General features: G+C 54.8%; 254 protein-coding genes and 6 tRNA genes (2 of these 260 running past the window's edge). 140 read left to right on the forward strand and 120 right to left on the reverse strand.

Annotated features, from left to right (window positions below; genetic code table 11):
* On the reverse strand, positions 1-920 hold the 5' portion of the coding sequence (locus ACYOR7_RS00700; RefSeq protein WP_479912838.1) for a translation initiation factor IF-2 subunit gamma. It extends 343 nt beyond the left edge of the window; 920 of the gene's 1263 nt are visible here — the first part of the coding sequence; its start codon is at positions 918-920; its stop codon lies off the left edge, out of view.
* A 53-nt stretch (positions 921-973) separates the two neighbouring features.
* Entirely contained in the window at positions 974-1390 is a 417-nt protein-coding gene (locus tag ACYOR7_RS00705; protein WP_479912839.1) for a S6e family ribosomal protein, read from the reverse strand.
* Between the two features lie 338 nt (positions 1391-1728).
* Here ACYOR7_RS00705 and ACYOR7_RS00710 point away from each other — a divergent pair, with 338 nt between their 5' ends.
* The 3 genes from ACYOR7_RS00710 to ACYOR7_RS00720 all read left to right on the forward strand — a co-directional run bounded on the left by ACYOR7_RS00710 (position 1729) and on the right by ACYOR7_RS00720 (position 3419).
* Positions 1729-2490 carry a winged helix-turn-helix transcriptional regulator gene (locus ACYOR7_RS00710; RefSeq protein ID WP_479912840.1) on the forward strand — a complete coding sequence of 254 codons (762 nt, stop codon included), beginning with the start codon at positions 1729-1731 and terminating at the stop codon, positions 2488-2490.
* A gap of 215 nt (positions 2491-2705) precedes the next feature.
* The gene (locus tag ACYOR7_RS00715) at positions 2706-3149 is read left to right on the forward strand and encodes a hypothetical protein (RefSeq protein ID WP_479912841.1); all 444 of its coding nucleotides are present in this window, start codon (positions 2706-2708) and stop codon (positions 3147-3149) included.
* Positions 3150-3284: 135 nt separating this feature from the next.
* Complete coding sequence (locus tag ACYOR7_RS00720) at positions 3285-3419, forward strand: hypothetical protein (RefSeq protein ID WP_479912842.1); 135 nt, start codon at positions 3285-3287, stop codon at positions 3417-3419.
* Here ACYOR7_RS00720 and ACYOR7_RS00725 read toward each other — a convergent pair whose 3' ends face one another.
* Positions 3420-3602 (reverse strand): zinc-domain-containing protein, encoded by a 183-nt coding sequence (locus ACYOR7_RS00725; protein WP_479912843.1) that lies wholly within the window; start codon positions 3600-3602, stop codon positions 3420-3422.
* Positions 3603-3675: 73 nt separating this feature from the next.
* Between ACYOR7_RS00725 and ACYOR7_RS00730 the strand changes: the two genes are divergently transcribed.
* Positions 3676-4176 carry a dual specificity protein phosphatase 23 gene (locus ACYOR7_RS00730; protein WP_479912844.1) on the forward strand — a complete coding sequence of 167 codons (501 nt, stop codon included), beginning with the start codon at positions 3676-3678 and terminating at the stop codon, positions 4174-4176.
* Between the two features lie 2 nt (positions 4177-4178).
* On the opposite strand, the gene ACYOR7_RS00735 is transcribed toward ACYOR7_RS00730, so the two are convergent.
* The 5 genes from ACYOR7_RS00735 to ACYOR7_RS00755 form a co-directional block, all read right to left on the reverse strand.
* Positions 4179-4325: a hypothetical protein gene (locus ACYOR7_RS00735; protein WP_479912845.1), complete on the reverse strand. Its 147-nt coding sequence runs from the start codon at positions 4323-4325 to the stop codon at positions 4179-4181.
* A 405-nt stretch (positions 4326-4730) separates the two neighbouring features.
* The gene (locus tag ACYOR7_RS00740) at positions 4731-5066 is read right to left on the reverse strand and encodes a hypothetical protein (RefSeq protein ID WP_479912846.1); all 336 of its coding nucleotides are present in this window, start codon (positions 5064-5066) and stop codon (positions 4731-4733) included.
* 181 nt (positions 5067-5247) lie between these two features.
* Positions 5248-8478, reverse strand: a complete 3231-nt coding sequence (gene ileS, locus ACYOR7_RS00745) for an isoleucine--tRNA ligase (RefSeq protein WP_479912847.1) — start codon at positions 8476-8478, stop codon at positions 5248-5250.
* Between the two features lie 43 nt (positions 8479-8521).
* Entirely contained in the window at positions 8522-9040 is a 519-nt protein-coding gene (locus tag ACYOR7_RS00750) for a DUF192 domain-containing protein (protein WP_479912848.1), read from the reverse strand.
* A 35-nt stretch (positions 9041-9075) separates the two neighbouring features.
* Positions 9076-10272, reverse strand: coding sequence for a TrmB family transcriptional regulator (locus ACYOR7_RS00755; protein ID WP_479912849.1), 1197 nt, complete (start codon positions 10270-10272; stop codon positions 9076-9078).
* A gap of 167 nt (positions 10273-10439) precedes the next feature.
* Between ACYOR7_RS00755 and ACYOR7_RS00760 the strand changes: the two genes are divergently transcribed.
* The 4 genes from ACYOR7_RS00760 (at position 10440) to ACYOR7_RS00775 (ending at position 16172) form a co-directional block, all read left to right on the forward strand.
* Positions 10440-11075 carry a Snf7 family protein gene (locus ACYOR7_RS00760; RefSeq protein WP_479912850.1) on the forward strand — a complete coding sequence of 212 codons (636 nt, stop codon included), beginning with the start codon at positions 10440-10442 and terminating at the stop codon, positions 11073-11075.
* Positions 11076-11190: 115 nt separating this feature from the next.
* The gene (locus ACYOR7_RS00765; RefSeq protein ID WP_294807679.1) at positions 11191-11790 is read left to right on the forward strand and encodes a hypothetical protein; all 600 of its coding nucleotides are present in this window, start codon (positions 11191-11193) and stop codon (positions 11788-11790) included.
* A 95-nt stretch (positions 11791-11885) separates the two neighbouring features.
* Positions 11886-13115 carry an AAA family ATPase gene (locus ACYOR7_RS00770; protein WP_366137909.1) on the forward strand — a complete coding sequence of 410 codons (1230 nt, stop codon included), beginning with the start codon at positions 11886-11888 and terminating at the stop codon, positions 13113-13115.
* A gap of 285 nt (positions 13116-13400) precedes the next feature.
* Positions 13401-16172 carry a chitobiase/beta-hexosaminidase C-terminal domain-containing protein gene (locus ACYOR7_RS00775; protein ID WP_479912851.1) on the forward strand — a complete coding sequence of 924 codons (2772 nt, stop codon included), beginning with the start codon at positions 13401-13403 and terminating at the stop codon, positions 16170-16172.
* A 126-nt stretch (positions 16173-16298) separates the two neighbouring features.
* On the opposite strand, the gene ppa is transcribed toward ACYOR7_RS00775, so the two are convergent.
* From ppa to ACYOR7_RS00790, 3 genes are all read right to left on the reverse strand, one after another.
* Positions 16299-16838, reverse strand: a complete 540-nt coding sequence (ppa, locus tag ACYOR7_RS00780; protein WP_294807687.1) for an inorganic diphosphatase — start codon at positions 16836-16838, stop codon at positions 16299-16301.
* A 233-nt stretch (positions 16839-17071) separates the two neighbouring features.
* Positions 17072-17470: a DUF1801 domain-containing protein gene (locus ACYOR7_RS00785; protein ID WP_294807969.1), complete on the reverse strand. Its 399-nt coding sequence runs from the start codon at positions 17468-17470 to the stop codon at positions 17072-17074.
* 215 nt (positions 17471-17685) lie between these two features.
* Entirely contained in the window at positions 17686-18573 is an 888-nt protein-coding gene (locus ACYOR7_RS00790) for a GNAT family N-acetyltransferase (protein ID WP_294807972.1), read from the reverse strand.
* Between the two features lie 128 nt (positions 18574-18701).
* Here ACYOR7_RS00790 and ACYOR7_RS00795 point away from each other — a divergent pair, with 128 nt between their 5' ends.
* Together ACYOR7_RS00795 and ACYOR7_RS00800 are read left to right on the forward strand one after the other, a co-directional pair.
* Complete coding sequence (locus ACYOR7_RS00795) at positions 18702-19415, forward strand: phosphoglycolate phosphatase (protein WP_294807974.1); 714 nt, start codon at positions 18702-18704, stop codon at positions 19413-19415.
* Positions 19412-21340, forward strand: a complete 1929-nt coding sequence (locus tag ACYOR7_RS00800) for an arginine--tRNA ligase (protein ID WP_479912852.1) — start codon at positions 19412-19414, stop codon at positions 21338-21340. Before ACYOR7_RS00795 ends, ACYOR7_RS00800 begins: the two co-directional genes overlap by 4 nt.
* On the opposite strand, the gene ACYOR7_RS00805 is transcribed toward ACYOR7_RS00800, so the two are convergent.
* Positions 21327-21557 carry a hypothetical protein gene (locus tag ACYOR7_RS00805; RefSeq protein ID WP_479912853.1) on the reverse strand — a complete coding sequence of 77 codons (231 nt, stop codon included), beginning with the start codon at positions 21555-21557 and terminating at the stop codon, positions 21327-21329. The two genes, ACYOR7_RS00800 and ACYOR7_RS00805, sit on opposite strands and share 14 nt — an antisense overlap.
* Positions 21558-21679: 122 nt before the next feature.
* Here ACYOR7_RS00805 and ACYOR7_RS00810 point away from each other — a divergent pair, with 122 nt between their 5' ends.
* Entirely contained in the window at positions 21680-22897 is a 1218-nt protein-coding gene (locus tag ACYOR7_RS00810) for a hypothetical protein (RefSeq protein WP_479912854.1), read from the forward strand.
* A 31-nt stretch (positions 22898-22928) separates the two neighbouring features.
* The gene (locus tag ACYOR7_RS00815) at positions 22929-23750 is read left to right on the forward strand and encodes a tRNA (adenine-N1)-methyltransferase (protein ID WP_294805490.1); all 822 of its coding nucleotides are present in this window, start codon (positions 22929-22931) and stop codon (positions 23748-23750) included.
* Between the two features lie 5 nt (positions 23751-23755).
* Here ACYOR7_RS00815 and ACYOR7_RS00820 read toward each other — a convergent pair whose 3' ends face one another.
* Positions 23756-24208 (reverse strand): hypothetical protein, encoded by a 453-nt coding sequence (locus ACYOR7_RS00820; protein WP_294805492.1) that lies wholly within the window; start codon positions 24206-24208, stop codon positions 23756-23758.
* 288 nt (positions 24209-24496) lie between these two features.
* Between ACYOR7_RS00820 and ACYOR7_RS00825 the strand changes: the two genes are divergently transcribed.
* Positions 24497-24928, forward strand: coding sequence for a hypothetical protein (locus ACYOR7_RS00825; RefSeq protein WP_294805494.1), 432 nt, complete (start codon positions 24497-24499; stop codon positions 24926-24928).
* A gap of 83 nt (positions 24929-25011) precedes the next feature.
* Positions 25012-25111 (forward strand) — tRNA-Arg (locus ACYOR7_RS00830).
* An 83-nt stretch (positions 25112-25194) separates the two neighbouring features.
* Here ACYOR7_RS00830 and ACYOR7_RS00835 read toward each other — a convergent pair.
* From ACYOR7_RS00835 to ACYOR7_RS00845, 3 genes are all read right to left on the reverse strand, one after another.
* The gene (locus ACYOR7_RS00835) at positions 25195-25767 is read right to left on the reverse strand and encodes an NUDIX hydrolase (protein ID WP_479912855.1); all 573 of its coding nucleotides are present in this window, start codon (positions 25765-25767) and stop codon (positions 25195-25197) included.
* Between the two features lie 51 nt (positions 25768-25818).
* Entirely contained in the window at positions 25819-26178 is a 360-nt protein-coding gene (locus tag ACYOR7_RS00840) for a hypothetical protein (RefSeq protein WP_294805497.1), read from the reverse strand.
* A gap of 122 nt (positions 26179-26300) precedes the next feature.
* On the reverse strand, positions 26301-26543 hold the full coding sequence (locus ACYOR7_RS00845) for a hypothetical protein (RefSeq protein ID WP_479912856.1): 243 nt from the start codon (positions 26541-26543) through the stop codon (positions 26301-26303).
* Between the two features lie 125 nt (positions 26544-26668).
* On the opposite strand from ACYOR7_RS00845, the gene ACYOR7_RS00850 reads away from it, so the two are divergent.
* Positions 26669-27133: a universal stress protein gene (locus ACYOR7_RS00850; RefSeq protein WP_294805501.1), complete on the forward strand. Its 465-nt coding sequence runs from the start codon at positions 26669-26671 to the stop codon at positions 27131-27133.
* A 12-nt stretch (positions 27134-27145) separates the two neighbouring features.
* On the opposite strand, the gene ACYOR7_RS00855 is transcribed toward ACYOR7_RS00850, so the two are convergent.
* Complete coding sequence (locus tag ACYOR7_RS00855; RefSeq protein WP_294805503.1) at positions 27146-27310, reverse strand: hypothetical protein; 165 nt, start codon at positions 27308-27310, stop codon at positions 27146-27148.
* A gap of 53 nt (positions 27311-27363) precedes the next feature.
* Positions 27364-27549, reverse strand: coding sequence for a hypothetical protein (locus ACYOR7_RS00860; protein WP_294805505.1), 186 nt, complete (start codon positions 27547-27549; stop codon positions 27364-27366).
* 140 nt (positions 27550-27689) lie between these two features.
* Between ACYOR7_RS00860 and ACYOR7_RS00865 the strand changes: the two genes are divergently transcribed.
* From ACYOR7_RS00865 to ACYOR7_RS00875, 3 genes are all read left to right on the forward strand, one after another.
* On the forward strand, positions 27690-28022 hold the full coding sequence (locus ACYOR7_RS00865; RefSeq protein ID WP_294805506.1) for a hypothetical protein: 333 nt from the start codon (positions 27690-27692) through the stop codon (positions 28020-28022).
* 137 nt (positions 28023-28159) lie between these two features.
* On the forward strand, positions 28160-28612 hold the full coding sequence (locus ACYOR7_RS00870; RefSeq protein WP_294805508.1) for a hypothetical protein: 453 nt from the start codon (positions 28160-28162) through the stop codon (positions 28610-28612).
* A 78-nt stretch (positions 28613-28690) separates the two neighbouring features.
* On the forward strand, positions 28691-29455 hold the full coding sequence (locus tag ACYOR7_RS00875) for a hypothetical protein (RefSeq protein WP_294805510.1): 765 nt from the start codon (positions 28691-28693) through the stop codon (positions 29453-29455).
* Between the two features lie 446 nt (positions 29456-29901).
* Here ACYOR7_RS00875 and ACYOR7_RS00880 read toward each other — a convergent pair whose 3' ends face one another.
* The 3 genes from ACYOR7_RS00880 to ACYOR7_RS00890 all read right to left on the reverse strand — a co-directional run bounded on the left by ACYOR7_RS00880 (position 29902) and on the right by ACYOR7_RS00890 (position 33850).
* The gene (locus ACYOR7_RS00880; RefSeq protein ID WP_294805511.1) at positions 29902-30678 is read right to left on the reverse strand and encodes an ABC transporter ATP-binding protein; all 777 of its coding nucleotides are present in this window, start codon (positions 30676-30678) and stop codon (positions 29902-29904) included.
* A 24-nt stretch (positions 30679-30702) separates the two neighbouring features.
* A complete protein-coding gene (locus ACYOR7_RS00885; RefSeq protein WP_294805513.1) occupies positions 30703-31266 on the reverse strand; it encodes a hypothetical protein in 564 nt (187 codons plus the stop codon).
* A 70-nt stretch (positions 31267-31336) separates the two neighbouring features.
* Positions 31337-33850, reverse strand: coding sequence for a methionine synthase (locus ACYOR7_RS00890; protein ID WP_294805515.1), 2514 nt, complete (start codon positions 33848-33850; stop codon positions 31337-31339).
* Between the two features lie 98 nt (positions 33851-33948).
* Here ACYOR7_RS00890 and ACYOR7_RS00895 point away from each other — a divergent pair, with 98 nt between their 5' ends.
* A complete protein-coding gene (locus ACYOR7_RS00895) occupies positions 33949-34077 on the forward strand; it encodes a hypothetical protein (RefSeq protein ID WP_294805517.1) in 129 nt (42 codons plus the stop codon).
* Here ACYOR7_RS00895 and ACYOR7_RS00900 read toward each other — a convergent pair.
* Entirely contained in the window at positions 34074-35387 is a 1314-nt protein-coding gene (locus tag ACYOR7_RS00900) for a 4a-hydroxytetrahydrobiopterin dehydratase (protein WP_479912857.1), read from the reverse strand. The genes ACYOR7_RS00895 and ACYOR7_RS00900 overlap by 4 nt on opposite strands.
* Positions 35388-35502: 115 nt before the next feature.
* Between ACYOR7_RS00900 and ACYOR7_RS00905 the strand changes: the two genes are divergently transcribed.
* The 3 genes from ACYOR7_RS00905 to ACYOR7_RS00915 all read left to right on the forward strand — a co-directional run bounded on the left by ACYOR7_RS00905 (position 35503) and on the right by ACYOR7_RS00915 (position 36719).
* The gene (locus ACYOR7_RS00905; RefSeq protein ID WP_294805521.1) at positions 35503-35676 is read left to right on the forward strand and encodes a hypothetical protein; all 174 of its coding nucleotides are present in this window, start codon (positions 35503-35505) and stop codon (positions 35674-35676) included.
* Between the two features lie 23 nt (positions 35677-35699).
* Positions 35700-35924, forward strand: a complete 225-nt coding sequence (locus tag ACYOR7_RS00910; RefSeq protein WP_294805522.1) for a hypothetical protein — start codon at positions 35700-35702, stop codon at positions 35922-35924.
* 255 nt (positions 35925-36179) lie between these two features.
* A complete protein-coding gene (locus ACYOR7_RS00915) occupies positions 36180-36719 on the forward strand; it encodes a hypothetical protein (RefSeq protein ID WP_294805524.1) in 540 nt (179 codons plus the stop codon).
* Positions 36720-36773: 54 nt separating this feature from the next.
* Here ACYOR7_RS00915 and ACYOR7_RS00920 read toward each other — a convergent pair whose 3' ends face one another.
* A complete protein-coding gene (locus ACYOR7_RS00920) occupies positions 36774-37724 on the reverse strand; it encodes a homocysteine S-methyltransferase family protein (RefSeq protein WP_479912858.1) in 951 nt (316 codons plus the stop codon).
* Positions 37725-37843: 119 nt separating this feature from the next.
* On the opposite strand from ACYOR7_RS00920, the gene ACYOR7_RS00925 reads away from it, so the two are divergent.
* Positions 37844-38353, forward strand: coding sequence for a hypothetical protein (locus tag ACYOR7_RS00925; protein WP_294805526.1), 510 nt, complete (start codon positions 37844-37846; stop codon positions 38351-38353).
* 17 nt (positions 38354-38370) lie between these two features.
* On the opposite strand, the gene ACYOR7_RS00930 is transcribed toward ACYOR7_RS00925, so the two are convergent.
* The 6 genes from ACYOR7_RS00930 to ACYOR7_RS00955 all read right to left on the reverse strand — a co-directional run bounded on the left by ACYOR7_RS00930 (position 38371) and on the right by ACYOR7_RS00955 (position 42871).
* Entirely contained in the window at positions 38371-38925 is a 555-nt protein-coding gene (locus ACYOR7_RS00930; RefSeq protein ID WP_294805527.1) for a hypothetical protein, read from the reverse strand.
* A 54-nt stretch (positions 38926-38979) separates the two neighbouring features.
* Entirely contained in the window at positions 38980-40278 is a 1299-nt protein-coding gene (gene asnS, locus ACYOR7_RS00935) for an asparagine--tRNA ligase (RefSeq protein ID WP_479914437.1), read from the reverse strand.
* 45 nt (positions 40279-40323) lie between these two features.
* The gene (locus tag ACYOR7_RS00940; RefSeq protein WP_294805529.1) at positions 40324-40920 is read right to left on the reverse strand and encodes a TetR/AcrR family transcriptional regulator; all 597 of its coding nucleotides are present in this window, start codon (positions 40918-40920) and stop codon (positions 40324-40326) included.
* A gap of 147 nt (positions 40921-41067) precedes the next feature.
* Entirely contained in the window at positions 41068-41511 is a 444-nt protein-coding gene (locus tag ACYOR7_RS00945) for an MgtC/SapB family protein (RefSeq protein ID WP_479912859.1), read from the reverse strand.
* Between the two features lie 125 nt (positions 41512-41636).
* Positions 41637-41942: a hypothetical protein gene (locus tag ACYOR7_RS00950; protein WP_479912860.1), complete on the reverse strand. Its 306-nt coding sequence runs from the start codon at positions 41940-41942 to the stop codon at positions 41637-41639.
* 68 nt (positions 41943-42010) lie between these two features.
* Positions 42011-42871: a hypothetical protein gene (locus tag ACYOR7_RS00955; protein WP_479912861.1), complete on the reverse strand. Its 861-nt coding sequence runs from the start codon at positions 42869-42871 to the stop codon at positions 42011-42013.
* Positions 42872-42974: 103 nt separating this feature from the next.
* Between ACYOR7_RS00955 and ACYOR7_RS00960 the strand changes: the two genes are divergently transcribed.
* Together ACYOR7_RS00960 and ACYOR7_RS00965 are read left to right on the forward strand one after the other, a co-directional pair.
* Positions 42975-43556 (forward strand): NUDIX hydrolase, encoded by a 582-nt coding sequence (locus tag ACYOR7_RS00960; RefSeq protein WP_294805533.1) that lies wholly within the window; start codon positions 42975-42977, stop codon positions 43554-43556.
* A 6-nt stretch (positions 43557-43562) separates the two neighbouring features.
* On the forward strand, positions 43563-44609 hold the full coding sequence (locus ACYOR7_RS00965) for an alcohol dehydrogenase catalytic domain-containing protein (RefSeq protein WP_294805534.1): 1047 nt from the start codon (positions 43563-43565) through the stop codon (positions 44607-44609).
* Here the strand turns inward: ACYOR7_RS00965 and ACYOR7_RS00970 are convergent.
* Positions 44606-45895 carry an ArsB/NhaD family transporter gene (locus tag ACYOR7_RS00970; RefSeq protein ID WP_294805535.1) on the reverse strand — a complete coding sequence of 430 codons (1290 nt, stop codon included), beginning with the start codon at positions 45893-45895 and terminating at the stop codon, positions 44606-44608. The two genes, ACYOR7_RS00965 and ACYOR7_RS00970, sit on opposite strands and share 4 nt — an antisense overlap.
* Before the next feature lie 92 nt (positions 45896-45987).
* Between ACYOR7_RS00970 and ACYOR7_RS00975 the strand changes: the two genes are divergently transcribed.
* Positions 45988-46245, forward strand: coding sequence for a hypothetical protein (locus tag ACYOR7_RS00975; protein WP_479912862.1), 258 nt, complete (start codon positions 45988-45990; stop codon positions 46243-46245).
* A gap of 18 nt (positions 46246-46263) precedes the next feature.
* On the opposite strand, the gene ACYOR7_RS00980 is transcribed toward ACYOR7_RS00975, so the two are convergent.
* Genes ACYOR7_RS00980 through ACYOR7_RS00990 form a run of 3 tightly spaced genes read right to left on the reverse strand, consistent with a single transcriptional unit; the run spans position 46264 to position 47091 of the window.
* Positions 46264-46500: a hypothetical protein gene (locus tag ACYOR7_RS00980; protein ID WP_479912863.1), complete on the reverse strand. Its 237-nt coding sequence runs from the start codon at positions 46498-46500 to the stop codon at positions 46264-46266.
* A gap of 49 nt (positions 46501-46549) precedes the next feature.
* Positions 46550-46768, reverse strand: a complete 219-nt coding sequence (locus ACYOR7_RS00985) for a hypothetical protein (RefSeq protein ID WP_479912864.1) — start codon at positions 46766-46768, stop codon at positions 46550-46552.
* Between the two features lie 44 nt (positions 46769-46812).
* Positions 46813-47091 carry a hypothetical protein gene (locus ACYOR7_RS00990; RefSeq protein ID WP_294805539.1) on the reverse strand — a complete coding sequence of 93 codons (279 nt, stop codon included), beginning with the start codon at positions 47089-47091 and terminating at the stop codon, positions 46813-46815.
* A gap of 89 nt (positions 47092-47180) precedes the next feature.
* Here ACYOR7_RS00990 and ACYOR7_RS00995 point away from each other — a divergent pair, with 89 nt between their 5' ends.
* The 6 genes from ACYOR7_RS00995 (at position 47181) to ACYOR7_RS01020 (ending at position 50818) form a co-directional block, all read left to right on the forward strand.
* Entirely contained in the window at positions 47181-48278 is a 1098-nt protein-coding gene (locus ACYOR7_RS00995; protein ID WP_479912865.1) for a hypothetical protein, read from the forward strand.
* A gap of 73 nt (positions 48279-48351) precedes the next feature.
* The gene (locus ACYOR7_RS01000) at positions 48352-48582 is read left to right on the forward strand and encodes a hypothetical protein (protein WP_294808387.1); all 231 of its coding nucleotides are present in this window, start codon (positions 48352-48354) and stop codon (positions 48580-48582) included.
* Between the two features lie 356 nt (positions 48583-48938).
* Entirely contained in the window at positions 48939-49181 is a 243-nt protein-coding gene (locus ACYOR7_RS01005; RefSeq protein ID WP_294808390.1) for a hypothetical protein, read from the forward strand.
* 231 nt (positions 49182-49412) lie between these two features.
* Positions 49413-49670 carry a hypothetical protein gene (locus ACYOR7_RS01010; protein WP_294808392.1) on the forward strand — a complete coding sequence of 86 codons (258 nt, stop codon included), beginning with the start codon at positions 49413-49415 and terminating at the stop codon, positions 49668-49670.
* Positions 49671-49768: 98 nt separating this feature from the next.
* Positions 49769-50386, forward strand: coding sequence for a MarC family protein (locus ACYOR7_RS01015; RefSeq protein WP_294808395.1), 618 nt, complete (start codon positions 49769-49771; stop codon positions 50384-50386).
* Between the two features lie 270 nt (positions 50387-50656).
* Entirely contained in the window at positions 50657-50818 is a 162-nt protein-coding gene (locus tag ACYOR7_RS01020) for a hypothetical protein (RefSeq protein ID WP_294808397.1), read from the forward strand.
* 71 nt (positions 50819-50889) lie between these two features.
* Here the strand turns inward: ACYOR7_RS01020 and ACYOR7_RS01025 are convergent, their stop codons facing one another.
* Complete coding sequence (locus tag ACYOR7_RS01025; protein WP_294808399.1) at positions 50890-51222, reverse strand: hypothetical protein; 333 nt, start codon at positions 51220-51222, stop codon at positions 50890-50892.
* A 181-nt stretch (positions 51223-51403) separates the two neighbouring features.
* On the opposite strand from ACYOR7_RS01025, the gene ACYOR7_RS01030 reads away from it, so the two are divergent.
* Complete coding sequence (locus ACYOR7_RS01030) at positions 51404-51556, forward strand: hypothetical protein (RefSeq protein WP_294808401.1); 153 nt, start codon at positions 51404-51406, stop codon at positions 51554-51556.
* Between the two features lie 14 nt (positions 51557-51570).
* Here the strand turns inward: ACYOR7_RS01030 and ACYOR7_RS01035 are convergent, their stop codons facing one another.
* Complete coding sequence (locus tag ACYOR7_RS01035) at positions 51571-52026, reverse strand: hypothetical protein (RefSeq protein ID WP_479912866.1); 456 nt, start codon at positions 52024-52026, stop codon at positions 51571-51573.
* A gap of 189 nt (positions 52027-52215) precedes the next feature.
* Positions 52216-52770 (reverse strand): hypothetical protein, encoded by a 555-nt coding sequence (locus ACYOR7_RS01040; RefSeq protein ID WP_479912867.1) that lies wholly within the window; start codon positions 52768-52770, stop codon positions 52216-52218.
* A gap of 736 nt (positions 52771-53506) precedes the next feature.
* Between ACYOR7_RS01040 and ACYOR7_RS01045 the strand changes: the two genes are divergently transcribed.
* Complete coding sequence (locus ACYOR7_RS01045) at positions 53507-53980, forward strand: hypothetical protein (protein WP_479912868.1); 474 nt, start codon at positions 53507-53509, stop codon at positions 53978-53980.
* A gap of 390 nt (positions 53981-54370) precedes the next feature.
* Here ACYOR7_RS01045 and ACYOR7_RS01050 read toward each other — a convergent pair.
* Positions 54371-54444 (reverse strand) — tRNA-Thr (locus ACYOR7_RS01050).
* Between the two features lie 106 nt (positions 54445-54550).
* On the opposite strand from ACYOR7_RS01050, the gene ACYOR7_RS01055 reads away from it, so the two are divergent.
* Genes ACYOR7_RS01055 through ACYOR7_RS01065 form a run of 3 tightly spaced genes read left to right on the forward strand, consistent with a single transcriptional unit; the run spans position 54551 to position 56962 of the window.
* Positions 54551-55843, forward strand: coding sequence for a phosphohexomutase domain-containing protein (locus tag ACYOR7_RS01055; RefSeq protein WP_479912869.1), 1293 nt, complete (start codon positions 54551-54553; stop codon positions 55841-55843).
* A complete protein-coding gene (thiL, locus tag ACYOR7_RS01060) occupies positions 55827-56780 on the forward strand; it encodes a thiamine-phosphate kinase (RefSeq protein WP_479912870.1) in 954 nt (317 codons plus the stop codon). The genes ACYOR7_RS01055 and thiL overlap by 17 nt, the downstream gene beginning before the upstream one ends.
* Before the next feature lie 35 nt (positions 56781-56815).
* Positions 56816-56962 carry a hypothetical protein gene (locus ACYOR7_RS01065; protein WP_479912871.1) on the forward strand — a complete coding sequence of 49 codons (147 nt, stop codon included), beginning with the start codon at positions 56816-56818 and terminating at the stop codon, positions 56960-56962.
* On the opposite strand, the gene ACYOR7_RS01070 is transcribed toward ACYOR7_RS01065, so the two are convergent.
* Positions 56955-57467, reverse strand: a complete 513-nt coding sequence (locus ACYOR7_RS01070; protein WP_479912872.1) for a hypothetical protein — start codon at positions 57465-57467, stop codon at positions 56955-56957. The two genes, ACYOR7_RS01065 and ACYOR7_RS01070, sit on opposite strands and share 8 nt — an antisense overlap.
* On the reverse strand, positions 57436-58434 hold the full coding sequence (locus ACYOR7_RS01075; RefSeq protein ID WP_479912873.1) for a hypothetical protein: 999 nt from the start codon (positions 58432-58434) through the stop codon (positions 57436-57438). The genes ACYOR7_RS01070 and ACYOR7_RS01075 overlap by 32 nt, the downstream gene beginning before the upstream one ends.
* A gap of 399 nt (positions 58435-58833) precedes the next feature.
* Here ACYOR7_RS01075 and ACYOR7_RS01080 point away from each other — a divergent pair, with 399 nt between their 5' ends.
* Complete coding sequence (locus ACYOR7_RS01080) at positions 58834-59346, forward strand: response regulator (RefSeq protein ID WP_479912874.1); 513 nt, start codon at positions 58834-58836, stop codon at positions 59344-59346.
* Here ACYOR7_RS01080 and ACYOR7_RS01085 read toward each other — a convergent pair.
* On the reverse strand, positions 59343-60437 hold the full coding sequence (locus ACYOR7_RS01085) for a PAS domain-containing sensor histidine kinase (RefSeq protein ID WP_479912875.1): 1095 nt from the start codon (positions 60435-60437) through the stop codon (positions 59343-59345). The genes ACYOR7_RS01080 and ACYOR7_RS01085 overlap by 4 nt on opposite strands.
* A 252-nt stretch (positions 60438-60689) precedes the next feature.
* On the opposite strand from ACYOR7_RS01085, the gene ACYOR7_RS01090 reads away from it, so the two are divergent.
* The 4 genes from ACYOR7_RS01090 (at position 60690) to ACYOR7_RS01105 (ending at position 63058) form a co-directional block, all read left to right on the forward strand.
* On the forward strand, positions 60690-61001 hold the full coding sequence (locus ACYOR7_RS01090; protein WP_479912876.1) for a hypothetical protein: 312 nt from the start codon (positions 60690-60692) through the stop codon (positions 60999-61001).
* Complete coding sequence (locus tag ACYOR7_RS01095) at positions 61002-61826, forward strand: hypothetical protein (protein ID WP_479912877.1); 825 nt, start codon at positions 61002-61004, stop codon at positions 61824-61826.
* A gap of 71 nt (positions 61827-61897) precedes the next feature.
* On the forward strand, positions 61898-62599 hold the full coding sequence (locus tag ACYOR7_RS01100; protein WP_479912878.1) for a class I SAM-dependent methyltransferase: 702 nt from the start codon (positions 61898-61900) through the stop codon (positions 62597-62599).
* 51 nt (positions 62600-62650) lie between these two features.
* Entirely contained in the window at positions 62651-63058 is a 408-nt protein-coding gene (locus ACYOR7_RS01105; protein WP_075054699.1) for a 30S ribosomal protein S11, read from the forward strand.
* Here the strand turns inward: ACYOR7_RS01105 and ACYOR7_RS01110 are convergent.
* Genes ACYOR7_RS01110 through ACYOR7_RS01125 form a run of 4 tightly spaced genes read right to left on the reverse strand, consistent with a single transcriptional unit; the run spans position 63055 to position 65616 of the window.
* A complete protein-coding gene (locus ACYOR7_RS01110) occupies positions 63055-63408 on the reverse strand; it encodes a hypothetical protein (protein ID WP_479912879.1) in 354 nt (117 codons plus the stop codon). The two genes, ACYOR7_RS01105 and ACYOR7_RS01110, sit on opposite strands and share 4 nt — an antisense overlap.
* Entirely contained in the window at positions 63398-63814 is a 417-nt protein-coding gene (locus tag ACYOR7_RS01115; protein WP_294804984.1) for a DNA-binding protein, read from the reverse strand. Before ACYOR7_RS01115 ends, ACYOR7_RS01110 begins: the two co-directional genes overlap by 11 nt.
* Positions 63811-65283, reverse strand: a complete 1473-nt coding sequence (locus tag ACYOR7_RS01120; RefSeq protein ID WP_479912880.1) for an RtcB family protein — start codon at positions 65281-65283, stop codon at positions 63811-63813. Before ACYOR7_RS01120 ends, ACYOR7_RS01115 begins: the two co-directional genes overlap by 4 nt.
* Before the next feature lie 39 nt (positions 65284-65322).
* On the reverse strand, positions 65323-65616 hold the full coding sequence (locus ACYOR7_RS01125; RefSeq protein WP_294804988.1) for a hypothetical protein: 294 nt from the start codon (positions 65614-65616) through the stop codon (positions 65323-65325).
* A gap of 97 nt (positions 65617-65713) precedes the next feature.
* Here ACYOR7_RS01125 and purB point away from each other — a divergent pair, with 97 nt between their 5' ends.
* The gene (gene purB, locus ACYOR7_RS01130; protein ID WP_479912881.1) at positions 65714-67069 is read left to right on the forward strand and encodes an adenylosuccinate lyase; all 1356 of its coding nucleotides are present in this window, start codon (positions 65714-65716) and stop codon (positions 67067-67069) included.
* A 2-nt stretch (positions 67070-67071) separates the two neighbouring features.
* On the opposite strand, the gene ACYOR7_RS01135 is transcribed toward purB, so the two are convergent.
* Positions 67072-67145: transfer RNA gene (locus tag ACYOR7_RS01135), tRNA-Phe, on the reverse strand.
* Between the two features lie 356 nt (positions 67146-67501).
* Between ACYOR7_RS01135 and ACYOR7_RS01140 the strand changes: the two genes are divergently transcribed.
* Complete coding sequence (locus ACYOR7_RS01140; protein ID WP_479912882.1) at positions 67502-68101, forward strand: hypothetical protein; 600 nt, start codon at positions 67502-67504, stop codon at positions 68099-68101.
* A 205-nt stretch (positions 68102-68306) separates the two neighbouring features.
* Here ACYOR7_RS01140 and ACYOR7_RS01145 read toward each other — a convergent pair.
* From ACYOR7_RS01145 to ACYOR7_RS01165, 5 genes are all read right to left on the reverse strand, one after another.
* Positions 68307-68381, reverse strand: a tRNA-Met gene (locus ACYOR7_RS01145).
* 56 nt (positions 68382-68437) lie between these two features.
* Complete coding sequence (locus tag ACYOR7_RS01150; RefSeq protein WP_294804994.1) at positions 68438-69061, reverse strand: CBS domain-containing protein; 624 nt, start codon at positions 69059-69061, stop codon at positions 68438-68440.
* 77 nt (positions 69062-69138) lie between these two features.
* A complete protein-coding gene (locus ACYOR7_RS01155; RefSeq protein ID WP_479912883.1) occupies positions 69139-70629 on the reverse strand; it encodes a helix-turn-helix transcriptional regulator in 1491 nt (496 codons plus the stop codon).
* Between the two features lie 123 nt (positions 70630-70752).
* The gene (locus ACYOR7_RS01160; protein ID WP_479912884.1) at positions 70753-72441 is read right to left on the reverse strand and encodes a DNA topoisomerase I; all 1689 of its coding nucleotides are present in this window, start codon (positions 72439-72441) and stop codon (positions 70753-70755) included.
* Positions 72442-72485: 44 nt separating this feature from the next.
* Positions 72486-75050 (reverse strand): DEAD/DEAH box helicase, encoded by a 2565-nt coding sequence (locus ACYOR7_RS01165; RefSeq protein WP_479912885.1) that lies wholly within the window; start codon positions 75048-75050, stop codon positions 72486-72488.
* Positions 75051-75125: 75 nt separating this feature from the next.
* Between ACYOR7_RS01165 and ACYOR7_RS01170 the strand changes: the two genes are divergently transcribed.
* Entirely contained in the window at positions 75126-75824 is a 699-nt protein-coding gene (locus ACYOR7_RS01170; protein WP_479912886.1) for a class I SAM-dependent methyltransferase, read from the forward strand.
* On the forward strand, positions 75821-76966 hold the full coding sequence (locus ACYOR7_RS01175; protein WP_479912887.1) for an MFS transporter: 1146 nt from the start codon (positions 75821-75823) through the stop codon (positions 76964-76966). The genes ACYOR7_RS01170 and ACYOR7_RS01175 overlap by 4 nt, the downstream gene beginning before the upstream one ends.
* Here ACYOR7_RS01175 and purN read toward each other — a convergent pair.
* Together purN and ACYOR7_RS01185 are read right to left on the reverse strand one after the other, a co-directional pair.
* A complete protein-coding gene (gene purN / locus ACYOR7_RS01180) occupies positions 76961-77581 on the reverse strand; it encodes a phosphoribosylglycinamide formyltransferase (protein WP_479912888.1) in 621 nt (206 codons plus the stop codon). The two genes, ACYOR7_RS01175 and purN, sit on opposite strands and share 6 nt — an antisense overlap.
* 78 nt (positions 77582-77659) lie before the next feature.
* Positions 77660-78631: an Lrp/AsnC family transcriptional regulator gene (locus ACYOR7_RS01185; RefSeq protein WP_294805007.1), complete on the reverse strand. Its 972-nt coding sequence runs from the start codon at positions 78629-78631 to the stop codon at positions 77660-77662.
* 112 nt (positions 78632-78743) lie between these two features.
* On the opposite strand from ACYOR7_RS01185, the gene ACYOR7_RS01190 reads away from it, so the two are divergent.
* Together ACYOR7_RS01190 and ACYOR7_RS01195 are read left to right on the forward strand one after the other, a co-directional pair.
* Complete coding sequence (locus tag ACYOR7_RS01190) at positions 78744-79346, forward strand: carboxymuconolactone decarboxylase family protein (protein ID WP_479912889.1); 603 nt, start codon at positions 78744-78746, stop codon at positions 79344-79346.
* Between the two features lie 167 nt (positions 79347-79513).
* Positions 79514-80557: an exonuclease gene (locus ACYOR7_RS01195; protein WP_479912890.1), complete on the forward strand. Its 1044-nt coding sequence runs from the start codon at positions 79514-79516 to the stop codon at positions 80555-80557.
* On the opposite strand, the gene ACYOR7_RS01200 is transcribed toward ACYOR7_RS01195, so the two are convergent.
* A complete protein-coding gene (locus ACYOR7_RS01200) occupies positions 80558-81640 on the reverse strand; it encodes an LLM class flavin-dependent oxidoreductase (RefSeq protein ID WP_294805013.1) in 1083 nt (360 codons plus the stop codon).
* A 250-nt stretch (positions 81641-81890) separates the two neighbouring features.
* On the opposite strand from ACYOR7_RS01200, the gene ACYOR7_RS01205 reads away from it, so the two are divergent.
* Positions 81891-82115 carry a hypothetical protein gene (locus ACYOR7_RS01205; protein WP_294805014.1) on the forward strand — a complete coding sequence of 75 codons (225 nt, stop codon included), beginning with the start codon at positions 81891-81893 and terminating at the stop codon, positions 82113-82115.
* Here the strand turns inward: ACYOR7_RS01205 and ACYOR7_RS01210 are convergent, their stop codons facing one another.
* Entirely contained in the window at positions 82116-83300 is a 1185-nt protein-coding gene (locus ACYOR7_RS01210; protein WP_479912891.1) for a citrate/2-methylcitrate synthase, read from the reverse strand.
* A 136-nt stretch (positions 83301-83436) separates the two neighbouring features.
* On the opposite strand from ACYOR7_RS01210, the gene ACYOR7_RS01215 reads away from it, so the two are divergent.
* On the forward strand, positions 83437-84639 hold the full coding sequence (locus ACYOR7_RS01215; RefSeq protein ID WP_479912892.1) for a DUF7475 family protein: 1203 nt from the start codon (positions 83437-83439) through the stop codon (positions 84637-84639).
* Between the two features lie 14 nt (positions 84640-84653).
* On the opposite strand, the gene ACYOR7_RS01220 is transcribed toward ACYOR7_RS01215, so the two are convergent.
* From ACYOR7_RS01220 to ACYOR7_RS01240, 5 genes are all read right to left on the reverse strand, one after another.
* Complete coding sequence (locus ACYOR7_RS01220; protein ID WP_294805020.1) at positions 84654-84908, reverse strand: hypothetical protein; 255 nt, start codon at positions 84906-84908, stop codon at positions 84654-84656.
* A 54-nt stretch (positions 84909-84962) separates the two neighbouring features.
* Positions 84963-86675, reverse strand: coding sequence for an urease subunit alpha (gene ureC / locus ACYOR7_RS01225; RefSeq protein WP_479912893.1), 1713 nt, complete (start codon positions 86673-86675; stop codon positions 84963-84965).
* Positions 86672-87034: an urease subunit beta gene (locus tag ACYOR7_RS01230; protein WP_294805024.1), complete on the reverse strand. Its 363-nt coding sequence runs from the start codon at positions 87032-87034 to the stop codon at positions 86672-86674. Before ACYOR7_RS01230 ends, ureC begins: the two co-directional genes overlap by 4 nt.
* Positions 87035-87041: 7 nt before the next feature.
* On the reverse strand, positions 87042-87344 hold the full coding sequence (locus ACYOR7_RS01235) for an urease subunit gamma (protein ID WP_294805026.1): 303 nt from the start codon (positions 87342-87344) through the stop codon (positions 87042-87044).
* Positions 87345-87540: 196 nt separating this feature from the next.
* Positions 87541-89874 (reverse strand): sodium:solute symporter family transporter, encoded by a 2334-nt coding sequence (locus tag ACYOR7_RS01240; RefSeq protein ID WP_479912894.1) that lies wholly within the window; start codon positions 89872-89874, stop codon positions 87541-87543.
* 152 nt (positions 89875-90026) lie between these two features.
* On the opposite strand from ACYOR7_RS01240, the gene ACYOR7_RS01245 reads away from it, so the two are divergent.
* From ACYOR7_RS01245 to ACYOR7_RS01260, 4 genes are all read left to right on the forward strand, one after another.
* Positions 90027-90566 (forward strand): Lrp/AsnC family transcriptional regulator, encoded by a 540-nt coding sequence (locus tag ACYOR7_RS01245; protein ID WP_479912895.1) that lies wholly within the window; start codon positions 90027-90029, stop codon positions 90564-90566.
* Between the two features lie 238 nt (positions 90567-90804).
* The gene (gene thsA / locus ACYOR7_RS01250) at positions 90805-92493 is read left to right on the forward strand and encodes a thermosome subunit alpha (protein ID WP_479912896.1); all 1689 of its coding nucleotides are present in this window, start codon (positions 90805-90807) and stop codon (positions 92491-92493) included.
* 132 nt (positions 92494-92625) lie between these two features.
* Positions 92626-93078, forward strand: a complete 453-nt coding sequence (nikR, locus tag ACYOR7_RS01255; protein ID WP_294808323.1) for a nickel-responsive transcriptional regulator NikR — start codon at positions 92626-92628, stop codon at positions 93076-93078.
* A 154-nt stretch (positions 93079-93232) separates the two neighbouring features.
* Positions 93233-94072: a HoxN/HupN/NixA family nickel/cobalt transporter gene (locus ACYOR7_RS01260; protein WP_479912897.1), complete on the forward strand. Its 840-nt coding sequence runs from the start codon at positions 93233-93235 to the stop codon at positions 94070-94072.
* 30 nt (positions 94073-94102) lie between these two features.
* Here the strand turns inward: ACYOR7_RS01260 and ACYOR7_RS01265 are convergent, their stop codons facing one another.
* The 3 genes from ACYOR7_RS01265 to ACYOR7_RS01275 all read right to left on the reverse strand — a co-directional run bounded on the left by ACYOR7_RS01265 (position 94103) and on the right by ACYOR7_RS01275 (position 96504).
* Complete coding sequence (locus tag ACYOR7_RS01265; protein ID WP_479912898.1) at positions 94103-94495, reverse strand: urease subunit gamma; 393 nt, start codon at positions 94493-94495, stop codon at positions 94103-94105.
* Complete coding sequence (locus tag ACYOR7_RS01270) at positions 94492-95643, reverse strand: agmatinase family protein (RefSeq protein WP_294808332.1); 1152 nt, start codon at positions 95641-95643, stop codon at positions 94492-94494. Before ACYOR7_RS01270 ends, ACYOR7_RS01265 begins: the two co-directional genes overlap by 4 nt.
* Positions 95644-95754: 111 nt before the next feature.
* Positions 95755-96504, reverse strand: coding sequence for a ParB/RepB/Spo0J family partition protein (locus tag ACYOR7_RS01275; RefSeq protein WP_479912899.1), 750 nt, complete (start codon positions 96502-96504; stop codon positions 95755-95757).
* Between the two features lie 176 nt (positions 96505-96680).
* On the opposite strand from ACYOR7_RS01275, the gene ACYOR7_RS01280 reads away from it, so the two are divergent.
* From ACYOR7_RS01280 to ACYOR7_RS01345, 14 genes are all read left to right on the forward strand, one after another.
* The gene (locus tag ACYOR7_RS01280; protein ID WP_479912900.1) at positions 96681-96953 is read left to right on the forward strand and encodes a hypothetical protein; all 273 of its coding nucleotides are present in this window, start codon (positions 96681-96683) and stop codon (positions 96951-96953) included.
* Between the two features lie 79 nt (positions 96954-97032).
* Positions 97033-98559, forward strand: a complete 1527-nt coding sequence (locus tag ACYOR7_RS01285) for a high affinity choline transporter 1 (protein WP_479912901.1) — start codon at positions 97033-97035, stop codon at positions 98557-98559.
* Between the two features lie 67 nt (positions 98560-98626).
* Positions 98627-99148, forward strand: coding sequence for a hypothetical protein (locus ACYOR7_RS01290; protein ID WP_479912902.1), 522 nt, complete (start codon positions 98627-98629; stop codon positions 99146-99148).
* Positions 99149-99345: 197 nt separating this feature from the next.
* Entirely contained in the window at positions 99346-99516 is a 171-nt protein-coding gene (locus ACYOR7_RS01295) for a hypothetical protein (RefSeq protein ID WP_479912903.1), read from the forward strand.
* A gap of 4 nt (positions 99517-99520) precedes the next feature.
* Complete coding sequence (locus ACYOR7_RS01300; protein ID WP_479912904.1) at positions 99521-100084, forward strand: hypothetical protein; 564 nt, start codon at positions 99521-99523, stop codon at positions 100082-100084.
* 75 nt (positions 100085-100159) lie between these two features.
* Complete coding sequence (locus ACYOR7_RS01305) at positions 100160-100636, forward strand: universal stress protein (protein WP_479912905.1); 477 nt, start codon at positions 100160-100162, stop codon at positions 100634-100636.
* Between the two features lie 55 nt (positions 100637-100691).
* On the forward strand, positions 100692-101744 hold the full coding sequence (gene purM, locus ACYOR7_RS01310; RefSeq protein WP_479912906.1) for a phosphoribosylformylglycinamidine cyclo-ligase: 1053 nt from the start codon (positions 100692-100694) through the stop codon (positions 101742-101744).
* Between the two features lie 54 nt (positions 101745-101798).
* Positions 101799-103388 carry an elongator complex protein 3 gene (locus ACYOR7_RS01315; RefSeq protein WP_479912907.1) on the forward strand — a complete coding sequence of 530 codons (1590 nt, stop codon included), beginning with the start codon at positions 101799-101801 and terminating at the stop codon, positions 103386-103388.
* Between the two features lie 2 nt (positions 103389-103390).
* Positions 103391-105031, forward strand: coding sequence for a lysine--tRNA ligase (gene lysS, locus ACYOR7_RS01320; RefSeq protein ID WP_479912908.1), 1641 nt, complete (start codon positions 103391-103393; stop codon positions 105029-105031).
* Positions 105032-105075: 44 nt separating this feature from the next.
* The gene (locus ACYOR7_RS01325) at positions 105076-105492 is read left to right on the forward strand and encodes a hypothetical protein (RefSeq protein ID WP_479912909.1); all 417 of its coding nucleotides are present in this window, start codon (positions 105076-105078) and stop codon (positions 105490-105492) included.
* Positions 105493-105533: 41 nt separating this feature from the next.
* Complete coding sequence (locus ACYOR7_RS01330; protein ID WP_479912910.1) at positions 105534-106190, forward strand: HAD family hydrolase; 657 nt, start codon at positions 105534-105536, stop codon at positions 106188-106190.
* Entirely contained in the window at positions 106187-107143 is a 957-nt protein-coding gene (locus ACYOR7_RS01335) for a DHH family phosphoesterase (protein WP_479912911.1), read from the forward strand. The genes ACYOR7_RS01330 and ACYOR7_RS01335 overlap by 4 nt, the downstream gene beginning before the upstream one ends.
* A gap of 66 nt (positions 107144-107209) precedes the next feature.
* Complete coding sequence (locus ACYOR7_RS01340; RefSeq protein ID WP_479912912.1) at positions 107210-107980, forward strand: SDR family NAD(P)-dependent oxidoreductase; 771 nt, start codon at positions 107210-107212, stop codon at positions 107978-107980.
* A 178-nt stretch (positions 107981-108158) separates the two neighbouring features.
* The gene (locus ACYOR7_RS01345; protein ID WP_479912913.1) at positions 108159-108503 is read left to right on the forward strand and encodes a P-II family nitrogen regulator; all 345 of its coding nucleotides are present in this window, start codon (positions 108159-108161) and stop codon (positions 108501-108503) included.
* Between the two features lie 417 nt (positions 108504-108920).
* Here ACYOR7_RS01345 and ACYOR7_RS01350 read toward each other — a convergent pair whose 3' ends face one another.
* On the reverse strand, positions 108921-109568 hold the full coding sequence (locus ACYOR7_RS01350; protein WP_479912914.1) for a hypothetical protein: 648 nt from the start codon (positions 109566-109568) through the stop codon (positions 108921-108923).
* A gap of 466 nt (positions 109569-110034) precedes the next feature.
* Here ACYOR7_RS01350 and ACYOR7_RS01355 point away from each other — a divergent pair, with 466 nt between their 5' ends.
* Positions 110035-110178 carry a hypothetical protein gene (locus ACYOR7_RS01355; protein WP_479912915.1) on the forward strand — a complete coding sequence of 48 codons (144 nt, stop codon included), beginning with the start codon at positions 110035-110037 and terminating at the stop codon, positions 110176-110178.
* Positions 110179-110190: 12 nt separating this feature from the next.
* Here the strand turns inward: ACYOR7_RS01355 and ACYOR7_RS01360 are convergent, their stop codons facing one another.
* Complete coding sequence (locus ACYOR7_RS01360; protein WP_479912916.1) at positions 110191-110535, reverse strand: P-II family nitrogen regulator; 345 nt, start codon at positions 110533-110535, stop codon at positions 110191-110193.
* 153 nt (positions 110536-110688) lie between these two features.
* Between ACYOR7_RS01360 and ACYOR7_RS01365 the strand changes: the two genes are divergently transcribed.
* Positions 110689-111117 carry a hypothetical protein gene (locus ACYOR7_RS01365; RefSeq protein ID WP_479912917.1) on the forward strand — a complete coding sequence of 143 codons (429 nt, stop codon included), beginning with the start codon at positions 110689-110691 and terminating at the stop codon, positions 111115-111117.
* Entirely contained in the window at positions 111118-111345 is a 228-nt protein-coding gene (locus ACYOR7_RS01370) for a C2H2-type zinc finger protein (protein ID WP_479912918.1), read from the forward strand.
* Here the strand turns inward: ACYOR7_RS01370 and ACYOR7_RS01375 are convergent.
* Both ACYOR7_RS01375 and ppdK read right to left on the reverse strand, forming a co-directional pair.
* Positions 111342-111509, reverse strand: a complete 168-nt coding sequence (locus tag ACYOR7_RS01375) for a TFIIB-type zinc ribbon-containing protein (protein ID WP_479912919.1) — start codon at positions 111507-111509, stop codon at positions 111342-111344. The genes ACYOR7_RS01370 and ACYOR7_RS01375 overlap by 4 nt on opposite strands.
* 37 nt (positions 111510-111546) lie before the next feature.
* Positions 111547-114231, reverse strand: a complete 2685-nt coding sequence (gene ppdK, locus ACYOR7_RS01380) for a pyruvate, phosphate dikinase (RefSeq protein WP_479912920.1) — start codon at positions 114229-114231, stop codon at positions 111547-111549.
* 99 nt (positions 114232-114330) lie between these two features.
* On the opposite strand from ppdK, the gene ACYOR7_RS01385 reads away from it, so the two are divergent.
* A complete protein-coding gene (locus ACYOR7_RS01385; RefSeq protein WP_479912921.1) occupies positions 114331-114963 on the forward strand; it encodes a trimeric intracellular cation channel family protein in 633 nt (210 codons plus the stop codon).
* 2 nt (positions 114964-114965) lie between these two features.
* On the opposite strand, the gene ACYOR7_RS01390 is transcribed toward ACYOR7_RS01385, so the two are convergent.
* The 3 genes from ACYOR7_RS01390 to fbp form a co-directional block, all read right to left on the reverse strand.
* Positions 114966-116021, reverse strand: coding sequence for a class I SAM-dependent methyltransferase (locus tag ACYOR7_RS01390; protein WP_479912922.1), 1056 nt, complete (start codon positions 116019-116021; stop codon positions 114966-114968).
* 77 nt (positions 116022-116098) lie between these two features.
* Complete coding sequence (gene tpiA / locus ACYOR7_RS01395) at positions 116099-116776, reverse strand: triose-phosphate isomerase (RefSeq protein ID WP_479912923.1); 678 nt, start codon at positions 116774-116776, stop codon at positions 116099-116101.
* Positions 116773-117900 (reverse strand): fructose-1,6-bisphosphate aldolase/phosphatase, encoded by a 1128-nt coding sequence (gene fbp, locus ACYOR7_RS01400; RefSeq protein WP_479912924.1) that lies wholly within the window; start codon positions 117898-117900, stop codon positions 116773-116775. Before fbp ends, tpiA begins: the two co-directional genes overlap by 4 nt.
* A 190-nt stretch (positions 117901-118090) precedes the next feature.
* Here fbp and tuf point away from each other — a divergent pair, with 190 nt between their 5' ends.
* On the forward strand, positions 118091-119404 hold the full coding sequence (gene tuf / locus ACYOR7_RS01405; protein ID WP_479912925.1) for a translation elongation factor EF-1 subunit alpha: 1314 nt from the start codon (positions 118091-118093) through the stop codon (positions 119402-119404).
* Positions 119405-119417: 13 nt separating this feature from the next.
* Positions 119418-119729 carry a 30S ribosomal protein S10 gene (gene rpsJ / locus ACYOR7_RS01410; protein ID WP_294806766.1) on the forward strand — a complete coding sequence of 104 codons (312 nt, stop codon included), beginning with the start codon at positions 119418-119420 and terminating at the stop codon, positions 119727-119729.
* 17 nt (positions 119730-119746) lie between these two features.
* Here rpsJ and ACYOR7_RS01415 read toward each other — a convergent pair whose 3' ends face one another.
* On the reverse strand, positions 119747-120667 hold the full coding sequence (locus ACYOR7_RS01415) for a cobalamin-binding protein (protein ID WP_479912926.1): 921 nt from the start codon (positions 120665-120667) through the stop codon (positions 119747-119749).
* A 102-nt stretch (positions 120668-120769) separates the two neighbouring features.
* Here ACYOR7_RS01415 and ACYOR7_RS01420 point away from each other — a divergent pair, with 102 nt between their 5' ends.
* From ACYOR7_RS01420 to ACYOR7_RS01430, 3 genes are all read left to right on the forward strand, one after another.
* Positions 120770-121624, forward strand: a complete 855-nt coding sequence (locus tag ACYOR7_RS01420; protein ID WP_294806760.1) for a cupredoxin domain-containing protein — start codon at positions 120770-120772, stop codon at positions 121622-121624.
* A gap of 90 nt (positions 121625-121714) precedes the next feature.
* The gene (locus ACYOR7_RS01425; protein WP_479912927.1) at positions 121715-122215 is read left to right on the forward strand and encodes a hypothetical protein; all 501 of its coding nucleotides are present in this window, start codon (positions 121715-121717) and stop codon (positions 122213-122215) included.
* Between the two features lie 32 nt (positions 122216-122247).
* Complete coding sequence (locus ACYOR7_RS01430) at positions 122248-122781, forward strand: hypothetical protein (RefSeq protein ID WP_294806754.1); 534 nt, start codon at positions 122248-122250, stop codon at positions 122779-122781.
* Positions 122782-122793: 12 nt separating this feature from the next.
* Here ACYOR7_RS01430 and ACYOR7_RS01435 read toward each other — a convergent pair whose 3' ends face one another.
* The gene (locus ACYOR7_RS01435; protein ID WP_294806751.1) at positions 122794-123486 is read right to left on the reverse strand and encodes a hypothetical protein; all 693 of its coding nucleotides are present in this window, start codon (positions 123484-123486) and stop codon (positions 122794-122796) included.
* A gap of 100 nt (positions 123487-123586) precedes the next feature.
* Here ACYOR7_RS01435 and ACYOR7_RS01440 point away from each other — a divergent pair, with 100 nt between their 5' ends.
* The 9 genes from ACYOR7_RS01440 to ACYOR7_RS01480 all read left to right on the forward strand — a co-directional run bounded on the left by ACYOR7_RS01440 (position 123587) and on the right by ACYOR7_RS01480 (position 134543).
* The gene (locus ACYOR7_RS01440) at positions 123587-126514 is read left to right on the forward strand and encodes a copper resistance CopC/CopD family protein (RefSeq protein WP_479912928.1); all 2928 of its coding nucleotides are present in this window, start codon (positions 123587-123589) and stop codon (positions 126512-126514) included.
* A gap of 82 nt (positions 126515-126596) precedes the next feature.
* Positions 126597-127370 (forward strand): hypothetical protein, encoded by a 774-nt coding sequence (locus ACYOR7_RS01445; RefSeq protein ID WP_479912929.1) that lies wholly within the window; start codon positions 126597-126599, stop codon positions 127368-127370.
* Between the two features lie 78 nt (positions 127371-127448).
* Positions 127449-129299: a CopD family protein gene (locus ACYOR7_RS01450; RefSeq protein ID WP_479912930.1), complete on the forward strand. Its 1851-nt coding sequence runs from the start codon at positions 127449-127451 to the stop codon at positions 129297-129299.
* Positions 129300-129355: 56 nt separating this feature from the next.
* Positions 129356-129760 (forward strand): hypothetical protein, encoded by a 405-nt coding sequence (locus tag ACYOR7_RS01455; protein ID WP_479912931.1) that lies wholly within the window; start codon positions 129356-129358, stop codon positions 129758-129760.
* A gap of 2 nt (positions 129761-129762) precedes the next feature.
* Positions 129763-130287, forward strand: coding sequence for a winged helix-turn-helix transcriptional regulator (locus ACYOR7_RS01460; protein ID WP_294806737.1), 525 nt, complete (start codon positions 129763-129765; stop codon positions 130285-130287).
* A gap of 8 nt (positions 130288-130295) precedes the next feature.
* On the forward strand, positions 130296-130829 hold the full coding sequence (locus ACYOR7_RS01465; protein ID WP_479912932.1) for a hypothetical protein: 534 nt from the start codon (positions 130296-130298) through the stop codon (positions 130827-130829).
* A gap of 164 nt (positions 130830-130993) precedes the next feature.
* Positions 130994-131563, forward strand: coding sequence for a hypothetical protein (locus tag ACYOR7_RS01470; RefSeq protein ID WP_479912933.1), 570 nt, complete (start codon positions 130994-130996; stop codon positions 131561-131563).
* 56 nt (positions 131564-131619) lie between these two features.
* A complete protein-coding gene (locus ACYOR7_RS01475; RefSeq protein WP_479912934.1) occupies positions 131620-132558 on the forward strand; it encodes a hypothetical protein in 939 nt (312 codons plus the stop codon).
* 86 nt (positions 132559-132644) lie between these two features.
* Complete coding sequence (locus ACYOR7_RS01480) at positions 132645-134543, forward strand: CFI-box-CTERM domain-containing protein (RefSeq protein ID WP_479912935.1); 1899 nt, start codon at positions 132645-132647, stop codon at positions 134541-134543.
* On the opposite strand, the gene ACYOR7_RS01485 is transcribed toward ACYOR7_RS01480, so the two are convergent.
* The 3 genes from ACYOR7_RS01485 to ACYOR7_RS01495 all read right to left on the reverse strand — a co-directional run bounded on the left by ACYOR7_RS01485 (position 134536) and on the right by ACYOR7_RS01495 (position 136909).
* Positions 134536-135591: a formate--phosphoribosylaminoimidazolecarboxamide ligase gene (locus ACYOR7_RS01485; protein WP_294807768.1), complete on the reverse strand. Its 1056-nt coding sequence runs from the start codon at positions 135589-135591 to the stop codon at positions 134536-134538. The genes ACYOR7_RS01480 and ACYOR7_RS01485 overlap by 8 nt on opposite strands.
* Positions 135592-135657: 66 nt before the next feature.
* Positions 135658-136068: a hypothetical protein gene (locus tag ACYOR7_RS01490; RefSeq protein ID WP_294807765.1), complete on the reverse strand. Its 411-nt coding sequence runs from the start codon at positions 136066-136068 to the stop codon at positions 135658-135660.
* On the reverse strand, positions 136058-136909 hold the full coding sequence (locus tag ACYOR7_RS01495; RefSeq protein ID WP_294807763.1) for a carboxypeptidase-like regulatory domain-containing protein: 852 nt from the start codon (positions 136907-136909) through the stop codon (positions 136058-136060). Before ACYOR7_RS01495 ends, ACYOR7_RS01490 begins: the two co-directional genes overlap by 11 nt.
* A 131-nt stretch (positions 136910-137040) precedes the next feature.
* Here ACYOR7_RS01495 and ACYOR7_RS01500 point away from each other — a divergent pair, with 131 nt between their 5' ends.
* Both ACYOR7_RS01500 and ACYOR7_RS01505 read left to right on the forward strand, forming a co-directional pair.
* Positions 137041-137844 carry a helix-turn-helix transcriptional regulator gene (locus ACYOR7_RS01500; protein ID WP_479912936.1) on the forward strand — a complete coding sequence of 268 codons (804 nt, stop codon included), beginning with the start codon at positions 137041-137043 and terminating at the stop codon, positions 137842-137844.
* 39 nt (positions 137845-137883) lie between these two features.
* Positions 137884-138816, forward strand: a complete 933-nt coding sequence (locus ACYOR7_RS01505) for a hypothetical protein (protein WP_479912937.1) — start codon at positions 137884-137886, stop codon at positions 138814-138816.
* Here the strand turns inward: ACYOR7_RS01505 and ACYOR7_RS01510 are convergent.
* Positions 138809-139720 (reverse strand): hypothetical protein, encoded by a 912-nt coding sequence (locus tag ACYOR7_RS01510; protein WP_479912938.1) that lies wholly within the window; start codon positions 139718-139720, stop codon positions 138809-138811. The two genes, ACYOR7_RS01505 and ACYOR7_RS01510, sit on opposite strands and share 8 nt — an antisense overlap.
* A gap of 291 nt (positions 139721-140011) precedes the next feature.
* Between ACYOR7_RS01510 and aspS the strand changes: the two genes are divergently transcribed.
* From aspS to gatB, 4 genes are read left to right on the forward strand one after another with little or no spacing between them, the layout of a single operon-like run.
* Entirely contained in the window at positions 140012-141346 is a 1335-nt protein-coding gene (gene aspS, locus ACYOR7_RS01515) for an aspartate--tRNA(Asn) ligase (protein WP_294808495.1), read from the forward strand.
* Between the two features lie 4 nt (positions 141347-141350).
* Positions 141351-141623 carry an Asp-tRNA(Asn)/Glu-tRNA(Gln) amidotransferase subunit GatC gene (gene gatC / locus ACYOR7_RS01520; RefSeq protein WP_294808498.1) on the forward strand — a complete coding sequence of 91 codons (273 nt, stop codon included), beginning with the start codon at positions 141351-141353 and terminating at the stop codon, positions 141621-141623.
* 1 nt (position 141624) lies between these two features.
* Complete coding sequence (gene gatA / locus ACYOR7_RS01525; protein WP_479912939.1) at positions 141625-143061, forward strand: Asp-tRNA(Asn)/Glu-tRNA(Gln) amidotransferase subunit GatA; 1437 nt, start codon at positions 141625-141627, stop codon at positions 143059-143061.
* A 2-nt stretch (positions 143062-143063) separates the two neighbouring features.
* Positions 143064-144500, forward strand: a complete 1437-nt coding sequence (gene gatB / locus ACYOR7_RS01530; RefSeq protein WP_479912940.1) for an Asp-tRNA(Asn)/Glu-tRNA(Gln) amidotransferase subunit GatB — start codon at positions 143064-143066, stop codon at positions 144498-144500.
* An 11-nt stretch (positions 144501-144511) separates the two neighbouring features.
* On the opposite strand, the gene ACYOR7_RS01535 is transcribed toward gatB, so the two are convergent.
* The 16 genes from ACYOR7_RS01535 to ACYOR7_RS01610 form a co-directional block, all read right to left on the reverse strand.
* Positions 144512-144643, reverse strand: coding sequence for a hypothetical protein (locus ACYOR7_RS01535; protein ID WP_479912941.1), 132 nt, complete (start codon positions 144641-144643; stop codon positions 144512-144514).
* 123 nt (positions 144644-144766) lie between these two features.
* On the reverse strand, positions 144767-145168 hold the full coding sequence (locus ACYOR7_RS01540) for a PadR family transcriptional regulator (protein ID WP_479912942.1): 402 nt from the start codon (positions 145166-145168) through the stop codon (positions 144767-144769).
* A gap of 138 nt (positions 145169-145306) precedes the next feature.
* The gene (locus tag ACYOR7_RS01545; protein ID WP_479912943.1) at positions 145307-145444 is read right to left on the reverse strand and encodes a YHS domain-containing protein; all 138 of its coding nucleotides are present in this window, start codon (positions 145442-145444) and stop codon (positions 145307-145309) included.
* 51 nt (positions 145445-145495) lie between these two features.
* Positions 145496-145618 carry a hypothetical protein gene (locus tag ACYOR7_RS01550; RefSeq protein WP_479912944.1) on the reverse strand — a complete coding sequence of 41 codons (123 nt, stop codon included), beginning with the start codon at positions 145616-145618 and terminating at the stop codon, positions 145496-145498.
* Between the two features lie 2 nt (positions 145619-145620).
* Positions 145621-145908: a DUF7508 domain-containing protein gene (locus tag ACYOR7_RS01555; RefSeq protein ID WP_479912945.1), complete on the reverse strand. Its 288-nt coding sequence runs from the start codon at positions 145906-145908 to the stop codon at positions 145621-145623.
* The gene (gene msrB / locus ACYOR7_RS01560; RefSeq protein ID WP_479912946.1) at positions 145905-146327 is read right to left on the reverse strand and encodes a peptide-methionine (R)-S-oxide reductase MsrB; all 423 of its coding nucleotides are present in this window, start codon (positions 146325-146327) and stop codon (positions 145905-145907) included. Before msrB ends, ACYOR7_RS01555 begins: the two co-directional genes overlap by 4 nt.
* 38 nt (positions 146328-146365) lie before the next feature.
* The gene (locus ACYOR7_RS01565; RefSeq protein ID WP_479912947.1) at positions 146366-147331 is read right to left on the reverse strand and encodes an SPFH domain-containing protein; all 966 of its coding nucleotides are present in this window, start codon (positions 147329-147331) and stop codon (positions 146366-146368) included.
* A gap of 62 nt (positions 147332-147393) precedes the next feature.
* Positions 147394-148638, reverse strand: coding sequence for an ornithine cyclodeaminase, nickel-pincer nucleotide-dependent (locus tag ACYOR7_RS01570; protein WP_294806079.1), 1245 nt, complete (start codon positions 148636-148638; stop codon positions 147394-147396).
* 35 nt (positions 148639-148673) lie between these two features.
* On the reverse strand, positions 148674-148997 hold the full coding sequence (locus ACYOR7_RS01575; RefSeq protein WP_294806077.1) for a hypothetical protein: 324 nt from the start codon (positions 148995-148997) through the stop codon (positions 148674-148676).
* Positions 148997-149560 (reverse strand): HD domain-containing protein, encoded by a 564-nt coding sequence (locus tag ACYOR7_RS01580; RefSeq protein ID WP_479912948.1) that lies wholly within the window; start codon positions 149558-149560, stop codon positions 148997-148999. Before ACYOR7_RS01580 ends, ACYOR7_RS01575 begins: the two co-directional genes overlap by 1 nt.
* A complete protein-coding gene (locus ACYOR7_RS01585; RefSeq protein ID WP_294806074.1) occupies positions 149554-149676 on the reverse strand; it encodes a C2H2-type zinc finger protein in 123 nt (40 codons plus the stop codon). The genes ACYOR7_RS01580 and ACYOR7_RS01585 overlap by 7 nt, the downstream gene beginning before the upstream one ends.
* 4 nt (positions 149677-149680) lie before the next feature.
* On the reverse strand, positions 149681-149857 hold the full coding sequence (locus ACYOR7_RS01590) for a hypothetical protein (RefSeq protein WP_479912949.1): 177 nt from the start codon (positions 149855-149857) through the stop codon (positions 149681-149683).
* A 31-nt stretch (positions 149858-149888) separates the two neighbouring features.
* Positions 149889-150458: a cob(I)yrinic acid a,c-diamide adenosyltransferase gene (locus ACYOR7_RS01595; protein ID WP_479912950.1), complete on the reverse strand. Its 570-nt coding sequence runs from the start codon at positions 150456-150458 to the stop codon at positions 149889-149891.
* A 28-nt stretch (positions 150459-150486) separates the two neighbouring features.
* A complete protein-coding gene (locus tag ACYOR7_RS01600) occupies positions 150487-151155 on the reverse strand; it encodes a TfuA-like protein (RefSeq protein ID WP_479912951.1) in 669 nt (222 codons plus the stop codon).
* On the reverse strand, positions 151140-152471 hold the full coding sequence (locus ACYOR7_RS01605) for a YcaO-like family protein (RefSeq protein ID WP_479912952.1): 1332 nt from the start codon (positions 152469-152471) through the stop codon (positions 151140-151142). Before ACYOR7_RS01605 ends, ACYOR7_RS01600 begins: the two co-directional genes overlap by 16 nt.
* Before the next feature lie 58 nt (positions 152472-152529).
* Positions 152530-153129 carry a hypothetical protein gene (locus ACYOR7_RS01610; protein ID WP_294806065.1) on the reverse strand — a complete coding sequence of 200 codons (600 nt, stop codon included), beginning with the start codon at positions 153127-153129 and terminating at the stop codon, positions 152530-152532.
* An 84-nt stretch (positions 153130-153213) separates the two neighbouring features.
* On the opposite strand from ACYOR7_RS01610, the gene ACYOR7_RS01615 reads away from it, so the two are divergent.
* The 11 genes from ACYOR7_RS01615 (at position 153214) to ACYOR7_RS01665 (ending at position 161578) form a co-directional block, all read left to right on the forward strand.
* On the forward strand, positions 153214-154128 hold the full coding sequence (locus tag ACYOR7_RS01615; RefSeq protein WP_294806064.1) for a malate dehydrogenase: 915 nt from the start codon (positions 153214-153216) through the stop codon (positions 154126-154128).
* A 53-nt stretch (positions 154129-154181) separates the two neighbouring features.
* Positions 154182-154964 (forward strand): nickel pincer cofactor biosynthesis protein LarB, encoded by a 783-nt coding sequence (gene larB, locus ACYOR7_RS01620; protein WP_479912953.1) that lies wholly within the window; start codon positions 154182-154184, stop codon positions 154962-154964.
* A 60-nt stretch (positions 154965-155024) separates the two neighbouring features.
* Entirely contained in the window at positions 155025-155741 is a 717-nt protein-coding gene (locus tag ACYOR7_RS01625; RefSeq protein ID WP_294806061.1) for a 50S ribosomal protein L18, read from the forward strand.
* Between the two features lie 2 nt (positions 155742-155743).
* Positions 155744-156355, forward strand: coding sequence for a 30S ribosomal protein S5 (locus ACYOR7_RS01630; protein WP_479914438.1), 612 nt, complete (start codon positions 155744-155746; stop codon positions 156353-156355).
* Between the two features lie 6 nt (positions 156356-156361).
* Positions 156362-156820 carry a 50S ribosomal protein L30 gene (locus ACYOR7_RS01635; RefSeq protein WP_294806058.1) on the forward strand — a complete coding sequence of 153 codons (459 nt, stop codon included), beginning with the start codon at positions 156362-156364 and terminating at the stop codon, positions 156818-156820.
* A 65-nt stretch (positions 156821-156885) separates the two neighbouring features.
* On the forward strand, positions 156886-157326 hold the full coding sequence (locus tag ACYOR7_RS01640) for an uL15 family ribosomal protein (protein WP_294806056.1): 441 nt from the start codon (positions 156886-156888) through the stop codon (positions 157324-157326).
* Positions 157304-158746 carry a preprotein translocase subunit SecY gene (gene secY / locus ACYOR7_RS01645; RefSeq protein WP_294806054.1) on the forward strand — a complete coding sequence of 481 codons (1443 nt, stop codon included), beginning with the start codon at positions 157304-157306 and terminating at the stop codon, positions 158744-158746. Before ACYOR7_RS01640 ends, secY begins: the two co-directional genes overlap by 23 nt.
* The gene (locus ACYOR7_RS01650; protein WP_479912954.1) at positions 158733-159329 is read left to right on the forward strand and encodes an adenylate kinase; all 597 of its coding nucleotides are present in this window, start codon (positions 158733-158735) and stop codon (positions 159327-159329) included. The genes secY and ACYOR7_RS01650 overlap by 14 nt, the downstream gene beginning before the upstream one ends.
* Complete coding sequence (locus ACYOR7_RS01655; RefSeq protein ID WP_294806052.1) at positions 159326-159919, forward strand: EMC3/TMCO1 family protein; 594 nt, start codon at positions 159326-159328, stop codon at positions 159917-159919. Before ACYOR7_RS01650 ends, ACYOR7_RS01655 begins: the two co-directional genes overlap by 4 nt.
* Before the next feature lie 4 nt (positions 159920-159923).
* Positions 159924-160520, forward strand: a complete 597-nt coding sequence (locus ACYOR7_RS01660; protein ID WP_294806050.1) for a cytidylate kinase-like family protein — start codon at positions 159924-159926, stop codon at positions 160518-160520.
* 2 nt (positions 160521-160522) lie between these two features.
* Complete coding sequence (locus ACYOR7_RS01665) at positions 160523-161578, forward strand: RNA-guided pseudouridylation complex pseudouridine synthase subunit Cbf5 (RefSeq protein WP_294806049.1); 1056 nt, start codon at positions 160523-160525, stop codon at positions 161576-161578.
* Here ACYOR7_RS01665 and ACYOR7_RS01670 read toward each other — a convergent pair.
* A complete protein-coding gene (locus tag ACYOR7_RS01670) occupies positions 161575-161733 on the reverse strand; it encodes a hypothetical protein (protein WP_479912955.1) in 159 nt (52 codons plus the stop codon). The two genes, ACYOR7_RS01665 and ACYOR7_RS01670, sit on opposite strands and share 4 nt — an antisense overlap.
* Before the next feature lie 93 nt (positions 161734-161826).
* Between ACYOR7_RS01670 and ACYOR7_RS01675 the strand changes: the two genes are divergently transcribed.
* Positions 161827-161935: transfer RNA gene (locus tag ACYOR7_RS01675), tRNA-Ser, on the forward strand.
* Here the strand turns inward: ACYOR7_RS01675 and ACYOR7_RS01680 are convergent.
* The 4 genes from ACYOR7_RS01680 to ACYOR7_RS01695 are packed head-to-tail and all read right to left on the reverse strand — an operon-like array spanning position 161917 to position 163637.
* A complete protein-coding gene (locus ACYOR7_RS01680; RefSeq protein WP_479912956.1) occupies positions 161917-162618 on the reverse strand; it encodes a CbtA family protein in 702 nt (233 codons plus the stop codon). The two genes, ACYOR7_RS01675 and ACYOR7_RS01680, sit on opposite strands and share 19 nt — an antisense overlap.
* Positions 162619-162620: 2 nt before the next feature.
* Positions 162621-162872, reverse strand: coding sequence for a hypothetical protein (locus ACYOR7_RS01685; protein WP_294806045.1), 252 nt, complete (start codon positions 162870-162872; stop codon positions 162621-162623).
* The gene (locus ACYOR7_RS01690; protein WP_294806043.1) at positions 162872-163228 is read right to left on the reverse strand and encodes a DUF6659 family protein; all 357 of its coding nucleotides are present in this window, start codon (positions 163226-163228) and stop codon (positions 162872-162874) included. The genes ACYOR7_RS01685 and ACYOR7_RS01690 overlap by 1 nt, the downstream gene beginning before the upstream one ends.
* Before the next feature lie 58 nt (positions 163229-163286).
* A complete protein-coding gene (locus ACYOR7_RS01695; protein ID WP_479912957.1) occupies positions 163287-163637 on the reverse strand; it encodes a hypothetical protein in 351 nt (116 codons plus the stop codon).
* An 83-nt stretch (positions 163638-163720) separates the two neighbouring features.
* On the opposite strand from ACYOR7_RS01695, the gene ACYOR7_RS01700 reads away from it, so the two are divergent.
* From ACYOR7_RS01700 to ACYOR7_RS01725, 6 genes are all read left to right on the forward strand, one after another.
* Positions 163721-163849: a hypothetical protein gene (locus ACYOR7_RS01700; protein ID WP_479912958.1), complete on the forward strand. Its 129-nt coding sequence runs from the start codon at positions 163721-163723 to the stop codon at positions 163847-163849.
* 49 nt (positions 163850-163898) lie between these two features.
* Positions 163899-165131 (forward strand): nickel pincer cofactor biosynthesis protein LarC, encoded by a 1233-nt coding sequence (gene larC / locus ACYOR7_RS01705; RefSeq protein ID WP_479912959.1) that lies wholly within the window; start codon positions 163899-163901, stop codon positions 165129-165131.
* Positions 165128-165925 (forward strand): ATP-dependent sacrificial sulfur transferase LarE, encoded by a 798-nt coding sequence (larE, locus tag ACYOR7_RS01710; RefSeq protein WP_294808004.1) that lies wholly within the window; start codon positions 165128-165130, stop codon positions 165923-165925. The genes larC and larE overlap by 4 nt, the downstream gene beginning before the upstream one ends.
* 2 nt (positions 165926-165927) lie before the next feature.
* On the forward strand, positions 165928-167103 hold the full coding sequence (locus ACYOR7_RS01715) for a cysteine desulfurase family protein (RefSeq protein WP_479912960.1): 1176 nt from the start codon (positions 165928-165930) through the stop codon (positions 167101-167103).
* Positions 167104-167149: 46 nt separating this feature from the next.
* Positions 167150-167641: a redoxin domain-containing protein gene (locus ACYOR7_RS01720; RefSeq protein ID WP_294808009.1), complete on the forward strand. Its 492-nt coding sequence runs from the start codon at positions 167150-167152 to the stop codon at positions 167639-167641.
* A gap of 64 nt (positions 167642-167705) precedes the next feature.
* Entirely contained in the window at positions 167706-168449 is a 744-nt protein-coding gene (locus tag ACYOR7_RS01725) for a CFI-box-CTERM domain-containing protein (protein ID WP_479912961.1), read from the forward strand.
* Between the two features lie 18 nt (positions 168450-168467).
* Here the strand turns inward: ACYOR7_RS01725 and ACYOR7_RS01730 are convergent, their stop codons facing one another.
* Genes ACYOR7_RS01730 through ACYOR7_RS01740 form a run of 3 tightly spaced genes read right to left on the reverse strand, consistent with a single transcriptional unit; the run spans position 168468 to position 172051 of the window.
* A complete protein-coding gene (locus ACYOR7_RS01730; RefSeq protein WP_294808015.1) occupies positions 168468-169007 on the reverse strand; it encodes an acyl-CoA carboxylase biotin carboxyl carrier protein subunit in 540 nt (179 codons plus the stop codon).
* On the reverse strand, positions 168980-170491 hold the full coding sequence (locus ACYOR7_RS01735; protein ID WP_479912962.1) for an acetyl-CoA carboxylase biotin carboxylase subunit: 1512 nt from the start codon (positions 170489-170491) through the stop codon (positions 168980-168982). Before ACYOR7_RS01735 ends, ACYOR7_RS01730 begins: the two co-directional genes overlap by 28 nt.
* 18 nt (positions 170492-170509) lie before the next feature.
* Positions 170510-172051, reverse strand: coding sequence for an acyl-CoA carboxylase subunit beta (locus tag ACYOR7_RS01740; protein WP_294806383.1), 1542 nt, complete (start codon positions 172049-172051; stop codon positions 170510-170512).
* 234 nt (positions 172052-172285) lie between these two features.
* Here ACYOR7_RS01740 and ACYOR7_RS01745 point away from each other — a divergent pair, with 234 nt between their 5' ends.
* Positions 172286-173338 carry a zinc-binding dehydrogenase gene (locus ACYOR7_RS01745; protein ID WP_479912963.1) on the forward strand — a complete coding sequence of 351 codons (1053 nt, stop codon included), beginning with the start codon at positions 172286-172288 and terminating at the stop codon, positions 173336-173338.
* 211 nt (positions 173339-173549) lie between these two features.
* Entirely contained in the window at positions 173550-173858 is a 309-nt protein-coding gene (locus ACYOR7_RS01750; protein ID WP_479912964.1) for a hypothetical protein, read from the forward strand.
* Positions 173859-173906: 48 nt separating this feature from the next.
* Here the strand turns inward: ACYOR7_RS01750 and ACYOR7_RS01755 are convergent, their stop codons facing one another.
* The 8 genes from ACYOR7_RS01755 to ACYOR7_RS01790 are packed head-to-tail and all read right to left on the reverse strand — an operon-like array spanning position 173907 to position 179512.
* Complete coding sequence (locus ACYOR7_RS01755; RefSeq protein ID WP_294806391.1) at positions 173907-174119, reverse strand: hypothetical protein; 213 nt, start codon at positions 174117-174119, stop codon at positions 173907-173909.
* 25 nt (positions 174120-174144) lie between these two features.
* Positions 174145-174507 carry a hypothetical protein gene (locus tag ACYOR7_RS01760; protein ID WP_294806393.1) on the reverse strand — a complete coding sequence of 121 codons (363 nt, stop codon included), beginning with the start codon at positions 174505-174507 and terminating at the stop codon, positions 174145-174147.
* On the reverse strand, positions 174504-175787 hold the full coding sequence (locus tag ACYOR7_RS01765; RefSeq protein ID WP_479912965.1) for an AAA family ATPase: 1284 nt from the start codon (positions 175785-175787) through the stop codon (positions 174504-174506). The genes ACYOR7_RS01760 and ACYOR7_RS01765 overlap by 4 nt, the downstream gene beginning before the upstream one ends.
* Before the next feature lie 7 nt (positions 175788-175794).
* Positions 175795-176922 (reverse strand): hypothetical protein, encoded by a 1128-nt coding sequence (locus tag ACYOR7_RS01770; RefSeq protein WP_479912966.1) that lies wholly within the window; start codon positions 176920-176922, stop codon positions 175795-175797.
* A gap of 44 nt (positions 176923-176966) precedes the next feature.
* A complete protein-coding gene (gene folE / locus ACYOR7_RS01775) occupies positions 176967-177515 on the reverse strand; it encodes a GTP cyclohydrolase I (protein WP_479914439.1) in 549 nt (182 codons plus the stop codon).
* A gap of 27 nt (positions 177516-177542) precedes the next feature.
* Positions 177543-178259: a 7-carboxy-7-deazaguanine synthase QueE gene (locus ACYOR7_RS01780; RefSeq protein WP_479912967.1), complete on the reverse strand. Its 717-nt coding sequence runs from the start codon at positions 178257-178259 to the stop codon at positions 177543-177545.
* A gap of 34 nt (positions 178260-178293) precedes the next feature.
* Complete coding sequence (locus ACYOR7_RS01785) at positions 178294-178995, reverse strand: 7-cyano-7-deazaguanine synthase (RefSeq protein WP_479912968.1); 702 nt, start codon at positions 178993-178995, stop codon at positions 178294-178296.
* A 28-nt stretch (positions 178996-179023) separates the two neighbouring features.
* Complete coding sequence (locus tag ACYOR7_RS01790; RefSeq protein ID WP_479912969.1) at positions 179024-179512, reverse strand: cupin domain-containing protein; 489 nt, start codon at positions 179510-179512, stop codon at positions 179024-179026.
* Between the two features lie 68 nt (positions 179513-179580).
* On the opposite strand from ACYOR7_RS01790, the gene ACYOR7_RS01795 reads away from it, so the two are divergent.
* A complete protein-coding gene (locus tag ACYOR7_RS01795; RefSeq protein ID WP_479914440.1) occupies positions 179581-180783 on the forward strand; it encodes a redox-regulated ATPase YchF in 1203 nt (400 codons plus the stop codon).
* Between the two features lie 11 nt (positions 180784-180794).
* Complete coding sequence (kae1, locus tag ACYOR7_RS01800; RefSeq protein ID WP_366137736.1) at positions 180795-181793, forward strand: KEOPS complex N(6)-L-threonylcarbamoyladenine synthase Kae1; 999 nt, start codon at positions 180795-180797, stop codon at positions 181791-181793.
* Here the strand turns inward: kae1 and ACYOR7_RS01805 are convergent.
* On the reverse strand, positions 181790-182104 hold the full coding sequence (locus ACYOR7_RS01805; protein ID WP_294806417.1) for a hypothetical protein: 315 nt from the start codon (positions 182102-182104) through the stop codon (positions 181790-181792). The two genes, kae1 and ACYOR7_RS01805, sit on opposite strands and share 4 nt — an antisense overlap.
* A gap of 33 nt (positions 182105-182137) precedes the next feature.
* Here ACYOR7_RS01805 and ACYOR7_RS01810 point away from each other — a divergent pair, with 33 nt between their 5' ends.
* Positions 182138-182749 (forward strand): KEOPS complex kinase/ATPase Bud32, encoded by a 612-nt coding sequence (locus tag ACYOR7_RS01810; RefSeq protein ID WP_479912970.1) that lies wholly within the window; start codon positions 182138-182140, stop codon positions 182747-182749.
* Between the two features lie 36 nt (positions 182750-182785).
* Complete coding sequence (locus ACYOR7_RS01815; protein WP_479912971.1) at positions 182786-183331, forward strand: XTP/dITP diphosphatase; 546 nt, start codon at positions 182786-182788, stop codon at positions 183329-183331.
* Here ACYOR7_RS01815 and twy1 read toward each other — a convergent pair.
* The gene (gene twy1 / locus ACYOR7_RS01820; protein ID WP_479912972.1) at positions 183315-184349 is read right to left on the reverse strand and encodes a 4-demethylwyosine synthase TYW1; all 1035 of its coding nucleotides are present in this window, start codon (positions 184347-184349) and stop codon (positions 183315-183317) included. The genes ACYOR7_RS01815 and twy1 overlap by 17 nt on opposite strands.
* A gap of 55 nt (positions 184350-184404) precedes the next feature.
* Here twy1 and ACYOR7_RS01825 point away from each other — a divergent pair, with 55 nt between their 5' ends.
* A complete protein-coding gene (locus tag ACYOR7_RS01825; RefSeq protein WP_479912973.1) occupies positions 184405-185229 on the forward strand; it encodes a hypothetical protein in 825 nt (274 codons plus the stop codon).
* Between the two features lie 46 nt (positions 185230-185275).
* Positions 185276-185378: transfer RNA gene (locus ACYOR7_RS01830), tRNA-His, on the forward strand.
* 94 nt (positions 185379-185472) lie between these two features.
* Here ACYOR7_RS01830 and ACYOR7_RS01835 read toward each other — a convergent pair.
* Positions 185473-186309 carry a PEFG-CTERM sorting domain-containing protein gene (locus ACYOR7_RS01835; RefSeq protein WP_294804037.1) on the reverse strand — a complete coding sequence of 279 codons (837 nt, stop codon included), beginning with the start codon at positions 186307-186309 and terminating at the stop codon, positions 185473-185475.
* Between the two features lie 240 nt (positions 186310-186549).
* On the opposite strand from ACYOR7_RS01835, the gene ACYOR7_RS01840 reads away from it, so the two are divergent.
* From ACYOR7_RS01840 to ACYOR7_RS01880, 9 genes are all read left to right on the forward strand, one after another.
* Complete coding sequence (locus ACYOR7_RS01840) at positions 186550-186798, forward strand: DNA-directed RNA polymerase subunit H (RefSeq protein WP_294804034.1); 249 nt, start codon at positions 186550-186552, stop codon at positions 186796-186798.
* A 9-nt stretch (positions 186799-186807) separates the two neighbouring features.
* A complete protein-coding gene (locus tag ACYOR7_RS01845) occupies positions 186808-190161 on the forward strand; it encodes a DNA-directed RNA polymerase subunit B (RefSeq protein WP_294804031.1) in 3354 nt (1117 codons plus the stop codon).
* 18 nt (positions 190162-190179) lie between these two features.
* Complete coding sequence (locus ACYOR7_RS01850; protein WP_366137261.1) at positions 190180-193989, forward strand: DNA-directed RNA polymerase subunit A'; 3810 nt, start codon at positions 190180-190182, stop codon at positions 193987-193989.
* The gene (locus tag ACYOR7_RS01855) at positions 193986-194291 is read left to right on the forward strand and encodes a ribosomal L7Ae/L30e/S12e/Gadd45 family protein (RefSeq protein ID WP_294804028.1); all 306 of its coding nucleotides are present in this window, start codon (positions 193986-193988) and stop codon (positions 194289-194291) included. Before ACYOR7_RS01850 ends, ACYOR7_RS01855 begins: the two co-directional genes overlap by 4 nt.
* Before the next feature lie 136 nt (positions 194292-194427).
* Entirely contained in the window at positions 194428-194907 is a 480-nt protein-coding gene (locus ACYOR7_RS01860; protein WP_294804025.1) for a NusA-like transcription termination signal-binding factor, read from the forward strand.
* The gene (locus ACYOR7_RS01865) at positions 194900-195337 is read left to right on the forward strand and encodes a 30S ribosomal protein S12 (protein WP_148701301.1); all 438 of its coding nucleotides are present in this window, start codon (positions 194900-194902) and stop codon (positions 195335-195337) included. The genes ACYOR7_RS01860 and ACYOR7_RS01865 overlap by 8 nt, the downstream gene beginning before the upstream one ends.
* Positions 195334-195939 (forward strand): 30S ribosomal protein S7, encoded by a 606-nt coding sequence (locus ACYOR7_RS01870; protein ID WP_294804018.1) that lies wholly within the window; start codon positions 195334-195336, stop codon positions 195937-195939. Before ACYOR7_RS01865 ends, ACYOR7_RS01870 begins: the two co-directional genes overlap by 4 nt.
* A gap of 129 nt (positions 195940-196068) precedes the next feature.
* Complete coding sequence (locus ACYOR7_RS01875) at positions 196069-198408, forward strand: FTR1 family iron permease (protein ID WP_479912974.1); 2340 nt, start codon at positions 196069-196071, stop codon at positions 198406-198408.
* Between the two features lie 98 nt (positions 198409-198506).
* Positions 198507-200132 (forward strand): phospholipase D-like domain-containing protein, encoded by a 1626-nt coding sequence (locus tag ACYOR7_RS01880; protein WP_479912975.1) that lies wholly within the window; start codon positions 198507-198509, stop codon positions 200130-200132.
* A gap of 83 nt (positions 200133-200215) precedes the next feature.
* On the opposite strand, the gene ACYOR7_RS01885 is transcribed toward ACYOR7_RS01880, so the two are convergent.
* Positions 200216-201025 carry an SIMPL domain-containing protein gene (locus tag ACYOR7_RS01885; RefSeq protein WP_479912976.1) on the reverse strand — a complete coding sequence of 270 codons (810 nt, stop codon included), beginning with the start codon at positions 201023-201025 and terminating at the stop codon, positions 200216-200218.
* Positions 201026-201125: 100 nt separating this feature from the next.
* Here ACYOR7_RS01885 and ACYOR7_RS01890 point away from each other — a divergent pair, with 100 nt between their 5' ends.
* The gene (locus ACYOR7_RS01890) at positions 201126-202199 is read left to right on the forward strand and encodes a patatin-like phospholipase family protein (RefSeq protein ID WP_294804007.1); all 1074 of its coding nucleotides are present in this window, start codon (positions 201126-201128) and stop codon (positions 202197-202199) included.
* Between the two features lie 15 nt (positions 202200-202214).
* Here the strand turns inward: ACYOR7_RS01890 and ACYOR7_RS01895 are convergent, their stop codons facing one another.
* Positions 202215-203084, reverse strand: a complete 870-nt coding sequence (locus tag ACYOR7_RS01895; protein ID WP_294804004.1) for a pirin family protein — start codon at positions 203082-203084, stop codon at positions 202215-202217.
* A 169-nt stretch (positions 203085-203253) separates the two neighbouring features.
* On the opposite strand from ACYOR7_RS01895, the gene ACYOR7_RS01900 reads away from it, so the two are divergent.
* Positions 203254-203526: a hypothetical protein gene (locus ACYOR7_RS01900; RefSeq protein WP_075054553.1), complete on the forward strand. Its 273-nt coding sequence runs from the start codon at positions 203254-203256 to the stop codon at positions 203524-203526.
* 3 nt (positions 203527-203529) lie between these two features.
* Here the strand turns inward: ACYOR7_RS01900 and ACYOR7_RS01905 are convergent, their stop codons facing one another.
* Positions 203530-204549 carry a replication factor C small subunit gene (locus ACYOR7_RS01905; RefSeq protein WP_479912977.1) on the reverse strand — a complete coding sequence of 340 codons (1020 nt, stop codon included), beginning with the start codon at positions 204547-204549 and terminating at the stop codon, positions 203530-203532.
* Between the two features lie 151 nt (positions 204550-204700).
* On the opposite strand from ACYOR7_RS01905, the gene gins23 reads away from it, so the two are divergent.
* The 8 genes from gins23 to ACYOR7_RS01945 all read left to right on the forward strand — a co-directional run bounded on the left by gins23 (position 204701) and on the right by ACYOR7_RS01945 (position 212702).
* Entirely contained in the window at positions 204701-205237 is a 537-nt protein-coding gene (gene gins23 / locus ACYOR7_RS01910; protein WP_294804042.1) for a DNA replication protein Gins23, read from the forward strand.
* Complete coding sequence (locus ACYOR7_RS01915) at positions 205230-207305, forward strand: minichromosome maintenance protein MCM (RefSeq protein ID WP_294803997.1); 2076 nt, start codon at positions 205230-205232, stop codon at positions 207303-207305. The genes gins23 and ACYOR7_RS01915 overlap by 8 nt, the downstream gene beginning before the upstream one ends.
* A 2-nt stretch (positions 207306-207307) precedes the next feature.
* Positions 207308-207781, forward strand: coding sequence for a hypothetical protein (locus ACYOR7_RS01920; RefSeq protein WP_479912978.1), 474 nt, complete (start codon positions 207308-207310; stop codon positions 207779-207781).
* A gap of 31 nt (positions 207782-207812) precedes the next feature.
* Positions 207813-209948, forward strand: a complete 2136-nt coding sequence (locus ACYOR7_RS01925; RefSeq protein ID WP_479912979.1) for a DEAD/DEAH box helicase — start codon at positions 207813-207815, stop codon at positions 209946-209948.
* The gene (locus tag ACYOR7_RS01930; protein ID WP_294803988.1) at positions 209945-210958 is read left to right on the forward strand and encodes an MraY family glycosyltransferase; all 1014 of its coding nucleotides are present in this window, start codon (positions 209945-209947) and stop codon (positions 210956-210958) included. The genes ACYOR7_RS01925 and ACYOR7_RS01930 overlap by 4 nt, the downstream gene beginning before the upstream one ends.
* Positions 210959-210969: 11 nt before the next feature.
* Positions 210970-211194: a hypothetical protein gene (locus ACYOR7_RS01935; RefSeq protein WP_294803987.1), complete on the forward strand. Its 225-nt coding sequence runs from the start codon at positions 210970-210972 to the stop codon at positions 211192-211194.
* A gap of 62 nt (positions 211195-211256) precedes the next feature.
* Positions 211257-212171: a lamin tail domain-containing protein gene (locus ACYOR7_RS01940; RefSeq protein ID WP_479912980.1), complete on the forward strand. Its 915-nt coding sequence runs from the start codon at positions 211257-211259 to the stop codon at positions 212169-212171.
* 183 nt (positions 212172-212354) lie between these two features.
* Entirely contained in the window at positions 212355-212702 is a 348-nt protein-coding gene (locus ACYOR7_RS01945) for a P-II family nitrogen regulator (RefSeq protein WP_294803982.1), read from the forward strand.
* Here the strand turns inward: ACYOR7_RS01945 and ACYOR7_RS01950 are convergent.
* Both ACYOR7_RS01950 and ACYOR7_RS01955 read right to left on the reverse strand, forming a co-directional pair.
* Complete coding sequence (locus tag ACYOR7_RS01950; protein WP_294803979.1) at positions 212699-214141, reverse strand: ATP-binding protein; 1443 nt, start codon at positions 214139-214141, stop codon at positions 212699-212701. The genes ACYOR7_RS01945 and ACYOR7_RS01950 overlap by 4 nt on opposite strands.
* Positions 214138-215148, reverse strand: coding sequence for a DNA double-strand break repair nuclease NurA (locus ACYOR7_RS01955; protein WP_294803977.1), 1011 nt, complete (start codon positions 215146-215148; stop codon positions 214138-214140). The genes ACYOR7_RS01950 and ACYOR7_RS01955 overlap by 4 nt, the downstream gene beginning before the upstream one ends.
* Before the next feature lie 56 nt (positions 215149-215204).
* Between ACYOR7_RS01955 and ACYOR7_RS01960 the strand changes: the two genes are divergently transcribed.
* A complete protein-coding gene (locus ACYOR7_RS01960; RefSeq protein WP_479912981.1) occupies positions 215205-215756 on the forward strand; it encodes a hypothetical protein in 552 nt (183 codons plus the stop codon).
* Here the strand turns inward: ACYOR7_RS01960 and ACYOR7_RS01965 are convergent.
* Positions 215743-216252, reverse strand: a complete 510-nt coding sequence (locus ACYOR7_RS01965) for a hypothetical protein (RefSeq protein ID WP_294803971.1) — start codon at positions 216250-216252, stop codon at positions 215743-215745. The two genes, ACYOR7_RS01960 and ACYOR7_RS01965, sit on opposite strands and share 14 nt — an antisense overlap.
* 27 nt (positions 216253-216279) lie before the next feature.
* Positions 216280-216912, reverse strand: a complete 633-nt coding sequence (locus ACYOR7_RS01970) for a CPBP family intramembrane glutamic endopeptidase (protein ID WP_294803968.1) — start codon at positions 216910-216912, stop codon at positions 216280-216282.
* Between the two features lie 188 nt (positions 216913-217100).
* On the opposite strand from ACYOR7_RS01970, the gene ACYOR7_RS01975 reads away from it, so the two are divergent.
* Together ACYOR7_RS01975 and ACYOR7_RS01980 are read left to right on the forward strand one after the other, a co-directional pair.
* Positions 217101-218426 (forward strand): hypothetical protein, encoded by a 1326-nt coding sequence (locus tag ACYOR7_RS01975; RefSeq protein WP_479912982.1) that lies wholly within the window; start codon positions 217101-217103, stop codon positions 218424-218426.
* Between the two features lie 60 nt (positions 218427-218486).
* Positions 218487-219032: a hypothetical protein gene (locus ACYOR7_RS01980; protein ID WP_479912983.1), complete on the forward strand. Its 546-nt coding sequence runs from the start codon at positions 218487-218489 to the stop codon at positions 219030-219032.
* Between the two features lie 39 nt (positions 219033-219071).
* Here ACYOR7_RS01980 and ACYOR7_RS01985 read toward each other — a convergent pair whose 3' ends face one another.
* The 3 genes in view from ACYOR7_RS01985 to gatD are tightly spaced (at most 41 nt apart) and all read right to left on the reverse strand, a layout consistent with a single transcriptional unit that may run on beyond the window.
* Positions 219072-219392 carry a hypothetical protein gene (locus tag ACYOR7_RS01985; protein WP_294803958.1) on the reverse strand — a complete coding sequence of 107 codons (321 nt, stop codon included), beginning with the start codon at positions 219390-219392 and terminating at the stop codon, positions 219072-219074.
* Entirely contained in the window at positions 219389-221293 is a 1905-nt protein-coding gene (gene gatE, locus ACYOR7_RS01990) for a Glu-tRNA(Gln) amidotransferase subunit GatE (RefSeq protein WP_294803955.1), read from the reverse strand. The genes ACYOR7_RS01985 and gatE overlap by 4 nt, the downstream gene beginning before the upstream one ends.
* Before the next feature lie 41 nt (positions 221294-221334).
* Positions 221335-221634, reverse strand: partial view of a Glu-tRNA(Gln) amidotransferase subunit GatD gene (gene gatD, locus ACYOR7_RS01995; protein WP_294803952.1) — the final stretch only. Its footprint extends 1047 nt past the window's final position; only the last 300 of its 1347 coding nucleotides appear in the window; the start codon falls outside the window, past its right edge; it ends in the stop codon at positions 221335-221337.

The following is a 221634-nucleotide window of genomic DNA, read 5'->3' on the forward strand; positions in this document are numbered from 1 at the left end:
TTTGTTCCAATAGCTACGAGGCCGCCCGGCTTGACATTGTCCACAAGGCCGGCGCCTGTACCAAGAGTCGAAATCACGGAGGTAATGGGCTCATACCTGTTTTTCTTTTCGTCCACCAGTCCCGGCCTTATCTCTATCTCGTCGCCGACGGAAAACTCGCCCTGCACCAGCGCGCCTCCTAGGATTCCGCCCTTGACCTGCTTTATCGGCGCGCCCGGCTTGTTGATGTCAAACGAGCGCAGCGTGTGCATTATCGGGGGTACGTCCTTGAGCCTCTTTGGCGTCTTGATGTTGGTTTCAATCGCTTCGATGAGCGAGTCGATGTTGAGCCGGTGCTGCGCAGACACGGGCACTATCGGCGCCTTGTCTGCGATGCTGCCTTTTACAAAGTCCTTGATCTGCTTGTAGTTGTCCAACGCTTCGTCATAAGTGGCAAGGTCTGCCTTGTTCTGTACGAGGACGAGCTGCTGTATGCCAAGGACAGAGAGCGCAAGAAGGTGCTCGCGGGTCTGCGGCTGCGGCACTTTTTCGTTTGCCGCCATCACGAGTATGGCGCCGTCCATCAGCGCGGCGCCGGAAAGCATGTTTGCCATCAATGATTCGTGGCCGGGAGAATCTACGAAACTCACGACGCGCAACAGCTCTGCCTTGCCGCCGCACCCTTCGCAGGTTGGCTGCGTCCCGTAGCACTGCGGAGGCTCGCACCCTGAGCACTTGTAAAACGCTGCGTCTGCATAACCTACCTTGATTGTAATGCCGCGCCTGAGCTCTTCGCTGTGCGCGCTCGTCCACACGCCCGTGATGGCCTCTACGAGCGTGGTCTTGCCGTGGTCCACGTGGCCCGACGTGCCAATGTTAACGCTGGGCTGGTATCCAAATTCCTTTATGTACCAGTCCGGCAGTGTCTCTTTCCAGTGCAATTGATATCTACCGTTTAATTCTCTCTGATATTAAGGTAAGGAGAGGAAAAAACTTACTTTTTCTTCTTTTCTTCTTTTGCCGGTGCTGCTTCAGCAGCCGGGGCTTCTTCCTTTGGCTTTTCCGGCAGCTTGCCTTCCACCAGGCTGACGTTTAATTGATAAATTTCCTCGGTGACCATGTTGCCCCTGACCAGCTTGCGAATCCTGCCTCCTTCCAGGTTCTTGGCGCCGACGCCTTCGGACATCAGCACGTATTTCTTTACTCCGCCGTGGACGTCAGAGCGCATTGGGGTGCCGGACTTGTCAGAGCCTCCTGTTATCTTGACCTTGCCACCTGAAATGCCTATTACGGATGAATCGAGAATGGAACCAATCCTAGCGCCAAGCAGCGGCTGCGCGGACTTGTCCTTGAGCTCCTGCGAGACGCTCCTGCCTGTCGAGTCGGAAATGACTAACTTGAACTGCGCCATGCAGAATCAAGGCGCCTTTTGGATTTAATTAACCTTTGGCTTGAAGATCCTGCGATATTGTAGTCCGACTAGGGGATAATTACTCATCCATGATTTCTCATAAATGCTGGTCTCGTGTGGCTAGGTTTCATATAGCAGTCTCACCCCCTCTCACTTTGTTGTTGTCGTCGATGTCAAAGGGAGTCGTCTTGGATTCAATAGACTTGGAAATCCTGAAGAGACTGACTTACGATGCCCGGGCTTAGTACAGTTCCATCGCCTCCATCCTTGGGATTACCGTTAATACTGTCAAGAACAGGATCAAGAAACTTGTCGCCGGCAAGGTGATACAGAATTTCATGACAGTCCCGAATTTTGCAATATTTGGATTCGACAAATCATTCAATATCCTGGTACGGCACGACGGGAACTCGGAAGAAAGAACAGCCAGTCGTCTGGCAAGCCTCGGATACCTATACATGCAAGTCAGCCTTTTCGAGAACACCTCGGTTTTCAGGCTCTTTTTCAAGAAGGAAACGAGGGTCCCCAGCATAAAAGAGATCGCCGGCTTGATAAAACCTAGCAAGGTGGTAGTAAAATTCACAGAAGAACTGCGTTATGATTTTACGCCGTCGCAGACTGACTGGAAGATTATCTACTGGCTACTTTTGGAACCTAGAATCAAGATAAAAGATCTGGCAAAACGCACCTCTGTAACAGAAAAAACAGTCATCAGGAGGTTGGGAGTCATGTCGAAAGAACGCATCCTCGACTTTACTGTCCATTGCAACAAGGCTGCCATGAGCAACTATCTCGATTTCAGGCTAATCGTCATTACAGACAATTCCTTGTACGACAATGTTGTAAGCCAGCTTCACAAGCAGTCGGAAGATCATTTCATGTTCGTCGTGCCACCGAGTTCTGAAACTATGGTGCTTCTAACCCTGTTTGCAAGAAACCTCTCAGAGCTAGAGTCGGTGACAGAGAAAATCGGCTCCATAAAAGGGGTTCTCAAAGTCATCCCGATTATTCCCTTGGGTATGCATCTAAATCTGAAACATTTGTTGGATGAAATAAGCAAAAAAATAAAGCTGGATGACGGCGCTGCTGCTAGTTTTTAGCGAAAGCTGATCCGCCGGATCATCATGTCCATTTTTTGCAATCTGCTTTGCATCAGGCTTATCTCTTGTAATGCGGCTGTTTTGATCGTTGTTGGCTAGTATCATCATCGAATCAAAAAAGCAAGTATTGGCAGCGGGGCCAGCTGCGGCAACGTTCGCAACGGTGTACAGAGGCAAAGTGGAGAGCCGTATTGCGGGGGAGGAGTCAAACAGGATTGCCAGAGCAGCACAGTAGCAGCATAAGTGCGGGCAAGTACGGAGTAGCAACCGGCCTAGCCATCTACTTTGCAGGATTTATACTCGAATTTCTCAGTGTCGGGCTAGTCCTGAGCAGGGTCGTTGGCATTGAGTCTGGCCTGCCTTCGGTGACCCCTTTTGCAAGCACTCTTTTCGGACTTGGGCTAGTCACTGTAGTCGCGGCCGCTGCCAGGGCCGGCACGTCGACAAAGTATTTGCTGGTGACAGGAGCGGTGATTGGATTGGGTCTCTTTTTCAGGTCAGCGCCGCATGAGATTCACATAGCTTCAGGCATTGGATTTGGACTAGAACATTTCATCCACATCATAATAGGAAGTATTTTGATAACTGTCTCTGTCGTGGCGCTTGCAGTTCTGACGTTTGTACGCAATAGAAAGCCACAAGGAGACAGAATAATGTGAGCTGCAGGAGTCGTCAAACCGCGCCAAGCGGGTTGCAGGTTAGGGCACAACATGAGGATGCCACTCAAACTATTCCATAATGAGTTACTTTCAGGATATTGAAACGGTTAAAAACTAGTACCTGAAAGCATAGGCGTGGCAGAAACAAAGGAAGAAACAATGGAATGCCCACGCTGCGGCTTTGAAATGAAGAACATGACAGCGTGCCACATGATATGTACGAACTGCGGCAGCCACCTCGACTGCAGCGACAAAGGAAACGTCTGGTAATTAGAACGGATTTTTGTCCCAGTTCATCTGATAGTCGTCTGCCATCAGGACCGCCTTTTCCTTCATCAGCTCAAGGTACTCGTCGTAGGTTGCCGAGTATCCGCAAAAGTCGCATTTGACGTTTGCCATATCGTCGTCGACTTGTGCCTTTTTGCTGCACTTGGGGCACCTGGCTTCAATCATAACGTACCTTCAAAGGCGCAGAATATCTGCTTTGTGCATACATATAGCGTTATAAACTGCAACCAACAATTCCATGCCGTTGACCAAGCTGGGCGACGCGTACCGCAAAGTGCGGGGCCTGACCTCTGACCGGCCGTCCAACTTTGGCTGGGTGCTAGAAGGCAAGCTAGCCGGCTCCGGAATGCCTGTCACAAAGGCCGAGTTTGACTGGGCGAAAAGTCAGGGAATATCTGCGATAGTGACGGTGAGGGAAGGGCCGCTCCCGGAAGAGTGGGTCAACGGAAGTGTCGGCTATCTCCACTTGCAGGTGGACGACTTTGCCGCGCCAGAGATTGAAGACATTGAGCGCGCAGTCGAGTTTATCGACGCGCAGCCAGGGCCGGTGATGGTCCACTGCGCGGCAGGAAAGGGCAGGACCGGCGTCATTTTAGCAGCATACCTGATAAAGAAACAGGGACTAGCAGCGCAAGAGGCAATAGACAAGATACGCGCAATGCGCCCCGGCTCCATCCAGTCCGACGCGCAGGAATGGGCGATAGAGATGTATGAAAAATACCTGAAAAGCAAAAAATGATTCTATTCTGGCACCGAATCTATCACGAGCTGCCCGTTCTGCAACTTGACAAACAGATACCTGTTGTCCTTGAATATCAGCGTGATCTCGTTCTTGGTTTCCTCGACGTCGAGGAGCTCCTGACCCTTTATCCCGTCATACTTGGCCATTTCGCCTTTGGAAAAGGCGGGCGCCTTTAAAAGTGTAATCGTGCCTCATTAGGCGGCGATTGGTCGGTGCCATTCACCTAACTTGGATCATGGATCTCTGACGAGGATGTCTTCATAGGTCCGCTCGTAGTCATGGAATAACCCAGCTCATATGTCACAGGATAATACATTACACCTCCAAATCCAAAAATATGATAACTTATTGAATGCATCACCGTAACCTCTCTGCAACCGTGGCCCGTTTCACAAGCTTGAAATCGCGATTGATACATCAAAGGTAGGAGAAATAGTATAGCCACAATAATTGGGACAGTTAGAATTTTTTTCATACAAAATCCCATATTCAAAAGGCGATGATAAGCATTATTGTGCGGTAAATGCACCTAATTGGGCACGATAAAAGTGTTAATCGGCTATTTCCTGATCAAGGCTGTCAAGGCACAGCGCGAGAAGCTCGTTGCTCCTCTTCATGATGTACTCGGGGAACTGCTCGAACGTGAACACGTACTGCTGCTGAAAGTTCGGCGGTATGAATCCGCCGTGCGTTATTACTTGCACGACTACGTACTGCTCGTTCACGGTCGCTATCTCTTCCTCGGCAGACTGGTCCATCTCCTCTATGGTGTGCCTGTACAGCACCACGGGCTTGCCCGTCCTCGTGGCGATGATGGACGCCCTCCTCAGCCTGTCACGCAGCCGTCCCGTGACCCAGCTATCAAGGGTAACCTGCTCGTTGGTCAATTGCAGATAATTGGGCGAAAATATCTAGATAAGACAGTATGCCAATAAACATAGACTTGCGGGTAAACAGTCCTTACTTGCCAGTACTTCTTGAATGTGCTACCTGCCCCCGATGCCAACAAACACCCGGCTGTCTGTTATTACGATATAGCAGCAAAAATGCGTACCATTTGGTAAAAAATCATTCAACCGAAATCCGAAATTCGCGGCCGTCGATTTCCACCTGCTTGTAGCTCACCTTGTCAAGGGGCTCCTTTGACAGCACGGCTGCCTTTACCCGTACAAGATAAGTCATCTCTTCCTTCATGGCCGACAACGCCGCATTTTCCTCGTCGTCGAGCCCGGCGACGTACGCCGCCGCAAGTATGTCCGTCGGGTTGTACTGCCTCTCCTTGCGCAACTGCTGGAGGTTCCTTGCCAAGTCGCGAAGCAAGCCTTTTGCAATCAATTCCTTGTCGCGCTTTGTCGATATGAACACAACTAGGTTGCCTCGCTCCGAAGACGAATAGCCTTCCTGCGCCTTGTACGCAACGTCGACATCCGCCGGCAGAATCTCTGTCGTTTTCTCGTTGTACGCAAGCACGTACTTGCCGGACGTTTTCAGCTCCCTGATGACTGCCAGCTTGTCTGTGCCCTCAAACGCCTGCAACACGGAATTGATGTCGGCCTTTACCCGGGGCGCCACGCTCTTTCTTACCAGAGAAACGTTTACCATGATTGGCAGGTTGTTTTCAAGCAGGCTGGACACCTTTTCCAGCTGCGAGCCTGCGTTAACCAGTACCATCCTGTATTGTTCGGTGTTCAACTGCGATTTCAGAGACTCGGCGACGCCCTGCACCTCCAGCGGTTTCAATTCTGTGTGCGTGCCGCAGATGGTCGCGTCGCGGATTGGCCATCGCCTCTTCAACCCTGCGAGGTTTCTCGCCGCGTTTGCAAGCGACACGACTTCCTTTATCATGTCAAAGGCGCCCTCCACCTTGGCGTTTGCCAGCCGCTCGTCGCGCACCGGCCACGTTTCAAGAAGCACGCTCTTTTTCCTGCCAACCAAGCACGTGAGGTACATATAGTCGCTGATGAACGGCGACAGCGGGTGCAGCATGATGTCTATCTGCAAGAGCACGTGGCTCAGGGTCGCGTACACGGCAAGGCGCTTGTCCAGGTTCTCGGCGCTGTCGTCCCAGATGACGTTTCTCGTTAGTGGAACATAGGTCTGGCTCAGGTGGTTGATGATAAACTCGTCTATCGCCTTTGCCCCCTCGTGGAACCTGCAGCGTTCAAACGCGCTCGTGACCTCTGTTATCAATCCTTGCATCTTTGAAAGGAGCCATACCTCTGTCGGCGCAAGCAGGCCGTTTTCAAGCGCCCATTCAACCGTGTGCTTTTCCCTGTCGAAATGGTCAAACTCGCTGTTCTGACGGAAGTAGACGTGCAGGTTGTGGAGCGTGCTCAGTATCTGGTAAGTCCTAGTCTTCATCTCGTCGAGGCTGAAATTCAGCGCCTCTATCGGCGACGACTTCCACATGAAGTACAGCCTGATAAGATCGACAGGGTTTTCCGACAATAGTTTCCGCGCTTCGATGACGTTTCCAAGGCTCTTGCTCATCTTGTTGCCCTTTTCGTCAAGCACGTGGCCCTGGAACAGGAACGAGCGGTACGGAGCCGCGCTGTTCATGATGACGTTTTCCATGAGGAGCGTGTACGCCCATCCCCTCGTCTGGTCGATGCCTTCTGTCAGAAACGCCGCCGGTATCAGGTCCTTGTACTCCTCGTCAGTCAGCGACGCATACGGAGCCGCGCCGGAATTGTGCCACGTGTCAAGCACGAACGGCTCGCGCTGCATCTCGGCGCCGCATTTTCCGCACTTTATCTTTATTCTGTCTATCCACGGCCGGTGCAGCTCAAACTCGGCTCCATCCGGCAGCTCTTCGGCCTTTTTCACGATCTCTTCCCTTGAAAACAGGGGTTCCTTGTGGCCGCACTTGCCGCACGACCATATCGGCAGTGGCGTCCCCCACACCCTTTCGCGGGATATGCACCAGGGATGCTGCTCGCGGATAATCTCTACGAACCTGTTCTTTGGCTGCTCGAAAAAGTAGTCGACCTTTTGTGCGGCTTCCAAAGGCTTGTCGCCGAGGTTGCTCAGGATGTAGAAGTACTCGCGCCTTGCAAGCCACACCACCTTGTGGTGCGAGCGCCAGCACGTGGGGTACTGGTGCTTCAATTTGCCCATTTTCACGGACGCGCCCCTTGCCTTCATTGCTTCAAACACCTTCATGTCGGCGTCGCGGACAAACATGCCACTGAACGCGCCGGCCTTTTCCGTGAACACCACTCTATCATCAATCGGGACGAATATCGGGACGTTGCGCCTGTTTGCAATGTCAAAGTCCTCCTCGCCGTTTGCCGGCGACAGGTGCACGAGGCCGCTGCCGGTCGCAGTGTCGACATAGTCCTCTGCGACGACAAAGTGTATCGAGCCAGTTTTGGCAAGCTCGGCAAGGCCGGGTATCATGTCCAACAGTGGATGCACATAGTGCCTGCCGTCAAGCTCGCTTCCCTTGACCGTCTTTTCGACCTTGTAGTCTTCGATGCGCAATTCCTTCATCAGTTCTGCAAGCCTGTCCGAGCCGACGACCCATCGCTCGCCTCCCTCGTTCGTGTCCTTTGCGATCCATACGTACGAGTAGTCCGCCTTGGGGTTTGCGCCCACCATCTCGTCGGTGACTATTGTAAAGGGCATCGTCGTCCATACGATGAGAAAAGCGTCCTCGTCGGCAAGTTTCACCTTATAGTAGAACGACGGGTCCTCCACGGTCTCGTAGCCCTGGTTCACCTCGGCGTTTGAAAGCGAGGTCTGACACGACGGGCAGTACGCGACCACCCTGAACCACTCTTTCAGGACGCCGGTCTCCCACGCTTTTCTCAGAAACTGCCATTCGCGCTCTATGTACTCGTCTCTGTACGTCCAGTACGCCTTTTCATAGTTGAACGACATGCCGAGCAGCGCGTCCATCGCTCGCCATTTTTCGTTGTACGTGTGGATTAGTTTCTTGCAGGTCTCTACTATCTTTTCGATTCCAACCTTGCTGACGTTTTCGGCCTTGCTGCCAGTCAGCCCTAGCTCCTTTTCCGCCGCCAGTTCAACAGGCAGGCCCTGCGTGTCCCACCCTGCGCGGAATATCACCTTGCCCTTGCGCAGCGTGTTAAAGCGATACCACAAATCCTTGATGACCCGCCCGCGCAGGTGCCCCGCGTGCGGCTCGCCGTTCATCGTGGGCGGGCCTTCTATGTAGCCGATAAGGGGCCTGCCGGCAAGCTCGTTTTCCAGCATGGCCCTCAGGTCGAGATTATCGAGATAACTGCGAACCTCGTTTTCAATCGCCTTGGCGTCAAAACGAGAATTAAATTCCATGTGTGTGTACGAGAGAGGCGGAGGGCGCGACCCGTTTATATCTTTAGTTCAGGTCAAACTGCGCCTGCGTCCCTTCCTTCACGCCGTGGCGCTCCGAGAACCCCGCTACTGTTTCAAGCACGTACCGGGCATTCTTGTCGGGCTGGTGGTTGGGACAATCAAACTGGTTCGGGCACGGAGGCAGCGAATGCTCGATGTGCACTACTGTTTTGTTGCTGTCGAGCCAGATGATGTCGATTGGAAACTTCATGCCGTTCATCCAGAACGGGTGGGGATAGTCGGTGTCAAACGGGAACAACATGCCTTCTGTCTCTGTCATGTTGTTTCTGACATCGAGACCCTTTTCCTTCTTGTCTTGCGTTTCTGCAATGTCTGCAAGAATGCGGACGCCTGAAATCGTCACGACCGTATGGTTGTACCCCGGCAGGCCGGCCCCCGCGACTGCAGATACGGTGGGAGCGCCCTCGACTATCCTGAGCGCCGGCGTAAAGTACAGGACCACAAAAGCTATCGCTCCAGCAGCAATAGCGGCGCCGACGGCTATTGCAAACCTTGCTTGCACAGAAAGCAGTTGGCGCTTTTGCTATTTATGCGCTATTATATCGGCCTTGCCAGCCTGACGTGCACCAGCTGCGGGCTCTGCTTGCTCTGCATTATCCGCGGCTCGTTGCCTGCGCGCTTGAAGTAGGATGCCAGCACCACTGCCCAGGGCAGGACGTGCTTGCCCTCCGCCTTGGACTGGAGGCTGACAATGTTGTTGCTCCTCTCGTGCCTTAGCCCGCCGAGGCAGCTTATCTTTAGCGCGGAATCGACAAGGTCGAGCATCTCCGGCGCGCTCATCGTCCCCACCTTTAGGCCGTATTTTCGCTCCATGACTTCCAACAGCTCGCCGGCGGGGTCCTCGTTGTTCAAGGCGTATTCGAGCATGTGCGCGGCAAGGCCGTTTTCCACCACCCTTGCAAGCTCTATCGCCTTTGCGGCAAGCGCCGGCTGGGCCTCCAGCGCGTGCTTGGCCTCGCCTGCCCTTGCCCAGCTTTCCTCAAAGTTCTTGGCCTGCAGCGCGCCGTACGCGTCGAGGGAGGCAAAGAGCGCGGCCTTGCCGTTGCTAGAGTCGACCGAGACCATGTGGGTCATGTCTATTATCACCAAGTTTGACGAAACATCAGAGATGCGCAGTTCAATCCCGTCCGGCAATGACGACAGGCTCTCGCTTCCCAGGCACTGCGCGCCAACCATAAAGCGAATCCGCGCGCCGTTTGTCGCCGCCTTTATCAGCTGCCCCCGGCACTGCGCAAGCAGACGCAGGCCCCACGGGTCCAAGGTCGCAGTTATCGACGACCTTGCGTTTGCTGCCAGGCTAGAAATCTTTGATAACGCAGAATCGGGATCGAGGATAAAGTACCTCCTTTCTTCCGAGCCCTTGGGCCTCTGCCCCTCGTCGCTCAACTTTTGTAAACGCTCGACTATCTTGCGCATGTTTCTTACCCTGCGCTCGTGCAGATTCACTATCTCACCAAACGCCTCCTCCGGCGGTATCGCGCTGCATATGAGCGGCTTTTGCCTCGACACGACTGCCAGCCTCTTTTTCTCCAGCTTTTTCACGGTCTGGTACACCTTGGTCCTTGGAAGGTTGGCATAGTACGCAAGGTCGCTTGCGGCAAGCGAGCCCTTGCCTATCATCGTGAGGTAGGCGCGCGCTTCATATTTTGACAGGCCAAACTCTTCGAGGCTGGCCGGCAGGTCGCCTGAGGCTGGAGAAGTATCATGATCATGATGATGATAAGGGTGCTGCATCCGGCATAGACTTGTACAGCGCCAAGGTAAAACGGTGGGTCAAACATATTGCGTCAAAAGTCAAAAAAATGCCAAGCTGTTACCGCGCAAGCGCGTCACCGCGGTGACAAAACTTTCCGGCACACCGGGCGTCTTATCGCCGGCCCCGGAAGCAAAGCCGTTGCAAAATGACGATGTCAAAGTGGGTCAAGTCAGAATCAGTAGTCACTACTTCTACCGACGATTCATCAACTGTTTCGCCCAAGCCGGGAGGTCCCCTGAGGCCGCGGCTTGAGGCAGTGCAGAAGAGGATGGAGAACCAGATAGCCCAGCTTGACGCCCTCCAGTCATCCATGAAGACGCGGGACGACGAGACGTTCCGCAAGCTCATGGCCTCGATAAAGGAGAGCAACGCCCAGTACTCGACCGTGCTCTCGGCCGAGCTGGCAAAGGCAAGGCAGGTAAGCCGCGTCGTTTCGATAGCCAAGGTGGCGCTCGAAAAAATCCACGGCCGGCTTGCGTCCGTGTCGGACTTTGGCGACCTAGTCATAGTCCTGAGTCCTGCGATGGCCGTCGTAAAGAACGTGAGGTCGTCGCTCGTGCCCTTTGTGCCAGAGATGGAGGAGGAGCTGGGCATAATCTCGGAACTTTTGAGCGGGATACTGGTGGACGCCGGCCAGGTGGGAGGCTACACCATCAACTTTGAGACTGCAAACGAGGAGGCGGTAAGGCTCGTAGACGAGGCATCAAGCGCGGTAGAACACAAGATGAAGGAGGAACTGCCCGGAATCCCGGACCTTCCGATGGTACCCAAGGTTGCCTAGCTGACTTCGTGGCTGTCGTCAGCTGGGCGGCCCCGGTCACCCCGGGCGAACACAACGCCCAACATCTTTTGACCCTTTGCCTTTTCGTCGCCTTTTATCAAAATTTGTAGACAATTTGCTGTTTCGCAAGGACTCTACCCTTAGGGAAAGGGCCGCAGTCGCCCTCGCAAGCCTGGAGCGCAACGCCTACGCAATGGGCATGCTGCGAGGCAGGATAGAGTCAAGGGCCAGTTTTGTCTTAAAGTCGCAGGGAAACAACAGCGATGAGTACCAGGAGCTTGCCCGCGTCCTTGAACTTGTAAAAAACGGCGAACTCATCCTCAATGAACTGTCCGGCAAGATGGAGGCCGCGCGCTTTTTGGAAGAGTTTGTCATGATAATCAACGGCGCCGCCGAGTCGGTGAGCGCGGTAAAGGGCGACATGGAGCACTTGGTCCCACTGGCCGAAAAGGCGCTTGCCGAGATGCACGACGCAATATCAAAGATTTCTGGCGGCCTGTACACGCCAGACCCCGAGCCGGCGCAGATAGACATGCAGAACCGCATCTTGGCAGAGGCGACGGCCGCGATTGCGCAGGCGCCGGCTGTATTGCTACAACAACAACAGCAGCAGCCTCCTTCAGCTGTAGAGCTAAAAGAAGCTCCAGCAGTTGTCAAGGCGCAACAGCCTGCAGTTCCGAGGCAGCAGGAAGCCGAGGCCGAGCAGCTGGCATAGAGGACTGTGGTGTAAACTTTTCACACTGCAAGCAAAGATAGATTTACACCTAGGTAATTCAAATTGCTAACCAATTTTCATCTGGAACTGCAATTATGAGTCTCGCACCCCAAGAACTTGAAAATAGCGCTAGCAAGTATGCAGCCGAGGCGATCAGGCTTGACTCCCAGGGCTCAAGAGGCATGGCTATACAGTCATACCAGAGGGCAATTGAGGCACTCGTCAAGCTCGTACAGATCTACCCGGATTACAAGTTGAACAAGGTCTACATGGAACGGGCAAACGCGTACCAGAACCGGATAAAGGCACTCCAGATGTCCCACGGACTTGACGACGACAGGCCGACCCCGATTGAGGACAACAGGACAGAACCGGCAAACGGTAACGGCAAGGGCGGTGCCGCGTCTTCTTCTGGCGGCGGCAAGTCCGGCAACGTAGAGACGCTAAAGGCAGACTTTGACGACCTCGTCATGAAGGACAAGCCCAAGGTGAGCTGGGACGAGGTCATAGGACTTGACGACGCAAAACGCGCGATCCGAGAGTCCATCGTTTACCCGATGAAGAGGCCAGACCTGTTCCCGCTTGGGTGGCCACGCGGAATACTGCTGTACGGGCCGCCGGGATGCGGCAAGACGCTGCTTGCGGCCGCAGCCGCGGCAGAAATCGACGGCTACTTCATCAACGTCGATGCGGCGTCTATGATGAGCAAGTGGCTGGGCGAGGCGGAAAAGAACATTTCAAAGCTGTTCACGATGGCGCGCAAGCTGAACGAGAGCGAGGGCGTGCCCGTGCTTTTGTTCATAGACGAAATCGACTCTCTCTTGGGCCAGCGCAACAGCGAGGTCGGCGGCGAAGTCAGAGTAAAGAACCAGTTCCTGACAGAGATGGACGGCATCAACGGCAAGTCGAAAGAGTCGCAACTGTATGTCATCGGCGCGACCAACAAGCCGTGGAGCCTTGAGGCGGGATTCCTGCGCAGGTTCCAAAAGAGGATTTATGTTACACTGCCGGACAACGCCTCGCGCACGAACCTGTTCAACCAGTACACAAGACCGTTAAACACCGAAAGCGCGCTCAAGATAGACGAGCTTGCGAAAATCACTGACGGCTACAGCGCAAGCGACATCAAGGACATCTGCCAGTCGGTGCAGCTGCGCGTGGTCAACGAGCTGTTCGAGAGCGGAAAAGCGATGGAGACAAACGCAAACCCGCGGCCAGTCGGCACGGTAGATTTCCGCGAGATACTAAAGATCCGCAGGCCCTCGGTCAGCGTGGACATGATAAGGGCGTACATGAGGTGGAGCGACCAGTTCAAGGCGCTCTAGACCTTCCCCCTTTTTCTACTTCTTTTTATATTGATACAAAAAATAGTGGCGCGCCTTTGAGTCTGCAGCTCAGAAAATTAATTACGAATCTGGTTCTATTCTGATATTCTGAATTTCGCACCTAGATTTGCGTAAGTTCGCCTTGTTCTGGATCTCGTAATCGGTTAACCGCGACCGGTTGGCCTGAAAATCCGCCCTTTACGCCGTTTTCCTTCGTAAAACAATCAAAAACCGATGTAATGATGGGCTTGTTGTCTATATACAAAATTATTAGAGCATTGTTATATGACCTTTCAACATCTGCTTGGCTACGGCAGAACTCGCACTACGGCTAGAATCATCGCAGTGATAGCCGTCTTTGTGCTTGTTCTTAACGTCGTGGCCTCGACCCATATGCGTGCATACGCTGCCCCTATCCAGGGTGCATGTAACTGCGTTGTCTTTAGGCTTGACGACATTCAGGATAGCTGGCTCGCCAATGTCCAGGCCGCAGTCATGGACCAGTTTATCGCCAAGAATGAAAAGCTGACCGTTGGCGCCATAATGAACTTTGTCGGAAACGACCCGGTAGTGGTGAACAAGGTAAGAGATGGTGCGCAAAGCGGCAACTTTGAGATCGCAAGCCATGCATGGAACCACGTCGACTATACGACCTTATCTCCAGCAGATCAGATAAGCACGCTGCGAGATGCCAACACCAAGATGGTCAGCCTCTGGGGCAAGAGTGCAGTTACCTTCATCCCTCCATACAACATCTACAATGAAGCTACTCTCGACGCGCTCAAGACCCTCAACATGAAGGTCATCAGCCCCGAGTTTGACCAGGAACTTCCAAGCATATACAACCCGGATGAACCGGACAGCCCTGACAACAAGGTCTACAGAGCAATACCCGGCTCTAACATCACAGACTCGCTAGGCATCTACCACATGCCAGAAACAATCGGCTTTTACAATTATGAAACTCCGCAAGGCGCCAAGAATCCTCTAAGTATGATCCGCAGCCAAATTAACAGCACGATTTCTTCCTACGGATATGCCGTCGTGACCCTCCACCCGCAGGACTTTGCAGTGAAGGATCCCAACGATGTAAACCACGCTCCGGTCAAGCCGTATCAAATCGACAACGCGGAAATCGCCGACCTGAACACACTTCTGGCCGACATCAAAGCAGATGGTTACACGACAAAGACCTTCTCGGAGGTTCTCGACATCTCTGCACCGGTGGGCCTTGATGTCACTCCGCCTGTTCTCATACCTCCTCAAGATATGCATGTAGTTTCAAATAGCACGCTTACCAAGATAGACGATCTTGGAGTCTATTCAGTATCAGACAATTCAGATCCTAATCCCACTGTTAATAAGGATGTACCGCCAGAAGGATTTCCACTAGGAACCACCAAAGTAACTTGGACTGCGGTTGATAAATCCGGCAACAAATCGCCTCCTGCATTTCAGTATGTCACGGTCCGCGCAGCTGCCGATACTGTCAGGCCCACAATTGCTATTACCGATCCACAGAAGAACAGTCAGAAGGGTGGACCTCTAACTGGGACAGTTATAACGGTGAAGGGAAATGCTACCGACAGTCAAACCGGGATAAAAACAGTAGAAGTAAGGACCAATGGTACTGGCTATAAAGCAGCCACCCCGTTTGCTCCTGGAAATTGGACTACTTGGTCTCTTGACCTACCCATCGTCAAATCGGGTGCCTACAACGTTACTGCCAGAGCTGACGACTTTTGGGGCAATTCCCAATGGGATTATTCCCTTGTCAAGGTAACCCTTGGCGCCTCCCTAGACCACAAACCCACAATAACTGCGCCAGACCCTATTACAAGGGAAGCCACCGGTATACTGACCCCTATCCCACAAGCTGACCTTGGGAAACCTACAGTGCATGATGACGAAGACCCGATTGAAAAACTGAATGTAGACAATAACGCCCCTGGCGGTGCAGAAGGCTCAGGATTCCCCATAGGAGTCACGATGGTTAATTGGACTGTAATGGACAGCTCTAAAAACGTCGCATGGGCCTTGCAAAAAGTCACCATAACTGCCCCTTCACTAGTGTTACCATCGCCAAAAGCTGGAGCATACGACGCCCCGCAAACCGTCAGCCTGACTTCGCTACAAGCCAACTCGACAATCCTCTACACCACTGACGGCTCGGCACCCATCAAAAACAGTACTAGCTATAATGGGCCGATACAAATATCCAAAAACACCGACCTGAATGTCGTCCTAGTCAACTCACAAGGCAAGCTTGGCAACGTCACAACCCTGTCGTACATCATCGACACTACGGCCCCAACAGCGTCAGCTTCACCTACCGGCGGAACATATTCTACAGCCCAGTCTGTTACCCTTGCATCAGGCGAATCCAATAGCAAGATCTACTACACCACTGACGGCTCGACTCCTACAACATCCAGCACCGAGTATGTCACGGCGATATCGATAACGTCAACTACAACGCTAAAGTTCGTCGCCAAAGACAGCGTCGGCAATCTCGGCCCTGTTGTAACAGAGATCTATGTCATCCCCGTCGTTAGCAGCGGTGGCGGTGGCGGGGGAGGTGGTGGAGGAGGCGGTGGCGGTGGCGTCATCATAGGCGGCCAAGTCGGCACCTACCCAGACTCGCACTTTGTACAATACCCGCTAGACAAGATCAAGTTCGTCAACTTTGGTGTTGTCAACCCGCTGAACAATAACGTCGTGCTCACATCGGCCACGACTGAACAGCAACTAGACCTCTATGCCACCTTCAAGAACTATCAGAACAACCCGCAGAACTATGTCTACATCATCCAAGTGGAAAAGGACGGCGTCACTATCAAGATCGACTGGCAGACTGGAGCCGTGGACACTGGACAGACAGAAATAGCAAGCAGACCCTGGACGCCAGAAGAGCCGGGCGACTATGTCGTCAGGGCCTTTGTATGGAACCAGTTGAGTGGGTCTATTACCGCGCTGTCTGAAGTCGGCACCTCCAGAATCTCTGTAACAGGACCTGCTACCACTATCGCGGCAGTGGCGGCGGCGCCGCAACTATAGAGAGGAGGTGTACAGGAGCAGCACAAAGGACACAGAGAGAGCAGAATGTGTGTGTACTCCCTAAATATCCCTGAATAGGTCAGAAATCTGCGGCCGGCCCTGAAAAAGCCGGCCGCAGAACATCATTTACTTTTCGTCTTTCTTGTTGTAGCGTTCCATCGCTTCGCTTATCTTTTTCTTGGCAGATTCCTTGTTCTCCCAGCCCTTGACCTTGACGTACTTGCCCTTTTCAAGCTCCTTGTAGTGCTCGAAAAAGTGCTTTATCTGGTCCTGTATATGCTGGGGCACGTTGTTGATGTCCTTGACCTCGGAAAACGACGGGTCGACCTTGGCGACTGGGACTGCCACCACCTTTGCATCCTCGCCTTCCTCGTCGGCGGTTATGAGGACGCCCACAGGGTTTGCGCGGATGACGGACGACGGCACCACGGGGTCGTTTCCCAGCACCAGCACGTCGACGGGGTCGCCATCCTTTTCCTTTGTCTGCGGCACAAAGCCATAGTTGCACGGGTAAAACATCGCGGTGAACAGCTTGCGGTCAACAAAGAGCGCGCCGGTCTCGTCGTCTATCTCGTACTTGATGTTGCTGCCCTTTGGGATCTCGATTACAACGTTCAGTTCTTCCGGCGGGTTCTTGCCTGCCTTGAGCGTGTCTACAAGCGCCATGTGTCTTATCGGGACTAGCGGGCCAAAGTCAAGATATATTCATTCCTATTTTATTGCCGTGTATATATTCTGCCAAAGCATCCCCGTGTTTTCAATGAATGAGGTGATGTTTCTCGGCGCTATATGGACGGCATTGGTCCGCTGCACACGAGCGATGCTTTCCTCATTTTACCAGATTGTTCGGCGGTTGTATCTTTGACACGAGTTTGCAAATGTTTTTGATTCCGCGGGGACTACTCGCGGGCTTTGGACTCGTTCAGGGCCACGGCAGCGCGAATGAGGGCTCTGAAAGCCCCCTCGTCAACCTTGTCGCCTTCGTGGAAGTCGATGGCACGCCTAGCGTTACCTTCCAAGCTGGAGTTGAAGAGCCCGGAGGGATCCTTGAGGGAGGCGCCCTTGAAGAAGGTCATCTTTACTACGTTCTTGTACGTCTCGCCGGTGCAGATCAGCCCATCGTGAGACCATACTGGAGTCCCTCTCCACTTCCACTCCTCAACCACTTTTGGATCGGCCTGCTTGATCAGGGCGCGAAGCTGGGAAAGCATCTCGCCCCTCCAGTCGCCAAGCTCCTTGATTCTTGCGTCTATCAGCTGGGATGGAGAGTCGCCTTTCTGTGAGCCGCCCTTCTTCATGTTGCTTGAGCGTCCTTTGGTTGCTCTTATGCCTTGCGACACCGTTTCGCCTTGTCTTGTGAATCGTCGTGCAGCTCTGGCATTGACTTGAAGTCAGAGTCGTAAGGTACTCTTGCCAAGCGCACGTCGATTTTCCCGATGCAAACTCTGACACAATCTCGAATTTTAATACGATGATGCCATTTCGATAATTTTACGCCCAAGTCTATTCATATTCAGTATGCCAAAGACGGCAGAAAGGGCATCGCCGGTTCTTGGTAGGGGCCAATCGTCATAAGATTTGCAGGCCAGCCTATCCGAAAGCCATTTTCAAGCAACCAGTTAATCACTTCGCGGTTCCGGGCAGGTACAAAGAAACCGGGGCCAAGGATTGCAGGCGCAGATGCAATCAGCGCCTTCAAGTCCTCGCTTGATTTTGCGATTGCATGGCCAAACAGGCCAATGCCCGCCGCATAGCCTGCGATGGTGCCGTCTCGTTCTATCATGGTGGCGACGCCTTGGTCTTTTGCCTGACGCAGTTCCATTTCCCTTGAAAATCCGTGCACCGACCTGCAAAGCTCGTTACATGCGGCAATATCGTTATCATCCTTGACTGGGCGTACAACGACACCATCATCACCATCATTTTTCGTATTTCCTCTATTGTTCAGAGGCTGCCCTTGCATCAAGAACAAGGGTTCCCGAAGGGCGAACCCTGACTTTGTATACAATACGAACGAGCGGATGTGACTTGGCGACTGTACCAGTCTGACCTGTTCCTGCTTTTGTTTTCTAGCCTGATCAAGAGCGGCGTCCATCAGCGCCCTGCCCACGCCGCCGCCCTCCGCGGAAGGATGCACCGTGAGCGGGCCTATCACCGCCACAGGCGAAGGCGGAAACTTGTGAAGGAAGACGCTTCCCAATACCTCGCCCTGTCGCTCTGCCAGTACGCCCCACGAGTTCGGGTTGCCAAGGAGCCTTTTGATGAGCTCTATTCCAAACTCTTCCGAAGGCTGCTCAGAAGGATAGCCATGTGAAGAAGAAATGGCCTTGTGCGCCTCGTACCCGATCTTGCCGCAACTCTCTGCATCGTTCTGCACTATGGGCCGAACAGTCAAGCTCATCTGCAAATCATGAAGGGGTGCGTTTCTATTAAGAGTATATAGAGTGTGTCTCTGATGATGACCATCAAAAGCCAAGCCCGCCGGCACCTCATTACACTTATAACGTTCAGAGCCCGCTAAAATCGCGTTTGGGCACTGCCATCAAGGTTTTTGCGGTCGACATCGACGGCACCCTGACGGAGAACGGGGGCGGAGCGGTGCATATGCCGGCGCTGTCGAAACTGCGCTATCTTGACAAGCTCGGCTACAACGTCATCTACGTCACCGGCAGGTCGTCGATAGAGGCGTACGTGCTTGCCGTGTTTGGAGGCACCACCAAAATCGCCGTGGGCGAAAACGGCGGCGCGATCACCGTGGCACCGCAGGAACACAAACTGCTGGCAAGCAGGGAAAGGTGCATGGCTGGGTACGAGCTTTTGAAAAAAAGCCTCGACGGCGTGCAGGAAAAGCCTGTCTTTCCGCGCATGACCGAGGTAGTAATGCTGCGCACGTTTGACATCAAGGAGGGGCAAAAGATCCTCGACGAGCACGGCCTGTCACTTTACCTGAACGACAGCAAGTACGCGTTTCACATCAACGAAAAGGGAGTAGACAAGGCGCTCGGCCTGAGGGAGGCATTGAAAATGTTAAAGGCCGAGCCGGAAGAGACGGTCGCGATAGGCGACAGCGAGACGGACATACCGATGTACGACATTTGCGGCTGCAGCGTCGCGCTGGCGCACGCAGAAGGCCATGTAAAAGAGAGGGCAAAGCACGTCGTCGCAGGAAGGGAAGGGACAGGGCTGATAGACGCAATCGACTATGTCGCGCAGAACTACCTGGAGGTAAAGGCGCAGAAATGACGTTTAGCAGCTTCAGGCTCCAGACGCATCAGGCAGTGTATGAAAGCATGGCCAAGCTGGGCTATCCTGCAGTGCCGTTTGACGTGTCCGAGCCTCCAAGAAAAGAGTTTGGCGACCTGACGTGCAATGTTGCGTTTTTGCTCAGCAAGCAGCTAAAGATGGCGCCTCCAAAGATAGCGCAGGAGCTCATAGAGAAGGGCATCAAGCCGCACCTTGCAGAAAAGCAGCTCCCGTTCATAAAATCAGTCGAGCCGCACCCCGCCGGCTACATCAACTTTCACTTCAATTACGCGGTAGTGGCAAAAGACACGCTTGGCTATGTGCTGGCCAAGCCGGACAGGTACGGCTACATCGACTCTGGAGGACTGGCGCGCATCGTAATAGAACACACGAGCGTCAACCCCAACAAGGCGCTGCACGTCGGCCACATGCGCAACGTGATACTTGGCGACACACTCTACCGCATCATGAAGGCGGCAAACAATAAAGTCCAAGTCTTGAACTACGTCGACGATTCGGGCCTGCAGGTTGCCGACATCGTCATCGGGTTCCTGTACGCGGGCTTTCCCCGCGAGCCGCCCGACGGCCGCAAGTTCGACCAGTACTGCGGCGACGAAGTGTACGTCAAGGTGAACCAGATGTACGAAAAAGACCCGACGCTTGCAGAAAAGCGCAAGCTGGTGCTGCGTGAAATAGAAGAAGGCAAGTCGGAAATAGCAAGGTTTGCGGCCGAGATAACAAAGAGGGTCCTCGATGAGCAGCTAAAGACGTGCTGGCGCATGAAGGTGCACTATGACATCCTGAACTTCGAGTCGCAGATAGTGCACTCGCAGATGTGGAGCAAGGCTTTTGAGCTCTTGAAAAAAGAATGGCTCGTGAAATTCGAGGAGGAGGGCAAGAACAAGGGCTGCTGGGTTATCGCGGCGGAAGGCGAGGAGGACAAAGTTGTCGTGAGAAGCGACGGCACGGCGACCTACGTCGCAAAGGACATACCCTACGCAGCATGGAAGCTGGGGCTCGTGCCAGACCCATTCGGCTATGAAAAGTACGCAAGGCAGTGGGACGATACGATAGTGTACGCGACCACGCTTGCCCCCGGTACGGCAGCAAGCAAGACGGATTCTTTCAAGGGGGGCGACAGGGTGATAACGATAATCGACTCGCGGCAGGCGCGCCTGCAGCGCATCATATCGCAGGTGCTTGGAAAAATAGGCGGCGAAACGGGCCGCAAGCCCGACTACCAGCACCTCGGCTACGAGGCGGTGACTTTGAGCGCCAACACTGCAAAGGCGCTTGGCATCGACATCGGCGACAGGCAGTTCATGCACATGTCCGGGAGAAAGGGAGTCTACGTGGGCGCGGATTTCGTGCTCGACCACCTGCGGGACAAGGCCAAGGAGGAGGTAAAGACGCGCAACCCGGACTTTACCGACTCGCAGGCCGGCGAAATCGCGGAGGAGGTAGCGGTCTCTGCCATACGCTACAACATGATAAAGCAGGACCTCGACAAGATAATCACGTTTGACATCAACGAGTCGATGAGCCTGGAAGGCGACACGGGCCCGTACCTGCAGTACGCCTATGCGCGCTCGCAGCGCATAATGGAAAAGTCCGGCATGGCAGTTGTTACAGAAGCAGCAGATTATTCGCTCTTGAAAGAAGAAGCCGAGATAGAGCTGGTAAAAGAAATCTCTAAAATGGATCTCGTAGTCGAGGACGCGGCAAAATCGCTGAGCCCGAAGGCGCTTGCACGCTATGCGTACAACCTCGCCACCACTTTTAACTCGTTCTACGAAAAGGTGCCGGTGCTAAAGGCGCAGGACGCAGAGACGCTTGCCGCCCGGCTCGCCCTAGTCAGGGCGCTTGGCATCGCGCTAAAGAACACGCTCTCGATACTTGGGATAACCGCTCTCAATAAGATGTAGACCTGTGCGCCACGGCCTCCCTTGCAAGCCTGCCCCTGTCGCCGTGGTACTGCGGCCTGGTGCGGAGGTTCTTGTTGCAGCAGGGGCATTTTGTGTCTTCCATGTTGACGAAAATCGCGCGGTCGCACGTGATGCACACCTTCATCCCCTTGGCGTACTCTATCTTTCTTACTGGGACGTAGTGCGGGTGTTTCTTGCAGAGGCCCCTGCATGACATTTGGACACGCAATGCCCAAAGGCATAGTTAACCTTCTGCAAGTTCTGACTAGAACATGTTTACAGAGAAACTTTCCGTTCGGACAAAACCTGATATATTTTCTAGCGCAATATTGATTGGTCATGGCCGGCACAAAGTTTGCAGTGTACGCGGCTGTCGCCGTCGCAGCCTCCGTCGCGCTCTTGGCCGCTTTGCTCGTGCTCGTGCCCAAGCTGACTACGAGCGCGACCGGGCAGACTGAAGCAAAAAGGGTAATCGCCTTTGAGCTGAAATACAATTACAGCCTCGGCAGGGCCGTAATGGAGACGCATCCTGTCAGGGTTGCCGACATGCAGCCAAACTCGGCAGTCACCATCCTCGACCCGTTCAGCAAGGACATGGCGCAATACTACCGCGACAGTTTAAGCTCCGGGTCAGAAGAGGCAAAGGGGGCGTTCATCCAGAAAGCCGAGCCGTACTCTGTCTATACCTTGGTCAGGCTGCCAGAGTGGCTCAGCGGCTCCAAGGATGACATCTCGTCGTACAGGGCGTATAGCGCAGTAGCCCTCTCCAGCGGCTGCTTGATAAAATACTTTGCAGAGGACGGCAGATGGACAATAGACGATCCGTGCCACAGCGACAGGTACCGGCCGTGGGACGGCCTTGCGATTGCAGGGTCTGCCGCCTTGGGGATGACCAGCTCATCCGTCCCGAGCAACACAGGGCCGCTTGCACTTGCCACACTTGCGCTTTCAGTCGACAAGGACGGCTACATCGCCGCCAAAAAGCCTGACCTGTCTGCCAGCGGCTCGCCGGGACAGGGCCGCAGGCTGTCGCAGGATGAAATAGCCCAGTCAAACAGGGAAATGCTTGACGCGGCGGACCGCAACGCCGGCTATGCCCTCCCCTTTCCCGACACCGGCGCGCTTGGCAAGCATAATCTTCTTGCCACAATCACGCCGGCACAGCCGGAGCCAAATGTACGCGTGACCGGCGACCTGAGGGCCTTTGCGGCGCTCTATGTTGATTATTCGAGCCTCAGCCGCGACAGGATAGAGATAGCGGCGTACCCCGTAGAGTCGTACCCCGACCTTGCGCTCAAAAGCTCGCCTTCGGATCCGGTAAAGAGCATGGTCGATGCCGCACCGTCCGAGGGCCAGCATGTTAAAAGCGGGCCGGGGATCGCGGGCAGGTACGCGGTACTGACAACAAACTACGCTCAGCACCCGACCTATGCAGGAGCAAAACTGTGGGGCAAGGGAACAGACGGGACGGACCTGTTCGTGACGGTAACTGCCACCGACATGACAATGGACGAGCTGCTGTCCCTTGCCAAGGGCCTCGGCTTGGGCCCAGATTGATTTTTATCACCTCTCACTCGCTCCCTGCTTGTTGAAAATTCAGGAAGGCTCGTACGTGCTCCTGTTCCACACGTCGCGCAAAAAGTGGCTCACCAAGGTGACGCCGGACAAGAAAATCCACACGCACCTAGGGATAATCGACGTGGGCGCCACGGTGGGCATGGAATACGGGTCCGTGATAAGGACGACGGAGGGAAAGGTGGTTTTCCTCATCGAGCCCACTACACACGACTTTATCATGAAGTCCGAGCGCAGGACGCAAATAGTCTACCCAAAGGACCTCGGCTTCATAGCGGCGCGAACCGGCATGAAAAACGGCTCCAAGATACTGGAGATAGGGACGGGGAGCGCTGCTGCGGCGACCTTTTTTGCAAGCATTGTAAAACCAGAGGGCCACATTTACAGTTTTGACGTCAACCCGGATTTCATGGAGATTGCCAAGCGCAACCTGGAAAAGGCCGGCATGGCCGATTACGTTACTTTGAACCGCCACGACCCGCACGAGGGCGTCGACGTGAGGGAGGCAGACGTTGCCATCGTCGACCTGGGCGACCCTTGGACGGTTCTTGACCAGGTGCACGACGCGCTAAAGGGAAGCGGCGCGTTTGTGGCCATCTGCCCCACGATGAACCAGATAGAGAAAACCGCGACGGAACTGAAAAAGAGTGGCTATGCCGATATCGAGTCGATAGAGCTATTGATACGCACGATGGAGGCGCGCGAGGGCATGACCCGGCCGTCGATGCGCATGATAGGGCACACGACCTACCTCGTCTTTGCCAGAAAGGTGCAGAAAAAGGCCGAGGCGCCGGACGAAGGAGAAGAGCCGGAGCCAGAGGAAGGAGAGGAATAGAGCTACTATGCCGACGACATGTCCATCGCAAGCGAGCCCTTGAGCATCTCCCGGAATGCCGCGACGTCCTCTGTCTTGATGACGTAGGGCGCTGCCGCTGCAACAACAGCGGGTGCCGCCGGCTCTGCTGGCGCGATTTCAAGCTTGCTTTCTGGAGCCTGCAGTGACGGCTTTCTTGGTGCCCTCGTCCTCCTGTCGGTCAGCGATTTCTGCTTTTTCACGCTTATCTTGACCTTGAACCCGTACTGGCCTCTGTTGCTCCACCTGTCGACCTCTACGATGTCGCCCATCCCTTGCAGCCGGTCGCCTTCCTTGGTCACTACCATAAAGTCGGTCCTGTCGCCCTTTTTGATAGTGGATATCTTTTCGTAAAAGTGCTGCCAGTCGAGCGGGTTTGTCACGAGCGCCTGCACTGTGAGCAGGTCGCCCACGCTGACTTCGCTGACATAGCTTGACAAAATTTCTACGTTGCACAACCTAGCGTACATATATGCAGTGTACCGCCCACATTGCATTTAACATTTTTGGCAAGAAAACCTGCTAGTTTCAAAAGTGATCTAGTTTATTCGTCTATCAATCTAGATAATGTGTAAAAGCGGCTGTACATTGCAAAATTTGCAAGTCGTGATACGAACTATGACGCTGCTTCACCAAGATTTATTCAAACGATTAGTTTGTTCTAACCGTTCTGGCATGTAGAAGCATTTTCCATAGAAGATAAATCCCTAAACTGCATCCGGGAGTCGTTGTACAGAAGCTGGCAAGTGACAGTCGCGACTATTCCCCTGCTTTTGTCGATGTTTCTGCTGCTTGTCTCCTCTGCAGCAGGCGACGTCACCGACATGACGGCCACAAAACCGGTGCTAAAGTCCGATAGTGTCCCTCTGAGACCTCTTGCTGTTGGAGATCAAGGTATATTCCTGTCGACTGATGTCCGCAGCCATCTGAACGAAACGAGCACCTTTGCGGTAATAATGGAGGCAAGGGACTCTGACGGCGTGACACAGTTTCTGGACTCGCAGTTTGGGCTGATACGCCCTGAAGCGCTGGTTAACGTCGGGATTCCTTGGACCCCTGAAAGGGCAGGCACGTACGAGGTGCGGACGTTTGTCGTGAGCGGAACTGTGAACCCGCAGGTCTATTCCCCGGTCGCCTCGTCGTACTTTACGGTGGAATAGTCTGTCATGCGGAGAACCACCGACTTTGCAGCAGAACTATTGCCTGCATGTTTCATATATGCGACCGGTTTAGGAATTGGCTAGGGCCCGTCGCCTAGTCAGGACAGGGTGCTGAACTTTTTAAAAAAAGTGTGCACAAGCCTCCGAAGCCAGTTGTCGTGGGATCGAAGCCCACCGGGCCCGCTAAATGTATAACCAGCATCGGACGATGAAACATTGCTCAAATGATGACCTGTTATCCATGGGAGCGATGCGATGACCACACCTTACGACGGTCTGATGAGTGAACCATGCAACTGCTTCATGATGCGCGCAGTCGCACCCCAGATGACGTTTCCCCTGTACGTGAACCTGTGCGCGTTCTTTGACAGGCGAAAGTGCTCGGTGTCCGGCTCCATCGTTTCAAGCGTCTCTATCAGGGGCGCGTCGAGCACCTTCTCAACCTCGGTTTCAGAGACGCGCGCCTTTGGCAGCATGTCCTGCACGGTCACGAATGGCACGATGTAGTGGTTTGAGGTCATCGTCCTGACCACCTGCAGCGAGCCTGCAACGTCCTTTGGCGCAAACAGTATCCCTATCTCCTCCTGCGTCTCGCGCAGCGCGGTTTCAAGCAGGGTCGCGTCGCCCTCTGCGTGCCTGCCGCCGGGAAAAGAGATCTCGCTTCCGTGCGACTTTAGCCCCGCGCTCCTCTTTGTCAAAAATATGTACGGCACGCCTTCGTGGTAGTGGATTATGACGAGCACCGCCGAAGGTATAGAGGTCGCGGCATCCTGCGGCACGTGTACGCTTTTTGTCGCCAGCGCGCCGGCAAGGCGCCGCAGGAGCTCCTCCTTTTGCACGGCGTTTCTTGGCCTGCGCTGGTTAAATTCCGTTGCGGCACGAGCCGCTTGTTACCAGTCGACTCTGGATTGGCGCCTTGGAACGTCCTCGTGGCATATCTGGCCCTTGGTCTCTAGCGTGAGGCTGATCTCCCTGTCCAGCGCAACCAGCAGCGGGTTTGCGCCGTCAAACCCAAGGAACAACTGGTCAGAGATGACAAACTCTTCAATTGCCTTGAGGCTCTTGAGATAGGAGGCCAGCGCGCTGCACAATACGGGGGCGGAGGTCTTGACGGGGTCTCCTCCTTTTTCCAGCAAGCCCAGAGCCTTTTTTCCGTCGGCTTTATCCTGAGCAGAAATGTCCTGCGCCGCAGTCGTGTATTGCTTTATGGCCCGGATGCACAGCTGCCGCGCTTCTTTTTCGTCGTACATGTGTGAATTTTGAACGGGCAATTATTTAACATGCCGGTACACGCAGATTCTGCATTTTTTTCTGCCTGCCTGCAAGACGTATTTTTGAGAGCACGGACTTGAGAAAAAGGGCAAGAAGAGGGTCAGACGCGGTAGCTGCCCATCTCTTTCGCCGGTATGTCTATTAGCATCTGCGAGCCGTCAAAGGATTTGACGTGCGACTTGGGTATCTTGTACACCCTCGACCTTGCACCCAGGACGACTATGAAACCCGGCTCTTCGGAGGCGATGATTCCAACCGGCGCGCCGTCCTTTGTCCTGATCCCTTTGTGTATCACGCGGTCCCAGCGCGGTACGACATCTGGTTCAGAAGGCTGTTGTTGCATTTTTCTTGTTCGCCTGATAATCATATGCCAAGTTTTGGTATTAAGGCTCGCTTAACCATGTATATTGACAGAGTTACGCGTCAGAGCTGGAACCTGTAAATAATATGGTTGAGTAATTTCATATCATGTCATCAGCAAGCACGGTGCGCACAATCCTTGTCCCGGTTGACGGCTCTGAAAACGCCCACCGCGCCGCGTCCTTTGCAGTCGACCTTGCGCACAGGTACGGCGCAAAGCTGGTTGCAATCCACGCGCTTGAACTAAACCAGAGCCTTGTGTCCCTCGGCGTTTACGGGGCCGCGTACCCGCAGAACATCGACAAGATACTCGAAGCGGCAGGCAAGGAAGCCGCTCCTTGGTTTGACCGCATCAAAAAGGAAGCCGACGCCCTAAACGTCAGGATGACAAGCGCAGTCGTACACGCCCCGCTGTCGCTTGTGGGCGAGATAGTACACTATGCAGAAGAGAACAACGCCGACCTGATAGTGATAGGGAGCAAGGGTCGCACCGGCTTTAAGAAGCTCGTGATGGGAAGCGTGTCTTCGGGAGTCGTCACGTACGCACCCTGCCCCGTGCTCGTCGTGAAATAATAAAAATAATATCTATGAGGAAGAAGGCGGTTGCTGCTGGTCAGTGTCGCTTTTCTTTGCAGCCGACTCTTTGTCCTTGGTCCTCTTTTTGAGATACCATAGGCCGAGCAATGCTGCAACGGAGGCGACTACCATCTCGATGATGAGTTGCCCACCTTCAGAGTCCCATAGCGCCATAGTTGTCTGTGCTATGGCGGACGCCCCATAATATGGTAATGCTTTTGCGCGTGCTAGGTAGACTTGGCCTTTACCTCGATCTTTTTGTAGGCGACCCTGCAGTAGCCGTGGATGTGCGTCACGTCGTCCGTCCTCTCACATCTGGGGCACGTCCATATGACATATTCTTGGCAGACGGTGCAGATGGCAGTCGGCGAAAGGTACTCGCCGCACGCCCTGCACGATATTTTGTGGCTCATTGTCTCGTTTTCTCCAATTATTATAACGTCGGTTGTAATTCTTTTACCCAATTATAAGAACATTGTGCAACAAGATCATGTGAAGTCAGGTGAACATGGTTAAGTCTCGTTCTAATATGATTTCGTCGAATGACGCGGCAATGGCATCGGGCAAGTTAGGTATCGGCGCGATGCTGGTGGTCCTCGGAGTAGCCGGGATGGCGTACGCAATGCCAATCGAGTCAAATTCCCTGGCCGTGGGCGGCAACAGCCCTATGATATACGACAAGGTGACACATCCTCCACCTTCATCCTCCATGGTGCCGTATCTTGGGATAGTGGCGGCCTCTGCCGCATCGTTCGTCCTTGGCATCGCCTTTTTGACGGTGGGGCAGATGGGGTTCTTCAAGCCAATCGTGCCCAAGTACAAAGCAAGGGCGGAAAAAGAAGATGAAACCACTCAGTCATCGCCTAAACATGCAGACGCGGCCTAGCCGCTTCTGCATTTCTTTTTGACAAGTACTTGCGTACATGGCATTCAGCGTCGCGGCCAACCAAAAAGAAGCGATTTATCGAATAGCACCGTGATATAGCGGCGTTAGCCTTTTTTTCTCAAGGCCACAGAGCATATATGCATACGGCGCCCCCGTCATCGACGCCAAGAATTATCAGGACAATCGGCATCCTGACGATACTTGCAACTGCTCTGAACCTTGCTCTTGGCGTACCGCAAGCCGTGGCTGTGGGCATTTGGTTCAATCCCAACCTTCCCTTTGCTGTCCCTACACTGTACCTTGATCCGGCCTTTGCAGCCCCTGCCGCCGTCATAGGAATAAAGACGTTCAAGGGCCAAGACGCCCGGAAGGCCAACATGATATTTCAACTCGTCTTTCTTGCCGCTCACCTGAACAACCTCTTGGCGCCGTATATCGCGCACGTTGCGCAGAGCATTGCGTCCGACTCTTTTGACTTCATAGTCTTTGACTATTCGCTCTTTGCCATCATCACGAGTCTCGTTGCCCTGCGCCTTTTGCTCAGGCGCGACGTGAAATCCTACTATCTGGGCATTGCAAAATCACACTAGCGTTTCTCGCGTACTGTTGCATACCTGCATACACCTCTGCATTTAATAAGGCGCAGGAGTGCCAATTTTCGGCCGGCGATGAAGATAGCGTACGAGCTGAACCCGCCCAAGGTGGCAAGGGAAGGGCGCTTTGACCAGCGGCGCCTCGACAGTGACATGGAGGCCCTAAAAGAGCGAGCGTCGCAACTGGGCAGGCATCATATTGTAGACGGCATACACCTCACCGACTCTGTCCTTGGAGTGCCCCGGGTGTCAAGCATCACCGCCGCGTCGTTTGTGAAAAAGGCCGCCAAGGGCGCAAAATTGAGCTGCAGCGTAAGGACAAGCGACCGGAACATAATCACGCTTTGCCAAGCGGCGGCTGACGCCGTCATTTCAAAAGTCGACAGCCTCTTGATACTGCTTGGCGACGCGCCGACCGACGGCCGCAATTCGGGATTAAAGCCGTCGCAGGCAGTCAGGATGCTTCGCGAGCAGGGCTTTGACCGCAAGATAAAGCTGGACCTGTCGTTTCCCGCAAGAATCGCCGACAAAAACGCGCCGGCGATACAGGCCAAGCTCGAAGCCAAGCCGCACGCGCTTGTCACGCAGTCCATATCGTCGCTTTCAGACCTTGGCGAGATCGTCGATTTTGTCAAGCCGCACGGCATCAAGGTGGTCGCGTGCATAATGGTGCCTTCCGAAAAGAACGCGCAGTCTGCCAAGATGATCGGCCTTGACTGGTCCAGATATGAAAAAGAGCCGGAGGAATTTGTGAAAAAGGCGGGCAGGATGGCTGCAAGCGTGCTCCTCACCTCGCCCAACAGCTTCCAGTCAGGAATAGACCTTGTAAAAAGACTCTAGATTTTTCCTAAATAATAAAACGTCTAACGTGCTTACATTTTCTTAGTTTACTCTAGGATATGCATATACGGTGAAACGTTAAATCATTGTTGAAGCTTATCTTAAACGGCTGTTGTCATTCAACTTTGTAACATACTGCAATGTTTGCAGGCTGGATAGGCAGTTTGTGCTTTATCATAGCGAGGTGAGCGCGGATGGCCAGATGTTCATGTATGGCACTTGCGTTGTCTGCAATAATAAAGCTGTCAAGAATGTCGGAGAAAGCATCTGGATTAAAGCGAGGTGTCCCAAATGCAATAAGGAGATTGCTATACTAACGTTTGATGGCGATCCTACGGAGAATCTGAAACGCTGCTCGACGTGCAGTTATTCTGGCGTGCTTGATGTTGTAAGAATGACGCGTGGCTCACTCACCCGATGACGAAAAATCTTAACTGAATTTCATTCTAGATTTCCCTTGCCGCTATCTCGCCTTTCAGCTCGTCAAGCACCTTGCGCTGGTACTCGTGCAGCCCATCGTCCTCCGGAACGCGTGGCCGGCGGTAGTCCACCGACACTTCTTTCTTTATCGTGCCAGGTCTTTTCGTGAACACGACTACCTTGTCGCCGAGGCACACCGACTCGGTGATGTTGTGCGTGATAAACACGATTGTCTTTTTGGTGCGCGCCCAGATGAGCTGCAATTCGACGAGCAAAAGGTCGCGCGTCTGGCTGTCAAGCGCCGCAAAGGGCTCGTCCATCAGGAGCACCTCCGGGTCGATTGCGAGGGCGCGCGCTATTGCCACGCGCTGCTTCATGCCGCCGGACAGCTGGTACGTGTAGGCGTCGGCGAATTTCGTGAGCTGCATCATCTCCAGGTACTGCATCGCTATGCCGTTGCGCTTTGCCTTCTCTACTCCCTTTACCTTCAGGCCAAACTCTACATTATCAATAACGCGCAGCCAAGGAAAGAGCGCGTTTTCCTGGAACACCATTATCCTCTCTGGGCCCGTCTCTGCTACTGGCTTGCCGTCAAGCACCACTTCTCCCTCGGTCGGCCTGTCAAGCCCCGCAAGTATGTTCAAAAGAGTGGTCTTGCCGCAGCCGGACGGGCCGACTAGGCAGACGAACTGGCCGTCCTCTATCGACAGGTTGATGTTGCTTATCGCAGACATGTGGGCATGGCCGTTGCTCTGCATTGAATTAAAGTCCTTGCCGATGTTGCGCGCTTCGAGTTTTGCCATGTCCGCTCTCTACCCTACACTATCCTACACTAGGTCGCTCATGTCCCCAAACTGCTTCATCTTTTGGTCCCTGTGCCTGTCAATAAGCATGATTGCCCCGCCTGCCGCAAGGACGATTATCCCCGCAATGACCAGAAGCATAGAGATAGCCGCAGGGACAGTGTTCGGTGTGTTGACGGATTCGCTTACTGCCTGCTCTTCTCCAAATATCACCAACGCGTCAAGGGAGGCGTTGCCGAGGTTTGAAATGGTGATGGTATAGTTGCCCTGCTTTTGGGCAGGAAATGACTCGCTATAGCTGAGTACGTTCAGGCTTCTCCTGGACACCGGCTCGCCGTCAGGGTCGCTGACGCTGACTGTCGCCTGCACGGGGCTTGCAGGGTTATTTGGAAACGCCACGACGTACGCACCTGTTCCTGACGTGATGTTCCCCTGAAGGTCTAGCTTGCCGCTAGGCGCAATAGTGTGCACGTTTTTCTCCTGTATCTCCTTGAGAAACTGGGGGCCGTAATAGCTGCTTGCGATAAAGCTAAAGGCGACGATGGCAGCTCCTGCTATGAGCAAAACGTGCCCCCTTCTCAGCCTCAATTTACGACGTTCCTAAGCCGTGCACGGATATAATCTTATCAAGGTGCGGATTGAGAAGATTTCTCCGGCCCTAAAGCACGAAATACTCTGCCTGAGGGTGGTGGACCACTATTGCGGCAGTGGACTGGTCCGGAATTATCTGACCCGACTCTGTCAGACCCATCCCTGATTTTTCCGGGTCCAGTATCTGCCACACAAGATGGTGCTGCATCACGTCTGGGCAGCTAGGATACCCCCAGCTGTAGCGCAGGCCCCGCTTGTCGCCGATTTGAAGCTCTTTACGTATGCGGGCGTTGACCCACTCGGCCATCGCTTCTGCCGTTTCCACTGCAAGGCCGTGCAGGTAGTAGGCGTCTGTATAGCGGTCCTGCTTGTTCCACCCATCGATGACTTCGGTGACCTTTGTCCCGACTGTCACTGCCTGAAAAGCCGCAATGTCGTCCTTTCCGAAATAGTCTGCAAGGCACAGGTGCTTTTCCTTTGAAGACCTCGGAAACTCGAAAACGACCTGCTGATTGCCGGCATCTGCAAGGTCGACTGCCAGCCTGCCCGGGCCGGCGCTTGCCTGCGACAGGTTGTGGCAGCGGAAATACCCGTAGACCGCCCTAGGCTCAAACAGTTTTTCATCGATGACGCGCCCCGTCCACTCTGCAAACAGTTTTTCCGGGTCGCCGCTTTCGCTTGCGCCCTTGCCCCTTATTCCCCACTGCAGCACAAAAAGGGACTTTTTGCTGATGTGCTTCCAGATTTCTTTCAGGTCAAGGTCCGCCGGCTCTAGCCTCACCTGCCTGCCAATGTGCGGCGCCACCGGGGGTTCCACCGGCTTTATCCCGCTGTGCGGCAGCAGGTCCGCGGTTTCCTGCACCGCCTGTTTCTCTGTCCATTTTTCCAGCTTTTGCCGCCAGTCGCCTATGAACTGCGACCTTTCGCCTGACACGAGCGCGTTCATCGCCCGCAGCCCGTCAAACGCGGTCTTGCAGTAAAAGACGCCGGGGTTGTATATTCCGCCGTCCTTGGCTATCCTGTTGATGTAGTTGCTGTTTATCGCCGCGCCTCCGCACAGCACGGGGATTGCCATGTTGTTCTGCCTGGCGTGCTCGATAAAATACTGCATCTGCTTTGACGTCGACACGAGCAGCGCGGAAAGCCCGACAGCATCCGGCTTGACCTCCTCTATCTTTTCCAGTATCTTTTGCATGGGCACCTGCTTGCCTAGGTCGTAGACCGTGTAGCCGTTGTTTGCGAAAATCGTCTTGACCAGGTTCTTGCCGATGTCGTGCACGTCGCCGTACACCGTGCATAGCACTAATTTGCCCTTGCTCACCCCTTCCTGCTTTATCAGGTACTTTTCAAGCTCTGCGACTGCGGCCTTCATGCACTCTGCCGATTTCAGCACGAACGGCAGGATGAGCTCGCCTGCGCCAAACTTGTCGCCCACCTCCTTCATGGCCGGTAACAGGACTTCATTCAGTGTTTGCACCGCCGCCTCGTGCGCGGCTTCCCTATTTGCCTCCCGCCTGTCGCCTACGACTTTAGCTCCCGGTATGCGCCCTGCTATTGCCTGTACGACGTCAGCCTCTATTCCGTCCTTTAGCCGGTTTACTATGCGGAAATGGCATTTCTTGTCCGCGTCCCACGACGGGTCGACTTCGACGCGCTTGCTCGTACCAGACGCGACTTTGGCTTTCTCACCCTCAAAATGCGCGATGAGGTCGGCAAGCGCGTTCTGATGTTTGTTGAAAATAAGGTCCTCTGCGAGCCTCTTTTGCTCCGCGTCGATCTCCGGGTACGGTATGATGTCCTTGGCGCTGATGATTACGGTGTCAAGCCCCGCCTTTATGGCGTGGTACAGAAACACTGAATTCACAATCTTGCGCGCGCCAGCCGGAAGGCCAAAGCTGACGTTGCTCAGGCCAAGCGTGGTAAACGCATCGGGGAACCTCTGCTTGATGAGCCTGATGCCCTCAAGCGTGTTCTTGGCAGAGTCTGAAAACTCGGCCTCGCCCGTCGCAAGCGTGAACGTGAGAACGTCAAAGATGAACTGCCAAGGTTCAAGCCCGTATTTCTTGCCAGTGTCGTACAATAATTGCGCGGTCTCTGCTTTTTCCTCTGCAGTCTTGGCCATGCCCTTTGGCCCGATGCACATCGCTATCGCCGGCAGGCCGTACCTTGCCATGAGCGGCGCAAGAGCGTGGAAACGCGAGCCGTCGCCTTCGAGGTTTATCGAGTTTATTATCGGCCTGCCCGGTATCTGCATCACCGCTGCTTCGACCACCTTTGGGTCGGTCGAGTCTATCACGAGGGGCGCCTCGACCTCCAGGCTCAGGCGCTTGACCAGCTTTTTCATGAACTCTAGTTCGTCCGACCTCTCTGTGGTCGCGACGCACACGTCGAGGCAGTGAGCCCCGTCCTCCACCTGCTCCCTTGCAAGGTTCACGAGGCCGTCAAGGTCGTCCTTCATGACCATCTCCTTGGCTTTTCTGGAACCCTGGGTGTTGAGGCGCTCGCCTATGATGAGGGGCGCCGGCTCTTGCTTCAAGTCGACTGCCTTGAGCGCCGAGCTGACGCGTGGTATTTTTTTCAACTGCATTTCAGTATCGCAAAATCAGGTATATTTGCTATTCAACTTGCGCATACAACAAAAAGCGATCATGTTATCTGGCACCGTTGCGTAGCCGGGCCATGAAACCCGGCTACCGCAAGGTCGTGTGCGCAGAATGCGAGGCCATAGTAGGTTACGTCGCCATACAGCCGCACACCTCCACCATAGTCAAGGCGTACTGCGAGGACTGTTACCAGCAACTGCGCTAGGCTATTATCACGCTCGGCGACATGGTCATAAAGATGCCATCAATCCCGAACCTTTTTTCCATCGTCTCCCTGTAGTCCATGAACCACTCGATATTCTCTGGCGTGTTTGGGGCGACTACGAAAAACCCTGCGTTGCTTTCGCCGTCTTGCCTAGTACCGTTCTTTATCGTAGTTCCGCTAAAAGTCGGGAGCACCGTGACTCCGCCAAATCGTTCGGCAAGCTCTGTCCTTGCCTGCTCCAAAAGCTCCTGGCTGATTGCAGTTCCGTTGTCGCGCTTTGTAGAGAACAGGTAGTCAACCCTGACGTGGGGCGAGTCAAAAACCGTGCTGGCGGCTTTTGTAGTATTGCTGGTAGTGGTGGCGCCAAGGGCCTTTGCCTCCCTGTCAATCACGCCTGCCAGCTTGGCGTCATAGTCGGTTATCTTGTTCCCCGCGCTCCACGTATACAAATAGACTGACACGGTGCCATAGTTGTTGGTCCAGTCGGGGTGGTGGTTCATCTTTTCTGCCTCAAGGCCCACGTTGTACATGAACTGGAACGCCTGCACAAAGTCCTTGAACTGGAACGCCTTGTAGAGTTTGCCGCCTACTACCTGCCAGCCGGCAGAATCGGTCAGCTCTTTTATCTGGGCTTCCGACAGGGGCGTGTACGCCATGCTATCGGATTTGACCGCCGTCTCTGGTATCAGCGTGCTGGCGGCGGTTTTTGTCATGTTTGCCAAGTTGTAGCCCGTGGCGTTTTCTGCGGGGCTGAACTTTTCAAGCGCGACCTTTTTCGTAAAGCCGTCAAAGGTGGCAGTCACCGTAAACGGCGTCCCCTTTAGGCTGTGGAAGCCCACCGCGTTTGCCACCACTGCCATCGAACCGTGGTCCGCTGAATCCTGTCCCGCAAAGAACAGGGGCGAAGCGTAGGTCACGTTGTTGGACGGCTCTGTGTAGAGCGGAGGCGAGTTTGCCTGCGGCCCGTCGTAGTGGTGGTACGTGAAAAGCTCCACGGGGCCGCTGGCGGCCCAGGTGAGAGTCCCGCTGTAGATGACATCATCTCCAAGCGGCGGCAAAAACATTGCAGACTGATGCGCCTCGTGGCCCGGCGCAGGGTCTTGGCCAGACGCCATAGTCTTTGTCACAAGGACTCTGCTCAGGATTGTCTGTGCCTCTGCATTCTGCTGCTGCGGCAGCAGGGCAATGCTCGTATATGCAAATGCGGTCAGAATCGACGCTGTGGCTATTGCCAGCGCAAGGCGCAGCGGCATCTTTTTCGCCGGTTTGCTCCTGTTGTTATCGTCACGCTTGAAAGAAGGAGAAGCCATCAAGCCACATAGAATCGTCAGCTATAAAACTTGGCGCAATAACTGCCTCCAGTTCGTGGGTTCTGCCTCTACTGCCGGGGATAAACCTTGTATACTTGTTTGCCGAATTGTATGCATGGTATCAAGCCATACGATCCTCAAACATCAGGAAGAGGACGAAGTCGAAGAAGGTGTCCCTGTGTGCGGCGCCAACTACTCCAGCCCGGTAGTCGATCAGGCAAGCTTCATAGACGAGATCCACTACAGCATCGGCGGCAAAAAATACATAGAAAACGCCCCACATTTCTAGGCTAGGCTGGAGGGAAATATTTTTTGCAAATCAAGGGGCAGGAGCCTAAGGAGCGAGATACGGAACTGGAGAACATAGTAGGCAATCTTTTGATTGCAGAATACCAGGTCGACAAGCTCAGGGCGCGGCTGGCCGAAAAGGTCGTGGGTCGCGGCGACGGCCTGGCAAACAACCAGTCGGTCTACACATTCAAGAACAAGGACCGGCTCTTCCGGGTCCGCGTCCAGATAGACGAGATGGAACTATAGTAAAAAAAAAGAAGAAAAGTGGCGAGTCGCTGCCGCAGTAAAATATCTGTATGCGTGCGTGTGTATAATGCGGTACAGTTGTATCTACACTGCACAATATGTACATGCATACATATCTCTGGACTCGTCTTGCAAAAGGTGCGGTTTATTCGAAATCCCATTTCTTTTGTACTAGAATAGCTGTGAGCCGGGCATCAGCTGGTCACAATCGTAATAGACATTGGATGCGCGTCATATAGTACATGAGTTGGGGCCATGACACCAATCACGGAATCCGTCACGTTCCGCTTTGAAAAGATGGTGCTTGAGCAGCTCAAGCGTGAGGCCGAGCAAAAGCGGATAAACCTCAACACGCTGCTCAACCAGATCGTCAAGTCTCATATTGAATGGCACGCACTTGCTCCGCAAGCCGGATACGTTCCTTTGCGCAAGCCGCTAATCCGAGGGATGGTGGATTCTCTGACCCGGGAGCAGATCGATGAAATTGCAAATAGGTACGTGCAAGATGTATCGGATCCAACTCTGATGATAACTGGCAAAAAATTTTCACCAGAATCTTTTCTAGAACTTGTAGACCGGTGGATGAGGGCCACGGGTTTTGAGTACCAGCATGAAGTGAGCAAGAGCAACAATAATCACCGTCACTTTGTCTATGTAATCCTGCATAACATGGGGCAGAATTGGTCTTATCTTATGGCGCAGATTCTCGGGCGAGCCGCTTCTAGCTTTACAATTAAAAAACCGGATATGCGGGCTACCGAGAGCACCCTCTACATTGCGCTAGATTTGGAATAAGATAAAATCTCAACAGGAACTCTGTCTATGAATATGCTTTTTGCGCCTCTCTATCTATTTTGATGATGGCGTCGTCTCAAGGACGCGCCGAAGCTCTGTAATGTGCTCCGGGTTTGTGCCGCAGCACCCTCCTATCAGGCGCACGTTCTTGTAGCTTTTGACAAAGTCTGCCATCCTGTGCGCAATCTCGTCGGGCCCCATCTTGTAGACCGCCTTTCCGCCCTCGTTGTGAGGCATCCCTGCGTTTGGCATGACCAGTATGGGCAGGTCCTGCTCTGCCAGCCACTTGATGCTTGGCTCCATCTCGGCCGGCCCCGTCGAGCAGTTGAGGCCAAAAAAGTCGATACCCATGTCGCTCACCGTCGTGTACGCGGCCTGCACGCTTGTCCCAAGGAGCATCTTGCCGTACTGGTCGAGAGTCACGTTTGCGATTATCGGGACTTTTCTGCCTGCCTTTTCCATAGCCTGATGGGACGCCTCGATTGCAAGCTTTACTTCAAGTATGTCCTGGCTTGTTTCTATCAACAGCGCGTCTGCGCCTCCCAGGATGAGCCCTTCTGCCTGCAGCGCAAACGCCTCCCTTATCTCGTCAAGGGGCTTTTGCCCGAGGTCCGGGTCGCTTGAGCTTGGCAGAAACCCAGTCGGCCCCATCGAGCCTATTACGTATCTATTTTCAAACTCGTCGGCGACCTCTCGCGCAAGCTGCGCCGCCTTTTTGTTGAACTCGACTGTCTGGCCGCCATAGCCGTACTCCTCCAGCTTGAACCTGTTGGAACCAAAGGTGTTTGTCTCGATGCAGTCGGCGCCTGCCTCAAGGTAGCTGCGGTGGATCTTTTTTATCCATTCTGGCCTCGTAAGGATGAGGCCGTCGTTAAAGCCGTCCTTGCCGTCGGGAAAGTCCTCGGGCGCCGGATTGAGCTTTTGTATCTCTGTTCCCATTGCCCCGTCGAACAGCAGCCGCCTCTTTTTTGCGGCTTGTACGAACGGCTCTCTTTCTTGTGGCAAACAAGCCTTGTTCTCGCAGATTCAATTTAATGCTTCGCCGGGCTCTAAAATAGACAAAAGGGGCAACATCTCTTGACACTGGGGCTCTAAACCGCATACAGAGACCTCATGGGCATCATATGATGACCTCAATAGTCCAAGAGTCAACAGCGACAACGACAACAACGCCAACACCAACGCAGACAAGAAGAACCACAGACATACCTCCACACTTTCTCCTCGTAGGCAGAAAGAACGCGCTCGACTACATCGCGCCCGCGCTTTTCAGGATAGGCACGTTTGGCGAGCTGGTCGTGAGGGCAAAGGGGAGCATGAGCATCGTGACTGCGGTAAACGTTGCCGAGATGGTCAAAAAGGATGTCGCAGGGCTAGAAACGCGCTCTATCGCGATAGGCACAGAGGAGATAGTCATAGAAGGGATGCCAAAGAGAGTCTCGTACATTGAAATCCACCTGGCAAAGCCTGCGCCGGTTGTAGAGGCACCGACACCCGCAGCCGCAGAAGAAGCGCCGCCGCAGGACAAGCTTGCCGAGACTGCTTCGACTGCCAAGAAGATAAGGGCCAAAGCAAAGAAATCGACTACCACAAAAAAGAGAACGGTCCGCAAACAGCAAAAGGCGGACGCCTAGGCTCTTTCTCTTTATATTTATCTCTGCCTTCCGCCGCCAAAAACCGACAGGATGCTTGACACCATCATGCCTGCCGTGTAGGACTGGCCCATCTCTGCAAAGCCAGGGATAAAGTGGAGCGAGAACAGCGCGCCAAGCGCGGCAATGCCGCCGTACTGCGACAGCTTTTTCAAGAGCGTCTTTTCGCTGTTGAAAGGCGCAAGCAGCATCCCAAGTATCCACGTCCCAAAGAGCCAGATCATGGTCTTTGTGGCGACAAGCTCGGGCGCTGTGAACGCGACTCCAAAATACATCGCAGTCACGATAAAGTCGGCGCCCATCATGTTGGCAAATATCTTGTTGAACGACTTTAGCTTGACGATATAGTGGCCAAAGACAAAGCCCATTATCGCAACTGCCGCGGCGCTCCCGCCGACGTAGGCCGCGTTTGCGCCGCACGAAAAGAGCGCCCTTGGGTCCGTGCTCCCGCACATCACCTGCGTGGCCACCAGCACCATGAGGAACGTCTTGATGATGACGCTCGCTATTATGAGCAGGGCCTTGTGCTGGCGTTCAAGCGGTTGCGCTTTCAATGTGGTATATACGTGTGTGCTGGCTGCTGCCAGATACTTAAGGCTTGATCATCATCACGGCTCTACTCGCGACATCGTCCTCGGGAAAAGCACCGTGTCTTTGATGTCCTCCGCGTTAGTTATCCATCTCACGAGGCGCTCGATGCCAAGGCCAAAGCCGCCGTGCGGCACAGACCCGTAGCGGCGCAGGTCGAGATACCACTCGTACGCCTCTGGCTTTAATCCCTCTTTTTTCATCCTGTTCGTGATAGAGTCGATGCTGTCCTCCCTCTGGCCTCCGCTCGTTATCTCGCCAAAGCCCCGGGGAGCAAGCATGTCGGCAGTCAGCCCGACTCCCGGGTAGTCCGGGTCTTCCTTGACATAAAACGGCTTGACCGCAATGGGATAGCCGACTACGAATATCGGTTTGTCAGAGTCCTTGGTCAGCTCGCGCTCGGAATCTATCGACAGGTCGTCGCCGAACTGGATGTCGCGCTTTGTCCCGTCGTCTTCCGTGACTTGGAACCCTCGTGAACGCAAAATCTCTATCGCCCTTCCGTACGGCACGCGCTCAAACGGAGGCTCGACTTTTTTGAGGCCGGAAACGTCGCGATTTAATAATTCCAGCTCTTCTGCGCGCTCTTTGATCGTGTTCTGTATCACGTACGAGACCATCTGCTCCTCAACCTTCAAGATGTCCTCAAGCACGACCCAGGGCGCCTCTGCCTCCAGGTGCGAAAATTCCGCCAGATGCCGGACGGTCCTCGACTTTTCAGCCCGGAACGACGGCGTCAGACTCCACACGGGGCCAAGCGAGAATATCATCGCCTCCAGGTACAGCTGCGCGCTCTGCGAGAGGTATGCATCCTGGTCAAAATACCGCAGCTTGAAAAGAGTCGAGCCCCCTTCCACCGCGCCCTTTACTATCGTCGGAGCGGTCACCTCCATCCAGCCGTTTTCCACGAACCACTGCCGGCCGTAATGGAGGACGGACGCGCGCACCTTGGCCATTGCTATCATTTTGCGCATACGGAGCGCAAGGTGGCGCTTGTCAAGGAGCAGTTCATCGCTCTGGTACTCGCCTATCGGGTACTCGGCTGCAACGTTGAATATTTTCAGCCCTTTTCCCTTTATCTCGTAGCCTCCCTCCGGCGCCCGGGGGTCTTGGCTTACGATGCCGGTGACCTCCACCGACGACTCTATCGTGAGGTTTGCTACCTTGTCGGTCGAAAGGACGCACTGTATCACTCCGCCCCTGTCGTCTCGAAGCAGTAGGAACGAGTTTTCCTTTTGCTTGCGCAGGCGGTGTACCCATCCCCTGACCGTCACTTCTTTTCCGACAAAACTGGCGTTCTTGACCTCGCTGGCGCGCATATGTTTGATGTCTGTCACGCAGACCTGATTATTATAAAATGTTTTTTAGCTTTTGAAAGCTGCAAGAAGTACCCTTCTTATGGGCGCCCATATGCGCTTGTCCTTTGCCTTCTCCGGGGTAAGGAGAAGCTGTATCGCCATCCCTTGATAGATGGCAAAGAGCATCCTGACAACGCCCTCAGCCTCTGCGACATCCACTTTGATGACGCCTACCGACGATGCAAACTCCAGAAGAGTCTTCATCCTGCCTATCGCCTCTTCGAGGCCGTCTCTGAACACCTTGGCTATCTTGTCGCTCCTCCTGCCGCTGACCCACATCTCAAAGAGCAGGGCGGTAAAGTCGGGGTTTTCCTGCAAGTTTCTCTTTAGGACTTCAATCATGCCGTCCACCAACTCTTCCAGCGTCCGGGCGCTTGACAGGCTGCCGACAGAAGAGTCCCACATCGGCTCAAAGCCAAATGCCAGCGCCTTTGAGACCATGTCCTCCTTGTCCTTGAAGTAGTAGTGCAAGAGGCCCCTGCTGACCTTGGCGGCGTCTGCGACGTCGTTGATGGTGGTGTTCTCATAACCCTTTTTCGAAAGCACGGCAAGCGTCGCCTCAATCATCCTCTCGGCCTTTTCCTCCTTGCCCCTCCTCGGCACAAATACACACTGCGCGCCTGTCGGTTATTATGATTTGTGCTGGACGCCCAACAAAGATTCTTTGCTCCCAAGCTCCTGCACCTGCCACTTGACACCGTTCTGGTAATGGACGTATGCCAACCCGAATTTCCTCTTGACCTGCAGCCTCTAGGTCTCTTCGCCTCTTTTTATCATCCTTGAAAGATGCGGTATCCTAGGCACGCCGACGGCAAAGGCTGTCGCCACTATCGCAAGAAAATAGTATTCGTAGCCGATTGCCATGCCGATTGAAGCCGCAAACCACACGGCGGCCGCAGTAGTCAGGTTTGTTATCTTGCCGTCAAGCTCGCTTTTTAGGATGAGCCCCGCGCCGAGAAAACCAATGCCGGAGATTATCTGCGCCGCTATCCTTGACTGCGAGTTTGGGTCTACCAGTGACGAAAGAAAAGTGAAAATCATCGCTCCCCCTATCACAAGGCAATGCGTGCTTATTCCTGCCGCCTTGTTCCTTGACTCCCTCTCTGCACCAATGGCAAAGCCTGCCGCAAGAGAGATCCTGATGCCGACCAAAAAACGCATTTCATAGCCGGTTGGTATCCCTTCAAATACCATCTTGCTCTATTGACAAAAATGATATTTTAACAGTGAGGGTAATGTTATCCCTTTTTTGCAAAGCGCGGCCGGTGTTTTTTCTGCGTCCGTGTTTCAAGAAAAAAAGAAAATAGGGGAAGAGGAAGTCAGGAAGCCGCTGTCTTTCTGCCCTTTGCAAAGAAAGCCGCCGCGACTCCTCCAAAGATGGCGCCCAGCGCGCCGACGTACAGCAGAGTCTCGTTGCCTCCTATCGACAGCATCGGCGTGCCAGAACCATTCGGATTCTCATGAGTAGTTACCCACTTTCTTGCCGCAAGCAATGTCTGCTCGTTGCACTCTATCCTGTCAATGTTGTACTTTGCGCACTCGGCAAGCTGATTCGGAGTGGCGCCCGCGGTGGGGTTGCCATTGACGCCGTACTGCGCGTGCGACTGCTGAACCGTTCCTGCCAAGTGCCAAGGCTATTCCTGCTGCGGCCAGCAGGGCCATGTAGTTTTTTGACTTGTCCATGCACTAGTTATCAAGGGCGCTCTGGATAATCCTGCGTTCCGGACGCGCCCGTCGGCGCCTGTTCTGGCTCTAGAACGCGGCCTTCAAAGCACCGGTACTTGACTAGGAGCATGTAGCCAAGAAACCCGACGACTGCGGCCCCTGCAAGAGGCAGTATGGACGAGGCAAGACCGGGTGTGGCAAGCGCGCTTTGGCCGGCCATGGCAACCTTTTCTTTGGATATCTCTGTCGACTTTTCTATCGTCTGCTGCTGTTGATGATGGCCTGCGCTTGCCTCGGGGGCGACGTAGCTTTGGCTTACCTGTACGGAAGGAGGCTCTTGCACGTACTGGAACAGAAAGGCGCTGCCTGCGACAAACACCACCAGCGCGACTGCGCCGGGCGCAACCAGCGGGAGGACGCCCCTTGCGTTTCTCCTGTCAGACGTCGCCTTGTCCGCCCTTTCAAGCAGGCTGAACCTCCACATCCTCCACGCTTCCAGCCACAGCACACCGGCCGCTGCGGCTGGCACTGCCAATCCATAGACGCTCCACGACGACAGGTTGAATATCACATACAGGACGGAAACGGCGGAAAATACCGAGGCATAGAATGCAAGCCTCGGGACCGAGAACCTCCCAAAGTTCACGTACGACTCAAGTGCCCTGACCCTCACCTTGCGGATGACGTACACCCTGCCGTGGCTGTCCTTTGCGGCAAGGCCCATCCCGACCAGCTTTTCCACCTGGTAGTCGGCCACGCTAGGGCTGGACAGGCCCAGGTCGCGCTGTATTTCCCTTATGCCTCCCGGCTCGCCCTTTCTCAATAGGTACAGGTACACCTGCAAGGTCCTGCCCTGCAGCTTGCGCTCGATGTCGCCTTCTCCTTCCATATGAGAAGAGTTGGCAGAAGGTGGATTTAAGGAGCGCCAAAACAGAGGCCGTTCTGGGATTAGAACACGTGTTTTATAATCCAGTCCGGCGCCAGCTAGGGCGTTGGCAGTAAAAAAAAGAGGTTGGAAGCGCCTTGGCCGGAAAAAGGTGTTTGAGGCAAGGGACGGCAAGACCGTCTACATGGAGCTCTTCCAGGACACCGTCCAGACGCCAAAGGGCAGGACACTTTCCTATACCCATTACCGCTCGTCAGACGTCGTAGTGGTTGTCCCGTTCCTTGACAAAGAGACGCTTGTCATGATAAGGCAGTATCGTTACCCGCTCGACAAGACGCTGCTAGAGTTTCCCGCCGGCCACGTGGAAAAGGGCGAAAGCCCGCTTGCGACTGCCAAGAGGGAGCTTCAAGAGGAGACCGGCTACCGGGCAAAAACAGTGAAACACGTCTACGACTACCACCCGTCAGTCAGCAAGTCGCGGCAGGTAGTGCACGTCTTTACCGCGTCCGGTCTTGCAGGCGGCGAGACCGACCACGACAGTACCGAGGACATAACCGTGGAAACAGTGAGCGTCAAGAATCTGGAAAACATGATAGCTGACAAAAAGGTGGAAAACGCCGGCACGCTTATTGCCTACCTGTTGTGCTGCAGCAGCGGAATAAAGAAGATAAACCGCAACGGAGCGTAAAGCGGCATGATGGCAGGAGAGACAACAATGAAGGTGATGGTCCTTGACAGGTGCGCGCCTATCGAAACGAGGCCGCTGAAACTGAGGTCGATACCGGTCCCCCAGCCGAAAAAAAGGGGCGACGTGCTTTTGGAGATAGAGGCGTGCGGCGTCTGCCGGTCCAACCTGCACATGATAGAGGGCGACTGGAAGGACGAGGGCTCGCCGTCGGTCCTGCCGGTGGTGCCGGGCCACGAGGTGGTCGGCGTCGTTAAAAAGGCTGGCAGCTCAAAAAAAGTCAGGGAAGGCGACAGGGTCGGCATACAACCTTTGTATAGCTCATGTTTGAAATGTGACTACTGCCATTCCGGCAAAGAGCATCTGTGCGACGACGCCGAGATAACAGGCGAAAGCGTGCAGGGCGGATACGCCGAGTACATCGTCGCAAACGAGGAATTTGTAACTGCGATACCCGACAGCATCGACTCTGCGCACGCTGCTCCGCTGTTCTGCCCCGGCATAACTGCGTACAAGGCAGTCAAGGCAAGCGAGCCGGCAAAGGGCAGGTCCGTGGGCATCTTTGGAGTCGGCGGAGTAGGGCACCTTGCGGTGCAGATGGCCAAGATGGAGGGCGCAAGGGTGGTCGGCATCTCCCGGGCAAAAAAGCACCTTGACCTTGCAAAAAAACTGGGCGCAGACAGCACCATCGCGTACCAGGAATCTGTCGATCAATTCGTCAAGAACCTGAAGAGGGAAGAGGGGCTACTGGACAGCGCAATCGTGTTTGCGCCGTCAGAGAAGGCCATAGACGCGGCGGTAAAGTCGGTCAAAAAGGGCGGGCTCGTAGTGGTTGGAGTGGTCGGCGAGATACCTCACTTTTCCGCGTTTGAAGAAAAGACCATCCGCGGGACAGTGATAGGCTCACGACAGGACATGGCAGACCTGGTCGCACTTGCCGCTGACAGATCGCTTGACGTGATCATAGAGACGCACAAACTTGCCGAGGCAAACGATGTGCTTGCGAGGCTAAAGCACTCGGAAGTGGAGGCGCGCGCAGTGCTTGTGCCCCGCTAGAGCACCAGCATGATGAACGCATAGTATATGGCGATGTTTGCAGCCGTTATCACGCTCCCTAGCTTGGCAAACTCAAAAAAGGAGAACGCGCGAACTCCCCTTGATTCGGCCGCCTCGATGACTATTACGTTGCTTGCCGCGCCAAGTATCGTGAGATTGCCGGCTATGGTGCTTGCCGCGGCGAGCATCAGCCATTGCGCAACATGTCCGCCCCCAAACCCGCTTCCCGCCATGACAAAGTTGTACAGCGCGACAAAGGGAACGTTGCTGAGGATCTGGCTCAGAGAAAGACTTGCCGCCGTTATTACGCCGAGGCTCTGAGCCTTGTCGGCCGGGCTTGGGGTCGGGAGCCAGCCCGTGATTATCGATATTGCTCCTGACTGCCACATGGCCGACGTGACTACGAACATTGCCGCAAAGAACACGAGCACGGAATAGTCTACTTTTTTCAGGATCTGCGTGCGCTCGCTTGAAAGCGCGTACAGCGCGGCCGCGCCGAGCATGGCCACTATGCTCAGGCCAAAGTCAGCAATCTTGAGCGCGTGCAGGAACTCTGACAGGATGAACCCGGCAAGCGTGGCGATTGTCACATAGATTGCAAGCTTTGCCTGACGAGGGTTGTAGCCGACGCCGTCCCCTTCCTCCTCTGCGACCTTTTCCGGAGCGCGCCCTATCTCCTTTGGCAGTTCCTTTCTGAAATACGCCTTTAGTATCAGGTACGTGACAAACAGGTTCGCAACGGTCGGCACGCTCAGGTAGAGCAGGAACGTGACGAACGGAAACTGCATCCCGCTGTCAATCGCTATGAGCAGGTTCTGCGGGTTGCCAATCGGCGTCATGACGCTTCCGACGGTTATCCCAAACGCAAGCGCAAGCAGCAGTATGGTAGGCTTGATCCCCGCGTGCCTTGCCACGTGCACCGCAAGCGGTATCCCAAGGAGCGCAATCGTGTCGTTCACCAGAAACGCCGAGAGCGCGCCCATGCCGACTACGAAAATCATCAAGAGCTGCGCCGGCGTCCTTGCGCGTGCAAGCATCCTGACTGCTATCATCCGAAGCACGCCGGCCCTTTCTAGCGCCGATACTATGCTGAACATGCCAAAGAGAAACGCAATGACTTCAAGGTTCACCGCCTTGAACGCGTCGGAAATGCCCGTCACCTGCAGGCCGACCATCAGAGCCGCGCCGATGAGCATCGCCGTCCATATCGGGATTCCGAACCTGCGCCGGCCGATGATGAGGATGTAAACCACCGCAAACACGCCAAGGGCGACGTACTCTTGCACAGCGGTGGGACAAGGCAATGTGGCTATAACCTTTACTTGCCGGGCAGACATGCAGCGTTGCGTAAATACGGGTTTCACGCTACAGCTGCAATATGGGCCAGTTGCCGGAGAGCCTGTGGGAGCTAAAAGAGACCGCCAAGTGGGCTCGCAACTCCGGGGAGAAAAAGGCCGCCATAAATGCGCTGTCTGCTCGCGGCAAGAAGGCGCTTTCGTCGCTTGAAGAGGTGCTCGCCGTGACAGCCTACGACGATGTCAGGTCGGAGTGCGCTGAAGCGATAAGGTCCGTCAAGAAAAAGGACTCTGATGAAAAGGAAGAAGGCAAGCCCTCGTTTGCAGACCTCACTTCCTGATTCTTTCTTTTTGTTGAGCTAGAGTCCTCTTGATTTCAGCTCCTTGCGGAGCTGCCTCCTTACCTGCTCGACTGCGCTGTTGAACGCCTTTAGATATTCTTCCTTGCGCTCGGGCCGCGCGACTGCCATGCCAAGCGCGATCTCGCCAGCAGTCGACACCAGCCCCGCTATGGCCACGTCTGCTGGCGCCTGCCTCGACTCTATCAGGCCGTGGAGGCTGTCTACAAGCTCTGCAATGTTGTTGTTTTGCGACATCTCTCTCTCTCTGTTGTCTTTTGGAATGGGTTGCTTTACAATCTTGCTACTACATGAACCTGCCGAATCCCTTGGTGAACAGCACGAACGTCGCCACCGAAGGGGGCGCCAGTCCTACCATGAAAAAGTTGGGCGCCTGGTCGCGGGGCATGTTAGAGCCGCCGATAAAGACGATGACCACAAAGAACGATGCGAGGAGGGTCACTGCGAAAAACAGAGCCGCGCCTGCCATAAAAGCCAAAAGCTTTAGGTTATCTTTGGCAGTCACGAAGTGCTTGCGTACGTCGCCCTATTAGAACTATCTCGCGGCGGTCACTTGGAGCCGCACAGGTCGGTCTCGTTGCGAAGCGATGGCGGGACTTCTTTCAAATTCGCCGGCACAGGCTTGCAGGGTGGAAGTCCGTACTGCGTCCTGAGCTGGTCTTGCTGTTTGCTCATCACTCCGGTCGAAAAGCTCGACCCGATGTGCCCGAACTGCAGGTACATTACTATTACGATGGCTATGGAGACTCCCATCACCAGTATGGTGACGGCCACCGTCTTCATGGTCTTCTCGTATGCATCCTGCCCTTCATTCTTGTCGTCATGCATACTGTAGTACTAGACGCAGCCATGATAGATAAGACTCCGCTAATCAAACTCCATTTTGCGTAAATATCATGAACGCGTGTACTTCCCCAATGAACCAGAAGACCAAGATTTTTTCCGCAGCGGCTGCTGCTGTGCTTGTTTCTGCGCTTATTTTCGCCTCATTTGCAGTGGCGAAAAGCTATGCGCAGATCGGCAACCAAACAACAACCCCGCCACCGGCCGGCAACCAAACCGGCCCGACTATTGGCAACCAAACAGGCGCAGCTGCTGGGAACCAGACAGCTGGTACAACCGGCAACCAGACAGCTGGTACAACCGGCAACCAGACAGCTGGTACAACCGGCAACCAGACAGCTGGTACAACCGGCAACCAGACAGCTGGTACAACCGGCAACCAGACAGATTTATCGCAAGTTCACAGGTTAACCGGCAGAATCTCAAGCGTCCAGCTTGAAAACGGCAAACCTGCATGGATACAGGGCGGAATCTGGCAGCTAAGGGTTAATGTCAACGGAACTGGCAGCAGTCCCGCACCAGCAGGCAATGCTACTGCACCGACAGGAAACGCAACATCGCCAGCCGGCAACGTTACTGCGCCAACCGGCAATACGACTACACCAGGCGGAAACATGACGGGAGGAAATATTACCACAACGGCTTTTGAAGGAAGCAACGTCTACCAACTGCCGCCATCTCCAGGTCCGGCACCGGCTCCAGGAGGAAACCAAACGATGCCCGGCGGAGGTGCGCCTCCATCTCCAGGTCCTGCACTAACTGGAAATGCTACTGGACCGGCAACCGGCAACACAACATCGCCGACAGGAAATGCTACTGCACCATCTGGAAACGCAACGTCTGCAACGAGTGGCGGAGGTAGCACTTTGACTCCAGGCAACACGAACCTCTTCTTCATAGCCAAGTTTGACATGGTCAAACCTGACGGGACGGCCGCACATGAGCACAACGTGACTGACCTAAAGGCGTCCGAGGTTACCTTTGAAAACAACATCTTCACCGTCAAAGGCACGGCCACTGTTACCCTGAAGAACGGGCCCGTGGAGAATGTACCTGTGACCATCAAGATACTGAACGGCTCGGTGTTCACACTGACCATAGACCCTGCCAAGACAGACAACCACTTTGGTTCCGATCCGATATACGGTACAGTCGAAAAGGGATTCAAGTAGCAGCACCGCTGCTACTCCCTTCCCATTTTTTTGCAAAAAGCATTAACAGGGCTGCGCGTCAAGACAGAGGCGGATGCACAAGGCATTAGTTATAGCCGGGATAATCCTGGTGGTTGTTTCCAAGATTCTGATCCTAAAATCGCTTTTTGAACAGGGCGCGTACGAAAGCTGCATCGAAAACAATGCCTCACTGTGCGCCTCGGCGCCGTTTCCGTTCTTCATCTACGGCTGGATAATCACGGCCGCCGGCGCAGCCGTCCTTATTTATGGCCTCAAGTACGTGCAGCTAAAAGACCTGAGATGACTGCCATGCAGATAACCTGCGTGCATTGCCGTGCCGCAAAACACCATTTGGCGCGCGCAAGTCAGGTATAATGCTATTATCCGGAAAAAGTGAACTGTAATATCGAGTCAAGCGGAGGGCTGCAGGTCAATAAAATCCATTCAAGCGGATTTCTCCCAAGTTCCCTTACCTGCAGCCCTCTCTCTTTGTCCTCCTCTTTTCCTCGCCGGTCCGTCCGCGCTAGATGATCTCCGGAGGTGGCCTCTGGGACATTTTGCTAAACCTCCTGCGCAATTAGGTATAATCTCCCAACATCCATCGGCGTATTGGGCGACTCGGTAAAATAATTGCGTGACGGATCAACAGTGTTATATTTGATGGAACAGGATGAGTTGGTCGGGGGATCATCATTGCGGGCCGGACTTGCGCGCTCACGCGACGTGCTGGGTGACGAAGTGATGCAAGTCATATTCCGTTACCTTGAACGCAGCGGCTTTAGGTTTTCAAGCGACATGAAATACCCGGTGTCTCGGGTGCGCATGGCCATCCGCGACGTCCTTGGCGACTATGGCTCTGACATCATTATGAAAAACCTGATGCACGAAGTGGACAGCGCCTAAGACGGCGCATTTCTTTTTTTGCATCGTGGCCGCGTGTGCGCGTGCGGCTATTGCACTTGCTTGCATTGTACACTGACTGGTTTTAGGCCGGGGTGCGGCAGCAAGCCTGCCAAGTCAACATAATGTGCGCGGCCCTGCCGGGCTATTACCCAGAGATCCATGGCGCCGGCGGGGCCGTGGCTTTGCATGGTCGTGGTGTTTAAAGGTCGGTTCTGCGATATTGCACCTGCTATGGTTGTCAAGCGCATTCCGCTCTCAAGAAAAGACGTCAAGCTGTTCCACGAAGCCAATGTCTTTGACAAAGTCTACAACGGCGGCTATCCCACAGCCGCGGCGTTCTTTATCGGATATGTCACTGGGAGAAACAACGTGGCGCCCCTATCCATAGTCAAGGCCGAGTCTGTCAGCATCGAGTACGAAAAGGACGGCAGCAGCGGCTACCTAAAGATATCCGGGAAGGGAAACGCAAAGAAGCAAAAAGGGCGCTGACGATACTCTACTATTTCTTCCTCCTTCTTTTATCATATCCTGTCACGCACTGAAAGGTAATATCGTATAATGACGAATGAATCCTGCTTTTACTAAAAATGGTAGATTTCATTTATTCTCCAGAGCATTTCTTTCCAGACCTAGTCAGGTCCACCATCACGCTGCTTGTGGTGATAGACCCCGTAGGGATTGTGCCAATATTCATGTCGCTGACCCGGCAGATGGAGCGGGCAGGCAGAGCAGAGGTTTCCCGGACGGTCATAATCACGGCCGCCGGCCTGCTCTTTGTGTTTGCCATCGCCGGCACGCAGATCTTTGGGATATTTGGGATCTCTATTCCAAGCTTCATGGTCGCCGGCGGCGTGCTCCTGTTCATTGTGGCAATAGAGCTTTTGACCGGCGGAGGGTGGAGGTTCGTCGGCTCGGACGCGGCGAGGGACACCGGGGTGGTGCCGCTTGCCTTTCCGCTGCTTGCTGGGCCCGGCGCGATAACCGCCGTCATAATCTCGCTTCAAACGACTGGCCTTGCGACAACCGTGGTTTCAATCATGCTTTCAATGGCCGCTACCTATGCGGCGCTTCGGTATTCGGACAGGATATACAGGGTCCTTGGCAGGAGGGGTTCTCTGATAGTCACGCGGGTCTTTGCGGTGTTTGTGGCAGCCATCGCAGTGCAGTACGTCGTACAGGGTGCCAAGGAGCTCTTTGCCGCGTGACTATACGCTATTAGCTGCATCTAGTACTGAAGCGCAAGCCGGCAAAACTTGGGGATTTAAGTGCAAACTGCGTCAGTGGTACCGGGAGCAGGCCGTAAAAAAAGTATGGCCGCCGGCAGCGCTTGCAGCGCTTGCGGCGGCGAAATGGCCTCCCTGAATCTGGGTTCCGGAAGGACCTGCCTGCTCTGCAAAGAAAAATAGCCGTCATGTGATTTTAGAAACTAGAAAAATGACAGAAAATCATTTCTATAACCACATCGTAAATTGTATGTGACAGCGATAGAAAGCCCCGGAAAGCAGGATGAAAGAAAAAAGCACTACCGGATTATTGACGACGACACTATCATCCGCCTAAAGAAATACTACAAGCTGGACGATAACGGCGAATTGCTCAAGTTTGTAAAACGCAACATCAAAAGTGATGTGGAATAGATATATGCATATGTGTGCTTGCTCAGGCGGGATTTAGGGCCGCAACCCGAGAGATGATTCAGGTAAAAAAATTACCTGTGGGCTATTGTCATGCACCTGGCAAGGTCTCCTGCCTTTGAATAGGCGACGCCTCCGTCAAGGTGGAGTTCTGCGTACAACCTGTTGCACATGCTCATCAAAATTTTCTCTCCTGCCTCGCCCAGCATCTCGATGAACGCGCGTTCAAAAAGGTCCGGCCTTTGGATTACGACCGTGCGGATGTCGTCCGTCATTTCGCCTCCCATATGATCCTTGACTATTGTTGCAGCCAGCAGATCAAAGATGCGGCTGCCGAAAACCACTTGCAAATCATTCAGGATTGCGTCTGCTAGCTTTTCAGAATCTGCGATAGCCCCGAGCACCATTACATCATAATGCCTATAGAACTATGATGTAAGCTTAGCTATCATGTATCGTCAAATGCCGTATCGCATAGAAGATGCCTCTTGATGAAAATTAGGCAAGTCATAAAACGGCGCGACGCATCCCGTGTCTTTGCATGGACGCGCGTCATTATTTCTGCAAAAAAATCCCGGTGTGCGAGACTTGACTGCTGCTGCGGCGGCGCGCGATGTGCTCTACATGCGCCTTGGGTCTTTTGGAGTGAACGTCAAGCTAATCAAAAAGCTCAACCTTTCAGACGAAGAGCTTGCCACTCTTGAGAGCAGGCTAGAAGAGCTCATGAAGAAAAGCGGTTGAATGCCGCATATTTCTTATGCAATGCTTGAAGCAGAAGGGGCCTTGCCAAAGTATGCCTTGACGTGCGGCCTGTACAGGTAGTACAGGATTACCCCGGATATCACGACATTGACAATGCTTCCAACGTTTCCGCCTGCCAGGGAAACGATGCCCATCACCACGCTAATGATTGACAGGATGACTGTGACGGTCCATGCCCAGCCTCTTCCTCTGAGCAGGCCCCACGCAACGACAAACGAGACGATCCCCAAAACTATCAAGATTCCGCCGACAATCACACCTACGCCCCCGGCAAGCGCGGTCAGGGCCATCTGGCCGGCCATGTTCGGGTTGACGTTTGACAAAGTGGGAAGCAGCGAGCCTGCGGCTGCAAGGCCCACGCCGGCAAAGAGCATGACGATGCCGCCGATGATGTTCAGAATGGCGATGACAGTTACTCCAAGCGGCCTTGAGGTGACCGACGGCTTCATGACAATGTACCAGAAGCAGAATATTAAAGAGATTTTCAAGCTGTATATTGTCGAAGCATTTCAGGGGTTGCAGGTTCTACAACTATCGTTAAGGTACATGCGCCATAACTTGACTCTCGTTGAGAGCTTGTGGAATTCTAGTACGGTAATTCGTGGGTTGGAAATAGAGACTCCCTTTCTTTTTTTCCGCTACCACCACATGGGGTTCTGGGCATAGTATCCGTCAATGTCTGACTCTGTCTTGATTGCGTATTTTTTGGCTTTTTCGGCCGGGGACGCACTAGAAGGATGATGCTCTTCTTGATAGTGCTTTTCAAGTTCATCCAGACTCGCAAAGACTGCCAGACACTTCTCGCATACGTGCCGGTCACCACCCAAGCTTTCGTCCGTCTGGACAGAAAACAGGGGCTTTTTGCTCAGGCTGATGGTCATGTTCCGCGGGAGGTGTATCGCTATTATTCCACCGTCCTGCCAGCTCTTGAAGTTCTTTTCAAACTCTTCGTACAGTGAAACGTTAAAGCAGGCGACCGGATCCTGCTCAAATTCACAGGACCTCATCTTTTCCAAGTATTCTTTGTGCACTCTTTCAAGCCACGCGTCTACTATCTTGGGGTGCTCGTCAAGTACATTTTGCGCCACTTCAAGCGTATAGACGGCGATCATTGTTTCAAGGGCGGCATTTGGGACTAGGTAATAGCCCTTCAATACCAGGCCAAGCCTTCCATCATCAAACGCTGTTGACACGGACAGTATATCTTACGTCATCTAAAGTATTAAGGATAAAGGCGCAATTATGAAAAAGAGGGTAAAATTATCCTCCATCAATCTCTCTGGGGTATATGCTGTGTAGCCAATATCCGGCGCTGGTACAACAGGTTCTTTAGCGCTTTCTTAGGTTATTGCCGTGCCTATTGATTTTGGATGGTAAAGCCTGTAATGTTCAAGGTATTCCTGAAGTGAGGCGAAAGCTATTCCACATTCCTCGCAAAGGTAGTTGTACTTGTGACCGCGTGGGGAATCGCTCATAGCATATATGATGCGTCAAACTAGAAGATAAGATTTTAATGAAAAGAGCGAAAAAATACCAAAAGCCATTTGCCACGAGGTAAGACGCAAAGCCCATGACAGAGACGAATGCACTCTTTTCCTCCGATTAGTATGTGTGTGTACGAGTTGTTGTCTGTATGGGTGCGTGGATTATGCTTTGGCGCAAGTAGCAAGAACGGTAACGGGACTTTTGAGCTTCGCCCTGACCACGCATTCATTGCAATATCTCTGACACTTCCTTAGTCGCTTCTACTGTACAGAAAGTACAGCTGGCTATTCTAACATTCTTTTTAGGAAGATATCGCCTTATTTGTACTGGTCATGCCATAATATAATCACGAAAAATGCAATATTGATGATATCATGCATTTTTAGCGCAATTTGGCTGCACTGTATCCCAACTCATTTCAATCATCAATGCAATAATCTCTTGATGTCAAGCAATCTACGGAAAAACAGGATATTGGCCGCATCTATCCTAACTGTAGGAATGGCAATCACTCTTTGGGCAGCAACCGCTCCATCGCAGGCGCTGGCGCAAGGATCGGGCGGCAACGCCACGAACAATGGAACCGCGGCAGGAGGTCTATCTCTATCTGGAAATCAAACTGCACTTGTACCTAATACCAATGCGTCGTTAATCATTACGCCCCAGTCAGTTCAGCCGAGTGGAAATCTAACTCTTGCAGGATCTGATTTTGGCAAGAGCCAGCAGGTGACTTTTATGCTGGACAATGCGACCCAGAATGCGATTCCTACTGCTATGACGGATGAAACAGGCGCATTTAGCGTCAATGTCGCGCTTCCAAGCGACATAACGCCGGGCGGCCATACCATCAGCGCGAAGGACGGATCCGGTATAACGGCAACAGCTCGATTCAATGTAGAGGCACCTTCGGGAAAGTGACCTTTGCAGCGACAAAAAGCTGTTACTCCTCCTTTTTTCTTGATGTATACCAAGCGTGATTGCTACCACTTGCGTACCCTTTACGGACCCTGTATATTCCGGTGTAGTGTAAAATGTCTAGTCCACTTCCACATAATCAAATACTTTGGAATAATATTCCAGCCATTTGCCGGCAGGACGTTGGAGGATAGAACGGTCCCTTCCAAACCGTTTATGACGAGCCGGCGCAGGCAGTCTATCCCTACTCCCAGGACAAAGCAGCAACAGGAAGCGCGGATTAAACCTTGGCTGCCTCTCCCAACATGAATGCTATGGATTTGCCGTCTTGGCAGCTCAAAATGGTAGAGAGCTAGTGAGTAAACCGTTCTGTGAGATGCAGGAAAAGAATCAAGCCCTAGGTGGGATTCGGACCCACGACCTAGGGTTTACGAAACCCTCGCTCTGCCAGGCTGAGCTACTAGGGCGTGAAAACGTACAGTCCACGTAATAAGATGCTCATTATAATCCTTCTTGCCCAAGTTCATTTCGGCGCGAAGAGTCAAATATTACAGGCAATGACTCCTACTAGAATTGAAGGTATCAATCTCCGGGGCAAGGGGAGTCTACGGAAGCGACCTGACCCTGCACGAAGCCGCCCGGTTTGCCGGGCGCTTTGCTAACCTTGTAAAATCAAAAAAGTGCGTGGTGGCAAGGGACACCCGGCCCTCAGGTCACATACTGTCGCAAACAGTCTCGGCAAGCCTGATGGCAGCCGGCGTCGACGTGTACAATCTGGGGGTCGCGCCGACTCCTGCCGCGTTCAGAGAAGCGCGAAAATATGGCGCCGGCATCATAATCACCGCGTCGCACAACCCGCTTGAATGGAACGGGCTGAAATTCATAATCGAAGGCCGCGGGCTGTTTGAAAAAGAGCTTGAACAGATGCTTGCGTCAGACGTTCTAGTTTCAGGCGCGGCAAGCGAGCATCCCGCAGATACAAGCTATGTGCAGGACGTCGCGGCGCTTGCCGGCACCGGCAGCGCGCAGGTCGGAATCGACGCCGGAGGCGGGGCGTCATGCGGCTATTCTGAAAAATTGTTCAAGAAACTCGGCATGAAGTTCCAGAGCATAAACGGGATCCCTGGAGTCTCCTCGCGGGGCCCTGACCCGACCGCGGACGAGCTAGCAGACCTGCGCTTTCTCGTGACTGCAAACAAGCTTGACTTGGGCTTTGCCCTTGACCTTGACGGTGACAGGCTGGTCGTCGTGAACGACAAGGGCGAGAAGCTGAACCCGGACGCAACTCTGCTTCTGTGCGTCGCCCGCGCGGTGGAGCTTGGGGCAAAAAAGTTCGTGACAAGCATCGACACGAGCGTCGCCATCAGCAAATACGTCCGAGAGCGCGGGGGCACAGTCGAGCACTCCAAGGTTGGCGAGGCAAACGTGGTGAACAAGATGCTTGACACGGGAGCCGAGGCCGGAGGAGAGGGAAGCAGCGCCGGATTCATCATGCCCAAGTTCAACATGTGCCGTGACGGGCTCTTGGCTGCCGCAACGATAGCGACGCTTGACAGAAAGGCGATGGCAGACTGCCTGTCGTTTGCGTCGCAGTTTGTACAGGTGCGCTCCAAGATAGCCGCGGATTCTTTATTGCACGCAAGGGTGATTGAAAAACTGCCCGACGCGCTAAAGGCGGAATGCTCGCAGCTGATAACAGGCGACGGCGTCAAGGGGATAATCGACGAGGACTCGTGGGTGCTCGTGCGCCCGTCAAACACCGAGCACGCAATAAGGGTGTCAGTCGAGTCGCGCGCAGAAAAGGCGCAGTCGCTGTACAAAAAGATGAGCGAAAAGGTCCAGCGCGTCTATGAAGCGATTAGATGAGAAGGAAATAATCCGCGTATTCTCGCAGGCGCTAGGCATAGCCGACGACCTCGACGATGTGGCGACGGTGACCGGAGCCGGCAGCAGAAACCTTGTCTTCAAGGCCGACATGCTGGTCGCAAGCACCGACGTGCCCCCGCAGATGAGCCCGCAGCAGGTCGCAAGAAAGAGCATAGCGGCGTGCGCAAGCGACCTTGCAGCCAAGGGGGCAAGGCCGGTGGCGGCGATGATAGCGCTTGGCCTTCCAGCAGACATTACCAGAGCGTACGTCGAGGGGCTGGCAACGGGATTTCAAATGGCATCAAGGGAGTTTGGCGTGAAAATCGTGGGGGGAGACACGAACGCCGCAAAGGATCTTGTCATAGACTGCAGCATGATAGGCTCGATAGCGGGCAAGAAGGTTCCAAGAAGGGACGGCGCGAGGCCCGGCGACTCTGTTGTCGTTTCGGGCAAGTTCGGCTATCCTTCTTCCGGGCTTGCAGTCCTGCTGAAAGGCGCAAGGGCGCAGGGTGGATTCAGAAAGGCGGCAGTAGACTCGGCTCTGGAGCCCAAGCCGAGGCAGGCGTTTGGAACGGCGCTTGCGCGGTATTTCTCGTCGTCGATTGATTCAAGCGACGGCCTCGCTGTCTCGCTCTATGAAATCGCCACCCCGAGCAACGTCGACATCGAAATCGACCCTGCTGCGGCAAGCGCCGAAGGCGTGCAGGAATTTGCTGTCGCAAACAACCTTGACGCGCACGAGCTGGTGTTCCACGGAGGAGAAGAGTACGAAATAGTCGCAACCGTGCCAAAATCCCTGCTGTCAAAGGCAAAAGCGGCCGCAGAAAAGGCGGGCTGCGACTTTTATGTCATCGGCAGCGTGAAAAAAGGAGGAGGCAAGGTCACGGCAGGCAAAAAACACTTGCTTGAAAACAGGGGCTATTTGCATTTCAGCTAGCTAGCTTTTATCTACCGCCCAGTGCAAGGCTAGTCGTGTTTGGCAAGGCAAAATGCAAGCTCTGCGGCGACGAGGTGAGGTTTGCATTGAAGCACCTCAACGAAAAGCACCCAGAGGTCATGCGGGGAGAAATGAGCCGGGACAAGATGCAAAAGCTGGTGGAGAAATATTTCATCAGCTAGGCTGCTGTTGTTTTTTCGTCGACTGCCAAAAGTCCATGATGCTCCTTGAAAATATCGCCGTCACGTTGAATGCCGCAAACGCTGCAAAATGTGCTATTATCGAAGTCACGCCTGCCTCGATGCCTGCGCCAAGGAGCAGGTATTGGACGTAGGGCCTTACAAAGATAAAGACAATGTCCGCCGCGGCCACCGAGGGCCACAGGCGCAGCGCCATGACGCAGACCTTCTGCACCCTCTTGCCTCTTCCAAACTGCATGAACTGCCCGCGGCTGTCGAAATAGAATATGGCCAGAAACCCTGCCAGCGCGGCGAGATAATCGGCCGCAGAGGAGGCTATCGAAACGCCGGCTTCGTCAAGCGCGATGGCTATCGCCAGCTCTGCCACAAGGAGGCCCGCCGCTATGCCTGCAAGCTCGCCTACGACAAGCTGCTTGTTGAAGGTCCTGTATTTCCTGGCGTTGCCTGCCAGGTAGCTAATGTATTGTCGGATTGGCAACCTTGACAAGGGCAGTCCTTTCCCTGCAAACGCGGATCGATTCGTACAGTTTTTCGGCGTAGCCATGCGCAAGATGCTTCAAGAACCCGTACTGGGCCGGAAGGGAAATGCCCTCGGCCGAATTCTCGTACTCTTTCACTAGGTCGAGGATCTTGTCAAGGCTCTTGCTCCTCACTGCCACCGCATCCCTTATCGAATCTGGGTTTGCGGCAAGCGTCGAGAACGGCACGGATTCGGTCGCGCCGAGGATAAAGATGTTGGGCATCTTGTCGTACAGGTCCTCTTCGAGGTCGTCAAGGTCGTCCTGTATGTCCTGCAGCGCCTGGTTGTAGTGTAAGACAAGGGAGACGTTCGGGTTATAGTTTTCAAGCTCGCTGTCAAGGACGCGGCCGTAGATCGTGGGGGCGTCGGACGACTTGAACATGTTGTGGTATCTTATTTCCTTGTAGGAAAAGTCGTTCCCGCCAAGCATCCTTTCCTTCATCAGCTTCTCCGAGTCCCAGAACGGCCAGCACTGGGCAAACGAGAAATGTATGGCGTATTTCAAATACCCTTCGCTGTCTGCCTTGACAGACATGAGCAGTTCTTCTGCCGTGCGCTTGTATTTCCGGTTACCGATTTCGTAATACCTGTCCATCAGGACTATGTAGCGCACGAGCGACCTGATGGTCTTGTAGATTCTGAAAGAGACGTTGACATCCCCTGTGTCCGAATATGCCGCAAAATAGTACGTGGCAAAGTCCTGGCCCTTCTGGTCTATTGCTTGGAATAATGCAGACGGCGCCGGGTCTATTTCAGCCAGAAACCTTGAAAGATCGTCAAGGCCCTGTACAAAATCTTTTCCTGAAAGCGCGAGCAACTTTTTTGATTTTTCTTCCAATGTGGAAATCTGCATAAAGTCAAGGTATCCCTTTGCTGCACCCTGCTTCCTTGCGCGTTTTGGCCGACAAAGCATGTCGTTCTTGGCATCCGACATTTTGTTTGCCGTTTTACCATATTCTTGCATTTTTCCAAATTATTCATATTAAATGACAAAAATAAAAGCTCTGATCAGGATTTCTTGATAAAGATGGTATATTGCTGCTAAATATTCGCAATATACTTTTTCAAAAATATAACTTTGTCGCTTTTTAACGAAGATTATTTCATTTTATTGCATGATGCAGCGGCCCTACCGCTGTCGCTGCTGAAAATTTTCCTTTTTATAATTTATATCCCATTAATAGGATAATTATATAAGAAATAGCAAATATGAGCGAATATTGCTAATGTTGCGTTGCAATATGATGCACTTTAACTGGCCACAGATCTTGCTTTTTGTCTGCAAATCCACACAGTATACATTAATTAACTACGCATCGCTCTATAAGCATCCTTGAAGATCCTTGTAGCCGAGGACGAGCCAAACATTGCCAAGGTTTACAAGATTTCCTTTGAAGAGCGGGGCCATGATGTCATAGTCACCCACAACGGAGTGGAATGCATTGAAGAATACAACCGTCACCTTGGGGAAACCGGTGGCTACAGCACCGTTCCTTTCGACGTCGTCCTACTGGACTACAGGATGCCAAAAAAGGACGGGATGGAAGTTGCCCGCGAGATACTGGCGCTGGTTCCAAAGCAGAGGATAATATTCGTCTCTGCTTATGTCCTTGAAACCCTGCAGGACGCGGTAAAGACGCTGAGCAGGGTCGTGGAAATGATGCAAAAGCCGTTTGAGATAGACGACCTTGTGTCGCTCGTGGAGGACACCAGCATCTGGAACGGCCTTGAGCAGCTCAACGTCAACATCGGGGAGCTGCGCAAAATGAACGCCACGCACGAGCAGCTGCTCGGCCTGTACGAAGGGCTGAGGACCCTCCAGAAAGGCCGCGGAATAGCCGGCTAGGACCGCTGCGGAAGAGTAGGAGGCTGCTCGAAGGGCAGCCTGATGACAAACGTCGCCCCTTTTTCATTATTGTTGTACAGGTATATCGCGCCGTTGTGGGCGGTCATTATCGCCCTGCTTATGAACAGGCCAAGGCCGCTTCCATGCTTCTCTCCCTCCCCGACGCTCCTTGTTATGAATTTCTTGAACATGTGGGGCAGCACCGTTTCCGGTATGCCGCCTCCCGTATCGCTCACGACGATGTCGTACCGAGAGTTTTTCGCGTCGATCCTCGTCTCGATTGTGATCCTGCCCTTCCCGGTAAACTTGGCGGCGTTGCCGATGACGTTCATGAGCACCTGGGTGATGCGCTGCCTGTCCAGGTCGCAAAGGATTGTTCGCGCACTTTCGTCCATGTTTACTGAAAAGTCAATATCTCTGCCAAGCTCGCTCGTCCTTAGCGCGTTTACGACGTACTCTATTATCTCGGAGACGTTGGCCCTTGCAAATTTGTACCTCAGGGTGCCGTTCTCTATCCTGCTGACGTCCAATATGTCGTTTGCAAGCTGCGTCAGCCTGCGCGCCTCTCTCAGAACGGAATCCCATGCCTCCTCCTGGCTTATCTGCCCCTTTTTTGCAAGCAGTGCAAGCCCCAGTATGGGCTGGATGGGCGTGCGCAGCTCGTGCGACGCGATGGCAATGAATTCGTCCTTGAGGCCCTCTTTCCTCCTGAGCTCCTTGTTTGCCGCATCCATCTCCCTGTTTGCGCGTTCTAGTTGAGAGCTCTCTGCCACCGCCATGCCGATGACCATGCCCACGCCACTGTCGCCTTCCTGCTGCCACGCCGAAGCCGCAAGTATCCCAGGAAACTCGGTCCCGTCTTTTCTCCTTACCAAGACGTCCACCTCCTTGACGCCCTGCCTGCCGCAGGCGGCGATGGCGTCCTTTAACGTCCCGGCCCTTGCAACAATAACGTCAAAGACCTGCATCCCTATCAGGCCGTCTCTGGAAAATCCAGTCGCCAGTGCAAAATAGGCATTTGCGCCTGTTATCCTGCCGTCAGGGCCCGCAAAACAGATCAACAGCGGGATGTTCTCGGCAAAATTGCTCATTTCATGCAAGGCTGGTATTATATTATCTGGCATGAAAAGCACCTAAAGAAGGTTGTTGTTATTGGCTGCTGAGGGTAACTTTTCCGCTATGTGTCCTGCCATGCGTACCATGGGGCATATACATCCTGTTGTCGGAATATCTTCATCTCTCGCCAAAATAACGATATATATTTGTACAAGCTTCTATATTCCTGTTAGGTAGTGTGCGCACAGGGTACTGGTGCTAGGTGGTGAGCGAGCCTGCATTCTTCAATGGATAGCGACCGCAACACCATGTTGAGGCGCGCCTTTGACAAGGAACTCATGTCGCTCGGCTCCTCAATCTATCAGACTATAATGTGGCACATGGACGGCCGGGGCGTGTTTTCAAACCCCCGCTCTGTCGACGTCGAGTCGCTTTATTCTAACCTCCGGGAAATAGTGGGGCCCCACGCTGACATGATAATGGACATGACCTGGGCGGACCTGGAAAAGAACCACGGCGCAAAGGACCCTGAAAAGTCAAAGAAGAGCCTTGACAAGATACGCAAGTGGCTTGGCGCGGGAGCAGGAGGCGCAGTCTAGTTGGAGGTAAGAAAAGAGATAACGGAAATCAAGCGCGGCCGCAAGAACCTCGTAATCGCGCTGGTCGGCGCAGTTGTAGCCATTAACCTGATAGTTCTTGCCACGTCGCAGTCAGACGCCATAATCGCCACAAGCGACCTTTCTAGGATACTGACGGTGGGAGCCGCGGCTGCAATATCGATAATCGTAGTGGCAAGGCAGAACGTCACCGGGATTTTCGGCCGGGCGTACCTTGCGCTTGCGGCAGGACTCGTGCTGTGGCTTGCGGCAGAATCTGTGTGGGGATATTACGAGCTTGTGCTGCAAATAGAAAGGCCGTTTCCGTCCATCGCCGACGCGCTGTGGCTGTCGGCCTACGGCCCGATAGGGTTCCACCTGTTTAGCACGGCGCGGTTCTACGGCCGGGGCGTCGGCAGGTACAAGGTGGCGGCGGTGATAGCTGGCATGTCTGTATTTGTGGGGCTGTACATAACAGAGCTTGCCGATGTCTCGCAGCTGCAGGGCGAAGGCGCCGAGCTTGCCATTGCGATAAGCATCGCCTATCCGCTCCTTGACACCGCGCTCTTTATGCCGGCGATACTCATCGTCCTCAATTCGGGCAAGGGATACCTGACTTCTATTCCGTGGATCTTTATCGGCTGGATAGCCCTCGGGGTGGCCGACACGCTGCTTGGGATTGCGCAGGTGCAAAACTTTGCCGGCGACCTGTTTCTGATAAACGCGTTCTACGTCATTGCCTACCTTGCCATGGCGGCGGGGCTGTGGTGGTACAACAGGTTCTTTATCTTTGACAAGGCCCGGCTCAAACCTGCGTCCGGTGGTTAATTAACCCGTCCTGACAAATACAGCCGTCTTGGCCGATTTTAAAGACCTGTTTTCAAAGCAGTCCAGCGAGTATGCTGCTTCAAGGCCAACGTATCCGAGGGAGCTCTGAGTTCCTCGCAGGGCTCGTAGAGCGCAGGGAGCTGGCGTGGGACTGCGCGACTGGAAACGGGCAGGCGGCAGCGGCGCTTGCAGGATACTTCCACAACGTTATTGCAAGCGACGCAAGCAAAAAGCAAATTGAAAACGCACGAGCAGGCCCAAATGTGCGCTTTGCAGTGTTTCCCGCAGAAAAGCCCGACCTTGCGGACGCAAGCGTGGACCTGATTACGATAGCGGTGGCGCTCCACTGGTTCCGCTTTGACGACTTTTACAGAGAAGTCAGACGCGTCGCAAGAAAGGGAGCAATAATCGCCGCGTGGGCGTACGGGCTGCACTCTATAAGCCCTGAAATAGACAGGATAACGCAAACGTACTACAAGGACATTGTCGACCGGTACTGGCCCCCTGAGATCCGGTACGTGGAAAACGGGTACGAGGACATACCCTTCCCGTTTCCGCAGATAAAAACTCCTGATTTCAAGATAGAGCTTGAATGGAACATGCAGAACCTGCTTGGCTATCTTTACAGCTGGTCCGGCACGCAAAAGTACATCGAGGAGAACAAGTCCGATCCGGTGGAAATGATATACCCTGAACTAAAAGCGGCGTGGGGAGAGGAACGTGTCAAGAGGAAAGTGACTTGGCCCATCTGCATGAAGGTTGGCCGGCTATAAGGGCGCTGACAACGTTTTTAACCCTCTAAAAAGACGAAACTATCTACCAGTATGTCTGAGCAAGACGAAGTTACGCAGACTAGGTGGGGAGTAGCCCACATCTTTAGCAGTTACAATAACACTCTTGTGCATATCACCGACCTGAGCGGCAGCGAGACGATTTCATTCAGCTCTGGCGGTCGCCACGTCACTGCCGACAGGTACGAGTCGTCGCCCTATGCAGCCATGAAGTCCGCTGTCGCGGCCGCTGAAGTGGCCAAGGGCAAGGGCATTAACGCGCTGCACATCCGCGTGAGGGCGGTCGGCGGCGTCGGCCCGAGAATTCCCGGTCCGGGAGCGCAGGCGGCAATCAGGGCGCTTGCAAGGGCTGGATTTCGCATTGGCAGGATTGACGACGTGACTCCAATCCCGCACGACACGACAAGAAAGCCTGGCGGAAGAAGGGGACGCAGAGTCTAGAGCTCTTTCATTTCCGGGGCGAGTTTTATGTTCGCCCCGCAGCCACGTTTTTTCAACTCGCTTGCAAGCCACGCGACGAACCGGTCGTCAAATTTCCTGCCCTTTGACCTCTCTATCTCGTAGCCGTGGCTGTCGCGGATCTTTTCGACAAACTGCCCAGAAATGAAAATCTTGGCAAACGACCAGCCGGCGCGCTCTAGCGGCGGGTCGATGGCATATTGGTTTTCCAGCTCGCAGCACGTCTGCAGCTCTGAAAGCACGTCGGTCGCTATCAGAGAGTCAGGCTCAAAAGTGGTAGTCTGAAAGTCAAGTATGAACGTGCCGAGTGGATTATTGTTACTACTGCTCATTGTCCTGTTTCAACTTGTCCGAGAACGATATGAGCTTGCCGTCCTTTTCCACCTTGATTGAAGTGTCTATCCTGATCCGCAGGCCGACCGACCTGAACAAAGACAGCAGTTCTCCTCCAGAAATCCTGGACTGGAGCTCGCCGGCAAGTATCAGTTCTGATATCTTGGTGACAATGGCCGCAGTCTGCGCCGGGAACTGCGCGTATGCTGCATTGAGCACTTCGTCGCCCCTGTCGTACAGGTATGCAGCGACTATCTCTCTTGGCGTCTTCGTTTTCTTTTCTGCCGGCGCCGCCGGCTCGCTCTTTTTCGCCTTTTCAAGCGCCGCCGCTTTTTCGCGCATCTCCTTCATTTTGCGCGCCTTTATGATCTCGATGTCCGGGTCGTCGCCGTTGCCCTCGCTCAACCCTTTATCACCCCTATGGGGACGAGCCTGACCACCTTTGTGGCGATGCCAAGCGAGTCGGACACGTCTGCGACTGCGTCCACGTCCTTGTACGCCTCTGGCGTCTCCTCTACCATGCCGTCCTTCGTCAGCGCTTTCAGGTATATGCCCTTTGACTCTAGATTTCCACGGACGCCTTCGGGCGTGTAGCTGCGCTTTGCGGCAGACCTCGACATGGTCCTGCCGGCGCCGTGCGCAGTCGAGCCAAAGCTGAGGTCAAGCGAGTTTCTGCCGCCAAGCAATATCCAGCTTGCAGTGCCCATCGAGCCCGGTATTATCACCGGCTGCCCAAGGCCGCGGTACTTGCCCGGCACCTGCTCCATGCCGGAGGGAAACGCCCTCGTGGCGCCCTTGCGGTGCACTACTACTTCGCGGGTCCCCTCGCCGTCAATTTTGTGGCGCTCTACCTTTGCAATGTTGTGTGACACGTCGTACACGAGGTCCATTTTTAGCCCGTCCTCAGACATGCCGAAAAAGCGCTCGAACGTCTTTCTCGTCCAGTGGGTTATCATCTGCCGGTTGGCCCATGCAAAGTTGAGTGCAGAGAACATGGCCTTTCTGTAGCCTTCGCCCTCCTTAGAGTTGTTTGGCACGCACGCAAGCTCTCTGTCCGGTAGCATGATGTTGTACTTGCGTAATGCAGACTCTGACACACGCAAATAGTCGGTGCATATCTGGTGGCCAAATCCCCTGGAGCCACAGTGCACCAGCACCGTCAGCTGGCCCTCTTTCTCGATGCCCATGGCTTTTGCGGCCCGCTCGTCGAAAATCCTGTCAACCTTTTGAAGTTCCAGAAAATGGTTGCCCGAGCCAAGCGAGCCGAGCTGCGGCGCGCCCCTCTTTCTTGCCGTGTCCGATACACTGCCGGGATCGGCGCCCTTCATCGTGCCGGACTCCTCGCAGACCTCTGCGTCGTGGTTCGTGCCATAGCCGTGCCTCACCGCCCATCCGACTCCTTCGACCAAGAGCTCGTCCAGTTCTGATTTTGTCAGCCTCACGGCGCCCTCGCTTCCAACGCCGGAGGGAATGGACTTGAACAGGTCGTTTACGAGGTCCTTGAGGCGCGGCCTCACGTCGCTTTCCGTGAGGTTCGTGCGCAAGAGCCTCACGCCGCAGTTGATGTCATATCCCACGCCTCCGGGGCTTATCACGCCTTCCTCGACGTCGGTCGCGGCGACTCCTCCCACCGGGAAACCATAGCCCTCGTGTCCGTCCGGCAACACCACGACGTGCTTTCTCACGCCCGGAAGCGTTGCGACGTTTGCAGCCTGATCGATGGTCCTGTCGGTCACCATCTTGGAAACCAGAGAATCGTTAGCGTAAATGCTGACCGGCACCTTCATGCCACGCGAAGAGTCGGCGTCGATCCTGAACTCTCTGTCGCCTATCTTTCGCACCTTGAGGCCGGCCCTTGTAGCAATCTCTATCAATTTGCTACAAAATTGGCGCCGGAGTTATTATAAGCGCTTCTATGCACGCTTGTATGCTGGTGCAAACACTGCGTGCGCCGGCAGGATCTCTACCTTTGGCTCGCTCTTGATGCCCGTCTTTTTTACCTCCGGCATCAACCTGCCGTCAACGAATTTTTGAAAATCCTGCTCGCTTTCCCATATGTCCGTGACCCTTATGCCCTTGCTGTCAAAAGCGGCGACGTGAAACATCGCGCCCTTGGGTACGTTTCCTTCCCAGTTGACCGTTTTCCTGAGAGCCTCGTAGTCTTCCTTCTTTACTCCTTCCCACGACATGATCATTGCTACCGGCATTTCCACTCTGTTAAGGTGCTGGTGAGTATTAATGGATTATAGCCACGTCTCAAGCCCTGGTGCAAGATTTATTTTCAGCGCCGCATGCCCCTCTTCCGTGCCAATACTGCCCATAGACTCGGGACGCTACGGTAGCAAGGAGATGCGCGCGATTTTCAGCGACGAGCAGCGCCTCCAGTATCAATTGGACTTTGAGGCCGCAGTAGCGAGGGTGCAGGCGAGAATAAAGATGGTGCCAGAGGATGCGGCAAAAGAGATAGGCAGCGCCGCAAAATCCGGCAAAATCACGCTAGCACGCGTCGCTGAACTTGAGGCCAAGAGCGAGCACGACACGGCTGCAATGGTTGAGGCAATAAGCGAGCAGGTGCCATCAGGCGCCAAGCCGTGGGTGCACTATGGGTTGACAAGCAACGATGTAGTCGACACCTGCACGTGTATGCAGATGCGGGACGCGTTTTCGATAATCGAGGAGAAGGTGGCAAAACTCGCGCAGTCGCTTGCGGACAGGGCAGTCGAATTCCGAGACGTGCCGGCGGTGGGCCGCACGCACGGTCAGCACGCAAGCATCATATCTTTTGGACTAAAGTTTGCAGTGTGGGCGTCAGAGATGGCGCGCCATGTGGAGCGCATCGAGGAGGGCAAGAAGCGCTTTCTCCTATGCAAGACCCGGGGCGTCGTAGGCACCGGATCATTGATGGGCGAGCGGGCCCTTGAGGTGGAAAAACTGGTCGCCGGTGACCTCGGCCTCTGGCCGGTTGACGCTGCGACGCAGGTCATACCAAGGGAGCGCTATTCAGAGATGCAGTTTTTGATGGCCCTCATCGGGTCGACACTCGACAAGGTCGCCGTAGAGGTGCGCAACCTGCAGCGCACGGAAATCGCTGAAGTGGCCGAGCCCTTCAAAAAGGGCCAGATGGGTTCAAGCGCTGTCCCGGTAAAGCGCAACCCTATAAAGAGCGAGCGCGTGTCCTCGCTTGCAAGGATGCTAAAGTCGCTAGTTTCCGTATCGATGGACAACATACCGCTCTGGCACGAGCGCGACCTGTCAAACTCGGCCAACGAGCGCTTTACGCTACCGATGGCCGCCATCTTGCTTGACGAGATGCTGAATGCGATGGCAAGGGTGGTGGCAGAGCTGAAGGTGAACAAAGAGCGCGTGGTTGCAAACCTCGACATGACCAAAGGACAAATCTATGCCGAGTTCGTCCTTGAGGCGCTCGTGAAAAAGGGTGTCGCGCGCTTTGACGCCTACCGGGACATCCAGCGCGTGGCGTTTTCTGCGCTAGAGTCCGGCGAGCAGTTCCTAGATGCAGTATCTAAAGACGAGAGCATCGGCAAGCACCTTTCAAGAAAAGAAATTGCCGCGATATTCAAGGCCGAGAACCACCTTGCCGCGTCAGGCAAGATAATAGACAACGTGGCCAAGCTTGTCAAGCAAGTTACAAAGAAGTAGAGTGCCGTCGGTGAGATTTGAGCTCACGACGGCTCCGTCTTCAGCGGAGTGCTCTCCCGGGCTGAGCTACGACGGCACTGGCTGACTACTTTTTGTGGACCGTATATAATCCTTGCAAAAATGTGCTGGAGGCGCGATTTGAGCCCGCGACCCTGCCAAATGCGGCTCAACTCCATTTCTGGTACTTTTTTCACTTGTACATAAGCCCCAACGGATTATCTTGCAGCATTTTACAAATCCTTTCTCATCAATCAATTTTCATTTAGAACACTATAATCTTCGCTGAATGCCTATGCAGGAGAATGGATTTTGCATTTTTCTGCATTTTCTGGGCTTTTATATGCCACAAAAACCATTTAGGAAGAATATTCTGTACTTTTAATACTCTACCCTATATATGTGATGTCGATAGATAATTTCTTGACTTTAGCCATGGTAAATAATTCGAGCATCACTTTTCGCGTCGATGATGATAACATTAACAAATTAAGAAAATTGGCAGACGAAGAAGGCATGTCGTTGAACACATTAGTGAATAGGATTCTGGACTCTTATCTGGAATGGGAGTTTATTGCGCCAAAAGTGGGATTTGCTCCCATGCAGAAATCAGTCCTGAAGGATCTTTTCGACTATGTGCCTGAGGAGCGACTAAAGGAAATAGCAATCAAGGCAGCAGATAGCTTTGAAGATGAGCTCCTCATAATGTGCGGAAAAGTAGACTTGGATGCAGTACTTTCCATCACCAAGAACAGGGTCAAGAGGTCCGGCTTTGTATTGAGAGAATTTAGCAAGAATACAGATAACGGCGGAATAAAGCTGATCTTGCAGCACGATGTCGGGCAACATTGGGGCACCTTCTCAAAGACCTACATCGAGAGATTGATTAACAACGTAGGGTATCCTGTAAAGATAGAATCAACTGACAATTCTCTCTCTATAGAGATCGGGAAAGCCGAGGGAAATCCAGTGTACACGCGATTGGCTGCAAAGTCATTATCTAATACAAGAAAACAACAGCAAGAGGCGAGCTAGTCCGAGCCATATTTTACTGCCAAAACCTGTCAAAAGTTAAAGCGTTTAATCAAAAAGTATCTTGCCTCTGTATTGTATGCCTAAAATGTTCGTTCGCCCTTGCTGATCCCGACATTATAACATTAGAAAAAGCGCCATAATCTTTAATGTTAAATTATCCATTTTTCAGTTCAAAAATATCATAAACCCTTTGTAAGAAAAGTAGTGCCGGAGGCGGGATTTGAGCCCGCGACCTTACGATTATGAGTCGTACGCTCTAACCAAGCTGAGCTACCCCGGCACGCGCGCTCAGCAAGCGTACTGCGATTTGGGATATTTCCGCCCTGCTTATATTAACTATTCAAACGTGCGACGGACATCGCCTTCCAGCACGCCCGAGCCCGTATGCAGCCTGTCGATGTGCTTTGACAATGCTTCTTTAGAGTCAAAGGGCAACTCGCAGTAGGGGCATACGACTGCCGCGGCGCTCAGGTCCTTGATGTACGCAATCGCCTTTGGGTTTATGATGCACACCGGCGTCCCCTTTAGCGCTGTGTCCGCAGTCGACATCGTCGACAGGTGTATGCGCTCGAAAATGTCGTCACGGTACACCATGCCAAGTACCGCCGATTGCGACGTGACGATAAGCTGCCTTACGACGTGCTTGTCCATCATGGCAAGCGTCTCTTGCACCGTGCTATGCGGTCCGACCGCAAGCACCGGGCTTGTCATTATCTCGCGCAGTTTCACCTTGCCGGGATTTCTGCCCTGCGACATTACCTTGAACAGAATGTCCGTTTTGCTCACGATGCCGACGACTTCGCCCTGGTGGGATACAAGGACGCTTCTCACGCCCTTTTCCTTCATCTTTTCAAGGGCCTGGTCGACATACCTGTCGCCTTCCATTATGGCCACGTTCATGTTGATAAAATTCTCTATCGGCAGGGAAAGTAGTGACGTGATGTCGGGGCCGGAACTCATAGGTAGTTGTCTGCCATGTTTTATTTAAGCGTGGCGTGGAAATTTTTTGAAAAACGTGATAGTTCCTACTACTGTTACTATGCTTGCCGCCCCTCGAACCTGAGCTTTATGAGGTTCTGGCCGCCTGCCTTCCTTATCTCAACAAGCTCCTCTCGCTCTAGCCTCTTTACAAGCCTCCACACGGTCGTCTTGGGCAGGCTGAACCTTGTGCGCACCTCGCTCTCAAACGCCGCGCCCTCTTTTTCGGCAAGAAAGCCAAGCACGTCACGGTCTTCGGGCCTCAGGTGGGGCTTTTCCTCGATTATCCTTGCGACTATTCTGCCAAGAAGGCCGGTGTCCATCTGCGACTCGGGTATCCCCGCAAGCGCTCTTGCAGATTCGACCGGCGACGCGCTTGATGATGATGATGACGATGACGCCACTGATGCCGCATCATCTCCTTCTTCATCTAGCTCTTGCTGTTCTTCCTCATGTTGCTGCGGTTCCAGCACGGGCTGCGCGCCAGAGCCGTTAGGTTCCGGATCGCGCATCATAGTGGCTGCAGGCGCCTTGCTCGTCCTCCTTTTCTTGAAGAGGAAAAAGTATGCGCCGGCGCCGCCCCCTGCCGCCGCTACTCCTCCTATTATCGCAAACAACGCTGTCGGAGACTGCTGCATCGTGTTGTTTATAGCTGCGACGGCCTGGGCGGTGGTAGACCTTGCCTGCGAATACTTGCCCTGCGAAAACTCGGACCTGGCCTGCTCAAGGAGCGACGACGCGCGAGAAACGTCGCGCCCTTGGCTTGACGCCTGCGTTATCTGCGAGCTTGCGCGCGAGATCTCTGACTGCGCCCCAGTATAGTCAGTTATCACGACCGGAACCTGGTCGCTTGCCTGCGTCGCCAGCCTGATGGCGTCTGAGAACCTGCCGGCGTTCTTTGCCGCCGTCGCGTTTGCAAGGAGGGATTTCTCCTCTGGAAGCTGTATGCCTTGGTAGCCTGCCTCCGCCTGCTTGATTGCCGCGTCGGCAAACTTTATCGTGAGGTCTGCCTGATCTTCCGTCCCAAGGGTGCCGACGAGATAGCTAAAGTGGACGGTTCCAGACTTGAAGGTGAGCAGGGACTGGCTGCCTATCTGGCTTATCACAGGCACGTTGCCGCCATAATCGGTGGGGATGCTGTCTGCGGGCATCTTTATTGCCACCTCGATGGGCGCTTCAAGGCTGAATGTCCAGGTCCTGCCCGCCTTGTTGACTAGGTCCGGCGTCAGGTAGCTTATCCTGGCACCTGTCGCGTTTCCGGCCGTTATCTCTATCTGGCCGGGCGTCACCATCTTGAACGGCAGGGTCTTGTCGTCGAGGTCGGTGACGATGAGCTCGCTAATGTTTGTGCCAAAGAGCTTGACCGGCACCACCTTGCTAGCGGCAGCGGTGGTTGTTGTTGTCGTGTTTGCCAGCAGTATGTCGTATTCAACCAGCGCGTCGCCGTTTGGAAACAGGGCCATGAACAGCGAGTCGGGAGTGTAGACCCGGGGCGCCTGCGCGCCGGCCACGCCCGTGCTTGCGCTAGCAAGGACGGCCGCGATCGTCAAGATCGCAAATATCCTCGGAATGGAAAATCCTGTAGATGGTCTCCAAGGACAAGAATCTCTCATTATAACAATTGTCCGGCTTAAAAAAGCATGTCGTAACGATATAAGTCTTCTGACCGCCGCTCAGGGGTAGAACCTTGCGAAATTCTTTTCCTTGAAACTTTCTACCCACTTGAACTTGCGCTGCAAAGTCGCGGTGTACACTTTGGTCCAGTCAAGCTCGACGTAGTTGAGCCACGCCTTCATGACGCGGGGGTCGATGTAGTTGCGCAACGAAGTCCCAAGGTTGTAGTCGCGAGTCTCTTGCTGCAGCTTTAGCTGCATCTTTAGTTTAGAAAGGCGCTCTTTCAGGCGCTTTTCCTGGACCTCAGTCTTCCAGTTTCCTGCCGCCACCTGCTTTTCAAGCTCGGCTATGGCCTCCTTTTTCTTGGCTACTGCTTCCTCGAACTTTTCCGCGGCCTTTTTGGCAGCAGGGTTCTTGGGGTCGACTCCCTTTTTGTGGTTGCACTCTATAGCCGCTTTCAGGTTTGCAGACTTTGCAACGTACACCTTGTCTGATTCCTGCGAGTCTTTGTCAACCTTTATGGGCGGGTTGACGAGCGCCTGCTGCACCACCTTTGTGGCGATGCACGTCCTGAACACCTTGGCAGTGAGGCCGGGCATCACCGTCTGGAAGAACGCGTTTACCTTGCGCGAGTTGATGTCGTCAAATATCTGTTGGTCAGGTTTCTTGTTTTTCATAAAGTTGCGCAGGTTGTCGTACAGCGCCCGCGTGTCCTCCGAGTTGACCTCCAGCGTCTTTTGCCATGGCACGCTGTCCTTGCCGAGAAAGTTGAACTCGATGTATTGTTTGCCATTTTGTTGTGGGAACTTTATGTGCTCGACGCGAAGCGTGCTTGCGCCCACAGTGTCGGCCTCGTCGGGGTCCTTTTCGTCCCCGACTCTCATCGCAAGCTTGAAGATGAGGTACGCCGCTGTGGCGGCCTTGTCGTTAGAGCCCTTCATCTTGCGCATTATCTCCTTTTCGACCTTGCACAGCTGCTGCGCCAGTTTCAGCGCCTTGTCGTACTTGGCTTTATCATTGCCCTGCCGCAGCTCTGACGAATCGTGGAGCCAGACGTACTTGCGCTTTTCCGTCAGGTTCTCCATCCAGGTCGCAAGCCACGTGGACGTTTGGTCGTGGACTATTTCCTTCCACTGGCCCTCTGGCACCGGCGCGTCCTTTCCAAGGTTTAGTGTAACATCCTGCGGCCTGACTCTTGGCTTCCAGCGGCCGCGCAGCGGGTGCTGACCTCTGCCCATGAACAGGCCCGGAGGCTCGACAAGCCAGTTGGCAATGTCGACTTCCTGCCCGTCGACTATTGCCTTGCCGTACAATGCCTTTAGTCGCTCGCGCTCTGCCTTTTTTGCCTCTGCCATCTTTTTCTTTTCCTCCCTCGGCAGGTTCTTTATGCGTTCTATTTCGCGCTCTTTGATGACCTTCTCCTCGTCAGCAAGCCTGTACGCCTGCGAAAAGTCAAAATCGGAAATTTTCAGGTCCGCCTTTCTGAATTTTTCAGGAAGCAACGGCTTCAAGTCGAGCAAAAAGTTGGACTGGAACACTGGGTCCTGCACGTAGTGGGTGTCCTTCTTTTTCGCCCACGCGTACACCAGCTCCTCCTGGTCCGTGTTGAGCGCGACCTTTTCTCCCCTTATCGAGATGGTGATGCCCCTTGGCTGGTGCTCGGGCGGGAAGGCGACGCCCCTGTGGACAAGCGAACTCCACCTTACGCGCGCCTGCGGAGGCTGTGGTGCAGCGGCAACCTCTTCCATGTAATTTATTGATGAAACGCGCTCTTCTATTCTTAAATGTTTACCTAGACTAGGGCACGGTCGCCCTGTATTTCCTCGCCTATCGCAGTCGCCTCGCCCTCCACTGCGCGGTTCATGACCTCAATTGCCGCCTTTTTGTGCAGGTATTCGTTGTTGTTGCCGCACCTGTACGAGTAGGTGCACCGGGGACAGCCACTCTCGCTCGTGCACGGGCACTCGGACAGTATGCGAAGCGCCCTTCCAAGCGCCTTGTCCAGCCGGTCATACAGCACTTTGCTTGCGCCGTTTCCGCCAATGCTTCCGTCGTACACGAATACCAGCCCGGACGAGCCGAGTGAGATTCCGCCTAGGTCCTGCGATGCGCCTCCCGTAATCATGGCGCTTCCCTCTATTATGACGTGCTCTGAGGCGTGGAACGCGCTCATCTCCACGTACTCCTCGTCTTCCGCCTTTGACATTGTCTCTTCCGGCCTTGGCGCACGGAACACGAAACCCTTGGTCGTAAACTCGAACTCTAGAGGCTGGTCGAACATCACTTTTGTCTTGCCCTGGGTGACTTCCTGCCCTATCTCGACGTTGGCGTAGCCGAGCACCCTCTTTTGTATTTTTAGCGAGCAGTACGCGACTTCGATTCCAAACACCTTCTTTCGCTCGTGCACCTGCAGTATCGACGGCCACTCGTCGGTGAGGGCCTTGGTATAGTAGGGATAGTCGTGCGGTATCGCTTCAAGCTCGGCGTACGGCTGCCTGTCGCGGTGATATGCCTTTACGCGATAGCGCCTCCCTGCAAGGAAATAGATGGCGTCCTGGTGCAGCTCTTCAAGTGCCTGTGGCAATGATCTATCGCCGACTAATTTTCCAGCGAGCTTGATGTCCACCCTGCTTCCGATGCCGCGTATGCTGTAGTTGTTCAGCACTTCCATCGCCTTTTTGAAATCGGGCACAAAGCGCTCCTTTTCGAGGCTCAAGAGTCCCCTTGAAACAAGCTTTTGCACGGTGTCCCACGCTCCTTTCGACTCGGCCATCGATATCGGCCTGTCGCAGGCCATCGCCAGTATCTGAAATTCCTTGACAAACGGGTTCTCCGGGTCGGTGTACGCAAATTCCTGGTCGGACAAATAGTCGTCGGGGTGCGACTTGTAGTACTGGCTTATCGGGTCGTTGCCAAGTGCCAAAAACGCGTACCCCTGCTGGCCCCTGCGCGCGGCCCTGCCTATCCTCTGCACAAGCCGGTTGACCGGGACGATGTTTGAGACGATGGCGTCGACTGCGCCGATGTCGATGCCCAGCTCCAGAGTCGGAGTCGCAGATATCGCGGACAGCTTGCCGGACTTGAACATCTCTTCCACGCCTGCCCTCGCAGACGCAGTCAGGCCGGCCCTGTGCACTCTTATCGACACGCCCTGCCTTGCCGCGTAAAAAGCCAAAAGTTCCGAGCCGAGGTGCGAGTTTGAAAACGCAATCGTCCTGTGCTTTCCCTTTGCAGCTTCCTTTACAATATCAAGTGCAAGGGAGCGGTGCGACCGAAGCGACGGGAATATTATTGCGAGGTTGACCCTGCCGCGCCTGCCCCTTCCCTTTATCACCTGCATCTCCCTGCCAAAGAGCGCCTTGCAAAAGTCGGCCGCGTTTGGAAGCGTCGCAGACGCCGCGGCCACCTGCATCCTGCCGCCTCCTGCAAGACGCTCTAGCCTTGCAATTATGTGGTGCACGTTTGCCCCAAAGACGCCGGTGTAGACGTGCGCCTCGTCGACCACAAGGAACTTTGCACTCCTCAAAGCCCGGGAGAACCTCGTCTTGTGCATCATGTGGTAGTGTATGACGTCAAAGTTGGTGACTATGATGTCCGGCGGTGATTCGAGGACCCTTGCGCGCTCTGTCTCTGGCGTGTCGCCGTCAAGGACCGCCGCGCGCACGCCAAGCGGCTCGGCAAGCTCTGTTATCTTGGGCATCTGGTCGCGGGCAAGGGCCTTTGTCGGGTACACGAAAATTGCCATTATCTTCCCCTGTCCGTCGCCGGCGCGCAGCGACCCAAAGCGCGAGACCTCTTCCGCTATCTTTTGCAGAATCGGTATGCAGAATGCCTCCGTCTTGCCGGACGCTGTCGGCGCCGTGATGACGACGTCGCTTCCCTGCAATATCTTTTTCACAGCCTCCTCTTGGAACTTGTATAATTTTTCAATGCCCTTTGCCTTCAGGACGCCAATTATTCCCTCGTCGACCGGCAGGTCATTGATATCGCTGCCGTATTCTGGCGGTGGCTCCTCAAGCGACCGGAAATCGACGACATAATCGCGGTCGGAGCGCAGCACCTCTTCCAAGAGAGGGTCTTTTCCATTCCCTGCAAGCATCGCGTCCACCTCCTTTTTCGACCTGATTATCCTTTCCTGCTCCATCAAGAGCCGAAGGTCGTCAGCCGTCGCAGCTCCTCCGTCCTCGCACTTGTCAAGGAACTCCAAGTACGACTCGTCAGTGCTCGCAGACGACTGCTGTACGATCGCGCAGACCTTGCACCTTGTGCACCGGAACATCAGCCGCCCGTCAAATATCCTGTCTGCGCCCACGGAATGGGGCGAGCTGCATTTCGGGCAGCGATAGTTGTTCGCCACGCCTGCGTCTTGTCCCTCCGGGCTAAATTGCCTTCCGCTATATACAATAATGAGCACTGGCATTTCTGCCTTGATTTGTCGGGGCTTGGGAGCCAGTACTGGCCTGAAGTCATTGAAGTGCTACGCTCCATAGTCCCGGTGTACGACAAGGTCAACCGCGTCATTTCGCTTGGCAAGGACGAAGAATACAGAAAACATGCGATAAAGGGTAGGGTAATGCCGGGAAACCTCGTGCTTGACGCCGGCTCTGGCTTTGGCAACATGTCACGCGTCGCGCTTGCGGAGGCAGGCGGAGACGCAAGAGTGGTAATGTACGACCCGCTGCCAGAGATGCTTGCAAACACGAGCACCTTTTTTGCCGGCGCCCACCCCGCGCTTTCGTCGGGGATATTTGAGCACATGCCGTTTCAGGACAACATATTTGACGCGGTCCTGTGCGGCTATTCGCTGCGCGACGCAATCGACCTGAGAAGAGCGATAGCCGAGATGCATCGCGTGCTTGCGCCGGGAGGCAGGCTGATAATCGTCGACCTCGGCAAGCCCGACGGCGCGTTCAAGCGCTGGATGGTGGCTACCTACCTGAAGCACTTCTTGGGGATTTTTGCATACATTGCCGCCGGCAAGCCTGGGCTGAAATTCACGACTCTGTACGGGACGTTCCTGCGCTGGCCCAAGAATTCTGAATTAGAAGCCATGCTTGCCGAGAAATTCTCAAAGGTAGTCTTTGACAAGGGGATGCTGGAAGGCGCCGTCATGGTGGCCGCCTACAAATGAAGGCAGTCATCCTTGCCGCGGTCTGCGCCGCAATCGTGGGCATCTCGTACGGGATGCACTCGCCAATCGTGCCGGTGTTTGCCAAAGAGGAGCTTGACGCCAACTTTTCCGAGGTGGGGATCATCGGCCTTGCCAACTATTTGCCGTACATGGTAGTGCCTCTGTTTGGAGGCATGCTGCTTGACAGAACCAACAAGGCGTACATGCTAATCTTGGGCATATCGCTAAACGTCTTTGCGATATTCATGCTGTCAGAGGTCGACTCCGTTGCCAGCGCGACTGCGTTCCGGGGGCTTTCCGGCGTCGCCCATGCGTTTTTCTGGCCGTCTGCCGAGGCGATAATATCGACTACCGCACCAGCGGAAAAGAGGGTCAAGTGGATAGCACTCTTTACCGCCGCGTGGGTGGGCGGCTTTATGACGGGGCCGCTTGTCGGGAAGGTGGTACTCGACCATTTCGACTACCGCGTGCTGTTCGAGCTGTCCTCCCTGGCAATCTCGCTTGCACTCGTTCCGGCGTTTCTCCTGATGAGGCACGGCCGGCCCGCACGGACCGAGAAGCACAAGCTCCTCAGCCTCGCCGACCTAAAGAGCGAGGTGACATCGATGCCGGCGGTAAGCGCGGTCGTGCTCTATTACGCCGTCACGTTTGGCGTCCTGATAGCGATTTACCCCGCGTACATGAAGGCCGCGTCAATAACCGACCAGAACATCGAGCTCTTGTTCTTTGTGTTTGGAATAGCAAGGTTTGCAACCCTGCCGTTCGTGCATCGCATAGCCGGCAGAGGCAGGGCCGCGCTTGCGGCAGCCGTCGCAGTCATGGCCGCCGGCATGGCCATCTCGTTTGCTTTTGCATCGGTGTGGTCGTTTGCAGCAGCGCTCGTGCTTGCCGGCATTGCAACAAGCATCTTTTATCCTGTCACGTTCAACTTCGTGACCAAAAACGCGCCGGTGGAAAAGATGGGGACGAAACTGGGCATCTACGAGGCACTCTTTGGCGCCGGCTGGACCGTGGGGCCCATTGGGGTCGGCCTGTCGTCAGACGCGTTTGGCCCCTCAAGCCCGTACCTTGGGTTTTCAGTGATAGGCGCGGCTCTGGCAGGCGCGATAATAACGGTCAGGAAAAACGACAGCAAGTTATAGAACGCGGACCTTGCGGCCCTCAACCTTTAGGCGTCCTTCTGTAAACAGCCTGACTGCCTCCGGGTACGCCTGGTGCTCCTGCTCCAGTATCCTTGCACTCAGCGTCTCTTCCGTGTCGCCTTCCATTACCGGCACCGTCCTCTGCAGTATCACGGGGCCAGAATCGACACCGGCGTCCACGAAATGCACGGTGCACCCCGACACCTTGACTCCATAGTCAATTGCCTGTTTCTGCGCGTGCAGGCCGGGAAACGACGGGAGGAGCGCAGGGTGGATGTTCAGTATCCGCATTTCAAAGTGCATGATAAACTCAGAGCTGATTATGCGCATAAAGCCGGCCAGGCACACGAGGCCGTCCTCCGGTGTGACGCCTGCGTCTTCGAGGGCGGCGACCAGCTTTCTGTCATAGTCCCAGCCTTTCAGACCTTCTGCCGGGATCACCTTCGTGGGCACACCGTATTTTTCTGACGCCATCTTTAGCCCTGCGGCGTCGGGCTTGTTTGAAATTACGATTTTCGGCTTGGCGCCCGGTATCCTGCCTGCCTTTGCCGCGGCCAAGATAGCGTCCATGTTGCTCCCCCTGCCGGAGATGAGTATGCCGAGGTTGTTTGCCAAGCAGTTATCTGGCAGGACGACCTATTCTTAAACGTCTCTAGCGACTTTGTAAAAAAAAGTAGAGGGCGCTGTATGTTTTTATACCTTCAAGGCGTCGACTTCTCTTGTCGGTTTGCGCGAAAGCGGTGGCAACGACGATGATCCCGCCAACCTTTTGTCAATTTCCCGTATTATCCAGTCGTCATAGTATTGCAACTTGGTGACTATGAACGCGTCTGCCGTCTTGACCCCTTCAAAAGAGTCAATCTTGGCCAAGACCAAGTCTACTTTGACGGCGTTTTCGCCAAAGAGCACGAATATTAGCCGATCATCGGGATCAATCACGCTGGGACGGTACAGGATGCTCTCCTGGAATTCCGAGTACATGCGCTCATAGACGCTGCGATAATGGGATTTTGCGACAAACATTATGATGCAAAACTGGACGTACCCTATCATGGCAGCCGGATCGCACTGGAGGGTGAAATCCAGTAATCGTTCCTCCTTCATCCTGTCAAGGCGCCTCGTCGCGGTTTTCTCTGAAATGCCGAGTTCTTTTGCAATCTCGGATATCTCTATCCTGGCGCCTGATTGCAGCAGGCACTTTATTATTCTCAGGTCCGTTTCGCTCGGCTCAATGGATACGGGTACGTGAGTGACAGCTATGTTGCTCACGGTTGCAGGTCTCAGGCAGTCCTTGAGCGACTGGATGGCGCTGTGATTCCATGACTCGTCGTTGATGACAAGGCCGGCCCCGGAATTTCTCCCCATCTGGTGTATGTGGTAGGCAAGGTCTCCAAACTGCTTAAAGCGCTGGACGACGTCATCTTTGGTTATCCCGTTGTTTGTCCTTGCCAGTATGTGGGCCGTCTTGCAGCCAAAAGCCGCAGGGTTGACCCGGACCACAAACTTTTCAATGACTCCGTTACGCACCATGTTCTTGACCCTCGCCTTTACGCTCTTTGACGTCAAGCCAATCTGCGAACCCATGCTGTTGTAGGAAGTCCTGCAATCCCTGCCCAGAATGGCGAGAATGTCGAGATCAGTCTTGTCAAGCGTCAGCCTTTCCATATGATGTGTCTTTGCGCTTACTACACATCAAGATTGCTATAAAGATGTCCGAAACTTGGAGTGCCGCTTCCCCTGAGGATAAATGCTGCAGTTCGTACAGTTCTTCTTGCATATGAAAGAAACACAAAGAAGACCGCAGCAACAAATAACGGCAGCATCTTCGTCTCCGTTCCTTTCTCCCATCGAAGAGCCACAGGACCCTATAATGAAGCAGGCTTATGAGGCGGCGTCCCGGCAATTTGGCAAGGTGCTTACACCTGTGAAGGTTTTCAACGCGCGGATGCCGCCTGAATTCGGGCAGTTCACCGCAAAAATTGGCGAGCTGTCTGAAAAGCTGACGCTGCCAATGGAAACTGCCTTTCTCGTCCAGCAGCACGTGTCGAACATGAACGTCTGCTCATTCTGCATGGACATCGGCCGCGCATTCACAATCAAAGCGTCGATGAATCAGGCCAAGTTCGACGCGCTGGAGCAATACCGCTCAAGCACGCTCTTTACCGATGCAGAGCGCGCGGCGCTGGACTATGTGACGGAACTTACAAGGAACAAGACGGTCAACCCAGACACCTTTGCACGCATGGCCAAGTATTATTCCGAACGCGAGATCTGCGAAATAGTCTGGCTTGTTGCAAGCGAACATTTCTACAACATGACCAACATCGGACTGAACATCCATTCGGACATGCTCTGCGACATCAGCAAAAAGAAAAAGTAGGATTGCCAGTTGACGAATACTGTGCCAAACCCGGGAAACCAGCGCGCCGTGACTTTTTTTTGATATGGCCAGCAAACTCGCTAACGCTGGCCGGCTTTTTTTACTGGAGCCGTCTCTCTCTGGCTAAATGTTAAAATAGCAATTTACTCTAGGCATGACAGCTCGGGATGCCGTCGTCAGTATTTCATGAAAAATCAGGGATAGCTGTACGCCAAAAGGACGGCACTACGATAGCGCTTGACCCGTCGCGCTCTTCAGATTGCGACTATGCGTTTGTCTCCCACGCCCACATCGACCACATGCACAGAAAGGGCAAGGGCAGCAAGTCCCGCCTCATAGTATCAAAAGAAACATCTCTTCTTGCAGAGGCGAGAGGCTACAACATCGAGGGAGAGGAGGCGCACGACGGCTTTACGCTTGTCGACACGGGCCACATCCTTGGCTCGCGGGGGCTCTTGATAGGCGACAACGACGTCTATTACACGGGCGACCTTTCAATCCGCGAGCGTGCGTTCATGAAGCCGGCAAAGATGCCACACGCAAGCACGCTGATAATCGAGTCGACGTTTGGCCGGCCCGGCTACAAATTCCCTGCTGTACAAGACGTCACCCACCGGACAAACAAGGTAATCTCTGAAATGTACGACATGGGAATCCCAGTCATCCTGATGGGCTACGCGCTAGGAAAGGCGCAGCTCTTGACGAAATTGTTTGGCCACTGGGACCCAGTATACGTCCACGACTCGGTTGCCAAGATGAACTCTGTGTACCTTGACCTTGGAATCGACCTGAAAAACGCAATGTCGCACACCGAGGCAGAAGAGCGCGGCCTTTTGTCAAAGAACAAGCCGTGGATAATGGTCGCCCCGCTAATGTCCGGCAGGAGCGCCTTTGTGCAGGAGATGAAGCGCAAGTACGGCGCAGTCACTGTCGGTTTTTCCGGGTGGGCCCTTGACGCCGGCTACCGCTACAGGATGGGCCTTGACTATGCGTTTCCCATGAGCGACCACTGCGACTATTTCGAGCTTGTAGAGGCAGTCAAGGCGTGCGCCCCTGACAAGGTCTACACCTTCCACGGCTTTGCGGAAGAGTTTGCAGAATCCTTGAAAAAGATGGGCTTTGACGCGGAATCCGTGGAAAATAAAAAGAAGGAAAAAGAAGGAAAGAAAACGAAAAGAGGAGCGACAGTATCGCTCGACTCTTTTTCTTGATTACTTTTTCTGCTGGTCGCGGAAGTAGGGGATGACCTTCTTGCCGAACATCTCGATGTTCTTGAAGTAGCCGTCTCCCCAGAACCGGATGATAAAGTGGTTCGTGCCTGCCTTGATAAAGCGCTCCAGCATCTCTATCACGTCGTCAGGAGAGCCGACGCCTATGGCGGTGCGGGCGACGCTGTCTGGGATCTGCAACGCTGCCTTCTTCATCGCCTCCATCAATTCCGGCTTGTCCATCGTGTATTCCGTGAAATACTTGCGGAAGTCAAACTCGGACGACTGGGGGATGTTGTGCACCTTTAGCAGTTCCGGCTTGTAGAGGCTGACCTTCACCGCGTTCTTCATCTTGTTCCACGCTTCTTCTCCATCTTCAGAGAAGTAAATGTCGACATCGTTTGCAAACTGGAAGCCAGAGAGGTCGCGGTCGAGCCTCTTTGCGTGCTCCTTGATGATGTTTGCATGAGCCTTGAACAGTTCCGGAGTGTAGCCAATCGGTATCCAGCCGTCGCCGTACGTGGCGCACAGCTCCAAAGTCTTTGGCGCGCCTGCCGCAATGTATACTGGGGGCCTGGGCTTTCTGACGCTTGCCGCCTGCAGGCAGGCGTTTACGAGCTTGTAGTACTGGCCCTCGTAGTTGACGCGGTTGTCCGGGTCGGACTCGAAGAGCTTCTCGATGACCTCAAGCTGCTCCTTGAACTTTGTCACAGGCTTGGAAAACTCGATTCCAAAGTCGACGACGTTCTGGGCCTCGCCGGCGCCGATTCCGAGCACGCCCCTGCCGTTTGTTATCCTGTCAAGCGTGATGGTGGACAATGCTATCGCGGACGGGTGCCTGCGTATCGCATCCGTGACGCACGTCCCAAGCTCGACGTTTTTCGTGACTGCGCCGATTGCCGCAAGCATGAGCCACGCGTCGTTCACCACCGCATTCTTCCACTGCGGGACGTTCGAGTGGTCCATAGCCCACACCGAGTCATAGTCCAACCTGTCTGCCATCTGTGCCGCCGTGAGGATCTGGGTCTCGTCAAGGCCAAGCCTTGCAACGTTGAGACCCTGAGTAAAACCAAACTTGATTCTCAATTAGCAAGAGCCTCCGATGGGCTCCTCGCCTCAATCCCAGAAACCATTTGACATACAAATCAAACCGGGGGCCTATTTAAGTATTTGAAGGCGCGATGCGAATTTTTCAAAATCAAGCATGATTTTCGATATTCTACAAACGTTTCCTCTGATTATTTGCCTTTTCAATTTGTCAACATAATATGTGCAGTGTGTCAATACCGCTTGAACTGCGGCGTCAAAACGCTATCCTGCGATTGCACAACAGGATATGATGGCAAGCGAAGCCGACGACGAGAACTTTATCAAAGTCGTGGACGACCTCGTGGTCAGCGCCGAGGGAGACCCCGAGCTTGCCGAGGGCCTGAAATGGATAGACATGCAGTCGAGGAAGAACGGCGTCACGTTCTACGAGATGGCTCTGCTCATCCTGAAAAAGCACATGGCAGAGCGCAGGGCAAAAGAGTGGATGAAGGCAAGGTCCGAAGCCAGTTAGCTAGGCGACCTGTTGCTCTTGCTTGCGCTCGGAAAGCGGGATGTACTCGCAGCCCATGGGGCCGCAGTACCGGCCGATATAGACTGCTTTTGGCCTGTAAAGAGCCGGTTTTGGCGCCGCTTCTGCAAACTTTTCCTCGATGATGTGCGCTGCCCAGCCTGATATCCTGGATATCGCAAATATCGGCGTGTTGAGGTCCATCGGGATTCCCATGCTGTAGTATATCGAGGCACTGTAGAGGTCGACGTTTGGGTATATCGCCTGGCCCTTGTGCTCCAGCATCCATTTCTTTGTCGCCTTCTCTGCGCGCTCGGTTATCTCGAACCACTTGTTGTTCTTTTCCTTGGATATCTCCTTTGAGAGCCTCGACAAAATGTCCGCGCGGGGGTCGGTAGTGCGGTATACTGCGTGGCCCATGCCCATTATCCTGCCGCCGGACGAAAGGCGGTTTGCAACCCATTTTTCCACGTTTGCCGGGTCGCCTATCTCCATGAGCATCTTCATGACCTGCACGTTTGCGCCGCCGTGCAGTTCGCCGGACAGCGCGCCCACCGCGCCGCTTACCGCCGCGTACATGCTGGCACGGGTAGACGATATCTCGCGCGCCGCAAAGGTAGAGGCATTAAAGCTGTGCTCTGCGTGCAGGATAAAGCAGATGTCCATCACCTTGGCCTCCTGGGGCGATGGCTCAACTCCCCTCAGCATGTAGAGAAAATTGGCAGCGTGGGAGCCTTCTTCCATCGGGTCGACCACATGCTGGCCTGTCCTGACGCGGTTCCACGCCGCGACGATAGAGGGAATTTTTGCAATGAGCGTAATCGCGCGCCTTGTGTGCGCCTCTTTTGAAAAGTCGTCAATATTGAGGTCGTATTCCGCAAGCTCTGCGACGCACGATTGCAAGACGTCCATGGGCTGCGCCCTCTTGGGCCTGTTCTTCATGTTTTTTATCATGGGCTCGGGGATTCCGCGCGCCTCGCGCAGCCTGCGGCCAAAGTCTGCAAGCTGCTCCGGATTTGGAAGTTCGCCAAAAAGCAGGAGGTAAGAGGTCTCTTCAAAAGTAGAATGGTTTACGAGGTCGAGTATGTCAAATCCGCGGTAGATGAGCTTCCCATTCTCACCGTCGATGGAACAGATTTTGGTGTCGGCGACCTCGATGTTGCGCAGGCCGATGTTTCGTGCGTCCAATATGGAAGAGCTCTCGCAACTTTTCTATATTAAACTTAGGGTTTCCCAATCTCTTTAGTAAACATGCGGCCTGATAACGATTATTATTATACTGCTGCAGCGTATCCTGAAATATCTCTCTGGGTAGAATCGTAAATTGAAAAGTGCATCCTATTATTCTGGTGCGCTGTATTATGCGGCCGCTGCAGCCATTGCACTAGCTGGCATACTGCACCTCACGCTTGGCCCGAGCAGCCTTGGGTTCAACGCCGGCACCGGCATATTGTTCATCGTGGGAGGGATCGCGCAGGTGTTTTGGATAATACCTGTGGTAAGAAGGTGGGGTAGGCCGTGGTACTATGTTGGCATCGCCGGGACGCTGGTATTCATTGCAATCTGGGTCGTAACCCGAATGCCTGCAAATCCAATAACCGGAAGAGGCGGCCCTGTCAACTCGGTTGCAATAGCTATCGAAGCTGCCCAGGCGGCCTTTATTGGGCTCTTGGCTGCAATCCTTGTGTACGAAAGCAGCAAGCCGGTCAAGGCCGCAACTGAAAAGAAGAAAAGCAATAGGCAAGTCCTGGCCCTAGTCGGGATTGTTGCGGCAATAGTGCTGGCCGGCTCGTTCGTGCCCATGTCCATGGGCCGTCCAGCGGGGCCGGCTCCCGGCAAGCCGGACGTCTCTCAATCCGCCGCTATTCAGACGTGCACCCTCACCCCCTCGCTGATCGAGGTCGAAGACACGCCGCAGCAGATAGAGGGCCCGTACTTTGTAGACGAAAAGCTGGAACGCTCTGACATCAGGCCAGATCCGTCTGACGGTTCGGTCCAGCAGGGAGTCCCTCTGCGCCTTGCCATCCACGTCTACGATGTCGACGGCGGTGGATCCTGCCTCCCCTTGCGCAACGCGCAAGTGGACATTTGGCAGACAAACGCCCTTGGCCTTTATTCCGACATTTCAGGCATCGGCACAGGAGGGGAAAAGTTCCTTCGGGGATACCAGCTTACTGACAACAACGGCACGGCCACGTTCACCACGGTGTATCCCGGCTGGTACGAGGGCAGGGCCCTGCATATACACGTCAAGGTCCGCACCTTTGAAGGGGCAGAAAAGACCTTCGAGTGGACGTCGCAGTTCTACCTTGACGATTCTGTTTCAGACAAGGTAGAGTCGCAGCCGCCGTACAGCAGCCACGGGCCCCGCCCGCTCAAAAACGCACAGGATTCTATCTACGCCGGGCCTTCCACCGACGGCATGCTGCAAAGCAACGCGGGGTCTCGCCTGATGCTGAACCTGACAAAAGACGGGCAGGGCTACCTTGGGACATTCAATATAGGCGTGGAAGCAAACCGGCGATAACCGCACAAAAAAGTTTAGAGGGGCGTCATCGTGTCGATGAGCCTTGCATTTGTTATCTGGCCGTCGTCCTGGTTTATCAGGAGGTCGACCGTGTACTGCTTGCCTTTTGACAGGAAAGTCACGTTTGCGTCCCAGCCCTCCTGTTTATGCTCGTTTGGGAACGGCAATAGCACCCTTATCTTCAGGTCCTTGACATCCGGCCCATAGAGGGCCTCGATGGCACGGCTGGCTGCTTTTTCGACGTCTTTTTGGTTCCTTACAGGAGTCATGGCTTTTTTATCTACTTACTAAATATATAAATATTTACATTCGGCTGCCGAACTCTAAAATAGGTTGTACAGCCTCGCCATCGAGAGGCTCCTTGCAGGCTCGCTTGTCGCCACCTTGCCGTTCACCCTTACCTCGTACGTCTCCGGGTCGACGCTTATCTCTGGCGCAAGGTCGTTGTACAGCATGTTCTGCTTGCCGATATTGCGGCAGTTTTTCACGGGCAGCATCTTTTTCTTTAGTCCCAGCTTTTTGCCGACGCCGTTTTTTATTGCCAGTTTCGACGTGAACGTGAACGACGTTGAATACCTTGCCGAGCCCATCGACCCGAACATCGGCCTGTAGTACACCGGCTCGGGAGTCGGTATCGACGCATTGGGGTCTCCCATGAGCGAGTAAGCAATGAACCCTCCCTTTAGCACCATCTTGGGCTTGACGCCAAAGAACTGCGGCGTCCAGACTACAATGTCTGCTATCTTGCCCTTTTCAAGCGAGCCGACGTAGCTGGAGATGCCGTGCGTGATTGCCGGGTTTATCGTCAGTTTTGCCAGGTACCTCTTGGCGCGCAGGTTGTCGTTGTCGCCCTTTTCGTCTTTTAGTCGGCCGGCCGCCTTTTTCATCTTGTCTGCAGTCTGCCACGCCCTCGTGGTCACTTCTCCAACCCTTCCCATCGCCTGGCTGTCTGACGAGTACATGGAAAGGGCGCCAATGTCGTGCAGCACGTCCTCTGCAGCTATGGTCTCTGCGCGTATCCTAGACTCGGCAAACGCCACGTCCTCCGGGATGGACGGGCTCAGGTGGTGGCAGACCATCATCATGTCGAGGTGCTCCTCAAGCGTGTTTACTGTAAACGGCCTCGTCGGGTTGGTTGACGACGGCAGAATGTTGCCCTCGCTGGCTATCTTTAAAATGTCAGGCGCGTGCCCGCCACCTGCTCCCTCCGTGTGGTACGTGTGGATTGTGCGCCCAGCTATAGCTTCAATCGTGTCGTCGACAAAGCCGCATTCGTTGAGCGTGTCAGTGTGTATGGCGACTTGCGTGTCGGTTTTGTCGGCGACTCTGAGCGCAGCATCTATCGTTGCCGGAGTGGAGCCCCAGTCCTCGTGCAGTTTCAACCCGCAGGCGCCTGCCGCAATCTGCTCGATGAGGGCCGGCTCGCGCGAGTCGTTTCCCTTGGCAAGGAGGCCAAAGTTCAGCGGGAGCTCGTCAAGGGCCTCCAGCATCCTGCGTATGTTCCATGGCCCCGGCGTGCACGTGGTCGCGTTCGTGCCGTCCGCCGGCCCCGTGCCACCTCCTATCATCGTGGTAGTGCCTGCGCATATCGCCTCGATCGCCTGCTGGGGCGAGATGAAATGGATGTGCGTGTCAATCGTGCCGGGCGTGCATATCGTGTGCTCGCCGGCGATGACCTCTGTGGCAGAAGAGACTATCATGTCTACTCTGTCCATGACGTCCGGGTTTCCGGCCTTGCCAATCCCTGCAATCCTGCCGTTTTTTATCCCGATGTCTGCCTTGATGATGCCAAGCACGGGGTCCATCACCACCGCGTTTGTTATCACGAGGTCGAGCGCTTCTCTGCTCGTCACTCCGCTTGCCTGGCCCGCACCGTCCCGGACGCTTTTTCCGCCACCAAATACCAGTTCGTCGCCGGGGACAAGCAGGTCTTTTTCAACCTCGATTATAAGGTCGGTGTCGGCAAGCCTCACCCTGTCGCCCTTGGTCGGTCCATAGAGGTCGACGTACTGCCTGCGCGGAATTTCAAGCGTCAAGCGCCGGAAAACCCCCTAGCTTTTGCCTTTGCTAATGCCTGCCTCTTTTTTGCCGACAATTTGCCGTTCACAAGGCCGGAAAACCCGTACACCGTTTTTCCGCCGCCGTACTCTACCAGCTCCACCTCTCGCGTGTCGCCGGGCTCAAAGCGAAGCGACGTGCCTGCCGGAATGTTCAGGTGGAACCCGTACGCCTTTTCCCGCGGGAACGAGAGCGCCTTGTTCACCTCGAAAAAGTGCGTGTGCGAGCCGACCTGCACCGGCCTGTTGCCCGTGTTGCTCACCCTGACTTTTGTGGTTTTCCGACCTACGTTTGCCGCCACTGGCCTGTCCGAAATGAAATATTCGCCCGGTATCATCCTGCACTCACGCTATGGGGTTGTGAACGGTCACGAGTTTCGTGCCGTCCTCAAAAGTCGCTTCGACCTGCACCTGCTTGACAAGCTCTGGCACACCGGGGAGGACGTCGCTCCTTGAAAGCACGCCCTTGCCGGAGCTCATCAGCTCTGACACGGACCTGCCGTCACGCGCTCCCTCTACGATGTGGTCGGAAATGAGCGCGACAGCCTCGGTGTAGTTCAGTTTTAACCCTCTTGCGCGCCTTTTGCGCGCCACTTCGGCTGCCATGAAAATGTACAACTTGTCTATTTCCCGTGGTGCAAGCATCATTTCAATTACAAATTGCTGATGATGTTGTATTTATAATTGAGTACACGCTGCCGTGCCTGCCGCGTGGTATGCGCACGTACAGCTGATGACCACACTCGCAGTATTGCCCGTATGATGCCAAACAAAAGCACCAGAGTGTATATACTTGCAGGAAAAACCTGCAAAAACAAATTTTAGCCGATGTCGGCTAATTGGCCTATAGCAGCACCACGGGCTTGCCTGCCAGCCTTAGCACCTTGCTTGCCACGTGGCCGGTGTCGGCATGGCTCCCGCCAAGGCCCTTTCTGCCCATCACTATCATGTCGACGTTCAGTTTCTCGGCAGTCTCGGCTATCTTGGCTCCTGGGTCGCCCAGCTTGACTACCCGCTCGTACCTGCCACTCTTTTTGGGTATCATGACGCTCCTCAACATCCTCCTTCCTTCTTCCTCCATTTCTTGAGCCAGCTTTTCGTCGGGCGAGCCCTCCTCGCCTTCTTCGTCATCTGTCCACTCGATGACGTTGAGGAGAAATATCTTGGCCGGGGTGTCCTCGTCAAAAAGGTAGCTGGCGTACGTCAACGCGCGCAGCGATTCCTTGGAGCCGTCGATAGCGACTAGGATCTTGCGGGCTTCGTAATCGTCGTGCACTCTTTTCGCGTCGCCTTCGTACTCTTTGCGCCGGTCTGTCTCCGGGCTGGAGAGGGAAAGCGTCGCGATCCTGCGCAGCACCTCTGCAATCCCCCTTCTTGCTTCAATGAAAGGCAAGAATATCACTACCGCCGCGGCGCCGGCGGCCCAGGCGACTGCCATGCCTATCCAGATGTGGTACACAAGCGACGAAAAGATATAACCTGAAAAATACAGTGGCAGCGGCCAAACCACTACGAGTATCAGGGTGAGCGCGATGGCGTACTTGTAGCTGAACCGGGCCGCTCCTTTCAGGAACTTTTCGTCCATGTCGTGCTCTATCATCGACCGGACCCTGTCGTCGACTACGAGTATCCTCTGCTTCATCACCTCAAAGTTGAAATTCTCTGGCCTAAGCAGGCTTCCCGCGATGGACACGAGCGCGCCAACTGATATCGCGGTAACGTTGCCTATCAAAAGAGGCGTGTTCTGGCCTGTGGTGGCGATGGTTATCTCCCCGTACAGCGTGTTTGCGGTGGCAAGCCACGCGCCGATGCCGCACGCAAGGCCGACGATTGCAGCCGCAGTTGCCGCGACCTTGTTTGCCTTTTTCCACACCACCGCTATGGTGATGGGGGCGACTGCCGAGCCTATCAGGATGCCCATTGCCAGATACACGTACTGGAGGCTTGCGCCGATTACTAGGAGCATCGACGCAAGTATGCCCATGCCGATTCCAAAACAGAGTATCACGAGGCGGGAGACGCGCATCAGCTCCCTGCCGGAAGACGAGGGCTTGGCGTACGTCCTGTAGATGTCGTACGTGACAAGCGACGACACGGCGACAAGCTCGGCCGAGCCGGCAGAAGTCACGGCGGTGAAAAGCATCGTGAGCAAGAGTATCGCGCCCACGTCGCCAAGGAGCTGCGATGCTGCCGCCGGCGCCACGAGGCCCATGCCTATCTGCTCCGGGGTGAGCGAGACTCCGACTGCCACTGCGCCGAGTCCAAGCGTGGTGGCAAGCGTAAAGGGGATGGCAAACCACGCAAGGCCGCCTATCAAAAAGCCCTTGACGGCGGATCTCGGCCTTGCCGCAATCGCGCGCTGCCAGTACGCCTGGTCCACAAACACGGTGCCGAAATTACCAACAATGTTGATGATGCCAAACACGAGCGCGCCGGCCGACGCCATAGTCAGGTATGCGCCTCCGGCGTTTCCCTCCACCGGCTTTAGCGCTGCCGCTGCGGCCAGCTTGTCAAACATACCGGAAATCCCGCCTACGTGCGGGGTTGCAAAGTAGATTGCAGTCACGAATATCAGGATGACTGCAAAGATGAACGCCGTGTTCAGATAGTCGGCAAAAAACGTCGCCTTTAACCCGCCAAAAAGCGTGTAGATTATGACGCCGACTGGTATCAGAAAAGCCGCGACGTAGATGTTGACGCCCGTGAGCGAGTTTACAACGGCCGCGCCCCCGAGGACCAGCATCGCCGTGACTATCGTGTTTGTCATCAATGCAAACGACAAAAAGACCTTGTGCGCGTGCCTCCCAAAGCGGGCGTAGATGACCTCTGGAAAAGTGTGCGACATTGGCACCTTTCTCTTTAGCTCTATCGCAAGTATGGCAAACAGCACTACCTGTATGCTTGCCCCCGCCGCGTACCAGAACGGGCCGCTGATGCCGAATTGATAGGCGACGGTGGACGACTGCAACAGGGTGGCGGCCCACGTCCACGCGGACACCACCGACGAGGCTATCAGGCCCGTCTTGACGTTTCTGCCCGCGGTATAGAACCACTCGAAGGTCTTTCTGGTCCCAAGCCACTTGGTCTCTGCCCTGACAAGCAGCGTGACTACTAGGGCCATCACCAGCCCCACTCCGAGGAGTACAAAATAGCCAATGCCCTCGGAGAGCATCCCCATTTTCTGAAATTGGCGCAAACGAATATTTAAGATTATAAAGGGTTTTTTCACCACAATCTGGCACCTGTGTTCAAGAATGCATAAAATAATTGCCTGCGAAAACTGCCAAATCTGAAAAAATCTATAACCTACTTCCTTCTACCGGAGTGCATATGGTCGACGAGATAGACGAACTTATCCTGTCCGCGCTGAGCAAGAACTCTCTGCAGGACACCCGCGAGATGTGGGACTTTCTCCGGGGCCACGGCCACAACCTGACAGAAGAGGAAATAGAGTCGAGGATAACGAAACTGGAGGCAGACGGCGTCATAACAGGCTACACCATCTCGGTCGACATGAAAAAGCTCCGGCGCCGGACGATGAGGGTCGCACTCGTGACGTTCAAGACGTCGCAGCATTTGCCAAAGAGGATAGAGGGGCTGAAAAAGTACCTGGCAGACGCGCCGTTTGTAATATTCTCCGGCCGAACGCGGGGAGGCTATGACTGGATAACCGTGCAGATATTCCTCTCTGAAGAGATGGCCGACGAAGAGTCGGACATCTACCGCAACCTGTTTGGGGACATCATCCAGTCGTACGAGGTCTATGACTTTATCCCGGCAAAAGAGCCGTCGTTTTCCGCGCTCACGCACACGCCAAAGGAATACAAAAAGTTCCTCGACGAATGGATCCCGCCTTTCCTCGGCAGGTAAAAAAAGAAGAGCTAGCTATATTTCTTCTGCGCGCTGTTCTTGAACCTGACGCTCTCGGGCAATTTCAGCAATAGAGCCTCCTGCAGTGGAAATTCGTAAACTACCTGTACGTTTGCGCGCACGGTTTCGTATTATACAGACCGGCGAGAACTGCATAAATACAGAGAGATGCGACACATTCAGAGAATATGCCACTTGGTTTTTCCCGATCAAGTGACTGCGGGGGCTTGCTCAATTGATGGCCGCGCAGCCAGAGGGCCAAAGGCTGTTTGGCGAGGGAGTAAAAAGAGCAAGCGGCGGCGAGGCGCGCAGGTACAACATGCTTGCAGCAAGGCTCATCGCCGAGATGGTGAAAGGACTGCTTGGGCCCCGGGGGATGGACAAGGTGTTTGTCGACATCATGGGCGAAGTCACGCTGACAAAGGACGGCGCTACCCTGCTTCGCAAGATAGACGTCGAACACCCTGCTGCAAAGGTGCTCATCGAGGCGTCAAATGCAGTCGACAACGCAGTCGGCGACGGCACGACATCGGTGGTTGTAATTGCCGGCGCGCTCGTAGCAAAGGCGGAGGAGCTCTTGGAGCTGGGCGTCCTTCCCGCGACCATTTCAGACGGCTACCGCAGGGCGCTTGCCACAGCTATGGAGGCGCTTTTGGCAAGTGCCATGAAACACGATAATTCTGACAGAAAGACGATGGAGCGCCTCGCCGCGACGTGCCTGGAATCCAAGGCCATATCGTCCTGCATGGAAAAGGAGCAGATTGCAAAACTGATGGTAGACGCGGCAACGGCAGTCAACTCGTCGGGCAGGGTGGAAATCGACGACGTCAAGATAGAGCAAAAGCCGGGAAGCGTGCAAGACACGCAGCTTGTGGCCGGCGTCGTCATCGACAAGACCGTGGACAGCTCGTCCATGCCAAAGTCAATTGACAACGCCAAGATTTTGCTCATCGACTACGACCTTGACAAAAAGAACACCCGCCGTGACGCCGAGATCGGGATAACACTGCCTGCGCAGATAAAGGCGTACCTTGACGAGCAGGCGTTTGAATTGCGGGCAAAGGTGCAGGCGATAATCGACTCTGGCGCAAACGTCGTGGTATCGCGGGGAGGCATCAACACGCTTGCGCAGACTATGCTTGCCCACGCTGGCATCATGTCCGTGCGCAGAGCAAAGGAAAACGACCTGTGGTGGCTCGAAAAGGCCACGGGCGCAAAAATAACGCGCGATATTGACAGCATCTCGCAGTCGGACCTCGGCTACGCCGGCAGGGTCTGCGAAAGGCTCGTGGGCGACGACAGGATGGTCTTTGTGGAGGAGTGCAAAAACCCACGCTCTGTGACTATGCTTCTCCGCGCCGGCTCATCCAAAGTCCTCGACGAGTTCCACCGCTCCATCCTGGACGCGCTCCACGTGCTTGCCGACTTTATTGCAAGCCCGTCAGTAGTTGCAGGCGGAGGCGCTGCTGAGGCCCTTGCGGCAAGGGCGGTGAGAAAAAGCGCGATGACAGTGAAAGGAAGGGAGCAGCTTGCAATCCTAAAGTTTGCAGACGCGCTTGAAGAGATACCGCTGACAATAGCTGCAAACGCCGGCATGGACGTGATAGACACGCAGGCGCAGCTGCGCGCGGCTGGCGCAAAAAAAGAGGACGGCTGGTGCGGCATAAACGCGCTTGAGCGCAGGGTCCAGGACATGCTTGCGCTTGGTGTGATAGAGCCCCTTGCGGTCAAGGAGCAGGTGCTGGCTACCGCAACAGAAGTCGCCGACCTGCTATTGCGCGTAGACGACGTTGTGATGGCAAAACCCGCCTATTACACTCACACACACTCTGACGGGACAACGCACTCGCACCGCGGAGGCAAGCAGTCGCATGACCACTTTGACAGGCTGGGCAAACAGCAGCGCCCGATGCACCACTATTATTGAGAAGACATCTTTTCTTGCCGATTTCTTTCAGAACCGGTTCTCTAGAGAATCGATGCCGCTTGGTGATAAATTTAAGATAAAAAGTATCACTCTGTTAAAACTTTAAAATTGCTCTGCGCCATAGAGAGTGCATTGCCAAGGCGGCATTCACATTCGCACAGCCACCGTAAAAAAGAGCCGGTCGAGCGCATCAGCATGTCCCTCCCGCCCGGACTGCTGTCAGAGTTTGACAGGTCGATGAAGAGCGCCGGGTTTTCAGACAGGTCAAAAGCAATACAGACCGCCCTGCACTCGTTCATAGCCCAGTACGACTGGGACGAGGGCGAGGACAGCCGGAACGGCGCGGGTGCCATAATGATGCTGTACGACAACCACGCGTACAACCACGACTCCGAGTCCACGCACATACAGCACCACTACGGCGACGTCATCAGCGCCTCCACGCACCTGCATCTCGACCACGACAACTGCCTAGAGACTGTGATGGTGAGAGGCGAGATACGCCGGATAAAAGAGCTGGCCAAAAAGCTCTCGGAAAACCGCGGGATAAAGAGTCTGAAGGTCCATTTTGTGCCCGTGATATAGGGCGCTTTTGCATTCTACGCATCGCTTTCCAAGCGGGCTTGGTAGTTTACAGATAATGATGGCATGTTTTTATACATGCACGCAAATTAAAGTGCATGACACCAGTATTACTAGTAGTCAAAACAGTAATACGGATGGCTGGAGGGCGTTGCAGTTGGTAGAAGGCGACATCGCGACTCTTGTCGCTGTCTCTGTGCCTACAATGATACTGCTTGGCCTGCGCCACGCACTTGACGCCGACCACATCACGGCCATAGACAACATGGTGAGGCTTCACAACGCCTCGCGAAAATCCCGGTGGGTCGGCGCCGGCTTTAGCGTCGGCCACATGATATCTGTGCTTGCCGAGATGGTGTTCATCATTTTTGTCATTGGCGGCATCGCCGGCGCCGATGCGCTTGCGTTCTGGGGCGGGATAATCGGGGCTGCGGCGCTTGGGACGATAGGGGCGGTCAACATCTATGCCATGAAGAAATGGGGCAAGACCGGCTCTGCAATCCTCGCAAGCAAGGTGCTGGCAAGGACAGGCTCTTTCAACCCGTTTGCGTCGTCGCTCATCACGGGAATGGTCTTTGGACTCGGTTTTGACACTGCGACCCAAATCTCGGCAATCACGCTGTCGGCGGTGGCGTCGGCAGCGCTTGGCGTGCAGGTAGCCCTTGCACTTGCAGGGTTCTTTGCTCTCGGCATGATCCCGCTCGACACGCTTGACAGCATACTCCTCCGTTCGGCGCTGTCGAGGATATTTGACACCCGGGGATTCAGGTACATGTCCTACGCCCTGAGCGGCGCCACGATGACCGTCGCAGCCCTGGCCACGTACGAGAACCTCACCGGCGCCGAGGTGGTTCCAGAGATGACTGGGCCTGTTCTAGCAGGCGTGATAATTGTCGCGTCGTTTGGCTACTCGTACGCCGCAAGGAGAAAGGCAGGCCGCGCAGACCCGATGACCCAAAAGGATAACACAACTGACCCGCACAACCATCACCAGTGAGCAGGCAGATTCTAATTTTTTAAAAACCGATTAGCCAGAGTTGTTGGCCATTACATAACCTGAAATGGAAATTGGCTCTTTCAAAGTCACCCATTCCCTTTTCCCATCCACTATGGCGTCAAACGTGATAATCCGTAAAGTTTCCGGGACGCCTATCATCACCCGGTCCGGCGAAAGGAGCGACTTGGCATCTTTTTCAATCTCGGCCGGTTTTTTCTTGGCGCGCACCTGTGTCACCACGAAATACGCGTACAGCAAGAACGCCTCGTTCACATTCAATTTCAGGTTCCTGTCCAGCTTGTCCTTTGCCATCTCTATAGAATGTTGGAAGATAAGTTCGTCCGTCGAATCAGTGTATTGAAAAACCCTGGCAAGGGAAGCCGCGTCGGGCTCGCCCCTTGCCACTGCCTTGATGTAGATCACTGCCTCTTCGCCTTCGGGCCGTAGCTCAGCGGCGGCCTCTTTGGCACCTTGGCCTTGGGGCCGTTGCCAAAGTCGTACGTGTGGCCTTTACCTCGGTAGAGGTTTGGCCTCACCGGCGTCCCTTCAGTCTTGCCCTTCTTTGTAAGCGACAGGCCGGCGAGCAGCTCGACAATCAGCCTGTTGGCAAGGCCGGACGTGATGCCGCCGTTGTACGAGCTTCCGTCGCTTACGTCATAGTTGGGCGCGACTTCGACGAGGTCAAACGCGAACCTGTCCGGGTCAAATGACGTGGAAAGCAGGCGCATGAGGCGCATACCTTCCCTCGAAGTCAGCCCGTTTGGCTCCGGCTCGCCCGTCCCCGGCGCATAGGCTGGGTCAAACGTGTCAATGTCCCAGCTGATGTACACGGCATCGACGTTGTCGTTTGCCCTGTCGGCTGCCTCTTTTGCAATCTTGTCAATGCCCAGTTCTTCAACGTCGAGCATTGTGAACCACTGGAAATCCTGGTCTGCCATCCACTTGTAAAGGTCCGGCCCCGGCCAGTAGCCCCTTGGACCGATGAGGGTGTAGTTCTTGCCCTTGAGGCACCCAAGCTCCATAATCCTGCGTATGTGGGCGCCGTGGTCGTACTTGAAGCCGGTCAGCCCTTGCGGCGCGCAGTCGGCGTGCGTGTCGATGTGGATCATGCCAATGTTCTTGTATTTTTTCGCAAAGGCGCGCACGTTGGCAAACGTGATCGAGTGGTCGCCCCCAAGCATCACCGGGATTCCGTCAATGTCAAGCACCTCCTTGACCTTCTCCGTCATGCGCCTGTGCGACTCTACTACGTCGCCGGGCGAAATGTTCACGTCGCCATAGTCGACTGACCTGAACACTCCAAACGGGTCGACGCCTGTCTCTATGTTAAAATGCTCGTACGGCGGGGACGGGACGGTCGAGGCCGCGCGGATTGCCCTTGGGCCGTACCTTGCCCCCGGGCGGATGGTGGTGCCAAAGTCGAACGGCTCGCCTATTATTGCGACGTCCGGCCTGACCTTGTCCAGCTCTGCCTTGCTTCTGAGCCAGGGCAGCTTCAGGAAGGTTGGTATGCCTACAAAAATCGGCTCGTCATTTCCCTTGTACGAATCACCGTAAAATTCCATTCCCATGCTTTTTCAGCACCTATAAGTAATTAGTAAGTATATTTTAAATATTGCTAAGTAATCTACGTGCCATTTTTTGTGCATACACGCACCAAAGAACGTAATCTACGTGGCGCTTTACTGTACGTGTTTTGAAAGGATGTTCCTTGCATAGTCGGTGACGTCAAGGCCGCTCTCCTCCGCTTTTGCATTGAGCTTTTCCCACAGCTGCTTGTCCTGCTTTCTCCTGGGGTCAAACACTAGGCGCACCGTCAGCAGGCCCTTTGGCGCCCCGCGCTTTACTCCTGCTTCTGCCATCTCTTCCTGGAGCCTGCCCTCGTGCGCCGCGACCACTAGTCTCTCCTGCACGGCCTTTGGCTTTCTTGCTATCCTGATGGCCTCGTACGAGGTTATCCTGCCCTGTTCTATGTTGTCCTGCAGCACCTGCGGCAGCGACAGTATGCTGAGCCACTCGCTCACCGTGCTCTTTGGCAGGCCGTATTTTGCAGCTACGCCTGTGATGCCTGATTTTGTGGTGTCGACTAGCCTCCTTACCATCCTTGCCTTTTCAAGCGGCGACAAGTCCTTTCTGATGAGGTTCTCAAACAGCGATGCCGCCTCTGCCTCTGCTCCCTCCAGCTCGGTGACTACGGCCGGTATCTGGGTCTCGCCCTTGGCGCTGAGCGCAAAAAAGCGTCTGCGCCCTATCAAGAGCTTGTAGCGCCTGCTCTTGTCATCAAAGCGAACGACGACTGGCTGCAGCAGATCGAACTTTGACAAGTGCTCCTTGATGAGCCTGTCCTTGTCGTCCTCACCAAAAGAGTGATCCTTTCTGACGTTTTCCTCGGCTATGTCTATCATGTCGACAGGGATGTTCTTGACCTGCATCGCAGAAGTATTAGTAATCTACGTATTTATAAATTATCCTGCAAAACGCCTTGGACAATGATGATCCCGGAAGTCTTTTCCAGTCAGCTGTAGTCTACGCATCATGTAAGGAGGCTAGATACGTAGTTTACAGTTTTTATCTCAATGCTTATATCGTTCGCAGGCACCTTTGAAGCATGAAAGGAAGCGCGCCCCGGGTTATCCGCGAGACGGCCGGCGCGGACAGGACTTTGATGAAGACAACCTTCCTTAGCTATTACATCTCGATGTACAACGCGGTGAATGAAAAGGTCGGCTACCAGAACTCTCCTGTCACCGTCGACGAGATCTATGATTTCTTGCAGGACCTAAAGCACGAGGCGGGCGAGCCTATTCCCGACATCGCCAAAGAAGACATCAGCTTTTCCTTCCACGTCCTGAAAATGCTGGGCATCTGCAAGGGCCCCTGATGACAATAGCGCGTTCGACAGTCGAACTCTTTCCGTCCAAGCAAGTTTTATATATTTACTAAATATATACAATAAGGGTATGGCTGGGCTGGATGGATTTGGAATAGCTATTGCGGCGTTCCTCGTGCTTTCGCTTGTCGTCGGCACGCTGACGTCGAGGCTCGTGAAGAAAAGCAGCAAGAGGTACATGGTCGCCGGAAAAAGTCTGCCCCTGTTCTTTGTAGGGACAATGCTTGCCGCGCAGTCCATCGACGGCAACTCGTCGCTTGGCAACGTGTCGCTCGTGTACCAGTTCGGGTTCTGGGCAGGCGCGGCAATCCCGATAGGTCTGGGAATATGTCTCATACTCACGGGGACCGTCTATGGCAAGAGGCTGAACAAGATGGCTCTTTTGACACTGCCTGACTTTTACTACAGGCGCTTTGGCAACGGCGCCGAGGGCATTTCCGGCGTGCTCATGATGATAAGCTTCATCGTGCTGGTCGCCGGCAACTTTGCGGCAAGCGGCTTTATCCTGCAGGCCGTCTTTGGGATCTCGCTTTTCTGGGGGATGCTCATAGCCGCGCTGATAGTGCTCGTATACACGTACGCAGGCGGCCTCTTTTCGTCTGCCTACACCGACATTTTCCAGATATACCTTGCAATAGGCGCGTTCTGGGCCGCGTTCCTGTTCTTTGCAGGCGGCTTTTACGGTGTCGACTTTGGAACCATACTTGGCAACGCCCCGCCCCAATATCTGGACCTGTCGGGTCTCCTCAACCCGGCAAACGGCGCGTATACCAACTGGGCAAGCATAATGGCCCTTGCCCTCGGCGACATCGTGGCGCTGGACTTTATGGAGCGCGTATTTGCGGCAAGGGACGGCAAGACCGCGCAGCGCGGCGCGTTCATGGGCGCCGGGCTCACCCTCTCCACGGTCATCCCGACCAGCATGATGGGCATAATCGCGCTCTTTGTGCTCCCAAACATTGCAGATCCGTTTACCGCATACCCAGAGCTTGCGATAAACCACATGCCGTTTCCGATAGGGGCCGCGCTCATGATGGGGGTGCTTGGCGCGTCAATGTCTACTGCCAACGGCGGCCTTCTTGCCATATCGTCGGTCATGTCGAGAAACATCATCCAGCGCGACATACTGCGCAGGATGCTGAAACGACCCGGCATGGAGGACAAGAAGCTGCTCATGACCACGCGCCTGTTTACGATCCCGATGATGGTCGCGGCGTTCATCCTCGGCTATATTCTCCCGCAGCCGGGAATCTACCTCGTCCTTGCGTTTGACATCGTGTTTGCTGGCGCGTGGGCCCCGCTGACTCTGGGGCTGTTCTGGAAAAAGGCCAACATGCCTGCCGCAATCACGTCGCTCATCGTGGGCTCGGCTATCCGGCTCTTGCTGTTCCTGACAATTCCTGCCCAGTACGCGGGCCTGGACACAATGATACCTCCGCCAATATCGTTTGCGGCATTTGTCATAGTCGCGCTTGCAACGCAGAAAAAGTACCCCGGCGAGCAGAGGCACGGCGTCATCGACTATGTCCCGCCGGAGGAAGATGTCGTCAGGGGCGAGGACCTGAAGGGCTATGTGGAGCCTGTCAGGAGGCAGTAGTAGTAGGCTCCACAACCTATTTTTTGTAAAAAAAGGTTATCTAGCAGCAAGAGAGCTTGAATCCTCCATGCCGAGCCAGGGATACGCCACGATAGGTCTAAAGCCGGCCATCTTGGCAAAACTGCAAAAGATAACCGACGAGTACTATCCCGGCATGTTCCTTCCAAGCGCGCTGATAATATTGATGAATGAGGTAAAGCGCGGCTACTACACCGTGGACGCGTGCGCAATCAAGGAGGATTTCGGCGGCCGCTACACGTCGCTGACGATACGGTCGGACGTCAAGGCGTGGATTGACGAGAACTTTGAAAGATACAAGGACGAGTACAACCGCAAGTACCGCGCAAGCAGCTTTACCCAGTTCGCAAGCTACTTTATGCTCAACATGTTCGAGTCAAAGGCCAAGTCGCAAAATTTCATCGTGAAACTAAAAGAGTCGGATTTCCGCTGGCTGGAAGAGGAGTACCAAAAGCGCAAGCAGGAATACCGCCAGAAATATTCCGTGTTCACGTTTGATCAGTTTGCCGACATTTTCCTGAGGGAGCTGCTCGACAGGGTCAGTGAGGCAAAGAGAGTCCTGAGCCTGTAATACAGTGCGTGCGTAGTTTACAAATTTCATCTGACACGCCACGTTGCAATAAATATGCTGATTGAATATTGTTGGTATGATAATTCTTGCATCTTGTATATTATAATACAATATTTCCGTAGCATAATATTTGCAGTTTTCCTTATTATCATATAACCATGGTTTATATGCAAAGGGCTGCTGCATTGAAACACTGTATGTTCGAGGAAGCAATCACGATTGTAGCGATAATCGGCGGGAGCGCAGCTGCCGTCTGGTATGCCAAGAGCAAGTTCCAGCCGGGAATCGAGCGCGACCTTGAAAGGATTGAAAGCACGACGTACGAAAGACCAGAATCATCCTTCTCAAGAAAGCACAACAACCAGTAATTTTTTGACACTTTCTTTTCAAGGCAAGATTGAAAAGCAAGCGGCACCTACTACTATGATGCTCTTTAACGTCAAGCCGGTCAAGGACGTTTTGCAGGTAAAAGCCGAGATCGAAAAGATAATCGCGGCGCAAAAGCGCGGGAGCGCGGATGACATGTCTGCCTTCCGGGGCGAAATCGACGAGCTGACGTCGGCGCTGACGGAATTCTATCCTGAATGGACAAAGCTCCCTGTAGTGTTCAGAGTCGCAAGGGTGCTACTACCACCACAACAACAAGGCAAAGAAACGACAGCCGTGTACAGGGAAAACGTGGTGCTCCCAGACATCAAGCACGACCTTGAACTGATATTGAAAATGTTGAATCACATGCGCAAGGAAAAGGGCCTGCCGGAAGTCAACATGCCGCTTTTTGCGCAGCCCGATGAGATGGCCCTTGCGCGCAAGGAGGGAAAAAGCGACGTTTCGCCCGGCGAGATTTCGTCACAGATGGCAGTCGTGTTCCAAAAGGGCGCGATAATTTGGCTGGGGTTTGTTTTCGGCCGCGACTATGTGCTCTTGCAGAACTGATACTGATGATGATGCTGATGCGTAATCTACGGCTAAACGGGCCAGATTTTTATACATCGCCGCAAGATGATTATCATGACTGGTGCCGACTCGCCGTCCATAAAGAAGATCCTAGTCCCTGTTGACGGATCGCCCGTTTCGCTAAAGGCAGCACACTATGCCTTGCACCTTGCAACGCTTGAAAACGCCAAGGTGGTGGTGATGCACGTGCTTGAGGGGGTCAAGCAGGGAGGCGCCATCGGCCTCCAAGCGAGGTACGGCAACGTCAAGCTCGTCGAGGGTTTTGAAAAGGTAAGGACGCAGGCCGCGGAAAAGTGGATAGGCGAGATAATAGACCTCGGCAAAAAGCACGGCATCGACGTGAAAAGCGAAGTTGTGACGGACGACGGCACGTCAGAGGAGGGCATGATAATAAAACATGCCAAGGAACACGGCACCGACCTTGTAGTCATCGGGTCTAGGGGCAGGTCAAAATTCAAGCGCCTTCTTGTGGGCGGGGTGGCAAACGCGGTGGTAAACCTCTCGCCCTGTCCCGTGCTTGTCGTGCGCTAGCCGCCTTTTCGTTTTTGATTACCTATAATAAGCGCCAGAGTCGACTCTAGCCTGTTTGGAAAAGAAAGGGCTGACATACCGCGACGCCGGAGTCGACGTCGGCAAAATCCGCACCGCGCAAAAGTCGATAGGCGACATCATTTCAGCCACGTACAAGATGGCCTCTGCGGGCAGGGTGCTCTCCGGCTTTGGGCACTACGCCGGCCTAGTCCGGCTCGGCTCGCAGACGCTTGCGCTGCATTCCGACGGCGTGGGAACGAAAGTGCTCGTCGCACAGCTCATGAACAAGTTTGATACCGTAGGCATTGACTGCGTCGCAATGAATGTGAACGATGTCGTCTGCGTCGGGGCAAGGCCGGTGGCGTTTGTGGATTATATCGCGCTCAGGCAGGCAAACGAAAAGCTGCTCGAGCAAGTCGCGCACGGTCTGGTGGAAGGTGCAAGGCAGTCGCAGATGGCAATCGTGGGAGGCGAGACTGCGGTGCTGCCGGACCTGATATCGGGAGAGGAGAATGCGTTTGACCTTGCCGGCACGGTGCTCGGGGTTGTACAAGATGGCAAGCCGCTTCTTGGCGGCGCAATAAAGCCGGGCGATGTCATCCTCGGCGTGGAGAGCAGCGGCCTGCATTCAAACGGCTATACCCTTGCGCGCAAAATACTGCTGTCGAAATATTCCGTGGACGATACCGCCGAGCACCTAGTCCAGACAGTGGGCGAGGAACTGCTGGTCCCCACTCGGATATATGTAAAACCTGTTATGGAGCTTTTCAAGAAAAAGATAGCGGTGCATGGCCTTGCCAATATCACCGGAGGCTCGTTTACCAAGCTGCCACGCCTGAACAAGAACGTGCAGTACTGCCTCGACGACCTGCCTGCACCGACGGGCATATTCCGGCAGATACAGGCAGACGGCAATGTGGAGACAGGGGAGATGTACCGCACGTTCAACATGGGAGTCGGCTTTTGCGTCATTGCGCCAAAGGCAAATGTTGAGCAGGTAATTCACACCTTCAAGAGATACAAGATGGGCTGCAAGGTAGTCGGCAGAATAGAGAAAGGCGCAGGCGTCGTCGCAACACTGGAAGGAAAGAAAAAGCAGGCACTCTAGAGAGAGAGAGCCTTCCAAAAATTAATATGCGAACAAAGGCATTTTTGAAAAACATTGCTTGCCGCAGCAGCCGACTCTGACCCGAACTACCAGCAGGCGTGCAAGGCCATAGCCGCACGCGTCGAAAAGCAGTCGCTGTCGGCCGGCGAGGTGCGCCAGGTTGTAAGAGAAGTCGCGTCTTCCTTCCACCTGTCGACAATGCCGAAAAACGAGCACATCATGGGCTACCTACCTAAAGACAGCAGATATCGAAAAATGCTGATGGTCAAGCCGGCCAAGACCGCCTCTGGCGTGGCAGTCATAGCGGTGATGCCAAAGCCGTACGAGTGCCCCCACGGCAAGTGCATATACTGCCCCGGCGGCATCGAGTTCAACACGCCGCTTTCGTACACCGGGACAGAGCCGGCCACAAAGGCTGCGCAGAAATTCCAGTTCGACCCGTACGAGCAGGTATCGTCAAAGATGAAGCAGCTGCAGTCGCGGGGCCACGACACGGGCAAATCCGAGATGGTCATCGTAGGAGGGACGTTTCCTTTCATGCCCGAGGGCTACCAGCGTGAGTTTGCCAAGTCCTGTTATGATGCTTTGAACGGTTTCAGGTCGAAAACCCTGCAGGAGGCAATGGCCGCAAACGAGCGTGCACAGAACCGCTGCGTCGGCTTTACCGTCGAGACAAAACCAGATTATTGCAAAGAGCCGCACGTCGACCTGATGCTGGAGCTAGGGGTCACGCGCGTGGAAATCGGCGTGCAATCATTGGATGATAGAGTCTACAAACTTGTGAACAGGGGCCACATGCTTGATGACGTTGTCGATGCGTTCCGCATCGCCCGCGACTCGGGCTACAAGATAGTGGCGCACATGATGCCCGGGCTCCCGGGCTCTTCGCCGGACAAAGACATTGCCGATTTCAGGCGATTGTTCGAGGACGAGGCATTCAAGCCGGATATGCTCAAGGTCTACCCGACGCTCGTGCTAGAGCACACCGGCCTGCACCAGCTCTACAGCGCCGGCAAGTACAACGCATACTCTGACGACGACCTTGTCGGCGTGATTGTTGAAATGAAGAAACTGGTGCCAGAGTATGTGCGCATAATGCGCGTCCAGCGCGAGATCGAGTCTGACGACATTGTTGCGGGGCCAAAGAGCGGCAACCTGCGGCAAATAGTGCTTGAGCGTTTGAAAAAGGACGGCCGCAGCTGCAACTGCATAAGGTGCCGGGAGGCCGGCTTGCAGAAAAGGTATCCCGCGGAAGGCGACGTGATGATGAAAAGGACGGATTACGTTGCGTCGGGCGGAAAAGAGGTCTTTCTCTCGTACGAGAGCGCCGACGGCAAGACCATCCTCGGATTTTTGCGCCTGAGAAAAGTAAACTGCCCGCACAGGCAGGAGCTAAAAGACGCCGCCATAGTCCGCGAACTGCACGTGTACGGGCAGGCGCTTGGGGTCGGCCTTGACGCCAATTGCTCGTCTTACCAGCATCGGGGCTACGGGATGAAGCTCATGCAGGAAGCAGAAAGGATTGCTAAGGACGAGCTTGCCGCGGGAAAAATCCTAGTCATCAGCGCGGTCGGGACAAGGGAATACTATAAAACACGACTAGGATACCGTCAAGACGGGCCTTACGTTTCAAAGGTGCTATAGACATGAAAGAAGATAATCAACAGCAGCAGATTGTGATTGGCAAGGGCACGTGGCTTGACAAGGTAGCGGACACGCTGGTAAAGAGGGAGAAAAAGCTGGGCCGCAAGCTCGACCTGATAAGGGTGGAAAGCGGCCTTGGAGCCTCCGGCATCCCGCACATTGGAAGCATGGGAGACGCCGCCAGGGCGTACGGAATTGCGCTTGCTCTGCAAAACATGGGCTACAATGCTGAGCTTATCGCATATTCTGACGACATGGACGGCCTGCGCAAGATACCCGCCGGCCTGCCCGACTGGCTCAAGGAGCACATCGCAAGGCCCGTTTCGGAAATCCCGGATCCTTTCGGCAGCTGCCACGCGTCGTACGGCGCGCACATGAGCAGCCTGCTCCTTGACGGCCTTGACAGGGCCGGGATAAAATACCGCTTCCAGAGCGGGCGTGAAGCCTACAAGTCTGGAAAACTCGTCAACCAGATAGACAAAATATTGCAGAGCAGCGAAAAACTTGGAAAAAAGATAGCCGAGTTTGTGGGCCAGGACAAGTACGTAAATGTGCTTCCTTATTTCCCGGTATGCTCTAGTTGCGGCCGGCTGTACACGGCGGCCGCAGAAAAGTACCTGCCCGGCGAAAAAAAGGTGGCGTACACCTGCAAGGGAAGCCGGATAGGCAAGAACGAGGTCGCCGGCTGCGGCCACCACGGCGATGCAGACATTTCAAAAGGCGAGGGCAAGCTTGCCTGGAAGGTCGAGTTTGCAGCGCGCTGGCAGGCGTTTGACGTCCGGTTTGAGGCGTACGGCAAGGACATCATGGATTCCGTCCGGGTAAACGACTGGGTCTGCGACGAGATAATTGGATATTCGCACCCGCTGCACGTGAAATACGAGATGTTCCTCGACAAGTCGGGCAAAAAGATAAGCAAGTCCGCCGGCAACGTTCTGACGCCGCAGATGTGGCTCAGGTACGGCACGCCCGAATCAATACTGCTATTGCTGTTCAAGCGCATCGCCGGCACGCATCACGTCGGGCTTGAAGACGTGCCGGCCCTGATGGACGAGTACGACTCGTACGAGGACCTCTACTTTGGCAAGGTAAAGGAGGACAACTCTGCAAAACTGACCAAGATAAAGGGCATATACGAATACATCAACAAGCTACAGCCGCCAAAGCAGCCGGCGCCACACGCGCCCTACCGCTTTCTCGTACAGCAGGCGTCGATATACCCCGGCAGCGACCCTGACAGGCTTGAAAAGGTGTTTGCGAGCTTGGTAAAGTACGGGATGGCCAAGGAAAAAAGCGACGCCATAATGCGCAAGATCCAGCTAGCCGCAAACTGGGCGGACGACAATGCCAGCAGCCCCGACGAAAAGTTCGAGGTGCAACTGACAGGCAGCCAGCGCAAAGCAGTTACCGAGCTTCTTGACATCCTGAAGGAATTCTCTAGCGTGCAAGAGACGCCAGAAAATGCCAAGGTCCTGCAATCAAGGGTGTTTGACATAGCCCGGGCAAACGGCATGGAGCCAAAAGAGTTCTTTACCCTGCTGTACAGGATGTTTCTAAACGCCGACAGGGGACCGAGGATTGGCAACTATTTCCTCGACCTGGGCGTAGAGCGTGTATCTTCGGTGCTAAAGCGCTACCTCTAGCGTGCAATTTGCTTAAATAGAGTAACAGCCAAGGTACATCGGCCTTGGTGAACCGCAAGTTTGCAGACAAGCCGCCCATGATAGCCATCCGGGGCGCCTGCATCGACTTTGAAAAAGAGCACGCTAGGATAATGGAGTTTATCGGCGGCTTGGAGTGGGGCGCGCACGCAAAAGGAAACGTCGAGTGTTCGTCTGCCGGCAAGGCCCTTGGGTGGGACTTTTTCATGCTGTATTTCGAGCCGGATTTCGTCGAGGTGCTCCTTGACGTCTACCCTGAAATCAACAAGCAGGAGGCAAACACCATCGAGGATTGCTTTGTGCTCTGGCTCGCAAAAATGATGAAAAAGAAAAAGCTGGACTATAACTTGAAGCTCAAGGATGTCCCGTACGAGCAGACGCAGGGTTTCAGGCTCAATCCCGACCACTATCGGAACGACGAGTGGATGGAAAGGTATCGCTAGCCGCAGCGTCAAATTTATAGCGCATCCAAGTCTTTTCTGTCGTGCGCGGAGTAATCTTTGACCTTGACGGCGTGCTCGTAAGCTCGATGCCGTCGCATTCGCAGTCGTGGGTTGAAGCGTTCTTGAACGTTGCTAACGTCAGGATAGAAAGGCGCACTCTGTACGTGCTTGAAGGGATGCGCGGCGCAGAACTGACAGAGAAAATACTCGCAGACCACAATTCGGACCTGTCGCTTGCCAAGAAGGTTATTGAGGAAAAAGACCGTCTCTTCAAGCAAAAGGAGCGGCCAAAGGCATTTGAGGGTGTGAAAGAGATGATAGAAAGCCTTGCATGTTTGAAGGCGGTAGTGAGCGGCTCCAACAAGCACGATGTCGAGTCGGTTCTTGACGAAACGATCGGGAAAGAAAAATTCGACGTTATCATAACGGCAGACGACATCAAGAAGGGCAAGCCCGATCCGACGGCGTTTAACACCGCGCTTTCAAGACTGCGTGTGTCATCCAAGGACGCAGCAGTGGTGGAAAACGCGCCCCTTGGCGTGCGCGCTGCAAACAACGCTGGCATACAGTGCTACGTCGCCCTGAACAACACGCTGCTTTCCCGCACCGACTTTGAAGGCATCATCCCAAAAGACAGGATATTTGAAAAAACAAGTTCATTAGAGGGCCTGCTAAAGGAGATGTGCAGACGGCAATGAAGGTTTTCATATTTTCCCACGAGTCAGACCTCGACGGGCTCTACTCTGCCGCAATTGGCCTGATACGCTACCCGCAGGCGGCGACAGTGTTCCTAGGCTACGGCGTGGAGAACATGCAAAAGATGGGCAATTTTCTCTATTCCGCCACGCATTTTTCAAAGGAGCGCGGGCTTGTAATCGTCGCGGACCTCGGCCTGAATGACGACGCGATAGAGACCTGCCGACAGATATTTACAGACGCGTCGCGCAACGGCTGGAAGCTGATGTGGGTCGACCACCACCCATGGTCGCAGGCCGCAATCGACGCGGTAAAAGAGTACGCGGAACTGGTTCACGACCCGTCTGGAAACAAGTGCGCTGCAGACCTGATGTATGAAAGGCTGGTGCCGGAAAACGACCTTGCGAAAAAACTGGCGAGCATGGCGCACACTATGGACTTTTTCACAAAGGACCAGTACCTCACGCCGATAACGGAGCTGATACGCTACTACCAGAATTTCCCTGACTTTTACGAGCGGCTCGCAGCCCTTGCGAAAAAGTCAGCCAAGGGGATACTGTGGGACACGGACATGCACGAGGACTATGTTCGATATTCAAAATTGCGTGACGAGGCCAAGGTGCAGGCGCTCTCGACATTGCAGGTCAGGACTGTAGATAGTGTAAAGGTGGCGTACGTCCAGGCGTCGCCGTACCTTAACAGCAGCCTCTTTTCAGAGGAGGTGTTTGCGGCGACCGGTGCCGACCTAGCCATGTTTTACAGCGCAAAGGGCAAGGTGAGCATACGCCGGAGCAACGACCGAGTCTCATGCCGGCAGGTGGCCTCGTACCTGCCGGAGGGAGGCGGCCACGACTATGCGGCGGGCGCGACGTTCAAGAGCGACCCTTCCGACATTTCTGCAATCGTCGCAGAGCTGGAGGCGGCCGTTGCAAAAGCCATCAAGAAGGATAAATAGCAGCCGCATTAGCCCCATCTGCTTTCAAACACTTTAAAAGTTCAATCCGCCAATTAGCCGTCATATATGGTCCTTAAAGGCAAGGTTGCTATCGTCACTGGTGCTGGCGGCGGTGTTGGGCGGGCTATAGTAAAGAGGCTGGTATCGGAGGGCTGCAAGGTCGCACTCATCGGGAGGAACCGCGACCGGCTTGCCAAGGCGGCGGCCGAGGCGGGAGACGACAATAAGAAAAACAGCACCCTGGCCATTGCGGCCGACATAACCAAGGAGGCCGAGGTGTTAAGCGCGGTCGAGCAGACCATCTCGTCCTTTGACAGAATAGACATCCTAGTCAACAACGCGGGCAGCATAAACGACCCCGTCTGCTTCCACGAGATGACCGAAGACCAGTGGAGCGAGCTTGTCGACACGAACCTGATAGGCACGTTCCAGATGACCAAGGCCGTCATCCCGATAATGATGAACGGCAACAAGGGCGGGAGCATCGTCAACGTCTCATCGACGCTTGGCATACGCTCCATACCCAAGGTGCCGCTTGCGGTCTATGGCGCGACCAAGGCCGGCGTGATAATGTTCACAAAGAGCATCGCAGTGGAGTACGGGCAGTACGGGATAAGGTCCAACTGCGTAGCGCCTTCCACCATCCGCAGTTCCATGATAGAGCCGTACCTGCAGGATGAAAACGCCAAAAAGGTGCTAGAATCAACGTTTCCGCTGCGCAGGATAGGCGAACCAGAGGACGTGGCAGGCGCAGTCGCGTACCTAGCGTCGGACGACGCAGGATGGGTCACTGGGACTGTGCTCATGGTCGACGGCGGCGTAACTGCCAGGCAGTAAAATAGTGTAACAAAAACATCGGAACCCTAGTAAACAGCGGGACGATCAAGTCGCCGCCGTCATAGCTGCGGTGACTTTCTCCTCATTTTTGCGCTATCATAAAACAAGGATTTTGTGATAAATTTCTAGTTTTGCAGTTTAGCAAGGCTTATTACGTTTTGCCGACCTTTATCGAGATATGAAAAGGCTGGACCTGATAATTCCACACGAGCGTCTCGAAGAGGTCAACGAGATCCTCCACAAGCACAAGGTGGGCGGCATGTCGTTTTATGATATCAAGGGCAGGGGCCGCGCAAAAAGAGAGCCAGTCGCGGTAGGGAGAGGCGTAATGCGCTACGTGCCAGAGTTCGGGTTCCGCACAAAAATCGAGGTGCTGGTCGCCGACAAGCTGGCCAAGCCGATAATCGACGACATCATGAAAACGATAAGCACCGGCTCGGCGTCTGACGGTAAGATATTCGTCTACGACGTGGCAGAGGCGTACGACATCGGAAGCAAGGAAACTGACGATGAAGCTCTTTAGATAATCTCACCTGCAATTTTCCATCTGATCTCTTCATGGAGCATGCGGGTAAGAAACATAACTCTTGACCCGCTAGGATGTGCTGGCACTTCATTAGTATAAGGTCAAGCGGAAGAAGCAGTGAGGTATCTCCCCGAGCAGAGTAAGAGTGTACTCAGGATATCTGATGACGCCAGAATAATGAAAGTGTGTATTAAATGCTAATTTTTCTTCACTCTCTTCACACGTGCTTGCCAATTTATTTGCGACAGAAGACTATGATTTCTATGACCGTGCAATAGGCAAACCGCTAGTCCTTATCGCACATGGCTTACATATGAGATGCTTGATCGTGCCTCCACTGACGAGCGGACCTGCCTTTTCAAATACCTTCGCAATCGAATGCACTTCGCCGCAAACGGTGCATCTCAACTTGCATCAGCCCTCAGGCGGGCCAATCTCGACGTCTTTTAACATTAACTTGAGTGTAGTAATCGCCTTCTCAAAAGCTATGTCGTCCAGCAACTCTATCGTCTCACCGGGCTTAATGCAACCATTTTTCTTGAAATCATCATCGTATCGCCTAAGCTTGGGCTTGGCATTTGCATCATAGAACTTGAGGATCTCTGATTGGAATTCCACCGGGTCGCAATCCTTCTGTTTGAGGTACTTCCTATATTGCGTCTCAACAAACTCTGGATCATAGCCATGGTCGGCTATAATGTCAAAAGGCTTTTTGCCTGCTTTGAACTTTGTATAAATGATCTTCAGGCGTTCATCCTCTTCTCTACTTGATGCTGTTGGGGCTACACCTCTAGCCTCGTTTGTAGCAATCTCGCTGTTGACGATGGTTGCATCAGCTCTGGAGGGTCCTGCGCCGTTTCTTTCTTCCGTTATATCTGCTTTCTTTGGGGTACTCATGTTAGAAAACGGAGTGCTTTTTACCCCTTTTGCACGATCGCGTTCGACAACCCTTTTCACTGTCCTCTCATCTTTACCTGTCGTTTTGGCCACGTCCTTAAAGACCGGTCTTATTCTGTATTCCTCAAGAATCTTTTCTATCATTTCAGGGGTTAGCTTTGGCATTAACTAGTCGCCTATGATGGTATATTGATATGCCATTATTATTCATTAAATGACCATAATCTCGCATTCTCCAAACATGCTGACATACGCATTCAATACGAAAATTTGTGCACCTCATGTTATGCAATGCTGGCTTTGATCTACAACTTCTTATACTGACATTTGACTGCATGACGTTCCTTTTATGGCGTTTAACCGCGCATGATCACCTCTTGCGCACATGTTTATGCGTTTAGGAGCACAAAGTATCATTTAACGACATGTGTCATCGTCTTCGTCATGCGTCTACTCTATCCTTTCATGCAACAGTATCTGCAGCTCAACCCTTTTTCTACATAATATAACAAGGCAGGTATAGCAAAATCCGCCGTTACTCTAATTCTTTATAACGGACAGATACACCTAATTGGTGTAATCTCTAGAAGAGAAGAAAAGAGTTATAATCTTGCGCGCTCTAAACATCGACATGCAAACATTTGAAGAAGATGGCAAGAGGACGATGCCGATATGCTTCACCCCCGACCAGCTGAAGTTGGTCGAAGAGTATGCCAAGAAAAAGGGCATGCTGAACGCAAGCCAGGCTATCGAACAGCTGCTGGCTTCCAACTAATTCTTTTTTAGATTAAAGAGCCGATTCTCCGCGCTTTTTCGTCCCCACGTCCACGACATCTTCAATGTCGGAGACGAATATCTTGCCCTCGCCCTTCAAGCCCGAGCTGGTGCTTTCAAGTATCTTTTGGATGACCTTTTCTGCCATCGCGTCCTTGACGACTACCATTATGGTCGAGTTGACGTTGAACTCGGGAGTGTAGGTGCCTGTTCCTCTGCCGGAATGGATCTGGGGGCGCGGGATCTCGCCTCTGCCCTTTGACTCGAAATACGTGATGCCGCCAAGCTCGAGCTCCTTGAGGGCGGCAAACGCCCTTTCAATGCGCGCATGAGGGACCACGGCTTCAATTTTCTTCATAATCTATATACCCAAACACGGGGTAGGGAGTTCTTTTATTAAAATATTTTGTAGACTGCGCGATTATATTATGTCATATTGGCTGTTTCTGCAATTTTTCATTCATGACCTTCACGCATACTTTTTTTACCCGTTGCGCCAAGACCAGCTATATTGCTCTTTGGCAAAAAAGAGCCGGCAATGTGCGTCGTGTGTGGTAGGGAGCTGAAGCACAGGTACAAACCCAAGGAAGAGTGGAAGATAGAGGGCTACCTGTGCAGCGACTGCCAGATAGAAAAGACAAAAGAGTATGCTGCAAAGCAACAGCAACAAAAGGAGGAGCCAGACCATTGCGCCTTGTGCAAGATGGAGCTGGGAGATGTGGCGGTCAAGCCGCGGTGGCAGTGGGAGATGGAGCCCGGCACGCTCTTGTGCCAGCCGTGCTTTGGAAGAAAAGAGGCAGAGTACAACAAGAGGCTGAACTTTTGCGCCACTTGTGGGGCCAAGATAGGATTCATCCGCTACAACCCCAAGCCGGCTTGGAAGATCCAGGGGCAGATGTGCCGGAAATGCTGGGATGCAAGGAACAGCCAGGGAAAATAAATGACTGGTTTATTTTTTGCAAAGCACGAATGCGAAAAGTGCGGCAAAAAGTTCCGCAAAGTAGAGGAGTTTATGCAGCACCAGCAGGTGGCGCACGAAAACAAACAATACGTCTGCGAAAAGTGCGGCATGGGCTTTGACGGCATGGAGCAGATGCGCGACCACGCAAAAAAGTTCCACTCGTACAACAGGATTCTTGACGACCGGAAAAAGGGAGATAGTAGTTAGACAGCCTTTAGCTGCTTTACAATCGGCGGCCTGGCCTTGCGGAAGACGCGAAAGCCGCAGATGCACTTTATCTCTGGCAGGCGCGACAGCTCCTCAACGGTCACGGGCGTGCCGCAGCGCATACACTCGTAGGTTACGCCGGCAGTACCTCCTTCAGAAGACATATACGCAATTCACGTTTCCCGCCCCACATTTTAAGCTTTAATCCGTCAGGAACCGGGACAGCTTGCCACTCTTGTTGCCCCTGATGGCCGACTGGGCCGCTGCGAGGATTGCGATTGGTATCCTGTGCGACGAGGCGCTGACATAGTCGAGGCCAATCGTGGTGCAGAATTCTATCGACTTGGGGTCGCCTCCGTGCTCGCCACAGATCCCTATCTCCATGTCCTTTTTCACCTTCCTTGCCATCTCTATCGTCATCTTCATCAGCCTGCCGACCCCCTTCTGGTCTATGCTCTGAAACGGGTTGACTGCGATGACTCCCTTCTCAAGATAAAAGGGCAGGAACTTGCCTTCCGCGTCCTCCCTGCTAAAGCTGAACGTGGCCTGCGTGAGGTCGTTTGTCCCAAAGCTGAGAAAGTCTGCGACGTGCGCAATCTCGTCTGCCACGAGGCACGACCTGACAACTTCGATCATGCTGCCAAAGACTATTTTCAGTTTAATTTTGTGCCTGTGCTCGGCCTCGCGTTTTACAGACTCGAACATGTGCCTGACGGTCGCAAGCTCGTTGACAGTCGCTACCTGCGGCACCATTATCTGAGACTCTACCTTCACCCCCTCCTTCGTGAGGTCCGCCGCCGCCTCACACACCGCCCGTATCTGCATCTCATATATCTCGGGAAACGTTATTCCGACCCTGACGCCCCTGTGGCCAAGCATCGGGTTTATCTCGGAGAGCTCGCGCACTCGCCTGAGCATCTTTTCGCGCTTTAGCATTTCTGCTTCCGCCTTGTGGCCGCCCTCCGACTTTAGCTCGAAAATCTGCATCATGAGGTCTTCCTCTTTCGGGAGGAACTCGTGCAGCGGCGGGTCAAGGAGCCTGATTGTCACAGGCAAGCCCTGCATCTCCTTAAAGATCGCCTTGAAATCGGACTTTTGCAGGCGTTCAAGCTCTGCGAGTGCCTTTTCGCGTTCTTGTTCTGTCTCGGCCATGACCATCTTTGTGAAAAGCGCGATCCTGTCGTGCTGGTTGAACATGCGCTCGGTCCTGCACAGCCCGATGCCCTCTGCACCATACTTGCGCGCAAGCGTCGCGCTCTCGGGCGTGTCAGCGTTTGCGCGAATCCTTATCGCCTTCATCTCGGCCGACCACTGCAGTATCTCCTTGAACTCGGACGTTATCTCGGGTGCTACCGTAGGCACTTCAACTGTATACACTCTGCCGGTCGAGCCGTCGATTGTTATCTTTTGGCCTTCAGTGACTGCCACCCTGCCTGCGACGGAAAAGCTTGCGCCTTCGGGGTCTATCTCTATCTGCGAGCAGCCGACGACGCACGGTTTGCCCATGCCCCTTGCGACCACCGCCGCATGTGACGTTTTGCCGCCTCTCGTGGTCAGTATGCCGACTGACTGGAAGAACGCCGGCACGTCGTCAGGTTTCGTGTCCTCTCTTATCAGCACCACCTTTTCGCCCCGCTTGCCCATGGCCTCCGCCTTTGCTACGTCGAAAACCGCGATGCCGCTTGCCGCACCCGGCGACGCCGCGACGCCGGTTGCCACCGGCTTTTGCTTGACGCGGTGGCTGTCAATCCTCGGGTAGAGTATCTGCTCCAAGCCCTCCGGATCAATGCGCTGCAGCGCCTCAACCTTGTTGATGAGTCCCTCATGGTACATGTCAACCGACGTCTTGACGCTTGCACCCGCGCTCATCTTGGCGGTCCTTGTCTGTAGGATGTACAGCCTGCCCCGCTCGACTGTAAACTCGACGTCCTGGCACTCCCTGAAATGGTCCTCAAGCTTTTGGCAGACCTGGTTCAGCTCGCCAAACGCCTGGGGCATCTCGCCTTCCATCTGGTCGATGTGGCTCGGGTTTGCCTTGCCTGACACCACGTCCTCTCCTTGCGCGTTTACCAGATAATCTCCATAAAGCTTTTTCTCGCCCGTCTCAGGGTTGCGCGTAAACACGACGCCTGTCGCGCTGTCACGGCCCATGTTGCCAAACACCATTGCCACCACGGTGACTGCCGTGCCGTTTGCCATGTCCGGCGTGATGCCGTACTGCCTGCGGTATTCCACCGCGCGCTTGCCGGTCCACGAGGTGAACACCGCGTCGATTGCAAACTCTATCTGCTTGTACGGGTCGTCCGGGAACCTCTTGCCCGTCGCCTCGCACAGCGAGCGGAACGACGCGATTACCTTGCGCAGCGTCTTTTCGTCAGGAGGTGCTGTGCCATTGTTTGCCGCAAGAAGTGCCTTTTCAAACTGCCTGTCGTCTGCGCCAAGCACGATCTTGCCAAACATCTGGATAAAGCGCCTGTAGGCGTCAAGCGCAAACCTGATGTCGCCGCTCTGTGCGGCGAGGCCCTCAACCGTCTGGTCGTTGAGGCCGAGGTTGAGTATAGTGTCCATCATGCCCGGCATTGACACTGGCGCGCCGGACCGGACGGAGACAAGGAGTGGGTTTTTTGCGTCGCCGAATTTCTTGCCGGTGATTGCCTCAAGGCGCCGGATGGATTTTCGCACCTCGTCCATCAGGCCGTCGGGCAGGCGCCTGCCTGCCTCGTAGAATTTCTCGCAAATGTCAGTCGTGATTATGAATCCGGGCGGGACCGGCAGGCCCAGTTTCGTCATTTCTGCAAGGCCGGCGCCCTTGCCTCCAAGGAGCGCCCTGTTCTTGCCGTCAGCCTCGTCAAAGAAGTATATCGGCTTGGCAATCGCGCTGCTCATGTTTTGTTGGTAAAACTTGCCACCTACTGGTTTAAAACGTTATGAACCTCCCTGCATACCGATAGTTTCAAATCAATGCCTGCGCAGAGCTAGCCGGCCTTGGCGGACCCCGGCCTTTCCGTGCCCCTGCTCATCCAGTTCCTCGACCTTATTGGCACTGCTGCGTTTGCGGCCACTGGCGCGTTCAAGGCAGTCGAGCACAAGTCAGACATTGTAGGTATAATCATACTTGCCACGATAACCGGAGTTGCTGGAGGCGTGCTCCGCGACGTGATATTTGGCAGGATACCGCCGGTCGCAATTACAAACCCGCTCTACGTCGCAATAACGATAGGGATGGCAGTCGCCATCTTTTTCCTCTACCGGTCGTTCAAGCACTACGAGGGGCTCATCCTGAAATTCGACGCAGTCGGCCTCGGCGTCTTTACCATTATCGGCGCGTCGTTTGCCTACAGCGTGTTTGGGCTGAACTTTCTTGCGATGGCGTTTGCAGGCATCGTGACGGCGGTTGGAGGCGGGATACTGCGCGACGTTTTCGTAAACGAGGTGCCCATCGTGTTTGTCAAAGAGCTGTACGCTTCCGCAAGCTTTGCCGGCGTGGTCGCGTTCTTTGGGATGCTTGCGGCCGGCATCAACGTTGACATTGCCGCCATACCGTGCATCGCGCTTGTCACCGGCCTTCGCGTGCTTGCGATGAGGTACAACTGGAACCTGCCAAGGTCCAGGATCTAGACCTATGGCCTGGCCTCGTACACCAGGTTCACTGGGCTCCGAGTCGCGCGCCTGAACCTCGTAAAGCCGCCCTTTTCGGCGACCTCGCGCATCTTTTTCTCGCCTGCCTGCGCGCCGAGCCCCGGCCCGCCCTGCGCAAGGGACGCCGGCACGCATATCACGGTCGACGCAGAGTAGAACAGCCTGCCAAGCGGGTTGAGGTTGTCCTCCAGCCTGTCTTCGGCGTACGGCTCGACTATGAACATCGTGCCGTCTTTTTTCTTGAGCGCCCTGTACGTGTGGGCGGCTGCGCCGTATGGGTCAACCATGTCGTGCAGGCAGTCAAAGAACGCGACCACGTCATAGTCGTCGCCGGGAAAGTCCGTGGATTTTGCGACCTGGAATGTCACTCTGTCTGCGACTCCTTCCTTCTCTGCCTGCTTTTTCGCCCATTCAATTGAGGGCTCGTGGTAGTCAAACCCGTAGAACCTGGAGTTTGGAAAAGCCTTCGCCAGGAGTATCGTCGACGCGCCGTGGCCGCAGCCGACGTCTGCCATCTTGGCTCCATTTTTCAGCTTGGCCTCGACTCCCTCAAGCGCTGGTATCCAGCTCTTGACAAGGTTTGCGTTGTACGCCGGCCTGAAAAAGCGCTCGGTGCCCTCAAACAGGCATTTTTCGTGGTCGCCCCATGAAAGGCCCTTCCCGGTCCTCATCGCCTCGATTATCTTTTGCTCGTCTTTGAAAAGCGACGCCATTATCTGGAATCCTCCCTGCATGAACGCCCGGCTCCCTTCCTGCGCAAGCGCTATCGCCTGCTCCTCTGAAAGCGTGTACGTGCCTGTCTTGGAGTCATAAGACACGTACCCGCCGGCAGCCTGGCTTGCAAGCCATTCTCTTATCATGCGCGGGTTCGTGCCTGTTTTCTGCGCCAGCGCGTCCGGAGTCATTGCGCCTGCGCCGGCCATCGCCCTGTACAGCCCCAACCTGTCGCCGACAAACGCAAGGAGTGCCCCGACAGCTCCTCCCATGTCGCCGACTACTTTGCCAATAAACTCATTCAGCTTTGCCTCGTCAACCATGGACGCTTTGCAGCAGAACTGGATATTTAAGAGAATTTCCAGATCTTTACAGAATGTTCTTACTCTGTGTAGTTTCTCTATCCTGAAATCTTTTTCATGCCCTGTGCAAGCTCGGCTATTTTTTCGGGCCACGACTTTGCCTTGATGACTCCTGAAGCGACCAAGATTCCGTGCGAGCCAAGTTCCATCGCCTTTGCAACGTCGCCTTTGTCGGTAATGCCTGCGCCGCAGACGACCTTTGACCTGCCGCTGCCGGCAGCCTTTATCGAATCCGTGATTATGGCCGGGTTTTCCTTTGAAACCGCCCTGCCGGAGCCAATGAGCTCCGGTGGCTCGATTGCGATAAAGTCCGGCTCCATCTCTGAGATTTTCGCCACCTCGCCGGGCGTCCTGGCGCACACTATTGAAGTCATCTTCAGGGCGCGCAGCCTCTTTACTAGCCTTGCTATGGCGTCGGTATCTATCCTGTGCTCGCTGTGGTTTATCAGAGAACCTGATGCGCCGTACGATTTTGCTATCTCTGGCACGAAAAACCCGGTTGTAGATCCTTCCTGCGCGTCGTCTACGTGCTGGCATACCACCGGGATGTCAACGCTCTTGCATACAAGCGCCAGCGCCGGCTGCGGGGGCGCAAGCACCACTTCGACATCCAGTTTCCTTGCGACTTCTTGCCCTGCTCTTGCAAGCTCTAGCGTCTTTTGCGGAAAAGACGCCTCGCCGTAGTTCTTGAAGTTGATGATGAGGGGCCGGTTCAACGCTTGCCAGCTTTGCCCTTGCTCTTTGGCTCTTCTAGGTCGCGGAACTTGGATTCCAGCTTGTTCATGCGCGCCTGGTAGCCCTTGTTGTATTCCAGTTCTTCGGGAATGAGCGTCGCCGGGTGGATAAAGCCCTGGTTGCGCATTATCATGGCCCGCTCTGCCGCCCACATGCGCTGGAGGTCCCAGTCGACCGTGCCAAAGCCGTCGTGCGGACCTGTCAGCTTGCCGTTATGCATACTGAAAAGCAGGCACGACACTATGGGTATAGAGTAGTTGAGGCTTGCAGCCGAGTTGAGTTTTACTGGCTGGAGGGGCATGTGGTGGCTACCCCTCGTGTTGCCTGCCACATAGTGCGGGTCGTTGAACGCGCTTCCCGCCTCTTCAGTGGCTGGAAAGTTCTTTTGCGTCCTTACTATCATGATGGGGTCGTCCTTGCCCACGTACGTGCCGGCGATGTTGTGCAGGCGGTCGGTAGAAGCAGAGACGATGTGCTCTGCCATGTCAGACGAAAACACCGCAGAAACGACGTACCTGCCGGGGTACATCAGCGCCGCTTCCAGTTCTGCCTTGTCCTGCCACATCTTCAAGTCGGCAACCTTGCCGGACATGACGTCCATTATGCGGAACACGACGCCCTCTGCAAGGCGCTCGTTAATCAAAAGGCCGGTGTTGCTCCTTGCGTCGACAAACATCCTCCACAGCGGGAAATTGTACGCGCCCGGCTCTGTCTTGTCTGCCGCAAATATGCAGAACACCTCGCTTGGGCGCTCCTCCATCTCTATCTCGGCTACGCCCGGTCCCATGCCCTTGACGTTTCCAGAGAAAGAGTCCTTTAGCAAATCCTGGCCGGCGCCGTACAGACCCTGCTCCTTGGCTACCTTGGTGCCCTCTGTGAACGCGTCCCATGCAAGCTTGTGGATCTTTTCGTTGTCGACTCCAAGCGTGTGGGTCATTATGATGTGGATGTCGTCGCCGCTAAATCCAATGTAATGATCAATAAGCATCCCCTTTGAGTTCTTGGCCACAAAGCCCTTCACTGCGTTGACGAGCTCGTCGCTTGGGCGGGTGTGGCCGCCGATGCCTCCAATATCTGCCTTGATAGCGCTGATTGTGATCCGCATGTCTGGTGCAAAAAGCGCGGTTCTTGGTTTAAAACTCTTCCGATAGTTCCCTCCCGTGGGAATGAACATTTTTTGCACGCGGGCCTCACACACCTGCACAGGGGCGCCAAAAATCTGCTAATGAGACGTACAAGAAATCGCAAGAATCGCAGGCGAAATATAAATAAAGCCCATGGAGCGTTCTTGCCCTATGAGCGCTAGCAAAAAGCCACACCTGAACATTGTGGTTACAGGCCACGTCGATAATGGTAAATCTACTACTGTCGGTCACTTGCTCGTCGATCTCGGCGCAATTGACCAGAGGACTATTGATGCATATGCAAAGGAATCCGAGGCAACCGGAAAGGGTGACACTTTCAAGTACGCATGGGTCATGGACTCTATCAAGGACGAACGCGAAAGAGGTATCACAATCGACCTCGCTTTCCAGAAATTCGAGACCGCAAAGTACTTTTTCACGCTAATCGATGCTCCGGGTCACAAGGACTTTATCAAGAACATGATCACGGGCGCGTCAGAGGCTGACGCAGCCATCCTCGTCATCTCCGTCAAGCCGGGTGAGACCGAGGCATCAATCGAGCCGGGAGGACAGGGCAGGGAGCACGCATTCCTTGCCAAGACTCTCGGTGTCGGCCAGATAGTCGTCGCACTGAACAAGATGGACGACGTCGGCTACCAAGAGGCTCGCTACAAGGAGGTCAAGGACCACGTGGAAAAGATGCTAAAGTCTGTCGGCTTTAACACTGCCAAGGTCAACTTTGTACCGGTGTCAGGCTGGAAGGGCGACAACCTGGTAAAGAAGAGCGACAACATGCCGTGGTACAAGGGCGTCACGCTCGCAGAGGCACTCGATGCTTTCGAGCCGCCAGAGAAGCCAATCGGCAAGCCGCTCCGTGTCCCGATACAGGACGTTTACACAATCACGGGCGTAGGCACCGTGCCGGTGGGCAGAGTCGAAACAGGCAAGATGAGGCCAAACGACAAGGTCGTAGTCATGCCATCCGGCGCCGTCGGCGAAATCAAGACCATCGAGACACACCATACCATACTCGAATCGGCAGAGGCAGGCGACAACGTCGGCTTTAACCTCAGAGGCGTCGACAAGAAGCAAATAAAGCGCGGCGACATTATTGGCCCTGCAGACAACCCGCCAGCAGTCGCAAAGGAATTCGAGGCACGCATCATCGTCATCTCGCACCCAACCGCAATCGCTCCGGGCTACACGCCAGTGCTGCACGCACACACCGCGCAGGTCGCAGCCACAATCTCTCACTTTGTGAGCAAGATTGACCCAAGGACCGGTGCAACGACAGAGGAGAACCCCAAGTTCCTAAAGACGGGCGACGCGGCAATCGTCAAGATAAAGCCAGTCAGGCCACTTGCAATCGAGACGTTCAAGGACTTTCCAGAGATCGGCAGGTTTGCGCTCCGCGACATGGGAACAACCATTGCCGCAGGTGTCGTCCTGAACATCACCGAGAAGTTCGACCCGAACAAAAAGTAAGTGACCAATAGATATGCCACAGGCAGCAAGAATCAAACTGACAAGCACGAACCTCACCACGCTTGAAGGCGTGTGCACTGAGATAAGGGGCATAGGGGAAAAGAGCGGCATCAAGCTGCGCGGCCCCCACCCGTTACCGACCAAGCGCATGAAGGTGGTGACGAGAAAGTCGCCGTGCGGCCAGGGTACAAACACGTACGACAAGTACGAGCTACGCATCCACAGGCGGGTAATCGACGTGGGCGCCGACGACAGGGCAATAAGGCAGCTGATGCGCCTGAAAATCCCTGACGATGTCTACATCGAAGTCTCGCTGACCCAGTAGCTCTTTTCTCTCTCTACCTACTTTACTACTTTTTTGTAACTGCCCTTTGGCACCTTTATCTTCCTGGATGCTTCGGGGTTGATTATTTTTGCAAGTATTTCCAGACCGACGACGGTCCGGGGGCTGGGCTTGCTGAAATACGCGCCTGACTCGACCGCATAGACGCTTTTTTGTTTCACTGCGCGAAGCGACTCCCACTTTACATTTCCTTTCAGCGCTTTCATCTCCTCAAGCGTCCTCTTTACCCCAAAGCCGCACGGCATCATGACGATGATATCGGGGTCGAATTTCGCGATTTCTTCAAAATCCATCCTGCGCGACTGCTCGCCCGCACTGCTCAGCCCGTTAATGCCGCCGGCATACTCGACCATCTGCGGAACCCAGTGGCCGGCGGTAAACGGCGGGTCGACCCACTCTATGCACACCACCTTTGGCTTGTTGCTCTTCTTTGCCTTTATCGCGCGCACGGCGTCGATGCGCTTTTGAAGCGCCGAGACCAACCTGCGGCCCTCCTTTACCCTGCCGACCTTTTCTGCCACGTCCATGATGCTCACGAGCACGTCGTCAAGGTCGTGCGGATCAAGAACCAATACATCGGGCTTGCCGCCAAGGACGCTTACTGCCCTCCCTATCTCCTTTGTAAAGGGCGAGCAGACCTCGCAGAGCCCTTGTGCCACTATCAGCTCCGGGTCGGCCTCTTTCAGCGCTTTTTCGTCGACTATGTAAATGTCGCCACCCGACTGCATGAGCTCGACTATCTTGCCGTCTATTTCTTTTCCAGTCATCCTTGCCGGGTCAAAAGACGGGTGTATCACCTGCGGTTTTTTCCGCGCGGCAGGCGGGTACTTGCACTCGTGGGTCACGCCGACTAGGTCACTTCCAAGCCCAAGCTCGAACAGGGTCTCTGTCGCGCTGGGCAAAAACGAGACTATGCGCACTAGCCTGTAAAACGGCCCCTTCGTTAAAAACCTGGCTGCATGTGCTTGCGTACAGAACAAAACTCCAAAACTTTTTTAATCCCATCGAGCTCGCAGTTATCAATGAACGCAAAGATAGCACTAGCTGCAGGCATGGCGGCTATTTTTACAGCAATCCTGGTTATTCCAAGCCAGGCAGCCTTTGCAGCCACTGTCAACATCACCCTTGTGCCGGGAGCGTCGACCAAGTCAAACGACGCATTTTCTCCAAACCCGGCCACGGCACAGGTAGGCGACACCGTGATATGGACCAACAAGGATAGCGCTCTGCACACCGTAGAGTCTGGTTCAAACGCGACTCCGGACGGCAAGTTCGGCGTCCAGTCTGACGGCCAGACTCCGGTACTTCTCCCACCCGGCAAGACTGCTGAATTCAAGCCAACTGCAGCAGGAGACTATCCGTACTTTTGCTCACTCCACCCAGCAATGGTAGGTATGCTCAAGGTGGCAGCAGCAGGCGGCAGCACCGGCGGTAACACAACCGGCGGCGGTAGCACAGGTGGATCCATGATGCAAGGCACGGCTACGGCCCAGCTTGACGGCAAGAGCTACACAGTTACCAGCAGCTCTATGACTTCAAAGGTGACGACTGTCAAGATCAACCAAGGCCAGTCAGTCGATGTAACCTTTGACAAGGCTGGAGAGGTCCAACTGACTCTGCCAAAGGCTATGATTGACGGAATACAGAATAACGCCACTGCAAGCGGCAAATCCGTAACTATCACGCCAGTAAACTCCACAGCTACTGATGCGACAGTCAAGCTCACTGTGCCAGACGGCGCTACTACTGTCACCATCAAGGGAGCTATGGTCGTCCCAGAGTTTGGCGTGGTTGCGGCACTCGTCCTTGCGGCATCGCTCGTGGCAGTGATAGGCATAGCGCGCTTCAAGGGACAGGCTTTTGGGTTTAGGTTCTAAAAACCTCCCATTCCTTTCTTTTCTTTTTCTTCTTCCAGCAACAGTAGCAACAACGACAACACTTTATCTATCACAACTGGCTGACAAACAATGTCATTATCCGTGCTAGTAGTGCTTTTTGCCACAGCACTTCTTTTGTTTGTCCCCTTTTTGCAGCCCGCCCTTGCGCAGGCCAACAACAACGACAACACCGGCCCGGTGGCGCTGGAATCCAAAAGCGACCATGGGACGTTTCTGGTGAGGATGAACTGGACGCAGCAGGCAGACCTTGGCGCTGACAACATCTTCAAACTGAAATTCATAGAGCCAGAGACCGGCAGGGAGCTTGAGGATATCACCTACGACTTTGTCGTGCTCTCGGCAGACGGCCACGAAGAGTTGCAACGCAAGTCGCAGTCTGCAGGCACTCAGGCGGTGGCGTTTTCCGCGGAAGGGCCTTATGTCATCCGGATCACAAACATCGACGGCCTCGGCGAGGGGGCCGACTTTAATCTGAGGGTGACGCCCGAGTTTGCGCCTGTTGCAATCGTTGCGGGCGCGGGCGTGGCGCTTGCAACGTTTTTCGGCGCAAAGCACCGGAAGGAGCTATAATTTATTACCTTGGCCGGAGAATGAGGTATAACATGATGCCTGCTACAACGCTACTATACCTCGCTATCGCAATTGCTGCAATCATGGCAGCAGCAGGATTTGCATCGATTCCTGTTGTGCACGCACAAGCAGCCGGGGCGGCAACTGGTAACAAGACTCTGGACGTCACAATCGAGCCTGAATGGGCAGACGGCGGAAGCGTCAAGTTCCATGTGAATTTCTATGAACCTGGCACAAAGAACCTTAACCAGCATAATTACTACGACTTCCAGATTCTCCAGAATGGCAATGTCGTATATAGTGCTGCAAAGCAGACCAATCAACAAAATATTCACAATGTTGGAGGGACAATAACCGTGCCGTACAAGTTCCAGCAGAACGGTGATTATACGGCAAGAGTCACGTTGTATGCTACCAATATACCACCAGTCCCGATAAACCCCGAGAACACTGATCTTTCAATCAAGGTGACGCCCGAATTTCCAATAGGCGCTCTGGGTGCAGTTGCCGCGGCGATGATGGCCGGAGCCGTGGTGGCCGCAAGGGTAAAGATGGTAAAGATCTAGGCCGTCCGTAGCCTAGGCTTTGCGGGAAAGTGTGCGGGCCGCAATTGCAATGCCTGCCACTCCAACCCCTATTCCTACCATGCCTACCAAGTAGGCCCTATCTGATTCTGCTTTTATTGTTTGAATGTCCTGTGCTGCCTTTTGCGCCGCGTCGGTTGCGTTCTGCGCGGAGGTGGTGGCATTGTCAATTCGGGTGTTGAGGTCGGATATGGTAGAACCTATCTGGTTGACAAAGTCCTGCGGGATGCCTTGGCTTGAGCCGCCTGACGCGGGGAAGTTGAGAGTCTTGGTATCCACTACATCCTCTATCTGGACCTGGTTGTCGATCTTTTGGCCGGCGATGGTGCCGGTGATGTGAATCGTTATCTGGCCCAGCTGCGTCGGGATTATCTGGCCTGCATAAAGGCCGGATGCCTCTCCCGGCAAGACGTCCAAGTCCTTGCTGTCGCCGCCCTTTATCACGGTCACCTTGGCGTTTGCAAATGCGTTTGCGACCGGCTTGCCGTCAGAGATCTTGTTCACTTGGACCGTTATGGTGTTCAACTGGCCAAGAAGCGGTGGTTCTGTTCCCCAGCCTATCTCCATACTGATATCGCCTGCTTTGGTTGCAGTGTGGGCGTACGCGGGGCTGATGGAAGAAGAAAGCGTCGCTGTAAGCAAGATCGGGATTGCAAGTGCAAGAGCAAGGGCGGCTTTTTTCATCATAAAAAAATTATCCTGCAGTGCTTATAATCTTTGATGATCGTTCGGGATTTGTACCACAAAACAAGCAAGAGTCAAATATGGTCCGGCGCGTATTACAAGCATGTCTGGCCGGCCACTGCTGTGCATATTCGTCGTCGCAGCCATAGTGGCAACGCTTGCCTTTACAATCATGCCACCGCAGCAGTCCTTTGCTCACGCGTTTACGGTAAGCACGTCGCCAAAGCCGTTTCAGAGCTTGTCTTCTCCGCCCGCCGAAGTAAAGGCTTCGTTCAGTGAGGCAGTAGAGGTCTCGTACAGCACAATAACTGTGCTTGGGCCTGACGGATCGCGGGTCGACAACAATGATCCACACAACGTGGATGGCGACACCCAGTCTCTCGCAGTCACATTGAAACCGGGTCTGCCTGACGGCGTCTACACGGTTAGCACAAAGGTGCTTTCTGCAATCGACGGCCACGTGGTTGACGGCGCCTTTACGTTTGGCATAGGAACCGCAGTCACGCCGTCCGAAGGACCTGCCAGCCAGCCTTCACAGATCCTGTCTCCGCTACAGTCGGCGTCGAGGTTCCCCGGCATGGTCGGACAGGTCATCGTGGTCGGCGCGGCGTTTGGCACGCTGTGGCTGTGGAAGCCGCTTTCGCGCGTGCCGTGGCTTGCAAGCGCAATATCATCTCAGCGAGCCGCGATCGACAGAAATATGGTGAAACTCGTCATGATCGGCGCGGCCATCGTGATTGGCTCGAACTTTGCCATGATAGCCGTGCAGGCGTACGACATCAACGCCGGGATAGCACAGGCGATAGCGACCAAGTTCGGCAATGTCTGGACGACGCGCATGATCGAATCGTCAATACTGATGATAATCGCCGTATTCGTGTACCGCAAGCTGAGCAAGACCGGCACGCTCCCAAGCAAGGCCGAGATACTTGCAATACTCGTGATGGGTCTTGCGGTGCTCGTGACGTCAAGCCTGATAGCGCACGGCGCGGCCACGGGACAGATAACCGCAATCCTGCTCGACTTTTTCCACAACACCGCGGCTAGCATCTGGATAGGCGGCCTGATATTGATGGGCTTTGTGGCGGTGCCAAAAATCCTTTCAATGGCCGACGAGCGCACAAGGGCGGCCGCAATTTCCATCCTGATACCTCGCTTTTCAACCATAGTAGTCACGATACTTGGCATCGCTATCATAACCGGGCCTCTCTTGCTGTTCCTGATAGAGAGCGACCTTTCGCTCACGCTTGCGTCTACGTACGGCAAGGTCCTTGCGATAAAGTTGGGGCTTGCCGGCGTCATGGTCGCAATGGGTGGTTACTCGCAGTTTGTGATACAGAAAAAGGCGATGGTCGCAATGGTCGGAGGCTCTTCCGTCCAGTCAAACGGCTACGGGCGCTTTGCAAAGAGCTTGAAGGCAGAGGCCGGAGTCGGAATAGCCCTGCTCCTGGCGGTGTCGATAATGGCTAACGCCTCGCTTCCAGCCGGCGAGTTTCCGCAGTATGGCAAGCAGCATCCGGACCAGCAAGCAGCCTTTGCAGCCACACAACAGCAGACCGCAGCAGCTTCGTCCACGAAATTCATGCAGACGCTGTACGGCTCAACTGGCAAGGTGAACCTCACGGTGGACCCGTTTGCCGTTGGCCAGAACAAGTTCACGCTTGCATTCTTTGGCAATGACGGCAAGCCGGCGGCAGACGTCAGTGCCGCGGCGATAAAACTGACGCAGGTCGAAAAGGGCATAGGCCCGATAAACATCAACGCGACGCGCCAGCAGGACGGAACTTTTACCGCGGACGCGGCATTCAGCCTGCCGGGCAAGTGGTCGGTGCAGGTGGAAGGCGTGCGCTCTTCATCGTCAAACATCGTCGCGACTCTTGATACTCAGGTCAGGCCGGCGGTATCTAGCCTCGGTTTTGACGTCAAGGAGTACAAGACGCCAGATAAGACTCTCATGCTGTTCCCGGTGTTTGACGCAAAACGCCAGTCGATATGGGCCGGCGACGAGAATCCCGGCTCCGGGAGGATAATGCAGTTTGACATTGCCACTGGTAAATACGTCGAGCACAAACTGGCCGGCATCGACCTTGTCTCGATAGTGGCGCTTGGCAGCGATGGCACTTTGTGGTACGTCAGCCCGAGGCAGTCGCTGGTAGGGCACTATGATCCCCAGACAAAAGAGAACAAGACCTTCCCCCTGCCTGAAAAAGGCATACCGGGCGGGCTTGCAATCGACGGCAGCGGAAACGTGTGGGTGCCCGTCCAGGAGCCAAACAAGGTGTTCAAGTTCGAGCCGGCATCCGGCAAATTTACCGGATTTGATATACCAACTCCGCAGTCTAGCCCCGTAGGGGTGACCGTGGATCGCGACGGCAAGCTATGGATTCCTGAAGCCGCGGTGGGTAAGATAGCCATGATAGACCCTGTCACAGGCAAGGTGACAGAATACGAGCCAAAGGGCCAGAACAAGCTCATAGTGCCTACAGCCATATTCGCCGATCCAAATAGCAACAATCTGCTTATCGCCGAGCATGAAGGGCACACCGTCACGGCGTTCAATCCGCTCTTCAAGACGTTCCGCGAATATCCTCCGCTGAACGGCGCCAGCTTGCCCTTTGGCATGGCGGCTGACAGCTATGGCAACATATGGATTGCCGAGCACACGGTGGACAAAGTCGCCGTGTTTGACCCAAGGACGGGAGCAAGCGCCGAGGCCAAGATACCGACGGCCGGCTCGCAAATTCAGTACCTGACCGCCGACGACAAGGGCAAGATCTGGTTTGCAGAGCAGCAGGGCTCAGCCCTCGGGAGCATCACGATAACTGCCAAGCCTTCCGCGCCGCCGGCGCCACCGACACAGCAGCCGGACAACAACAAACCCGAAGCAAGCCCGGTGACCAACATCGGCTTTTCGCTTGCAGATTTGGCTGGCCCCGCAATAGCCGCCGGCATCGTGATAAGCGCCCTGATGTATGCCAAGAGCGCGACGGACCTGAAGCGCAACATCCGCGCGGCGGTAAACAGAGGCTAGCGCCCGGGCATTTTTTCTTCAATGTAGTACATTTGGCGAATGTTCCACTTTTCTTAAATTTTCTATGCACTCCAATACGCTTATGAAATTAGTGATTATGGTAGGGGCAGTGGCGGTCGCGCTCCTCTTGGCAGGCGCTTTTGCGGCGCCGGCCTACGCGCACCAGCGCCAGCTCTATACGATAGGCGGCAAGGACTATTTGATAGTGATAGGCTCGCTCAACGAGCCGGCGTTTGTCGACGACAAGACGGGCGTGGACCTTCGTGTCCTCAACGCGGATCCAAGCGATCCGATGAACTCCAAAGCGGCGGGGGCTGCCCCGGTCAACGGCCTTGAGCAGACGCTTAAAGTTGAGATAGGCGCAGGTGGCAAGACAAAAGAGATGCCGCTAGAGCCCGTGTTCAACTCGCCGGGCCAGTACAGCGCGCCGTTCTACCCGACCATTGCGACCACGTATACGTATCGCATATTTGGAACGATAAACAATACGCCGGTCAACCTCACGTTCACATGCACGCCTGCAGGAGAGGCTGGCGCACAGGCAAACAACTCGACAACCACTGTGTCGGAGGGCGTGGTGAGAAAGGGAGTGACCGGAGGCTATGGCTGCTTTGAGTCGCGCACCGACGCTGGCTTTCCAGAAAAGTACGTGCAAAACAACGACGTGAGCAAGGCAATAGCGCAGGTCCAGAGCGACATTGCGTCCGTCAAGGCACCTGCGACTTCTCCAGCAGCGTCAAGTAGCAGCGACGGTAGCGGCGGCATGGTGTGGGCAGGAATCGGCCTTGGCATTGTCGGAATCGCCATAGGCGCGGTGGCAATGACGCGCCGGCGTGGCGGCAACAACAGCAAGTAGGGCCCCTTTTTTTCTACGGCCATGACGTCCTTCTCCGCTCTGCCCGCCCTCGTTATTTTTGCGCTGGCAGCTCTGCTTTTGCTGTCTGCGCTAGCGGCGCCTGCGTTTGCCCACTCTATACCTGCAACATACACCATTATGCCAAACGCGCAGTTTGCTGACAAGTCCGAGGTCCCGCAGCAGCTCGCAATGTCATTTTCAGAGCGGCCCGACCCGAAGGTGAGCTATATCAGAGTCGCAGACGCGCAGGGCCAGCGCATCGACAAGAACGACTTTGCAGTCACCGGCGATCACGGCAGGCAGGCCGCTGTGACAATAGACACGAGCAATGTCAAGGACGGGATATACACTGTGTCCTGGTTCACAATGTCGCTTGACGACGGGCACATCGCGGAAGGCGCATACGTCTTTGGCGTGGGCAAAGCGATGATGCCGGCCGGGGGAGAGTCAAGCGAGACTCGCGCAGTCACGTCGTACGCCGACGCGGCAGCCAAGTGGCCCCTTCTGGTAGCGCAGGCGGCTGTAGTCGGAGGCACAATAACCCACGTCATACTGCACAAAAAAGTTGAAAGCCGCGCAGCCCGCAGGTTTTCGATTATCGTGCTTGCAAGCGCAGGCGCAATTGCCGCGTCTGCGACCGGCATAGTATTCTTGCAGGCCGGCGGCCTTGCCGAGGCGGCAGGAGTGCCGGTCGCACAGGCGCTGCAGTCACTTGTAGCCAGCTCGCCTTCAGGCGCCGTCTGGCTGTACAGGCTTGCGGCGTCGGCAATAGTCGCCGGCTCTGTCGTCGTCTACATGAAAATCGGCAAAAAGCCTCTTTTGTATACCGCGCTTGCGGCAGGCGCATTCTCGCTGTTCTCAAACAGCATGTTGAGCCACAACTCGGCCGCGCCGTTTCTGCCAGAGCTTGCGACGGCGCTTGACTGGGTCCATTTTATGGCCGTGTCCGCTTGGGTGGGCGGGCTGTTCTACCTGGCCGCGGTGTTTGCGCCGGCCACGAGGCGCTCGCCACGCCAGCTTGCGACCGCGCTTCCAAGCTTTTCGCTCGTTGCCACCGTTTCGCTGGGAGTGATAGGCGTGACTGGGATATACATGGCGTGGGTCCACCTGCACACGCTGGACTCGCTCCTTACCACGCCGTACGGGATCAGCCTTGCGATAAAACTTGGGGCCGCCCTTCCGATGGTGCTCCTCGGTGCGTACCATCAGCTGAAACTCCACCGGGAAATCGTCGTGCTTGCAAAATCCGGCGGGCAGGAATACGCCGCGACGAATCGCTTTGGCAGGACGATAAAGGCCGAGGCGTTCGTCGGTATAGGGGTGCTTTTTGCCGCGTCCCTTCTCACCATAACGTCGCCTCCCGCAGAATCCATGGATCAGCAGCAGCACCAGGCCGGCCCTCACTACATGAACCACGTGAACGTGGACGGCACCGACGCCATGCTTGAGATAACACCCTTTCAGCCCGGCGTCAACACGTTCACTGTCACCCTGAGCGAGGGAGGCAAGCCTCCGCAAAACATCGCAAGCGTGATATTGCGGTTCACAAACGTTGACGCCGGGGTGGGGCCGCTGATAGCCACACTGCAAAAGACCGGCGACGGCGTTTATTCGGCCGCCGGGGGCTACCTGAGCCAGCCCGGCGAGTGGAAGATGGACCTCATTGCGCAGAGGGTGAACGCGTACGACCTGAACCACAGCTTTACCGAGAAGCTCGAAAGCGGATCGATGTCGGGAATGTCGTCCGGCGGTATGTCTGGAATGTCGTCGATGCCCGGCATGGAAAGCACGGCGGAAACGCCGCCAGGCTTTGACTCGTTTGCCGCCCTCGCTCTGGGTCTTGCGGCAGCAGTGGCTGGCGGGAGCGCGTTCTATGCGAGGCAGAGCCGGCTGCAGATGAAAAAGACGCTTGCGGCGCTGGGCCAGTAGTTCCGGCTTTGTACCAATCCCTTTATTAGGCCAAAGCCACCAATAAATTGGTGGATATGCAGACGGGTAGCAACCAGCTTATGCAAGAAGCCGCGTCAAAGCCTCTGGTGTTTGGGCTGACTGCGGCCATAGTGGTGGGCATCATTGCGCCTCTCGTGCTTCCGCACGTCACGCACCCGTCAATACTGTTTCACATCATACTCCACATGGCGAGCCTCGTGATAGCTACGTTTCTCAGCGTGGTCTCGCTGACTGCATACAGGCGCACAGGCGGGGCAAGGACGCTCTACATGACGCTTGGGTTCATCGCGCTCGGCGTCGCAGAAGTGTTCTACCTGTTCCAGTCAGTCGGGCTCTTGTTCTTTTTGCAGATCCCCAATCTGGATATAGAATTCCCGCACATAATCTTGCTTGGAATGCTTGGCCTGTTCGGGCTGGGAGTGCTCAAGGTGAACAAATAGGCATGGGAGAAGAAAAGGCAATATCAGAGGCACTGAGCACGCCGGAACTTCTCCTGAAACTCATCGAGCGGGAGCCGGGCATACGCTACCGCGAGCTCTTGCGGTCTACGGGCTTTGCAAACGGCGTCCTGACGTACCACCTCTCCGCGCTTGAAAAGGCAAGCGTGATAAGGGTGGACAGGCAGGCGCGAATCACCCGCTATTACCCGGTCAACGTTCCGGAAACCGAGTCGCAGGTCCTCGGCTACATCAGGCACGAGCCAATACGTGAGATAGTGTCATTCATACTGTCGCAGGACATGTGCACTTTTGCAGAAATAGTAGAGCACACGGGCAAGGCGCCTTCCACCGTCTCGGCGCACCTGAAGCGTCTGAAGGACGCCGGCATCCTGTCCGTCAGGTACGGCGAATACCAGCTGTACAGCCTTGCAAACAAGGACCTCGTGGCCGATGTGCTGTCAAAGTACCGCCAGACCTTTGCCGACAAGGTCGTCGACAATTACGTTGAAATGTTGGACGAGCTCTAGCACAGCTGTTGTTGCTGCTGTCAAACAAGTCGCTTGCGTGCGCAGTAGTAGCCCTTGCGGCAATTCTTCTCCTGATGGTTGCGCAGCCGGCTTTTGCCGACCCGCTAAAGAACGCCATGTACAAGCAGAGGATAGGCAACTACGAGTTTGATGTCGCCACCGAGCCGCCTCGGCTTGTGGCCGGCGAGCCGTCAAAGGTGGTGATGAGGATAGCCGGCGTCAACGGCGACGACGTGGTGGACGTGCCGGTAAAGATAAGGCTTGTCAAGGACGGAGCCGATGTCGCAACTGCCGGGCCCCTAATAATCCAGTACGGCCACTACGCCTACGACCACACCTTTGCGGCGCCGGGCAAGTACGTGCTTTATGCTGACCTAATAGACAACGTGTACAGCGGCCAGACCCTGACGTTTACGTTCATACTCAACGTGGCAGGGCCATACGACAATTACCTGTACATTGTTGCGCCCGGGATAGGGGCTGCCGGCGCTGCAGCGGTGGGCGCCGTAGTGATAATGCGCAGGAGAAGGGCAAAAGCTTGAGACACGGAAGGGAAGGAAAGGCTCTTCCCTGCCGTGTAATGAACAGGCGTGTGTATTTGTGTATGTTTTTTTTGCAGCAGCGACTTGCCGCAGAATGGATAAACATAATTTGCATATTAGGAATTGTGGTTCATCCGGCAGATGTACTACCACATCACCAATAGTTGAAATATGCAAAGCGCCAAAACAGGGCGATGCTGTTGCTGCGCCTCCTTGCGGCCGCGCTGTTCTTCTTCATGTTCTTCTCCATTTTTGCAGGCACATCCTTTTTTGCGCCGGCATACGCTCACTTTTTCGGTGCCACCAAGCAGGTGGATGGCTACCAAATAGTCTTCCAGCCGTACCCCTCGGCCCCAATAATCGGCACCAACTCGACTCTTAACTTTAGCGTGCTTGCCCCCGACGGTAACAACCTCTACAACGTCTACTCATCCATCATCATAGCAGACAAAAAGACGGGCGAGGCCATACACCAGGTGCCCTATCGCCTGTACGAGATAAGCGACATCACCACCCGCTACAAGTTCGACAATGCCGGCGACTATGTGGTGACCGTGCAGACCCGCATCCCCGGCGACGGAAAATACTCGTCGCAGCCGCTTGCGGCAACCTTTGACGTCTCGGCGTTTCCGCCCGGCATCCCGCTTGACGAGCTCTTGCTGTACTACGTGACGCCGGCGACGGCCGTGATAGCAGGTATCGCCGTGTATCTACATTCTAGAGGTAAGATCTGATTAATTCGGCCGGTGTACTAGAACCCTAATTAAAGGAGTATCCTGTTTCTGTATTCATGGAAAGGAAAAGCACTACAGCGCTCCTGCTTGCCGCCATGATGGTAGGCGGACTGGCCTACGCGTCGGCAGGGCAGAGGGCGTTTGCACACAACTTCTCAGGCGACGAAAGCGCCGCATTTCTTGCGAACGTTGACGCGATAAAGGTTCAGCTCATGCTGGTGGGTGGAAACTATGCAGGCAACCCTGACTCTGCCAAGATGCACGCCGACCATGCGTCCGAGCACTTGGGCGCGGCTGACATCAAGGAAATAACTGAAAAGAACCAGAGACTTGGAACCGACCTCCCGGCGGCTCTTGAAAAACTAAAGACCTCTGTCGCAGGCAAAAGCCCGAGGTCTGACATTGTCCAGCAAATAAAGGACATCAACGGGATGCTCGGCGAGACCGTCACCGTCAGGATTGACAACAGCCAGCTGTCCAACTCGACCGTGAGCGCGCTAGTGTTTGCAAACCTGGTGAACGAAATCCTAGAGTCCTACCAAGGTGCCTATGGCATGTCAGACGAGGACAACAACTCTGGCAGCATGAACATGACTGACAGCAGCATGAACCACACAAGCAGCACGGCAATGGCGTCTGACAAAATAGTCAACATGGCGTCGTACCAGTCGGCCAATTGGCTCGCACTAAAAGCTTCAAGCATGTACTACAAGCTCAACTTGGTTGCGCCAAGCGGCTCTGACGCCTCGATGAACAAACTCAGAGCAGGGCTGGACGAGCTAAAGAGCGCCATCGGCAGCCGGGCGTCGCTTGACGACGTGACTGTCATCGTGCACACCAAAGTCCACCAGAACCTCATGGATGCATTTGGCCTGAAACTGGCAGAAGAATCGGATGGCCATGACCACGGGTCAGGAGAGATGTCTGGAATGTCAGGCAACATGACAGGCGGTAACATGACTGGTGGCAGCATGGAAGGGAACATGACGCAGTAGAGTAGTAACCACCACCGCCCTCTCCTTTCTTTCTCTCTATTTTTTCTTTACAAATCTTTATTTTGCCTTTCTGTGTCTGTCTGTCCGTGAAGCGCCACCTTGCGTCCCTCGTGCTGGCGTCGCTGGTGTTTCTTGGTTCCGCATTGAGCGCGTACGGGCATGGCGTCGGCACCGACAAGTCGCTTCCCGCGACGATTGACGGCAGGCAGGTGGCGGTGGAAGCGTCGCTTTCTCCAAACGACATTGATGCTGCAGGAAAGGTGCAGCCGACTCTTTTGATAAGGACGCTTGACAACAGCAACAACGCTACCATCGCCGGCATTGACTACCGCGTGATGGTGTCCAAAGACGGCAAAACGCTTCTCGACCAGGAATTCCACTCGACTGACGGAATAGTGCTTGCCAAGCTGACTCCTGACGCAAGCGCCAAGGCGGCGCAGGTAAACGGCCAAGCAAACCCCGGCAGAGTAACGGTCAGCAAGGACGCGCCCGTAGAAATAAAGAGCGGGATAATGTCAGACGGCGGGCTGTACAAGGTTTCAGTCACGCTGCAAAGCTCTAGCACCGGCCTGCAGGTGGGACAACAACAGGGCCAGACGTTTGACCTGTACGTCAGCGTCTCTGGCACCCAGGACTTTAAGGTCCAGACCGCTGAAGGGAGCCAAAAGGTGTCCGTCAAGACCTACTATGCCGACGTTTCCAACCTTGACTATGACAAGGCCGCAAATTCCATTTCCTTTTCGATGCCGTTTGATTGGAGTTCATCTTATGTGTCGCAGGTGCCTGTCGTGCACTTGGAGCTAGAGTTCCCAAAGGCTATGAAGGAGCTGCAGGTAAACGGCTACCAGGGCTTTGCCAACGGAAAGGTGCTCCCCCACGACGCGGTGCTCATCGACGACTATTCTTCCGAGGACCTGCGCCTGGTGCATTTTGTGCTCAACAACGACAGGCTGACAAGCATCCCTGCCTCAGGAAGTGGCAGTAGTAACGGCACGATAGACTTTGTGCTGAAAACATCGGAAAAACCCAAGTTCCCGCTCGACCTGCTCTCTACGACGCAAAAATACCTCTGGCAGATGTCGTGGGGCCCGGAGATAATAGAATCGGGCGCACCGACAACGTTTGTCATGAACATACAGAACAACCAGGCGACAAGCGGCACCAGCACCCTTGCCGAAAACTCGTCTTTTGACTTTGTCGTGACCAAGGATGGAAAGGAGGTCTATCGCCAGCACATGACATCCGGGATAGGCACGTTCTCCAACCAGTACACGTTCCCCGCGGCAGGAAGCTACAGCGTTGCCGCGCAAAAGATAAACGGAGAAGAGGAGTCTGCCAAGATTGACGTGGTGGTGCTGCAGGGCAACAACACCAATCCTGCGCCCGCCCAACAACAACCGCAGTCTGCAAAGCCGTCCGGCTGCCTCATCGCAACTGCCGCGTTCGGTTCTGAACTGACGCCCCAGGTGCAGTTCCTCCGTGGTTTCAGAGACGACTATGTGCTAAAATCAGTGTCCGGCTCGGCGTTCATGGATGTGTTCAACACGGTCTATTACTCGTTCAGCCCGCAGGTCGCTGACTATGAGCGTGAGCAGCCGTGGCTGCAGGCGACGGTAAAAACCGCCGTGTACCCGCTTTTTGGCATACTTATGGCGTCAGAGCAGGCGTTCTCTAGCGCCGGCGGAGGCGAGGGTGGGACCATTCTTGCCGGCGCAGTCGCAAGCACGCTCATCGGCGCCGTCTATGTCTCGCCGCTTGCCGTTGGCGCGTCGGTAGCGGCCAGGAAAAAGGTTGACCCGCGAGTCGTTGCGATTGCAGCAATGGCTGCCGCCGGCGCATTTGTTGCGACCCTTGTCGCCCTTGCAGCCGGCTCTGCTCAGGCGCTGTCGATAACTACTCCGGCGTTCGTGGTGGCCCTGACGGCCGCGGCGGCGCTTGCAGTAGTCAGGCTGGTGCAGAAGGCAAAAAAGATGCCGCTTAGGTGACGATGCTTGCAAGGCGGTTCTTTTTTCTTGCAATCTTGATCTCGCGGGCGATTCTCCTGCCCATGCTCATAGGCTCGTCGTACAGAAGCGACGAATAGGGCGAGCCGTCCACGTACAGGTTCGTGCCTGCGACTATTCTTGCAGAAAACTCGAACGTCGTGAACTTGCCCTCGCTGTCGTACACGCCCTCCAAGCAGAACGGCCCGGGCATCCCCGGCTTTACTAGGCGCTCGGCGGCCCTGCAAAAGGCCTCGCCCATCTTGTACACCTCGTCAAGGAGCGACTCTCTCAGCACGAGCGGGATGTTTCCGACGACCGTGTACGAAGGCTCGCCTCCTGCCCCCAGCTGCTGCCTCGCCGGTATCCTGCCGATGCCATCGATGTCGGACTCGTAGCGCCTGTCGACCCCCAGAAATTCCAGCGTCTTTGTGACAGGCGAATAGAAATACTGCAGGTAGGCAGGCACACCCCTTATGAACTCCTGTATGTAGAGGTCCTGCTCGCCTCTTATCATGCCACGCTGTACAAGACTCTTTGCGCCTTCTTCAAAGCTCTCTCGGTTCCACGCAAGGTAGTAGCCCCTTCCTCCTGCCGCGCCGTGCAGTTTTACGATGCACAGGCCGTCGATTTCGTCCTTGGATTTTACGGGCTTTGGCGTGCGCAGACCCGCCTCCTCCATCAGTCTCTGTTTCATATCCCTGTCTGCCTCCCAGCGCAGGATCCACTTGTTGCCAAACACCGGCGTCTCTATCTTTTCAATATCGTCGCTTGGCATCTGCGATATGAGCGTGCCATGCGGGATTATGATGGCATTCTTTTTCTTCAGAGCAGCCCTGCACCTTTCGCCGGCCACCTCTGAAAATTTGTCCACTATTATCATGTCGTCGATAAAACCAAACCTCTCGTACAGCCCGACGCGCTTTTTCTCGCACACAAGGAGCGTGCGCAAGCCTTCGTCCTTTGCGCCCTTTAGCACCTGGAGCGCGCAGTGCGAGCCAAGAGTCGCCACGGTGACAGAAGCAGCAGATTTTCCTGTGGTTTTTGCCAAGACGGTGTTGGTTGCAGGGTGGGAGGTTAAAATCCTTCTCGCTAAAAAATGGCAGAAAGTAGGAGGTCAGGCGCGCCGCCTGCTCTCCATCACGAGTATGGCCGCGGCAAGGCCGATGAACGCCAGCTGCGCTATCTCTGTGATTGCGCCCATCGCGTTTATCGGGCCTCCTCTTCCTGTGATGGGGTTTCCTGGCATCCTCGTGATGAAATACATCGCCACCAGGACTGCAGTCCCGGCAATGCCGACTGCGTACCACGGCCTGCCCCATCTCTTTATCATCGGGACGACCCAGAAGAGCTGCGCTATCCCTGCCACGATAAAGAACATGCCGGTGTTGGCGTTAAAGCCAAGCGTGCCAGGCCCCAGGTACAGGTGCAGTATGCCTCCTATAGCAGTCGCGCCGGCAGCCGCATAGTGCAGCCACCTCGACTTGGCCGCCACAGCCGACAGGCTGCGGTTATTGTTAGTAGGCAAAGTCGAGACGGTGCTCCGAACCATCTGTCACATCAAATCCTCTGACTACTCTGTTCGACCCGTCGGGGTATGCCGCTATTATGATATAGTTGCCCGGTGGCAGGTCCATAAAGTACTGGCCGTTTACTGACACGAACGCGTTTGCGTTGTAGCCAGTATTTTGCTCTGCGGCTATCACGCTTGCGCCTATTGCCGGCAGGCCCTCCGGACCTCCGACATAGCCGTGCAGTACGCCGGGGACCCCCGGAATCTGGACCCTGCCGCTGCTACCGCTGACGTTGGCGTTTGGCAGTATGCCTCCGCTGATGACGATGCCGGCGACTACGACCGCGCCAATGATTCCAGCGGCCGTGTATACCGCTATCCTTAGGTTGCCCTTCTTTTTGTTACCCTGTACGTACCCGGGCCCTTCCCCTGGCGGACTTCCGCGCCCGCCTGCCGCTCCCCGCGTGTTTTCGCGCTCTCTGTGCTCATGCGACGCGCCGTACGCGCCGATGCCGCCGGTGTACTCGCCCGTGACTTCGAGGACGTCGTCAGAGTCCGAGATCTCTTTGAGGATTTCAAGCGAGAGTTTCTGGTTTGTTACGTAGTGGGTGCCGTTGTCGTATATTGCAGGGCTCATGCCGGTCTTTTCGATGATATACTTCCTGACCATCTCCGTGTCGAGGCCGGGCTTGGTGAACACCTCCAGCATGAATATTGGTTCCGGGTTGGATGGGTTTTCCATTTGGCGCAGGAGGAGCTCGTCTATCAGCTCCGGATCGACCTTTGGCAGGAATTCCTTGTATCTTCTTTGCAGTTCGGCAAACTGCCCTCTTATTTCAAATGCTCCTGTTGTCATATGCCTGTAATATGGAGACGGTGCGGTGATATCTCCTCCTCAACAGACGCGCGCAAGATTTGCGCGGCCTGCTAAAGCTTTAGCAAAGCTGCTGAAAGTCTTAATTATCGCGTATGCACCCTACTGTCCTTGTGGACGGTTCTGACGAGCCTGCGGTGGCCGCCAGCCTGTTCCTAGAGTTAGCAAGTGAGACGCGCTGCGCCATAATCGCGTCGGTGGCAAACCGGCCTGCAAAGCTTAGCACCCTTGCCAGGGAGCTTGGGGTCACAGTGCAGGATGTGCACCGCAACTCCAACAGGCTCTTGGAGGCAGGGATTCTGGAGAGGAGAAACGGCGAGTTTTGCCTGAGCGAGTTTGGCCGGGCGGTGACGATGCAACTGCCATATTTTCGGTTCATGAAAAAGCACAGCCGGTTCTTCCAGGAGCATACGCTTGCCTTTCTGCCTGAAAAATTCGTGCAGCGGATGGGCGCTCTTGAAAAGTGCAGGGCAGTCGAGACCGTGACAGTCGTTATGCAGGAGCTGAAAAAGCTAGAGATGTCTGCCAAAAGACGGCTGGAGATTATGGTCTCGCAGGCGTGGCCGGAGGAGGGCCAGATACTCATCGGCAGGGCAAGGAGCGGGGTGGAGCTGCGGACCATAATCGGGCGAAATACTGTGTTCCCGCAGAACGTGATGGATGAAGTCATACCTGCGATGGCAGAACTCACCACTGCAAACGCCATCAAGCAGCGGATGGTGGACAAGGTGAGCACCGCCCTCTACATCGCAGATGAGCAGGCCGCAATCATGTTCCCGAACCAAAAGGGCGAGGTAGACATGGGCACTATGCTAGTGGGCGACAGCTCAGAGTTTGTCGAGTGGTGCGCAGACCTGTTTAACCACGTGTGGACGCAGGCTTGGCCGGCCGACGTCAAGAAGGCCAAGATCGTCTAAACTTCGTATTTATTGCCCTGACTGCCTACTGCAATCCGCATGGAAGGAGAAAAGGTGGCGCACACGGCCGAGCACGCGTTTATCGGCGCGCTGCAAAAGATCCTCGGCAAGACGCTGCAGGTGAGAAAGGTAGAGCACAAAAAAGACGGCAGCAACACCGCCTTTATCGCGATCTCGCAGCTGGACGTAGACACTGTGGTCAGGGCGGAGTCCTTGGTGAACACGCTCATCGAGGAAGGAAGGCAGGTCACGACGCGCACCTACCCATCGCTTGAAGAAGCAAGGAGCGCCAACCCGACTCTCCGGGCAAACGAGGAGCGCATTTCCGGCGAGGTGCGTGTGGTAGAGATTGCCGGCCACGACGTCACGGCGTGCGTCATGGAACACGCCGGCAACCTGCAAGAATGCGGGTTCTTTCTGGTCACGAGGCTGTCAAAGAGCGGTGGCGAATACGAAGTGGACTTTGCAGTCGGCAGACAGGCAAAAGAGACGGCGGTCCTGCTCTCTGCAAAACTGATGAATGTGTGCGGCGAGCTTGGCGCAAACCTGAACACAGTGGAAAGCACCGCAAGAAAAGTCAGGGCGGAAGGCGAGTCTGCATTCAAAAAGCTAAAGGCGTTGAGCAGGGAAAGACTGCAGTCGATAGCGCCAGCTGCAGGCGGCAACATCAAGGTCTATAGCGGGGCGTTTTCCGGCCTTGCAGACGAGGCGCTGCAGGAATTTGCGGGAGCAAAGATAGCCGAGCCCGGCATTATTGTGGTTCTTGCCAACGCCGCCGGCGCAGACAGCGCGTATTTTATACTTGCAAGAAGCGAGGCAATAGACCTTGATTGCAACAAGGTTTTCCGCGAGGCTGCCGGCACCAACGGCCGGGGAGGCGGCAAGCCCCACTTTGTGACAGGCATGGTAAAAAAGGAAAAGGCAGAGGAGATAATCCGCAAGATATCTGGCGATGTCCTGCGGCTTACCTAGCTTTGTGGGACTGCCTGTATCTCGTAACGGCCACTACAGCGGCAATAGCGCCCACCGACATTAGCAGGGGCACAGGAAACTCTGGAACTACCTGCAGCTTGAATGCGGTCTGCAGGTTAGGGTCGATGGTACTTTCGACTATTTTCTTTGCGTCGTCAAGTGGCGCCTTGTCGGAAATAGCCTTTTGTAGGTCCTTCAAGCCCTTGTCTATTTCCCCGACTGCAGATGTAGCGTTGCCCTGTGACATTGTCTTTAGCTTGTCAAACATACTGATTGATGATGCAGCGAGTCCTTGCGCCGTCTGGTAAGCCGCCATGTTGACTATTTTCGCGGGGCCTGTTGCTTCTGCCACTGGAGTAGCAGCAGCCGTACTATTATTATTGCTGCTGTTCCCCTCTTCATCTTCCGACACGCCTACAGCTATGCCGTAATCCTCCAGGGTTTCGTCCAGCACGCCTCTCAAGGCTAACGCGTTGACGGTTGCATTCTGCAGCTGGGCGCTGTCGATCCTTGTAGATACTACTTCTCCAAGGGTGTCTTGCAGACCGCTCGCTGTCTGGCTAACTACCGCGGCATTGGGGTTTGTCTTGTTGGTTTCTGCAAATATCTTGTCTAGGCCCGTGGTGACATCATTGGCCACGCGCTGGTTCCTTTCTGCGACCTCCTTGGTGTCGTTTGCGGTCCAGAATTCGCCGATCTTGTCGACATGCCACTTGACAAGAGATGAATTCGAGATATTCTTGTCAATCAGGTTTATCTCGACCTTTAACCCCTCGACCTTGGCAAGAAACGTCGCGCTTTCATCCCCGCTAAATGTGTGGGCAAACGCAGGTTTTGCGGTAGCAGAGATTACGGCCCCGAACGACAAAAGTCCAAGCAAGAGAATTGCAGAAACGCTATTCATGGAGTGAAAAACCCATGATCGGATATATCCTTTGTAGTACAGGCTTCTAGCATGTCTTTAGCTGTGCTAATTTCTGTGAAAAGCAGCGGCAGCTTCGACATACGCCTGCATGAACATGACCGAGGGCGGCAGCGGCATGGAAGGCACGTGACATCCTAAAAGGCAAACCTTTCTCTCTTTTTCTTTTTATTACGTTTTGGCGATGAAACCTGTGTCATCTTCCCACTGGTCTCACTGACTTTATTTTCGGTTAAATTAATAACCTCTACAGTACAAACACGCCTATTTAATTTGGAAACGCTGAAAGAAGAGGATCTTGGCCAGTGGAGGCGCACACACTACTCCAAGGAAGTGGGCCCGGCGATGGCAGACCGGGAGGTCGTAATAATGGGCTGGGTGTCAAGCGTGCGGGACCACGGCAACATCTCGTTTATCATAATCAAGGACGTACACGGCGAGGTCCAGGTGACTGCCAAAAAGAGCGAGGTAGGCGAGCAGCTGTTCGCGCTAGCCAAGGAGGTCAAGGAGCACACGTCGCTTGGCGTCCGGGGCAAAGTGAGGCCGCAGGAAAAGGCGCCAAACGGCGCCGAGGTCGTGCCGGCAGAGATAAAGGCGTTCTCGGTGGCAAAAAAGGCCGCGCCCTTTATGACCACGGGCAAGTCGTCGCCGGTGGGAATCGACACCCGCCTCGACCTTCGCGCAGTCGACCTGCGCCGGCAGCAGCTGGGCTCGGTATTTCGCATCCGGCAGACCGTGGTTAACGCGATACGCGAGTTCCTCTCACGGCAGGATTTCACCGAGGTCAGCACGCCAAAAATGATAGCGACTGCGACGGAAGGAGGAGCGGCGTTGTTCCCAATATTCTACTATGACCGCGAGGCGTTTCTCGCCCAGAGCCCGCAGCTCTACAAAGAACAATTGACAATGGCTTTTGAGAGCGTCTTTGAGATAGGCCCGATTTTCAGGGCAGAGCCATCACGCACGAACCGCCACCTCTCGGAAGCAACATCGGTGGACGTCGAGCGCGCCTTTGCAGACTATAACGACGTCATGGCGCTCCTTGAGAGGCTCATAGTCCACATCGTCGACTCTGTCAAGGACCGCAACAAGGCAGATTTGGAATTCCTGGAAATTGCGATGCCTGCCCTTGAGCTGCCGTTTCCCAAATACTCGTACTCTGACCTCATCGACAAATTGCAGGAGGCCGGCGAGCGCATCCAGTGGGGCGACGACATCTCTCCTCAGGTGATGAAGAGCCTGCAGGACGAGCGCCTCAACGGCTTTTACTTTATCGTCGACTGGCCGACTTCTACCAAGCCGTTCTACGTCAAGCCGAGGGCCGACGACCCCAAGGTGTGCGAGTCGTTTGACCTGATGCACGGCCCGCTAGAGATGTCGTCCGGGAGCACGAGAATAAACCGCAAGGACCAGCTGGTAGAGAGGATGCAAAAGCAGGGGCTAAAGCCTGACGCCTTTGACTATCATCTGCGCGTCTTTGACTTTGGAGTGCCGCCCCACGCCGGCTTTGGCCTGGGCCTTGAGAGGCTGCTCATGGCGCTTGCAAAACTAGAGAACATACGCGACGCGACTTTTTACCCGAGAGACATTGACAGGCTGGCGCCCTAGAGATATGGTAGTGACGAAAGAAGAGGTAAGGCACCTTGGCTGGCTTTCCCGGATAGAGCTGTCAGACGAAGAGCTTGTCAAGTACACCTCGCAGATAGAGCAGATAATCGCATACCTTGACAAGCTGGACACGGTCCCGCTTGAAAAAGCCGAGGTCCTAAAGTCAAAGAAAAAATTCTCTGAACTGCGAGACGACGTAGAGAACGCGTTTGGAGCCGACACGCTTGGCACGAAATACCGCAAGGACGGCTTTGTAAAAGGCCCGAGGATGGTCTAGGTTGCTCTACCGGCTCGGCGCGTCGCAGGTTGCAAACGGCGTGAAAAACCGCGAGTTTTCAGCCGAGGAGTACATTCATCAAATACTGGAGCGCATCGAAGTAGTCGAGCCAAAGATAAACGCACTTGTCACGGTGAACAGCGAAGGCGCAATAGAGCAGGCGCGCGCCCTCGACAAGAGAATCCGAGACGGAGAGGCCGCCGGCCCGCTTGCCGGCGTCGCGGTAAGCGTCAAGGATAACATTTCGACCAAGGGCATAAAGACGACGTGCGCCTCAAAGATGCTTGACAGTTACGTGCCTCCGTACGACGCCACCGTCGTCAAGCGGTTGCAGGACGCCGGCGCCATCATCATAGGAAAGGCAAACCTCGACGAATTTGCGATGGGTTCCACCACAGAGTTCAGCAGGAACGGGCCGACCAGAAACCCGTGGGACATCAGCCGCGTGCCGGGAGGCTCGTCAGGCGGGAGCGCGGCAAGCGTCGCGGCGATGGAATGCGCGATATCGCTTGGTTCTGACACCGGAGGCTCGGTGAGGTGCCCTGCAAGCTTTTGCTCTGTTGTAGGGCTAAAGCCAACGTACGGCCTTGTAAGCAGGTACGGTCTGGTGTCATACGCAAACAGCCTGGAACAGGTCGGGCCGGCGGCAAGGACAGTAGCAGACGTCGCACTGGCGCTCAACGCAATAGCAGGCCAGGACGAAAACGACCATACAACCGCGCCGGGCAGGCCGTCGTACCTCGTCAGCAAGATGCCGCTGCGCGTCGGCCTTGTCAAGGAATTCATCGAGGGTGCGGACCCAGAAGTGTCAAAGATAATCTATGGCGCCTATGACACCCTTGAAAAAGAGGGCTGCCGCTGCGCCGAGGCGTCCATGCCGTCGGTGCAGTACGCGCTGGCGTCGTACTACACGATAGCCATGGCCGAGGCGTCAAGCAACCTCGCCCGCTACGACAACGTCCGCTACGGCTTTGACATGAGCCCGGAGGGCTACGAGTGGAACTCGTATTTCGCAAAGGGCAGGAGCAACTTTGGCGAGGAGGTCAAGCGCAGGATAATCACCGGCTCGTACGTGCTGTCGTCAGGTTACTATGGCAAGTATTACCTAAAGGCGCAGCAGGTGCGCTCGCTCTTGCGGCGCGAGCTGAAATCTCTGTTCAAGCAATTCGATGTTCTTATTGGTCCGACGATGCCGATCTTGCCGTTTCCGATTGGCGAAAAGGTCGACGACCCGATAAAGATGTACCTGGTCGATGTCGACACTGTGGTGGCAAACCTTGCCGGCACCCCCGCGATTTCTGTTCCTGCCGCCTTTTCCAGCGGCAACCTGCCTGTGGGCCTGCAGTTCATGGCCGACGAGTTTTCAGAACAGGTGATGCTTGACGCCGCGTACACGTTTGAAAGCGCCGCAAAAGTGCAGAGGAGTCCTGACCTGTAAACATGGAATACATGATAGGGCTTGAAATCCACTGCCAGCTTACCGGCGCAAGGAGCAAGCTGTTCTGCTCATGTGGCTGCGACTATCGCGGCAAAGAGCCAAACGCCAACATCTGCCCGACCTGCACCGGCCTGCCCGGAACCCTGCCCCTCCTGAACAAAAAGGCAGTCGAGTTTGCCGGCATGATCTCGCTTGCGCTCGGCTGCAAAGTGCCGGAGGAGATAATGTTCTACCGCAAGAACTACTTTTACCCTGACCTCCCAAAGAACTTCCAGCTCACTCAGTACAACGCGTACGGCATAACAAGCATCGGAGTCGACGGCAAGATGGATTATGGCAACGGAAAATCGGTGAGGATGCGCCGGGTGCAGCTGGAGGAAGACCCAGGCAGGCTGGTCTACGAGGGCGGCAGCATGGAAAAGAGCACCTACACGCTTGTCGATTACAACCGCGCCGGCGTGCCCCTTGTGGAGATAGTGACAGAGCCGGACTTTACAGACCCAAAGGACGTGCGGGAATTTCTGAACAAAATAACGTCGATAATAGAGCACCTTGGCGTCTGCGACACGCGGCTTGAAGGGTCGGTGCGCTGCGATGCAAACGTTTCAGTCGCCGGCGGCCACCGAGTCGAGATAAAGAACGTCGGGTCGTTTTCCGAGGTGGAAAAGGCGCTCCGCTACGAGATGGCGAGGCAAAAGACGATGGTGTCCCGCGACATCGAAGTGAAAGCAGAAACGCGGCACTGGGACGACGCGCGCAAGGTGACAAAAGAGTCGAGGTCAAAGGAGGAAGAGCAGGATTACCGCTACTTTCCCGAGCCGGACATACCCTCGATAGAGCTTGGCGCCGGTTTTCTTGCATCGCTTGAAAAGTCGATGCCCGAGCTTCCAGATGCTCGCAAGGCAAGGTTTGTTTCGTCGCTTGGCCTGACGCCGCACGTCGCGCAGGTGCTAATAGACAATAAAGAGCTTGCCGACTTTTTCGAATCTGCAATCAAGCACTATGATTCGCCAAAAGAGATCGCAAACTGGCTAGTGACTGACCTCATGGGCTTTGCAGACGAAAAGGCCCGGGAGGAGCACGCCATGCTTGCTAGCCTGAAAGTGGGCCCGGAGCACATCGCCGACCTCGCAAGGCTGGTGGAGCAGAACGCGATAAACCGCGCGACTGCAAAGCAAATCCTCGGGCAAATAGTCCGGACAGGTGATATGCCGTCGCAGGTCGCCAAAAAGACTCAGGTGGGCAAGATAGACGACACTGGCGCACTTGTGCAGGCAATTGATGCCGTCTTTGCGGCAGAACCGGCGGCAGTCGCAGACGCAAAAAAGAACCCCGCAGCGGCAAACTTTTTGCTTGGAAAAGTGATGCAGCATACAAAAGGCCGCGCAGACCCGAAAGCCGCGCTAGAACTTGTCCGCAAAAAGCTCTTAGAGTCCTGATTTATCTTCTTTCACTGCACCAGCAGCCTGCCGCAGACCGCGCATCTGGGGTGGATCTTCATCATGGCCACTTCCCTGCTCTCGTCTATCTCGACGCACTCTTTTCCTCCGTCCTTGCACAGGTGGCAGAATTCCTTTGTCATGGTGCTAGTTGATAAAATTCCGATAAAAGCAACAGGGTGTAGGCCGGTTTACACACGGGGCCTGTATTGACGGTGCTGGAGGATAGCGCCCCGGCTATCGGTTAAAGTGCGCGAAGGCGCCGGTCATTTGTTCAGTGCCGCCAGCTTGTCTGCTATTTCCTTTATCTTTTCCTTGTGCGGCTCTATCCTTGACTTGTCCGATTTTACCAGGTCTTCAAAGTAAGAGACATATCCGCTCATCTCCTTGAGCATGTCCTCGACAGTCCTCGGCTGGCCCGCGTGGAACCCGTACGGCCATCCCATGTCTTCCTTTGTCCTCTGCGTCAGCTCGTACTTGCCGTCCTCCCTCTTTTTGATAAAACCTTCCTCCACCAAGCTTTCAAGCAGCGGGTACACCGACCCCGGCGACGGCCTCCACCAGCCCTTGGTCATCACTTCCATCTCGTCCATTATCTCTGCGCCGTTCTTGGGCGACCTCTCTAGCAGTGTTATCACCCACATCCTCAGCCCGCGCCTTTTTCTCATTTCACCGAACGACCACACTCCCATATCGAATTAACAATATCGAATATCCGATACAGGAATATATGCCTTTTCTACATTGCATGCAATTACCGCGTTAAAACCGCGTTACTCTGTGGCTGCTTTACACTCTCTTATTTTTCAGGAAAACCTTGCAGGGTCGGTGTCAAACTTGGACTTGCAGTGCGGGCAGCAAAAATAGATTGTCTGGCCGGCCTTTCTGGACTTGAATTTCGACTCCTCGCTTACTTCCATTCCGCATACAGGGTCTTTTGGCATCTCTCTTATTTCTGAGGATAATGGATATTTAACAACCGCACCTTACAATCGTCAAGCCCTAAAACCTCTGGTCATCTCGTGGCACGCCTGACTGTGCTTTATCGCTTCCTTGCGCTCGGCAGGCTTGTCGACGTCAAAGACGCGGTCGCATGTATAGCAGCGTACGAGCATCATTTTCATTTTTCCATGCACGCCGGCAACTTGCCCTGGTGTTTTTCCTTGTAGTCTTGCAGCAATCCTTCCGCCGCAGACGAATACGACTGCGTGAGCATATAGTGGAACCTCTTTGCCTTGCTCGTACACGGGTCTGAAAGAAGCTCCTGCAGGGATTTTCTGACGTTGCCGCTCCCGCCGATGCGCATCACCTTCATGCTTGCGTGCATCAGGTACACGCCTGCGGCCTCTGGCACCGAGTCGACGTGCGCCCTGTCAAAGTCTAGCCACTCTGACCATTCCTCGCTCATTTCTCTTCTTTCTTCTCCTTCTTCCTTTCTAGGTCCAGCGAAAGAGAGTTGATGCAGTAGCGCAGGCCCGTGGGGTTTGGCCCGTCGTCAAACACGTGGCCGAGGTGCGCGCCGCATTTGTTGCACATGACCTCCGTCCTTATCATGCCATAGCTGGTGTCTGTCTCTTCTTTCACGTTTGCGTCCTCGATGGGCTTGAAAAAGCTGGGCCAGCCTGTGCCCGAATCAAATTTCGTGTCGGAGCTGAAAAGTTCCGCTCCGCACGCCGCGCAGCGGTACACGCCCTTGTCGTGGCTGTTCCAGTACTTGCCTGTAAACGGGGCCTCGGTGCCCTTGTTCCAGCACACCTCCTTCTGCTCCTGAGACAAGTGGTCGAAATTATCATTATCATCGTCAATTGGTTTTTTCTTGTTGCTCATGTCGTTATTATGTCCGTTATATCCGCAGCACCTGCGTATTAGCTCTTCTTTTCTCCTTCTTCCTGCGCTCCGCCCTTGTCCACTGACTTTGCCGCCACGTTCTTTATGTTCTCCAGGTACGCCTGCGTCAGCGCAAGGTTGCCAAAACCCATAGAGTTGAGCGACTCTGAAGGCACCATGACTATCGTGTTTCCCTGCACCTTTATCGACTCGTACAGCATGTTGGACTGTCTGAGCGCGTACGCGACCGGGTTGTCGGTGTATACCCTGGCAGCTTCTTCAAACTGCTTTGCCACGAGCACTTCAGATTCGCCGTAGGTCACCCTTGCGTTCTTTTCTCGCTCGGCCTGTGCCTGCATCGACATCGCATCCTCGAGCTCTTTTGGTATTGCCACCTGCCTTATCTCCACGCCCCTCACCTCGATGCCCCAGCCCCTCGACTCTTCTGCTATAACCTCCTTGATGTGCTGGTTGACGTCCTCCCTTTTGGACAGTATGTCCTGGAATTGCGATGCGCCGATGTTGTTGCGGAGAGTGGTCTGGGAGACCTGCTGGATCATGTCGTTAAAGTTCTCGACGTTCAGTATCGCGTCGCGTGCCTTGTCCTCTATTATCCTGTACCGGAGGATGGCGTCTATTGTTACTGGCACGTTGTCCTTTGTCAGCATCCGCTCTGCCGTGAACTCGCGCACCTTTTCGCGCACGTCGATAACCAGGATATTGTCAGCAAACGGTATCCTTGTCTGCACGCCGGGCCCGACCTGCTTTTGAAACCTGCCTAGCCTCAATACCACCGCCCTTTCGTACTGCTTGATTATCATGAGGAACGCCGAAATTATGATGGCGACGCCGATGGCCACGACCACGTACCCAAGAGCCACGCTCCCGACTGCGCTGGCGACTGCCAGCCCCACTATGAGGACGACCACCCCTGCTATGACGTGCGACCCCGAGCCTTTCTGGCTGACCAACCTGTCGAAACTGAAGAATGTTCTGGTAGACATGCAAGTACAATATAGTTAAACAAAGATTTAGGGATTCTATCTATAGTTCATATAGTCGACTGCTACCTGCGCTTTGCAATTCTTTCAAGGTGGTCTGCGACTATGGGCAGAAACGCTCCGACGTCAGTCACGATGCCCACTGCCTGCGCCGTGCCCCTGTCGACAAGCTTTGTGACGACGGGCTGGCTGATGTCGACTGCCACCACCTTTACAGACGAGGGGAGCATGTTGCCTACCGCTATGGAGTGGAGCATCGTCGAGAACATGAGCACCATCCTTGCGCCCTTTAGCACCTTTTTGTACCTGCGCTGCGCCTCCACCACGTCGGTCACGACGTCGGGTATCGGGCCGTCGTCGCGGATAGAGCCGGCTAGTACGAACGGCACATCGTGCTTGATGCACTCGTACATCACCCCGCTTTTCAGGATCTTTTTCTCTACCATCGCCCTCAGGCCGCCGGCCTTGAACACCTCGTTTATCGCCTGCATATGGTTGCGGTGGCCCCTAACTGCAAGCGTGCCATCCCTGACGTGCATACCCAGTGAAGTCCCAAGCAGCGCGTTTTCAACGTCGTGCACTGCTATTGCGTTTCCCGCAAGCAGGCCGTCGATGTAGCCCATCCTGATTAGGCGCGCAAGCGCCTCTGACGCGCCGGAATGCACCAGCACGGGGCCAGATACTACGATTATCTTGCCTCCCTCTTTTTTGGTGTTATAGATGTCGTCTGCGACCTTTCTTGCGATGTGCTGCGTGGGGCGCTCGCTGGAGCTGGAACTGGACATGAACTGGAAAATGTCGACTCCTTCGCGTGGGCGCTCTTGCGGAGTTATTTTCACGCCGCGCTCACCCACTACTACCATGTCGCCCTTTTTCAGGTCGCGGATCATCCTGCACTCCGCGGTCATGTTCCTTGTGTCGACTACTATGCACTTGTCCATCATCATGCTCTGGACGTCTATCCACTTGCCTGCGTGGAAGACCTGTGTGGAGTTGTTGGTCGTGCTGTAAAAGTCGTCGGGCATGACGCAGTCGCCGCTTGCAGGGACAAGCCTTGCCTCCTGTACAGAGACTGGCTGCGCGCCCTCTCTGTACACTGCCTCCAGTATGCGCTCAAGGTGCTCCTCATCCTTGCCGCGTACAAGCAGGCGGGCGTGGCTAGGGTCCTTTTTCTTTTTGCCAACCGTGAACTCTAGGACCTGAAAGTCGCCCTTTAGGTCCATGACGTGGTCAAATATCCTTGTTAGAATCATCGAGTCGATGAGGTGTCCCTTTACCTCGATCTCTTGCTCGCGCTTGCCTGCTGCCAAAGTATTCACGGTAATCCTTTTCAGCTATAATAAAGTTATATCGGAAGCGACAGCTTGCCGAAATATTCCTGCATGTTCTGTTCCGACTTTATCTTTTCGACTATCTGGTTCTTGGTGTCTTCTGCAAACCACTGCGCGACTGTCTTTGCTATTCCTTTGCTGTCGCACAGCGCAATCATGTAGCCTCCCGGCTCTTTGACGACCGCATACAGGTTCTCCTCGCCCACCGGCTCCCACTTGTTATCCTTGTTGTCCTTGAGGGCAAGCGCCGGCATTGCAGTCCCCGTGTACCTTGCCAAGAGGTCCTGCGCGACTTTGACCCTCTTTTCGCCTATCTTGAGAGCCGTGAAATACTGCATTAGTTTTTCCTCCGCGGAATCGGGCTTAAAGACTTTAGGGTCTCTGTCAGCACGTCGTCGTCAATGTCAACTGCCTTGTGCGCCGTCTCGAAAAACTGCGCCAAAAGTTCCTTGGCGTGCCCGTCCCTTGCGTACCTATCTGCCTGGATGGCCATTTCCAGCTTGTCAATCCTGTGCACGAACCTTGCCTCCTCTGTCTTGCCCTGCAAATACTCGCGCCAGATTTTCGAGTAATCCGCCCGTACCTTTGCCGGCAGGCACGCGAGTATCTTTTTCATTGCGCCGTCCTCTTCCTGCTGCTTTTGCCTTGTACTGACCTCGCCGGGCATGTAATCGCCCACCGCGGATTCAGCCAGATCATGCAGCACTATCATCTTTAGCATCTTGCGAGTATCTAGACCCAAAATGTCAGAAAGCGCCATGCCTATCGCGCACATGGCAAACGAATGGTCCGCCACCGACTCTGGGTCCTTGACGCCTACCTTTGCCGCCCAGCCCGCGCGCCTGACGTACTTTAACCCGATGACTGCGTCAAAAAATGGAAAGAGATCCATTTTCACCATTTCGTGGTGTCGCCTTCAAGCAGGCCAGAACCTTGGTGTATCCTGTCGATGTGCTTTGAGAGTTGTTCCTTGTCCTTGAAGGTAGAGCCGCAGTAGGGGCAGCTGACTTCTTCCATGCTGTCAGTTGGCTAAACCAGACTTTAAAGTTTGATCGACAAAGTGGGCAGCAGTGGTAGTAGTGGCAGCATGCATTGCCGGTATCGGCAGCAGGTCGACAAGCTGGGTCACGCCTATCAGGCCAAACGCCATGAGCGCCGTTATTACAATGACGAGGGTGACGTTTCTGACCTGTCCCAACGACTATGGTGGCACGATGCAGCATTTAAGGTTATTGAGGCGGTTTTTTCTTCCACGCCACGTCCTGCACGCCCTGCCTCTTGTTTGCAAGCCTTGCCGCCACGAACAACAGGTCGGCAAGCCTGTTCAGGTACATGACGACTGCCGGGTTTATGCCCTCTGCTCTTGAAAGCGCGACTGCAGCCGTTTCTGCGCGCCTTGCGATTCCCCTGCACACGTGCAGCACCGATGCCTCGGAGCTTCCGCCCGGCAGGATGAAAAACGTTATCGGCTCCAGTTCCGACTCGAACCCGTCGATTACCGGTTCGAGCGCTGACGCCATCTTTTCGTCGGTGCGCGGCGTGCTGTATTGACTCTCTGGGTAGTCGGGATCGGCAAGGTCCGAGCCGACTATGAAAAGGTCGTTCTGCACCTGTGTCAAGATGTCGACCATGTCGGAAAACGCTTTTTTTCCGCGCAGCGACGAGACTGCAAGGCCGATGTTCGAGTTTAATTCGTCGACTGCGCCGTAGGCCACTATGCGCAGGTCTGCCTTGCTGACGCGCCTGCCACCAATAAGGCCGGTCTCGCCCTTGTCGCCCGTCTTGGTGTATATCTTCATAATGCCCTTTCACAGGCGGGCAGGTGATTTAAGATTTCCCGGAATTCAGGCGCGCCTTGAAAAACTCGACCAGTTTTATCGCATCCATTTCTTTCAGGCTTTTCCTGTTCTTTTCAATATATGCTTGGAACGCGTCGATGTCTGTCAGGCTAGAATGTTTGCGCCGCGTCACCTCGATGATGTCCGGATAGTTGCGGTGCGGAAAGTAGGTGCCTTTGGCAACCTTTGCCAGCGCCTTTTTCGTGTCCTTGCTGATTATGCCTTTCTTGTGCGCAAGGAACAGGTTGTAGCGTATGTCCACCATCGCCTCAGACTGGAGATGAAAGTCGCCGTCTGCAAACGTGACTGCAACTTCATCGTCGGCGTCTATCCTGCCGGTCTTGTACAGCTCAAACACCCTGCCTATTCCAACCACGCCAAACTTTTCAAGTTCTACCGCGCGCAGCGCGCCGAGGCTTGCCGCTCCTGCCAAAAGGACGCCTTCCCGCCTTGCTAGCTGATAAACTTCAATAGGCGTGGGGGGATAGTCCTGCAAAAACACGCCGTCGACGAGCCCGACCATCGAGACGTCGGAGCTTGCAGCCAGCCTCAACAAGTCTCCCTTTTTGGCCGGCGGCTGAAACTCTGCTTCCGGCAGAATTTTCCTTGCCTTTTCGTGGCTCAAGCTGGGACCCAAGAAAATTATTGGTTTTGCCATTGCCTAAATAGCGCCCTCGCCCTCATTCCCATCACCGATTTCGTTATCTTGAATGTCTCTAGCCCCGGCACGATCGCCCTAACGACGGGTATCGCAAGGTCCGGGTTTGTCAGGTCGACGATTATCGCTCTGATGAGCCCTGCATCTTTTAGCCTGCCGAGTATGAACCTGATGTCGTCGAGTATGTCCTCATGGAAATACGTCTTGACTTCTGAAAACTTGATCTTTTTCGTAGACGGCATGAACTGCCATGCCCTCTTGTCGTCTGTGTTGTTCTCGCCGTACCTTATCTTGCGCAGGTCGTCGCGCGCCCCCTGGATGTTTGCCGCGCGGGTCTGCGACACCTCAGTTATCGCCCTCAAAAGCGCAATCCTTGCGTCGGGGTGGGTGCCGTGGCCCTCGGCTAGGTAGCCATAGTCGTGCGTGACCCACTCGATGCTGCTTGCGTTGAACGTGGGCACGCCAATGTCTGACGTGATGTCTTTTATTATGAGAGGGATGCCGGCTCTGTCGAATTTCTTTACCAGTTTTCTGACCGGCTCGAACTCGACCTCTGAAATGTCAACGTCGGGAAAAATGCCGGGGTCGTCGACGAACCTGTCTGCCTGCATTGGCTTTGCCAGCACGCCTGCCGCATTGAGCGAATGGATTATGCTCCGGAGCACGTGGAAGGGAATAGCGCTTGCGCGCAGTTCCGCCACGCTCATGGCGTCGCGCTCGATTACCTCACACAGCGAATGGCACACTGCCTCTTCAATCACGTTGCCTGATGCAAGGCCATTTGTATGGAAATATGAAAACGGGTTTACTGCCGGCGCCGGCGGGTTGTAGCGGAAAAGCGCTATTGAGGCAGGCACCATAACCTCTTCGTTGCCGTTGGCAATGTCAAAGCCGGGCAGAAAATCCATCTGCATGTCGTTGCGGTATTCAAAGCGCGTCGGCTCGACGATCTCGTCGGGGTGCAGCACTTTATGAGATTTTGACAATTCTGCATAGCTTGCCCTGACAAAGCTCCGCGGGCCTCCTGCCGGCAATGAAGAATACCTTTCGATGCTTTCCATGAGCGCGCTTGCCATCGCGTGCTCCCTGGTCGGGCCCTTGCCGCTGTACACCCAGATGTAGTCTTCAGTTCCCGGCAACACTGCCGAGTAGTTTGGTATCCCAAGCACGTCCATGTCGGTAATGTCTGCAAGCCTGGTGACCCCTATCTTTTTGGACAGCAGCACCACCTTTTGCAGGGTTTCCTGCGCCGGCCTTGTCCTCGAAGTGCCGTTTACAGTCCACTTTATCCTGCTCTGCAGCTCTATCTTGGGCACCGACTAGAAAGCGCCTGACAAGTTCATATCAAGCTTGCTGTTGCTGTCGTTCTTGTTATCATCCGGACTTGTCCCAGTTGCCAAAGTCAAAGGTCGGGATTTCCGCCGGAGGGTTACCGAACGCAAGGACTATTTGCTCGCGTGATTTCAGCTGCACGTTCCTGAAATCTCCCTGGAATTCTGTGCCGTTGACGTACGCCTTTACCGGCTTGCCTGCCACAGAATCAAAGAATGACTTTGAGGCGGTGTGCGACTGGCTCCAGATGTCCATGAACTGGCCGAGCGTGAACTCTTTTTGCTGCGGCGCCTCTATGTGCACTATGCCTGAAGTATCGTGGGTGTGGAGCCAGTAAAAGCAGCGCGGGGCATTAATTATCCCTATCCCTGAGGGGAGCTCTGTCTTTTGCCCGTCCACAAACACGTCGAGGTGGGCGTGGACATGGTAGTTCGTGATCTCCATGCTGTGGCATTCAATTCCGCTTATCGCATGTACCTCCGGGGGCTTGTACAAAAGCGCCGAGACGGCGCCTATTGCCACCACGGCAACTATAATCGGAACTATTATCATGATACGTTTTCTCTGCTTGCGGCGAGATGCAGCAAAATAGCTGTCGTCGCGCTTGCCGCCGCCTCCACCTCCGCCCTTTTTGCCGGACATTCAGCTATTGAAACGGACAATGGACAATTTAAGGTGATCGGGTTTTGTAGATTTATAAGTAATCCCGCCCGCTAGCAACCCCAAATGACAATAACGGTAATCGGATCTGGCAAAGTAGGCGCCTCAGCCGCGCTGAACTGCGGCCTGAGAGAGCTTGGCGACGTTCTCCTTTTGGACATTGTGCAGGGCCTTCCGCAGGGCGAGGCGATGGACATCAACCACCAGCTGTCGGAGCGGGGCTCTGACTCGCTTGCCCGGGGCTCGAACAACTATGAGGACATGCGCGGCTCCGACTATGTCGTGCTGGTCGCCGGCGTCGGCAGAAAGCCGGGCATGACCCGCATGGACCTGCTAAAGATAAACGCCGGGATTGTAAAGGACGTCGCGTCAAAGATAGCGACATATGCCCCGGATGCAACCGTTATCGTAGTCACGAACCCTCTTGACCCGATGACCTACCTTGCGCTCAAGACCATTGGCGCGCAAAAGAGCAAGGTGATGGGGATGGGCGGGATGCTCGACCTGTCAAGGTTCAAGAGCTATATACAAGAGGCGACGGGCCTCTCCCGAGACTCTATCCAGGCGATGGTCATTTCAGAGCATGGTGAGAACATGCTCCCGCTCACCCGCTTTTCCTCGCTGGGCGGAATCCCGCTGCACGACTTTATCACAAAAGAGCAGGCGGCAGACATTTTTGAAAAGACGAAAAAGGTCGCCGCAGAGGTAATCGCGCTAAAGGGTGCGACCGTATACGCGCCGGGCAACGCCGTCGCCACGATGATAGAGTCGATGGCAAAAGACAAAAAGATGGTGATACCAGTGTCGGCGTACCTGGACGGCCAGTACGGGGTGTCTGACCTGTGCATCGGCGTGCCCGCAGTCATTGGCGCCGGTGGCGTAGAAAAGATAGTCGAGCTAAATCTGGACAGCTTTGAGCAGGGCGTCTTTGACAAGGGCGTGGCAAGCGTCAGGGAAGCGATAAAGGCGCTTCCGCTCTGACTTTATTTTTTGTAAACCTTTTATCCCTTTCTTAATACACTGAAGACCGCGATATGGAGCTGCGCGAGATCCTCGAAAAGTTTGCCAGAGGCGCAATCACCGCCGAGGAGGCGCAAAAAGAGATCTCTATACATTCCATAGAGCACATCGAAGGCATTGCAAAGCTCGATGTGGGCCGGGAAAGGCGCAGGGGTCTGCCCGAAATAGTGTTTGCAGAGAGAAAGGAATATGCAGACACACTCCGGATCGCACAAGCCGCGGCAAAGCACAACGGTCAGGTAGTGGTGAGCAGAGTGAAAAAGAAGGACCTTGCAAAACTTGTTTCGGCGCTGCGCAAAAATGGCCTCTTGGTAGAGGTGGGCAGAAACAGCACCACGCTACTTGCAGGCAAGAAGAAAAAACAAAAGAGGCCGCTTGGCAGCGTGGTGGGGATAATGGCCGCCGGCACTTCTGACATCGGCGTTGCAGAAGAAGCGAGGCTGGTTGCAGAGGCGATGGGCTGCGACACCATAACAAGCTATGACGTCGGGATAGCCGGGATGCACAGGACGTTCCCTGCACTCAAGGAGATGCTCGCAAATAAGGTGGGCGCCATTGTCGTTGTTGCAGGCATGGAAGGCGCGCTAGCGTCGGTGGTGGCGTCGATGGTTGACGTGCCCGTGGTAGGAGTGCCTACATCGGTGGGCTATGGCTTTGGCGCCGACGGGGTTGCAGCCCTTGCGTCGATGCTTCAGAGCTGCACGCTTGGCCTTGCGGTGGTCAACATCGACAACGGGGTCGGTGCGGGAGCGTACGCTGCGTCCATCGCAAAATCTGCGACGAAGCATACCCGTTAACGTTTATAAGTGCTATAGAATTTTTGCATCTCTAATCAAACAGGAAGTGAATGGCACTCATTGACTTATGTCCGTACTCTAAAGAGAATCCGTCTTGACAAGACCAATTATCGCAAGAGGGCTGCCGTCATTGTCGGCAGGCACTCATTTGCCACTGTCAAAGTTACCGATCAGAACGTGGCCGCGCAGATACTAAAGCCGACGCCGACAGGCGATCTGGTCATCGCGTCAGCTCACAGCCACGAGCTTGCCAAGCACGGCTGGAAGGGCTCTACAAACAGCCTGCCGGCGTGCTACCTGACTGGCCTGCTCCTAGGCAAGAAGGCACTTGAAAAGGGCACGAGCAAGGCAGTCCTGTACATCGGCAAGGACCACTTTACCACCCGTGTTGCGACTTGCGCCAAGGGCATCGCCGACTCGGGCGTCAATATCCCAATATCCGAAGAGTCTCTCCCTGACTTTGAGAGGATCTCTGGCCAGCACATCGCCGAATATGCGTCAGCCCTCAAGGCAAACGAAGAAGAATACAAGTCACGATTTTCAGCGCTTTTGAAGAACGGATTAAAGCCGGAAGACTACCCCGCGCACTTTGAGGAGGTCCGGTTCAAGATCTCCGGCAAGGCGGCAGAAGCAAAACCAAAGAAGGAAAAGAAGGAAGGGGCTGCTCAGGCAAAGGAAGAAAAGTCATCTTCAAAGGACAAGAAGGCTTCACCAAAGAAGGAAGCAAAGGAAGAAAAACCCAAGAAATCAGAAAAGGCAGGTAAGAAGAAAGAATGAGCATGTTTTCATCCCAACATCAGCAAGTAGAATGGAAGCCACGCACCACGCTTGGACAGATGGTGCTGGCAGGCAAGATAACCTCGATGGACCAGATATACGAGAACGGTCTCCGCATACAGGAATCCGAGATAGTCAAGCACCTGTTGCCTGACATCAAGAGCCAGGTCGTGCACGTCGGCATTGTGCAAAAGCAGACTGACGCCGGCGAGATGACCCGCTTTAATGCCCTCGTGGCGGTAGGAAACGAGGCAGGCTGGTTCGGCATCGGCAAGGGCAAAGCATCGCAAATGCGCCTTGCAATCGACAAAGCTACTAATGCGGCATACCTCAACGTCATACCGGTAAAGCTCGGATGCGGAAGCTGGGAGTGCAAGTGCACGCAGCTTCACTCTGTGCCATTCAAAGTGAGGGGCAAGGGCGGAAGCGTCACGCTTGAAATCATCCCCGGACCAAGGGGGCTTGGCCTGGTCGCAGGCGAGAACATCAGGAACCTGCTGAAGCTTGCGGGTCTGAAGGACTCGTGGACCAAGACGTTTGGCTCTACAAACACAATGTCCTCGACTACAAAAGCAGTCTTTAACGCGCTAAGAAGCACGTATAGCGTGGGTTGATAATCTATGGCATATCTCGTTGTTAGAATCAAAGGAACGGTAAACATACCCGCATGGGCAAAGACCACGCTTGACAACCTCAACCTCGACAGGCGTTTTCGCGCGACCCTCGTTCCCGAATCGGACGAGTCGCTTGGTATGCTCAGAAAGGTAAAGGAAGTGGTCGCCTGGACCAAGGCCGACGCTTCCATAGTCAAGGAACTCCTTGAGAAGAAGGGCAAAAAAGCCGGCTACAAGCCGATAACCAAGGCCGACCTTCCAAAGGAGTACAAGAGCATCGACGAGCTTGCGGCGGCAATAGCAGACAACAAAATTGCAATGTCCAAGGTAGAGGGCATCAAGCCGTGGTTTGCGCTCTCGCCACCAAAGGGAGGCTTTAAGCGGAAAACAAAGCAGCAGTACTCGCAGGCAGGCGTGCTCGGCGACGACCAGGAGCTTGCCGAGATCGTAAAGAGGATGCTCTAGTAAGACTTAATTAAGGTGAATATCGAATTTGAACCAACTCCAGCACAAGAGGTATGTGATTAATTATGGCTACTAGATTCCGTAAAAGCAGAAGGCAGCGTGGAAGCAGGTACTGCGGCTGGGGTCAGATTGGCCAGCACAGGCAGGCAGGAAGCCGCGGAGGCATTGGCGGCGCCGGCAAGCACAAGCACTTCTTTATCAGGACAGTAATCGAAGAACCAAACCACTTTGGGCACGATGCGTTCAACTCTTTTAACCGCAACGTCGTGAACACGTGGCTCAACGTCCGCGACCTCGACGCGGTCTTTGCCAAGCACGGCAAGGCCGACGACAAGGGCAAGGTAATCCTCGACCTGACGGCGCTCGGCTATGACAAGCTGCTGGGCGGGGGCAAGATAAGCGGCGCTTACACTATCAAGGTTGCAAAGGTGTCAGAGGGAGCCAGGGCAAAGATCACGGCAGCGGGTGGCGAGGTTATAGACGATGAGCAGCACGACTCAGAATGAGAATATCCTTCGCCGCGTTATAAGGTCGGCGTCGGCGTACGTTCCACAGGTCCCAAAACCCAAGAAAAAGATCTCTTTAACCGAAAAGTTTGCCTGGACTGGCATTGCGCTACTCATCTATCTGGTCATGGGCCAGATCCCGCTCTACGGTGTGACAAGCGATCCCAAGTTTGACTTCCTCGCCTTTGCAAGAGTGATTTTTGCAGCGCAACAGGGAACGCTGATGGAGCTAGGCATCGGACCCATAGTCACGGCAGGGCTCTTGATGCAGCTGCTAAAGGGGTCGGACCTCATCCGCCTTGACTTCAAGAACCCCGACGACAGGTCGCTCTTTACGTCGGCGACAAAGATAGTGACCATAATAGTAATCGTGGCAGAGGGCTCGCTGTACGGAATCAGCGTCTACGGCCCGCTCGTCAAAGAGCCGTATATCATCGGGTCGGTAGTCGCGCAGCTGATCAGCGCCTCTATACTGGTCATGCTGCTTGATGAGCTCGTGCAAAAAGGCTGGGGCATCGGCTCGGGCCTCTCACTGTTCATCATGGCCGGCATCGCCCAGACGATACTGTGGAGCGTGTTCAGCCCGTTTCCAGCTAATGCATCTACAGGCGAACCTACCGGCATTTTGCCCTACACCATTTTTGCCGTTTCACACGGAAGTGGGGATGACGCTCTTTTGCGTTCTGGCCAGCTTCCTAGCATATTCGGCCTAGGGCTTACGGTGGCAGTCATACTCGTGCTCGTGTATATAGAGGGCATCCACGTCGACATACCCATAGTCTCTACGAAATACAGGGGCTTTACGGCAGTCTATCCAATCAAGCTGCTGTATACGTCGGTCATTCCTGTCATCCTGTCGTCGGCGCTCATCGCAAACGCCGTGTTCATGGGGCAGATGATGTGGGCCAACTATAATCCGAACAACACGAACCCCGCGTTCAACTGGATAGCGCAGTTCCAGCCAAACTCTCCACAGACGCCAACGGGTGGCATACTATACTACATCACCTCACCGAGAAGCTTTGACCACGTGGCCGCAGATCCTGCGCGGGCAGTGATATACGTCATATTCTTTGTGACTATAGTGACAGTCTTCTCTAGGCTCTGGGTGGAGCTGGGCGGCCTTTCGGCCAAGACTGCCGCAAAGAACCTGCTTGACGCCGACGTGCAGGTGCCCGGTTTCAGACGCTCCGAGAACTCGGTCGAGTCACTGCTAAACAGGTACATACCGTCGCTCACGATAATAAGCGGCGTCATCATCGGCCTCCTCGCTTCGCTGTCAGACATACTGAACGTCTATGGCTCGGGAACCGGCATACTCCTGATGGTGAACATCATGGTCAGCTACTACCAGACGCTGGTCAAAGAGCAGGTCGACACGTACATGCCCAAACTGGCGGCTCTCCTTGGCAGGAAATAACAAGCGCGCCATCATTGTCGGCATCCCCGGCGTGGGCAAGACGACTGTCATCACCCGCGCGGCCGAACTCTTGTCGTCATCGCAAAAGCGCAAGGCCGCTGTCGTCACTTACGGGACTCTGATGTTTGAAGAAGCGCAAAAGATTGGCGTGAAAAACCGCGACGAGATGCGCAGGCTCCCTGTCGAGCAGCAGAAAAAGCTGCAAGAGACCGCTGCGCGCCGCATAGCCGAGATGCAGGACGACGTGGTCATTGTCGACACGCACCTGTTCATAAGCACCCGTGAAGGCTATTACCCTGGCCTTCCAATGAGACTCATTACAATCATGAATCCGACGAACCTGATAATGGTGGCGGCAGACCCTGCCGAGATAGCCGAGCGCAGGAAGAACGATCCTTCCCGCCAGCGCGACGAAGCCTCGCCCGAAGCCATTAAAAATGACCTTGACTTTTCCAAGATGATGCTCGCATCTTGCTCTATTCTGACCGGGGCACCGTTTGCAATAGTGGTAAACGGCGACGGCAATGTTGACGACGCGGCCGCAGGCGTGGCCAGCATCCTTGCGGGAGAGTCTTTGAAATGATAGACTATGGCAGCCTGATACTGCAGCTGTTCTCACCCCAGTACACAAGGCACCCGATATTTCCCGACTTTCTCACGGCGACTCTAGTCGCGATGGTGATATCCGTGAGCATGAGCTTTGCGTTTGCCATGCTGCGCCGGAAAACCACCGACATTGAGCGCGTCAACAGGATAATGAAGGAGACAAACGAGTGGCGAAAAGCATACACGGCCGCCGTGAAAAAAGGCGACAAGGCCGAGATTGACGAGCTAAAGAAAAAGCAAGCCTACGTCAACAAGATGGCCCTCGAAGTGCAACAGCAGCAGATGCGCCCCATGCTCATCTACATGCTCCCCTCCTTCCTGATATGGATATTCGTCTTTCCGTCGATATTCGGCCAGGTAGTGGCAATATCGCCGATACACATCCCGTGGATAATGTGCAGCGACCAGGACGTCCACAACCACCAGCAGCTGGACGACAAGGGCAACCCCAAGGGGGCGTGCGAAGTGCCCGGCGAGGTCTATTTGTGGGGATGGTTCCTGCTCACGTCATTTGCCTTTTCCGGCATAGTGGGCAAGGTCACCAAGACAAGTATGCCGAGCATGTGATGACATGGCCACTGCAGCAGCAAAAAAACCAAGCATCGTGATCTCTGGCTGGCCGGCGGTGGGCAAGACCACAATAGCTGGCGAGCTTGCCAACGAGTTCGGGCTGACCATGTACAATGGAGGCGACATATTGAAGATGCTTGCCCGGGAAAAAGGATACTCTACAGACACTGCAAAGAGCGACTGGTGGGACACGCCGGAGGCCAAGGCGTTCATGCAAGAGCGCAAGCGGGACCCTACCTTTGACAAGCGCGTCGACAAAAAGCTGGAGGAGATACTGAAATCTGAAAGCGCCGTGATAACAAGCTACACGCTTCCGTGGCTCGTAAACGATGATGGGATAATAAAGTTCTGGCTCAAGGGCTCGGCGCACAGCCGCGCAAAGCGCATGGCAAACCGCGACGGGATAGCGGTACAAGAGGCGGAAAAGATAGTGAACCTGCGCGACAACGAAAACATCAAGATATACAAGAACCTCTACGGCTTTACGTTCGGAGAAGACCTGTCTGTGTTCGATTATGCGCTCAACACCGACCTTTTGAGCCTACCCGCGCTGGTCGAAGTCGCCAAGCTCATAGTGAGGCGTCAGGTGGGTCAGTGAATATGCTGCCTCAACTAGAGAACCTCGTCAACGTGGACGAGGACGTGACGGACGAGCGCTACGGCCACTACCCCGACAAGAGGCCGATAAGCGAGCTTTTGTATTATGGATTGATACTTGTGGACAAGCCGGCAGGCCCCACTAGCCACGAGGTGGTGGCGTGGGTAAAGAGGATACTGGAGATAGAAAAGGCAGGCCACTCGGGAACGCTTGACCCCGGGGCTACAGGGCTTCTCCCAATCGGCCTTGGCGAAGGGACAAAGGCGCTTGGCGTGCTTCTGCTCGGGCCAAAGGAATACTATGCACTTGCGCGCCTGCACGCGCACGCGCCGGCGGACAAGGTAAGGCGCATAATGAAGGATTTCACGGGCGAGATATACCAGCGGCCGCCGCAGCGCTCGTCGGTCAAGAGGGTCACCCGCGTCCGCACCGTATACGCGTTTGACTACATCGAGGACTATGACCGGCTGATACTGATGCGCGTGCTCTGCCAGGCAGGCACGTACATACGCAAGATAATCTACGACATCGGCGAAGTGCTGTCGCCGGGCGCAACGATGGTAGAGCTGCGCCGCACGCAGGTGAGCAACCTGTACGAAAAGGACGGCCTCGTGCGCCTGCACGACCTTGCCGACGCGTACCAGCGCTACAAGGAAACAGGCGACGAGGAGAAACTCCGCCGATTGATCAAGCCAATAGAGCAATGCCTTGAAGGGATACGCGGCATAACCGTCCGGGACACCGCGGTTGACGCTCTGTGCCACGGCGCGCCCCTTGCCGTGCCCGGGGTGATAGCGGTGCCAAAGGACCTGCGCGTAGGCGAGCTTGTCGGCGTCTATACGTTAAAGGGCGAGATAGTCGGCCTTGCAGAGGCAGCGATGACAAAAGAGCAGATAGAGGAAAGCGCAAGGGGAGTCGCGTTTGTCATGAAGCGACTGATAATGAAGCCTGATACTTATCCAAAGGCGTGGCGCTCCAGGGGCGAGCACGCCGCGGCCCCAGACGTGGCCGTACGCCCCGAAGTGGATCTGGGCAAGCTGGAAAGCGACGATATTTAGATCGTTTCGCCGATGCCCGGGCGCTTGCGGTCGAGCTTGGCGATGTTCCTTGCCAGGTTCTCAATCGTCCCGGGTATGTGGCACTTGCACATGCAGTCGCTGCAGTCGACGTGGTTTCCGCCTTTGCAGTTGTCAGAAAGTCCTTGGTTGCTCAAAAACAAGTAACAATCGGCGTTCCTCAATTTCTATCTTTGCCACGGCTTCTTTGATTGAATTATATAGTGAAGGAGCCATGACGGTGCTTGGTTGCCGGGGTCGCCTAGCCCGGGAGGGCGCAAGCCTGGAAACAGCAAAATCTGCTTTCCGGCGAGCTTGTGACCCGTAAGGGTCCCGAGGGTTCAAATCCCTCTCCCGGCGCCTTTCTTCTTCTCTTCTCTTTCTAGTAAAGCGCCTGCAACAATCCCAAGCGTGAACCACAGCGCAGTCATGCTTGCCGCCATTGACGAGCGCCATCCTGTAAGCAGCTGCTGCGGTACAAACTCTAGGCCGGAAAATGCCGGGAACAGGAAATAGAGCACGCCTATTATCCCAGTGTACACGCCTGCCGCTCCGATGTACCAGTTCTTTCTACGCGTCCTTGAAAACGCGATTGCAGAGCCAAGGGCCGCAAGCCCAGACGCGGCAGTATAGCCTGTGTAAAGTACAGAATATCCACTGTCGCCTCCTGTGTTAAAGACGGTATCCGGGTTTGCCGGGTATCTCAATGCCGGGATGACATAGAGAGCGAGCCATGCCGCTCCTGCGACTGCAAGGGCCACCTTGAAGGCGCTTGTACCAATCCGGAGGTACACTGCAGCGACAAGCACGCCGCCTCCGATGCCTACTGCAATCGGAAGCGCGACATTCTGCACCTGCAAGAGTTGCAGCTCTTGGTTGAACTCGCCTTCGTCGATTATTCCCGGCGCGACCAATTCGTCCGCGTAAAAGTCTGCGATCTTGCCCTGCTGGGCCTGCACTATTGTCAAGTTGATTGCCGCCGAGAGCGCGCCGCCTACAATCCCTGCAATGATGGCTAGGAAAAATGCCTTTTTCGCCTGCATAGTTAGAGTTCCTCGTCCAGCTCCTCGATTGCCGCCGCCTTGGATACTTCGTGCAGGCGCATCGCCACGGTGCGGTCGTACGCTTTTTTGTCGATGATGCCCTTTTCGTCAAGCATCTCCACGAGCGCGCTGAGCCTTGCGCTCAACTCCTCAAGCTCTGTCAGCTCTTTGCCGGTTATTTTCCGGGGCGGGACAAGGTCACTGTCGTCCTCCCTTCCCCGCGAGCGCCTCTTCCTGCTACTGCTGGTGGGCATCAGCGTAGCACTGCCAGTATCCCGCTTATTATTTTGTCGTGTGGCTTGTCTTTTTCGATAGAAACGAGCAAAAGGCTGTCGTCGTCCTGCAGCGGAAATGTCGCCAGCTTGATTTTCTCCCTTTCTGAAAACGTGTAAATTGTCTTGCCAAAGTCCACGTTGAACTCTTTTCGCATGGCGTTGCGGAGCGCAAACTCGACGTACAGCCTGTCCATGTCCTTTATGGACTCTAGCGGGTTCACCCCGTCGCGCATACCTCCTGCCACGAGCTTGCCCATCTTGCCTATCACGCCGGCAAACCTGACTGCGGGGTCCACCGCAAGTACCTTTTTGCACAGCTCATCAAAGCCCGGCAACGCCCGGGTAAGGGAAAACTTGCTTAATAAGCTTGATTAATTCACTACTCTCATTCGTCTACTTGCGCTTTGGAAACTCGTGGAGTTCCGTTCCCGAGCAGCGCTGGCACGCCTTGGGCTCTTTTTCTGCAAGGTAGCTGACGTAAAAGCACTTGCTGCACTGCATACGGAAAAGGGCGGCCGCCTCTAGGTCGTCGCCTGTCTGCTTCAATATCTGCATAGAGACAAGACCGTCAAGCACGGGGGACATGCTCTCTGCGAGCTTGGCCGGGTCGTAGCCCCGGTAGCGCAGGTACGTGCTTGTCATCTCTCCTGCGATGGCGCTCCTCTGGAACTGGGTCCTGCCCTTTCCTGCCTGGCGGAAAAAGTGGTCGCGCAAGTACCATTCAAGCTCTCTCGGCGTGTCCACAAGTCTCTTGGGCAGGATGATAAATAAAAACGATATTGCAATCTTGTACGAAATATAAGCCAGTTGCGGCAACAACCTTTGTAATGGGAGAAAAGGACGAGTTAAGGCGCTGCCCCATCTGCGGCTGCACCGAGCACAGGCTCATAGGCTGTCATATCCACAAGCTAAAGCACAGAAAAGGACCCGATGGCCGGTGCATAGTAGTCGAATAGTCCGGAATAAACGATATTATAAAGCGCCGCACTGATTATCTCATCTCGTATGGCAAAGCTAGCCGTCATTGACTGCCAGGTGGCCGGCATCGCCGGCGACATGCTAGTGTCCGCGCTGGTGGACGCCGGCGCAAGCGCAAAAAAGGTGCAGGGCGCCATGTTTGCGTGCCAAGACAGCCTGAAGGACAGCAAGATTAGCGATGCCTCTTTTGAAAAAATAGTGACGCACGGCTTTTCTGCGACGCGGCTAAAATTGTCGTACAAAGACGGCGTGCACGAGCGCAAGGGCGCCGAGATGGTGCGCGCCCTGACTAAAACCTGCGACGCGCTCGGCCTTGAGCAGAGGGCCAAGGCGTTTGCGCTTGACACGATAAAGACGATAATCTCTGCCGAGGCCAAGATCCACGGCGAGGATTTTGACAGCGTGCACCTGCACGAGGCATCAAGCATAGACACGCTTGCAGACATTGTCGGCTGCGCCACCGCGCTCCAGGACCTTTCGCTCCTTGACGCAAAAGTAGTGTCGACGCAGGTGGCAGTAGGCGGAGGAAAACTGACGTTTTCGCACGGCACCGTGCCGAACCCTACCGACGCCATCTTGCACATATTCAAGGGCAGGGGCTTTGCGCTTGCCGGCGGCCAGGCAAAGGACGAGCTGACGACTCCGACGGGCGCGGCGCTCCTTGCTAACTTGGCGGAGGGAAGCGTCGACTATTACCCGTCAATCGTGCCGGAAAAAATCGGCTATGGCGCCGGCACCAAGAAATTTGCCGGCTTTGCCAACGTGGTCCGCGTCCTCATGGGAGATTCGCCTGCGGCACTAGAGAAGGACACAGTATGCCTAGTAGAGACGAACGTCGACGACGCTACAGGCGAGGTGATGGGCAACCTCGTCGACCGGCTGACGGATGCCGGGGCAAAGGACGTGACGATAATACCGGGCACTACGAAAAAGAGCAGGCCCGCGTACCTCGTACGGGTCGTCGCGGACAATTCCATGCTAAACACAATGCTTTCCATCCTGTTTTCCGAGTCAGGCACGCTTGGCGCACGCGTACAGCAGGTAGAGCGCTATATCCTCCCAAGGGCCGTAGTGACCATGCCCGTTACAATAGGTGATAGCACCTTCAACGTGCACGTCAAGGTCGCCAAGGACGCGCAGGGCAACACCGTCGGGGCAAAGCCAGAATTCGAAGACGTCAAGATAGTCGCAGCAAGGCTCGGCATTCCTGCAAGGCGCGTGCTGGAAATAGTAAACGCGCAGGTGGCGCAAAAAACATGACTTCCTTCGACCGGCTGGTTTCGTGGTTCCCGGCAGGAAGCAGGGCGATTGTGGCACTGTCAGGCGGAGTCGACAGCGCGGTGGTCGCGCTAGCCGCAAAAAAGGCGCTTGGCGACAACGCAATTGCGATAACCGCCGACTACAAGACGCTTGCAGACGAGGAGCTTGCCACCGCCCGCAAGGTCGCGCAGGAGATAGGCATCAAGCATTTGATAATAGAGTACGACGAGCTTGAAAACCCGGAATTTGTGAAAAACGACGGCCTGCGCTGCTATCACTGCCGGACGGAACTTGGCCAGCACCTCGCAGGCGAGGCCAAAAAGGCCGGCGCGCAATTAATAGTGGACGGGACGAACGTGGACGACCTGTCAGACTACCGCCCAGGCATCAGGGCTCTGCGCGAAAACGGCGTGAAAAGCCCGATGGTGGAACTAGGCATCAACAAGGCCGAGATCCGCAGAATGGCCCACGAGTTTGGGCTGTCCGTGTACGACAAGCCGTCAAACGCGTGTCTCGCGTCCAGGATACCTGCGGGGATGGAAGTCACGTACGAAAAGCTGCGCAAGATAGAAAGTTCCGAGATAATAGTAAAGTCGATATTCGGGGTCAGGCAGGTGCGCGTCAGGGACCACGGCGAGATTGCGAGAATAGAGGTGGGAAGGGACGAGCTTGGCAGGATGTTCGACCCTGAAAAGCTGGACCTTTTAGATAAAAAGCTAAAGGAGCTTGGGTTCCGCTTTGTCACGATAGACGCTTCCGGGTACAAGAGCGGCAAGCTGGCGGTGGTAGACTAGCGATGGAACGCATTTACCTGGACAGCGCAGCGTCGACCCCAGTCGCAGACGAGGTGGTGCAGGAGATGATCCCGTACCTAAAGCAGCAGTTCGGCAACCCTTCTTCCATCCATTACTTTGGGAGGGAGACAACGCGGGCGATACAGCTGGCCAGAAAACGCGTCGCCAATCTTGTGGGCGCAAGGCCGCAAGAGATAACTTTTACTTCGGGTGGGACAGAGGCCGACAACCTTGCGATAAAGGGCACTGCCGACTATGCGAGGAGCAAAGACCCGTCAAAAAACCACGTGATAACAAGCTACATCGAGCACGACGCGGTGCTGGAGCCGTGCCGCGACCTTGAAAGGCTCGGATACAGCGTGACGTTTCTGCCCGTCACGCAGGAAGGGCTGGTAAGGCCGGAAACCCTCAAGGAGGCAATCACGCCTTCGACAGCGCTTGTCAGCATCATGCACGCAAACAACGAGGTCGGCACAGTCCAGCCGGTAAAAGAGCTTGCCCGGATTGCACACGGCGCCGGCGCGCTTTTCCACACGGATGCCGTACAGGCCGCCGGCAAGCTGCCTGTGGACGTCAGAGACCTTGGCGTTGATCTATTGTCAATGTCGTCGCACAAGATAAATGGGCCAAAAGGCGTCGGGGCCCTGTACATCCGCGACGGGCTGGAGATAATGCCAATAATCCACGGCGGCGGGCAGGAATCTGCCATGCGCTCGGGCACCGAAAACGTCCCGGGTATAGTCGGCTTTGGCAAGGCGTGTGAGCTTGTACAGAACAGGCTGCCGGAGTACCAGAAACAGGTGTCGGCTCTTCGCGACTACCTCGCCGAAAAGGTCCTGTCGGAAATCCCGCACAGCAGGCTAAACGGCTCCAAGACGAACAGGCTTGCCGCAAACGCGCATTTCACTTTCTTTGGGGTAAACGGCGAGGACCTGATAATAAAGCTGGATGAAGGCGGGATAGCGGCATCAACGGGCTCGGCCTGCTCTGTCAAGAAGCAAAAGCCTTCGCACGTGTTAAAGGCGATGGGCTTTTCGTACGAAGAGATAACCGGCTCGCTTCGCATCAGCCTGTCGATGCAGAACACGAAAGAGGAGATGGACAGGACGATATCGGCGCTTGCAGAAGTGGTAAAGGAGCTCCGGTCGCTTTCGCCCTTCAAGTCCAAGTACGCCTGATACACGGTTGAAAATCTTTTTATGGCAATCTCGGCCGCTCTCCTGCATGGCAGCAGCAAAGTCATCTGTTCCAAAGATAGGCCAAAAGGCTCCTGAATTTGAACTTCCCGACCAGGACCTGAAGAACCACAAGCTGAGCGATTACAAGGGCAAAAAGACGATACTCGCGTTCTTTCCGGCGGCCGAGTCGTCGGTCTGCACTGCGGAAATGTGCGCAATCCGCGATTCGCTTGACGAGCTGCGAGACTATGGCGCCAACGTGCTTGGCATCTCTGTCGACGGGCCGTTTGTCAACAAGGCGTTTGCCAACAACCACCACCTGAACTTCCCGGTGCTTTCTGACTATGGGAGGAAAGTCATCAAGAAATACGGCATCGTCATGAAGAGGCTGGCAAGCATGGCCGACTATAACGCGGCCAAGAGGTCCGTGTTCATACTGGACGAGCAGGGCAAGGTGCGCTACAGGTGGGTGTCCGACAACCCGCTCGTCGAGCCAAACTACGCCGAGATCAAAGAGTTCCTGAAGAACAACAACTGACCTTTCCCTCTTTTTCTTCTTTTTATACAATTATTTATATACAAACGGCGGCTATTGCGCACCGATGCGAAAGGTCTTTTGCGGCGTCGCGCTGGCGGCGTTTTTGGCAATTTCACTGGCATTGCTTCCCGTGCCTGCATTAGCGCAGGGAAGCGACTCGCTTGGCTTTGGCGACAACGTGTCTGCCCAAGTAAAACGCGCCAACCAGACATGGACTACTGCTCCAGTGGAGACACCCAAGCCGTCCGGGTGTCTCATCGCTACGGCGGCGTTTGGCTCTGAACTGACGCCCCAAGTGCAGTTTCTCCGCGGATTTCGGGACAACCGCATCCTCTCGACTGCCGCTGGCTCTGGCTTTATGAACGTCTTTAACGCCTGGTACTACTCTTTCAGCCCTAATGTCGCAGATTATGAGCGCGCCAACCCCTGGGCACAGGCGACTATCAAGACGGCGATATATCCGCTCCTTGGAATCCTGCAGGTGGCAGAAAAGGGCTACGCCATGTCGGCAGGCGAAGGGGGCGCGGTGGTCGCTGGCTTTGCCGCAAGCACGCTCATCGGCGCGGTTTATCTGTCGCCGGCGGCAGTCGCACTGCGCAACAGGGCGCCGGGCAAGAAACTACTGGTGGCGCTGGGCATTTCTGCGCTAGCCTCGCTTGCAGCAGTTGCGGCAGGGGTGGCGATAGAAAATTCGGTCGTCCTGATGGTCTCAACTGCGCTCTTTGTGCTGTCATCGATAGGGGTCGGGCTATTTGCGGTGATGGCATTGGCAAAAAAGATTGAGGAAAAGCGCCGTAGCAGGCGCTAGCCTGCTGCTATTATTATTCTACTCTATCACTGCCAGAATGTCGTTTCTTGCGACGCTGGCTCCCTGCTTTACCTTTATCTCCTTCAGGTTGCCGTCCTTGTGGGCCTTGACTGCCACCTGCATCTTCATGGATTCAAGGACCACTATCACGTCGCCCTTCTTGACCTCTGTTCCCGGCTTGGCAGAGATGTTGACGACTCTGCCGGGGATCTGGCTTGCGAGGTTGCGGTCGCCTCCGCCTGCCCCGCCGAGCGCCGATGCCTTTTCAAGCACCTCTGTGAGCTTGGAATGCTTTCTTACCGTTATCGGCTGGCCGTCAAGCATCAGTTTCACTTCCGCGCTTCCCGACTGGAGTACCTTGGCGTGGTGGAACGTGTTGTCAAGTATGAATTCAAACTCGTTAGTGCCAGATTTTAGCAGCCTTATCGTGTGCTCCTTGTCGCCTATTTTCACGAGAACAGAGTTGTTGCCTGTTGTCCTGAGCACCTCTCCATTCAGCATCTGCGCAAGATCGCCGACTTTGAATTCCATCAGCTTGTCGCCCTCATCATCTTCCACCTGGAAGCTTTTTGGCCGTTGTTAGTCTGCGAAGAGGGGCCCTTTTTCACCAGTTCTGACTGCAAAAGCGCTGCCGCCACCGCAGCCTGGGCGTTCTTTGACGCTTCGGCCTTGACCTCCTCGTTCATCCTGTCGAATATCTTGAAGCGGTCGAGGTAGTCGGTCGAAATCTCGCCCTTGATAAAGTTCTGCTCGTTCATTATGGTCTTGTACAGCGGGATTGTTGTGTTGATGCCCTCTATGGTAAACTCGTCCAGCGCATTTCTCATCCTCACGCGGGCCTCTTCAAAGTTGCTGCCCCACGCAAGCAGCTTTGCGACAAGCGAGTCGTAGTAGCCAGAGACTGTGCAGCCTGGGTACAGATAAGTGTCAACCCTGACGCCGGGGCCGTAGGGGATGTTGCAGTTTGGCACCACACCCGTGGACGGCGCAAAGTCGTAGAACGGGTCCTCGGCGTTTATACGACATTCAATTGCGCAGCCGTTTATCTTTAGGTCTTCCTGCTTGAACGGGATCTCGCCTCCCTGCGCCACGTGGATCTGAAGTTTCACCAGGTCAAGGCCGGCCACAAGCTCTGTCACAGGGTGCTCTACCTGCAGGCGGGAGTTTATCTCGATAAAGTAAAAGTTGCCTTCCGGGTCGCGCAAAAACTCTGCCGTTCCTGCGTTCAGATAGTCGACTGCGGCTGCTGCCCTTACCGCTATCTCGCCTATCCTTTCCCTGGTCTTTTGGTCGACTACGGGCGACGGCGACATCTCGATGAGTTTCTGGTGCCTGCGCTGTATGGAGCACTCGCGCTCAAACAGGTGCCTTCCGTTGCCGTGCGAGTCGCGGATTAACTGAAATTCGATGTGCCTTATCCTCTGCAGGTATTTCTCTACAAACAGCGCGGACTTGCCAAACGCGGCCTTGGACTCGGCAGACGCCATCTCGAATTCCTGGCGCAGCTGCTTTTCGTCTTTGCAGAGCCTGATGCCCCTGCCTCCGCCTCCAAATGCCGACTTTAGCATGACCGGGTAGCCTGCCTCGTGCGCAATGTTTGCGGCCTTTTCAACGTCGTCTACCGTGCCGTCGCTTCCCGGAACGGTGGGGACTTTGGCCTTTTTCATGACGATCTTGCACTTTATCTTGTCGCCCGTAACGTCCATCGCCTTTGCGGTCGGGCCGATGAATATGATTCCGTTCTTATCACACATCTCGGGGAAGTTCTCGTTCTCTGACAGGAATCCATAGCCGGGGTGGATTGCGTCGGCGCCTGCCTGTTTTGCAGTCTCTACAATCTTGGCCATGCTCAGGTAGCTCTGCGCCGGCGGGGCCGGGCCAATGTGGTACGCTTCGTCCGCCCTTTTTACGTGGACGGCGCGCGTGTCTTCGTCAGAGTATATCGCTATCGACCTTATGCCGAGTTCCTTGCACGCCCGAATTACGCGGAGCGCTATCTCGCCTCTGTTTGCGATCAGGATGCTCGTGATTTTCTTGGACATTTTTTTGTCTCTCACCTACTATAGGTTAATGTTCCCGTGCTTTTTCCACGGTCTTGCTTCCTTTTTGTTGGCAAGTGCTTCCAGCGCGCGGATTATCATCGGCCTGGTCTCCATCGGGTCAATAACGACGTCGATGATGCCCCTTTCTGCTGCGAGATAGGGGTTTGCAAACTTGTCGCGATAGTCCTTGGCAAGCTTTTTCTTCATCGCCGGCGCGTCTGGCGTGTTTTTCAGCTCTTTTCTGTGGATGATTGTAACCGCGGCTTCCGGGCCGAGCACTGCTATCTCGGCGTTAGGCCACGCATAGTTGATGTCTGCGCGCAGGTTCTTGCTCCCCATTGCGATGTAGGCGCCTCCATATGCCTTGCCTACGATGCAGGTTATCTTTGGTACCGTCGCCTCGCAGTATGCGTACAAAAGCTTGCTTCCATGCCTAATGATGCCGTTGTGTTCCTGGTCCGTGCCTGGGAGGTACCCAGGCGTGTCTACTAGTGTAACAATGGGGATATTGAACGAGTCGCAGAACCTGATGAACCTGGCCGCCTTGTTGGAAGAGTTGATGTCGAGCGCGCCTGCCAGGTACATCGGCTGGTTTGCGACGATGCCGACGGTCCTTCCGCCCATCCTTGCAAATCCTACTAGGACGTTGTCCGCAAACAGCTCGTGGACCTCGAAAAAGTCGCCGTTGTCGACTACCGACTTGATTATCTCCTTCATGTCGTACTGCTGGTAGGGGTTCTCCGGCAGGATGCTTATCAGGTTCGGGTCTACCCTGTTAGGGTCGTCGCTGGACTCTACTGCCGGCGGCTCTTCAGCATTGTTCTGCGGTATAAACGACAATAGTCTCTTTATCCTGTCAAAGCAGTCATACTCGTTCTTGGCCACAAAGTGCGCAACGCCGGACTTGCTTCCGTGGGCGCGTGCTCCTCCAAGCTCCTCAAACGACACATCCTGACTCAGGACCTCCTTTACCACCTCTGGCCCCGTCACGAACATTTGGCCGATGTTCTCGACCATAACTACAAAGTCGGTCATTGCCGGCGAATACACCGCGCCGCCTGCGCACGGGCCGATGCTCGCAGTTATCTGCGGAATCACGCCCGAAGCCATCGTGTTTCTAAAGAATATGTCGCCATAGCCGTCGAGGCTGTTGACGCCCTCTTGGATTCTTGCGCCACCCGAGTCTATGATGCCGACAATCGGGCATCCGACCTTCATGGCGTGGTCCATCACCTTGGTTATCTTTTTGCTCGTCATTTCGCCAAGCGATCCGCCAAGCACCGTGAAATCGTAAGCGAAAACGAATATCTGCCTCCCGCCGACCGTTCCAAAGCCGGTCACCGCGCCGTCGCCATAGAATTTCTGGACGGTCGGATCGTCGCCCCTGTGGGTGACGTACTTGTCAATCTCGACGAAACTTCCCTCGTCGAGCAGTAATGCTATCCTCTCGCGTGCAGTAAGCTTGCCCTTTGAATGCTGGGCTTCGATGCGCTCGTCGCCACCGCCGTTCTCGGCGGACTTTTTCAATGCAGCCAGCCGCTTTACTTTTTCTTCATGCATGGGAGTATAGTTAATGCCAACTGGTCGCTATATAAATTCATTATTTCCGTTGCAGGCGGTAATATCTGATTTGGACGATAGAATAACAACAATTGTGTAGCATTCCAGTTTTATCTTGAAAAACGCCGGTGGCCTGCTGCTGGCGCCGAACCACCCGATTGCTTGGCACTCTTGCTGTTGTCTTTTGAATGAATATATGGCCATCTGTGATGTTGAAGATGCTAGAGTCAGCACATGAAAGCGGCCGTGTACAGGGAACACAGCAGAGATCCTAGGCAGGTAGTAAAAATTGAGGACATTGATACACCAAGGCCAAAAGCCAATGAAGTTTTGATTAAAGTCGAGGCCGCATCGTACAACTACGACGACCTGTGGGGCATCTGGGGCGAGCCTATCAAGATCCCGATGCCGCACATATCCGGCAGCGATGCCGCCGGAACGGTCGTCGAAGTCGGGGAGGACGTCACGCCAAACATCAAGGTCGGAGACAGGGTGGTCGCACACCCGAACCTGACTTGCAGGGTATGCCACGAATGCACGTCAGGGAGGGAGTATGATTGCAGAGACAGGAAGGTATGGGGTTTTCAGACGGGTCCTCTGTGGGGCGCCTATGCGCAATACACGCATTTGCCGGAAGTAAACGTAGTCAAGTTTCCTGACAACGTGTCGTTCACCGACGCGGCAGCGATTTCTATGGTGGGCATGACTGCCTGGCACATGCTCGTCACGCGAGCCAACATAAGGCCCGGCCAGACCGTCCTGATAATGGGCGGGGGAAGCGGCATGGGGATAGCCGGCATACAGATTGCTAAGTTGTTCAACTGCGATGTCATTGCCACCGCAGGCAACAGGGACAAGATGGACAAGTGCCTGCAGCTTGGCGCAGACCGCGTAGTCAATCACCGAGAAGCCGACTGGTACAAGAAGGTCCGCGACATGACAAACAGGCAGGGCGTGGACGTGATTTACGAGCACATCGGCAAGACCGCGTTTCCGCAGGAAGTGGGGCTGTTAAAGATGGGAGGCACGCTCGTGTCTACGGGCGCCACCACGGGCTACGACTCGGCAATCGACCTGAGGTACCTCTTTTTCCGGGGAATCAGCCTGCTGGGTGCAACGCAAGGAACCAAAGCAGGATTGGAGGAAGTGATACGGTGGGTAAGCAAGGGCAAGATAAAGCCGGTCATCGACACAATCCTTCCATTTGGCAGCATGGTCGAAGGCCACGTCAAGATGGCAGAGGCGCAGCTGTTCGGCAAGATAGTGACGACTCCTCAAAGACTCTAGTTTTTTTATTTATGATCCGTTGACAATAATCTGAGGAACATGAGCAGCAGTCTCTGTTTCGGCTATCCAAAATGCCTTCTTGCATTCTGCAGCATGGGAGTACGCAAGGCGCCATGAAATACACGTCCTAGATGCGTGCTCAAAGGCGCGCAGAAATGATCAAGTTGAATGGATAATTATGTTTTAATATTCTGCTGTATTTTTCTGACACATGGCGTTGTTTGGAGTATTTGCAACACACAGCCCGGAATCGTGCCCGCTTAACAACAACGAGAGCAAGGATACAACGATAATGATCGACGACAAGATCAAGTCGATCACGGAAAAATTCCATGTCCGAAAGATCCACGGGTTCTACATGTCTGTGCTGGAGCATGAATGGGTGATCATTGTAGAAGCAGACAGCCCGCACGAGATCGAAGCAATGTGCATAGAGGCAGGCATCTCCGCCTTCAACACCGTGAAAATAGTGCCGCTCAGCAACTTTGACACTGTAGTGAAAAAGATCAAAAGCGGTTAAATCCCTCCTCTCTCCAAGGGAGAGGCTCACCGTTTACTTTTTTTTAACTTACTCTCTCAGGCCGGCCCGTCCGCCCTGCGCCCTGCGAAAAACGTTCAGACCCTGATTGTAATTGTCGTACATAACTTCGAGCGAGTCGATTTCAAGCGTGAGCTGTGCTATCTTGCCAGCGTTCTCCTTTGGTTCCTTTGCAAGCTGCTCAAGGGCTGCCCTCTTTTCCGCCAAAAGCTGGCCGACGTTCTGCTCGTATTCGCTCGACATCTTATGTTATATGCCTCTGGCGCCTTTACATTTTAACTTTTCCGGCTATTTTCGCCAGAAAAGCCTGTTGGTAGCTGCCGTAGGCGTCCGGCCCGGACAGGCAGGACTCGCATATGCACGCCTGCGACACCATCGCGCGGTTGCAGTCGGCCTCCAGGCTGCATGAATTACAGCCGGCGTTCTTACCGCACACAAAGCATTTCAGCTCCATAGTCTCTTGTGCTTGCGGCTCCTCTTCTTGCTGCGTTTCGCATTTCACGTGCTTGATAGCTTTTGAAGCCCTTGACCATAGCGCGTACTCGCCCTGCGGGATCTCTTTTCCACAGACCGCACACTTGCCCTTGTATTTTACGAGCAGTTTTATCCAGAACTCCTTTTCTCCGCTCATTTCTTTCTGGCCCCCTTTGCACGTTCTACCTCTTTTTCAAGCGACTCGCCAATCGACTCATCGCCAAAGCTCGTGACTGCAAATTCAGAGACGTCCACCTTTTCGTCAATGATTGCGCGAACCAGATACGGAAGCACGACGGAACTTGCGGTGCTCCTTGACACGTTTGTCGCCGGCCCTATTGCGGATGCGATTTTCCTTATAGTCTGCGACCGTGCAAATATCGGGCCCATCACCGGCCACGGCATCGCGTATTGATTGTATTTGATGTCCTTGCCCCTGGACTTTTCGTACAGGCCGCCGGCGAGCATGTCCCGCACGTAGCGCAAGAGGCTCCACTGCCTGTTCCTGCTGACCCTGCCCACCACCACGTCTGCCCTTGAAAGGACGTCGAGCAGTTCGGAAAGCGACTCTTTGTCTACGTGCGAGGAGACTATGGACGAAAACAGCGCGCCCACCATGTCCTTGCGCCTTGTCTCTGGCGACATACCCTCGTACCGAGGGTCGGGAAACGAGGCGTCAGCCCTTGCGAGGGCCTGTCCTGCAGTCGTCCTGTCCTTGGCTGCAAAATAGCCGTTTATCGCGTCTGCAATGTCTATCTCTGTGACATCGCTGTTTGACACTGTTGCATATCCGGCTGCCCTTGACTGGGCGCTGTTGAGGAGCGACCTGATGTCGCCTCCGCTGTTGACGACGATGGACACCCTGTCGCCGGGGCCAAGCTTGGCCTTTTCCTTTGCAAGCACGTGGTCGAGAAACATGAGGAGAAGCCTCGGCGGTACGGGAGCAAACTCGACTGTCTTGCAGCCCTTGGCAAGCTCTTTGATCTTGGCCGACTTTTCGTTTGCGGCCATTATCACCGGGACGGTGGGCTCTTTGATGAGGTCAACGAGCGCGTCCAGCCCGCCCGAGTCCTCCCTGCCCGAGATGCCGTCCACCTCGTCGAGGAACAACAGTATCCTGCGGCCAAAAAGCCCTGTGTTGGCAAATACCGGCTTTATCCTCGCCTCGATGCTGTCGCGGTTTCTCACGTCGCTTGCATTCATCTCCACGAGGTCATAGTCGAACTGGCGCGCAAGGGCGTGAACGATTGTCGTCTTGCCGACGCCCGGCGGGCCGACAAGGAGCAGGGGCTTTGTCCCGTTGACCCAGCCTAACAGCCACTTTACCACCGCCAGCCTTGCGTCCTCGTTTCCGACCATCTGCTCCACCCTCTGGGGCCTGTGCACTTCAGACCACATGAGAGAAGAGGACGATGGTGGCGGTGATGATGGTGGCATCTTTTGCTTACTTCACCGCGGCTTCCATCTTGCTCTTGAACTCTGCAAATGGCGCGCGTTTTTGAAGGTCGTTGTACCAGTACTGGTTGTAGTGGCGCACCGTCAAAAACAAAAATTCAAGGAACGGCTTTAGCTGGAACTTTTCTGGCAGCATCTCGACTGCCATCTCGGCTTCCTCCAGGTACAGCTCGCTTTTTTGCATGGTGAGCTCAAACCCACGCCTGACGTCGCCGGTATTCAATGAGTAATAGAGCGGCCATGAAGGTATCTTGACTGCGCCGTTCTTGATGGCGTCCTCTATCTCGTTTCCGCAGCCGACGCCTTCTCCCGCCTTGGCCATGCCGAGGTGGAAAATGTCGCCCAGCGGCCGGCGGTTCAGGGCCATGTTCCTGCCGGCTGTTCCCATCACGGCGCGGTATTTCTTGTAGCAGTCGTTCATGCTCTCGTCGTTTATGGACGCCGGCCTGCTCTTTAATTTGACATCAATGTACTGACCTACCCTTGCGTCCCTGAACCCTTCCTCAAATGCCTTCAGGACGGCGTCGCCTCCCTGCGATATCTTGTGCCTTGCTATTCCGAGTATGTACGGGTTCATGAACTTGTAGTCTTCCAGGTATTCGAGGTCCTCGTCCTTGTCTACTATCCTGTCCATAGGCTCTGACAGGTCAATCGCGATGATATGGCCGTCGATGACTGCGTCGCGCTTTTCCTGCGACTGCGAGTCGCCAAAGTATTCAGAGGCGCCGTCGTACAGCGCGTTAAAGACAGGAAACGTCATCTTGACGAAATTTGAATTTAATATCCTTGCAACTCTGTCCTGCAAAACGTCAGGGCTTGAGAGCCTCGCCTTGATGTCTGCGATGTTGCCTGCGTCCGGCGCCAGTTCCGACGTACCGACCTCGTCGGCAAACTTCTGCATGGTTGACGCAGGATTTGTATCCGCGTTTATCGCGGCGTGGAGCGACATGACAAACCTCTTGGCAAAGGCGCCGAACTCTTGCTCGGTCTTTTCCTTGTACTGGTTGAACTGCTTGTAACCCTTGCTCCGAAGCAGACCCTGTTTCATGATGTCCTTGCCGGCCTGCGTGCCCATGAGGGCCTCCTTTGAAAAGATAGACTCGTCCTTGCCGCTCATATATTATTACGAGCGGTATTCGATGCTTTTAGTTATTTAACTATTCAGACTGCCTTTGGAGCCTTTATCATTGCAAGAACATGCTCGCGCAGGTCCTTCTGCTCCATGACCCCGCGGTACGCAATAGTGAGCATGGAGCTGTTGTTGCGCACGCCGCGCATCTTCATGCATAGGTGGTCGCCCTCGGCTATCACTATCGCCCCCTTTACCCCCATGCGCATTAGTTCGTCGGCAACCTCCTTTGTGAGGCGCTCCTGTATCTGCAATCGCCGGGAGTATTTCTCGACCAGCCTTACGAGTTTTGACACGCCAAACACCTTGCCCGCCGGCACATAGGCGACGTGCACTTTGCCAAAGAACGGGAGCATGTGGTGCTCGCACATGCTGTAGAACTGGATGTCCCTTGCCACGATGACATCCGTCTCGTCACTGAACGTAACGTCAAGCTCGGCATCCATCGTGTACCCGCCGAGTATCTCTTCGTACATGTTGGCCATGCGGTCCGGAGTTCCCATCAACCCCTCGCGGTCCGGGTTTTCGCCAAGCTCTATGAGGAGCTGCCTGAGAAGCTTTGCTATCTTTTTCTTGTTCAGTTTGCCGTTATCCTTCATTATTCTGTACTAGCGCGCTCCTATTATCTTGTGAAGCTGTGGTATTACTCTTACCTGAGAGTAGAATGGGTAGACTGCGTCATAAAAGGCAAAAAGCCTCTCCAATACGGGCTCGTCTGTCTTATGGCTCGGCTGTATTATAAATCCTGCTATGTTTTTAGGACTAGCGACTCTGAATATCTTCTGCCTGACTAGGTCTGAGAACTCGTCAACGTCTGTCGAGTTGGTCACCACCACCTTGATGTAGGGCATCTTGCCTGCTTTCGTCGCTATTTCCAGGCATTCAAGCTCGTTTTTCAGCAAATTATTGTAATTCTTTTCGTCGACGACTGCTTTTGCGTCTCTCATCTTGAATTCGATCTTGCAAATGTCGATGTAGGGCAGGACTTTGGCAAAGCGGACAGAATCGTAGCAGGCCGATTCCAGGTACGTCTTGACGCCTTTTTTTTCTCTCACAAACTTGGCCAGTTCTATTACCGCCACATGCTGCGCCAGCGGCTCGCCACCTGTGAAATTTACTTTAAACGTGTTTTCCTGCAGGTCGCGTGAGATCATCTCTTTTACCTTGTCCAGCGCATAGCTGTCGCCGGAATCCATCGGTATGGCGTACGGCGTGTCGCACCAGTGGCATTTCAGCGGGCAGCCCGCGAGCCTGACAAACATTGTCTTGGTGCCAAAGAACACTCCTTCACCCTCGATGCTGGTAAAAATCTCGCTCAGTCTCACTGTCCCGGCGGTCCTCCGCCCCCGTTGTTGCTGTTCACGCTGCATAGCGCGTCCTGTCATGTATCTGGGCATCAGTGAATGCCTTTTTCCTACTTATACACGATTCGCACGCGCCGCAATGCACGTACGCGCCGGCCCTCCTCACGCCGTTAGAGTAGCAGCTCCACGTCTTAAACAGCCTGTCGCCGAGCATGGCGTGGCCTGCCTTTAAAAGGTCAGACTTGCCCAAGCCCTGCACTGCCGGCGACATCACCTCTATCTTCTGTCTCTGGCCCGATTTCAAACTGTCAATGTCGGCAATATTCAGCGCCTCTGCCATGGCCTTTGCAAACTCGGGCCGGCAGTCCGCATAGTGGGGCACGTCGCCGGAATGGGCGCCGTAGGCTACCATCCTTGCGTCGATGCTCATCGCCCACGCGCCTGCAATCGCTATGAATATGGCGTTTCTTATTGGCACGACGAGGTTCTGTGCAAAGTCCTTGGACAGCTTTTGCCTGCCGTCGGTGAGCGCGTTGCTCCTGCCGTACAATTCTTTCATGAAGCCGATGTCGATTATCCTGTGCTCCTCTGCCTTTAGGACCTTGGCAAAATACCTGGCCGCGTCTATCTCTCGCTTGGCCCGCTGGCCGTACGCAAACGTTATCATGTAGATGTCGCAATCTCTGGCAAGCGTGGCCGCATAGCACACCGAGTCCAGCCCTCCACTGACGATGCAAACGGCCGCCTGCCTTGGCACAGGGGCAGTTGGGCGCGGGGATTAATTATTATTGTCTTGTGAACTTTACTATAATCTCCTTGTGATCAGGGTACGACGCAAGCAGTTCGTTGCGCTTGCCGGCCTCCCAGTCGCGGAAATCAAACCCCGGCGCAACGGTGCAGCCGACGAGCGAGTACGAGCGCGGCCTTTGAACAGAAGCGGCAAACCAGCACCCTGCATTTACAACGGCCTGCAACGACTGTCCCTTGCCTCTGCCTAGCATCATTTTCCTGTATCTGCCGTCCTCCTTCTCTATCACATGTACTGCAAGCGGGCTTCCAGCGTAAAAGTGCCATATCTCGTCGGACTTGATTCTGTGAAACGTCGAAAACTGGCTGCTTTCCAAGAGGTAGTAGATCGCCGTTCCTGCGCTCCGGCGCCCTTCAAACCCCGGCGCGTCGACTTTCATCTCTGCGCGATACGTCTCTCTGAAATAGCCTCCCTCCGGGTGCTCCTTCAGCCCGAGCGCCCTGACCCAAGATTTTACGCCGTCCACGGTCCTCTGTTGCAGGCAGGGCCTTGAAAAACATTAATGGTGGTTCAGGGCATTTTGCTGCTGTCTTTATGATAATAGGTCTCATCGGCAAGGCCAACGTGGGCAAGTCGACGTTCTTTAACGCGGCGACAGAGCTTGCCGTCCCTGCGGCAAACTATCCGTTTACGACGATAGAGCCAAACGTGGGCGTCGCCTACGCGAGAGTAAAGTGCGTCTGCCGCGAGTTTGGCGTGCAGGACAACCCCGTCCACTCGATGTGCATCGACGGCAACCGGTTCATACCGATAAAGCTGATAGACGTCGCCGGCCTCGTGCCGGGCGCTCACGCCGGCAAGGGCCTCGGCAACAAGTTCCTCGACGACGCAAGGCAGGCCGACGCTCTCATACACGTCGTGGATGCGTCAGGCTCGACTGACAGCGCCGGCAAAACTGTACCTGCAGGCACGGGCGACCCGATGTTCGACGTCAATTTCGTGGAGGAAGAGTTTGACCTGTGGATGGCCGGAATCATCTCCCGGGACTGGAGCAAGACTGCAAGGGAGGCAGAGAACCAAGGGCAGAAACTGGAGCAGATGCTTGCCAAGAGGCTCTCCGGCCTTGCTATTCCCGAGCATCAGGTATCTGCGGCTGTGCACGAGTCGGGCCTTGCGCCGAAAAAGCCGACATTCTGGAGCGAGGACGACATACTGCACTTTTGCAAGGTGCTCCGGGCAAAAGCCAAGCCCTTTCTGGTGACGGCAAACAAGGCCGACCTGCCGACAGCAGAGGCCAACATCGACAGGATGAAAAAGTCCGGCCTCTCGGTTGTTCCATGCGCGTCAGAGGCCGAGGCGATGCTCAAAAAGGCGTCCAAGAAGGGGATGCTCCACTACCTGCCGGGTGACAACACGTTTGACGTCAAGCCCGGAGTGGCGCTCAACGAGCAGCAGAAAAAGGCGCTTGACATAGTCAAGGCGTTGATAGAAAAGTACGGCTCTACGGGCGTGCAGGAGGCGATAAACATCGCCTGCTTTGACCTCCTGCACCTCGTTGCAGTCTATCCTGTGGAAGACGAGTTCAAGCTTGCCGACAAAAAAGGAAACGTGCTTCCTGACGTCAGGCTGCTGCCAACAGGCTCGACCGCAAAGGACCTTGCTGGCACCGTGCACGCGGACCTGGCAAAGGGCTTTCTCTATGCCGTAGACGCAAGGACAAAGCAGCGCATCGGCGCCGACCACCAGCTAAAGAGCGGCGACGTGATAAAGATAGTGTCCGCGTCGAGCAGAGGATAATAATAATGGGAATGCTGTGCCTCGGGATTGAAAGCACTGCGCACACGTTTGGGTGCGCTGTAGTGGATGAAAACGGCAAGGTGTTGTCAGACGCCCGGGACGTGTACAGGGCGCCGGAGGGAAAAGGCATCCATCCTAGGGAGGCTTCGAGACACCACATCGAGGTGTCATCAGAGGTGCTGAAACAGGCGCTAGAGGACGCCGGCGCGACCGCACAAGACCTAGACATCATCGGCTATTCCGCCGGGCCCGGTCTGGGCCCATGCCTGCGCGTCGGCGCGGTGGTGGCAAGGACGCTTGCAGGGTTTTACAAAAAGCCGCTCGTGCCAGTGAACCACGCACTCGGCCACATCGAGCTTGGCGCCATGCTGACTGGCGCGCAGGACCCGCTCGTGCTCCTTGTGTCCGGCGGCCACACTATGATACTTGCGTTTTCGCACGGCCGCTGGCGCGTCTTTGGAGAGACGCTTGACATCACGGTCGGCCAGCTCTTGGACCAGTTTGGCAGGGCGATGGGCTTTGCGTCGCCGTGCGGCGGGCGCATAGAGCAGCTGGCAGGCGAGTCTGAAAAAAGATATGCGCAGCTGCCGTATGTGGTAAAGGGAAACGACGTGTCGTTTTCCGGCCTGCTGACTGCCGCAGTACGTCTGGCGAAAGAAGAAAAAACAAGCGTGCAGGGCGTCTGCTATTCGCTCCAGGAAACGTCGTTTGCGATGCTTGCAGAAGCAGTCGAGCGGGCGCTTTCTTTTACAGGCAAGAAGGAGATGATGATAGTGGGTGGCGTCTCGGCAAACAGGCGCCTCGCCTCGATGCTAGAGTCGGCGTGCGCAAGGCAGTCAAGCAGGTTCTTTGCGTGCCCGATAAAATTCGCCGGCGACAACGGCGCGCAGATAGCGTGGACCGCGCTTTTGGACTATGCAGCCACAAAGAACAGGGTCGCGGTAAAGGACGCGTCCGTCACTCAGTCGTGGCGGCTTGACACGGTCGACGCGCCGTGGCGACACAGCTAGAGACCCTTTGCCTGGCGCATTTCCTTCTCCCACTTGCTGTTTGAAAACACACCAAACTTGTAGGTCTGGTCCACCGCGACAATGACAAACTTTTTCACAAGAAACCCCTCCGCCCTGAACGCGGAAACCGCCTGGAGCGGTATGTCGAGGATAATATCGCCCTCCTTCTTTGAAAACGTGGCCATGCGCCCCTCTGTCTTTTGAAAGAGTATGCGCTTGTTCGTCAGGATGAGGACCCCGCTTTTCAGCCTGTCCTCCGCGCAATCCTCCCTGAGCAGGACCTTTTCGTCTTGCTGGGGCTTGAAACTCACGTTTTTATCTCCACTTTAGACGGTATATTACTATTGCAGCTTTTGAAAAAGGGCGCCGAGGCGGACATCTACCTTGCCGACTGGCGCGGCAGGCCGGCGGTGGCAAAGGTGCGTGAGCCAAAGCCGTATCGCCACAGTGCCCTCGACTCGTCGATTAGGAGGCAGCGGACGGTGCACGAGGCGGGTTTTGTGTCGGCTGCAAAGTCGGCCGGCGTGCGCACCCCGTTCATCTATTTCGTCGACCCGGAAAAAGCAGAGATAATCATGGAAAGAGTAGAAGGCAAGCCCGCAAAAGACGCACTCGATGCAAACCTGTGCAGGGAGATGGGCCGGTGCGCCGCGCTCTTGCACGCAGCCGGGATTGTGCACGGCGACCTGACAACCTCGAACTTTATCGCCACCGGCAAAAAGCAGTTGGTGCTCCTCGACTTTGGCCTTTCCTATCATTCAGAGCGGACGGAGGACATGGCAGTCGACGTCCGGCTCATAAAAGAGGTGTTTACGAGCGCCCATATTTCAGTCAGGGGCGCGTTTTCAAGCTTTGTCAAGGGTTATGAAGATGTGGCCGGCAAGAAAAAGACCGCAAGAATCCTTGAAAACGTCAAAGAGATAGAGCAGCGGGGCAGGTACGCCCGCGTGGCATGATCTCGTTTTTATCACTCTGAAACAGCATCAAAGCAGTTGCAAGTAACGTTTGCAAGCACTAACCAGAACAAGTTCCGCGAGGTCGAGTCGATACTTGCCGCAAGGGGGATACGCGCAAGTTTTGCCCGGCTGGAACTGGTAGAAATCCAGTCGGACTCGCTTGAAGAAATTGCAAAAGAAAAGGCAAGAAGCGCATATTCAAAAACCCAAAAGCCCGTGATAGTGGAGGACGACGGGCTGTTTGTCGACGCGCTTGTGGGCTTTCCCGGTCAATACTCCTCGTACGTTTTCAAGACAATTGGAAACGCCGGGGTATTGAAGCTGCTCGAAGGTAGAGAAGATCGCTCTGCATCGTTTCGCTCGCTCGTCGCCTTTTTTGATGGCAACAGCCTGCAGTTGTTTGAGGGCAAAGTCGCAGGCAAAATATCTGAAAAAATCGCGCAGGGAGGCTGGGGATATGATCCGATATTCGTGCCGGAAGGGGCAGACGTGACCTTTGCGGAGCTATCAAACAAGAACGACTATTCGCACCGGAGAAAGGCGCTTGAAAAATTCGCAGGGTGGCTCAAAGATACGACTTGATCCAGCGGTCGACATGCCGCTTTTTGTTCTGCAGCACGACAATCCTTGAAACCTCGCTTTCGTCCATCACTGAAAACGCCGGCATCTTTTCGCATAGCCTGTCCGCGTAGGCACGCACCTCGTCCATGTTGAGCATGTCGCCCTTTTCTAGGCGCTGCGTGGACATGCCCACGTGCATGTACGATTTTATCTCGATGAAATGCGGGTCTCCTTCGGACATCACCTGCGCGAAATCCCCGATGTCGTCTGCGCTGTCGTTGTATCCGCGGATTATTGTCATGCGAAGCACCGTTCTTGTGTCAACGGTGGATAGAAAGCACAGGCTGTCCTGCCAGCGTTCCCATGCGTCCTTGTGGCGCGGGCGGTTTATCTGCAAAAACATTTTCTTGTTTGACGCGTTTGTCGAAAGGTAGATCTGCGTCGGAAGCGCGTCCTCTTGTACGAGCCTGCGCAGCATGTCCGGCTCTTGGCCGTTTGTGACAAGGAATATCGATTTCGTGGCCTTTAACGTCTTTAGGTATCTTATCAGCTGCGGCAGTTTCGGGTACATGGTCGGCTCGCCGGAAAGCGAGATCGCGTAATGTGCCGGCAGCAATGATTCGTCGAGCTTGGTCTTGTCGTTTTTTGACCTGCCGTAAAACCCGTTTATCAGCCTCTTGCGCTCGGCCATCAGGTTCTGGACGATGACCTCAGGCTCGTCCACCATCTGCTCTGGCATTTCAAGCGTATCGTAGAATTCCGCCGGCCGCCAGCAGTACACGCACCTGTTCTCGCAGTTCATGGCAGTAGGGGTCATCTCCATGCACTGGTGCGTCGATATGCCGTAGAACTTGTGCTTGTAGCACGTGCCCTCGTTTGCAAACGACTTTTTCGTCCAGTGGCACAGCTCCACCGCCGAGTGGTTGTATACTCCATATTTGGCTTTTCTGAGCTTCTCCTTGACTGCGGGCGTTATCTGTATCAAGTTGTTGTCGTCGCCTGTAGTCGAGTGCGAGAAATACTCGTCGGAGCAGCTCATAAAGTTGGAAAAGGCCGGATCAGATTTAAATTTTGCACTGCGCCACAGGCTCGTTATGTCCGGTGTTAATACTGAGCAGATAATGAAGGCTGGTCTAGAGCTTGCAGGATGGAAAAAGATGCCCGCCGATAGCGTGGTGCACGTAAAGGGCAGGAACATCAAGAAAGTGATGATAGCAGTTGATGTCGGGACTGCAGAGCTACTGCTCGCAAAAAGTCTCGGGTGTGATGCCGTCATCGCGCACCACCCAATAGGAGTAGCCTCTATCAACTTTTACAAGGTCTTTGACAGGCACACTGACTACATGGTAGAGCACGGCGTGCCGAGAAAGGTCGCCAGGGAAGCGACAGCGAAACTCAAAGAGCGCGTGGAGACAAGGACGCACGCCAACATCTACGACGACGTGGTGGGAGCCGCGCGGGCGATAAAGATGCCCCTTGTCAACATACACCAGCCCTGCGACGAATACATGAGGCAGGCCATCCTTGCCAAGATAAAGTCGGGCAAGACGGAATACATTTCTGACATTATCGAGTCTGTGAGCAAAATACCGGAATTCTGCCACGCCGAAACCCGCGTGCAAGTGAGGCACGGAAGCGAGAAAAACAAGGCCGGCCACTGGGCGCTCGTGATAGCGGCAGGAACCAACGGCGGCTATTCCATCGCCAAGGCGTATTTCCAGTATGGCGTTGACACCGTAATCTACCTGCACGTTGACTATGGCGACCTGGTAAAGATGCGCGAGGAAAAACTACAGGGAAACCTTGTCGTCCTGGGCCACCTTGCAGGCGACTCGCTCGGTCTGAACGCGCTTGCAGACAAACTTGAAGAAGGCATGGGCCTTGAAACGGTCAGGATAGGGCTCCTGCCTTCCAAGTAAGCAATCGAACGATTATATATTGTGCTTCCTGCAGATTGCACTGGCGGCCTTCGTAGTATAGCCTGGTGAGTATAGGCGGCTGTGGACTGTTCTGAAATTGTCTCGGCAGACACCGCTTGAGGAGGGTTCAAATCCCTCCGAAGGCCCCATCATCTAATTTTCAGAAAATAATAATCGTGTATACCTTGCGGTAGTTGTTGACAAAAATAAAAAAAGGAAAAAGAGAGGCTCGTCCAGCCTGCCTTACATCTTTGGCAAGAAGCTGAACTTGCTGTACCTTGTCGTGGCGACGATGATGCCGACGATTGCGACTGCAAGAACGATTGCAGCGATTGCGCCGAACTCTGGGATCGCTACGAAGGTACCTGTGATGTCGATCTGTTCAGACTGGGCCGCGAACGGGACAGTCACTGTTCTTATGGACGCACCGTGGTCGTCATCAGCAAAGTCCTCGATTCCATCGACAAAGACTACATAGTCGGTGTCATTGCCTGTTTGGCCATTCGCTCTGGCGTCTGCGAGAGTCCTTGGAATCTGGATGATCAGCTGGCCGTCTGCGGTCGAGTTGATCTTGGCAGTGATTGTCGAAGTGTCCGAGTCACCTGCGAGGCTAATGAGTTTGCCGCCGGTGATCTTGTACATGACCTCCTGCGTACCGTTCTTGAGCTGTATTGTCATCTTGCTCCATCCGCCTGACGATGGTCCAGTGCCTGTTGCTGTGAACTTGAACATTGCTGATCCAACGTCTGCACCATTGTATGTGACTGTTGCCTTGTAGTCGCCGCTAGACTTCATTATACCTCCTGCCTTGAACGAGTAGGTAAATGAGCCGTCTGCGCTGGCGGCAAACTGGTCGAACTTTACAATGCTGCCTTTTGGATCGAATACTCGAATGAGTAGTGGTTGTCCTGTTGGTGCTGTGCTAAGTTTTCCAGAGACTTTGATGGTGTCTCCTGTGCTGTAATCTGTCTTGTCTGTCGTTATGGCGGTGCTGCTTTGTGCATGTGCAACGCCAAACGTGCCGACAGCCGCAACAGATGCCAGCATTATTGCCATTAGTGCGTACGCTTTATACTCCATTATCCCTCATGCACACCTAACACGCTATATTTCCGTTACTATTTATCCTTTTTGTGCAGGAACTCTAACGCTTGTACTCATTTCAGATAACCACGCGAAAAAACGCTTTTCAATTTTCCAAATAAAATCGGCTTTTGGATCAAATATTCACAATGCTTAAATATACTATTTTTTTATTCATCAATTTGACTTTGATGTTTTCTCTTGAGCACAAGCTATTGTCCGTGGAGGTCGCATCCTTTGTCTGAAAAGAAAGTAGTCAAGATAACAAACCATGTGTACCAGCCAAAGCACGAGATAATCCCCAAGGCGGAGGCTGAAGAGGTGTTGAAAAAATACAACGCCAAGCCGGGCCAGCTCCCTTACATCCTGATGAGCGACAAGGCCATCGAAGACTTGGACGTGAGGCCGGGCGACATCATCAAGATCACGAGAAAGAGCCCGACTGCGGGTGAAAGTGTATATTACCGCTACGTGGTGGAAGGGTGAGTACTCGAGATGATAGAGAATTCTATCGAGATGTGGCCTATTATCAATGATATTTTGAGAAGGGAGGGAGTCGCGCGCCAGCACCTGAACTCTTATAACGAGTTCATGGAACGCGGACTGCAAAGCATCATCGACGAAGTGGGCGAGATTGAAATCGAGACCGCCGAATACCCGTACAAGATAAAACTTGGCAAGGTAAAACTGCAGCAGCCAAGGATAATGGAGCTTGACGGCTCTATCACGCATGTCGCGCCTATGGAGGCGCGCCTGCGCAACCTGACGTATGCTTCTCCTATAATGCTCGAATGCTCCGTCGTCGAGGACGGCAAGATACTTGAATCCCGCTTTATCCACATCGGCGACATGCCGGTGATGGTCAAGTCCAACACGTGCATCCTGCACAACCTGCCTGAGGTCAAGCTGGTCGAATACGGCGAAGACCCACGCGACCCTGGCGGATACTTTGTCATCAACGGTTCAGAGCGCGTCATCGTTGGATTGGAAGACCTGTCGTACAACAAGATTATCGTCGACACCGAGGAAACGACGGGCACGCTCCTGTACAAGGCCAAAGTGTATTCATCCATAGTCGGCTACCGTGCAAAACTGGAGCTCATCATGCGCCCCGACGGCTCGATTGTGACAAAGATTCCCGGCTCGCCAGTCGACATCCCACTCATCACGCTCATCCGCGCGCTCGGCCTGGAGGCAGACAAGGACATTGCTGATTCTGTGTCGCTCAACGAGCTGATACAGGACGAGCTAGAGCCCTCGTTTGAAAAGGCCGGCGACGTGGCGTCAAGCCGCGACGCAATCGTCTACATTTCAAAGAGAATCGCGCCCGGTATGCTTGAAGAGTTCCAGATAAAGCGCGCCGAGACCCTGCTTGACTGGGGACTTCTCCCGCACATTGGCAAGAACCCTGAGAACAGGCACGAAAAGGCGCTGTTCCTCGGCGAGGCCGCAAGCAAGCTTATCGAATTGAAACTTGGCTGGATAGAGGCAGACGACAAGGACCACTATGGCAACAAGGTCATCAAGTTTGCCGGCCAGATGCTTGCAGACCTGTTCCGCACCGCGTTCCGCAACCTCATCCGCGACATGAAGTACCAGCTAGAGCGCTCCGGCCAGAAACGCGGCATCAACGCCGTTGCAGCAGCCGTGAGGCCGGGAATCGTCTCTGACAAATTAAACAACGCCATCGCAACGGGCAACTGGGGCCGTGGCCGCGTCGGTGTGACGCAGTTACTGGACAGGACAAACTACATGTCAACGATCAGCCACCTGCGCAGGATACAATCACCGCTGTCAAGGAGCCAGCCCAACTTTGAGGCACGCGACCTGCACGCGACGCACTTTGGCAGGATATGTCCCGCAGAGACTCCTGAAGGTTCCAACTGCGGACTGGTCAAGAACCTCGCGCTTTCTGCAATCATTTCCGTAAACGTGCTTTCTGCCGAAGTCACAGAGAAACTCTATGAACTTGGAGTCCAGAACGTGGACGAGGCAAATGAGAAGCTACGCGCTGCCGGCACGAGGGTTTTTGTCGACGGCAGGCTGATCGGTTACGTGGAAAAGGGCGACGTTCTCGCAGAGACCCTCAGGAGCATGAGGAGGTCCGGCAAGGTCCACCCGCACGTCGGCATCTACCTCTATAGCTCGCAAAACGAGAACGCGACCAAGAGATTGTACATCAGCTGCAACGCCGGCAGGGTCATGCGCCCGCTCGTCGTTCTGAAGGACAGCAAGCCGCTTGTCACGATGGAGATAATCGAAAAGGTGTCCAAGAAGTTCCTGTCGTGGATGGACCTTCTCTACATGGGAGTCATCGAGCTGGTCGACGCAAACGAGGAGGAAAACTCGTACGTGGCGATGGAGCCAAAGAAGGTGGAAACAGGCAAGCATACGCACTTGGAGATATTCCCCTCCGCAATCCTTGGAGTCGGCGCTTCAATCATCCCGTACCCAGAGCACAACCAGTCGCCAAGAAACACGTACGAGAGCGCGATGGCCAAGCAATCGCTTGGGTTCTCTACTCCATTGATGAACGCAAGCACGTACGTGCGCCAGCATTTCATGCTCTACCCGCAGATACCTGTCGTCTCTACTAAGGCAATAAACCTGCTTGGACTTGAAGACCGCCCGACGGGCCAGAACTGCGTCGTTGCGGTGCTTCCGTTTGAAGGCTATAACATCGAGGACGCAGTCGTGTTCAACAAGTCGTCAGTCGACCGCGGGCTTGGAAGGACGTTCTTTTACAGGATCTATGAGGCTGAAGCGAAACAATACCCTGGCGGCATGAAGGACACGTTTGAGCTCCCGCAGGCCGACGCCAACATCCGCGGATACCGTGGCGAAAAGGCGTACCGCCTTCTGGAGGCAGACGGCGCAATCATGCACGAGGCCGTGGTCAACGGCGGTGACATACTGATCGGAAGGACTTCTCCACCAAGGTTCATGGAGGAGTACAAAGAGTTTGAAGTAAAGGGCCCGTACAGGCGCGACACTTCGGTCGGCGTCAGGCCATCTGAAAACGGAGTCGTCGACACCGTCATCATAACACAGTCGGTGGAGGGCGGCAAGATGTACAAGATCAGAGTCCGCGACATGCGCATTCCAGAGATCGGCGACAAGTTTGCCTCAAGGCACGGCCAGAAAGGCGTCGTCGGAATGCTGGTCAACCAGGAAGACGTCCCGTACACCGAGGACGGCCTTGTGCCAGACGTAATGATTAACCCACACGCGTTCCCATCCAGGATGACCGTCGGCATGTTCATGGAGTCGCTCGGCGGTAAAGCCGCATCATTGCGCGGCAAAATCGCGGACGGCTCGGCGTTCCTTGGCGAGAAACTGGACGACATCAAGGGCGCAATGGAGCAGTACGGCTTCAAGTATACAGGCAAGGAAGTGATGTACGACGGCAGGACCGGCAGGCGCTTCCCTGCGGACGTCTATGTCGGCGTCGTATACTACCAGAAACTGCACCACATGGTCGCAGACAAGATTCACAGTCGCGCCCGCGGACAGGTGCAAATGCTGACAAAGCAGCCGACAGAGGGCCGCGCCCGTGGTGGAGGGCTCAGGTTCGGAGAGATGGAGCGCGACTGCCTTATCGCATATGGCGCGTCCATGATGCTAAAAGATCGTCTGCTTGAAGAGTCGGACAAGGCGGAGGTCAACGTCTGCGAAAGGTGCGGACTGCTTGCGTACTATGACGTCAAGCAGCGCAGATACGTCTGCCGCGTGTGCGGAGAAAAGGCCAAGATCTCGTCCGTCGTAATCGCGTACGCGTTCAAGCTCCTGTTGCAGGAGATGATGAGCCTCAACGTCGCTCCAAGGCTGATAGCCAAGGAGAAGGTGTAAGGAGAGGGGGAGATAACAATGATGGAAGAATCAGCCAAGATTCTCGGTGGAATAAAGTTCAGCGTCTGGTCGCCAACTGAAGTGCGCAAGTTCTCGGTCGCAGAAGTCACTGCGCCAGAGACGTACGACGAGGACGGTATGCCCGTGCAGGGCGGCCTGATGGACAACAGGCTAGGAACCCTGGAGCCGGGGCAAAAGTGCGCCACGTGCGGCAACACCTCTGCCAAGTGCCCGGGTCACTTTGGCCACATCGAGCTTGCCGAGCCGGTGCTGCACATCGCCTTTGTCGACGACGTGCACAAGCTGTTGCTCACCACGTGCAGGTCGTGCAACAGGATAAAGCTCGATCCTGAAGAGCTGGCGCACTACAAGGCAATCCGCGAGAGCAAGGCGCCATACGCCGTTATCACGCTTGAAAACATCCGTGACGAGATAATAGAAAAGGCCAAGAAGGTCAAGTCGTGCCCGCACTGCGGCAAAGAACAGTACGACCTGATATTCACAAAGCCGACTATATTCGTGGAAAGAACCGAGGCAGGCGAGAACAGGCTGCTTCCGATCACTATCCGCGAGCGCCTGAGCCACGTGCCAGACGAGGACTTGATGCTGCTAGGCTACGACCCGACGACCGCAAGGCCAGAGTGGTTCGTGCTGCAGGTGCTGCCAGTCCCGCCGGTGACCGTCAGGCCGTCGATCATACTAGAAACAGGCATCAGGTCGGAGGATGACCTGACCCACAAGCTGGTCGACATCATACGCGTCAACCAGCGCCTCAAGGAGAGCAAGGAGGCAGGGACGCCGCCGCTCATCGTACAGGATCTAGTAGACCTCTTGCAATACCACGTCACAACGTACTTTGACAACGAAGTGTCCGGCATACCGCAAGCCCACCACAGGTCGGGCAGGCCGCTGAAAACGCTGACGCAGAGGCTGAAGGGAAAGGAAGGCCGCTTCCGTGGCTCGCTTTCCGGCAAGCGCGTCGACTTTTCGAGCAGGACCGTCATCTCGCCGGACCCCAACCTTACGATATCCAACGTGGGCGTGCCTACTGATGTTGCTAAAAAGCTGACAATTCCAGAGACCGTGTCGCAGTGGAATCTTGAGAAACTCAAGGCGCTGGTGACAAACGGCCCCAACACGTACCCCGGCGCCAACTATATCATCAGGCCTGACGGCGTCAAGATTAGGCTCGACTATGTCACCGACAGGAAAACAATCGCGGACTCGCTTGCGCCCGGCTATGTCGTCGAGCGCCACCTGTCAGACGGCGACATCGTCATCTTTAACCGCCAGCCTTCATTGCACAGGATGTCAATCATGGCGCATTCCGTGGTGGTGCTTCCGTACCGCACGTTCCGCCTGCACCCCGCAGTATGCCCGCCGTACAACGCCGACTTTGACGGAGACGAGATGAACCTCCACGTGCCGCAGAGCGAAGAAGCGCGCGCAGAAGCCACGCTTTTGATGCGCGTACAGGACCAGCTCATATCTCCGCGCTATGGAGGCCCGATCATCGGAGGCATCCGAGACTTTATCACCGGCGCATTCATGCTGACACGCGACGAGACTGTTCTCACCCGCGACGAATTTGCAAACTTGGCGCTTGTCGGCGGCTACAAGGGACCGCTGCCAGAGCCGGCGGTGACAAAGGACGGGCAGAAACTGTACAGCGGGCGCCAGCTGTTCTCGCTGTTCCTGCCAAAGGACTTTAACTTTGTCATCACCAGCAAATGGAACAAGGCGGCCAAGGGAGAGGGCAAGGATGTCGTGATAAAGAACGGACAGCTAATCTCCGGCGTAATCGACAAGGCGTCGATTGGCGCAGAAGAGCCCGACTCTGTCCTGCACAGGATAGCAAAGGACTATGGCACCGACGTGGCGAGAAAATTCCTTGACTCTATCCTGATAATGCTAAAGACGTACATCACCCACCGCGGGTTCACGTACGGCTACTCCGACCTCTGGCTGTCACCAGAGACTAGACAGGAGATAGCCGACACAATCCAAAAGACCTACGACAAGGTCCACGAGCTGATACAGCAGTACCGCGACGGCTCGCTTCCACTCACAAGGGGTCTGTCGGCAGAAGAGGCGCTGGAACTGTACGTCGTCAATGAGCTGTCCCGCGCCCGCGACCGCGCAGGCAGGACCGCAGACAGGGCATTTCCGGACAACAACTCTGGCATAATCATGGCATCCACCGGCGCAAGAGGATCGACACTTAACATAGGCCAGATGACCGCGGCGCTCGGCCAGCAGTCTATACGCGGCAAGCGCATCCAGAAGGGCTACCGCAACCGCGCCCTTCCGCATTACGTTCCAAACGAGACCAGCCCGGACGCAAGAGGCTTTGTCAAGTCCAACTACCGCGACGGCCTTAGCCCGCTAGAGTTCTTTTTCCACGCCATGGGCGGACGCGAGGGCCTCGTGGACACTGCAGTCAGGACCCAGCAGTCCGGCTACATGCAGAGAAGGCTCATCAACGCGCTAGAGCACTTGAAGATTGAATACGACCAGACCGTCAGGGACCCGCACGGCAACATCGTGCAGTACCTGTACGGCGAGGACGGAATCGATCCTGCCAAGAGCGACCACGGCGAGGCGGCCAACATCTCTAGGCTCATCGAGGCCGAAGCAATCGTCGACGAGGGGCGCAAGGCTACCGAGGACGCTATAAAGAAGATACTGGAGGAGCACGGCTCGCGCCTCAACCCGAGGATGCGCGCCAACCTGGAAAAGGCGCTCCTTGAGAACAAGCTGAGCAAGGAAGGTGTCGAGAAGGTCATGAGAAAGGTGCTCGATCTGGTCGACAAGGCCCTTGCAGAGCCTGGAGAGGCGATCGGCGTCGTAACGGCGCAGTCGATAGGCGAGCCGGGAACCCAGATGACCCTGCGTACGTTCCACTTTGCAGGAGTCAAGGAGCGAAACGTCACGCTCGGCCTGCCAAGGCTCATCGAGCTCGTCGACGCGCGCAAAAAGCCGGTGACGCCAACGATGGACATCTACCTTGACGAGTCACATCGCGGTTCGCGCGAAAAGGCCCTTGAAGTAGCGCGTGAAATCCTGTTCACGCAGGTAGGCGACCTGATCGAGAAATCCGAGACCGACTATTCCGGCGTGCTCACATTCTACTTCTCTGAGGCCAAGCTCGCCGAGCGCGGATGCACGCTTGAAGAGGCCAATGCAGTTCTAGAAGGCACCAAGAAGAAATACGAGGTCAAGATGAGCGAAAGCAAGCGCTCTATCAAGGTCAGCGTGCCCGACGAGCCAGATGCGCAGACACTGCTCACATTAAAGAACAAGCTCTTGAACACGAGGGTAAAAGGCGTGCCGGACATCGAGCGCGTCACGATTGTCAAGCAGGACGAGGAGTGGGTCATCCAGACTGCCGGCTCTAACCTTGCCAAGGTGGTGCTGGTAGACGGCGTGGACACTTCAAGAATTGCCACCAACAACGTCTACGAGATCTGGCAGACGCTCGGCATCGAAGCTGCAAGGACGGCGCTTGTAAAAGAGGTCACAAACACCCTTGAAGAGCAGGGCCTCGAAGTCGACGTGCGCCACATCATGCTGGTTGCAGACCTGATGACATCAAAGGGCTACCTCCAGCAGATCGGTCGCCATGGTATCGCAGGGACAAAGACATCAGTGCTCGCAAGGGCGGCGTTTGAAATCACGGTCCCAACGATAGCAAGGGCCTCGCTTGAAGGCCAGGTGGAGACGCTGCGGGGCGTGACAGAAAACGTTATAGTAGGTGCCACCGTACCCGTCGGCACCGGAATGGTTGACCTCTATATGAAGGTCAAGGAAGGTAAAGAACAAGAATGAAGACAATAGAAAAAGTAATCAAAGACGCAGTAGCGGCCAACAAGTACAAGAGTGGAGTGAAGGAAGTCCTCCAGTCGGCCAAGAGTTCCAAGCTGGTGATAGTTTCAAAGTCGCTTGACGCCGGCGACAGGGCAAAACTTGACGAGCAGACAAAGTCCGCCGGTGTTGCCATCTACGAGTTTGACGGCAACTCGGTGCAGCTCGGCAAGCTCTGCAACAAGCCCTTCCGCGTCACGGCGATTGCCATCAAGGGCGCGACCGACGCCGAGGTTACGGCCGTGATGTCTGAAAAGGGCAAGTGACCCTCTTTTCTTTTCCTTTTCGCTACTTTTGTTCTACCGAGGCGCCAAGACTTAAATTGACCTTCGGGACAGTGCTCAGCTTGTATTTGTCTGTTGAAGAAGGAAGAAGGCTCTACGCCAGAGGGGCAAACTGAATATGACGGAAATAAAGCTGACCTCTGACGAGCTGCGCCTGATCTCGCTCTTTGGAAGCGTGACAAGCGCGTCTGCGCGCGACTGCATAGTTGACGACAAGATGGACCGCGTCATATTTGTTGTGAACAAGGGCCAGATGGGCCTTGCAATCGGCAAGGGTGGCGCCACCATAAAGCAGCTGCAGCAGGTCGTGGGCCGCAAGGTCGAGCTCGTCGAGTTCTCGGAAGATCCTGCCGAGTTTATCCGCAACATGCTCAATGCCGACATGGTGTCGGACGTGCGCATCTCAGAAAGGATGGACGGAAGCAAGCAGGCCGTAGTCACCGTCGACGCCAAGAAAAAGGGCGCCGTGGTAGGCAGGGAAGGGAGAAACGCCGAGAAGGCCAGGCTTTTGGCAAAGCGATACTTCCATATATCCAGTGTCCTGATCGTAAGCCCGGAACAGCAGATAACAAACAGGGTGAATATGAATAATGGGTAAATCTCCACTAGGATTGTTTGCCGGCGGCGTGCTCAGGACGAAGAAGAGCCGCGGCAGGTGGGCAGACAAGTATTACAAGAGACGTATGCTTATGCTTGACAAAAAGGCGAACCCGCTAGAGGGCGCGCCGCAGGCAAGGGGCATTGTGCTGGAAAAAGTAGGCATCGAGTCAAAGCAGCCAAACTCTGCCGTGCGCAAGTGCGTCAGGGTGCAGCTGATAAAGAACGGCAAGTCCGTCACCGCCTTCCTCCCGAGGGACGGCGCTCTCAACTTTGTCGACGAGCACGACGAGGTCATGGTCGAGGGCATCGGCGGCTCCATGGGTGGCGCAATGGGCGACATCCCCGGTGTCAGGTGGCAGGTGTTCAAGGTAAACGGCGTTTCGCTCAAAGAGCTCGTATATGGCAGAAAGGAGAAGCCGAGAAGATGAGCGGAAAAGAGCAGGTTACAATCACGCTTTTCAACAAGTGGGAGACCAAGGAAATCGAGATAAACGACCCGGGATTAAAGACGGCGATTTCGCTAAAGCCGGCAGTCCTCCCGAACACCTTTGGAAGGCACGAGCACCAGCGCCTGAAAAAGGCCGACGTCAACATCGTCGAGAGGCTCGCAAACAAGATGATGCATTTCGGCAAGAAATATGCCAAGAACACAGGCAGGATGGGAGGCAAAAAGGCGCGCTCGCTCAACATGGTCCGCACCGCCTTTGACATCATCCACCTTGAAACGGGCAAGAACCCCGTGGAACTTCTCGTTCGCGCTATCGAGAACTCTTCGCCAAACGAGGACACGACCCGAATTGTGTACGGAGGTGTGGTCTACCACGTGTCGGTGGACGTCGCCCCGCTTCGCAGGGTCGACCTTGCGCTCCGCTTCATCGCAGAGGGCGTCAGGGAGTCGACATATGGCAACCCGCAGACGATTGAAGAGGCGCTGGCAAAGGAGATAATCCTGGCCTCAAACAACGACATGGCCAGCCACGCCGTCAAGAAAAAGAACGAGCAAGAAAGAATTGCGATGGCTTCGAGATAAAAGCCAGAGCACACACTCTTTTTCTTCTTCCTTTTTACGCAAAGATGGTTTAAATATAGTCACGAATTAGGTAAGCCTAATTGTGTCTTTGACGCGCGTGACAGTTGGTAGTAGTGGTGGTTGACAACAATGGAAACCAGGAATATCATTATAGCGGTATTACTTGCCCTTCTCGTTGGCGTGGCTGTACGGCCCGCCCTTGCACAGCAGCAACAACAACAGCAGGGCGATTCAGACGCAGTCGTGGCTCTTGTGAATCTGGAGCGCATGAGAGCACAAGTCCAGCTCGCCGAGAACATCCTGCAGACAGGCGACAGGGATGGCGCGTTTTCCCACGCATTCATCTCTCACACTACAATATTCCCGTCAATCAAGAGCCAGCTGATCGCGCTTGACGCCGGCTCTACTGGGCAACTGGAATCCGCCCTGACGGACTATGCCTTTCAGATAAAAGACGGCACGCTAACGGCAGGGCAGGCAAAAGAGCAGGCAGCCAAGATATACGCCCTGCTTGACTCGCTGGGCGCAAAAACCGGCAAGGCATCGGACGAGGACGCCGTGTCGCAGGTGGCGGCATTCCTGTTGCGCGATGCGGTGCAATCTTATAAACTGGCGACGCCCGTCGACTACCAGACCGCAGGCGGCCTCGTGGATGCGGCCTATGCAAAATACCAGTCGGTAGTAGGCTCGATGGAAGAATCAAGAAAGACAGAGATCGAGTCGTTCTTTTCAGACATGAATGCCGCGATGGCGCAAAAGGCCAGCGCAGACTCTGTGGCCAAGCTCCAGACCGCAATAGAGCGGGACTTGGCGGAGAATCTGTCTGAAAGCGAGGGCTCTGGCGGCTATGTGCAATACTTTACGACCATAAGGACGCTCCTTGCAAAGGTGGTGAGCGAAGTGCAGTCCGGCGACTACAAGCAGGCCGAGCAGGACGGAATAACCGCGTACCTTGACAATTTCGAGTTTTTAGAGGCGCCCCTTGAAAAGCACGACGCCACGTTGCTGACCACCATGGAGCAGCAGATGAGGGTGCAGCTGCGCGAAAAGATCCAGGCGCACGAGTCTCCTTCGGCCATACAGGCCCACGTAAACGCCATACTTGCCAATCTGCAGACCGTAGAGGGGTTCCTCAAGAATGATCCTGGCTACACAGCGCAGACCGCAGCAGCCGGCTCTTTTGCCAATATTCAGGAGCTGAGCCAGGGATTCGGGGCGTATTCTGGCCCGCTAAAGCAGCGGGGCGACGCGACAGACTCTTCCAAGGAAGAGGTGCGCCAGAACATAGACCAGATAAGGACAAAGCTGGACGACGCGCTCAGGATATACCGCGACGGCGACGTCAAGGGGGCTATACAGGCATCGCGCTCGGCGTACCTTGACAGCTATGAAAACATCGAGCTACCTCTGCGGCCAATAAACCCCGACTTTACGCTAGAGATGGAGATCAAGTTTGCCGAGCTCCGCAACCTGATGCAGGCAGGCTCGCCGTACGAGCCGGTCGCGGCAAAGGCCGTGGAGATAAGGGCCGGCCTTGACGAGTCTGAGCGACTGGTTACGGGCACCGGCTCGCTTGCGCCTGCGATAGCGTTTTCGACGTCATTTTCCATAATATTCAGAGAAGGTCTAGAGTCAGCGCTCATAATAGGCGCCATCCTCACCTATCTTGAAGCGTCGAGGAACGAACGCTTCAAGAAACACGTCTATTACGGCATCGTCCTTGCGTTTGCCGGCACTGCGGCAACGTGGTTTGCCGCCCAGTTCCTCATCGAGATCTCTGGCGCAAACGCCTCCATCATAGAGGCTGTGGCCGGCATCTCTGCGGTGGGCGTGCTGTTCTGGGTCAGTTTCTGGATACTCAACAAGGTCGAGACGAAAAAGTGGATCGAGTTTGTCAAGGCCAAGGTGTGGAAGGCGACTACGACCGGGAGCGTCATGGTCTTTGTCATGCTGTCCTTCTTTACCGTGTACCGGGAGGGCTTTGAGACCGTGCTGTTCTACCAAGCCATGCTGTCATACGCGAAATACATGGAGCTCTACGTTGCCGCCGGCCTGTTCATCGGCCTGGGCATAATAATCGGCGTGACTTTTCTCGTGCGCAAGCTGGGCAAAAAGCTCCCGCTGCGCGTGCTGTTTGGGCTCACGATGGGCGTGGGCGCGTACATGTCAATCGCGTTCATGGGAAACGCGGTGCGCGAGTTCCAGGAAATCGGCTTGCTTGAGACCACGCACGTTGCAGCCATACCGCGCCTTGACATCAACCTCGCGGCGATGACCGGCATCCACCCGACTCTGGAGACAGTGGTGGCGCAGGTGGCGCTGCTTGCAGTCTATCTTGCCGGCTCGGCGTACGTGCTCTGGCTGCAGCCGAGGCGCAAAAAGGCCATAGAGTCTGCAAGAAAGTCCCGTGCAGATCTTGAAAAGCCTGCGACGGGCAAAAGAGCCGATATTGACGTTGAGGACCACTAGTCTCTAAACAACGTGCCTCACCTTTTTCTACAAACAAAATCTTTTTCTGCCCGGAATAGGGGATAGCACTATTGAGGGCTATAGGCAGAAGCGGACCGATGTCAGTCCAAGCCGTCGCAGGAACCTACGTGGTTTTGCTTGGGATAAACATGGACAGCGCGCGTACGGCCGGCGTGTTCGGCTTTGGCATACAGCGCACCGACCACGACAATGGCGATAAACTTGACTGGCTGGAAGGCTTCAAGGCATTCAAGAACGCCAATCTGCCTAGAGGCGCTCTGGTCCCGACCAACGAGCACCCCGTGCAGGCTTTTCTGTGGGGCGACTATACCGCGCGCAAGGGGCACAGGTACACGTACAGGGTGGTGGCCATGCGCGGCCAGCCGGGAAACCTGACCGAATCGGAGGACGTGTCAGTAACTTTTTCCATGGAAAGCGAAGACGTAGGCGATCATGCGATATACTTTAACCGCGGCGTTGCCGGCTCACAGGCTTATGAGAAAAAGTTCCCCGGCAAAAGGCCGGACGAGGCCGGCCAGGCCGCGTACACGTGGCTGTCCCGGGGCTTGGAAGAGGCGATGGTGGCGTTCATACAGCAGGCGCAGGACGCAAGCTGGGGCCTGCGCGCGGCGGTGTACGAGTTCCAGTACCAGCCCGTCCTTAAAGAGTTCAAAGCGGCAATAGACCGCGGGGCCGACGTCCTCGTAGTGTTTGACGACAGGAAAGGCCAGAACGAGTCGCCCGACTATCCGCAAGGGCCGTGGAAGGCCAACACCGACGCCCTGGACAGCGCCGGGATAGGGGCCGCAAACACCAAGGGGCGTACAAAGGACCCCTCGTACATATCGCACAACAAGTTCATTGTGCTCTTGCATGACGGCGAGCCCGTGCAGGTCTGGACAGGCTCTACCAACATTACTCGCGGAGGGATTTTCGGCCACTCTAACGTCGGCCACATCGTGCGCAGAAAGGACGTGGCTAGCGCATACCTGGAATACTGGAAACAGCTTTACGGCGACCCTGATGCCAAGGCGCTCCGCAAGTGGGACGACAGCAATTCACCCGTCCCGGCCACAGACCCGCCGGAGGATGCCGTCATCGAGATCTTTAGCCCGCGGACCGGCCTTGGCGCGCTGCAGTGGTACGCTTCGCGCATGAACATCGGCGCGCCCGTGTTCTTTACCGCGGCCTTTGGCGTCAACAAGCTGTTCGAGCAGGCGCTTGCAAGCAGGACCGACCTAAGCTACATGCTCCTAGAGGCGCCAGACGACCATATGCAGGCGCTGCGCGAAAACAAGTTCAACAGGATAGTCGTGGGAAGCCTGATACCTGAGAACACCTTTGAGAGGTGGCTCCAGGAACACCTTACAGGGTTCAACGAACATGTCAAGTACGTCCACACAAAGTACATGCTCATAGACCCGCTTGGCAGCGACCCCGTGGTGATAACCGGCTCGGCAAACTTTAGCGACGCGTCGACCAAGAACAACGACGAAAACATGCTGGTGATCCGCGGAAGCAAGTACGCCGCAGACGTCTATCTGAGCGAGTTCATGAGGCTGTTCATGCATTATTATTTCCGGTCGATTGTCAAAGAAAGAGGGCCGGAAGGCTCGGACCCGGAGGCTGGCTACCTCAAGGGAGATGACCGCTGGGTAAAACCCTACTACCAGAGCGGCACGCCCAAGTACCTGGAGCGCACCTATTTCTGCCCTGACGCCTAGCCGTGCAAGGACGGCCGAGCAGGTATAGACCCGGTCACTAGGAACCATTTTTCAGGAAAAAAAGAAAATGCTCTGCCTACCCGTCACCCGAGCAGGTAGACTATGTTTACGCTGGCAGAGACGTCCTGATTTGCAGCGATTATCGGCGTGGCGCTTGGGTCCGCGACTGCAAGCGTGAACTTTGATGCGTACGGGCCAGAGACGTACCCATAGTAGTCGTTTACCGTCATCGACTTTACCCCGACGACCTTCAGACCCACCGCGCCTGCCGCGAGGTCCGCCTTGTTCCGGGCGTCCTTGATTGCATTTGTTATCAGGCCGTCGCGCATTTCTGCCGCCTTTTCAGCCGACAGCTGGAAATAGACGCCGTTTATCCTGTTGGCCCCCGCGCTTACCGCCGCGTCGATCCACCTTGATACACTGTTGAGGTTGGAGCTCGACACAAGCACCGAGTTGGTCACCGTGTAGCCGGTCAGGTTCTGCAACTCTCCTTGTGAGGAATAGTTGTAGACAGAGTTGATGTTGAAATCCGCGGTGCTAGTTTCGTTCTTCTTGACCCCTGCCGCTTCAAGGGCATCAAGGACCGCGTTTATGGTTGCCGCGTTAGAGTCAAGTGCCGTCCTAGCAGTCTTTTCTCTGGTGTCGACTGCAAAAACAAGCTGGACCTTGTCGGGCTGTACCTTGACAGATGCCGAGCCTGAAACCGTCAGAGTCTTTTCCTCCTCTTCTCCTCCTTCTCCTGCCATCTTGTCGTTTCCTGCTGGCGCGATCTGGGCAGAGGCGTTGCTTGTCAGGCTGCTGCTGGCTGCAAAAGTCGCCGCGAAAAATCCTGCAATCAGAACGACAGCGGCCAAAAGAATCTTGTAGCGTTTTGGGTTTTTCTCTTCTTCCACGTTCCGGGATAAATTTCTGTGTTGATAAATAATTTTACCCAAACGCGCCTGCCTGCCCAGGGCGTACCCTTTATAGCGCGAAGAGCAGATAAGTAAGACGTTGAGCAATTCTGGCAAAGAAGATCTTGAACATGCCTTTGAGACCGTCCTTGTCATGCAGGGCGGAGGGTCGCTTGGCGCGTACGAGTGCGGCGTGTACAAGGTGCTGGAGCGCCACGGCGTAAAATTCGACATCGTCGCCGGCACGTCGATAGGTGCCATCAACGCCGGCATCATAGCCGGCTCAAAGACCGGCCAGCCTGCAAAAGACCTTGAAGATTTCTGGCTGCATATCGCCGAGTACGTGACTCCAATCATGCTCTCAGACTCGGCGCGCAGCGTGGCCGCGTGGATGTACAGCGCGACGTACGGTAACGCCAGGATGTTTGCGCCAACGTGGCCGTTTCTGCCAAACTCGCCGCATTTGTACGACTTGGGCCCGTTGAAATCTACGCTTGGAAGCTACATCGACTTTGAAAAGCTCTCCACCCGCAGCCTGCCCCGGCTCATAGTGACTGCGACTGACATACAAAAGAGCGATTCCGTGGTGTTTGACAGCCACCGCGAGCGCATGACTGTAGAACGCTTGGTCGCCTGCGCTGGCTATCCGTTTTACGGGATATCGTGGACAAAGGTGGACGGCCGTTACCTGTGGGACGGGAGCCTGATGAGCAACACGCCCCTTCGCGAAGTGATAGCCCAGTCGCCAAGAAGCGACAAGCGCGTCTATATTGTCAACCTGTTTCCCAAGTACCAGGACCGCCTGCCGGAGAGCATGGTTGACTCGCTGCACCGGGCAAGGGACATCATGTACGCCGACAGGACCGAGCACAACATCAAGATGTCAAAGGCAGTGAAGCGCTATCTGGAGCTTTTGCGCGACATGTACGAGTTAATCAGCGACATGCCACTCGACGACGACGGCAAGAAGGACAGGTTCGCCAAGATTGAAAAGAGGTACCAGCGCGTCGCCCGCGCGCGCGGGGCGATAATCGAAAACGTGGTGAAAATAGAGCGCAAGGAGGATGTCCCGTTCATATTCGAAGACGCCGATTTCTCGATAGCCACAATCAAGAAATTGATAAAAGAAGGCGAGCAGGACGCCGAACGGGCCCTTGCGGCCGGAGCTACCTAGCCAGCCTGCAGCAGCCTAAAAGCCGATCTTGCCAAACCTCCCTTGCTGATAGTCCTCTATGGCTTGGTAGATCTCCTCCTGCGTGTTCATGACAAACGGCCCGTACCGGGCGACCGGCTCGTTCAGCGGGACTCCTCCTATCAAGAGCACGCTCAGGTCAGAGGCCGCGTCCTTTGGGGCGGCAATTGCCACGCTGTCTCCGTCGCGCTCAAATATCGCCATCTGACCGCGCCTTGCTCTCTTGCTCCCAAACTCGCCCTCGCCTTCGACCACGTACGCAAACGCGTTGTATTCTCGGGGCACCTGCTGCTCGACCTTTGCGCCCGGCTTTAGTGTATAGTGCAGGTACATTATCGGAGTGCGCGTGTCGATGACGGCCTTTTTGCCAAGCGCCTCGCCTGCTATCACGCGCACGCTTGTACCCTCTGCGCCTGCGACCGGTATATCCGCCGAGCGGACATCCTGATAGCGGGGCTTGGTCATCTTGTCTTGTTTTGGGAGGTTGACCCACAGCTGGAACCCGTGCAGCCGGCCTCCGACTTTGGCAAACTCTTTTTCAGGCATTTCCGAGTGGACCACGCCTGCGCCGGCAGTCATCCACTGCACGTCGCCGGGCCCAAGCCGGCCAGCGTTGCCGTTAGAGTCTTTGTGCTGGAAGCTGCCTTCAAGCAGGTAAGTGACGGTCTCAAACCCGCGGTGGGGGTGGTCCGGCGCGCCCTTGGCCTCTCCCGGCCCGTACTCCTTTGGGCCCATCTCGTCGAGGAGCAGGAACGGGTCAAACTGCATCAGCGCGTTCGTGGGAAACGATCTGTTGACGAGAAAGCCTTCGCCTTCCATCGTCGAGACGCTGTTTACTATTTTCTTGATGGTTCTGGTAATTGTCATGCCATTATAATGGGAGCGATGATATTTAAATACAGTAGTAATAACTTACCAAGTACGTCATTGCAACCTTATCAGGTAAGTCACCGCTGACCTGCGTTCCTGCACGAGATGCCAGAGGCGGGGACACGAACGCTTATAAAAAAGCAGCATTCCTATACCAAGTCGAATATTGGCCAACACTTCTTTCCGGGTGCAGGCGCACAAGTTCAGCCAAGACAACATACAGACTACGCTTGTGTGCTCGAAATGCGACGAGGTATTCCAGAAGGAATTCCCTCTCGACCTTGAGGGCCAGACGATAGAGTTCAAGTGCCCCGTATGCGGCGCGCCCGGCGAAGCCGACCTTCCCTACAAGAGCGCAGAAGAGCGCGAGGAGCTCGAAGAGGACTTTGAGGAAGTAGAGGAAGAAGAGTCGGGCGAAGAGTTTGAGGAAGAATACTAATAACTAGCCAGAGTCCTTCTTGTTGCTACTGCTGCCCAGTTTTCCAAGTTTTGCCAAGAGCGCGGCCATCTGTATCTCCGGGTGCGCGCCCGAAGCCAGCCTGTAGTCGTATTCGGCCATGACCTCTGCAAGCTCGCCGGGGTTTTCCAGCTTCATTTCGTACGCCTCCTGGCTTGCATATTTCATAAAGTCGCCCTCAGACATGCCGTACACCTGCGTCAGCTCCAAGAGTTTTGCGCGGGCGTCGTTGAACTTGCCGGCAAGGGCAAGCTTCATCACGTCGCCCACCTTGGACCTGCCCGACAATCCGATTGCAGAAGTCACGTTGGCGGAATTTATCGCGCCCATGCCTGCAGCTGCCTGCATGATGTTTATCGAGTGGCGCATATCCCCGCCCGTGGCTTCGTAGATGTGGGCAAGGGCTTTTTCGTCGTACTTGACTTGTTCTTTCTTTGCAATTTCTTCCATGTGCTCTAGCACCACTTCCTTTGGCAGGCGCGTGAACCTGAAAACGACGCACCTGCTCTGTATGGGCTCGATTATCTGCGACAAATAGTTGCAAATGATGATAAAGCGAGTAGTCCTTGCGCCGTCTTCCATCATCCTGCGCAGGGCAGTCTGCGCCTCCGATGTCATCTCGTCGGCCTCGTCTAGGATTATTATTTTAAAGAGCTCTTTTGTCTCCTGCTCGCCGGTAGGAGAGCCCCATCTGGTGAACTCTTTGACTTTTTCGCGCACCATCTTTATCCCGCGCTCGTCGGACGCGTTGAGCTGGAGCACGTTGTCTCTCCAACTTGGACCGAACAGCTCCTTCACTATGCAGAGCGCGGCCGTGGTCTTGCCCACGCCGGCGGGCCCGGAGAACAGCATGTGCGGCAGGTCGCGGCCTTTTATAAGATTTGAAATGCCCTTTATGATGTCCTTCTGGCCGACAACGTCCTCAAGTTTATGCGGCCGGTACTTTTCAGTCCACATCAGGCTGGCAAGGTCGCTCTTTTTTGCTCCCGCTGTTGACGACGACAAGCAACCCTTTTCAGCTCTGGCAAAGGATTAATAGATTGCTGCCAGGGAAAAGCTTGATTTTACCACAGCTCGCGCAAGCTAGCTGAGAGCTCAGCTAAAACTGTTCTGACAAAAGATATAACTGAACACTAGCTTGTACAATTTGCTGACAATGGCCGACTCGCCTCCAGACAGCAGCATTGAAGCTATACAGGACGCCTATCATGTCGGCTACATGAACGAGGATGTCAGGATTTCCTACAAGCGGGACGTCAAGTTGGCAGTCGGCGCAGTCGCAGTCGATGCCAAAGAAGGCGACATGTCCACGCTCCCGCGCTGGGTCGCCAAGATACTTTCAGAGCAGGGCGCAATCGAGATCCAGTCAAACGACAACGCCGGCTACATTTCAAGGACTCTGAACCGGGAGCGCATCGCAAGGCCGCACGACCTGTCAGGGATAGACGTCGACTTTTACGTGCGGGTAAACGACCATCTCGACACGCTGAGGGAGCGCGAGCGCGAAAATTTGGCAGTATCATTAAACACGTTTGTCGCGTCGCGGCTGGAAAAGATTGTGAAACTTGCAGCCGCGTCTCCGCTGTCGGCAGAGCTGGAAGGCAGGCTTGCCGCAGAGGAAAAAGAGCTGTATCGCACGATACACGAGGCGTCGATGAAATTCAAGAGGGGTGTTTTGAAAAAGTTTGGCTGAGCAACAACAAACAACATCGGCGGCCCTTGCGGACAACCTGAAAGAGTTCCTGCAGGCGTTCAAGGACAGGGAAGGCAACTACCGCTATTTCGACCGCATCAACAACATGATGGCGTCCGGCGTCCAGTCGCTCGTTGTAGATTACATAGACTTTGACTCGTATAGTCCAGACCTTGCAAAGCAGCTGACACACAAGCCGGACGAGATGCTGGAGGCGTTCAACGAGGCCGCGCTTGCAATCCTGCGCGAGATACACCACGACTATGAGCAAGAGATCCACGACAGGATAAAGGTCAGGATAGGCAACTATACCGTCCAGAAAGGGCTGCGGGACATAAACGCCGACCTTATCGACAAGCTGGTCAGCGTGTCCGGAATGGTGGTGCGCTCGTCGGAGGTCAAGCCTCTTGCAAAAAAGGTGGCATACAAGTGCACAAACTGCGGCGCAGTCACCGAAGCGACGCTGAAGGGGCTCGTGCTGAAAAAGCCTTCAAAATGCTCCGCGTGCGGCGAAAAAGAGCTCGACATGGACCCTGAAAACAGCATATTCATCGATTTCCAGATGGTGCGCCTGCAAGAACTGCCTGAAGACCTGCCGGCGGGGCAGTTGCCTCATTACGTAGAAGTCACCGTGATGGGCGACCTAGTGGACCAGTGCAGGCCCGGCGACAGGATAATGCTGACAGGCATCATACGCATCGAGCAGGAGCAGCTGGCGCCGCAGGCAAAGACGAGCCTCTTCCGCCTGCGAATGGAGGGGAACAACATAGAGTACCTGGGAGGCAGGGCGGGGAGCAAGGACACCCGCACGGTCGAGAGAATTGCGATAAGCACCGAGGACGAGCGCCAGATACAGGCGATAGGGAGCAAGCCGGACGCCTATGAAAAACTGGTCGCGTCTTTTGCGCCTCACATCTACGGGCAGGAGGTAATCAAGGAATCCATTCTGTTATTGATTGTAGGCTCTGTCACCAAGAAACTTGAGGACGGTTCCACCCGCAGGGGCGACATCAACGTGCTCCTCGTGGGAGACCCCGGTACTGCGAAATCCGAGATGCTGAAATTTGCGGCAAAAATCGCGCCCAGAGGCTTGTACACATCCGGCAGGGGCTCTACAGCCGCAGGACTTACCGCCGCAGTCATCCGCGACAAGTCCGGAATCATGATGCTCGAAGCAGGAGCCGTGGTTCTGGGCGACCAGGGTCTCGTTTGCATAGACGAGTTTGACAAGATAAAGCCGGAGGACCGCTCGGCGCTCCACGAGGTCATGGAGCAGCAGACCTGCTCGGTCGCAAAGGGTGGCATTGTGGCGACATTGAACGCAAGGACGTCGATACTTTCAGCGGCAAACCCGATGTACGGCAAGTACGACCCGTACAAGAACATCACGGAAAACGTGAACCTGCCCGTGCCATTACTGACCAGATTCGACCTGATATTCATAGTCAGGGACATCCCTGAAAAGGACAAGGACAACCTGATTGCAAGCCACATCCTCGAAATCCACAAGGACGTAGCGCACGCGGCCAAGCCTGCAATCGAAATAGACCTGTTTTCCAAGTACCTGACGTACGCCAAGGGCCGCGAGCCTGTCCTGACGTCGGAGGCAATTGACATCATAAGGAGCTATTACATGGACATGAGAAAGGCCGAGTCGGAGGGCATGATTACAGTCACCCCGAGGCAGCTGGAGGGTCTGGTGAGGCTCGCTACTGCCCGCGCAAGGATTCTGCTCAAGGACCACGTGGAAGCCGACGACGCCAAGAGGGCGATTTACCTCGTCGATCAGATGCTAAAGACCGCCGGCGTTGACGTCAACACCGGCAAGATGGACGTCGGCGTCCTGTACGGCAAGCCGCAGAGCGAGGTGTCAAAGCAGAAACTGTTCATGGAGGTATTCAACGGGATTTCCGGCCCTGACAACAACGAGGTCGAGGATAAGAACCTCGTGGCAGAGCTCGTGAAAACAGGCAGGTTCACAGACGAGGAGGCAAGGACGCAGATAAGCAAGTTCAACCGCGAAGGCAGGATATACGAAAGAAGGCCCGGGTTCTGGGCCAAAGCCTAGGCTTGCTCAGGTTCACCCGGGTGGCGGCTGCAAAATTTTCCGGCGAGTTTCAGGAGCGAGTGCTGCATGTCTATTCCTTGTTTCCCGAGCTGAAAGACGATGAAATAAAGTGCGGCTATATCCGCAGGGGGACGCGGCTTTTGGGCACGGCACGGGGCTGGACCACACCAAAGCAAATTTCACTGCAGCCAAACGTCGGGCGCCTGACCATTGCGCACGAGCTGACGCACCTTTTGCAGGGAGAAAACGGCGTGCCGCACGGTGAAAAAGCCTGCGATATCTGGGCTGTCGCCCGCCTGCCTGCCGAAATGCTGGACGAGCAGCCGTACTACCTTCTCCGTCACTGGCACCGGGAACGCTGGCTGCGCAACAGGGCGCAGGCAAAGGCACTGTGCGAGCAGGCAATAATTGACGTGCGCAGGACAGAGCGAAATTACATAAAGTGGCTCTCTCTGGAACTGCGACACTTAAAATAAAACACGGCACGATAACAAGCCACATACACATATGCAGACAATGCCTGACACAGTAAAGGCCATCCTGGCAAGCCTTGGCTACGAATCGCTGTACCCTCCGCAGGAAAAGGCGGTGGCCGCAGGCATACTCGACGGAAAGAGCGTGCTTGTCACGACGCCGACTGCAAGCGGCAAGACGCTCGTGGCGATGATGGCAATTGCAACTGCGCTAAAGAAGGGCAAAAAGGCTGTCTATCTGACGCCCCTGCGGGCCCTTGCAAGCGAAAAGGCGTCCGACCTGAAGGCCCTTGAAGGGATTGACCTCGGCCTTGGCAGGCAGCCAAAGGTCATGGTGGCAACAAGCGACTATGATTCATCCGGCAAAGAGCTTGCCTTTGCAGACGTAATCGTGCTCACAAACGAAAAGATGGACACGCTCTTTCGCCACGGCGTAGAGTGGCTTGGCGAGGTGGGGCTGTTCGTGACAGACGAGGTCCACCTCATCGGCGACAGGGAGCGCGGTCCTACGCTTGAAATGATGCTTACCCGGATACGCAAGATGTATCCTGACGCGCAAATAGTCGCGCTTTCCGCAACCGTGTCAAACGCGGACGAAATATCCGACTGGCTCTCTTGCGCGCTGGTGGAAAGCCGCTGGCGCCCGACAAAGCTCGTCGAGGGCGTCTATGAGTATGGTAGCGTGCGCATGGGAGACGGCCGGACCTTCCGGGTGCAGGCTGGCGGCGCGTCTGCGTCAGTCGACCTTGCAATCGACGCGCTTGACAACGGCGGGCAGGCGCTGATATTTGCAGAAACAAGAAAGAGGGCGTCATCGCTTGCGGCAAAGGCCGCAGAGGGCGTGTACAAGCGCCTCGACAAGGATGGTAAAGAGCTTGCCGCAAAAGCGGCGGCAGAACTCCTCGACAGGGGCGACGATGCCGAGCTCACGCGGACTTTGGCACAACTCGTAGGAAAGGGGGTCGCGTTCCACCACGCCGGCCTTGCGCCTTCCAGCCGCAGGATAGTGGAGGAGTCGTTCAAGAGCGGTGTCGTGAAATTATTGACGGCTACGCCAACGCTTGCAGCAGGCGTGAACCTGCCTGCGCGCCGCGTCGTCGTGGCAAGCATCCTGCGCTACGACGCCGAGTACGGCGGAAACGTGCCGATAAGCGTCATGGAGTACAAGCAATTGTGCGGCAGAGCCGGCAGGCCCAAGTACGATACTGCCGGCGAGGCCATCATAGTTTCTGAATCAACAACGGCAAGCGGCGAGGAAATATACGATCATTATGTCCTGGGCACGCCAGAGCCTCTCCGGTCGCAGCTGGCCGGCGACAGGGCGATAAGGTTCCACCTCCTCTCTACGATAGCGTCCGTCCCGGGAATGAAAAAACCAGAGATAATGGAAGTGTTTGCAAGCACGCTATTTGCCCGGCAGTACAGGAGCGCCACTGTCCAGTTCAAGGTAGAGTCGGCGCTAGAGTACCTGGAATCTGAAGAGCTCGTCAAGGCAAGAAACGAGCGCTATATCGCAACCGAGTTTGGCAAGCGCACGTCGCTTTTGTACATAGACCCGCAGACCGCTGTAGATTTCCGCAGTGCGCTGAACAAAGTGGAAAAGGGCAGGTGCAAGCACCTGCTCGGCTTTTTGCACCTTGTCACGCAGAGCCCAGACTTTTACCCAAAGCTTTCGTTGCGCAAAAAAGATCCGGAGGAGTTGAGCCTGCTCTTGCAGGAAAGGCGCGACGAGCTTTTGTACGACGTGAGCGAGTACGACTGTTCAAGAAGTTTCTGGGCGCTTGCCGAGTGGGTGGAGGAGGCCGCCGACAGGTCGCTTGGCGACAGGATGGGAGTCGAGCCGGGCGACATGCACAGGATGGTCGAGACCGGCGAGTGGCTTGCGTATTCGCTCTACGAGGTGGCCAAGCTCCTAGGGCGCGAGGACGTGCTGTCAGAGCTGTACGCGCTCCGTACCCGCATACGCTACGGCATAAAGGAGGAGCTCATTCCGCTTGTAGCCCTCGAAGGGGTAGGCCGGGTGCGCGCAAGGGCGCTCTATGGCGCCGGACTGACTGACGTGCCAAAGGTGGCCAAGGCGCCGCAGGCAAAGCTGGCTTCCATACCAAAGATAGGGCCGGCCGTGGCCGAAAAGATAAAGGCACAGCTTGCAAGGAGAAATGCACAGTGATTGCCGTTTCCGGTTACGAGGTGCTTGCGTACGCCGCAATAGTGTCTGCAATATCGTTCCTTTCAATCTATTTCCTGATGCCTCTTGCGATAAGGTCGCTTGTTGCAAAGGGCAAGGTGGTGCAGGACTACCACAAGCCCGGCAAGCCTCCCGTGCCCCGCCCTGCCGGGCCGGTGCTGATGGCAGGCATTGCCGCGGCAGAGCTCGTGCTCTTTGCAGTCACGATGAACTATGCGGTCCTTGCAATCCTTGCCGCGACTGCGATAGCGTTTGCCGTGGGCTATATCGACGACAAGAAGGTTATGCCCGGCTGGTTCAAGCCGGCGGCGCTCATTGTAGCCGCCGTGCCCATAATTGTCCTTGGAGTGCACGCAAACAGCCTGAACCTCGTCTTTGGTAAAGCGTTCATACCGCTGCTCTACATCCCGCTGATACTCGTCATAATTCCGATTGCCGGCAACACCGTCAACTCTATCGACGTCCTGAACGGCGTGGCAAGCGGCTTTGTCGCAATAGCCACCGTGCCTTTGCTTGCGGCGATTGCGATTTTCGGCAGCACCGACGTGTTCCTTGCGGGGCTCCCGCTGCTCTTTGCGTCGCTTGCGTTCTTTAAATTCCACAAGTACCCCAGCAGGATATTCCCCGGCGACTCTGGTACGCTTCTCCTCGGCGCCATGTACGGCGCGCTGGCCATAGCCGGCAAGGCCGAGATAATAGGCGTGGTCGCGCTCTTGCCGGCGGTAGTCAACTCGTTTCTCTTCCTCTCCAGCGTCAAGCGCATAGTGGAGCACCGGCAGGTAAAGGCCAGGCCGGTGACGCTCCTTGACGACTATAGGCTTGCCGCATCCTCTGACAGGGCGGCTCCGGCCACTCTCGTGCGCCTCATCCTAGCAGACGGCCCGCTCTCTGAAAAAGACATAGCAAAAAAGATATTCTGGCTCTCGACGTTCTCGGCGCTCCTTGCCTTTGCAACGATCGCGCTCCAGTACTACTTTGTGGTGATGAGGTAGCACACACGCACATGAATCTGGAACTCTTTATAGTGGCAATGTGGGTCATGGTGCTGGCAGTCTCGGCGTTTCTCGTGCTCGCCGTTGCTCCTCTCGATGTCGTCATGAAAGAGAGCCCGAGGATAGTCGTCTCGGCAGTCCAGGCGGTGATAGCAATAGCCGCCGTGGCGCTCCTCGCGTTTGGCCTGAGCAGGCTAAAGCGCGCCTATGCAAATAGAAAACTTTCCCGGACATAGAGACTGTATTCATAAGTGTTAATATAGCGCATGGAGTGGAAAAGGGTAGCACGCAGACCTAAATGTCCACCAGTAAATCCGGCTTCTTTGCGCTGTTGTTGGCTGTCCTTGTGGCTGTCAGTGGGGTTGGCAGCATCGGCCTTGTCGCCAGCGCACATGCCCAGACCGCAGGCGTCGTGATAAACGAGGTAGAATCTAACCCCAAGGGCAGCGACAGCAGAGGCGAGTGGATAGAGCTGTACAACCCAACCTCGGGCGACATTTCTATAGATGGTTTCAAGATAAAAACGTCGTTCAGGCCAGCCACGATAGCAATCCCTCCAGAGACCGTGGTAGGCGCCGGCCAGTTCTACGTCCTTGAGATAAGCGGAGAAAAGCTCTACAACAGCGCCGAATCAGTCTCTCTGGTTGACGGCTCTGGCAAGGTGGTGGACAGGACTCCAACGCTTGTGGACCGTAGCGGCGACTCGCGGACGTGGCAGCGCGTGCCAGACGGCGGGGCCGAGTGGAGGTTCAAGGAGCAAACAAAGGGGGCCAATAACGCGGCTGCAACCACTTCGCTGGTCTCCGCTTCTTCCTCTGGGAACACCGGGGAGCCAGTTGAGAACATGAAGTGCTCGGGCGCGTGTTTCGAGGGAATAGGTGTGAGGGTAGCCGACCCTGATACACTCTATGTCCAGGTGGGCAAGGACACCTACAAGGTAGACCTCTCGCTTACAAAGGCGCCTGCAAAGAGCGACAAGAACTACGACAAGGCCGTCTCGTACACGCAAAACCTGTGCTTTGGAAGCACGGTGTTAGTAGACCAAGACAATTCCAAGAAGATAAATGGCAAGAACCTCGTTGGAGAGGTGTACTGCTCGTCACACAACCTCAATCAGGAGCTGCTTGACAACAAGCTTGTCCAGATAGACAAAAGGCAGTGCGGCACGAGCGAGTTCGCAAGCCAGGACTGGGCTCGCCGGAACGGCTGCTGATTAATCGCAAGAGAGCCTGCTGTAGCATCTTTGCAACAAAATCAAAACACAGTTGATTGATATGTTATATTATTTTTGTAGATTTTATGATATTTGCACTGCATACGCGCTTGCAGGTAATTTTGAACTTGCCATGAATAATTGTTTGAAAACCTTATATTGTAACCTCCTTTAGAACGAGCCATGAAGCGTATAGAGGCAATTATCGCCAGCGAAAAGGTCAGCGCCGTGAACGACGCGCTCAAGAAGGCGGGGGTGGGCGGCTCTACGATTCTTGACGCAAAGGGAAGGGGCAAGGGTGAAAAGCCAAAGGTGGCAGGCGGCAGGGGCACCTCTTCGCACACCGCAGAATTTTCCGCTAGAGCTAACGTCATTACCGTCGTAGACGACGGGGATGTCGACAAGGTCATCAAGGCGATACTCGACGCCGCAAGCACAGGCTCTGCCGGCGACGGCAAGATATTCGTCTCAAATGTGGGCGAGGCAGTCGATATTGGCTCTAAAAAGCGCAGCCAGTCCAGCATGGTCTAGCCGACCCTTTTCTTGAAGAACCTTTTTGTCTCGCCGAGGGCAAGCACCTCGGCAGCGGCCACCTTGACTACCACCGGTAGGTCGCACACCGCCTTGCCGATGGCAAGGCACTGCCTCTGAGGCAGCGTCCTGACGATGGACCGTATCGTGTCGCTGTCTGCAAGGGACACCTTGGCTATCTTGTCCAGGTCAGAGTCGTTGGTGAAATTGAACAGGAAAATGTTGTCCACCTGCCTGTATATCCCGTCGTTTATGGCGTCGGGCTGGTTCGTGACAAATGTCGTGTACACCCCAAAGTGCCTCATGCGCGTGATGAGGTCCTCCCAGTACGTCTCCCGGATGTACAAATGAGCCTCCTCTGCAAAGAGGAAAATCGGCGGTATCGCCTTTCTCTCAAGCAGGTCGACTATTTTGCTCAGCACGAGTTCGACTGTCATTCTGCGCGTGGTCCCCGATGACTCGCCCATGTTTATCACCATAGCCGCGCCCCCTGCCTTCATGGCCTCCTCGAAGCGAAAGCCCGATCCGTTGTCGGTAAACAGTCGCGACTGCTGGATAGAGTGATACCTTGAAACAAGCGCGTCGCGCACAAGCTCGTTGATGTTCCAAGTGTTAATCGCGTTCCCTATCGCCTCTATGCCGAGCGTACGCTTGTTCTCCATCCAGTCCCAAATCCTGAAAAACTCGCGCATCGAAGCGGCCGGAATGTCGAGCGCGTTTTTTAGCATCCCTGCCACCGCGGCTTTTCCGCAATAGTCGAGCGAAAACTGCAATCCCTTTCCCGGCTCCAGCACCATCACCCTGTCGTGCACCTGAGAGGGAGTGCCGTCGCGATTCCACCGCAGGCCGCTGTACTCGTTGTTTAGGTCAAACACCACCACAAACGCGCCGTGCTGCACGAGCGTCTTTACGAGCAGTTTTGACAGGTGCGACTTGCCCGACTCTTTCTTGCCTGTTATTATCGTCAGCTTGCCGTCGAGGTCTTCTGCGAATATCTCGAAATCCTCGTTGTCGCCAGCGCGCCCAAGCGGTATGGGGTAGACGCCCGTCCTGCCCAAGAGCGCGTCGAGCTCTTTTGCCTTTAGCCTGCGGATTCGCGACTCTACCCTTGAAGGAAGCCACGTCACGTCGCTTGCCAGCCTGCCGTCAGAGACTGCGGCCCTTATCTTGGCCTTGAATATCCTTGCGTCTCTGACCAAGCGCGAGAGCGAGCCGATGTTGAGCGGGTCGTGCAGGTTTTCCGCACTTGTCGCGTTCACGACCTCCTCCTTGACAATGTCCTCGACGAGCGCCTGCGACGACAAATATTCCTCGTCATACACCTGCACCACCATGCTCCTGCCTCTGTCCTCGATGAGCAAATAGTCGCCCTTTGCCGCGCTGTCGTCCTTCATCGCAAGCAGCAACAATTCGTTGCCGTTCTTTGAAAGGATCTTCATACCATTATCGACCCCAGAAGCGTGTGCCTGATGTCGTCGGCCGCTAGCTCAGTCACGTCATAGCTGTTGAGCACGTGGCTGCGCAGGCACGTCACCTCCGTGTTTGTAAAGGTAGAGATGTGGTGCGCAAGCCTGAGAGTCTCTGGATACCCGCACGCGACAGGGTCGTTGCCAAGCAGCCTGCCGAGCGCCTGGTTTTTGTCGCCCACCACGTCGACCCTCAGGACGGGCGTGCTCTTGTCCAGTTTTGCCATCAGGTTGTTCCCTATCGAGCCCCGTACCAGGCTCTTTATGATGACGTCTACTTCGATGTACGCCGGCCCGGGCACCTTTGCAAGGGGAGCCGCCGCCCTTTCCAGCACCTTTAGTTTCGTGTTCTTGCTGATGCCTGCGATGAGGTTCTTGTGGAGCACGCAGTTTTCCGCGATTTTTGCCATGCTGCGGTTCCGGTCCTCGAACACCGAGGTGCGAAGCGACCCGTCCACGAGGATTATAGAGTTGCGCAGGTGGGACGACAACTCGTGCTGTATCGCCCGCTCGGCCCTGACTCGCACGAGGCGCCGGGCGACGTCGCTGTCGGCAAGCACTAACCTCGCCAGCCTGTCGTCCAGCTCCGAGTCAAACACCGTGCTCTCGCTCAGGTAGAACAGCATCGGGCCAAGTTTAAAGTGCATCAGCGCCGCCCCGCCATAGGCCATCGCAACGCCGCACTTTATCGCGTACAGCGCGCCTTCTTCCGTCTCGGCCAGCTTGATGCTGCTCGAATCGATGGCGGCCACCATCGTGCTCTCGCGGATGGGCCGGAACGTGGTTATTGTTGTTGCGCAATAGCTGGACGGCCTTGCGCCCCACCCTTCGGCGGGCACGAGAGTCTTGTCGTCAGAACTAAAGAGGATCTTTTTCCCTCTCAACTCGTCCAGCTTGGGCGTGAGGCACTTGCTAACTGACTCCATGATTCCAAAGTCGCCGAGGCTGATGCTTGCAGGCGGATTTAATTGCGTGGCCATGTTGCTCAACAATAAATGCGGGCACAATTATATTAATATTGCGCAACATGAACAATATGGCCAGCAACAGGTTTATCAATAGCTCTGCAAACGGATTGACTGTGAGCGAGGCGGCCCGCCAGCCGGACGAGGTCAAGATAAAGCTGAAACACGGCGAGTGGGAGGTTGAAATCACATGCCTTGAGAGCAAGGTCAAGCAGGTAGTCGAGACCGTCCTGTCAAGCCTCGACTCGGCCAAGATAGTTGACCCGGCAGTCCGGGGCCAGATTGACGAATTGCGCCGCGAAGTTGAGGCGCTAAAGTCCCGGTCTGTTGTAGACGTGCACCCTTCTGTTGTTTCTAATGACAAGACCGCCGCAAAGGGCGGCATGACCTGCCGGAGCCTCCTCCAGACGCTGTGGGTTGAGGGGTACTTCGCAAGCGACAGGTCGCTTGGCGACGTGCACGAGGAGCTGTCAAGGCGGGGCTACAACTATGACCGGACAGCCGTGTCGCACTCGCTTACCGACATGGTGCGGGAAAACATCATGACAAGAAACGGCACGATGCGCAACTACCGCTACATACAGAAGAGGCCGGCAGGCAACGTTGTTGCTACGAACGGCTGACCTTCTTTTCCACTATCGAGTTGAGCCAGTGGATGCCTGCTGTGGTTATCCTGTACTTGCCCGGCTCTTTTTCGTCACGCGCCACGTGTCCAGCTTTGACCATTTCTGATATCCTAGAGCTGATGGATTTTGGGTTCAGAGCCGTCGCCGACTGGATTTCAGACACCTGCATGGCGTCGTCCTGCGCCTTGCCAGTGTCCTTTGCAATTCTTGCGGAGACAAGCTGGAGCGCAACCATGTCCTTGTCAGACAGCCTTGCGTCTGCGTCGGGTATCACGCGGGGCCCCTCCGGCGTTATTTTCACGAGGTGAGCGTACCTGCCTATCAGCTCGGTCGCCTCGTAGTTAAGCGAGATCCTCTTGGCAAGGTCCATGGACGGCACCTGCTTTGAGAGAAAGTTGAACACGGAGGCCATCACCGAGTCCGCGGTGCCAGAGAATTGCACCTTGACGTCGCCCACGGTGACGGAAACGCTGACGGTTTCAGGCTGGCTCATTTTGCTTTAACACTTGGCGCCGCATATTTATTGAATTCGGCTAGATTCTCTTTTCTTGCGCCACCTGTACAACACGTACGTGCCGGCCAAGAGCGCGGCGGAAAGCCCTGCCATGAGCAGGTTCGTGGCCATGTCGGGTTCCAGCGTTGTGCAGTTGATGTCCCCGCCCCAGCACCCCGCAGCAAAAAACACGCCGTTCCACGCAGAATGGACCACGACGGAGAACCAGCCCTTGCCGCTTGCCCACGTCCTCAGGCTGAAAAAGAGCGACGGAATTACAAACAGCCAGTTGCCAAAAGCAAGGCTTGCAAGCTCGATGTTTGGCGTGTTGAATATGTGCAAGACCGCCCACATGGCGCCTGTGACAATCACTGCTTGCGAGCTGTTGAACACATAGAACGGCACTCCGAAAAACACCGTCTCTTCCAGGGGGCCAGCAGCAAGGACTCCGATGAGCGAGCGGGGGATGTCAGGCTCTTGGTAGCCGGGTATGACCTGCTCCAGTATCAGCGTCCCGGCGACAAGCAGGCCGACTCCTATCCCGTGGTAGAACAAGAGCATCTTGAAAAGATAGCCGATAGAGTTCCTGCGGAACCTCGTCAGCCACGTGCGCGGGTTGAAATCTGCCTTTTCGTCTGCAAACCGCCCTGTTTCTGCCACTGCAAGAGCCTATGGTTTGTGCCAATATAAAGGACGTTTCTGGCTACTCTTCAAGTTCGTAAATAATTATAATTATATCAGATAAAATCAGAACTATGGGTAAATTTTTATGATACGCTAATTGTGTCCCTCATCCAAGTCATGACATAACGGAAAAATCTTTTACCTACTCTTTATCACATCGTTCTGTGACTAGCGGCGCTCTTTATGAAGAATTTTTAGATGCTACGAGGCAAGTGTGCGAAGACCTCGGTATAAACCCGCGTCGGATTAAACTTACTAGATTTGAAACTGAACACGTTGGCATTACATACATTGCGGAAGGGAGCAATAAGACCACGAGATTCGTTTTCGATGTCAAGACAGAGGCAAAGGGTCGCGATCTTCTAAGCGGCACAATGGATGCATCAATGGAAATATGTTATGACAAGAATGCCTCTCCGTTCTTCTTATCTGAAAACATCGACTATATGCGTGTTCATCAACCATCACTTCCAAGATGGGCCGCCTGGGCAGTTTTTAATTTTAATTTGAAACATAATCCTGTAAACCTAGAATCATTGTTTAATGAAATGCCCTTACGTGTATATGGTCTTCCAAGATTGACTTATCCTGGCCTCTCAGAAGTCCGACTTTTGATCGGTGGCCTAGAAAAATTTCACAAAGGCAAGATTCTGATCTATAAATTCCGTCATGTTATCGATTCTCGATACAGGGCATTTAGCTATGCTTTCTTGGTTGGAACAACATATCACTACTATTGGGGATTTTTTCCAGAACTTGGAGGAATGGATAGTGGTGGATGGTCGATAGCTCTGAAAGAAACAGAGAGCCTCATCAAAAGGTTGAGTCGCAAGAAAAAAGTAGAAGTAAGGAGGTTTGATATAGACTGTGAGCAATTCGACGAATTTTTGAAGAATCATGCGGACGGTTTTCCGCTCTCTCATGAATTTGCAAAGCCTGATCCTCCTTCCCTATCAGAAGAATTATTCGGTTCGGATTTCATTGAAGCATACACCAAGTTTGAACAGCGTTATGAGAGAAAAGATTATTCTCAAGCTCTTAGAGATCTTCGAGCTCTTGTTCAGGAAGCCCAAGAGATCGTATTAAAGAAGAAGCTTGGAAGAGGGGCGGAAAGGGAAGATAGTGTTGCTAAGCTGGGTAATATTCTTGTAGATAATAAGATCGTTGACGAAAGCATGAGACATTGGTTTGCTGCTTTTGCTTCTGTTGCAAACCACTCTTCTCATAAATCCTATCCTTCAAAAACAGAAATTGAAGATTATGACATAAGAAATAGGATAATGTTGACTTTTGAAATTGGGAGACAGTTGATTCTTGAACTAAGTAAAATTATGGAACCGCCGAAGCCCGAAGTATTCGAAATACTATCCGTGGAACCCTCCGAAGAAATGGTTATACCGGCAAAACCCAAGAAATTAACAGGAAAGCAGCTTCATGAAGAAACCATCGGACTTCCTAGTAAATTGAAACAGAAACGCACTGACGGGTGAAAAATGAAATAGATATTAAAATCCGACAACTTTATGTACAAAAAATACTTGCACGGCCCTATGAACAAGGGCGAGTCGGAACGTCATAAACTACTGAAAGAATATGGCAAAGTACTATTGCAGAAATACTTTGGTGTGCCTGAAGAACACATCTATGAAGAATTTGCCATAGGTTTCACAAAATTTGATATCGCCGCATATCCTCCATTGGAAATGAAAGATGCTTGGACTATTGGGATTGAATGCGGTCAGAAAAAAAGCAATGTTAGGGAAAACTATGAACATTTTACACGCGCCCTCAAGTTTGCAGACATTATTTTATGGATTCCTTATACCATATACCGGGCACCTTATGCAGATATGATTCATTGCAAAATCGATAATATGATATCTATACAATTTGTATATGATATCATAGATAGCAAATTTGTAGCAGCTAGAAACACTGTTCATAATGACAAGATGTATTTCCTGTTGATAACCCAAGAAGGCAGGTTTTCAGAGATCGAGAATAATATTAAAACCGAATATCATTTTGATGAAGGAATAAAGAAGAAAAGCTTGGGAGCCTATGAAATTTCATTTCCGTTACGAAACCGGACATGATTAATTTTTCTACCTCGATCAAGCTTAGCAGAACCCTATCTACATCCAGTCTTCCCACGCCGACACGTACCTCTTCATCAGTTCAGAAGCGGCCGGCGAAACGGTGGATTTGACCTGCGCTATCGAGTCCACGAACAATTTCAGTGGGCTAGGCACCCTTTCAAGGGCCATCATGTCCTTTTCGCATTCAAGCACTATTTTCTCAGTCTCGGCCAGGTACAGCCGGGAAATGGAGCCAAGTATCCTCTGGATTTCTTCACTTGGCACCGACTCTGCCGACAGCTGCCTGCCAAGGTTCTCTGAATTCACTGCAAGCGACTCGGTGTAGTGGTCCCTGACCGGCTTGGGCCTGTGGCTCATTTATTGACCAGCTTTTCCAGCTTTTCCTTCAGCATTGCGTTTATCTTTTGTCCGTCGGCCTTGCCGCGAAGGACTGCCATGCTCCTTCCCATGAGCATAGAGAGGGCGCCCATTCCCTTCTCCCTTACCTGCGCCACGTTGTCGCTTATGACCTTGTCGAGCGCGGCCGCAAGCTCGTCGTCGCTTATGGAGGAGACGCCAAGCGCCTTTATCGCGTCGTCGACCGTGCCGGCCTCCTTTTTCATCAGCTTTTCAAAGATGAGTATCACTGACTCTTTTGCTATTGCGCCTGCGTCAAGTTTTGCAAACACCTCTGTGATTATCTGGTCCGTCAGCGCAGCAGGATCGAGGCCCTGCCTCTGCAGGCTGGTGACGTCCTCTGTCAGTTTCGATGCGACAAACGTCGGCTGCACCTTTGTGCTTGCAACGATTTCTTCAAATATTGCCAGATAGTCCGAGTCAAAGACCTGGCTTGCCAGCTTTTTGTTCAGGCCGTGCTTTTTGGCGATTGAATCGACGACCTCGTCCCACGGCCTTGGAACTCTATCTGCGAGCGCGTCGAGCGCCCTGCCAGTTACCGGGATGGTGGGTATGTCAGTCTCTGGGTACATTCTTGCCGCTCCCGGCCTAGGTCTGCTGAACACTGTCCTGCCGTCTAGGGTCGCGGCCCTGGTCTCTGCCGGCACGCCGGCAAGGGCGGCCTGCAGCCTGCGGGTTATCGCGTCGGCGGCAAAGGCCACCTTTTCTTCCGGTCCGCCGACAATCACAAACGCGTCGCTGCTGTCAAGTTCCAGCCTTGACCTGACAGACTCGACCTCCTCTTTAGTAATGCCATAGTTTGGTAGTTCGTCAGAGTGGAACACGCCTCCAAGGTCGTAAAAGCGCACGAGCTCGCCCAGCTCCTTTCCAAGCCTGATGCCCGGGTACGGCTCGTACCCTATCATGCCCGCAAAGCCCCTGACGCGGATTGCGCGGAAAACCGGCCTTGCACCTTCAAAGATTTTCTTGACGACCTTTGACTGCGACTTGCTCAAAAGGTCTGTAACGTCTTGTACCCTGTCGCCTATTCCGTCCTTTGAGATTTTATTTTCGAGCCTTTCAGCGATGAGGACAAGCCCGTGCTGCCTCGTCGCCTCGTGCTCTATCACTTTTATCAGCTGGTCAAGCTGCTGGACGCCTTTTACCTCGACCACCGCGCCCCCGAGGATGGAGACGTTGACGTCCTGCCTGATGCTGCCAAGCCCTCTGGCGACCCTCTTGCTTGCCCGGAGCAGCCTTCCAAGCGTGAGTGCCACCTGCATTATCTCGTCGGGCTTGCCGGTTACCGGCTCTAGCGCGATTTCGACAAGCGGGACGCCCAGCCTATCAAGGCCGTACTTTCTTGTCTGTCTGTCGTCACCGAGCACCTTGGATGCGTCCTCTTCAAGGCAGATGCTCTGCACGCCGACCTTTTTCCCTGCGACATCAAGGTGGCCGCCGGAAGCAACCAGCATCGTGCGCTGGAAACCGCTGGTGTTGGAGCCGTCTATCACTATCTTGCGCATGACGTGGACCTCGTCCATGACCCGGGAATGCAGTGCAAGCGCAAACACGAGCGCAGTCTCTAGCGCTTCCGGGTTGACCTCGTGCGGCGGCTCCTCGTCTGCCTCTACCAGGCAGCTCGTGCCTGCCGACGCGTGGTACTCTGCCAGGCGCATCTTGGAAAACTCGAACATTGCCGCTGGGTCGTAGGCGCCAAGCTCGCTCTGCGTCGGCCTGAGCCTGCGCACAAAAGTCCGGCCGTACGTCTCGGCCTCTCTGCAAGAGCAGTTGCAGAACAGCTTGCTCCTCGTTGCAAGCTGCTGGTGGATTTCAAATCCAACCTTCATGTCGATTGACGCAGGATCCGGTGCCGCTGTCACTGCATGAAAAATTGCCCCGTGCACGTATTAAGCCTTGCCCGCTAGATAGGGATGGCCGACGAAATCTCGTTTGCAAGGTTTTCCTGCATCGTCTTTTTTGGGTCTTGCGCGTTGGCAAGCGCCCACATCGCCTTGACGACCGCGGTTTCAGAAATCATGTCAGACAGCGGGACGACTCCGATGCCAAGCAGGTCGCGGCCCGTGTCGTACACGGTCATCCTGACCCTGCCCCAGATGCACTGCGAAGTCATGAACATGTGCACGCCCTTTTCCGCGGCTTCTTTTAGCACCCCGAACATGTTCCTGTTGACGTGGCCAAGGCCGGTTCCCTCAAACACCAT

Source organism: Candidatus Nitrososphaera sp. 86-2 (assembly GCF_056726185.1).

Excerpts from the sequence above, each read along its gene's own strand:
- ACYOR7_RS00850 (WP_294805501.1), top strand. The coding sequence starts at position 26,669 with ATGTCATCAGCAAGCACGGTGCGCACAATCCTTGTCCCGGTTGACGGC.
- ACYOR7_RS00710 (WP_479912840.1), top strand. The coding sequence starts at position 1,729 with ATGACAGTCCCGAATTTTGCAATATTTGGATTCGACAAATCATTCAAT.
- ACYOR7_RS01610 (WP_294806065.1), bottom strand. The coding sequence starts at position 153,129 with ATGTCCGGCAAAAAGGGCGGAGGTGGAGGCGGCGGCAAGCGCGACGAC.
- ACYOR7_RS01370 (WP_479912918.1), top strand. The coding sequence starts at position 111,118 with ATGACTGGTTTATTTTTTGCAAAGCACGAATGCGAAAAGTGCGGCAAA.
- ACYOR7_RS01700 (WP_479912958.1), top strand. The coding sequence starts at position 163,721 with ATGGGAGAAAAGGACGAGTTAAGGCGCTGCCCCATCTGCGGCTGCACC.
- ACYOR7_RS01440 (WP_479912928.1), top strand. The coding sequence starts at position 123,587 with ATGTCTGGCCGGCCACTGCTGTGCATATTCGTCGTCGCAGCCATAGTG.
- ACYOR7_RS01160 (WP_479912884.1), bottom strand. The coding sequence starts at position 72,441 with ATGGAAGAGGTTGCCGCTGCACCACAGCCTCCGCAGGCGCGCGTAAGG.
- lysS (WP_479912908.1), top strand. The coding sequence starts at position 103,391 with ATGAAAGAAGATAATCAACAGCAGCAGATTGTGATTGGCAAGGGCACG.
- ACYOR7_RS01475 (WP_479912934.1), top strand. The coding sequence starts at position 131,620 with ATGGAAAGGAAAAGCACTACAGCGCTCCTGCTTGCCGCCATGATGGTA.
- ACYOR7_RS01150 (WP_294804994.1), bottom strand. The coding sequence starts at position 69,061 with ATGAGTTCCGGCCCCGACATCACGTCACTACTTTCCCTGCCGATAGAG.
- thiL (WP_479912870.1), top strand. The coding sequence starts at position 55,827 with ATGAAGCGATTAGATGAGAAGGAAATAATCCGCGTATTCTCGCAGGCG.
- ACYOR7_RS00705 (WP_479912839.1), bottom strand. The coding sequence starts at position 1,390 with ATGGCGCAGTTCAAGTTAGTCATTTCCGACTCGACAGGCAGGAGCGTC.
- ACYOR7_RS01850 (WP_366137261.1), top strand. The coding sequence starts at position 190,180 with ATGATGGAAGAATCAGCCAAGATTCTCGGTGGAATAAAGTTCAGCGTC.
- larB (WP_479912953.1), top strand. The coding sequence starts at position 154,182 with ATGGAGCTGCGCGAGATCCTCGAAAAGTTTGCCAGAGGCGCAATCACC.
- ACYOR7_RS01725 (WP_479912961.1), top strand. The coding sequence starts at position 167,706 with ATGCGAAAGGTCTTTTGCGGCGTCGCGCTGGCGGCGTTTTTGGCAATT.
- ACYOR7_RS01430 (WP_294806754.1), top strand. The coding sequence starts at position 122,248 with ATGATGCCTGCTACAACGCTACTATACCTCGCTATCGCAATTGCTGCA.
- ACYOR7_RS01980 (WP_479912983.1), top strand. The coding sequence starts at position 218,487 with ATGAACAAGGGCGAGTCGGAACGTCATAAACTACTGAAAGAATATGGC.
- ACYOR7_RS00770 (WP_366137909.1), top strand. The coding sequence starts at position 11,886 with ATGAGTCTCGCACCCCAAGAACTTGAAAATAGCGCTAGCAAGTATGCA.
- larC (WP_479912959.1), top strand. The coding sequence starts at position 163,899 with ATGGCAAAGCTAGCCGTCATTGACTGCCAGGTGGCCGGCATCGCCGGC.
- ACYOR7_RS01000 (WP_294808387.1), top strand. The coding sequence starts at position 48,352 with ATGCACAAGGCATTAGTTATAGCCGGGATAATCCTGGTGGTTGTTTCC.
- ACYOR7_RS01100 (WP_479912878.1), top strand. The coding sequence starts at position 61,898 with ATGCTGCTTCAAGGCCAACGTATCCGAGGGAGCTCTGAGTTCCTCGCA.
- ACYOR7_RS00975 (WP_479912862.1), top strand. The coding sequence starts at position 45,988 with ATGGGCCAGTTGCCGGAGAGCCTGTGGGAGCTAAAAGAGACCGCCAAG.
- ACYOR7_RS00785 (WP_294807969.1), bottom strand. The coding sequence starts at position 17,470 with ATGAAGAAGGGCGGCTCACAGAAAGGCGACTCTCCATCCCAGCTGATA.
- ACYOR7_RS01795 (WP_479914440.1), top strand. The coding sequence starts at position 179,581 with ATGATAATAGGTCTCATCGGCAAGGCCAACGTGGGCAAGTCGACGTTC.
- ACYOR7_RS01895 (WP_294804004.1), bottom strand. The coding sequence starts at position 203,084 with ATGACAATTACCAGAACCATCAAGAAAATAGTAAACAGCGTCTCGACG.
- ACYOR7_RS00990 (WP_294805539.1), bottom strand. The coding sequence starts at position 47,091 with ATGCATGACGACAAGAATGAAGGGCAGGATGCATACGAGAAGACCATG.
- ppa (WP_294807687.1), bottom strand. The coding sequence starts at position 16,838 with ATGGCGCTTGTAGACACGCTCAAGGCAGGCAAGAACCCGCCGGAAGAA.
- gatB (WP_479912940.1), top strand. The coding sequence starts at position 143,064 with ATGGAATACATGATAGGGCTTGAAATCCACTGCCAGCTTACCGGCGCA.
- ACYOR7_RS00880 (WP_294805511.1), bottom strand. The coding sequence starts at position 30,678 with ATGGCAAAACTCGAAGCGCGCAACATCGGCAAGGACTTTAATTCAATG.
- ACYOR7_RS01555 (WP_479912945.1), bottom strand. The coding sequence starts at position 145,908 with ATGAGCGAGGAATGGTCAGAGTGGCTAGACTTTGACAGGGCGCACGTC.
- ACYOR7_RS01245 (WP_479912895.1), top strand. The coding sequence starts at position 90,027 with ATGGTCGACGAGATAGACGAACTTATCCTGTCCGCGCTGAGCAAGAAC.
- ACYOR7_RS01660 (WP_294806050.1), top strand. The coding sequence starts at position 159,924 with ATGGCCACTGCAGCAGCAAAAAAACCAAGCATCGTGATCTCTGGCTGG.
- kae1 (WP_366137736.1), top strand. The coding sequence starts at position 180,795 with ATGCTGTGCCTCGGGATTGAAAGCACTGCGCACACGTTTGGGTGCGCT.
- ACYOR7_RS01230 (WP_294805024.1), bottom strand. The coding sequence starts at position 87,034 with ATGATACCGGGCGAATATTTCATTTCGGACAGGCCAGTGGCGGCAAAC.
- ACYOR7_RS01565 (WP_479912947.1), bottom strand. The coding sequence starts at position 147,331 with ATGTCTACCAGAACATTCTTCAGTTTCGACAGGTTGGTCAGCCAGAAA.
- ACYOR7_RS01630 (WP_479914438.1), top strand. The coding sequence starts at position 155,744 with ATGTTTTCATCCCAACATCAGCAAGTAGAATGGAAGCCACGCACCACG.
- ACYOR7_RS00855 (WP_294805503.1), bottom strand. The coding sequence starts at position 27,310 with ATGGCGCTATGGGACTCTGAAGGTGGGCAACTCATCATCGAGATGGTA.
- ACYOR7_RS01575 (WP_294806077.1), bottom strand. The coding sequence starts at position 148,997 with ATGCAGTATTTCACGGCTCTCAAGATAGGCGAAAAGAGGGTCAAAGTC.
- ACYOR7_RS01550 (WP_479912944.1), bottom strand. The coding sequence starts at position 145,618 with ATGATGCTCGTACGCTGCTATACATGCGACCGCGTCTTTGACGTCGAC.
- ACYOR7_RS01445 (WP_479912929.1), top strand. The coding sequence starts at position 126,597 with ATGAAATTAGTGATTATGGTAGGGGCAGTGGCGGTCGCGCTCCTCTTG.
- ACYOR7_RS01190 (WP_479912889.1), top strand. The coding sequence starts at position 78,744 with ATGAAAGAAACACAAAGAAGACCGCAGCAACAAATAACGGCAGCATCT.
- ACYOR7_RS01745 (WP_479912963.1), top strand. The coding sequence starts at position 172,286 with ATGAAAGCGGCCGTGTACAGGGAACACAGCAGAGATCCTAGGCAGGTA.
- ACYOR7_RS00840 (WP_294805497.1), bottom strand. The coding sequence starts at position 26,178 with ATGTACGACGAAAAAGAAGCGCGGCAGCTGTGCATCCGGGCCATAAAG.
- ACYOR7_RS00730 (WP_479912844.1), top strand. The coding sequence starts at position 3,676 with ATGCCGTTGACCAAGCTGGGCGACGCGTACCGCAAAGTGCGGGGCCTG.
- ACYOR7_RS01635 (WP_294806058.1), top strand. The coding sequence starts at position 156,362 with ATGGCATATCTCGTTGTTAGAATCAAAGGAACGGTAAACATACCCGCA.
- ACYOR7_RS01865 (WP_148701301.1), top strand. The coding sequence starts at position 194,900 with ATGGGTAAATCTCCACTAGGATTGTTTGCCGGCGGCGTGCTCAGGACG.
- ACYOR7_RS00800 (WP_479912852.1), top strand. The coding sequence starts at position 19,412 with ATGACGTTTAGCAGCTTCAGGCTCCAGACGCATCAGGCAGTGTATGAA.
- ACYOR7_RS01855 (WP_294804028.1), top strand. The coding sequence starts at position 193,986 with ATGAAGACAATAGAAAAAGTAATCAAAGACGCAGTAGCGGCCAACAAG.
- ACYOR7_RS01455 (WP_479912931.1), top strand. The coding sequence starts at position 129,356 with ATGCAGACGGGTAGCAACCAGCTTATGCAAGAAGCCGCGTCAAAGCCT.
- asnS (WP_479914437.1), bottom strand. The coding sequence starts at position 40,278 with ATGCGCGCCAGCGAGGTCAAGAACGCCAGTTTTGTCGGAAAAGAAGTG.
- ACYOR7_RS01960 (WP_479912981.1), top strand. The coding sequence starts at position 215,205 with ATGGCCAGCAACAGGTTTATCAATAGCTCTGCAAACGGATTGACTGTG.
- ACYOR7_RS01185 (WP_294805007.1), bottom strand. The coding sequence starts at position 78,631 with ATGGAAAGGCTGACGCTTGACAAGACTGATCTCGACATTCTCGCCATT.
- ACYOR7_RS01460 (WP_294806737.1), top strand. The coding sequence starts at position 129,763 with ATGGGAGAAGAAAAGGCAATATCAGAGGCACTGAGCACGCCGGAACTT.
- ACYOR7_RS01735 (WP_479912962.1), bottom strand. The coding sequence starts at position 170,491 with ATGTCCAAGAAAATCACGAGCATCCTGATCGCAAACAGAGGCGAGATA.
- ACYOR7_RS01770 (WP_479912966.1), bottom strand. The coding sequence starts at position 176,922 with ATGAGCGGCAAGGACGAGTCTATCTTTTCAAAGGAGGCCCTCATGGGC.
- ACYOR7_RS00790 (WP_294807972.1), bottom strand. The coding sequence starts at position 18,573 with ATGAGCTTGACTGTTCGGCCCATAGTGCAGAACGATGCAGAGAGTTGC.
- secY (WP_294806054.1), top strand. The coding sequence starts at position 157,304 with ATGAGCAGCACGACTCAGAATGAGAATATCCTTCGCCGCGTTATAAGG.
- ACYOR7_RS01015 (WP_294808395.1), top strand. The coding sequence starts at position 49,769 with ATGGTAGATTTCATTTATTCTCCAGAGCATTTCTTTCCAGACCTAGTC.
- ACYOR7_RS01285 (WP_479912901.1), top strand. The coding sequence starts at position 97,033 with ATGGCTGGGCTGGATGGATTTGGAATAGCTATTGCGGCGTTCCTCGTG.
- ACYOR7_RS01935 (WP_294803987.1), top strand. The coding sequence starts at position 210,970 with ATGAATCTGGAACTCTTTATAGTGGCAATGTGGGTCATGGTGCTGGCA.
- ACYOR7_RS01220 (WP_294805020.1), bottom strand. The coding sequence starts at position 84,908 with ATGACTCCTGTAAGGAACCAAAAAGACGTCGAAAAAGCAGCCAGCCGT.
- ACYOR7_RS01870 (WP_294804018.1), top strand. The coding sequence starts at position 195,334 with ATGAGCGGAAAAGAGCAGGTTACAATCACGCTTTTCAACAAGTGGGAG.
- ACYOR7_RS01105 (WP_075054699.1), top strand. The coding sequence starts at position 62,651 with ATGTCTGAGCAAGACGAAGTTACGCAGACTAGGTGGGGAGTAGCCCAC.
- ACYOR7_RS01125 (WP_294804988.1), bottom strand. The coding sequence starts at position 65,616 with ATGCCGGTAGCAATGATCATGTCGTGGGAAGGAGTAAAGAAGGAAGAC.
- ACYOR7_RS01760 (WP_294806393.1), bottom strand. The coding sequence starts at position 174,507 with ATGAGCGGAGAAAAGGAGTTCTGGATAAAACTGCTCGTAAAATACAAG.
- twy1 (WP_479912972.1), bottom strand. The coding sequence starts at position 184,349 with ATGAGCTGCTCCGACGAGTATTTCTCGCACTCGACTACAGGCGACGAC.
- ACYOR7_RS01305 (WP_479912905.1), top strand. The coding sequence starts at position 100,160 with ATGACTGGTGCCGACTCGCCGTCCATAAAGAAGATCCTAGTCCCTGTT.
- ACYOR7_RS01925 (WP_479912979.1), top strand. The coding sequence starts at position 207,813 with ATGCAGACAATGCCTGACACAGTAAAGGCCATCCTGGCAAGCCTTGGC.
- ACYOR7_RS00980 (WP_479912863.1), bottom strand. The coding sequence starts at position 46,500 with ATGTCGCAAAACAACAACATTGCAGAGCTTGTAGACAGCCTCCACGGC.
- ACYOR7_RS01875 (WP_479912974.1), top strand. The coding sequence starts at position 196,069 with ATGGAAACCAGGAATATCATTATAGCGGTATTACTTGCCCTTCTCGTT.
- ACYOR7_RS01085 (WP_479912875.1), bottom strand. The coding sequence starts at position 60,437 with ATGAGCAATTTTGCCGAGAACATCCCGCTGTTGATCTGTTTTGCGGGC.
- ACYOR7_RS01655 (WP_294806052.1), top strand. The coding sequence starts at position 159,326 with ATGATAGACTATGGCAGCCTGATACTGCAGCTGTTCTCACCCCAGTAC.
- gatC (WP_294808498.1), top strand. The coding sequence starts at position 141,351 with ATGGTAGTGACGAAAGAAGAGGTAAGGCACCTTGGCTGGCTTTCCCGG.
- ACYOR7_RS01940 (WP_479912980.1), top strand. The coding sequence starts at position 211,257 with ATGTCCACCAGTAAATCCGGCTTCTTTGCGCTGTTGTTGGCTGTCCTT.
- ACYOR7_RS01195 (WP_479912890.1), top strand. The coding sequence starts at position 79,514 with ATGCCGTCGTCAGTATTTCATGAAAAATCAGGGATAGCTGTACGCCAA.
- ACYOR7_RS01750 (WP_479912964.1), top strand. The coding sequence starts at position 173,550 with ATGGCGTTGTTTGGAGTATTTGCAACACACAGCCCGGAATCGTGCCCG.
- fbp (WP_479912924.1), bottom strand. The coding sequence starts at position 117,900 with ATGCGGATCACAATCAGCGCTATCAAGGCAGATATTGGAGGCATCGGC.
- ACYOR7_RS01860 (WP_294804025.1), top strand. The coding sequence starts at position 194,428 with ATGACGGAAATAAAGCTGACCTCTGACGAGCTGCGCCTGATCTCGCTC.
- ACYOR7_RS01175 (WP_479912887.1), top strand. The coding sequence starts at position 75,821 with ATGAAGGCAGTCATCCTTGCCGCGGTCTGCGCCGCAATCGTGGGCATC.
- ACYOR7_RS01495 (WP_294807763.1), bottom strand. The coding sequence starts at position 136,909 with ATGACAACAGGAGCATTTGAAATAAGAGGGCAGTTTGCCGAACTGCAA.
- ACYOR7_RS01835 (WP_294804037.1), bottom strand. The coding sequence starts at position 186,309 with ATGGAGTATAAAGCGTACGCACTAATGGCAATAATGCTGGCATCTGTT.
- ACYOR7_RS01880 (WP_479912975.1), top strand. The coding sequence starts at position 198,507 with ATGTCAGTCCAAGCCGTCGCAGGAACCTACGTGGTTTTGCTTGGGATA.
- ACYOR7_RS01435 (WP_294806751.1), bottom strand. The coding sequence starts at position 123,486 with ATGATGAAAAAAGCCGCCCTTGCTCTTGCACTTGCAATCCCGATCTTG.
- ACYOR7_RS01535 (WP_479912941.1), bottom strand. The coding sequence starts at position 144,643 with ATGACAAAGGAATTCTGCCACCTGTGCAAGGACGGAGGAAAAGAGTGC.
- ACYOR7_RS01005 (WP_294808390.1), top strand. The coding sequence starts at position 48,939 with ATGGAACAGGATGAGTTGGTCGGGGGATCATCATTGCGGGCCGGACTT.
- ACYOR7_RS01595 (WP_479912950.1), bottom strand. The coding sequence starts at position 150,458 with ATGAAGATATACACCAAGACGGGCGACAAGGGCGAGACCGGCCTTATT.
- ACYOR7_RS01740 (WP_294806383.1), bottom strand. The coding sequence starts at position 172,051 with ATGCATGAAGAAAAAGTAAAGCGGCTGGCTGCATTGAAAAAGTCCGCC.
- msrB (WP_479912946.1), bottom strand. The coding sequence starts at position 146,327 with ATGAGCAACAAGAAAAAACCAATTGACGATGATAATGATAATTTCGAC.
- ACYOR7_RS00955 (WP_479912861.1), bottom strand. The coding sequence starts at position 42,871 with ATGGAAGGAGAAGGCGACATCGAGCGCAAGCTGCAGGGCAGGACCTTG.
- ACYOR7_RS01680 (WP_479912956.1), bottom strand. The coding sequence starts at position 162,618 with ATGCAGGCGAAAAAGGCATTTTTCCTAGCCATCATTGCAGGGATTGTA.
- ACYOR7_RS00805 (WP_479912853.1), bottom strand. The coding sequence starts at position 21,557 with ATGTCATGCAGGGGCCTCTGCAAGAAACACCCGCACTACGTCCCAGTA.
- ACYOR7_RS01985 (WP_294803958.1), bottom strand. The coding sequence starts at position 219,392 with ATGAGCCACAGGCCCAAGCCGGTCAGGGACCACTACACCGAGTCGCTT.
- ACYOR7_RS01765 (WP_479912965.1), bottom strand. The coding sequence starts at position 175,787 with ATGCCACCATCATCACCGCCACCATCGTCCTCTTCTCTCATGTGGTCT.
- ACYOR7_RS01615 (WP_294806064.1), top strand. The coding sequence starts at position 153,214 with ATGACAATAACGGTAATCGGATCTGGCAAAGTAGGCGCCTCAGCCGCG.
- ACYOR7_RS01355 (WP_479912915.1), top strand. The coding sequence starts at position 110,035 with ATGCAAACATTTGAAGAAGATGGCAAGAGGACGATGCCGATATGCTTC.
- ACYOR7_RS01375 (WP_479912919.1), bottom strand. The coding sequence starts at position 111,509 with ATGTCTTCTGAAGGAGGTACTGCCGGCGTAACCTACGAGTGTATGCGC.
- ACYOR7_RS01640 (WP_294806056.1), top strand. The coding sequence starts at position 156,886 with ATGGCTACTAGATTCCGTAAAAGCAGAAGGCAGCGTGGAAGCAGGTAC.
- tuf (WP_479912925.1), top strand. The coding sequence starts at position 118,091 with ATGAGCGCTAGCAAAAAGCCACACCTGAACATTGTGGTTACAGGCCAC.
- ACYOR7_RS01505 (WP_479912937.1), top strand. The coding sequence starts at position 137,884 with ATGGAAGGAGAAAAGGTGGCGCACACGGCCGAGCACGCGTTTATCGGC.
- ACYOR7_RS01755 (WP_294806391.1), bottom strand. The coding sequence starts at position 174,119 with ATGTCGAGCGAATACGAGCAGAACGTCGGCCAGCTTTTGGCGGAAAAG.
- ACYOR7_RS00925 (WP_294805526.1), top strand. The coding sequence starts at position 37,844 with ATGATGACCTCAATAGTCCAAGAGTCAACAGCGACAACGACAACAACG.
- larE (WP_294808004.1), top strand. The coding sequence starts at position 165,128 with ATGACTTCCTTCGACCGGCTGGTTTCGTGGTTCCCGGCAGGAAGCAGG.
- ACYOR7_RS01280 (WP_479912900.1), top strand. The coding sequence starts at position 96,681 with ATGAAAGGAAGCGCGCCCCGGGTTATCCGCGAGACGGCCGGCGCGGAC.
- ACYOR7_RS01205 (WP_294805014.1), top strand. The coding sequence starts at position 81,891 with ATGATGGCAAGCGAAGCCGACGACGAGAACTTTATCAAAGTCGTGGAC.
- ACYOR7_RS00915 (WP_294805524.1), top strand. The coding sequence starts at position 36,180 with ATGACACCAATCACGGAATCCGTCACGTTCCGCTTTGAAAAGATGGTG.
- ACYOR7_RS00810 (WP_479912854.1), top strand. The coding sequence starts at position 21,680 with ATGGCCGGCACAAAGTTTGCAGTGTACGCGGCTGTCGCCGTCGCAGCC.
- ACYOR7_RS00725 (WP_479912843.1), bottom strand. The coding sequence starts at position 3,602 with ATGATTGAAGCCAGGTGCCCCAAGTGCAGCAAAAAGGCACAAGTCGAC.
- ACYOR7_RS01955 (WP_294803977.1), bottom strand. The coding sequence starts at position 215,148 with ATGGCCACGCAATTAAATCCGCCTGCAAGCATCAGCCTCGGCGACTTT.
- ACYOR7_RS01425 (WP_479912927.1), top strand. The coding sequence starts at position 121,715 with ATGTCATTATCCGTGCTAGTAGTGCTTTTTGCCACAGCACTTCTTTTG.
- ACYOR7_RS01290 (WP_479912902.1), top strand. The coding sequence starts at position 98,627 with ATGCCGAGCCAGGGATACGCCACGATAGGTCTAAAGCCGGCCATCTTG.
- ACYOR7_RS00860 (WP_294805505.1), bottom strand. The coding sequence starts at position 27,549 with ATGAGCCACAAAATATCGTGCAGGGCGTGCGGCGAGTACCTTTCGCCG.
- ppdK (WP_479912920.1), bottom strand. The coding sequence starts at position 114,231 with ATGAGCAGCGCGATTGCCAAGCCGATATACTTCTTTGACGAGGCTGAC.
- ACYOR7_RS01585 (WP_294806074.1), bottom strand. The coding sequence starts at position 149,676 with ATGGAAGAAGTCAGCTGCCCCTACTGCGGCTCTACCTTCAAGGACAAG.
- ACYOR7_RS01345 (WP_479912913.1), top strand. The coding sequence starts at position 108,159 with ATGAAAAGGCTGGACCTGATAATTCCACACGAGCGTCTCGAAGAGGTC.
- ACYOR7_RS01090 (WP_479912876.1), top strand. The coding sequence starts at position 60,690 with ATGGATAGCGACCGCAACACCATGTTGAGGCGCGCCTTTGACAAGGAA.
- ACYOR7_RS01140 (WP_479912882.1), top strand. The coding sequence starts at position 67,502 with ATGGTAAATAATTCGAGCATCACTTTTCGCGTCGATGATGATAACATT.
- ACYOR7_RS00735 (WP_479912845.1), bottom strand. The coding sequence starts at position 4,325 with ATGGCCAAGTATGACGGGATAAAGGGTCAGGAGCTCCTCGACGTCGAG.
- ACYOR7_RS01295 (WP_479912903.1), top strand. The coding sequence starts at position 99,346 with ATGTTCGAGGAAGCAATCACGATTGTAGCGATAATCGGCGGGAGCGCA.
- ACYOR7_RS00775 (WP_479912851.1), top strand. The coding sequence starts at position 13,401 with ATGACCTTTCAACATCTGCTTGGCTACGGCAGAACTCGCACTACGGCT.
- thsA (WP_479912896.1), top strand. The coding sequence starts at position 90,805 with ATGGCCGCGCAGCCAGAGGGCCAAAGGCTGTTTGGCGAGGGAGTAAAA.
- ACYOR7_RS01845 (WP_294804031.1), top strand. The coding sequence starts at position 186,808 with ATGATAGAGAATTCTATCGAGATGTGGCCTATTATCAATGATATTTTG.
- ACYOR7_RS01510 (WP_479912938.1), bottom strand. The coding sequence starts at position 139,720 with ATGAATAGCGTTTCTGCAATTCTCTTGCTTGGACTTTTGTCGTTCGGG.
- ACYOR7_RS01010 (WP_294808392.1), top strand. The coding sequence starts at position 49,413 with ATGGTTGTCAAGCGCATTCCGCTCTCAAGAAAAGACGTCAAGCTGTTC.
- ACYOR7_RS01950 (WP_294803979.1), bottom strand. The coding sequence starts at position 214,141 with ATGAAGATCCTTTCAAAGAACGGCAACGAATTGTTGCTGCTTGCGATG.
- ACYOR7_RS01235 (WP_294805026.1), bottom strand. The coding sequence starts at position 87,344 with ATGATGCTTGCACCACGGGAAATAGACAAGTTGTACATTTTCATGGCA.
- ACYOR7_RS01685 (WP_294806045.1), bottom strand. The coding sequence starts at position 162,872 with ATGCCCACCAGCAGTAGCAGGAAGAGGCGCTCGCGGGGAAGGGAGGAC.
- ACYOR7_RS01240 (WP_479912894.1), bottom strand. The coding sequence starts at position 89,874 with ATGGGGATGCTCTCCGAGGGCATTGGCTATTTTGTACTCCTCGGAGTG.
- ACYOR7_RS00905 (WP_294805521.1), top strand. The coding sequence starts at position 35,503 with ATGGTATCAAGCCATACGATCCTCAAACATCAGGAAGAGGACGAAGTC.
- ACYOR7_RS01825 (WP_479912973.1), top strand. The coding sequence starts at position 184,405 with ATGTCCGGTGTTAATACTGAGCAGATAATGAAGGCTGGTCTAGAGCTT.
- rpsJ (WP_294806766.1), top strand. The coding sequence starts at position 119,418 with ATGCCACAGGCAGCAAGAATCAAACTGACAAGCACGAACCTCACCACG.
- ACYOR7_RS00870 (WP_294805508.1), top strand. The coding sequence starts at position 28,160 with ATGCATACGGCGCCCCCGTCATCGACGCCAAGAATTATCAGGACAATC.
- ACYOR7_RS01600 (WP_479912951.1), bottom strand. The coding sequence starts at position 151,155 with ATGGCAAAACCAATAATTTTCTTGGGTCCCAGCTTGAGCCACGAAAAG.
- ACYOR7_RS01110 (WP_479912879.1), bottom strand. The coding sequence starts at position 63,408 with ATGAGCAGTAGTAACAATAATCCACTCGGCACGTTCATACTTGACTTT.
- ACYOR7_RS01665 (WP_294806049.1), top strand. The coding sequence starts at position 160,523 with ATGCTGCCTCAACTAGAGAACCTCGTCAACGTGGACGAGGACGTGACG.
- ACYOR7_RS01965 (WP_294803971.1), bottom strand. The coding sequence starts at position 216,252 with ATGAGCCAGCCTGAAACCGTCAGCGTTTCCGTCACCGTGGGCGACGTC.
- ACYOR7_RS00845 (WP_479912856.1), bottom strand. The coding sequence starts at position 26,543 with ATGCAACAACAGCCTTCTGAACCAGATGTCGTACCGCGCTGGGACCGC.
- ACYOR7_RS00945 (WP_479912859.1), bottom strand. The coding sequence starts at position 41,511 with ATGGTATTTGAAGGGATACCAACCGGCTATGAAATGCGTTTTTTGGTC.
- ACYOR7_RS01420 (WP_294806760.1), top strand. The coding sequence starts at position 120,770 with ATGAACGCAAAGATAGCACTAGCTGCAGGCATGGCGGCTATTTTTACA.
- ACYOR7_RS00900 (WP_479912857.1), bottom strand. The coding sequence starts at position 35,387 with ATGGCTTCTCCTTCTTTCAAGCGTGACGATAACAACAGGAGCAAACCG.
- ACYOR7_RS00865 (WP_294805506.1), top strand. The coding sequence starts at position 27,690 with ATGGCATCGGGCAAGTTAGGTATCGGCGCGATGCTGGTGGTCCTCGGA.
- ACYOR7_RS01270 (WP_294808332.1), bottom strand. The coding sequence starts at position 95,643 with ATGGGAATGGAATTTTACGGTGATTCGTACAAGGGAAATGACGAGCCG.
- ACYOR7_RS01025 (WP_294808399.1), bottom strand. The coding sequence starts at position 51,222 with ATGGTGCTCGGGGCTATCGCAGATTCTGAAAAGCTAGCAGACGCAATC.
- ACYOR7_RS01580 (WP_479912948.1), bottom strand. The coding sequence starts at position 149,560 with ATGGTGAAAATGGATCTCTTTCCATTTTTTGACGCAGTCATCGGGTTA.
- ACYOR7_RS00875 (WP_294805510.1), top strand. The coding sequence starts at position 28,691 with ATGAAGATAGCGTACGAGCTGAACCCGCCCAAGGTGGCAAGGGAAGGG.
- gins23 (WP_294804042.1), top strand. The coding sequence starts at position 204,701 with ATGGCCGACTCGCCTCCAGACAGCAGCATTGAAGCTATACAGGACGCC.
- ACYOR7_RS00895 (WP_294805517.1), top strand. The coding sequence starts at position 33,949 with ATGAAACCCGGCTACCGCAAGGTCGTGTGCGCAGAATGCGAGGCCATA.
- ACYOR7_RS01335 (WP_479912911.1), top strand. The coding sequence starts at position 106,187 with ATGAAGGTTTTCATATTTTCCCACGAGTCAGACCTCGACGGGCTCTAC.
- ACYOR7_RS01720 (WP_294808009.1), top strand. The coding sequence starts at position 167,150 with ATGGCAGCAGCAAAGTCATCTGTTCCAAAGATAGGCCAAAAGGCTCCT.
- ACYOR7_RS01045 (WP_479912868.1), top strand. The coding sequence starts at position 53,507 with ATGTCAAGCAATCTACGGAAAAACAGGATATTGGCCGCATCTATCCTA.
- ACYOR7_RS01540 (WP_479912942.1), bottom strand. The coding sequence starts at position 145,168 with ATGAGAAAAAGGCGCGGGCTGAGGATGTGGGTGATAACACTGCTAGAG.
- ACYOR7_RS01075 (WP_479912873.1), bottom strand. The coding sequence starts at position 58,434 with ATGTCGGATGCCAAGAACGACATGCTTTGTCGGCCAAAACGCGCAAGG.
- ACYOR7_RS01340 (WP_479912912.1), top strand. The coding sequence starts at position 107,210 with ATGGTCCTTAAAGGCAAGGTTGCTATCGTCACTGGTGCTGGCGGCGGT.
- ACYOR7_RS01360 (WP_479912916.1), bottom strand. The coding sequence starts at position 110,535 with ATGAAGAAAATTGAAGCCGTGGTCCCTCATGCGCGCATTGAAAGGGCG.
- ACYOR7_RS01390 (WP_479912922.1), bottom strand. The coding sequence starts at position 116,021 with ATGGTTGACGAGGCAAAGCTGAATGAGTTTATTGGCAAAGTAGTCGGC.
- ACYOR7_RS01035 (WP_479912866.1), bottom strand. The coding sequence starts at position 52,026 with ATGAAGCCGTCGGTCACCTCAAGGCCGCTTGGAGTAACTGTCATCGCC.
- ACYOR7_RS01715 (WP_479912960.1), top strand. The coding sequence starts at position 165,928 with ATGGAACGCATTTACCTGGACAGCGCAGCGTCGACCCCAGTCGCAGAC.
- ACYOR7_RS00755 (WP_479912849.1), bottom strand. The coding sequence starts at position 10,272 with ATGCAGCACCCTTATCATCATCATGATCATGATACTTCTCCAGCCTCA.
- ACYOR7_RS01350 (WP_479912914.1), bottom strand. The coding sequence starts at position 109,568 with ATGCCAAAGCTAACCCCTGAAATGATAGAAAAGATTCTTGAGGAATAC.
- ACYOR7_RS01545 (WP_479912943.1), bottom strand. The coding sequence starts at position 145,444 with ATGCCAAAAGACCCTGTATGCGGAATGGAAGTAAGCGAGGAGTCGAAA.
- ACYOR7_RS01945 (WP_294803982.1), top strand. The coding sequence starts at position 212,355 with ATGAAGCGTATAGAGGCAATTATCGCCAGCGAAAAGGTCAGCGCCGTG.
- ACYOR7_RS01275 (WP_479912899.1), bottom strand. The coding sequence starts at position 96,504 with ATGCAGGTCAAGAACATCCCTGTCGACATGATAGACATAGCCGAGGAA.
- ACYOR7_RS00965 (WP_294805534.1), top strand. The coding sequence starts at position 43,563 with ATGATGGCAGGAGAGACAACAATGAAGGTGATGGTCCTTGACAGGTGC.
- ileS (WP_479912847.1), bottom strand. The coding sequence starts at position 8,478 with ATGGAATTTAATTCTCGTTTTGACGCCAAGGCGATTGAAAACGAGGTT.
- ACYOR7_RS00995 (WP_479912865.1), top strand. The coding sequence starts at position 47,181 with ATGAACCAGAAGACCAAGATTTTTTCCGCAGCGGCTGCTGCTGTGCTT.
- ACYOR7_RS00760 (WP_479912850.1), top strand. The coding sequence starts at position 10,440 with ATGACGATGTCAAAGTGGGTCAAGTCAGAATCAGTAGTCACTACTTCT.